We start from the raw sequence: 230686 nt of genomic DNA, 5'->3' as shown, positions 1-230686 counted from the left end.
CATCAATCGAGAAGCCACGCTCGCGGGCAACGTCGTTGGTCAGATCCGCCGGGAAACCATAGGTGTCGTACAGCTTAAATACGGTGTCGCCATCAAGCTCTTTGCCGTCAAGGTTATCCAGCGCCTCGTTCAGAATTGTCATCCCGCGGTCAAGCGTCCGGCCGAAGTTCTCTTCTTCGATCTTCAGCACTTTCTCAACCATCGCCTGCTGTTTCTTCAGCTCCGCACCAGCGGTGCCCATGATTTCAGCCAGCGGCCCTACCAGTTTGTAGAAGAACGCGCCTTTGGCACCCAGCTTGTTGCCGTGACGCACCGCGCGACGGATAATACGGCGTAGCACATAGCCTCGACCTTCATTCGATGGCATCACGCCATCGACGATCAGGTACGCACAAGAACGGATATGGTCCGCCACAACACGCAATGACTGGTTCGACAAATCATCATGGCCAATCACGGCTGCAGCTTCTTTGATCAGGGTCTGGAAGATATCAATTTCATAGTTCGAGTGAACGCCCTGCATGATCGCGGCGATGCGCTCAATCCCCATCCCGGTATCGACCGATGGTTTCGGCAGCGGCTCCATAGTGCCGTCAGCCTGGCGGTTGAACTGCATAAAGACGTTGTTCCAGATCTCGATGAAACGGTCACCGTCTTCTTCTGGTGTGCCCGGACGGCCACCCCAGATATGCTCACCGTGGTCGTAGAAAATTTCAGTACATGGGCCACACGGACCGGTATCGCCCATCTGCCAGAAGTTATCAGACTCGTACGCCTTACCGTCTTCCTTGTCACCGATGCGCACAATGCGATCCGCCGGAATGCCGACGTCTTTGTTCCAGATGTCAAACGCTTCATCATCGGTTTCGTAGACAGTCACCAGCAGACGGTCTTGCGGCAGTTTCAGGACGTCCGTCAGAAACTCCCAGGCATACTTGATCGCATCTTGTTTGAAGTAATCCCCAAAGCTGAAGTTGCCCAGCATTTCAAAGAATGTGTGATGACGGGCCGTAAAGCCGACGTTCTCCAGGTCGTTGTGTTTCCCCCCGGCACGAACACAGCGCTGAGCCGTCGTTGCGCGCGAGTAGCTACGCTTTTCCAGGCCTAGAAATGTATCTTTGAATTGGTTCATACCTGCGTTGGTAAACAACAATGTCGGGTCATTGGCAGGTACAAGAGAAGAGCTTTCGACGATCTGGTGACCTTTGCTCTCAAAAAATGCAAGAAACGCACGGCGAATCTCATCAGTGCTCATGTACATGGGAAAATCCTGAATAAATACTTTTATAAATACTGAAAAGCCGCGTCAGTGCGACTACAACCTGTCACCCACAACCCCGCTTCGGGCACGGGATAAATACGCTGGTCAGGTTCTAAAATAAAATCTTTGCCGACCATTGTAAAACAAGGGTGGGGGCTACGGGAAATGTTATGTTAAGAATTGTTGTAAATTAACTGGACGGCCATCCACCCGAAAACGCCGATGAGCAGCCTGCCAAACGGCAATTTCATGAAAAATCAGAAGGCTTCATCATTACCCAGCGCGTACTGGATTTGGTCAAAGTCAAACCCCCGATATTGCAGAAAACGAAAGCGGCGGGCTTTCTCTTTCGGGGTATCGGCAGCTTCCTCACCAAATTTACGTCGGGCAATGTCGCGGGCTTGCTCATACCAGTCGTGTTCACACGCGTCCAGCGTCTGGCGAATAATGGTGTCATGGACACCTTTGAGCTTCATCTCCTGACGGATCCGCAGACTTCCCCACCCCTTCGCGATCCCGCTTCGTAGCATCATGCCGGCATAGCGGGCATCATCCAGCCAGTTGTAATCCTGGCAGTACGCAATGGCCTCAGCGACTTCCTCGGCACTGTAGCCCCGATTTTTCAGTTTCTGCCGCAACTCTTTTTCAGCATGGTCCCGGCGTGACAGATAACCGACGGCTGCTTCTTTCACCGTTTGTTTTGGTGGTACTTTTTTCATGTTGTTCCCCTTCGTCCCATCTCCAGACGCTCCGGCCGATAAAGACAAAACAGGCCTTGTACCCAGTACAAAGCCCGTCATTTTTGCCGCCTGACGCCCGGCGTCAGTCTGGTATTCAGGTTAGTAATTTTACCGCCCTGAACGCGGCTTCACTGTGTGTGCTCGAGAATCAGAACGCCTGATCTTCTTCGCTGTCAACCGGCTCTGGCTCTGCCACGCCCGCTTTTACATCTTCCGGCTTCACCGGCGTCAGCAGCAGTTCACGCAGCTTTTTGTCCAGCTCTTCAGCCAGCTCCGGGTGCTCGCCCAGGTATTTACAAGCATTGGCTTTACCCTGACCGATTTTGTCCCCTTTGTAGCTGTACCAGGCACCGGCTTTTTCGACCATCTTATGTTTCACGCCCAGATCCACCAGCTCGCCCAGGCGGTTAAAGCCCTGACCGTACAGGATCTGCGTTTCCGCTTGTTTAAACGGCGCCGCAATCTTGTTCTTCACGACCTTGATCCGAGTTTCGTTACCAACGACTTCCTCGCCATCTTTGATCGCACCGGTACGGCGGATGTCCAGACGAACCGACGCATAGAACTTCAAGGCGTTACCACCAGTGGTGGTTTCCGGGTTACCAAACATCACCCCGATCTTCATTCGGATCTGGTTGATGAAAATACACATACAGTTCGAGGCTTTCAGGTTCCCGGTGATCTTCCGCATCGCCTGAGACAACATCCGCGCCTGCAGACCCATGTGGCTGTCACCCATTTCCCCTTCGATCTCCGCTTTCGGCGTCAGAGCCGCAACGGAGTCCACAACCATGATGTCCACCGCACCGGAACGTGCCAGTGCATCGGCGATTTCCAGCGCCTGTTCACCGGTATCCGGTTGAGACACCAGCAGGTTATCAATGTCCACACCCAGTTTCTGGGCATATACCGGATCCAGCGCATGCTCAGCATCGATGAACGCACAGGTCTTGCCCTGGCGCTGCGCGGCAGCAATGACTTCAAGCGTCAGCGTTGTTTTACCTGAAGACTCAGGGCCGTAGATCTCAACGATACGTCCCATCGGCAGACCACCCGCGCCCAGAGCGATATCCAGCGACAGGGAGCCGGTAGACACAGTTTCAATATCCATCGTCCGGTTGTCGCCGAGCTTCATGATCGACCCTTTACCGAACTGCTTTTCAATCTGACCTAACGCGGCGGCAAGAGCCTTCTGCTTGTTGTCGTCCATTCGACTCTCCAACGGATGCTAAAGTAAAAAACGGTGCTTGTTTATGAAGCTTAGTATACTGTCTATTCATACAGTGTCTAGCGCTGGATCAAAATTTTTTCGATCGCCCGGCCAGACAATACGATACGCTGATTCAGTTCAGTTGCTGCAGACGTTGCAGCAGGCCAGTCAGCGCCTTTTCGACCGCCCGGGTGCGAACTGCCTGCCGGTCCCCGGCAAAATGGCAGGTTTCCGTGGCAAGCCACCCCGTCTGATCCGCCCAGGCAAAACACACAGTCCCGATCGGTTTGAGCACGCTGCCGCCGCCCGGACCGGCAATCCCGCTGACGGAGACGCTGATCGCTGCCGCCGAATGCGCCAGAGCACCGGTCGCCATCTGCGCGGCGACCGGCTCACTCACGGCGCCATGCTCGGCCAGCGTCGCCTCGGCCACACCGAGCATCTGTTGTTTGGCTTCATTGCTGTAGGTCACAAAGGCCCTGTCAAACCAGGCGGAACTGCCGGCAATCTCGGTGATTGCCATCGACACCCCACCACCGGTACAGGACTCTGCCGTCGTTGCCATCCAGCCTTGCCGGCTCAGCGCTGCACCCAGCTCCCGGGCCAGTTTCGCGATATCTGCCATCTGCTTGCCCACCTTTTGCAAAAGTTTGCCACACCATACGCTGCCGTCGCCCGGACAGCAAGCACCAGCCTAACCGCCAATAACGAAGTTGGACCCCGTTCAAAATGGGACCAATATGAGGGGGGAGTTCGACTTACGAAAAGGCCAAGGTCGTACGAACCACCTTGGCATCAGAGGAGGTTACAGCGACGGCTCCTGAGCATTCATTCCCTATACCTGATCCCCTAACTCCTGAGTCAGCCCAGTCAAGGGAACGCAGAAGCGCACCTTTCCTGATTGCTCTTTCTGAGTGCGATTTGATATCCTTCGGGGCTGTCTGTGGCCTGGCCGAAATCCGCCCACACACGTGTTGAAAGCGGTGCTGTCAACCCGGATGGTCCGGATGACATCGCGCATGTATCACACAATGTCGGGCTCCTTCCTCAGACGATGGCCATCGTGCACCCGCGGCTCCGACGACACCTGAAATCAGCATCATAGGAAATACAACACCATGACAACGAAAGATAATTTAACTAAACACACACCTATGATGCAGCAGTACCTGAGGATCAAAGCTGAAAATCCGGATGTGCTGCTGTTTTACCGCATGGGGGATTTTTACGAGCTGTTTTACGACGATGCCAAACAGGCATCCCAGTTGCTGGATATTTCCCTCACCAAACGCGGCGCATCCAATGGCCAGCCCATCCCAATGGCCGGGGTGCCTTATCATGCCGTCGAGGGCTATCTGGCCAAATTGGTGCAGCAAGGGGTGTCGGTGGCGATTTGTGAACAAATCGGCGATCCGGCCACCAGCAAAGGGCCGGTAGAACGTCAGGTGGTCCGCATCGTGACGCCGGGAACCGTGAGTGATGAGGCATTGCTCAACGAGCGCCGGGATAACCTCATCGCCGCGATTTACCAGAACAGCCAGGGGTTCGGCTATGCCACGCTGGATATCACCTCCGGCCGCTTTATGCTGACCGAGCCGGAAACCGAAGAAGCGATGCAGGCCGAGCTACAGCGCACCAGCCCGGCCGAGCTGCTGTACCCGGAAGATTTTGCCCTGCCCGGCCTGCTGCAACCGTTTAAAGGCAGTCGCCGGCGACCGGTCTGGGAATTCGACTTAGAGACGGCCCGCCAGCAGCTGACGATGCAGTTCGGCACCCGCGACCTGGTCGGGTTCGGCGTCGACAATGCCGAGCGTGGCCTGTGCGCCGCCGGCTGTTTGCTGCAATATGTTAAAGACACCCAACGCACTGCGCTGCCACACATTCGGGCGATCACCCAGGACACCCGAGATCACGCCGTGATCCTGGATGCCGCCACCCGCCGCAATCTGGAGCTGACCCAGAATCTGGCCGGCGGGTTCGACAATACGCTGGCGTCTGTCCTGGATCAGACCGCGACCCCGATGGGCAGCCGACTGCTCAAGCGCTGGCTGCACCAGCCGATCCGCGATCAGAAACAGCTCAACGCCCGTTTGGATGCCATCAGTGCCTTCAAAGACACCGGACTATTTACCGATGTGGCTGGCGTGCTACGCCATATGGGCGATCTGGAACGGATCCTGGCTCGCCTGGCCCTGCGCTCTGCCCGCCCACGCGATCTGGCCCGCATGCGCACCGCCCTGCAGCATCTGCCGGAGCTGGCCGACGTGCTGGCAGACAATGCTCAACCTCGCATTGGGGAGCTGGCCCAACTGGCCGCGCCGATGGATGAACTCTGCGAATTGCTTGAGCGCGCCATCATTGACAATCCGCCGGTGGTGATCCGCGACGGCGGCGTCCTGGCACCGGGATACAATGCCGAACTGGATGAATGGCGTGATCTGGCCGACGGGGCCACCAAGTTTCTTGAAGAGCTGGAAGCCAGCGAACGCGAACGCCATGATCTCGATACCCTGAAAGTCGGCTTCAACCAGGTCCACGGGTTCTATATCCAGGTGAGCCGCAGCCAGAGCCACCAGGTCCCGAGCCACTATGTTCGCCGCCAGACCCTGAAAAATGCCGAGCGCTATATTATTCCTGAGCTCAAAGCGCACGAAGATAAAGTGCTGAACTCCAAGTCCAAAGCACTGGCGCTGGAGAAAAAGCTGTGGGAAGAACTGTTTGATTTGCTGCTGCCACACTTGGAGCACTTACAAAATGCCGCCAGCGCCCTGTCGGAGCTGGATGTACTTACCAACCTGGCCGAGCGGGCAGACACGCTCAACTACTGCCGGCCACAGCTGAGCGAAACCGCCGGGATTGAAATCACCGCCGGGCGCCATCCCGTGGTTGAACAGGTGCTGAGTGAGCCGTTTATCGCCAACCCAATCTCGCTGCATCGGGATCGCCGGATGCTGATCATCACCGGACCGAACATGGGGGGTAAATCAACCTATATGCGCCAGACGGCCCTGATCGCCCTGATGGCCCATGTCGGCTCATTTGTCCCGGCAGAAGCGGTCACGATCGGTCCGCTGGATCGGATCTTCACCCGGATTGGCGCATCGGACGATCTGGCCTCCGGCCGCTCGACCTTCATGGTTGAGATGACCGAGACGGCCAATATTCTCCACAATGCGACGCCGAACAGCCTGGTGCTGATGGATGAAATTGGCCGGGGAACCAGCACCTACGACGGCCTGTCTCTGGCCTGGGCCAGTGCCGAGTGGCTGGCGGATAAAATCGCCGCCATGACCCTGTTCGCGACCCATTACTTTGAACTGACCGAGCTGCCGTCGCTGATGTCTGGCCTGGCCAACGTTCACCTGGATGCGGTCGAGCACGGTGATGAAATCGCCTTTATGCATGCCGTGCAGGAAGGGGCTGCCAGTAAATCCTTTGGTCTGGCCGTTGCCAGTCTGGCCGGTGTTCCGAAACCAGTGATCAAACGCGCCAAAACCAAACTGCAGCAATTGGAAGCCAGCGGCCATCAGCAAGCCGTGAACGCTCCCGGGACGGCGCCGAAAGCCGAGCACCAGCTGACCCTGCTGCCGGAGCCCAGCGAAGTGGAAACGGCGCTGGCGAACGTGAACCCGGATGAGCTGACGCCGCGCCAGGCGCTGGATGAGCTCTACCGCCTGAAAGCCTTGTTGTAAGGGCCAAACCACTGCGATCAAAAAAGGGTTGATGCCAACGCATCAACCCTTTTTGTTTGTCCTCAAATGAATCTCGACTTACAGCTGCTCTTGGTTAAACAGCGATTCGATATTCAGCCCCTGATGGGTCAGCATGTCGCGCAGGCGACGCAGCCCTTCAACCTGGATCTGACGGACCCGCTCCCGGGTCAGGCCGATTTCACGGCCCACATCTTCCAGAGTGGATGCTTCATACCCCAGTAGGCCAAAGCGACGCGCCAGTACTTCGCGCTGTTTCGGGTTCAGCTCTTGCAACCAGGTCACAATCGAGGCTTTGATATCATCATCCTGAGTGGACGTTTCCGGTCCGCCGCTCTTCTCATCCGGAATAATATCCAGCAGCGCTTTCTCCGAATCACCGCCGATCGGGTTGTCCACCGAGCCGACCCGCTCATTCAGGCGCAGCATCCGGTTGACATCATCGACCGACTTATCCAGTTTCAGCGCGATGTCTTCCGCAGTCGGTTCATGATCCAGCTTTTGCGCCAGTTCACGGGCTGTCCGTAGATAAACGTTCAGCTCTTTCACCACATGGATAGGCAGACGGATCGTCCGGGTCTGATTCATGATCGCCCGCTCAATGGTTTGTCGGATCCACCAGGTCGCATAGGTCGAAAACCGGAAGCCGCGCTCAGGATCGAATTTCTCCACCGCCCGGATCAACCCCAGGTTCCCTTCTTCAACCAGATCCAGCAGCGCCAGCCCCCGGTTGCTGTAACGCCGGGAAATTTTCACCACCAGGCGCAGGTTACTTTCGATCATCCGCTTGCGGGCAACCTCATCACCCCGGAGCGCCCGGCGAGCATACAAGACTTCCTCTTCCGCAGTCAGCAGAGGGGAAAAACCGATCTCTCCCAAGTACAACTGAGTCGCATCCAGGGCTTTCTGCGTGCCGCCGTATTGCGAAATATCGACATCATCGGTCGTCGTGTCTTCCTCAGCAGCTGCTTTGGTCTCGATCTCCTCCGCATCTAATTCAATATCATCTTCAAAATCGAAGTTGTCGATATCGGTCGCTGTATTGCTTCTACTCATAGCGCCTCCCAGATGGCGAGTTAGCAAAACATAGCAAAGTTACGGTGCCATGTTGTCTACTTGGGTAGGTACCGTAACGGGTTCACGGACTTACCTTTGTAACGGATCTCAAAATGCAGACGGACACTGTTGGTGCCACTGCTGCCCATGGCAGCAATTTTCTGTCCGGCCTGGACCGTCTGCTGCTCCTTGACCAGTATGGTGTCGTTGTGAGCATAGGCACTGAGATAGTCATCGTTGTGCTTAATGATCACCAGGTTGCCGTATCCACGCAGTGCATTCCCCGCATAGACGACGACCCCTGCGGCCGAGGCTTTCACGGTTTGTCCCCGCTGACCGGCAATATCTATTCCCTTATTGCCGTTTTCAGTATTGGAGAACTTCCCAACCACGCGCCCTCGAGTCGGCCATGACCAACGGGTCACCTTGTTACTTACCGGCTCCTTTTTTGTAACAACTTTGTTACCTTTGGAATTTTGAGAGTACTCTTTTGTGCGAGCCTGATCAACATCTTTATCGCTCGTTTTTTGCGCTGTTTTGCTGGGTTTTGGCTCATTTTTTGCCGCAGGCGGAACCGGATTCGGCTTAACGACCGGGGCCGGGGTTGGTTTCACCGCAGGCTTTTTCGGGGTACTGACTGTTTTTTCTGGGATTTTTACAGCCGATACCGTACCGGGCTTGCCAAAGGCAGGAGCCACATATTTCGGTTTCCACAGCTCAAGGGATTGTCCCGGGTAGATGGTGTAGGGCGGGGAAAGTTTGTTGGTGGCAATAATCTCTTCCACATCACGGCCGGTGATGTAAGAGATAAAGTACAGGGTATCGCCCTTTTTCACCTCGTAAAAACTACCACGGAAACTGCCGCGTTCCAGGCTGGCATAATCTTTTCCGATGCTGCTCACCGGTGCCGGGGAATGGTTGCTACAAGCCGACAGCAGCAACACCAGGGCTGCTACCGTTGTTTTTCGCCAAGCTACAGAGTTCACCGCCACCTTCATCGTTCGCTATGCCAACTCTCCGGCAATTAACGGCACGAAGCGGACGGCTTCAACATCAAGGTAGCTGAACTGATCGCCCTGACGCACAATCTGCTTGAGGACCTGAGACGCCTCACCGACCGGAATGATCAGCCGTCCCCCTTCTGCCAGTTGGGACAACAGTCCTACCGGAATACGCTCGGCAGCCGCCGTCACGATAATTGCGTCAAACGGCCCTTTGCTCGGCCATCCTTGCCAGCCGTCACCGTGCTTGGTCGAGATATTATGCAGATCCAGTTGCTTGAAGCGACGCTTGGCCTGCCATTGTAGGGCCTTGATCCGCTCTACCGAACACACGTGCTCTACCAGATGCGCCAGAACCGCGGTTTGATAGCCCGAGCCGGTACCGATTTCCAGCACCCGGGAGTCCGGCTGCAGAGCCAGCAGCTCAGTCATTTTGGCAACGATATAAGGCTGCGAGATCGTCTGGCCGTTGCCAATCGGCAGGGCATTGTTTTCATACGCTTTATGCGATAGCGCTTCATCGATGAACCGCTCGCGGGGAACCGCGTCCATCGCCTTGAGGACCCGCTCATCACGGATCCCCAACTGATGCAAAAATGTCAGCAGACTATGCCGCTCTTCCACATAGCGCATCCTTACTTGCTCTCCCCTTGCTCAAGCCATTGCTGCATGCTCGCAAGCGCATCATGGGCCGTCAAATCCACCTGCAAGGGTGTGATCGACACCTGATTGTTCTCGATGGCATAAAAGTCGGTGCCCGGACCGGCATCCTGGCATGCCCCCGGCGGTCCCAGCCAGTAAATGGCTTTGCCGCGTGGATCCGTCTCTTTAATCATTTTCTCAGCCCGGTGGCGTGCGCCGAGCCGGGTGATCTGCCACTCACCCAGCTGAGACAGCGGTACATCCGGCACATTGATATTCAGGATTTTATTAGACGGCAACGGCTGCTCAGCCAGCTTGGCCACGATATCTTTCACCACATGCGCGGCCGTGGCGAAATAACGCGAGCCCACCAGAGACACAGCAATCGCCGGCACCCCGAGGAAATGCCCTTCCGTTGCTGCCGCGACCGTTCCGGAATACAGCACGTCATCGCCCAGGTTGGCACCATGGTTGATGCCGGCTACCACCAAATCCGGGCGGTAATCCAGCCACTCATTTAAGGCAAAGTGGACACAGTCGGTCGGCGTGCCTTCGACAGAGACCCACCGCGGGCCTTCTTCCCGGATCCGCAGCGGCGTTTCCAGGGTCAGCGAGTTTGACGCGCCGGAGCGATTGCGATCCGGCGCCACCACCGTGACTTCCCCGAATGCTTCTAACGCAGTTGCCAGCGTGTTGATCCCTTCCGCAAAAATACCGTCGTCATTACTGATCAAAATTCGCATGGCTGCCATCCTCTAGCTCACGTTCAATCATTAATTCTCTGACCACTGCGGTGGCAAAGCAGCCGGCCGGCAGGGCAAAAGACACAGTAATCGTATCCCCTTGCTGCTGCCACGCCATTTGCTGTGGTTGCAGCAATAACGGGCGACGCTCATGGCGCATCCGGTTATCCCGGATCAGCTTCAGCAGCAGCGGCTCCTGCTCCACCACAGCCATTTCAAATGCTTCGGCTTCCGCGGTCGTCGGCAGGGCATTGTCCCCCATCATCGGCGCGGTAATGGCCAACTGGCCCTGATCCACCTGCGCCTGGATCGCTGCACTGACAGCATCAATCACCTGATCCTGTCCTTCAGTCGGGGCCTGCAGATAATCGCCGGGCAGGAGCGTGTGTACTTGGCCTTGGGCGATCCGGGCAGAGAGCACCTGATTAAACAACCAGGAGCGAGCCGCGGACAGATAAAAGCTGCGTTTACTCTTGTCGCGAACGCGGAATTCATCATTGCCCCAACTCCGTGCTTTCACCACGTTGTTGCCGTGATGGCCGAAACGCTGCTCACCAAAATAGTTCGGCACGCCCCGGGCGGCAACCTGCTCCAGGCGGGCAATCACTTCCTGTGGCTGATCCAGCTCAGTCAGGCGCAATTCAAACCAGTTGCCTTGCAGATCGCCCGGGCGCAATTTTTTATCGTGGCGCGCCGTTTCCAGGATTTCGACCCCCGGATGGGTGGCTTCGAATGCTGACAAATCCGGATCCGGCTTGCCCGGCAGGTGAACACTGAGCCACTGCTCGGTCACGGCATGACGATCTTTCAGTCCGGCCCAGCTGACATCGCGGGATTTCACGCCGCACGCTTTGGCCAGTTCATTCACGACATACTTGGTGTTTTCCCCGGTCTTGCGGATTTTCACCATAAAATGCTCGCCGGTTCCGGCAAACGTATAACCCAGAATTTCATTGACCACGAAATCCTCAGGTTGAACCTTCAAGCGTCCCTGACAGGCAGGCTTCCCATACAGCCAGCTAAAGCCGTCCATAATACTAGACATACAAACACCATTTAGAGGCAGCAACACACTGCTGCAATCCAGCTGACCTTCACAGCCAGCTGCTATTCATTATCATTATTGTTGATGGATCAGAACGACCGCTTCACAAGCAATCCCTTCTTTACGACCGGTGAATCCCAATCGCTCCGAAGTCGTCGCTTTGACATTGATATTACCGATGTCCGTTTCCAGATCCGCCGCAATCGCCTGGCACATGGCCTCAATGTAAGGGGCCATTTTCGGTGCCTGGGCAATAATCGTCACATCCAGATTCCCCAGACGATACCCCCGGGCCTTCACTTTACTATAGACATCGCGCAGCAAGAAACGACTGTCGGCCCCGGCCCATTCGGCATCGGTGTCCGGGAAATGACGGCCGATATCCCCGGCGCCAATCGCACCGAGCAGGGCATCACACACGGCGTGCAGGGCGACATCCCCGTCCGAGTGAGCGATCAGCCCCTGCTCGTACGGAATCGCCACGCCACCAATAATGACCGGCCCTTCACCACCAAACTTGTGTACATCAAAACCGTGTCCAATGCGAATCATGGCTCGTCCTTCATCAATTGTTGTAAATAAAATTCAGCCAGGGCCAGATCCTCCGGCTGAGTGACCTTGAGGTTATCCGACCGCCCCGGAACCAACCGGGGCTGTAAACCGCAAAACTCGAGTGCCGAGGCCTCATCGGTGATCACCGCGCCTTGCGACAGCGCATACTGGAGTGAATCGCGCAATTGTTTCACCCGGAACATCTGCGGCGTCAGCGCATGCCAGAGATCATCCCGACACACGGTTTCCGCGATGCCCTGACGGCCATTGCCTCGCTTCATGGTATCGCGTACCGGCGCAGCCAGGATCGCCCCGCAGTCGCTGTCGCGGGCCGAGGCGATGAGTTTGTCCAGATCCGCCCGGCGCACGCACGGCCGGGCCGCATCATGAACCAGAACCCAACTTAACTCATCCTCAATGGCCGCCAGTCCGGCAAAGACCGAATCGGCACGCTCGGCACCGCCGTCCACCACGGTGATCCGCGGATCATCCGCCAGCGGCAAGGCGTGAAAATAAGGATCCGCCGGACTGATTGCCACAATCACACGACGAATCGCCGCATGGCTTAACAGGCGGTCCAGGGTATGTTCTAAAATTGTTTTGCCTGCAATGTGCAGGTATTGCTTCGGACGGTCCGCCGCCATGCGGCTGCCGATCCCGGCCGCAGGTACGACAGCGGTGATTTTTTCAGTCATGAATTCAGGTATCGCTTTTCGCTGATTACTTCAAGGTTTCATACTGCGGCGTTGCTGTATCCAGCCCGGACGCGACAGCTATTCGCCGACGATCCGAAAGAAGGTTTCGCCCGGCTTGATCATGCCCAGGCCATTTCGTGCCCGCTCTTCCACCGCTTCCTGGCCGCGATGCAAATCATGAATTTCGGCGTACATCTGCTGGTTACGCTGCGCCAGCTCGGCATTGGCCTGTTGCTGCAACGCCACATTGTCTTTGGCAGCCAGATAATCGCCCATGCCGTTTTTTCCCAGCCAGAAATCGTACTGCAACCATGCCAGTGTCATCAGTAGCGCGACAGTGAATAAACGCATACGGCTCCCATGTTCATTCGTGTTTTGCACTTTCGGGGACCCCAGCAGTGATCATCGTCATCAATCAGCAGGGCCATTTAAAAAATAGTCCTAATAATCCCATAAAGCGCTGGATGTGACTAGGGCCAGTTACAGCCAAACCACTCAGAACAGATCGGACGCACCGGCTGATAACAGATTGAGCCACAAGTCATTCATGTCGGCAAGCCGGGCTTCAGACGAAAAAAAACCGCCTGTGACAGGCGGTTTTCTCAATGCGGATGACCGAAAGGCATCCGGGATTCAACGTATGAATTACGCTTGGCCTTTCACTTCTTTCAGACCGTTGTAAGGGGCTTTCTCGCCCAGCGCTTCTTCGATACGGATCAGCTGGTTGTATTTCGCAACACGGTCAGAACGGCTCATAGAACCGGTTTTGATTTGGCCCGCAGCAGTACCAACAGCCAGGTCAGCAATGGTTGCATCTTCAGTTTCACCAGAACGGTGAGAGATAACAGCCGTGTAGCCTGCGTCTTTCGCCATCTTGATTGCAGCCAGCGTCTCAGTCAGAGAACCGATCTGGTTGAATTTGATCAGGATAGAGTTGGCGATGCCCTTCTCGATACCTTCTTTCAGGATCTTGGTGTTAGTTACGAACAGATCGTCACCGACCAGCTGGATTTTACCGCCCAGCAGTTCAGTCTGGTGCTTGAAGCCGTCCCAATCAGACTCGTCCAGACCGTCTTCGATAGAAACGATTGGGTATTCTTCAACCAGACCAGCCAGGTAGTGGTTAAATTCTTCAGAAGTGAAGATCTTGCCTTCACCTTTCATGTTGTAGTTGCCAGCTTCTTTGTCGAAGAATTCAGAGGCCGCACAGTCCATCGCCAGCGTAACGTCTTTGCCCAGCTCGTAGCCAGCCAGTTCAACAGCTTCTTTGATAGCAGCCAGGGCAGCAGCATTGGATTCCAGGTTCGGTGCAAAACCACCTTCATCACCAACGGCTGTGCTCATGCCTTTCGCTTTCAGAACTTTCGCCAGGTTGTGGAAAACTTCAGCACCGATACGCAGACCTTCTTTCAGCGTCTTCGCACCTACAGGCTGGATCATGAATTCCTGGATATCAACGTTGTTGTCCGCGTGCTCACCACCGTTGATGATGTTCATCATTGGCAGAGGCATAGAGAATTGACCCGGAGTACCGTTCAGCTCAGCAATGTGCTCGTACAGCGGCATGCCTTTCGCAGCAGCAGCAGCTTTGGCGTTCGCCAGAGAAACCGCCAGGATAGCGTTCGCACCGAAGTTAGACTTGTTTTCGGTACCGTCCAGGTCAATCATGATCTGATCGATATCAGCCTGAGCTTTCGCATCCTTACCCAGCAGAGCTTCAGCAATTGGGCCGTTCACAGCTTCAACAGCCTTCAGAACACCTTTACCCAGGAAACGAGACTTGTCGCCGTCACGCAGTTCCAGCGCTTCGCGAGAACCAGTCGATGCACCAGATGGTGCAGCAGCCATACCGACGAAACCGCCTTCCAGGTGAACTTCAGCTTCAACAGTTGGGTTACCACGTGAATCGATAATTTCACGACCTAGAACTTTAACGATCTTAGACATTATGTTTCCTCTTGCTTTATCTTCAATTTAAAAGCTAAAAAAATAGCTGTAGCGCTTTTTGCCACAGCTATCCGTAATCCTTACTTATTCAGCTCACCGCGCAGGTTATCGCCTGCCGCTTTCACAAAGCCTTCAAACAGTGGATGGCCGTCGCGAGGCGTAGAGGTGAACTCAGGGTGGAACTGAGCCGCCACAAACCATGGGTGGTTCGGGATCTCGATAATTTCCACCAGTTTCTTGTCTGCAGACAGACCAGAAATTTTCAGACCCGCTTTCTCCAGTTTCGGCAGCAGGTTGTTATTCACTTCGTAACGGTGGCGATGACGCTCGTGAATCGTCGCGTTGCCATACAGCGCACGAGCTTTCGAGCCTTCGGCCAGATGACACAGCTGAGAGCCCAGACGCATGGTGCCGCCCAGATCCGACTTCTCGGTACGCTCTTCCACCTTGCCTTCGCTGTCAACCCACTCGGTGATCAGACCAACCACCGGATATTTGGTTTCTGGATTAAATTCTGTGGAATGCGCGCCTTCCATGCCGGCTACATTGCGGGCGAACTCAATCAGCGCCACTTGCATGCCCAGGCAGATGCCCAGGTATGGGATCTTATTTTCACGGGCATATTGCGCCGTGATGATCTTCCCTTCGACACCACGACCACCGAAGCCGCCAGGAACCAGGATTGCATCCAGGCCTTCCAGCACTTCTGTGCCTTTCGATTCAACATCTTGTGAATCCACGTACTTGATGTTGACTGACAGGCGGTTTTTCAGGCCCGCATGTTTCAGGGCTTCGTTCACCGACTTGTACGCATCCGGCAGTTCGATGTACTTACCGACCATACCAATGGTCACTTCAGCCGTTGGATTGGCTTCTTCGTAGATCACCTGCTCCCATTCAGACAGGTTTGCTTCCGGTGCGTTAATGCCAAAGCGCTGACATACCAGATCATCCAGGCCCTGAGCCTTGATCAGTTGTGGGATCTTGTAGATGGAATCGACATCTTTCATTGAGATGACCGCTTTTTCCGGCACGTTACAGAACAGTGCAATCTTGGCACGCTCGTTTGCCGGGATCATGCGGTCAGAACGGCAAATCAGCACATCCGGCTGGATCCCGATCGACAGCAGCTCTTTCACCGAATGCTGGGTTGGCTTGGTTTTCACTTCACCGGCAGCAGCCAGGTAAGGAACCAGCGTCAGGTGCATGAACATGGCGCGCTCGCGGCCCAGTTCAACCGCCAGCTGACGGATGGCTTCCATAAACGGCAGGGACTCGATGTCACCCACAGTACCACCGACTTCGACGATCGCCACATCATGGCCTTCGGCACCGGCGATCACACGCTCTTTGATTTCATTGGTGATATGCGGGATGACCTGGATAGTCGCACCCAGATAGTCGCCACGACGCTCTTTACGCAGCACGTCCGCGTACACGCGGCCAGCCGTAAAGTTGTTGCGCTTGGTCATTTTGGTGCGAATAAAACGCTCGTAGTGACCCAGGTCAAGGTCGGTCTCTGCACCGTCTTCCGTTACGAATACTTCACCGTGTTGAATCGGGCTCATGGTGCCTGGGTCAACGTTGATGTAAGGGTCTAGTTTCATCATGGTCACTTTCAGACCACGTGCTTCTAGAATCGCTGCCAGAGAGGCTGCAGCAATACCTTTACCTAGAGAGGATACGACCCCGCCCGTAACAAAAATGTAATTCGTCGTCATGTTTTACCTGGAAGATTGGTATAGAGGATATAAAAAGTATCTGGACGGGAAATTAGTATACCAGACACACTTTATCGCCACAACGTGAAAACTATCACAGCATTGGCAGTTTTTTTTTGTCTCAAATCAAAGATCCCGGCGGGTACTGCCGCCGGGACCTCATTCCGTTCAACGGCTAAGCAAGGCGGTTAACGCTCGCGCTGTTTGACGCGATGCCATTCCTGATCGAGCATCTCGAGCGAGCAGTCTTCAACACGCTTCCCTTGTTCTAGCACACTTTTTTCAACTTCGCGAAACCGGCGTTCGAATTTTTGGTTGGCCCGCTGCAGTGCCGTTTCCGGCTTCACTTTCAGATGGCGGCTGAGGTTGACCACAGCAAACAGCAGATCGCCGATCTCATCCTCGATGTTGTCCTGAGACGGTGACACCTGGATGACTTCATCCATCACTTCGTCCAATTCTTCGCGGACTTTCTCGACCACCGGCCCCAGGCTGTCCCAGTCAAAGCCGTGCTTGGCACAGCGTTTCTGGATTTTTTCCGCCCGGAGCAGCGCCGGCAGGGCTTGGGGGATATTGGCCAGCAGACTGGCATCTGCGGCTTTCGCGGCCCGCTCTTTGGCTTTTTCGGCTTCCCAGTTGGCGTGGATCTCCGCCTCGCTGGCAAACTCGGTGTCTCCGAACACATGGGGATGGCGGCGGATCAATTTGTCATTGATACCGCGGACCACATCTTCAAACGCAAACAGCCCCTGCTCTTTGCCGAGCTGACTGTAAAAGATCACCTGAAACAGCAAATCCCCCAGCTCTTCGCGCACCTCATCCCAATTTTTCTGATTGATGGCATCGGCGACCTCATACGCTTCTTCGAGCGTGTGCGGCACGATGGAGGCAAAGTCCTGCTTCAGATCCCACGGACATCCCGTCTCGGGATCCCGCAATTTCGCCATAATCTCGAGCAACAGCTCAATGGCCGTCGGTGTGTTGTCACTCATGTCAAATACTGCCTTTTCAATTTGCTGGCGATACAAAAACGGGCAGCCAGGCTACCCGTTCCAATCCCGTGATGGGAGACATTAATGGAGCCGCTTGGCTTCAGCAACATCCTTGACCTGCTCCACCCGCTTGAGCACCCGGCCCAACACTTCCAGATCAGTCAGCTCCAGGTCGAAGTCCATGATCGACATTTGTTTTTTGAAATCGATCCGGCTCTTCACCCCGGCCACTTTCACCTTCTCGTTGGCGAAGGTGTTGGTCAGCTCCTTCAACAAGCCGTTACGCTCCGAGGCCGTTACCCGGACCGTCAGCGTATAGCTGCCGACAAAGCCGCCGCCCCAGACGGTATCGATGATCCGCTCCGGCGCAACATGGCGCAGCTCTTCCAGCTGTTCGCAGTCCTGGCGGTGCACCGAAATGCCACGTCCCTGGGTCACGAAACCCTGGATCTCATCGCCCGGGATCGGCTGGCAACACCGGGCCAGGTGGGTCATCAGGTTATCCACCCCTTCCACCACCACGGCATCCCGCTGTGGCTTTTTGGCGGTTCTCTGGCCGGCTTCACTGAGTTTTTCCAGCAGCTGCTGATCTTCTTCCGCGGCCGTCGGCTTGTTCACCAGCGCATTGATGTGGTTAACGACCTGATTGATCCGCAGGTCGCCGCTGCCGATCCCGGCAAACAGTTCGACCGGCGACGGTACATTGAACCGCTTCAGCGCGTAGGCTTCGGCATCTTTCAGCGTCGCACCGATTTTGGCCAGCTCGGTCTCGAGGATTTCCCGCCCGGCGGCGATGTTCTTGTCACGGTCCTGCTTACGGAACCAGGCATGCACCTTGGCCCGGGCCCGGCTGGAAGTCACAAAGCCCAGGTTCGGGTTCAGCCAGTCGCGCGACGGGTTCGGCTCCTTCTGGGTGATGATCTCGACCTGATCGCCCATTTGCAGGTGATAGGTAAACGGCACAATCCGCCCTTCGACCTTGGCGCCGATACACCGGTGCCCCACTTCCGAGTGAATGTGGTAGGCAAAATCAAGCGGTGTAGCATTCATCGGCAGGTCGACCACATCCCCTTTCGGCGTAAAAGCGTAGACGCGATCATCAAACACCTGACTGCGCAGCTCTTCCAGCATCTCGCCGGAATCGGACATCTCTTCCTGCCAGGCCAGCAGTTTGCGCAGCCAGTTGATTTTCTCGTCGTAGGCCGACTTGGCCCCGCCGGTCGCCCCTTCCTTGTATTTCCAGTGAGCAGCCACCCCCAGTTCCGACTCTTCATGCATTTGCTTGGTTCGGATCTGGATCTCGATGGTTTTGCCTTCCGGCCCCAGCACCACGGTATGGATCGACTGATAGCCGTTCGGTTTCGGGTTGGCGACATAGTCATCAAACTCTTTCGGCAGATGACGGTACTTGGTGTGCACCACCCCCAGCGCGGCGTAACAGTCTTGCAGCTGATCGGCAATGATCCGCACCGCCCGGACGTCAAACAGCTCGTCGAACGCCAGGTTCTTCTTCTGCATCTTGCGCCAGATGCTGTAGATGTGCTTCGGACGGCCGTGGACTTCCGCCTTGATGTTGGACGCCTTCATCGCACGGTCGAGATCTTCGACAAAATGCTCGATGTAGTGTTCGCGATCGATCCGGCGCTCGGAGAGCTGCTTGGCGATCTGCTTGTAGGTATTGGGATGGTTGTAGCGGAACGCGTAGTCTTCGATTTCCCACTTGAGCTGACCGATCCCCAACCGGTTGGCCAGCGGCGCGTAGATGTTGGCACACTCTTTGGCTGCTGCCCGGCGTACCTCATCCGGCTCATCTTTCACCGCCCGCAGGTTGCAGATCCGCTCGGCCAGTTTGATGACCACGCAGCGGAAATCGTCCACCATCGACAGCAGCATCCGGCGAATATTATCCACCTGCGCCGACTGCGACGCCCCTTCGGTGGTGGATTTGAGCTGGCCGATCGCCGCCATCTGCTCGACCCCGGACACCATCTGCAAGATGGTGTTGCTGTAATCCTCGCTCAGGGCTTCGTAACTATAGATCCCCGCTTCCACCAGCGGGAACAGCAAGGCTGCCACCAGGGTGTCCCGATCCATACTCAAGGTCACCAGAATTTCAACCATTTCGCGGCCGCGCCACAGCAACTGCGGCGCCGACGCTTCCTTGCTCGTAAGCTCGATACAACGTTGATAGGTTTGCTTGATCTGCTCCGCCACTTTGGCATCCTGCTTCAGGCTCTCAACCCAGGCAGCCAGCTCAAATGTCTCATTTTCCTTTAAGTGCGCACCGCGAACTGCGACCATCTCTCTATCCTGTTGTTCTATCGTGATTCAACACTATTTTTTGCGGCCCTGATCCGACCGGATAAACAGCGCCATTGATTCTAAGTGTCCGGTGTGAGGGAACATATCCAGCATTCCCAAACGCGCCAACTGATATCCCTGCTGCAACAGCACCTGGCTATCCCGGGCCAGGGTGGCCGGATTACAGGACACGTACACCACCCGCTCCGGCGCCAGCTTGACCACATGTGACATCACACCCGCCGCACCGGCCCGAGCCGGATCCAGCAAAATCTTGGTAAAAGGCGCCTGCGCCCAGGGCTGGGTGGTGACATCCTCTTCCAGGTTGGCCTGGTAAAATTCGGTATTGGTCAACTGCGCCTGCGTCGCGTTCTCCGTGGCGCGGCGGACCATCTCGTCCACCCCTTCCACGCCGACGACGGCCTGAACCTGTTTGGCTAAGGGTAAACTAAAGTTACCTAAACCGCAGAATAAATCCAACACCCGATCCTGTGGGCCGACCTCAAGCCAGTCCAGCGCCTGCTGCACCATTTGTGCATTCACCGACCGGTTCACCTGGATGAAATCCCGCGGCGTGAAATAGAGCTTCTGCCCGTCCACCGCATAGTAAGGTGCCTCACCGGCCACGCGCTCCAGGCTATCGGCCGTTGGCGCCAGATACAGGATCACCGAATGCTGCTTTGCAAAAGTCTGCAGCGCCGCCTGATCGACATCATTGAACGGCTGCAGGTGACGGATCATCACCACCCGGCCATTGTCTGCTTCCACCAGCTCAACATGTCCGAGATGCTTTTTGCCCTTCAGGCCCGCCAGTAATTCCCGCAGAGGCGGCAACAATGCATTCAGGGAGTCGGCCAGAACCGGGCAATGGCTGACGTCCACGATGGCTTTGCTCTGCTTGCGACGAAAACCAAACTGCAGCGGCCCGCTCTCGGCCCGCAGGCTGAACCGCGCCCGGCGGCGATAGTGCCAGGCATCCCCGGAGATGGGCGGCGCCTGTTCAAAAGACTGCCCTTGATCCGTGGCGGCAAATTTACCCATCAGCTCGCCCAGCGCCTGCTGCTTGGCTGCTACCTGGCCGGCATGGGACAAGTGTTGCAAATTACAGCCGCCGCACTGCTCATAGATCGGGCACAGCGGCTGGGTCCGGGCTGGACTGTCATTGAGGCGCTTGATCACTTTGGCACGGGCATACTGCTTTTTATCTTCCGTCAGCTGCACCACCACGGTTTCATCCGGCAACGCTCCATCAACAAATACCGGCTTTTTGTCGAGATGACCAATCCCGGCACCGAGATGATCGAGGCGGCGAATGGTCATTTCCTTGTGTTTGGTATCGGTTAATTTTCGTTTCTGAGGCTTAAAAAAACGTGCCATAGTGTTTTGACTCACGGAGCAGATCGACCAAACTGAGTGATATTGCCAGCAGTTTGGTATTCGTTGATTGTCGAGCAGCCTTAGTTTCATTAAGCTAACGGCCACAGGTGGAGGACAATTCTCCCACAGAATCGCATTCTTGTAATTAAGAGAACCATGACCAAATATGGACTTCGTGCCAGGGTGTTCACCCTGACATTAGCACCGACGCTGATTATCGGCCTGCTCCTGAGCGCTTTTTTCACCATGAGCCGCTACCGAGACCTCGAACATCAGCTGCTGTCGACCGGCGCCAGTATTATTGAGCCCCTTGCGATTTCCACCGAATACAGCATGACCGACAAAAACCGCGAAGCGGTCCGGCGCCTGATCAGCTACGCCCACCGCAAGCACTCGGAAATTGTCCGCAGCATTGCGGTGTTTGATGCCGACAACCAACTGTTCGTTACCTCCAATTTCCATCGCAACTTCGAAACCCTGAAGTATCCGGACGACCAGCCAATCCCGCTGCTGCTCGACACGCGGCTCAATGAAAACGCACTGATTTTAAGAGCGCCGATCCTCAGCGAAGGGCAATTCAGCACCCTGTCCGCGCCGGGCATGCAGGCTAAACCACTGGGCTATATTGCCCTCGAGCTTGATCTCAGCGCCCTGCGCCTGCAGCAGTACCAGGAAGTCTTTACCGCCCTGATGGTGCTGATGCTGGGCCTGACGCTGGCCTCGCTGTTTGCCTACCGTCTGATGCGCGATGTGACCCGGCCGATCTCCCATATGGTCAGCGTGGTCGACCGGATCCGCCGCGGCCACCTGGATGTTCGGATCGAAGGCCAGCTGCTGGGCGAGCTCGACACGCTGAAAAACGGCATCAATGCCATGGCGATCTCGCTGTCGGAATACCACATTGAAATGCAGCAGAGCATCGACCAGGCCACCTCAGATCTGCGCGAAACCCTGGAGCAGCTGGAGATCCAGAACGTCGAGCTGGATATCGCCAAAAAACGTGCCCAGGAAGCGGCCCGGGTGAAATCCGAGTTCCTGGCCAATATGTCCCACGAGCTGCGCACCCCGCTCAACGGCGTCATCGGCTTTACCCGCCAGATGCTCAAGACCCGGCTCAGCAGCAGCCAGCAGGACTACCTGCAGACGATCGAGAAGTCCGCCAACAACCTGCTGACCATCATCAACGACATTCTCGACTTCTCGAAACTCGAAGCCGGCAAGCTGCTGCTGGAAAATATTCCGTTCGACTTTACCGACTCGCTTGATGAAGTAATGAAACTGCTGGCCCCGAGCGCCCACGAAAAAGGCCTCGAGCTGACCCTGAAAATCGACGAGCGGATCCCTGCCGGGCTGATCGGCGATCCGCTGCGGATCCAGCAGGTGCTGACCAACCTCATCGGCAACGCCGTGAAATTCACAGAGCGCGGCAACATTGATGTTTCCGTCGAGCTCAAGGCCGACAAGGACGAAACCGTCGAGCTGCAATTTATCGTCCGCGACACCGGGATCGGGATTTCCGAGCGCCAGCAGGCCCAGCTGTTCCAGGCCTTCAGCCAGGCCGATGCCAGTATCTCCCGTCGCTACGGCGGCACCGGGCTGGGGCTGGTGATCACCCAGAAACTGGTCACCCAGATGGGCGGCGAAATCAGCCTGACCAGCCGCCTGCACCAGGGCTCAACGTTCTGGTTCAGCCTGCGCCTGACCAAAACCGACTTGCCGGTCTCGCAGCCGCTCAACACCGCCTCGCTCAACGGTAAGAAACTGCTGCTGATCGAGCCGAACATGCAGGCCGCCTCGATCCTGCAACAACGTCTGATCCGGGCCGGTATCCATGTCACCTACCGCTCGACCATGCCGGAAGAAGCCGAACAACACGAGTTTGCCCTGCTCTGTCTGGCACCGGGCGAGCAGCCGCCGATTGCCACCCTGCTGGATATGGTGTTCAAAGCCGAGCAGCACAGCGAGAAAGTGATGGTCTGCCTGCCGACCACCGAGCTGGCACTGTCCGAGCGCCTGCTCAATGCCGGCGTGTCAGCCTGCCTGCCCAAACCGCTGGCGCAGCGCAAACTGCTGGAAACCCTGATCACCGAGCCGGACGAGCTGGCAGAGCCGGGGCCGCAACTGCTGCCGGCCCCGACCCAGAGCATCCTGCCGCTGACGGTGATGGCGGTCGACGATAACCCGGCCAACCTGAAGCTGATTGCCGCCCTGCTGAGCGAGCGGGTCGAAACCGTGATCACTGCTACCGGCGGACGCAAAGCGGTCGAGTACGCCCACCAGAAACGCTTTGATTTGATCTTTATGGATATCCAGATGCCGGAAATGGACGGGGTCACCGCCTGTCAGGAAATCCACCAAACCGACCTCAACCACCACACCCCGGTGATTGCGGTCACCGCCCACGCTATGGCCGGCGAGCGCGAGCGCCTGCTCAATGCGGGGATGGATGACTACCTGACCAAACCGATTGAAGAGCATATCCTGCAACAGATCCTGGCCAAGTGGATCCAGACCGATGCACAAGTCGCAGCGGCCGGAGCGAACGGCATGCTGGCGGCTGAGCTGGCCCCCGCGACGGAGGCTGAGCAGCCGGTGAATCAGAATATCAGCTGGGACTGGGATCTGGCCCTGAAACAGGCCGCGGGGAAAGAGGAGCTGGCGCGGGACATGCTGCAAATGCTGCTCGACTATATGCCGGAGGTCGAGATGCTGGTAAACGAAGCCCTGGACGGCAAGGACATCGAATTGTGGCCGCCGATCCATAAACTGCACGGCAGTTGCGCCTACAGCGGCGTCCCGCGCCTCAAGAGCCTGTGCCACACCATCGAAACTGAGCTCAAGGCCGGGGCCAGCACCGACGATCTCGAACCCGAGCTATTCGAGCTGGTCGACGAAATGAACAACGTCGTCAAGGCCTCCAAAGCCTACCGGCCTTAGCTTGGGCTTAAGCGATACAAAAAATGCGAGCAGTGTGCTCGCCTTTTTCTTGTCTACTGAATTCGCCATCAACCCGGCAGCTGTCACCTCAGCTTTCGAGGATCACCGTCGCCACCGCATACTGCTTCTCATCGGCAATGGTCAGGTGAACATGCCGCACGCCCATCTGCGCCGCCAGTTCCCCGGCCTTGCCGGACAGTGCCAACACCGGTTTGCCCAGGGCATCGTTGCTGACGATGAAGTCATGGAACGTCACCCCACAGGCGATGCCGGTGCCCAGCGCCTTCGACGCGGCTTCCTTAACTGCAAACCGCTTCGCCAGGTAGCGGGCCTTGTGCTTCAGGCTATGAAAAACCGCCAGCTCTTCCGGCGCCAGCACCCGCTCAGCAAACGCATCCCCGGTGCGCGAGAATACGTTCTCCACCCGGTCGATGGCCGTGATATCGGTGCCCAGCCCCAGAATCGCCATCAGCGACGCGCTTCCAGCATCACGGCTTTCATGTCTGCCACGGCGGTTTGCAGGCCATCAAAGACGGCACGGCCGATAATCGAGTGACCGATATTGAGCTCATACAGCTCCGGCAGCGCGGCGATCGGCTTCACATTATGGTAGGTCAGGCCGTGACCGGCATTCACCTTGATGCCCTGATCGTCGGCGTAGCTGGCCGCAGCGGCAATTTTCTTCAGCTCGGCCTGCTGCTCCGCATCCGTTTGGGCATCCGCATAATGGCCGGTGTGCAGCTCAATGTACGGCGCGCCACAGGCAACAGCGGCGTCGATCTGAGTACGGTCAGCATCAATAAACAGAGAAACCAGAATTCCAGCTTCGGTCAGTTTTGCCGTCGCAGCTTTGATTTTTTCCAGCTGACCGGCCACATCCAGGCCGCCTTCGGTCGTCAGCTCTTCGCGCTTCTCCGGAACCAGACAAACAAACTCCGGCTTGGTGTCCAGTGCGATCTGGATCATTTCATCGGTCACCGCCATTTCCAGATTCATTCGGGTCTGAATGGTTTCACGCAAAATACGGACATCACGGTCGGTGATATGGCGACGATCTTCACGCAGGTGGATGGTGATCCCATCGGCACCGGCACGCTCAGCCACTTCCGCAGCGTGGACCGGATCCGGGTAACGCGTCCCCCGTGCATTCCGTAAGGTGGCAATATGATCGATATTCACGCCGAGTAAAATGTTGTTCATTTTCCGGAACTCCTTCCTCTGAGGGTAAACAATTCCCTGCTTTTTAATGGTTTGCCGCCAAGATACGGTTTCAGGGCTATCCGTGTAAAGCGTTTTGCGGCCCGAAGCTGATCCGGACTGTCAAAATGTCTCGCTGCGATGGCCTTGAGCTGATTGCCGGTAAACGACAGCTGTCCCTGCACCATCGAAGCGATAAAGCCCCGCTGCTCGCGGTAGCTGTAGGTCATCTCATCTTCAACCGGCAGGCCGCTGCCGGCACAGTGAAGAAAGTCGATGCCATAGCCGAGATGGTACAGCAATGCCAGTTCAAAGCGCCGCAGTGCAGGCTCTGGATTCTCCGCCTGTGCCAGCTCTCGCAGCACATTCAGGTAATCCAGAAACAACACCGGGTAAGGGGTATTGGGCTCCAGGACCCGCGCCAGGATCTCATTGACATACATGGCGGAGTACAGGATATAGCTGCGCATCGGCAGGCCGATACTGATCGGCTCGGCCTGAGTCAGGACCGGCATCGAGCCCCGGCCTGACCATTTGATGAACAGCGGCGTAAAAGGTTGCAGCGCGCCTTTGAGGTTGGAGCGTTTGCGGCGCGCACCTTTGGCAAGGAGGGTGACACGGCCTGAGTCCTCGCTGAATACATCAAGGATCAGGCTCGTCTCGCTATAGGGACGCGTATGAAGGACAAAACAACGCTGTAGCCCCTCCATGGTGCCCCTTACAGATCGTCGATGTAACCCAGACTACGCAGGGCGCGTTCGTCATCGGCCCAGCCGGATTTCACTTTCACCCACAGTTCCAGGTAGACCTTGCGCTCGAACAGATCTTCCATATCGAGCCGCGCTTGACGACCGATGGTTTTGATCTTCTCGCCGCCTTTACCGATCACCATTTTCTTCTGGCCCTGACGCTCAACCAGGATCAGGCCGTTGATATCAAAGCCGTCGGTATCCGGGTTGTAATCAAAACGCTCGATTTCCACCGTCACCGAGTACGGCAGCTCATCACCGGTAAAGCGCATCAGCTTTTCCCGGATGATCTCGGAGGCCATGAAACGTTGCGAACGGTCGGTCACATACTCTTCCGGGAAGTAGTACTCGCCTTCCGGCAGGTGTTTACGGACGATTTTCTCAACCGCATCGATATTGGTACCGTGTTTGGCAGAGACCGGCACCACGTCGACGAAGTCCATCTTGCTCGCCAATTCCTGCAGGTGCGGGAACAGATCGTACTTCTCTTTGACGTTGTCGACCTTGTTGACCAACAGCACCGTCGGCAGCTGAGACTTCGCCAGCTTGTTCAGCACCATCTCGTCATCAGGCGTCCACAGGGTGCCGTCAACCAGAAACAGCACCAGCTCCACGTCGGTCAGCGAGCTGCTGGCCGCACGGTTCATCAAGCGGTTAATGGTGCGCTTTTCTTCAATGTGCAGTCCCGGGGTGTCGACATAGACCGCCTGGTAACCGTCACGGGTATCGACTCCCATGATCCGGTGGCGGGTGGTCTGAGGTTTCCGCGAAGTGATCGACAACTTCTGGCCGACCAAACGGTTCAGCAGCGTCGATTTCCCGACATTCGGTCGGCCGACGATGGCAATAAAGCCGCAATGTGTTTTGTCTGTCATGATTCCAACTGCTTAAGCGCAATTTCTGCTGCTGCCTGCTCTGCCTTGCGCCGACTGCCGCCTTTACCAATCACAGGCTTATCCAGGCCTGCCACTTCGCACTGTACGGTAAACTCCTGATTGTGAGCCTCACCGTGCACCTTAATTACAGTATATGCAGGCAGCGGTAAACGACGCCCCTGCAGACACTCCTGAAGCCGGGTCTTCGGATCTTTCTGATTGATCCCCGGCTTGATGGTTTCCAGGCGCGACTGATACCAGCTCAGTACGATTTTTCGGACGGCTTCAATGTCGCTGTCGAGGTAGATTGCCCCGATAATCGCTTCCACGCAGTCCGCCAGGATCGAGTCACGGCGGAACCCGCCACTTTTCAGTTCGCCCGGTCCCAGCAACAGGTGATCACCCAGCTCGAACTCACGCCCCAGCTCGGCCAGGGTTTTCCCCCGCACCAGCGTCGCGCGCATCCGGCTCATATCGCCTTCGTCCACCGCCGGAAAGCGGTGGTACAGATCATCGGCAATCACAAAACTCAGAATCGAATCGCCCAGAAACTCCAGGCGCTCGTTGTGCGTTCCGTTGGCACTGCGGTGTGTCAGCGCCAAGGTCAAAAGATCAGCATTATTAAATTGATAACCCAGCTTACGCTGCAGTTTATTTGCAGGAGACGTCATTTTTTCCCGATCAGTTTATGCCACCGATGCGGCTAAAGCGCACACCGGTAGGAATCCAAGATGGAAGAACACTTTCAGCACTTCGTTCAAACTCAAAGCTGATCCAGATCCCGACCGCCTTACCCACCAAATTGGCTTCAGGCACAAATCCCCAATAACGGCTGTCAGCACTGTTGTCGCGATTATCACCCATCACGAAATATTGTCCTTCCGGCACAACCCATTCGCTGATCCCCGGACGCGGCTTGTAGTTCAGCACCCGATCACGCTTAAGCGGATGGATCAGGATTTTGTGCTGCTGCTCGCCCAGTTGTTCATTGAATTGCACCAAGCGGGTCATCCCCTGGCTGAACTCGCTGTCGGTCATATTCTCCAGCGGAACCGGGGTACATTCATTGCTGCCTTTCGGGGCCACACACAGCTGTTTGTAGGCGCTGTAGCGAACGGTATCACCCGGCAAGCCGACCACTCGCTTGATGTAGTCAATATTCGGCTGAGGCGGGAACTTAAACACCACGATATCGCCGCGCTCCGGCTCACCGGTTTCCATCAACTTGTGTCGGAAGACCGGATCGCGCAGACCATAGGCGAATTTCTCAACCAGGATGAAATCTCCCACCAACAGTGTCGGCATCATCGAGCCGGATGGGATCTGGAACGGCTCATAAATAAATGAGCGAAATACCATAATGAGCGCAATCACCGGAAACAGCGAACTGGTCGATTCGACCCAGCTCGGTTGCGGTGCTACGGCTTGTAGGGTTTTAGCATCGACTTGATCGCCGGCATTTAAGGCGGCGGCTTCAATCTTCAATTGACGTTTCGGCGCCCAGAGAAATTTTTCCAGTACCCAAATGATCCCGGTCACCAGCGTAGCCAGCACCAGAATAAGCGAAAAAGTATTTGCCATTTTAATCCCTAATAAATGTAACAGTGCAGCAAGCGAACTTGCTGCACTGCTCATTGACTCTTGCCTCATGGTCCCGGCGATCAAGCGATCCCCACAGGTAACCGACAACAGCCATGAGTTTTGTCATTACTTACTTGTCTTTACCGACGTGCAGAATTGCCAGGAAGGCTTCCTGAGGCAGTTCGACGTTGCCGATCTGCTTCATACGTTTCTTACCTTCTTTCTGTTTCTGCAGCAGTTTTTTCTTACGACTCACGTCACCACCGTAACACTTGGCGATAACGTTTTTACGCAACTGCTTCACCGTCGAGCGGGCAATGATATGGTTGCCAATGGCCGCCTGAATCGCGATGTCGAACATCTGACGAGGAATGAATTCTTTCATTTTCTCTACCAGATCACGGCCGCGGTGCTGCGCATTGTCTTTGTGCGTGATAATCGCCAGAGCGTCAACACGGTCGCCGTTCAGCATGATATCCACACGTACCATGTCGGATTCTTCGTAGCGCTGGAAGTTGTAATCCAGAGACGCATAACCGCGCGACGTCGATTTCAGGCGATCGAAGAAGTCCAGTACCACTTCAGACATTGGAATGTCGTAAGTCAGGGCAACCTGGTTACCGTGGTAAACCATATCGACCTGCATCCCACGCTTCTCAACACACAAGGTGATGACGTTACCCAGGTATTCACTCGGGACCAGGATATTACAGCGGGCAATTGGCTCACCGATGACATCGATATCGTTCACCGCTGGCAGTTTTGCCGGGCTGTCAACGTACATCGTGGTGCCGTCAGTTTTCTTCACTTCATACACTACGGTTGGAGCCGTGGTGATCAGGTCCAGATCGTATTCACGCTCCAGACGCTCCTGAATGATTTCCATGTGCAGCATGCCGAGGAAACCACAACGGAAACCAAAGCCCAGTGCCGCCGAGCTTTCCGGTTCGTAGAACAGCGAGGCATCGTTCAGGCTCAGTTTGCCCAGTGCGTCACGGAAGTTCTCATAGTCATCTGACGAGACCGGGAACAGACCGGCATAAACCTGCGGCTTCACTTTTTTGAAACCCGGCAACGGTTTTTCACAACCGTTTTTCGCCAGCGTCAAGGTATCGCCCACCGGCGCGCCCAGGATGTCTTTAATCCCACAAACGACCCAGCCCACTTCGCCTGTATTCAGCACGTCTTTATCAACTTGCTTCGGCGTGAAAATACCCAGACGGTCAACGCCCCAGGTTTGGCCGGTGCTCATGACTTTGATCTTGTCGTTCTTCTTCAGAACGCCGTTCTTGATCCGTACCAGTGAAACAACGCCCAGGTAGTTATCGAACCAGGAGTCGATGATCAGCGCCTGCAGCGGCGCATCCGGATCGCCTTCCGGCGCTGGAATCGCCGACACGATATTCTCAAGCACATCGTCTACGCCCAGACCGGTTTTGGCCGAGCAGCGAGTCGCTTCCATCGCGTCGATGCCGACGATTTCTTCAATTTCTTCCGCAACACGGTCAGGATCAGCGGCCGGCAGGTCGATTTTGTTCAAAATCGGCACGACTTCCAGATCCATTTCGATCGCGGTGTAGCAGTTGGCCAGCGTCTGGGCTTCCACCCCCTGGCCGGCATCCACCACCAGCAGCGCCCCCTCACAGGCGGCCAGTGAGCGGGAAACTTCATACGAGAAGTCGACGTGTCCCGGGGTGTCGATAAAGTTCAGCTGATACGTTTCACCATCTTTCGCCTTATAATCGAGCGTCACGCTCTGGGCTTTGATAGTGATACCGCGCTCGCGCTCAAGGTCCATGGAATCCAGCACCTGGGCTGCCATTTCACGATCGGAAAGGCCACCACAGACTTGGATCAGGCGGTCAGATAATGTCGACTTACCATGGTCGATGTGTGCAATAATCGAAAAGTTACGAATGTGCTTCATGAATTGGCGTGACTAACTCGTGATTAATAATGAATGGGATCTACAGATCAATTTGGCCGATTCTACCCAATTTCACCGCTAGCTGCTATCTTTCGGTGCGGCATTTATCAATTGCGTTGCCGCAAGCGGACTGCCTAACACCCGAATCAGGTTGGGTTTATATGCGGCTTGATGTTCCAGACGTCTCGCCATGCGACGTGCCAGCAGCAGCCCGGCACCGGCACTGAACGCGGCGGTCAGGATCACCGCCGGCTCTCCGCCGCCCGCCAGATCGACAAACCACCACTGGCCGAACGCGGCGCCCAGGATCAAGCATAGCAGAGGCAGCACATAGACCAAGAGAGCCGAATTGAGCATGCTTTGTTCAGGCAGGCCGATTTCCACAATATCGCCAACCGCAACGGACTCGCGGGTAGCAATGTCTATCTGGTGGCTGCGCCCCGGCACCGCCTTGCTGACAATGCCGGTGCCGCAGCTATCCCGGGAGGCACAATGTCCGCAGCTGGTTTCCTGCTGACAACTCACCGTCACGTGACCGGGCGCAACCGCCACCACGGTCGCCAGTGAGCGCATCATGGCTGCTCACCCTTGCTCGGTTGAAACGCGACGGATTCGGCAACCCGACGGGCGGTTGCCGGCGGAATATCCCCGACCACCGTCACTTCTTTGCCTTTGGCCAGGTAACTATGCAACGTCCGGCGCCCCTGGCGCACCAGTTGCTCACGAACGGTAAACTGATCAGCCGAGGCGACATAGATCGAGAAGCTGAACAGGCCGTCGCTGAACATTTTGCTCTCGACCGGGCGCTCGGTCATCATCAGGCGATGCCGATTATGTGAGACGGTCTCGAACCCCTGCGGCAGCCACTTCACCTGCCAGCCCAGCTCAACCTGCGGCTGGGGCGGCAGTTGAACCACCGCAGGCAATTCAACCGTTTTCAGACTCTTCAGTACTTCCCCGACCTTCGGGTTCACCACATAGGAGACCGCGCGGTACTGCTCCAGCGGCTCGCCGTCGCGATCGAGCAGGTCCGCCCGCATCACTAGCTTGCTGCGTGTATCGACCCACAACAGGTAGGAATACCGGGCACCGTCTTTCGGCGCTATCCGCACCACATCGCAACCCACCCCGGCTTCACGGGCCCGACCCATGGAGATAAAGTCGTAATACTTCGCCAGCGCCGTGATGTCCGTTTGCATGATCGGCGGCAGCGGCGCCACCATCTTGTTGCTGTGAATGGTGAACGGATCCAACCCAGGCTCGAAGTAGCTGACCTCGTCACCCCGCTGAATCACTTCCCGCGGCGGTCCGCTCAGGTAAACCAGATGCGCAAACGTCTCACCATCTTCATAGCTGTGACGATATCGCAACGGTTCAATACTGTTTTTCTTGATGAGTATGTACGACAGCTCGTAACTGAGCGCGCGGCTAGCCTCGTCCATTTGATGCAACAAAGCCTCGGCCGAAGGTGTGGACTCTTCAGCAGAGGCTTGCCATGGCATCAACAGGCTGACCAGTGTCAAAGCACCGACCAGAATATTTCTCATTTATCCGCCAGATTAATTTTGTTCAAGCAAAGTTCTGTCAATACTGCCATCTTCAGCATTTAAACGCAGCTGGAGTTCATAGTCCTGAAGCATGGCATTGATCCGCCGACGCTGTTCCATCACCTGCGCTTCACTCGGCGCGGCATGGTGATTACTACTCCGAATGGAATCCCGGGTCAGACTAACAGGTTCGGCAACGCCGGCAAAAGGAATGGTCTGTAACACCGGGACCTGGGACTCATCGGCAGTAACCATCAGGCTCTCGTCGCCGCCATTATACTGCTGAACCCCGACAATCACAGCCAGGGAGACACTGGCGGCCACCGCCACCTGCCCCAGCTGACTCAGCCAGGCCGGCAAAGTCCGCTTGGCTTGTTGCGGGGTCGGCTGAGCTTGTTGCGGGGCAGACGCGTGTTGCTCGCGCACACTGGCCAAATGCACCACAGGGGCAGGCTCAACTTCAACCGGGCCGTTGTGCACCGGCTCTTGCTCCAGCGCCATGGCAACCCGGGCGGTAATATCCCAGTCCGGATTCTGTGGTGCTTCGCCGCGCATGACATCCCCAATCAGGCTGTAGTGCTGCCAGGTTTGGCGGCTCTCCTCATCGACGGCCAGTGCATTAATGATGCTCTGGTCGAGCGCTTCACCATCTAATAATGCCGAAATCTTTTGCTTATCAGCCATGTTTGTTCACCGTTTGGCTTAACAATTAACGCTGCATCAGAGGACGAATTCGTTTTTCAACGGCCTCTCGTGCACGGAAAATACGCGATCGCACTGTACCGACAGGACAACCCATCACCTCAGCAATTTCCTCATAGCTCAGCCCTTCCAGCTCTCGCAAGGTAATTGCCGTCTTCAGATCATCCGGTAACGCTTCAATGGTACTGAAAACAACCCGCTTCAATTCGTCAGACAACATTTGGTTCTCAGGGTTCGATATTTCTTTCAGCGCATTGCCGCTTTCAAAATATTCCGCCTCTTCCGCATCGACATCCGATGCCGGGGGACGCCGCCCCTGAGCCACCAGGTAATTTTTCGCCGTATTCACGGCAATCCGGTACAACCAGGTATAAAACGCACTTTCGCCGCGAAACGTCGGCAGTGCCCGGTAAGCTTTGATAAAAGCTTCCTGCGCAACATCCGGTACATCGCCGGAGTTACTGACATACCGAGCCACCAGGCTACAGACTTTGTTCTGGTATTTCGCAACTAACAGGTTAAATGCCTGCTTGTCTCCTCGCTGTACCCGCTCTACTAGGACCTGATCAGTTTGCTGCTCGCTCATTCGAGCGTGTACTCCTATATCTGTCATTCACTCGTGATTTCCTGTACCTGCCGCAAGCCTCCAACCGACGCGCGATGTCTACGGCATTCTGCCTGACCTATCGTTTCAGCCCGATAAAACAAGCATCTATGAAATTAATGAGCATGAGCACTTATTCAGACTCAATGCGCCAGGCAAAGTTCCCGCGCATCGACATTATTTCTGGCTCACCCTGCACGAATTCTGATTGTTGAGAAAACGGTATTGCAATTAGGTTAACGGACGATTATACCTCGTCAAGATATGAAGTGGTTAACCTGCAGTCAAAAATGAACAAATGGGGCGGATTTTGCTACCATAGCGCCACTACCACAGGGATATGATATTGATATGAACGAGAACCGTGAACATCAGTGCGATGTGCTGGTCATCGGCAGCGGCGCTGCCGGGCTGTCGCTGGCACTGCGATTGGCGCCATTAGGGAAAGTCATCGTCCTGAGCAAAGGGCCGAGCAGCGAAGGGGCGACTTACTATGCCCAGGGCGGGATTGCCGCTGTCTTTGACGAGTCGGACAGTGTTGAATCCCACGTCCAGGACACCCAGATTGCCGGGGCTGACTTATGTGATGAAGCCGTGGTGCGTTTTATTGCCGAAAATGCCAAGGATTGTGTCCAGTGGCTGATCGACGGCGGGGTGCCGTTTGATCGCGAAGAAAGCGATAGCGACGATGCCCCGCGCTACCACCTGACCCGCGAAGGCGGCCACAGCCACCGCCGGATCCTGCATGCCGCTGATGCTACCGGGATGGCCGTTCAAAATACGCTCCAGGAAAATGTCCACAACCACCCCAACATTGAGGTACTGGAGCGGCACAATGCCCTGGACCTGATCACCAACCAGAAACTGGGACGCACCGATCAACCCAACCGGGTGCTGGGCGCCTATATCTGGAACCGCAACCGGGAAGTGGTCGAAACCGTGCGCGCCAAGTTTGTGGTGCTGGCTACCGGCGGCGCTTCCAAAGTGTACCAGTACACCTCCAACCCCGATGTGTCTTCCGGCGACGGTATCGCGATGGCCTGGCGGGCCGGCTGCCGGGTTGCCAACCTGGAATTTAACCAGTTCCACCCGACCTGCCTGTTCCATCCGGAAGCGCGGAACTTCCTGCTGACCGAAGCCCTGCGGGGGGAAGGTGCCTATCTGCGCCGCCCGGACGGCAGTCGCTTTATGCCGGACTTTGACGAGCGGGCCGAGCTGGCACCGCGGGATGTGGTCGCCCGGGCCATCGACTATGAAATGAAGCGCCTCGGGGCGGATTGCATGTACCTGGATATCAGCCACAAGCCGGCGGACTTCATCCAGAAGCACTTTCCGATGATCCATGAAAAACTGCTGACTTACGGCATTGATATCACCCAAGAGCCGATCCCGATTGTCCCGGCCGCCCACTATACCTGTGGCGGGGTGATCGTCGATCAACAAGGCCGGACCGATCTCGATGGGCTGTATGCGATTGGCGAAGTCAGCTATACCGGTCTGCACGGCGCCAACCGGATGGCTTCCAACTCATTGCTTGAGTGCGTGGTCTACGCTTGGGCCGCTGCCGAAAGTATCAAGTGCAAGCTGGTTCAGGTCAGCCTGCCCGACAGCCTGCCGCACTGGGATGAAAGCCAGGTCAGCAACTCCGATGAAGAAGTGGTGATCCAGCATAACTGGCATGAATTGCGACTCTTTATGTGGGACTACGTCGGCATCGTCCGCACCACCAAGCGTCTGGAGCGCGCCATGCGCCGGATCCAGCTGCTCCAGGAAGAAGTCAACGAGTACTACGGCAATTTCCGGGTCTCCAACAACCTGCTGGAGCTGCGCAACCTGCTGCAAGTGGCCGAGCTGATTGTCCGCTGCGCCCTGGAGCGCAAGGAAAGCCGCGGGCTACACTATACCCTGGATTACCCGGACCAGCTCGACACGCTCAAACCGACAATCCTGACGCCGGATCAGCCCTGCTGATTCCCCGGCGCTCAGTTCTGTTGAGAAAGCGGTTCGCAAAGTGGCTCACCGCCCTGTGCGTCTCAGCCGGGACGCTTCAGAACAGTTCGATTCAGAAGCGCCAGCATCAAAAAAAGCGAGCGGGATCCCCCGCTCGCTTTGTTGTCTGTCCGACCGTCTGACGCTGACTCAGACCTTAAAAGCTGCAATCGACTGATCCAGGGAGCCGGCCTGGCTGGCAACGGCATTTGCCGCCTGGGCGTTCTCATGCGCCACCGCCGAGTTCTGGTTGGTGATGTCGCGGATCGAGGTGATGTTGCGGCCAATCTCTTCCGACACCAGGCTTTGCTGCTCAACCGCCGCCGCAATCTGGGTGCTGGTATCCATGATCAGCTGCATATCAGCCATGATCTGGTTGATTTTCGCCTCGGCACTGTTGGCCTGAATCACACTTTGCTCCCCCTGCTCCTGACAACGACCAATGTGGCTCACCACCTGGGCCGTCTGCTCCTGCAGCGAGGCAATAATAGTGCTAATTTCCTCCGTCGATTGACGGGTCCGCAGCGCCAGAGAGCGCACTTCATCGGCCACTACGGCAAAGCCCCGGCCCTGCTCGCCGGCACGCGCCGCTTCAATCGCCGCATTCAGCGCCAGCAGGTTGGTCTGCTCCGCAATCTCTTTGATCACATCCAGCACCGAGCCGATGTTCCCGGAGAGGCTCGACAAACTGGAGACTTCCTCGCCGGTATGCGCCAGCCCTTCAGACAACGTCCGGATCCGCTCTTTGGTTGCACTCACTTCGTTCAGTCCGGCCTCCGCGCCCTGATAGCCCTGCTCAGCATTGCCGGCTGCGCTTTCGGTATTCGAGGCAATTTCCCGAATCGTCACGCCCATTTCCGTCACGGCCGTGGCCACTGAGTCCGTCTCGCTCAACTGCTGCTCCATGGCCGCTTCCGACTCCTGGCTGCGGTGCTGCAACTGAGACGACGCGGCCCCAAGCTCGTTGACCGCCGTTTGTACGTTCCCGACCAGGTGGCGCAGACTCGCCAACAGCCCGTTGAAATTCGAGGCCACTTCGGCCAGCTCATCATTGCCTTCCTGATCAGCCGTGCGGGTCAGATCGTGGCTCTCAGCAATCGCTGCCATCAACTGACTCAGGTTTTTCACCCGACGCTGGATCGACTGGCTAATCACCCAGGAAATACCCACCAGCAGCACCACGACCACCAGCACCGCCAACACAATCAACTGATTGACCAACCGGTATTCTGCCGCAACCTGGGCCTCAAGCTGCTCCACCAACTCGCCGAACACCGCCTCCACCTGGTGAGACTGGTTACGGATCTCGCCGCGCAGCCCCAGGTTATGGGTCAGGCCAATGGTCTTTTTCTGGGCGATGATCTGGGAAAATGTCTGCTCGAACTGGCTGAACAAGACACTGAAATCAGCCTGCAATTGTGCCGCATAACGGGTCTGCGCCGCCTGATACGCATCCAGGTAAGCTTGCTCGCCGGTGATCATAAACAGCTTCGCCGCCTCATCCAGGCTAAAGACAGCCAGCACATCCTGCTGCTGCTCGCTCGCCGCATGGATCAGTTGTTCGGATGCCGCCAGGAATCGACCGTTCAGCCCGTCGGCCGGGGTCAGCCCCAACTGCTGATAGCCCTGGATCAGAGCCATCATCCCCTGCTGGTAATTGTTCATGACCCCCGGCAGCGACGCCAGACTCGGGATCTCGATCGACAGGCTGTTCAGGTCCTGCTTCAGCGTCGTGAGTTGCGTCTGGAAACGCTGATAATTGTCCTGGAATTTTTTCTGATATTTCAAATCCATCCGCATCAAAAAGTCTTTTTCATTGCGACGCAGATTCAGCAAAGTCACTTCCAGCTGCGCCACCATGGCGGCTGAGTCATTAATCATCATCACCCGTTTGTTGGCCAGTTGGCTCATGCCCAACACCGCCACCAACGCCGTGACGGCCAGAACGGTTAATCCGATTAACTTATGTTTGATTTTCATTTCCACTACTTCCTGCCTAACAGAGCACCCTAGGCATGGGCTGTCACCTGACAATCAAGGGGGGTAAAGATCTGAGTTTTATATCGTTCGATCAGCGAAAAACTTTAGGATGGGAGCGTTACATTAACGCGCTTTAACGGCCAGATCAGAGATAAAATACTGAATATACATCACATTTAATTTTTTTAAACCGCAACAACAAAGACGGTGTTTATTTTATTCTATTCAAGTGATGGCATAGCAGCGACAAGGCCCGATAACCGGACACGTCACAGGTATCATGACAGATCAGCAACCAGCGCCGCCGAGTCGCCTGACGCAGCTCGATCAGCATCAGATACCGGGTATGGACTTTGATACGGCTCAGGGACCACCAGCGCTGCTGCCAAAACAGGCGATCCGGCGCTTTCAGGATCAGGCGCCCCTGGTGACGATAAATGGCGTGATATCGGCCGATCCACTCCTGCCAGAGCAGCTCGCAACCAATCAGGAAAAACGGAACAGGGAGCGCGCCGCGGCCCCAGGCCAGCAGCAGGCCGCCTGCCGCACCAAGATAGAAAATCGTCAGTGCGGCAACGGACAGCCGGGAAGGATAAACCGCAAAATCAGCGAAGTTTGCTGTTGTTGTGCGCGACAATGCGATCCACCATCGCGGCGTGGGCAGGGTTATCACTGCGGCCATGCGACATCACCCAGGTGAAGAGATCCGGATCATCGCAACGCAACAGCGAAATAAAGTCCTGCTGCTCCTGCTCGTTCAGCTCATCAAAGCATTCTTCGAAAAACGGCATGATAATGACATCCAACTCCAGCATCCCGCGACGGCATGCCCATTTCACGCGTGCTTTTTCTTCTGCACTCAACATATCAACCTCAATGTACTAACCTCAAACGCGAGGGCCCACGGCGCAAAACCGGGCGCAACCATTCGCGTTTGCCTTGACTCCAGTGGCCACAATCTTATCAGTCGCAACCGGGCGCGCCTACGGACATGCCCAAGCAAAATATCAAGATGAGAGCTAGCGCCGGTTTATGCCCGCAGCATCCGCCGGGGCGTCGCATTTTTACCCGCTGGAAACACCAAGAGCGGCCGGCCACCTTCCCCTCATGGACTCCGGTAACCGGTGGGGCGAATACCTGATTCGATGAATCAAGTATTTGGGCTGACAAACCGACGCGCGCGATTTAACATAGCAGGTAATTTTGAAATTCATCCACAGTAACGTGCCGCTCACCCGAGAGGCTGAGTCCGGGCAAGTTACCGCACATCATGGAAATCCTATGAGCACCTGGTCAAATGTTCTGAACTTCAACAAGATTGCCTTAACTGAACAAGATACCCTGCCGGCGCTGGCGCTGGTCGACCTCGCCGACTGGGGCCTGATCACCCTGGTGGGCGACGACAAAAAATCTTACCTGCACGGCCAGGTAACCTGTGACGTGGTTTCACTGGCCCAGGATCAATCCACCCTCGGCGCCCACTGTGACGCCAAAGGAAAAATGCGCACTATCTTTCGCCTGTTCCACCACCGCGACGGCTATGGTTTCTTCCAGCGCCGGAGCGTGATGGCAACCCAGTTGCCGGAGCTGAAGAAATATGCCGTGTTCTCCAAGGTGGATATCGAACAAAGTGACGCGATCCTGCTGGGCCTGACCGGTAAAGATGCCGGCGCCACCATCGACCAGGTCTTCGGCGGCGAAGGCGAAGTGCGAGCCATCGAAGGCGGCACCGTGGTGAAGATTGATGCCGAGCGCTGGCTGCTGGTCCTCAGCCCAGAGTACGCTGAAACCATTGCCGGTCAACTGGCTGCGAATGCCGTGCTGTCTGACAGCACGCTGTGGGATCTGTACGATATCCGCCAGGCGATCCCACGGGTCGATGACGCCACAACTCTAGAGTTCATTCCGCAGGCGGTGAACCTGCAAGCGCTGGATGCGATCAGCTTCACCAAAGGCTGCTATACCGGCCAGGAAACCGTCGCCCGCGCCAAGTACCGGGGGATCAACAAGCGTGCGATGTATATCGTCAGCGGCCCGGCCGAGCAGTGCCCGCAGGCCGGGGACGCGCTGGAGCGCAGTGTCGGCGACAACTGGCGCAAAGGCGGCACCATCATCGCCGGTTACCGGTTTGCCAATGGCCAGGCCATTGCCCTGGTCGGCCTGCCGAACGATCTGGATGAAGACAGCCAGTTCCGCTTAGCCGGACACGAGGCGATCTGGCTCAAGCTGCCGCTGCCGTACGCGCTGGACGAAGACAAGTAACAGGCAATTCGATATGCAAACCCCCGTGACTTTCCTGTTAGAGCAGGAAGGCGTCGACTACCGGCTTCTTCCCCACAGCAAACCGGCCACAACCATTGACGAAGCCGCCCGCGAACGCGGGGTGGCTCCGGAGCAGATGGTTAAATCGATTTTGCTGCGGGATATGAGCGGCTTTCATGTGTTGGCCTGCGTACCGGGACCGGCGCAGGTTGATCCGAAAAAAGTCCGTGCCCTGCTCGGGTGTCGCCGGTTGACCTGTGCCGACGCCCGCGATGTCGAGGACGTGACCGGCCTGCGGATCGGCACGGTGGCACCGATTGGCCTGAAAACGCCGATGCCGGTCATTTTTGACAACACGATCCTTCAATACACGATCGTCAACATCAGCAGCGGGGATCGCATGGCGGGGATCGAACTCAGTATGGAAGATCTCCTGCTGTTATGTGATCCGCTGTTCGCGGATATCTGCCGCTAGGAGACGATGTGGACACGATCAACTGGCGCGGGGTCGATCTGAACCTGCTCATTGCCTTTGCCGCCCTGATGGAAACCGGCAGTGTCACCAAAGCCGCAGACAAGCTGTCGATCGGCCAGTCGGCGATGAGCCATAACCTGTCCCGACTGCGGACGCTGATCAACGATCCGTTGTTCGAGCGCCGCGGACACCATATGGTCGCCACAGACAAAGCCAGAGAGCTGGCGCCGATCATCGAACAGGTTTTGGGGCTGATCACCACCGAGATCCTGCAACCCAAAGCGTTCAGCCCCGAGACCTACCAGGGCACCATTCGCCTCGGGCTAACCGATTACGCGGAGCTGCTGTTCGCCCCGGCACTGTTTGATGCCATTCTCGGCCAGGCACCGCAGTGCCAGTTAAGTTTCTACAAGGTGGATCGCCATAATTATCAGGCGATGATGGACGATCAGGACATTCACCTGGTGATCGGATCCATGACCCAGCTCCCCCGGGAACTCGACAGCCAGTATCTCTATACCGATGATCATGTCTGCCTGTTCGACAGTCAGGCGACCGGCCTGCGAGCCCCCATCGATCTGGCGCGATATATAGAAACGCCCCAGGCGCTGGTAACCCCCGACGGACAACTGGCGAGCGCTGTCGATCAGCAACTCCGGGCGCAGGGGCTCTCACGCCACATTGCCGTCGGCTCCGGGAACTTTCTGACCATCCGCCATCTGCTGACCGGACGCAACCTGCTGTGCGTGGTTTCCACCCTGATGGCCCGGATCGCGATCTTTGATGATCAGCTCACCCAATGTCCGCCGCCGGTGACCATTCCGGACTTTGATATCAACTTGATCTGGCAAAAACGCAATGCCAATCACCCCCGTCTGATCTGGCTGCGGCAGTGTGTCCGGCAAACGGTTACGGCCCACGTTCACAGCCTGCGCGGACAAGATCCCGGTGAAGCAGGGTAAGCAAGGCGCGCCGTCCTAAACACGCGCACTCAGGATCCCTTGGTGTCGTGTTGACCCGGCTCCTGGATCTGATGCAGCTGATGCCGATCGCACGTCGACTTGCAGTCGCACGCTTTTTCTATCCCGACATTGGCCAGGCCACCGCAGCTGCCCCGGATGGTTTTCTTCTTCACGATCCAGCCAATCGCCATGGCGCCAATCACCACAAGAAAGATCAACACGCTCAGCACATAGGTCATCATTTCCAGCCTCCCAGGCGGGTCAGCCCTGCCGTTGCGATCGCCCCCCGCATCCCAATTTTAGCGGCTGTCGGCGGTTTCGGCTTGCCGCAGCCGCAGCCACAACTGCCTTTTTCCCGCGAACAAGCGCGCCCCTGTGCCGGATCCGTCAGAGCTTCTTTCGGGGTTTTCCCGGAAAGCGCCGCTGAAACCAGTGTCTGGGTCGGCACCCGATACACGGCCAGCCCCGCCCGGAGCAGCCGTCCCAGCGAACGCTGACCGATATTGCCGAGTATCAGGGTGGTGACGCCATGGGCTAGCAGCGTTTGCTGTAATTGTTTTTTGTGCCGGCAACCAGACTGGCGTCCATCAGCGTTTTCCAGCCGGGCAACCGGGTTTCCCTGTGGGTCAACAATAAGAAAAGCGGCGGCCTCGCCGAAATGGTTGGCCACGGTCTGGTGGGCAGTGACCGCAATGGCGACTGTCATCGGTTATTCCTTCTCATGGGGCGGAGCCAGCACAATTGCCATGCCATTGACCAGAGCCGAAGCCACTTTGTGCCGGGCCCGGGCAAGAATATTGCCCAGGGTCTGGCGGGAAATCTCCATTTCAGCCGCGGCAGCCTGTTGCTGCAGCCCTTGCTGATCCACCAGTTTGAGCGCTTCAAGCTCATCTGCTGCCAGCGCCAGCGTCTCGAGACGAGCCATCGGCACGCCGTTGGGTTTAAAGCAGTCATAAGCCGGGCGACAACCGATCCGGCGGGGCTTCTGAGGTCTTGGCATTGGGGCTCCGTCATCATTCACAGCCTTATTATTGGCATATGCCAATAACCTGTATTGATCTGGCTCAGGAAAACCCAGCAAAAAGCCGACAACTCAGACCAGCCCACCGATATAGCACAAGATGCTATTTCCTGACCTGAACTTTACAAGTTACGACTAAAATACCGGACAGGTGCAGCCCGGTAAAACCACAACAGATCACGCCCCGGGCTTGCACTAACGCCGCTAAGCTCATAAAAATCCGGAAAATATTGCATATTTTTCAGTAATGCCACCTGCACGGCCAAGGGTCGTGCCCATCGTACCGAAGCTAAAACATCAGAATATTATTCTGATACACTCGCAGTAGCACAAAAAATTACTCCATAGTGACCGATTTAACATTATTATTATGCTGTAAGTGTCACAAAAGTTTCATAGCCAATCTTATATAATCAGCGCCGTTCAGACACGGATTCACAAACCAGACAAGGTTGGCTTTTATGCGCATGTTCAAACGCTACGTGCCCAAACTGATTGCAAAACACGTTAGCCGTTTATTTAGTGGAAGGATCTACATCGACGGTCGCGGGGGCTATGAATTTAACAACGGCCTGCTTCTGGTGCCGGTCAAAGCCCAGCAGCGCCACTTCCAGACCGTCAATGAAGTGAATCAGGAGATTAAGCGCATGAAAGACCGCACATCCTAAACGCCGAGTGGTTATTCGCCGAGAAATTGTTGAGAAAGCCCCACCGGGCTTTCTCTGTTATTCAGAGTCATCCACCAGATCCAGATAGTTGTCCGCATCCAGCAGATCGGCAAATTCGCTGTCATCTTCGACCTTGATCTGAAACAGCCAGCCGTCCCCATACGGATCGCTGTTGACCAGCTCCGGCGAACTCTCCAGCTCTTCATTGACCGCTACAACATAGCCGGTCAGCGGCGCATAGATATCGGAAGCCGCCTTGACCGATTCCGCCACCGCGCAGTCTTCTCCGGCCTCCGTCTCAGAATCCACTTCAGGCAGCTCGACAAACACCATATCACCGAGCATCGACTGGGCATGATCGGTAATGCCTACGGTATAGATCCCATCACCTTCCGGACGGACCCACTCATGGGTATTGGTAAACTTCAATTCAGAGGGAATATAGCTCATCGTGAAACTTCCTTATGAAAGCCTGCCTCTCGCCCTTGACTCCAACCATGCGATGAAAGCAGATACGGTTAACACAGCGTCAACTTCTCAACGGTTCAGACAGCCGCCAGACGTTCGTTATTTACTGTAGGAGATAAACCAAGAGGTACGCAAAAAATTCATAGCATTCGCTCAGTAACCAGTGAATTGCCTTCAGTCAAAGTGGTTTAGCGCAGCGCTAGAAACAGAAAAACCGCCAACGGGCGGTTTTTCGTTCACAAGGTTACGGCATCTCCCAAACGCTTAACGCGTGTATTGGGCCAGCTCCGGCAATTCCCCGCTCAGGCCCAGGGCACGACGCATAAACTCATCTTTGACGCCCGGTGCCTTATCGGCCAGCAGCATGCCCAGATCCCGGAGCAGCTTTTTCGCCGGATGGCTGCCGGCAAACAGATCGCGGAACGCCTGCATTGCCGTGATCATCTTGGCCGCCTCGGCCTTACGCCAGCGCTCATAGTGGCGCAGGTGGGCTTGCTGACCGATATCGAGATCCTGCTGCCACAAAGCCTTGATCTCCTGGGCCAGGCTGGCGGCATCGAGCAGACCAAGGTTCACACCCTGCCCGGCCAGCGGATGGATGGTGTGGGCAGCATCGCCAACCAAAGCCACGCGATCGCGGACAAAGTCACGGGCATAGCGCATCTTGAGCGGAAATGCCTGGCGCGCACCTTCTACCCGGCACAGCCCCAGGCGATGGTCAAAGGCACTGGTGAGTTCCTTGTTAAACGCCTCGTCAGACAACGCGACCAGGCGTTCGGCTTCTTCCGGCGCTACCGACCAGACAATTGAGCATAAATCGCTGTCCGGCATCGGCAGGAACGCCAGCGGCCCTTCCGGCCGGAAGATCTGACGGGCTGTCATCCCGTGCGGCTCCGCGCAACGAATATTGGCCACCACGGCGCTATGGCCGTAATCCCAGTGGGTCAGCGGAATATCCAGTTGCTGGCGCAACCAGGAGTTGGCACCGTCGGCGCCGACCACCAATTTGGCCGTCAGGCTCTTGCCGGATGCCAGGTTCAACCAGGCTTCACGCTCACCAAAGGCAATGGTTTGGCATCGCTCCGGCGCCAGCAGGGTCACATTGGGCAACTGGGCGACCCGATCCAGCAACGCCAGTTGGATCACCCGGTTTTCGACAATATGTCCGAGGTTCGGCTGTGACAGTCGCTCGGCCTCAAAGGCGATCCCCGCAAAGCTGTCCTGCTCCCAGACCTGCATTTTGTCATACGGACTCAGACGACGGGCTTCAATACCTTCCCAGGCTCCGATACGGCGCAAAATTCGCTCACTGGCCCGGCTCAATGCCGAGACGCGGATATCCGGTAAGGGGCCCAGTTCCGTCTCCGGCAGCCGGCCTTCAATCACCGCAACCCGCAATTCGGTCTCCGCCAGGGCAGCAGCCAGCGTCAGGCCCACCATACCGCCGCCAATAACGGCAACATCTACACTCTGCATCATGATTATCTTTCTACCTGTCCCATTGCCCGCCGAACCAGCGGTGTTTTGATTGTATCGAGCAAACTCATCGCCATCAGGCCGGTATTGCGTCCCACCACCAACGGAAAGCTGGTATTGGCAAACACGCTGACCAGACCGGAGGTCAGCGTGACGGTTGCCTCCCGATCCGGCTGTCGGCGCTGACGATAGCGACTCAGCACCGCCACACTGCCCGGGTCCTCGCCCCGTTCCAGCCCGCGAACCACCTCTTCAGCCAGCGTCATCACATCCCGCAAACCCAGGTTAAACCCCTGGCCGGCAATCGGGTGTAAGGTCTGGGCGGCGTTGCCGACCACAGCCACCCGGTGGGACGTCAGCCGCTGCGCCTGACGCAACAGCAGCGGGTAGGCACAGCGGGCCCCGGTTTTCACCAAACGGCCCAATCGCCAACCGAAGGCCTGTTGGAGCTGGTGGAGAAACTGCGCATCACTCCAGTCCAGAACTTGATGCTGATCTTCAGGGCGGATACACCATACCAGCGAACTGCGCCCTTCCGACATCGGCAGCAATGCCACCGGACCACTCGGGGTGAAGCGTTCGAAGGCACGGCCCTGATGCGGCTGCGCCGTGGTGATATTGGCAATAATCGCCACCTGGTCGAAATCCTGCTCCTGGCGACCGATCTTGAGCATCTCGCAGCAGGCAGACAACGCACCGTCAGCCGCCACCAACAGCTTGCCCCGGATCGATTCACCCTGATCCAGTTGGAGCGTGACCCCATCCTGCTGACGATCTATCCCGGTGATCGTGGCCGGACACAGCAGATCAACCTGTGCCAACGCGGCCAGGCGCTGATGAAACAGGGCGCCGGCATCGGCCAGCTCGATCACATACCCCAGGGCATCCACCGCCTGCTCATCGGCATCAATATGCACCATCCCGGCATGGCCTTGATCCGACACATGGATCTCTGAAATCGGGGTCGCCAGTTCAGCCAAGGGCTCCCAAACGCCGATTTGTGCGAGGATCTCCGCCGAGCCCAGCGACAGCGCAATACTGCGGGCATCATAGCCCGGATGCTGATCTAAACGCGGCGCAACCGCCTCCACCACGGCAATACGTAATTGCCCGTGTCCCAGCTTATCCAGCGCCATCGCCAGGGTTGCCCCCGCCATGGCCCCGCCGGCAATGATCACATCATACTGCTTCACATCCAGTCCCTATGTGTTAATGATTAATGCAGGGTCGGCTTCTGATCCGGGCTGATCCCCGGAATATACGGTTGTTCCTCATCCGTGGCTTCCTGTGCGCCCGGACGCTGGCTCAGCTCGACCAGACAGGTCAGAATACATTCCGGCACATAGGCCAGTACGTTTTCAAACAGCGCCACCTGCTCGGCCTGATCATCGTCTTCATCGATCCCCAGTTGCGCGATTTCTTCCAGCACGGAGACCGCTTCCGTCACCTCCGGCGACAGCTGGCGTTTCTCGATCCCCATCAGGCCCAGACCGGAAATAAAGTTAGTTGCCCACTCGCTCAGGCTTTCTGCGCGCAGCATCAAATCGGTTCCGGCTTCCGGCAACAACAGCGACACATGAAACGCAGCATCAGCCAGCTCGGTGGCGGTCGAGGTCGTCAGCAAGGTCACCAAGCCACCCAGCTCCGCAGCAGCCGCTTCATAGACGCTGCTGACGGCTGCTTTGGCACCGTCCGTCAGCGGTGCGCCCTCGTTGGCATAGTCGCAAATCGGAGCAACCCAGCTGTTATCTTCAACCGACATCCCGCCGCAAATCATCCCGCTCAGCAAACCATGGAGCTCTGACGGCGTGACCGCCAGACCGTGATCCTTCAATGCCGTTTCCACCGCCGTATACGCGGGTAATGTCACTTTGCTCATGGGCGTTTACCTTAATTTCATTGGTGCTCAATCTAATTGTGGTATGCTACCACTAAGGCGCAAAACAGGCTAATGACCTGGCAGCAATTCGCAGGCTTCATCCCCTTTTCGAGCGTGTTGCCATCGGTGAATGTCGCAGCGACCAGCAGGTGCCAAAAATCAACTGGCTAGTCCCTGACCACTTGCGGCAAAGCGTGACGCGCAGGCTTGCATGTTGAAAATGCTTTTTCTATATTTAGCCCCCTATCGCGGATCGTCGGCGCTGGCTAAAGCAGCCAACTGGCACGGAGCAAAATAATAAGTTTATGAGTACTCAGGCTGTTGAAATTCAGATTTTAGGGCGTAGCCTAAAGGTAAATTGCCCGCTCGGCCAGGAAGATGCGCTCCGGGCCGCTGCCCAAGATTTTGATCAGCGTCTGAAGGACTTGTCCGAACGGACCAACATCAATAACGCCGAGCAGCTATTGATGTTTACCGGCCTGAACATCTGTAACGAGCTGCATAGCGAGCGTCAGGAACAACACCAGAGTGACGCAAATTTATCCAATAGAATCAATCAGCTATCAGAAACATTGGATAAGGCATTGCAAATTCAACCAAAGCGTTGATAATGAATTGACCCTGGGGTGTACGTCAGTGGATTAACGTCCCCGAGCCGATAAGCAAAAACCCGGGATCTGCTTTTATTAGCTATTGAGCATGCTCAGCTCGACTGAGAAGCCTACGGTTAATGTTGCCGATCCACCTTGAACGTCTGGTTCAAGGGCCACAATTCACAACGGCACCTTGGGGCATCCCTATCACTTCCGAGAAACGGCAACGGATGCGCACTTCTCGACACCGTGTTTCAACACTGTTTTGTTTTCCCTGCTGAATCTCTCATCGTCACTGGATGACTTATGAAACAGCCTGTTCTGCCTTCTTCACCGCGCCAGCATATCCGTCAGCACATCCGTCTGCGCCGTCGTGCCCTGACCCCGGCTCAGCAACAACAAGCCAGCCAGGATCTCCTGACGCAGTTTCAGCAGGCAGAAAGCGCCTTGCGAGCCCGGCATATTGCCCTGTACTTGGCAAACGACGGGGAAATTGACACCCGCCCGCTGATTGCATGGCTATGGCAACAGGAAAAATCCGTTTATCTGCCGGTACTCCATCCGTTCAGCAAGGGGCACCTGCTGTTTCTCCACTACACGCCGGACACCCGGATGACCACCAACAAATACCAGATTGAAGAGCCGCGTTTAGATATCCGCCGGGTCAAACCCGTTCATGAGCTGGATTTGATCTGCACCCCGCTGGTGGCATTTGACAATACCGGCCAGCGCCTGGGTATGGGCGGCGGATATTATGATCGCACCCTCAACCGCTGGCACCATGAACAGCAGGGACCGCAGCCCCTGGGCCTGGCCCACGACTGCCAACAGGTGGATGTGCTGCCGTTCGAGGCCTGGGATGTGCCCCTGCCGGAAATTCTGACCCCGAGCTGCCATTTCAGCTGGAAGTAACAACGCAGCAGCGCCGAGAATTCGCCTGACGCCTGCCCTCCCGTCCGTTATAATCAGCGCTCCGCGCAACGTTTGTCATCATTAGGAGAAAGGCATGACACAAGATGAAATGAAGAAAGCTGCCGGTTGGGCTGCACTGGATTACGTCAAGAAAGGCAGCATTGTCGGGGTCGGCACAGGCTCAACCGTGAATCACTTCATCGATGCACTGGCAACCCGTAAGGAAGAAATCAAAGGTGCGGTCTCAAGCTCAGTCGCGTCCACCCAGCGTCTGGAAGAGCTCGGGATTCCGGTCTTTGATGCCAACGAAGTCTCCAGTCTGGATATCTACGTCGACGGCGCTGATGAGATCAACGGCGCATTCGATATGATCAAGGGTGGCGGCGCAGCGCTGACGCGCGAGAAAATTGTCGCAGCCATTGCCAAAACGTTTGTCTGTATTGTCGATGACACCAAGCAAGTCGACGTGCTGGGTCAGTTCCCGCTGCCGGTTGAAGTGATCCCGATGGCACGCTCCTACATCGGCCGCGAGCTGGTGAAACTGGGCGGCGACCCGGTTTATCGTGAAGGCTGCCTGACCGACAACGGCAACATCATTCTGGATGTACACAACATGCAGATCACGGATCCGAAAGTACTGGAAGATCAAATCAATGCTCTGCCGGGCGTAGTCACCGTCGGCCTGTTTGCCCACCGCGGCGCGGACGTCCTGCTGGTTGGTTCTCCGGAAGGCGTGAAAAAGTTTGAAAAATAATCCGTGCTTCAGCCTGCGCGGCTGAATCCTGTTATTTGATTACAAAACGGCATAAATTATGCCGTTTTTTCTTATCTTTATTGTAATATTCTTACCCATGCTGATTATTTTTTGATACTTTAATACCAGCATGTCGCAAACGTTTGAGTCTGGGCCCAGGGCCGCCAGTATGCCGGAAGTCTCCACATGCTAGCCGTTTCTGTCCGCACGCTGGTTTCCCGCCTGAGCGCGCCGACTCATGTTTTTAAGGATGAGAACCCAATGGCTAAAGTTTCACTGGATAAAGATAAAATTAAGATTCTCTTGCTCGAGGGGGTTCACCCGTCAGCAATTGAAGTTCTGCAGCAAGCCGGCTACACCAATATCGAGTACCACAAAGGCTCCCTGGCCGGGGATGAGCTGCTGGAAGCCATTCAGGATGCACATTTCGTCGGGATCCGCTCCCGCACCCAACTGACCGAAGAAGTTTTCAGTGCCGCACAAAAACTGATCGCCGTCGGCTGTTTCTGTATCGGAACCAACCAGGTCGACCTCGACGCTGCCATGCGGCGCGGGATCCCGGTCTTCAATGCCCCGTTCTCCAATACCCGAAGTGTCGCTGAGCTGGTGCTCGGTGAAACCCTGCTGCTGCTGCGCGGGATTCCGGAAAAGAATGCCATGGCGCACCGCGGTGAATGGCAGAAGTCCGCCGACCACTCGTTTGAGGCCCGCGGCAAAAAACTGGGGATCATCGGTTACGGCCATATCGGGACCCAACTGGGGATCCTGGCTGAAAACCTCGGGATGGATGTTTATTTCTACGACATCGAGAACAAGCTGTCGCTCGGCAATGCGACCCAGGTGCCTTCCCTGAGCGAGCTGCTCAACAAGTGTGACGTGATCAGTCTGCATGTACCGGAAACCCCGGACACCCAGGATATGATGGGCGCCGAAGAGTTCGCTCGCATGAAACCGGGGGCGATCTTTATCAACGCGGCACGCGGAACGGTCGTCGATATTGACGCTTTGTGCAGCGCCCTGGAAAGCAAGCACCTGGCCGGTGCAGCCATCGATGTATTCCCGGTTGAGCCGAAAACCAACAACGACCCGTTTGAGTCTCCGCTGACCAAATTCGACAACGTATTGCTGACCCCGCACATCGGCGGCTCCACCCAGGAAGCCCAGCAGAATATCGGGATCGAAGTCGCCGGTAAGATGGCCAAGTATTCTGACAACGGCTCGACCCTGTCGGCCGTCGGTTTCCCGGAAGTCTCGCTGCCGGAGCACCGCAACTGCTCACGCCTACTGCATATTCACGAAAACCGCCCGGGGATCCTGAACCAGATCACCACGATTTTCGCCGCAGATGGGATCAACATTGCCGCCCAATATCTGCAAACCGGTCCGGAAATCGGCTACGTGGTGATTGATGTTGAAACCGAGCGCGCCGAAGAAGCCCTGACCAAGCTCAAAGCGATCGACGGCACTATCCGCGCCCGTATTCTGCACTAATCAACCGCTCATCCTTATCTAACAAAACGACGAGAGGTCTCCCTCTCGCCGTTTTTTATTCAAACCGCTGGTCGCTTACTCTTCCAGCTTGAAGACCACCTCGACCCGATCCCGAATCGTCATTTCCGTATCCTGGTAGGTCGCGGCGATTTCCGGTGCCCCGGCATCCATTGCCATCTTCATCATCATCACCGGGCGCGGCTGTGCAACCTGATAGGTGATCTGCCAGACGCCATCCAACCGGGTGCCGAAACCTTTGGCCAGTGATTCGGCTTTCGCCTGTGCGTCCTTGATGGCGGCCTGACGCGCCTGCTCCAGATACTCCGCCTCGTTGCTGAGTTTCAGCTGGATATTGTTGATCCGGTTGATCCCGTCGCCCAATGCGTTATCAAGATAATCATTGAGCTTGCTCAGGTCATGCACCGTCACCGTAATATGGCGGCTGGCACGGTATCCGATCAGCTCGGGCTTTTCGTCTTTCGGATAATGGTATTGCGGGTGAAGGCTGATGTTCGCACTGAGAATATCGCTGCGCTCAACCCCGCTGGCGACCAGTCGCTCAACAAACGCCGTGACCGCTTTGTCCACCGCTTGCTTGGCTTCTTTCGCGCTGGCCCGGGTTTCTTCCACCGCCACAGAGAACTCGGCCATATCCGGCTGCGCTGTGACTTCACCCTGGCCGACGGTTTCGAGGTGCGGCACCGTGAGATTGGCAGCAAATGCCGGTGTCACGCCCAGTGCAGCAATCCCCAGGGCAACCGCCAGTAGATGTTTCTTCATAAGCTCTCCAGTTCATAACATTGATTGAGTCTGAAAGGTTGGACAACGAAGAACCGCAAACTATCCGTCGCCGCACATAAAATTTTGTACAACGTTTTTAATCTAACAACCGCAGCCGACCGTACTTCCTGCCCTACTGCGGCAGAATGTGCCGGGCATACTGGGTCAACTGCTGGGTGAGTTCAGACAGCACCCCGCTTTCCAGCGCCCAGTGATGCCAGTACATCCGGCGGCTGAGCATGATCTCCGGGGTGACATTGACCAGCAGTCCCTGTGCCAGTTCGTGCTGGATCTGAACCCGGGGGATCAGGCAGAACGCAATGCCTTCCAGGGCCAGTCGCACAAAAGCTTCCGACGATCGAACCGTATGCTTCATGACACTGCCCGGCGGCAAATTGAAGTGCTGATGCACAAACTGCTCATGCATGTCGTCATGGGGATCAAATGTCACCCCGGGTGCCGACAGCAAGGACGCACGTGTCACCCCGGCTGAAAAATACTGACTGACAAATGCCGGACTGGCTACACAAAGATAGTCGACCCGCCCCAGATATTCCGCCACACATCCCGGCAGCGGGCGGCTTTCCATACTGAGTGCCCCCACCACTTCGCCGCTGCGCAGCTTATCCAGCGTCCGGGCTTCATCTTCCACCAGCAGATTGAGTTCTATCCGGCGGGATTTCAACAACGGGCTGAGCGCTGGTAACAGCCAGGTGGCCAGGCTGTCGGCATTGGTGGCAATCGCCACCGACATCGGTTGATCATCGGCATCGGTTGCCAAGGCCGGCAGCAGTTCCTGCTCCAGCAAGCGCACCCGCCGATACAGCCCCAGCAGTTTCTGCCCGGCCGGTGTCGGACGGGGCGGCTGCTCACGCACCAGCATCGGCTGGGCCATCAGCTTTTCCAATTGCTTGATCCGCTGCGACACCGCCGATTGAGTAATACACAAAGACTCTGCGGCCCGCTCAAACCCACGTTGGGAAATCACCGCATCCAGCGCTTCAATCCACCGGTAATCCAGTCCTCTCATTGCCCCTCCCTGCCAATATAAGAGTATCTAATGATGGATAAATCTTATTAGTTGTACTTAATCCTACCGTGAAGCGTAAGCTTGCGCCAATTCATACCACCGTAAATTCAATCAATTAAAGGAACCACCGCGATTATGAGTATTTGGGCGCTGTTACAAGGCTTTGGTTTAGGGGCCAGCATGATCATCCCGATCGGAGCACAGAACGCATTCGTGTTAAATCAGGGAATTAAGCGCAATCATCACTTAACTACGGCGACGACTTGCAGCCTGCTGGATGCCCTGTTCATCAGTTTGGGGATCTTTGGCGGTGGTGCCCTGCTCTCCAGCAATGAAACCCTGCTGACCGGCGTGACCATCGGCGGTATTTTGTTCCTGCTGTTTTACGGCGCGCTGTCCCTGAGCAGTGCACTGCGTCCGGCGAGTGCCGAAGAGCAATCGGCCCAGAAGCTGGCCCGCGGCCGCCGCGCGGTGATCCTCGGAGCACTGGCAGTGACGGTTCTGAACCCGCATATGTATCTCGATACGGTGGTCATTTTGGGTTCTATCGGCGGGCAGTTCGAAGGCCATGACCGGATCGCCTTTGCGATTGGGACCATCCTGGCTTCCTTCGTCTGGTTCTATACCATTTCAATCGGGGCTGCCAAGCTGGGGCCGACCCTGTCGAAACCTGCCGTTAAACGCGGTATCGACCTGGCCGTTGCGGCGATGATGTTCCTGATTGCCAGCCACTTGACACAGCAGCTCTGGAGCGACGCGGTCATCGGCTAGACCAGCCGCCATTGACCGGAACAATCTGAGCCTGGTTCATTCCGTAAGCAGGCGGGGCACTACCTAGGCTTCCCGAAGACAACTGCAGGCGACAGGTATAAAAAATGGAGCCGCTTCGGCTCCATTTGTCATGCTCGCATGATCGTCATTCAGACCTGCGGGATTAATCTTCAACCTTGTTCAGGTGAACATCCATTTGCGGGAATGGAATTTCAATCCCTTCTTTATCCAGCTCTTCTTTGATCGCTTGCAACAGATCAAAATACACCGCCCAGTAATCGGTCGTGTTCACCCAAGGGCGCACCACGAAGTTGACGGAGGAATCGGCCAGTGCCACCACGCCAATCGTCGGCTTCGGATCTTGCAGGACGCGCGGATCTGCCGCGACTACCCGGGTCAGCACCGCTTTGGTTTTCTTCAGATCTGCCTTGTAAGACACGCCAATCACATAATCAATCCGGCGCGTCTGATGACGCGAATAGTTGGTGATCGGGCCGCCAATCACCGCAGAGTTCGGCACCACCACCATCTTGTTGTCCGGTGTTTTCAGTACCGTCGAGAATACCTGAATCGATTCTACCGAACCGGCAACACCGCCCACTTCGACATAATCGCCCGACTTAAACGGACGGAAAGCAACAATCAGCACACCGGCGGCGAAGTTTGACAGCGACCCCTGCAAGGCCAGGCCAATGGCCAAGCCGGCGGCACCGATCACGGCAACGACAGAGGCCGTTTGCACGCCAATACGGCCTAATGCAGCAATCAGCACAATCACAAACAGCAGGTAACGCACCAGGGAGTGCAGGAACTCAACCACTGCATCATCCATTTGCTTCTTACGCAGCATTTTCGCGACGCCATTGGCGATCATTTTGGTGATAATATTACCAATAAACAGGATCAGCAGGGCTGACAGAATGTTCACCCCATATTGAATCAGCAGTTCCTGGTTATCCGCAATCCAGGTCCCGGCATTCAGGACGCCACTGGCTAGCTCGTTATCCTTAATCGTCTCGACGACCGTTTCTGCAACACTCTCACTCATACCTATCTTACTCTGCTAGTGGTTTTCGACTTTCCCGCGGTGATTCTGTTTGCGGGAGCGGCATTTTGTTTGTTTATCAAGCTCAATTGAATGACTTATGCTGCAACCACTATAACAGTGATTTCATGTCATAGGCGAATCATTCGCAAGTCTCGTCGGGCCGGATAATACCGTTGCTGATTGAAAACACCAACAAAAACCTGACGCAGATCACACTCCATTTCCTCCGGCCGAAAAAAAACCCGCACAAGGCGGGTTTTTTCACAAGGACAACCGAGGCTGTCTTACAGTACGTCAATCGCGTTCAGGTCAGAGAACGCTTGCTCAAGACGTTTCACCATAGACGCCTGGCCCGCACGCAGCCATACGCGTGGGTCGTAGTATTTCTTGTTCGGCGCATCTTCACCGGTTGGGTTACCGATTTGGCCTTGCAGGTAGTCGTGGTTTTCAGCTTCGTACTGACGAATACCGTCCCAAGTCGCCCACTGCGTATCGGTATCGATGTTCATTTTGATCACACCGTAAGAGATTGACTCGCGGATCTCTTCCAGAGATGAACCAGAACCACCGTGGAAGACGAAGTTCAGCGCGTTCGATGCAATACCGAATTTCTCAGCACAGTATGCTTGAGAATCACGCAGGATCGTCGGAGTCAGAACAACGTTACCCGGCTTGTAAACACCGTGTACGTTACCGAAAGATGCCGCAATGGTGAAACGGTGGCTGATGGCATTCAGTTTTTCGTAAGCGTAAGCAACATCTTCCGGAGACGTGTACAGCTCAGACTGATCCATATCGGAGTTATCAACACCGTCTTCTTCACCGCCGGTACAACCCAGTTCGATTTCCAGCGTCATGTTCATCTTCGCCATGCGCGTCAGGTACTGAGCACAGATCTCGATGTTTTCTTCCAGCGACTCTTCAGACAGATCGATCATGTGAGAAGAGAACAGTGGCTTACCGGTTTGTGCAAAGAACTCTTCACCCGCATCCAGCAGGCCGTCGATCCAAGGCAGTAGTTTTTTCGCAGCGTGGTCCGTGTGCAGAATAACAGGCACACCGTAAGACTCAGCAATCGCGTGCACGTATTTCGCACCCGCAACCGCACCTTTGATTTGTGCTTCCTGACCTTCTAGTTTCAGTCCTTTACCGACGAAGAAACCAGCACCGCCGTTTGAGAACTGAATCACAACTGGCGCTTTCACTTTGGCAGCCGCTTCCAGGACAGCATTGATCGAGTCAGTGTTCACTACGTTCACCGCAGGAAGTGCAAATTGATTTTCTTTTGCAACTTCAAATACTTTCTGTACGTCGTCGCCAGAAATTACACCAGGTTTTACGAAATCGAAGATCTTAGACATAACAATAGTCCTATTTGCCTTGTTGTCTGTATGAAAGATAAATCTTTGCAATCGTTTGCTTCAGGCCGACATTCTACAAAATCGGGGCCTTGCTAACAAACAATTAAAGTGCGGGAGCGATTGGCTCCCGCCCATGTGTCATTAAGCTTTAGCACGCTCTTCCAGCATCGCAACCGCTGGCAGGGTTTTGCCTTCCACGAACTCCAGGAATGCGCCGCCGCCAGTTGAGATGTAAGAAACATCAGCCTTAATACCAAACTTGTCAATCGCGGCCAGGGTGTCACCACCCCCTGCAACAGAGAAGCCTTCAGAAGCCGCAATGGCTTCAGAAATACCTTTGGTGCCGGCTTCAAAGTTCTTGAACTCGAATACGCCAACCGGGCCGTTCCACAGGATGGTTTTCGCGTTCTTCAGGATTTCAGCAAGTGCTGCTGTGGATTCTGGACCCAGGTCGAAGATCATGTCATCGTCCTGCACTTCAGAAACATGTTTGATTTCGGCTTCTGCGTTCTCGTCAAACGCTTTGGCACACGCAACATCCGTCGCGACCGGAATCGCACACTCTTCCATCAGTTTCTTGGCTGTGCCGACCAGATCCGCTTCGTACAGGGATTTACCCACGTTGTGGCCCGCTGCGGCAATGAAGGTGTTGGCGATACCGCCACCCACAACCAGCTGATCCGCCACTTTCGACAGCGACTCCAGCACCGTCAGTTTGGTTGACACTTTAGAGCCACCGACAATCGCCACCATTGGGCGCGCTGGTTTATCCATCGCTTTGCCCAGGGCATCCAGCTCGTTGGCCAGCAAAGGACCGGCACACGCGATTGGTGCGAACATGCCAACGCCGTGCGTCGAAGCCTGTGCACGGTGCGCCGTACCAAAGGCATCCATCACGAACACATCACACAAGGCTGCATATTTCTTCGACAGTGCTTCTTCGTTCTTCTTCTCGCCTTTGTTAAAGCGAACGTTTTCCAGAACCACCAGCTCACCGGCGTTCAGCTCAATCCCGTCCAGGTAGTCTTTGGCCAGCTTCACGTCGCAATCCAGGGCGTCGTTCAGGTAGTTCACAACCGGTTGTAGAGAGAACTCTTCTGCGTACTCACCTTCAGTCGGGCGACCCAGGTGAGACGTCACCATGACTTTCGCACCCGCTTCCAGGCAGTGCTTGATTGTAGGCAGTGATGCCAGGATACGTGCATCAGAAGTTACTTTGCCGTCTTTCACTGGCACGTTTAGGTCTGCACGAATGAAAACGCGTTTACCTGCAAGGTCCAGATCAGTCATCTTGATTACAGACATGGTTTGTCCTCTCAACATTGATTAATTTAAAGTCAAAGTTTTTGTCGGCCCGGCGTCACTGCCCGGCCCGCTAATTCTTACTACTCAGTTGTTTCAGGCAGCGTATCGGCCGCCTGCATTGCTAACGCGGTGTCCAGCATCCGGTTGGCAAATCCCCATTCGTTATCACACCAGACCAAGAGCTTGAGCAAATGCTGGTTACTCACCCTGGTTTGCGTTCCGTCCACAATGGCACTGTGGGGATCGTGATTGAAATCGATGGAAACCAGCGGGGCTTCGGTATAGTCCACAATACCGTCTAATGTACAACGAGACGCCTCTGCCAGTGATTGATTTACGTCATTAACTTTCACATTTGTTTTCACTGTGACACTTAAATCCATCGCCGTAACGTTAATTGTGGGCACGCGCACAGAGATAGCTTCAAATTTGTCAGAAAATTTCGGAAAGATTCGACCAATCCCTAAGTGAAGTTTGGTATCAACCGGGATAATGGATTGGCTGGCAGCGCGGGTACGACGCAAATCGCCGTGGTAAGCATCAATGACCTGCTGGTCATTCATCGCAGAATGGATCGTGGTGATGGTCCCGGATTCAATCCCAAAGGCATCATCGAGCACTTTGATGACGGGAACAATACAGTTGGTGGTACAGGAGCCGTTGGAAACAATTTTGTGTGACGGGCGAAGGGATTCGTGGTTCACGCCATAGATGATGGTGTGATCGATATCATTGCCGGCCGGGTGGGAAAACAGGACTTTTTTAGCCCCGGCTTTCAAGTGCGCTTCGCCATCATCGCGCGAGCCGAACACCCCGGTACAATCGAGCACAATATCGACTTCGAGATCCTGCCACGGCAACAGGTGGATATCAGACTGGTGCAGGATCCGGATACTGTCCTGCTCGCCATTTTCGTGGGTAATAAACAGGTGCTCCTGATCATGGGAGACAGGCTTACGAAAGCGGCCGTGGCTGGTGTCATACTGTAACAGGTGGGCCATCGCTTCCGGCTCGGCCAACTCGTTCACTGCCACGACTTTGATCTGATGATGTTTACCGCTCTCATACAGGGCGCGAAGCACACTGCGTCCGATACGGCCAAATCCATTGATTGCGACTCTTAGTGTCATATCCGTGCTACAAAATTGATAAGCTGGGTTAGTGTATACCAAGCCAGAATGAGAATCACGATAAATGTGAACGCGGTCACCCGGCAAATTAAACCCAGATAAAACAAACAATTAAACATCACACTTCAGCATCGCCGCGAACTTTTCACCCCGACAGCACTGTGAGTGGGATCCCATTTTGTATAAAAAAGACCTCCGTTCGGAGGCCTTTATTTTACTTACCGAAATAAATCAAACGGTGGCTTATGCCAGCAGTTCTTTGGCAGTGCTCACCACGTTTTCAGTGGTGAAACCGAACATCTCGAACAGCTGATCGGCCGGTGCAGATTCACCGAAAGTGGTCATGCCGATGATGCGACCGTCAAAGCCGACGTACTTGTACCAGAAGTCGGCGATGCCGGCTTCAATCGCAATCCGCGCTGTGACGTCAGATGGCAGCACAGACTCACGGTAAGCCGCATCTTGCTTATCGAAGGCATCGGTCGATGGCATGGAAACCACGCGAACCTGCTTGCCTTCAGCCGTCAGGGCTTCGGCTGCGCTCATTGCCAGCTCAACTTCAGAGCCGGTGGCGATCAGGATCAACTCAGGTTTGCCGTCGCTGTCTTTCAGGATGTAACCACCCTTGGCGATGTCAGCCACCTGCGATTCGCTGCGCGCTTGCTGAGCCAGGTTCTGGCGCGAGAAGATCAGCGCGGTCGGCGCGTCTTTGCGTTCAATCGCCAGTTTCCACGCCACAGCAGATTCAACCTGATCACAAGGACGCCAGGTGCTCATGTTCGGAGTCAGGCGCAGTGACGCGATTTGCTCAACCGGCTGGTGGGTCGGGCCGTCTTCGCCCAGACCGATCGAGTCGTGGGTGTAAACCTGGATGTTCTGCACTTTCATCAGCGCGGCCATGCGCATGGCGTTACGGGCGTATTCCATGAACATCAGGAAGGTTGCGCCGTATGGCACGAAACCACCGTGCAGGGCGATACCGTTGATGATCGCGGTCATGCCGAACTCACGCACACCGTAGTGGATGTAGTTACCAGACGCGTCATCCGCAGTCAGGGATTTCGAGCCAGACCACATGGTCAGGTTCGATGGCGCCAGATCCGCCGAGCCGCCCATGAATTCAGGCAGCAGTTTACCGAACGCTTCCAGCGCGTTTTGGGACGCTTTACGCGAGGCGATGTTGGCCGGGTTGGCTTGCAGATCAGCGATGATCGCGTTGGTAGCGTCTTCCCAGTTCGCCGGCAGTTCGCCGTTCATGCGACGCTTGAACTCAGCCGCCAGCTCAGGGTATGCCGCCGCATAGGCTGCAAACTTCTCGTCCCAAGCTGCTTCTTTGGCAGCACCGGCATCTTTGGCATCCCATGCCGTGGCAATGTCAGCCGGGATTTCAAACGGACCGTGGTTCCAGCCCAGGAATTCACGGGCTGCAGCAATTTCGTCGTGGCCCAGCGGTGCGCCGTGACAGTCGTGCGAGCCCGCTTTGTTTGGTGAGCCGAAGCCGATGATGGTTTTGGTGCAGATCAGGGTTGGTTTGCCGCTTTCTGCTTTCGCCGTTTCAATCGCTGCATTGATCGCTTCTGGATCGTGGCCGTCAACCGCCGGGATCACGTGCCAGCCGTAAGCTTCAAAACGCTTGGCAGTGTCGTCGGTGAACCAGCCTTCAACTTCACCGTCAATCGAGATGCCGTTGTCATCCCAGAACGCGATCAGTTTGCCCAGGCCCAAGGTACCGGCCAGAGAGCAGGCTTCGTGCGAGATCCCTTCCATCAGACAGCCGTCGCCCATGAACACGTAAGTGAAGTGATCGACGATGTCGTGGCCGTCCTGGTTGAACTGCGCAGCCATGGCTTTTTCAGCAATCGCCATGCCCACGGCATTGGTGATGCCCTGGCCCAGCGGACCCGTCGTGGTTTCGATACCCGGCGCGTAGCCGTACTCCGGGTGGCCCGGTGTTTTCGAGTGCAACTGACGGAAGTTCTTCAGCTCTTCGATCGGCAGCGCGTAGCCGGTCAGGTGCAGCAGCGAGTAGATCAGCATTGAGCCGTGGCCGTTAGACAGCACGAAGCGGTCAAGGTCAGCCCAGTTCGGGTTTTGCGGGTTGTGTTTCATGTGGCTGCGCCACAGGACTTCGGCGATATCAGCCATGCCCATTGGGGCACCCGGGTGACCGGAGTTGGCTTGTTGTACACCGTCCATGCTCAGGGCACGGATTGCATTTGCAAGATCTTTACGAGAAGGCATGTCTGCTCCAGAAATTCATCGACAATAATAATTGTGGGTGTCTGTCCAGCAATAGATGCAGGGGTTGCATCTGAAATCGGCGGGTGAGCATTGTCGCAAAGTCTCCCCTGCCTCTGCAAACGATTTCCCGTAAAAATCTCATCCATATCAAATGCCTGCTCTGGTTTTCCCACCCTTTCCGGCCATTAACCCGATGAAACGTAAACGATTGCTTGCACCATTCAACAATCTCCACATGAATTACGGTATTGATTTAAAACAGGGTGAAGGTATTATAGACGTCTAGACGGAGGTAGCTCTATCCATCAACACGGACATTGATATGCATCATTGATGAATGCTTTTGCACCAGAGCCCCTCTTAATCAATCGACAAGCCATATTTAAGTGAGTGTACACATGTCAAAGCACCTGTTTACTTCTGAGTCTGTATCAGAAGGACATCCGGATAAAATTGCCGATCAGATTTCTGATGCCGTATTGGATGCAATCCTGGAGCAAGACCCGAAGGCACGTGTTGCGTGTGAAACCTATGTCAAAACCGGCATGGTGATGGTTGGCGGTGAAATTACCACCTCTGCCTGGGTCGATATCGAAGAGATCACCCGTCAAACGGTTCGTGAAATCGGCTATGTACACTCTGACATGGGCTTTGATGCCAACTCTTGTGCGGTCCTGAGCGCGATTGGTAAGCAGTCTCCGGACATCAACCAGGGTGTTGACCGTGAAGACCCGCGCGAACTGGGCGCCGGCGACCAGGGCATTATGTTCGGTTACGCGACCAACGAAACCGACGTGCTGATGCCAGCACCTGTGACTTACGCGCACCGTCTGGTTGAGCGTCAGGCGAAAATCCGCAAAAACGGCACCCTGCCATGGTTGCGTCCGGATGCGAAAAGCCAGGTTACCTTTGCATACGATCAAGGCAAAATCGTCGGTATCGATGCGGTTGTTCTGTCAACACAACACTGTGACAGCATTGAACTGCCTGTACTGCAAGAAGCGGTGATGGAAGAGATCATCAAGCCGGTTCTGCCTGCAGAATGGCTAACCAAAGAAACCAAATACTTCATCAACCCGACCGGTCGTTTCGTCATCGGTGGCCCAATGGGTGACTGTGGCCTGACCGGCCGTAAGATTATCGTGGACACCTACGGCGGTGCCGCACGTCACGGTGGTGGTGCTTTCTCCGGTAAAGATCCATCAAAAGTTGACCGCAGTGCAGCTTACGCGGCACGTTACGTGGCGAAAAACATCGTCGCTGCTGGCCTGGCCGAACGCTGTGAAATTCAGCTGTCTTACGCCATCGGTGTCGCGGATCCAACATCCATCATGGTGGAAACTTTCGGTACTGAGAAAGTAGCGCACGATGTGATCGTTGAAGCAGTACGTCAGCACTTCGACCTGCGTCCATACGGCCTGATTGAAATGCTGGATCTGCTGCAGCCAATCTACCAGAAGACTGCGGCTTACGGCCACTTCGGTCGCGAAGAGTTCCCTTGGGAAAAGACCGACAAAGCCGATCTGCTGCGTGACTTCGCCAACCTGAAGTAAACGCTCGTAACAGACAGAAAAAGGAAGCTTCGGCTTCCTTTTTTATTGCCGCGCCTTTTATACTACGCCTTTCACGCGCACTCAGTTTTCGCCATGACATCGCTCCAATCCCAGTTTCAGTCCCAAATTAACGCCCGCGTCGCCCAGTGTATTGCCCGGGCAAACCAGCAGTTGCATCTCGACCTGCCCTTGCCGGTGGTCAGTTTCCGGCAACGGGGAAAAATTGCCGGCAGTGCCCGGCTGCAAAGTTGGGAAGTTCGCTTCAACCCGGTATTGCTGGCAGAAAACCCGCAAGCCTTTCTCGATGAAGTCGTGCCGCATGAAATCGCCCACCTGGTGACCTTTCATCGCTTCGGCAAAGTCCGACCCCATGGCAAAGAGTGGCAAGCGGTGATGACCGAGGTCTTCGGTATCCCGGCCAGAACCACCCACAGCTTTGATACCCGCTCCGTACAGGGCCAAACGTTCCGCTATCGCTGTCACTGCCAGGAGCACCAGCTTACCGTCCGCCGGCATAATAAAATTCGTCGCCAGCAAGCGATCTACCACTGCCGCACCTGCCGCCAGCCGCTGCAAGCCGTCTAACCTGCGGCCCGCTTCACATCACTCCTGTCGCATCTGCCGGAGATACCGCAGCTGTGTGAAATACTTCTAAAAATTATCATCGGTGATAGTCTTATCAGATAATTACTATTGATAAGGCCGTTTATGAAGTTTTCTATCAAGGTGCTGCTGTTTGCCTTGCTCACCCCTGCGGTTGCGATGGCCGCACCGCCCGCCTCATTCAGCAAAGCAAAAAAAATTGCCGTACAGATTTACCGGGATCATCCCGTCAGTTTTTACTGTGGCTGCGCCATTGACTGGCAAGGCAAGAAAGGGGTTCCCGATCTGGAAAGCTGCGGCTATCAGATCCGCAAACAACCCCAGCGCGCCAGCCGGATTGAATGGGAACACGTGGTGCCGGCCTGGCAGTTCGGCCACCAGCTTCAATGCTGGCAGGACGGCGGCCGGAAGAACTGCCGGAAAGACGCAGCGTTCCGCACCATGGAAGCCGACTTGCATAACCTGACCCCGACGATCGGCGAAGTGAACGGCGACCGTGCCAATTTCAGTTTTATGCCGTGGAATAATCAACTCGGCGCCTATTACGGCCAGTGCGCGATGAAAATTGACTTTCAATCCCGCCGGGCCGATCCACCTGTAGGCGCTCGCGGGCAAATTGCCCGGATTTATCTGTACATGAGCGACACCTATCCGTTCCGCCTCTCCCGCCAGCAACGCCAGCTGATGGAAGCCTGGGATCGCCAACATCCGGTCTCAGACTGGGAATGTGAGCGCGACCGTCGCATCGCCAAGGTGCAGCGCAACCACAATCCGTATGTGCTGCGTGCTTGTCAGGCCCAAGGACACTAACCGCGGTGCCCATCCGGCAGCCTGTCCTTCGGCTGCCGGACAAAATTACCGTCCTTGCCTTGTATTTTCCCCCGGCGGCAACCATGTAGTGTCTATCAGCTCTGTATTGATATAATGCAGCCAATCAAAAACCCAAGCAGGTTATTAAAATAGCCATGAGAATCCCTCGTATTTTTCATCCCGAGCCATTGCCGGCACAAGGCACCGTCCTGCTCAGTGACGATGCAGCCAACCATGTGGGCCGTGTCATGCGCATGCAAACCGGTCAGGAAGTGGTGCTGTTTGACGGCAGCGATGCCGAGTTTCCGGCAGTGATCACCCTCGCCAGCAAGAAAAGCGTTGAAGTCGAAATCCAGGGCCGCAACGCGCACAGCGTGGAATCCCCGCTGGATATCCACCTGGGCCAGGTGGTCTCGCGTGGCGAGAAGATGGAATTTACCATCCAGAAATCGGTCGAGCTGGGGGTGAACACCATTACCCCGCTGATCTCGGAGCGCTGTGGCGTGAAGCTCAATGCCGAGCGTTTTGACAAGAAACTGGCGCAATGGCAGAAAATCGCCATCAGTGCCTGCGAACAGTGCGGCCGCAATACGGTGCCGGAAATCCGCCCCATGATGAAGCTGGAAGACTGGTGTGCAGAAGAATACGATGGCCTGAAGCTGAACCTGCATCCGCGCGCCAGCTACAGCATCAACACCCTGCCAGCGCCAGTCACCAAGGTCCGCCTGCTGATCGGCCCGGAAGGCGGCCTGTCCGGCGAAGAAATTGCGATGACCGAGCAATATCAATTCAGTGAAATCCTGCTCGGGCCGCGTGTGCTGCGCACCGAGACCACAGCGATGACAGCCATTACCGCCCTGCAAGTTCGCTTCGGCGATCTCGGCTAACCCTCGGGAAGACAATTTTAGGAGAAACCTATGATCAAACTGGGTATCGTGATGGACCCAATCGCGTCCATCAATATCAAGAAAGACTCCAGCTTCGCCATGTTGCTGGAAGCGCAGCGCCGGGGCTGGGAAATTCATTATATGGAAATGAACGACCTGTCACTGGAGCAAGGCAAAGCCGTGGCCCGCACCCGCACCGTGAGCCTGAAAGAAGATCCGAACGGCTGGTATGAATTCCACAGCGAGCAGGAAATTGCCCTGTCCGAGCTGGATGCCGTGCTGATGCGTAAGGATCCGCCGTTCGATACCGAATACATCTACGCGACCTATATCCTCGAGCGTGCCGAGCAGGAAGGTGCCCTGATCGTGAACAAACCGCAAAGCCTGCGTGATTGTAACGAAAAACTGTTCACCGCCTGGTTCCCGGAACTGACCCCGAACACCGTGGTCACCCGCAGCGCGGCCAAGATCAAAGCCTTCCAGCAAGAGCACGGGGATGTGATCCTCAAGCCACTGGACGGCATGGGCGGCTCTTCAATTTTCCGCGTGATGCAGGGCGATCCGAACGTCTCGGTGATCATCGAAACCCTGACCAACCACGGCCAGCACTACTGCATGGCGCAGACGTTCGTCCCGGATATCACCAACGGTGATAAGCGGATCCTGGTCGTCGACGGCGAGCCGATGCCATACTGCCTAGCCCGGATCCCGGCCAAAGGCGAGACCCGCGGCAACCTGGCTGCCGGTGGTCGCGGAGAAGCCCGTCCGATCAGCGACACCGATCGCCAGATCGCTGAAGCCGTCGCACCGGTGCTGAAAGAAAAAGGCCTGATCTTCGTCGGCCTGGACGTGATTGGTGACAAGCTCACGGAAATCAATGTGACCAGCCCGACCTGTATCCGCGAGATTGAAGCCGCCTTTGATATTTCGATCACCGGTAAGCTGATGGATGCGATCGAGCGCATGGTCAAGGCCTGACGCACCCGTTCCGCTTCCGGCCTGGCAAGCCCATACCGGAAACATTCACGGCGGTCAGAATGACCGCCGCTGAACTTTTTTCATTCCATACCATTTCCGGCAATTAGTCGGCATACTGTAAGTAACAGGATAGGTTGTAAGGGCACACTTATGAATCTGACGAATCATTTTCTGGTCGCCATGCCCAGCATGCAGGATCCGAACTTCAAAAGAAGTGTCGTCTATATCTGCGAGCACAATGAAGAAGGGGCAATGGGGCTGGTGATCAACCTGCCGATTGATATTTCCGTCGGCAACATGCTGGATCAAATTGAAGTCGAGCGCGATTTACCGCTGAAAAATCCGGCCAGCCTGGAACAACCTGTGTTTAACGGCGGCCCGGTCTCCGGTGATCGGGGCTTTGTGTTGCACCTGCATCAGCAGGATGAGGACTTCAGCTCCAGCATCGATATTACCGAGCAACTCTCCGTCACCACGTCCAAAGATATCCTGGCGTTGCTGGGCACCAGCAAAGCACCGGAAAAATTTCTGGTCGCCCTCGGCTATGCCGGCTGGAATGCCGGACAGCTTGAGCAGGAGCTGGCCGAAAACACCTGGCTGACCACGGAAGCCGATCCGGAGGTGGTCTTTAATACCCCAATCAGTGAGCGCTGGGGCAAAGCTGTCGCACAACTCGGCATCAACGCCGCTCACCTTTCAACACAAACAGGACATGCATGAGTCATTCACGCAGCGTATTAGCATTTGATTACGGCACCACCAGTATTGGGGTCGCCATCGGCCAGGAGCTGACCGGCACCGCGACCCCGCTGGCCGCCCTGAAAGCCAAAGATGGGATCCCGAGCTGGGAAACCATCGAGAAACTGTTAAAGGAATGGCAACCGGATTTGGTGGTGGTTGGCCTGCCGCTGGATCTCCACGGCGGCGAACTCGAAGCCATTACTCCGCGCGCCAAAAAGTTTGCCAACCGCCTGCACGGCCGTTTCGGCTGTCCGGTCGAGCTGCATGACGAACGCCTCAGCACCGCAGAGGCCCGGGCCGATTTATTTGATAGGGGCGGCTACCGCAACCTGAGCAAAGGCAACATCGACTCCCAATCCGCCGTGGTGATCCTCGAAAGCTGGTTTGAACAACAATACGGCTGATCAACCGTCAGCGCCTTCACCAGGGGCGAGCAGGCCGACAACGGCCAACAATCCCAATCGCTCGCCTCTGACATTCACACGCCACCCTGTACAGCTTTTCCCGTCAATTACAGCAAAAAGATCCTACGTTTTAAGAACACTCGCAACTGGATCCGGCGATCCCGGCGGATCCGGGGCCTGATCAGCTTGTACAGCTTTTTGACTTCCGGAACCCAAAAGCTCATCAAGCTGCACCGCTTAATTTTACCATTAGACAAATCCATTTATTATCAGTAACTTATGATTATTGAGCAGTAAAAAAAGCTTTAGGATCATCCCAACCCTAAAGCTTTCGTAAGGTGATAGGAAATTTGAAAAAGACGCGCTATCGCATATCAATGGTCACGCCATCGAGGGCATTTTTGGCCTGCTGGGTCTTGCTGCCGACTTTGATCATCAGGCGTAAATCATTGGCCGAATCGGCATGGTGCAATGCGTCCTGCTCGGTAATTTTGCCCTGACTGAACAGCTCATACAGCGACTGATCAAAGGTCATCATCCCCGAATCGGTCGATTTCGCCATCGCTTCTTTAATCTCGTGCAGCTCGCCGCGACGGATCAAATCGGCGATCCGCGGCGTATTGAGCAACAGCTCAAATGCACCGTGACGCCCGACGCCTTTCGCATCCGGGATCAATTGCTGGGCCAGAATACATTTCAAGTTCAGGGACAGATCAAACAGGAACTGCTCCCGTCGCTCTTTCGGCACTAAGTGCAGGATCCGCTCCAGCGCCTGGTTGGCATTGTTGGCATGCAGGGTCGCCATGCACAGGTGGCCGGTTTCGGCAAAATTCATCGCATATTCCATGGTCTCCGGCGTCCGGATCTCACCGATCAGGATCATATCCGGCGCCTGGCGCAATGAATTTTTCAACGCGACATCGTAGCTTTCGGTATCCAGCCCGACTTCGCGCTGGGTGATGATGCAACGCCTGTGTTTGTGGACGAACTCAATCGGATCTTCCACCGTCAGAATATGACCGCTGCGGTTGTTATTGCGATAGCCGGTCAGCGCCGCCATGGTGGTCGATTTGCCCGAGCCGGTGGCCCCGACCACCAGCACCAGCCCTCGCTTGGCCAGGGCCATCTTTTGCATGTCCATCGGCAGACAGAGCGCATGCAGATCCGGGATCTCCGTTTCAATCCGGCGGATCACCATCCCCGGCATTTCCCGCTGCCAGAAGGCACTGATCCGAAAGCGCAGCTCTCCCCGCACCAGGGCAAAGTTCGCCTCCTTGGTGGCCGCAAACTCCTGCTGCTGCTGACCGTCCATCGCATCGTCAAATAACCCATCCACCGCCCGGCGATCGAGCACGTCGCCGACCGGATGCAAATGACCGTCGACCCGAAGCAGGCCCGGCGAGTCCACCGTAATGTAAAGATCCGAGGCTTTGCAGCGCACCATCTCTTCAAGGATCTGCTGTAATGTCATGCTGTTCCCTTTCCTCTCCGTTCAACCTACAACCGGGCATTGTCGACAACCCGGCGCCCTTCCTCGGCATCGACGATGCCCTGGGCCACCAGCATTTTGACGCTCTGCTCCATGGTCTGCATCCCCAGTGCCGAACCGGTCTGGATCATCGAGTACATCTGCGCCACTTTATCTTCCCGGATCAAGTTGCGGATCGCCGGGGTTGCCATCATCACCTCATGAGCCGCGACCCGGCCCCCGGTTACACACTTGAGCAGGTTCTGCGACACCACCGCCCGCAGCGACTCCGACAACATCGAGCGCACCATCGCCTTATCATTGCCCGGGAACACATCGATGATCCGGTCAATGGTTTTTGCCGCCGAGCTGGTATGCAGCGTCCCCAGCACCAGGTGGCCGGTTTCCGCCGCCGTCAGCGCCAGGCTGATGGTTTCCTGATCGCGCAGCTCACCGACCACAATCACATCCGGATCTTCACGCAGCGCCGAGCGCAATGCCTGGTGGAAGCTATGGGTATCACGATGGACCTCGCGCTGGTTGATCAGGCAGCGTTTGCCGTGATGGACAAATTCCACCGGATCTTCAATGGTCAGAATATGGCGGTTAAAATTTTCGTTGATGTAATCGACCAGTGCCGCGATCGTGGTCGATTTCCCCGAGCCCGTCGCACCGGTTACCAGGACCAGGCCGCGCTGGCATTGGGCAATGCTATAGAAAATGTCAGGGACGTTGAGTGAGCTCAGTGACGGCACCTGGACCGGAATGGTCCGGAACACCGCCGCACAGCCGCGCGACTGGTGAAAGGCGTTGACCCGGAAACGGCCGACCTGTGGCAGCTCGAACGAGAAGTCCACTTCCAGCTTCTCTTCAAACTCCCGGCGCTGGGCGTCGGTCATAATATCAAATACCAACCGGTGCACTTCCCCATGCTCCAGTTCCGGCAGGCTGAGCTTTCTGACATCGCCATCCACCCGAATCATCGGCGGCACTCCGGCAGAAAGGTGCAGATCAGAGGCATTATGCTTTACACTAAAGTCCAGTAGTTCGGTGATATCCATTAATTTTTCCTACAGAATCAATTATGAGTAGTATCAAACAAAACATTGAACAGGTCATCTCTGAGATAACAGCGGCCTCTGAAAAATGCGGCCGGACCGAGAATTCCGTCCAGCTGCTGGCCGTCAGCAAAACCAAGCCGATTGCCGCCATCGACGAGGCCATCGCCGCAGGGCAGCTCGCTTTTGGTGAAAACTATGTGCAGGAAGGCGTCGACAAAATTCAGCATTTTGCCGATCATCCACAAGCAGCGCAGCTGAGCTGGCATTTCATCGGCCCGATCCAGTCCAACAAAACCCGCCCGATTGCCGAGCATTTCGATTGGGTCCACTCCGTCGATCGGCTCAAGATCGCCCGCCGACTCAGCGAGCAACGACCGGCGCACCTGCCGCCGCTCAATGTCTTGCTGCAGGTCAACACCAGCGGCGAAGCCAGTAAATCCGGGATCCGTTTTGACGAGCTGGCGGCCCTGGCCGATGACATCGCCGCGCTGCCCAACCTGGTGCTACGCGGGTTAATGTCGATCCCGCAAAAAGCAGAAGATTATGACAGCCAGCTCGCGGCCTTTCGCGCCCTGGCCGACGCACAACAAAAATTACAGGCCAAACACCCGCAGCTCGACACCCTGTCGATGGGGATGAGTGGTGATATGGAAGCGGCCATCGCCGCCGGCAGTACCATCGTCCGGATCGGCACCGCTATTTTCGGGGCGCGTGATTACAGCAACGCCCAAGCGTAAATATTCAGGATTTAACTAAGGATTAGACATGGAACAACGTTCAATCGCCTTCATCGGGGCCGGAAATATGGCCCGCTCCATCATCGCCGGTCTGGTTCACAGCGGCTACGCGCCGGACAAAATCACCGCCACGGCCCCCAGCCCGGCCCGTCGGGAGCCGCTGGCCCGTGATTACGGGATCCACACCACCGATGATAACCTCCGGGCTACCGAGCAGGCGGATGTGATCGTCCTAGCCGTCAAACCACAACTGATGGCAGAGGTCTGCCGTCCGCTCCAGGCGATTAACTTTGCCGGGAAGCTGGTGATCTCGATTGCCGCCGGGATCTCCGCCCAGCGCTTCAACGAGATGCTCAATACCGAGCTGACGCTGGTTCGGGTGATGCCAAACACCCCATCGCTGCTCGGTAAAGGGATGAGCGGCATGTACGCCCCGGCGACGGTCCCAGCGGCTGACAAACAGTTTGCCGAAACCCTGATGAAAGCCGTCGGCGAAGTCTGCTGGGTTGAAGAAGAATCCGGGATTAATGGCGTGATTGCCGCAGCCGGCAGTGCGCCTGCCTACTTCTTCCTGTTTATGGAAGCGATGCAGGCCGAAGCGATCCGCCAGGGATTTGATCCGCAGACCGCCCGCCAGCTGGTCCAGCAAGCCGCCAACGGTGCCGCGGCGATGGTCGTCGCCAACCCGGACACCGAGCTGTCGACCCTGCGCGAGCAGGTCACTTCGAAAGGCGGAACCACTGCAGAAGCCCTGCGCACGTTTAACGAACATCAACTTGGTGATATCGTAGCAAAAGCAATGCGTGCAGCCGTCGCCCGCGCTGAAGAAATGGAAAAATTATTTTAAGGTTACGTTATGAATTCACTCGGTTTTTTGGTCAACACCCTGTTTGATCTCTACATCATGGTTGTGCTGCTACGGATCTGGCTCCAGTGGGCCCGGGCCGACTTCTATAACCCGTTCTCCCAGTTTGTCGTCAAAGCCACCCAACCTGTGGTGGGCCCGCTGCGCCGCGTGATCCCGTCAATCGGTTCGCTCGATCTGGCAACGCTGGTGTTTGCCTATGTGCTGAGCATTGCCAAGTTCATCACCCTGCAACTGGTCCTGACCGGCGGCGCATTGGCTTTCAGCCCTGATTTTCTCTGGGTCGGCGCCCTGTCGCTGCTCAAGGCGGCCGGTGGCCTGTTATTCTGGGTGTTGCTGCTGCGCGCGATTCTGAGCTGGGTCAGCCAGGGCCGCAGCCCGGTTGAATACGTGATGCACCAGCTGACCGAGCCGATGACTGCGCCGATCCGCCGGATCATCCCGGCCATGGGCGGCCTGGACCTGAGCGTTCTGGTGCTGTTCATCGGCCTGCAGTTTGCCAACTTCCTGATGGGCGATTTGATCGGTCCGATCTGGCACCAGCTATGAGTCAGCACGCGGTTTCCCGGGACGGGGGCGACCTGATCCTACGGCTCTATATCCAGCCCAAGGCCAGCCGCGACCAGCTGGTTGGCCTGCATGGTGACGAACTCAAAGTCGCCATCACCGCCCCGCCGGTAGACGGCAAGGCCAACGCGCACCTGACCAAGTACCTGGCCAAACAGTTCAAGGTGGCCAAGGGACAGGTGGCGATCGAAAAGGGGGAGCTGGGACGCCACAAACAGGTGCGCATCGAATCCCCGCGCGAGATCCCAACCGCAATTGAAACACTGCTCCACTAATTCCCCGGCCGGGCGCCTGCGCCTGGCCGCGCTTCCACCGCGATGAACATCTCCCTTTTCAATCCGATTTAAAACAAGCACTTAAAAATCCGCTACACTGGCAGCACTTTGCCACAGCTCAGGAATACTCCCTACATTCCTTGTGGTGAATCACCCAAAACTGACCGACAATAATGCTATCGGGTTGCCAAAGGCCCTAATTTCTCTTGGAGATATCACAATGAAATGGTTATTCAGCCTCGCTTTGCTCTTGTTGACGGCCCTGCCGGTACAAGCCGAACAAGTGACCAAAATCGGTGATCTGGAAGTGCACTATTCAAGCTTTCCATCGACCTTCCTGACCCCGGAGATTGCCAATGCCTACCGGATCCAGCGCAGCCGCTACTCGGCCGTGGTCAATATCACGGTGCTCGATACCGCCCAGGCGGGTAAACCGGCAGTCACCGCCACCGTGTCCGGCGAGGCCAAAAACCTGCTGGGCACCATCCGCAATCTCTCGTTCCGTGAAATTCGCGAAGGCGATGCCATTTACTATATTGCTGAACTCAGCCACGCCAATGAAGAAAGCTTCACCTTCACCATTGATGTGTTCCAGGGCGGCAACAGCGGCCAGATCGCCTTCAAGCAGACCTTCTTCGTCGATTAACAACCGGTTAAGGAGCCAGTCGGCTCCTGCCATTTCCCCACGCTCCGCTGCACGCCGCTGGCAGGCTGGTGACACGGTACAATTGGGTTTATCATAGCGCCCCACGACGATACAGACGCTGCGAGGATAGCGATGAGCAAACTAGTACTGGCCACGGGAAACCAGGGCAAAGTAAAAGAGATGGCAAGCCTGCTGGCTGATTTCGGCTTTGATGTGGTAGCCCAGAGTGACTACCAGGTTTCTTCAGTGGCCGAAACCGGCACCACCTTTATCGAAAACGCCATTATCAAAGCTCGTCATGCCGCGAAAGAAACCGGTCTGCCGGCCATTGCCGACGACTCGGGCCTGGAAGTGGATTATCTCAAGGGGGCACCTGGGATCTATTCCGCGCGCTTTGCCGGTGAGGATGCTTCCGATCTGGACAACCTCAACAAGCTGCTGGCCGAGATGGACGGAGTGCCGGAAGCCGAGCGTACCGCCCGCTTCCACTGCGTGCTGGTAATGATGCGTCATGAAAACGATCCGACCCCGCTGGTTTGCCACGGCACCTGGGAAGGCCGCATCCTGACCGAGGCGCACGGCGAAAACGGCTTCGGCTATGATCCGGTGTTCTGGGTGCCGGAAGACCAATGTGCCTCTGCCGAACTTGAGCCGGCTCGTAAGAAGCAACTGTCGCACCGCGGCAAGGCGCTGCAACAACTGTTCGCCGCCCTGAAGGACGCCTGATGCTAGTCCCGCCACCACTGAGCCTGTACGTCCATATTCCGTGGTGCGTGCAGAAATGCCCGTATTGCGATTTCAACTCGCACGCACTCAAAGCTGACATCCCGGAGCTGGACTACATTGATGCCCTGCTGGAGGATCTGGACACCGATCTGGCCGCATATCGGCTGGCCAACGGCGACCGACCGCTCCACTCCATCTTTATTGGCGGCGGGACGCCAAGCCTGATCTCCCCGGAAGAGATCGGCCGCCTGCTGCGCGAAATCCAGGCCCGGATCCCGTTTGCCGACAATATTGAAATCACCATGGAAGCCAACCCGGGCACGGTGGAGGCCGATCGGTTCAAAGCTTACCGGGCAGTCGGGGTGAACCGGATCTCGATCGGCATCCAGAGCTTCCAGGACGACAAACTCAAGCGTCTGGGCCGGATCCACGGCAGCCGTGAAGCCGTACGCGCCGCGCAGCTGGCACAAGAAGCGGGCCTCAACAGTTTCAACCTCGACCTGATGCACGGGCTGCCGGATCAGTCGATTGACGATGCACTGTCCGATCTCAAGCAGGCCATTGCGCTGGATCCGCCGCACCTGTCGTGGTACCAGCTGACCATCGAGCCGAACACCCTGTTCTACTCCAAGCCGCCAACGCTGCCGGATGATGATGATCTGTGGGATATTTTCGAGCAGGGCCACCAGCTGCTGCGTGAAGCCGGCTATGTCCAGTACGAGATCTCCGGCTACAGCAAGCCCGGTGTACAGTGCCGCCATAACCTCAACTACTGGCGCTTCGGTGATTACTTAGGGATTGGCTGCGGTGCTCACGGCAAGATCAGCTTTGCCGACGGCACCATCACCCGAACGGTCAAAGTGAAGCACCCGCGCGGCTACCTCAACCCGCAAAAGCCCTATCTGGACCAGCAAACCCAGGTAGCAGACAGCGAGCGGCCGTTTGAGTTCTTCATGAACCGTTTCCGCCTGCTGGAAGCCTGTCCGAAACAGGACTTTGTCGAACGGACCGGCTTACCGCTCAGCGCAATTGACGCCTCGATCAATTGGGCGCTGGCTCAGAACTACTTGGCCGATCGGGGCAATGAATGGCAGATCACCGAGCACGGTAAACTCTTCCTCAACGATCTGCTGGCAGCGTTCGTCGACGAAGACTAAACGGCCAGCCCCGCCCGACAAAAAACGCCTGATGCCACACATCAGGCGTTTTTTTAGGGTTCGCTCTGTGACCTCTGCGACACCAGGCTGACGCTCTGCCAGTGCTTCAGGGCCGGGATCTGGCGCTGGATCGCCCGCTCTTTAGCCCGGCGTATCACCAGATGCTGACACAGTCGGTCATCCACCCGCTGCGAGTGGGACAAGACATAGGGGAGTTCTTGCTGCATGAATTGATGGTAGTCGGACAGCACGTCCATCTGCTGGGCGCTCAGCCGGACTTTATGCACGTCGTAATAGAGCTGGCCGTCGGACTCAACATTGAAACGGTCCCCGGCCATCGCCAGGGTCAAGGTGCCGTCCTGCAGGCTCACCGAGTTGAGCCACTGCGGCTGGCAAAGCTGAGTCTGATCTTCCGCTTGAATTTGAACCTGAGACTGGTTTTGCGCTGTCGCCTGAGTGGGTAAACACAGCATCCAGAGCGCTGCGATCAGACTGAATGCCAGCGCATTGCGCCCTGGCACCCTCACACCCTGCGTGTCACGCCGGTTACAATCCAACCTGTCACAACCAAACATAGGCATCCCCTTCAGTGGAAAGCGATGCCCTGCCTCATCGCTTGGCTTAGAAAATCGAGCGGCCAATCCGCTCGGCCAGCAGCTCCAGCGCGGCGGTGCCAGCCAGGGAGTTGCCGGACGGATCCAGCTCCGGTGACCAGACGGCAATGGTCATTTCCCCCGGAACGATGGCAACGATCCCGCCACCGACCCCGGATTTCCCCGGCATCCCGACCCGATAGGCAAACTCACCCGCGCCGTCATACAGGCCGCAGGTGGCCAGCAGGGCATTGATCTGCTTACTCTGAGTCTGGCTGATGATCGATTTTTTTGCGCCCAAAGGAAGCCCTTTGTTGGCCAGGTAACTGAAAGTACGCGCCAGATCGACACAACTCATTTTCAGCGCGCAGTAGCTGAAATAGTTGGTTAGCACCGGCATCACCTCGTTCTCAAAATTACCGAACGAGCGCATCAGGTAGGCAATCGATGCGTTGCGATCGCTGTGCTGCATTTCCGAGTTGGCGACGTCTTTGTCATAAACCACATGCGGGGCGCCCGACAGCTCACGCACCAGCTCCAGCATCCGGTACTGCGGCGCCGACAGACGGCTGTGCAGCAGGTCCGACACCACCAGGGCACCGGCATTGATAAACGGGTTGCGCGGGATCCCGTTCTCCAGCTCCAGCTGGATCATCGAGTTGAACGCATGGCCGGACGGCTCTTTGCCGACCCGCTGCCAGATTTCCTGCGGCTCATACAGGGTCATGGCCAGAGTCAGGCTCAACACCTTGGAGATCGACTGAATCGAGAAGTCTTCTTCGCTGTCACCGGCCTGGATGATTTCGCCATCGTTATAGCACACGGCAATCCCCAGCTTATCGGCCGGGACATTGGCCAGCGCCGGGATATAATTCGCGACCTTGCCCTGACCAATCAACGGCCGGACTTCATCCAGAATGTCATTAAGCAATGCTTCTGTCGGCTTCATTCATGTTCTCCAAGGGTAAAAAAGCCAACACGAGGCTGGCTTTCTGGATTCTGATTGAGAATGGCCGGTGCAAACATCCATCCACCCGGCCCGAAAAGGGAGATTACTCAGTTCGTGCGAACTTCATATCCCAGACGCCGTGGCCCAGACGGTGGCCGCGCGCTTCAAACTTGGTCAGCGGACGATCGTCCGGACGCGGGATATAATCACCGTCAGTGGCGGTGTTCTCATAACCCGGCGCAACATTCATCACTTCCACCATGTGCTCTGCGTAGTTTTCCCAGTCAGTCGCCATGTGGAAGATACCACCGATTTTCAGCTTCTTGCGGACCATTTCCACAAACTCAGGCTGAACAATACGGCGTTTATGGTGACGTGCTTTGTGCCATGGGTCCGGGAAGAACAGCTGTACCGTGTCCAGGCTGCCGTCCGGGATCATGTAATCAAACACTTCAACCGCATCGTGACACATCACGCGCAGGTTGGTCAGCCCAGCTTCTTCGGCGCCCATCAGACAAGCACCGACGCCCGGGCTGTGAACTTCAATCCCGATGAAGTTTTTCTCCGGGGCATTTTTCGCCATTTCAACCAGAGAAGCACCCATACCAAAGCCGATTTCCAGCACAACTGGCGCTTCACGATGAAAGACTTCCTTCCAGTCCAGCATCTGTTGAGCAAAGTCGATACCCATCGCCGGCCAATTGTTATCCATAGCCGTTTCCTGGCCTTTGGTCAAACGACCTTCGCGACGAACAAAGCTGCGAATTTTACGGATTAGCTTACCGTCTTCGTTAAATTCAGACAGGGTGACTTCGCCAGAGGCTTTAGAAACTTCGCTCATCGTATTACCTAAACTAGAAAAGAATAAAAACTAAGCGTCGGCATTATCCAAAGATACGCGCCGAGTGCAAGTCTATCGTTTGCGACCGCCCTCAGATTATGGTGCAATCAGCAGCAAAAATTATAACCAACATCATCATGGCACGCTCCCAGGCGGCCCGTAAAGTGAGCAATTCAAAGAAGTATATTTATGATGCACCCGCCTTTGACACCGACCAGCTTTCAACAACGACTCATTACCTGGCAGCAGACCCATGGCCGCCACGATCTCCCCTGGCAGCAGGACCCGACCCCGTACCGGGTGCTGGTATCGGAAATTATGCTCCAGCAAACCCAGGTCGCCACGGTGATCCCCTACTTCGAGCGCTGGATAGCCAGTTTCCCGACCATTGAGGCTCTGGCAGCCGCCACGGAAGATGAAGTGATGAATCACTGGCAGGGCCTGGGCTATTACTCCCGGGCCCGCAATCTGCGCAAAGCTGCCCTGTACATTACCGAAGAATGCGGCGGTCAGTTTCCGGATCAGCTTGAGAGCCTGCTGAAAATCCCGGGCGTCGGCCGCTATACCGCCGGGGCCATTGCTTCCTTTGCTTACAACGCCTATGGTCCGATTGTCGATGGCAACGTCAAGCGCCTGTTCTGCCGCTTTTTCGGCATCGAGGGCGTACCGGGCACTAGCCAGGTCGATAAAACCCTCTGGCACCTGGCCGAAACCTTTACCCCAACGGAAAACAACCGGGCCTTTGCCCAGGGGCTGCTCGATATGGGCGCGACGGTCTGCAAGCCGAAAAATCCAATTTGTGATGACTGCAGTTTTCAACCCGAGTGCATCGCCTATCAGAGCAACCGGGTCGATCAGCTGCCGACCCCGAAGCCGAAGAAAACCATCCCGACCCGGGCAGGACAGTTTCTGTGGATTGAATCCGACGGCAAACTGCTGCTGGAGAAACGGGCCGACAACGGGATCTGGGGCGCGCTCTGGTGCCTGCCGCAAATTCATCTTGAGCCCAAACAGCTCGGCGATCATGTCCGGCTCAAAGGCAGCTTTAAGCATACCTTTACCCACTATAAACTGGATGCCAAAGTCTGGCACGTCGACAGCTTAGGCGAGCAAACGGACAACCAGCAATGGTTTCCGTTCGAGGCCTGCGATGAACTGGGTCTGCCGACCCCAATCCGCAAGTTCCTGACCCGCAACACACCGGCGTCAGCATAACCACAGCCCCTGTTTGTCGGGCTCAGTGTTCCACTGAGCCCTGTTGACGTACATCAGTTCACGAACGCACATTAGTTCACGAACCCGCATCCGCCCCGTCAAAAAATCCTCGCCCCGGGGAAATCTGGCAGCACATGCCGCTCTCTGGTATAAATGGAGCCGTATTCATGAAGGTTTAACTGAAGGAGCCACCCGATGAGCCGTACCGTATTTTGCGCCCGCCTGAAGAAAGAAGCGGATGGTCTGGATTTTCAACTGTATCCGGGCGAGCTGGGCAAGCGTATTTTCGACAACATTTCCAAAGAAGCCTGGGCTGAGTGGCAAGGCAAGCAAACCATGCTGATCAATGAAAAGAAACTGAACATGATGGATCCAGAGCACCGCAAGCTGCTGGAAAACGAAATGGTGAAATTCCTGTTCGAAGGTCAGGATGTGGTGATCGACGGCTATACACCGCCAAGCGAGAAATAAGCCAGCGTCTCACGCTTTCCCCGCTTTCGGGTGAAAAATACTTACGCTAAGTGCCAGAAAATGACATCATTTGTGCCCAACAAGTGATGTCATTTTTCTTTCCGGGGATTATGAAAAAACGCGCCCTTATTTTTTCACTGCTGATGCTTAGCGGTTGCAGCCGAGAATTTGTCGAAAATATTTACGATGTCGACTACGGCACAACCAACCGTTTTGCCAAGAACCTGGCTCCCCTGCCCGGCCAGTTTACCAAAGATGCCGCCGCTTTAGACCGCCTGATGGACAGCTTCAGCGGCCAGGTGCACCGTTACTGGGGCGATGACGACAATCTGGTGGCTGGTAAACGCCAGTATGTGAAATATACCGACGGCTACCAAAGCCGGGCCCATGTCGATTTCGTCCGCGGGGTGATCGTCGTCGAAACCGTCGCCACCACCGAGCCCGAAAAACACCTCAAAGAAGCCATCACCACCACCCTGCTGACCCCAGATGATCCGGCCGGCGTCGATCTCTACTCAGACTCCGGGATCGAATTCAATGGCAAGCCGTTTCTCTACGGCCAGGTGCTGGATCAGGATAAACAGCCGATTGAGTGGTCCTGGCGGGCCAACCAGTTTGCCGATCACTTGATCGCTACCCGACTCAAAAAGCGCCAGGTCCGCTACCAGCAAGCCTACTATGTCGAGATCCCCATGGTGGCCGATCACGTCAACAAGCGAAGCTATAAGTATGCCAGTATTGTCCGGGATGCCTCCCGTCGCTACGGGATCCCGGAGGATCTGATCTACGCGATCATCAAAACCGAAAGCAGTTTCAACCCGTATGCAGTGAGCCACGCCAACGCCTATGGGCTGATGCAGGTTGTACCCAATACGGCCGGTGCGGACGTGTTTAAGCTCGTGAAGAACAAATCCGGCAAGCCGTCCCCGCAATACCTGTTCGATCCGGCGAAAAATATCGATACCGGCACCGCGTATTTCTATATTTTGCGCAACCGCTACCTCAAAGACATCCGCGATCCCCTGTCGCTCCACTACAGTATGATCTCGGCTTACAACGGTGGTACTGGTGGCGTGTTGAAAACATTCCACGCCGACCGCAAACGCGCCATGCAGGATCTCAACCAGTTACAACCCAACCAGGTATACTGGGCGCTGGCCAACAAGCACCCCAAAGCGGAAGCGCGTCGCTATTTGCAGAAAGTGACCAAGTTCCAACAGGAATTCAATCGCGGCAAAATCTGATGAAATGACAATGAAATAGCTTAAAAACGCCCGCGTGTATAAAAAGCAAGCAGTTGGTCATTTTTGTGAAAAAAGAGGTTGACGCCAAGGCCGAAAAACCGTTTAATGACGCTCCGTTGCCTCGATAGCTCAGTCGGTAGAGCAGAGGATTGAAAATCCTCGTGTCGGTGGTTCGATTCCGCCTCGAGGCACCATATTTCATTGTGGTGCGACGCAGCAACGCAATAAAAAACAATTCCCCCTTAGTTCAGTCGGTAGAACGGCGGACTGTTAATCCGTATGTCGCTGGTTCAAGTCCAGCAGGGGGAGCCAAATTTGTGTGCCGACTTAGCTCAGTAGGTAGAGCAACTGACTTGTAATCAGTAGGTCACCAGTTCGATTCCGGTAGTCGGCACCATTTGCCTCGATAGCTCAGTCGGTAGAGCAGAGGATTGAAAATCCTCGTGTCGGTGGTTCGATTCCGCCTCGAGGCACCATTTTACAATGTGGTGCTCAACACGATAGCAACACAGTAACAAACAATTCCCCCTTAGTTCAGTCGGTAGAACGGCGGACTGTTAATCCGTATGTCGCTGGTTCAAGTCCAGCAGGGGGAGCCAAATTTGTGTGCCGACTTAGCTCAGTAGGTAGAGCAACTGACTTGTAATCAGTAGGTCACCAGTTCGATTCCGGTAGTCGGCACCATTTGCCTCGATAGCTCAGTCGGTAGAGCAGAGGATTGAAAATCCTCGTGTCGGTGGTTCGATTCCGCCTCGAGGCACCATATTTCATTGTGGTGCTCATCACGATAGCAACACAGTAACAAACAATTCCCCCTTAGTTCAGTCGGTAGAACGGCGGACTGTTAATCCGTATGTCGCTGGTTCAAGTCCAGCAGGGGGAGCCACTTTAAAAGCCTTGTCGAAAGACGAGGCTTTTTTTATACCTGTTGTTCACGCGATGCGTCTTATACCAATCACAGTAAGTAAGTGCTCAGAAATAGCGTAGGAAAAATGTTTGAGAACAAGGCGGAATTTTTCGATAAGTAGTTATTCTACAATCAAAAATTCTAACGCAGTTATCGAACATTTTAACAAGCTAGAATGAGCATTTATTTACTACGATTGGTATTACTCACCGGTATCAAACGTCGCTGGCGGAAGACCGTCCCCTACCCCATCAACAACATCGACCGGTCAGCGCTTTTTGACTAAGGTTAATCACACAGTCAACATTCAAGGATGACGGTATGATTACGTTATACGGATACCCGCGCACCCGCTCACTGCGGGTGTCATGGCTCTTGGAAGAGCTGGGTCTGGAATGGGAATACCAGCTGGTCGACTTCAATAGCGGCGAGCACCGCTCACCCGGTTTCCTCGCCATGAACCCCAGCGGCAAAGTTCCCTGCCTGAAAGATGATAAAACGTTCATGACAGAATCAGCGGCAATCTGCCTCTACCTGGCAGAAAAATATGGTCAGCACTGGCTGCCGAAACCCGGCACCCCGGAGTCCGCTGCACACCATGAATGGGTCAGCTTCACGATCACCGAACTGGAACAACCGCTGTGGACATTGGGAAAACACCGCTTCGCGCTGCCGGAAAAAATTCGGTTGCCGGAAATGCTCTCGGTCGCAGCTTGGGAGTTTAAAAAAGCAATCCAGGTCGCAGAGGCCCGCGTCCATCAGGATGCCTACCTGCTCGGTAATTTCCCCACGGTCGCCGATATCTTGCTGACGCACACCCTGAACTGGGCGGTGAAATTCGACCAAAAAGTTCCGGAAAAATTGGAAAAATACCGCCAATTTGTTAATCGCCGACCGGCACTGGCCCGAGCCTTGGCCCTTGAACAACAAGCGCTCAACCATCCCTGATCCATCGCAATGAACAGCAGACCAAACGCGCAAAGTTCAAAAACCGAGCGATCAGCCTAAAAAAAGGTGTTTTGGTCTGTTTTCACTAAAAAAGCATTGACGCAATGGCCCAAAACCGATTTAATGCGCCCCGTTGCCTCGATAGCTCAGTCGGTAGAGCAGAGGATTGAAAATCCTCGTGTCGGTGGTTCGATTCCGCCTCGAGGCACCATTTTTATAATGTGGTGCTGGTAACGATAGCTAAACCATCTGTGATTGCTACGCAATCATGTGTCGGTCCCTGGCCGGGCGCGGTCGATTCCGCCCTCGAGGCACCATATTTCATTGTGGTGCGACATAGCAACGCAATAAAAAACAATTCCCCCTTAGTTCAGTCGGTAGAACGGCGGACTGTTAATCCGTATGTCGCTGGTTCAAGTCCAGCAGGGGGAGCCAAATTTGTGTGCCGACTTAGCTCAGTAGGTAGAGCAACTGACTTGTAATCAGTAGGTCACCAGTTCGATTCCGGTAGTCGGCACCATTTGCCTCGATAGCTCAGTCGGTAGAGCAGAGGATTGAAAATCCTCGTGTCGGTGGTTCGATTCCGCCTCGAGGCACCATTTTTACAATGTGGTGCTCAACACGATAGCTAAACCCATTTGTGATTGCTTCGCAATCATGTGTCGGTCCCTGGCCGGGCGCGGTCGATTCCGCCCTCGAGGCACCATTTTACAATGTGGTGCTCATCACGATAGCAACACAGTAACAAACAATTCCCCCTTAGTTCAGTCGGTAGAACGGCGGACTGTTAATCCGTATGTCGCTGGTTCAAGTCCAGCAGGGGGAGCCAAATTTGTGTGCCGACTTAGCTCAGTAGGTAGAGCAACTGACTTGTAATCAGTAGGTCACCAGTTCGATTCCGGTAGTCGGCACCATTTGCCTCGATAGCTCAGTCGGTAGAGCAGAGGATTGAAAATCCTCGTGTCGGTGGTTCGATTCCGCCTCGAGGCACCATTTTTATAATGTGGTGCTCAACAAGATAGCCAAACCATCTGTGATTGCTTTGCAATCATGTGTCGGTCCCTGGCCGGGCGCGGTCGATTCCGCCCTCAAGGCACCATATTTCATTGTGGTGCTCATCACGATAGCAACACAGTAACAAACAATTCCCCCTTAGTTCAGTCGGTAGAACGGCGGACTGTTAATCCGTATGTCGCTGGTTCAAGTCCAGCAGGGGGAGCCACTTTGAAAGCCTTGTCGAAAGACGAGGCTTTTTTTATACCTGTCGTTCACGCGACGCGTCTGATTCACCGATATCAAATGTCGCTGGCGGAAGGCCGCCCCGTCCAAGTCCAGCAGGGAGAGCCACTTTAAAAGCCTTGTCGAAAGACGAGGCTTTTTTTATACCTGTCGTTCACGCGACGCGCCTGATTCACCGGGCTCAAGTGTTGCAGGCGGAAGGGTGCCCAAGTCCAGCTTGGTGCCATTTTTGAAGCCTTGCCGCATGACCGACAACTTGTTCATCCCCACGCCATTGCCTTGCCACACGCGCGTATTCTATGTCCTACCCTCGACCACCTTACCTGACCTTCATCGACTTTCCGGGAAAAAGCGGGGGGATACCCACTGCATGGCATATTGGGAGGCTGATTGATATAGTTTACAATAAAATATTGCTACCCGGATTGCTGACCCGCTGCCAGATCCACATCTGGCCGTATCAGGGAAGAGGACAATGTGTCGAGCGGGGCAAATTCGTGTACAAGTATAAGAAGACAGGCTGCGCTGAAAAACAATGGCAAGCATCAAACTCTCGGTAGAGCGTTTAACCGAAGGGCTGTATATCAAGCTCCCCTTGCAGTGGACTGATCATCCTTTTCTACTGAATCATTTCAAAATTAAAGATCACCAGCAAATTCGCCTGATTAAGAATCTCGGGGTGAAGTTTGTTTATCTGATCCCGGAGAAAAGCGACACCAAGCCGCTGGATCCGGAGACGCCGGTCGAGGCACTCACTGAAGACGAAAGCCAGTTTCTCGACAAGCAGGCCGAAAAACTGTGGCAGGAAAAACAATCCCGGATCACCCGCTTAAAAAACTACAAACGTAAGCTGCAGCGATGCGAGAAAAGCTTCAACCGCTCCATGGCCCAGCTGCGTGCCATTGTCGGCAAAATCAAAAGTCGCCCGGTCACCGCCATCCAGGAAGCCGAGCTGCTGGTTGAGGAAATGGTCGATGCGCTGATGGAGAGCGACAATCTCGCTCTGCACCTGATGAATGACAGCCAGGAGTCGGAGGACATCTACTTCCATTCCCTGAATGTGGCCATCATGGCGATGATGCTGGCGAAATCCAGCGGGATGCCGGCGGCAGATATCAAAGCAATCGCCCTGGGGGCCCTGTTCCACGATATGGGCAAGCTCAAGGTCCCGACGGCGATTACCCGCAAGACCACGCCGCTCACCGAGCCGGAAGACAACTATCTGAAGCTGCACACCAAATACAGCCTGGACTTGGCCAACCTGGCCGAGGATTTTCCGGAGTCTGCCAAACCGATTTTAAGCCAGCACCATGAACTGCTCGATGGCAGCGGCTACCCCAATCAGTTGCCAGCCGATAAGATCGATCTCAAAGCCCAGTTGGTGGCGGTCGTCAATGCTTACGATAACCTGTGCCATCCGCAGGACCCATCGAAGTCCCGGATCCCGTACAGTGCCCTCTCCTACCTGTTCAAGAACAAAAAAGATCAGTACAACAACGACTTCCTGGCGTTGCTCATCCGCCTGCTGGGTGTTTACCCGCCCGGTAGTGTAGTACAGCTGTCAAACCAACAACTCGGGCTGGTGATCTCGGTGAACTCCGAAAGCCTGCTGTTTCCAAATGTCCTGCTCTATGATCCGACCGTCCCCTCCAATGAGGCCCCGATCCTGGAGCTGGAAGACAGTGAATTGCGGATTGAACGGGCGATTGCGCCCAACAGGCTGCCGGAGAAAGTCTATACCTACCTCAACCCACGGATCCGGATTTCTTACTACTTTGAGCCGGATGACTAATTGGGTATAGCAAAACGCCGCATGTCTGCGGCGTTTTGTTTACTGGTTTACTGGTTTACTGGCCAAACATATCCCGGATCCAACCGGCCGGTTGCTTCTGGCTGCAGTGAGCTTTGAGTGAGCCATCTTTATCCCAGACCGGTAGCGACTGCTGACCCGCACAATCTAAGCTCAGGGTACCGTTCGGCAAACGGTTATACTTCATCGTCGTCAGCTTTTTCGGCCAGGCCAGACGCAGCGGCTCCGGCTGGCGACGCTTGAGATAGTCGTTATACAGCCGGAGTGCCCCGGCCGAGCCCGTCAGGTTCACCGATTGGTTATCGTCCCGACCAACCCACACCGTCACCACTTCGCGCCCGTCAGCACCCACATACCAGCTGTCACGGTTGTTATCCGTGGTCCCGGTTTTCCCGGCCAGTGCCGCCCAGCCGAAGGTCGGCTGCAAAAAGCGCGCGGTCCCCTGACTGACCACATTTTTCATACCGTAGGTCGTCAGCCAGGCCGCCTGCTCCGGCACCACCTGCGCCGCTTTCGGGTAGCTCTGGTACAACCGCTGGCCCTGCTGATCAACCACCGAGCGTAACGCCGTCAGCTCGGCCTTACGGCCGCCGCTGGTCACCGTCTGATACATCTGCGTCACTTCAAACGGCGTCAGGGTAAAGGCACCCAGCAAAATCGACGGCAGCTTCGGAACTTCATCCCGCGATACGCCCAACTGCACCATGGTATCGATCACCGGGCCCAGGCCCACACTCAGGCCCAGATTGACAGTCGGCACATTGAGGGATTTCGCCAGGGCGTAGTACAACGGGACTTCCCCCCGGAACCGACGGTCATAATTTCGCGGCTTCCAGTCACTGCCCCGGCTGCCTTTGAGCGCGATCGGTTTATCGTCGATGGTCGTTGCCAGGGAAAATTTCTCCGGCTGGCGTAACGCAGCCAGGTACACCGCCGGTTTCACCAGCGAGCCAATCTGGCGGCGGCCGTCCAGCGCTCGGTTAAAGCCGGCATACCCCGGCCGACTGCCGCCGACCATGGCCCGGATTTCACCACTGAGGCGATCCACGGCCACCAGTGCGGTCTCGACCGAAACCCCGGCTTTTTTCTCCAGCAGCGGCACCTGGGCCATCACTGCCAGCTCGGCCTCCTGCTGCGACAACGGATCTAAGGTACTGAACACCCGCAGCCCGATACCCGGAGTAAAGCGTTCCCCGACTTTCTGCTTCAACTCCCGCTGCAACTGCTGGAAGTAAGCCGGCTGGCGGCTGGCAATTTGCGGCTTGCTCTGAATATCCAGCGGCCGGGATGCCGCCTGCTCATACTGCGCGCCGCTGAGAATACCGTTGTCCATCATCAGGCGCAGGACCAGATCCCGCCGTTGTTTTGCCCGCTCAGGATTGCGCCAGGGATTGTAATACGAAGGCCCTTTGGCCAGCGCCACCAGCAAGGCTTGCTGGTCGATGCGCAACTCCTGCAACGGTCGGCCGAAATACAGCCGGGCACCCAGCCCGAAGCCGTGAACTTCCTTGCCGCCTTCTTGCCCCAGGTAAATCTCGTTGAGATATGCTTCCAGAATACGGTCTTTGCTGTAGCGATAATCGATGATCAGGGCGATATACGCCTCGCTGATCTTACGCAGCAGGGTGCGCTCCCGGGTCAGGAAAATATTCTTCGCCAGCTGCTGGGTTAAGGTACTGCCCCCCTGCACTGTCCGACCGGCTTGCAGGTTCACCACCAGCGCCCGGATAATCGCCAGTGGCGAGACGCCCTCATGATGATAAAAATCGCGATCTTCTGTCACCAGCAAAGCATCCACCAACACTTCCGGGAACCGCTCCCGCGGCAGGAAAATTCGCTGCTCGCCTTCTTTCGTTCCCAGCATGCCCAGCATTTTCGGCTCAATCCGTACATAGCCCAATGGGCGTTCACGACTCAGATCCTCGATGCTCTGCAGAATATTGCCTGAAAACGTCAGCATGATGTGGCGCTCTCCCTCATGACCGTCTTCGAACTCGAACGGCCGGCGGATCAACTCAATCCGGGTTGAAGAGGCAGAATACTCCCCGATCCGCTGCGGGTTGCGCACCTTGTGATATTGCAGCAGATCCAACTCCCGCTTAACCTCATCAATAGTGACGGACTGATCCGGCTGCAGGGTCAGCACCCGGCCGTACACCACGGCCGGCAGGTTCCACAGCTGGCCGTCGAACTTATCGCGCACCACTTTATCGAGATAAATTCCGGCCACCAGCAGCACCGCCAGCACCACGACCGCCACTTTCAGGCCAAAGCCCAGGAGCCAGCGCAGCCATCCCGGGATCCGCGGCGACGACTTTCCGCCTTTTTTCCGGGGTTTGCGGGGACCACTTGTTTTGGCCGCCTTTTTCACCGGTACTTTTTTACGTGTGACCGCAGGCTTTTTCGCACCCGGTTTTTTAGGGCTTGGTTTTTGGGAGCTTGGCTGCTCCGGCTTTTTGCCCCCCGGTTTCGGTCCCGGCTTTTTAGCTCCCGGCTTCTGCGGCGCCGCAGCTCCCACGCGCTGGGTTATTTTCATCTTCACAACGTTTCCCGAATTCTTTCCCTGCCGGTACCTTCATCCGTCCCGGCACGGCAATTAAATTTGTCTGACTGATCCCCTCAGGCGACCAGCCAGCCAATCACATATACTTTTTGGTTTTTCTGGTCGGCGCATGGGTGGCCGGATCATCCGGCCAGACGTGCTTGGGATAGCGCCCCTTCATCTCTTTCTGCACTTCCCGGTACGAGCCCTGCCAGAACGCCGCCAAATCCTGGGTGATCTGCAACGGCCGCTGGGCCGGGGATAACAGCTCCAGCACCAGGGCGACCTTGCCGTGGGCGATCCGAGGTGAAGTTTGCTCCCCGAACATTTCCTGCATTCGAACTGCCAGCGCAGGCTGCTGCCCGAGCTGGTAGCGGATCGGATAACGCGAGCCGGTAGGCACCTGATAATGGGTCGGCAAAGCTTCATTGAGTGCTTTGGCGCTCTCCCATCCCAAACGAGCCTCCAACGCCGCCACCAAATCGAGCTTTTCAATCATCTTGAGCCGGGTCATCCCACTCATAAACGGCAGCAGCCATTGTCCGGCTTCCGCCAGCAAGGTGGCTTCATCCATCGCCGGGAGAGCCAGCTCCGGCAACCAATCCGCCGCACACCGGGCACGCACCAGCAGACTTTCCGCACGAGCGTCCCATGGCAGCACTTTCAGCCCTTTGCGGATAATGGCATTGAGCAGTGCTTCACTGGCCCGGGCCGGATCCGGCTCTGCCAGGGCGGTGCGTTTGAGCACCAGCTGACCGCAGCACAAGTGCTGCTCGGCGCTCAGGCGGCCTTTTTTGTCATCCCAGTCGAGCCACTCCCGCTCGGTAAACAGGTGCGGCAGCTCAACCTGAAGTTGCTCAGGGTCGGCAGCAATGGCGGTAAAAATACGGCTGTCGCCCTGACGGGTTTTGACGATATCCGCCACCACCAGCATCGCCGCATCAGCCAGCGGCTCATCCGGTGACAACATCGCCCCCTGCCCGTTGGCCAGCTGGTAGCGCCCGTCCCGTCCCCGTGACAGCGCAATGCGATCCGGATAACCCGCTGCCATCAGCGGTGCAATCCAGGCCGCAGCGACTTGCAGCGGCGCCGATGTCGCCACGCCGGACTCTGCAGTGGCAATTTTCTGCAAGTGCTGCCGGGCCCGTTGCAAATAAGCCTTGGCCCGCGGCAACTTACCGCTCTCCAGCAGGCTAAGCTGAAAATGCAGATCCGGATTGTTGATCCCCCGCGGCGGCTCTTCCAGCAGCGCCACCAGCAAGGCCGCGGTCATCTGTGCCGCCCGCCCTTTTTCGCGGGCCAGCAATAAGATCGCGCCATGGCGGGGATCGGTCCCCAGACGTTGGACTTGCTGGCCGGCCTCGGTCAGTTGATGACGCGCCGTCAACGCACCCAGATCCTGCAGCAAGCGACGAGACTGAGCCAGGGCCGGTGCCGGTGGCGTATCCAGCCAGCGCAGATCCGCAGCCTCAAGGCAGCCCCATTGGGCCAGCTCCAGCGCCAGGGAAGTCAGATCCGCGCGCAGAATTTCCGGCTGCGGTGTGGCCGGCTGACGGCTCAGCATCTCTTCGCTATACAGGCGCAAACACATCCCCGGCTCCAGACGCCCGGCCCGCCCGGCGCGCTGCTCGGCAGACGAGCGGGCAATCCGGGCCAGCTCCAGCCGGCTGATCCCGGTTTTCGGATCCCACTGTGCGACGCGCTCCAGGCCACAGTCGACCACGATCCGGATCCCTTCTATGGTCAGACTGGTTTCCGCAATATTGGTCGCAATCACCACCTTGCGCTTGCCAGGCGGTGCCGGGGTGATCGCCTGCTGTTGCGCCGCGCTGCTGAGCTGGCCAAACAGCGGACAGACCAGCACTTCCGGCCCCACCCGCTCAGTCAGTTGCTCAGCCAGTTGCCGGATTTCCCCGGCCCCCGGCAAAAATACCAGGATCGATCCCGACTCACTGGCCAGCAGCCGGCTCACCGCCTGAGCGGCGGTCTCAATCAGCTGGGACGCCTCGCGCACCGGCTGATAACGGTGCTCAACCGGATAGCACCGTCCTTCCGATTCGAGGTAGGCCGCCTCCGGCAGCAAAGCAATCAACGCGTCCTGATCCAGTGTGGCCGACATCACCAGCAATTTCAGATCGTCCCGCAGGGCTTCCTGCACTTCAAGCGCCAGGGCCAACGCGGTGTCGGCATGAATACTGCGCTCATGAAACTCATCAAAAATCAGCAATTCAATGCCGCAGAGCTCCGGATCCTGCTGCAGCATCCGGGTCATCACCCCTTCGGTGACAATTTCCAGCCGGGTCGCGGCGCTCACCTTGGTCTCGCCCCGCACCCGCAACCCCACCGTCTGCCCGACCGACTCGCCCAGCTGGGCCGCCAGGTACGACGCAATATTGCGGGCCGCCAGGCGACGCGGCTCCAGCATCACTATCCGCCCGCTAAACGCAGCCTCCTGCAACAACGCCAGCGGTAGCCGGGTCGACTTACCTGCCCCAGGCGGCGCCTTAAGGATCAATTGGGAGGAAGCACGAAGCTGGGTAAGCAGCGAGGGCAGGACTGTATCAATCGGCAGCTGTGACAATGTAAAAACCTTGTGTCATATTCAAACGAAGCTGCAGATGATTGTACAAGAAAGTTAGCGGCCAGACTGAACAAAAATCGCCCGCTGACCGGGCTCCACCGCAACAGCTTCTCACTCAGCCGATCAGGAGATGGCCATGCCGCAAACAATATCCGAATCCCAAGCCCGGATCCCATCGGCCCCGGAAAGGCTTTTCTTTGCCCTGCCCCTGGATATTCCGGCGGAAAACAGCAGTGCGTTTCATCAGCTCAGGCAACTGCCCCGGATGATGCCCGGCGAAGGACGCCCGGTGCCTGCGGCCAACCTGCACCTGACCCTGGCCTTTCTCGGCAACGTGAACGCCCCACAAAAAGCGCAGCTGTGCCAGCTGGCCAATACACTCGAAGGACCGGCATTTACCCTCACCACCACCGAGCTGAAATACAAAAAACGCAGCCGCCTGATTTGGCTGGGCTGTACGCTGCCGGAGCCGCTTGCGCTACTCGCCGAAAACCTCAAAGCCGTTGCCGAGCAAGTCGGTTTGCCCCAGGAAACGCGGCCTTATTCCCCGCATATCACCTTGCTGAAACACCTGCGCAACCGACCGGATGCCCTGCCGGAAATCCCGCCGATGACGTTTCACATCCGCCACTTTGGCCTGTATATTTCAGAGCAGTTCAACAGCCCCGGGGGGGGCGGGGTCCACTACCGTTGCCTGAAACAGTGGCCGCTCACCCCGGCTCCACCGGACCACCAGGAAATGCCATGAAATTTGATCCGCCGTTACAGGCCGCCCAGCTCATCAAACGCTACAAACGCTTTCTGACCGATATCGAACTTCCTGACGGGGAAATCCGAACCATCCACTGCGCCAACACCGGGGCAATGACCGGCTGCGCCGAGCCCGGCAGCACCGTGTGGTACTCCACCGCCGACAATCCCAAGCGCAAATATCCCAACAGCTGGGAACTGACCCACACCCCGGACGGCCACTGGATTTGCGTCAACACCGCCCGCGCCAACCGCCTGGTTGAAGAGGCGATAAACCGGGATATCATCACAGAATTACAAGGCTATTCGTCACTGCGGACAGAAGTGAAGTATGGTAGTGAAAACAGCAGGATAGATATCCTGTTGACCGCTGATGACAAACCGCCGTGCTATATTGAAGTGAAAAGCGTCACCCTGCTGCAAAACGGACAAGGTTTTTTCCCCGATGCCGTCACCACCCGGGGCCAGAAACATTTGCGAGAGTTGATTGAAGTGGCACAAAGCGGAAACCGAGCCATACTTTTTTTTGCAATTTTGCATTCGGGGATTGAAAACGTAGCCGCGGCGCACCATATAGACCCGGTCTACCATCAGTTAATTCAACAAGCAGAACAGGCAGGCGTTGAGATCATCGGTTACAAAGCGGTATTGAACCCAGATGAGCTCTATTTAAGCAACCGCATAGATTTCCATCAACCGCTGTGAAAAATGATGCTTTCTTCACATTGGTATAAAATTGAAGATATGCAGCAATTGCCTCACATAACCCTTTCTGCTATAGATACCGCCCAAAATTAACCAGTGACGGTTATTAGGTATATTAGGAGATGCTATATGCCAGAGAGCAACGTTAAGAAATCGCTAGGCATCCTGGCTATTGCTGGGGTTGAGCCTTATCAGGAAAAAGCCGGCGAAGAGTATATGGGTGAAGCTCAGCTAGAGCACTTCCGCAAAATTCTTGAAGCCTGGCGTAACCAACTTCGTGAAGAAGTTGGCCGTACGGTGAACCACATGCAGGATGAAGCCGCAAACTTTCCTGATCCTGTGGATCGCGCTGCACAGGAAGAAGAGTTCAGCCTTGAACTACGTAACCGTGACCGCGAACGCAAACTGATCAAGAAGATTGAAAAGACGCTTCAACGTATTGAGGATGACGACTTTGGCTTCTGTGATTCTTGCGGTGTCGAGATCGGGATCCGTCGCCTGGAAGCGCGCCCGACTGCCGAACTGTGCATCGACTGCAAAACACTGGCTGAAATCAAAGAAAAGCAGATGGCCGGTTAATCCGACCCAGCAATGATCTGCGACAGTAATACCGAAGGGGGAGCGGCAAGCTCCCTCTTTCCTTTTTCTGATGATCGGTTTATGAGCTTAAGCACCCCTTATATCGGCCGCTTTGCCCCGTCGCCATCCGGCCCGCTTCACTTCGGCTCCCTGGTCGCCGCCCTCGGCAGCTACCTGCAAGCCAAATCCCGGCAAGGCCGCTGGCTGGTCCGGATGGAAGATCTTGACCCGCCCCGGGAAATGCCCGGTGCCGCCGACGACATCTTGCGTACTTTAGAGGCCTACGGCTTTGAATGGGATGGCCCGGTAATGTACCAGAGCCAGCGCCACGACGCTTATCAAGCCCAAATCGACGCCTGGTTGCACAGCGGCACCGCCTACTATTGCCGCTGTACCCGCAAGGAAATCAAAGCTGCCGGGGGATTTTACCCGGGAACTTGCCGAACCCGTCACCACAGTGCTGAAAACAGTGCCGTCCGGTTGCGGGTCGATACCCCGATCACCCATTTCCATGATATCCTCCACGGCCGGATTGAAATCCCGCCGGCTCTGGCGCAGGAAGACTTTATTATTCATCGCCGGGACGGGCTCTATGCCTATAACCTCGCCGTGGTGTTGGATGATATCGCCCAAGGCGTCACCGAAGTGGTGCGCGGTGCCGACCTGATCGACCCGACCGGCCGTCAAATCGGACTCTACCGTCAGTTGGGCCAGCCGGAAGTCAGCTACCTTCACTTGCCCCTGGCAGTCAGCGAAAACGGCAATAAATTGTCGAAGCAGAACCATGCACCGGCGATTGACAAGCACAATCCGGCCCCGGCCCTGGTTCAGGCCATGGCATTTTTGGGGATGGCGCCACCTGCCGATCTGGCAGCCAGCAGCCTGGACACAATCCTGCGCTGGGGGTGCCAGAACTGGCACGTTGCAAAACTGCCACAAACTACAGCCATCACGCTGGCATTCTAAAATGTCCGGCCGTGATATATCATATGCGGCTGTCTATAACATCCGAGCCACATAAATGAGGTGTATTATCTTTAATCGAGTAGCCAGCTTTTGCCGTAAGGTATTGAATCGACAAAGCAGTACTCATGCTACCGAGGACTTGACCTTGCAAATTTATCAACGCCAAGAGCACGGTATTTCCCGTAAAGATATCAGCGAAAACGCGCTGAAGGTACTTTATCGTCTCAACAAGGCCGGTTATGACGCTTATCTGGTTGGCGGCGGCGTCCGCGATCTGTTACTGAATCAGACGCCGAAAGATTTCGACATCGCCACCAATGCCACCCCGGAAGAGATCAAAAAACTCTTTCGCAACTGTCGCCTGATCGGCCGGCGTTTCCGCCTGGCACATATTCTGTTTGGCCGCGATGTCATCGAGGTTGCCACCTTCCGTGGCCACCATGCCGAGACCAAGCCATCCGGTAATATCAAACAACAGGTTGCTGCTCAGAGCAACGAAGGCATGCTGCTGCGTGACAATGTCTACGGCACCATCGATGAAGATGCCGAGCGCCGCGACTTTACCATCAACGCCCTGTACTACAACATCAAGGACTTCACGGTCTGCGACTATGCCAACGGGGTGCCGGACCTGGAAGCTCGGATCATCCGCCTGATCGGCGATCCGGAAACCCGCTACCGCGAAGATCCGGTCCGGATGCTGCGTGCCGTGCGCTTTGCCGCCAAACTGGACATGGACATCGAGCCGAACACCGCCGAGCCGATCCAGCGCCTGTCGAGCCTGCTGCAGGATATTCCGCCGGCACGTCTGTTTGAAGAAAGCCTCAAGCTGCTGCAATCGGGCAACGGTCTGGCCACTTATAAACTGCTGCGCGAGTACAACCTGTTCCAGCAACTGTTCCCGATCCTGGCTGAACACTTCACTGAAGATCACAGCAGCCCGGCCGAGAAAATGCTGGAGCATATCCTGGCCGCGACCGATGCCCGCATCGCCGAAGAAAAACGGGTCAACCCGGCCTTTATGTACGCCGCGATGCTGTGGTATCCGATGACCACCCGTGCCGAAGAAATTTCGGTCACCGGCGGCCTGTCCTACTACGACGCCTTTATGGTGGCGGCCAACGATATTCTGGATGAGCAGGTCAAAACCATTGCCATCCCACGCCGCTTTACCACCACCGCGCGGGACATCTGGCAACAGCAGCTGCGCTTTAGCCGTCGCAGCGGCAAGCGCTCCTTTAAAATGCTGGAACATCCGAAATTCCGTGCGGCATATGACTTCCTGGAAATGCGCGGTCAGTTTGAAGGCAAAGACGTTGCCACACTGGCGGCCTGGTGGCGCGATTTCCAGTCAGCGGATCGCACCCAGCGCGGCAATATGGTGCAGCAACTGAACGAGGGCACCGGCCAGCGTCGCCGTCGCCGTCCGCCGCGCCGTAAAAAACCACAAGCGAAATCATCATGATCCGAGCGTATATCGCAATCGGCAGTAACCTGGGCAACCCGGTCGGGCAAGCCCGTGAAGCGATGGCGGCCTTAAGCGCCGCCCCGGGAATTGAGGTGGTCGCCGAGTCGTCGCTGTACAGCAGTACACCGATGGGACCGCAGGACCAGCCGGATTACATCAATGCTGTCGTCGCCGTCGACACTACGCTGACGCCGCTTGAGCTGCTGGATCAAACCCAAGCGATCGAACTGGCCCATGGCCGGGTTCGCAAAGCCGAGCGCTGGGGGCCGCGTACCCTGGATCTCGATATCATCCTGTATGGCGATCTGATTCATGAGTGCGAGCGGCTGACCGTCCCGCACTACGGCATGAAGGTCCGGGAATTTGTCCTGTACCCGCTGGCAGAGATCGCCCCGGATTTAATCCTGCCGGATCAGAGCGTATTGCAAACGCTGCTGACTCAGGTAGACCGCAACAGCCTTGCCATCTGGCACGACTAGCCGTTGCAATAGGGAAAGGGAAAAGTAATGAAGAAAATCACAATCAATGACCTGATGACATGGAAGAAAGAAGGTCGTAAATTTGCATCGGTTACCGCCTATGATGCCAGTTTCGCCCAGCTGTTCGAGCAGCAAGGTGTACCGGTACTGCTGGTCGGTGACTCGCTGGGCATGGTGCTGCAAGGCAAGCCGGATACCCTGCCGGTGCTTGTCGCGGATGTCGCTTACCACACCCGATGTGTGCGTACCGGCAGCCCGAACGCGCTGCTGATGGCAGATATGCCGTTTATGAGTTATAGCACCCCGGAGCAGGCCTGTGACAATGCCGCGGAGCTGATGCGCGCAGGCGCCAACATGGTCAAGCTGGAAGGCGGTGCCTGGCTGGCAGAAACCGTTTCGAAGCTGACCGAGCGCGCGGTGCCGGTCTGTGCTCACCTGGGCCTGACCCCACAGTCGGTCAACATTTTCGGCGGCTATAAAATCCAGGGGCGTGATGCGGACCACGCCGAGCAAATGGTCAAAGATGCTATTGTGCTGCAAAAAGCCGGCGCCCAGATCATTTTGCTGGAGTGTGTCCCGGCCGGCCTGGCCGAACGCATTACCCAGGCGGTGGATGTCCCGGTGATCGGGATTGGTGCGGGCAATGTGACCGATGGTCAAATCCTGGTCATGCACGACATGTTTGGCATTTCAGCCAACTATATGCCGCGTTTCTCCAAAAACTACCTGGCAGAAACCGGCGAGATGCGTGCCGCCGTAACCAAATACCTGGAAGAAGTCGAAGCCGGTGTCTTCCCGGGTCCAGAGCATACCTTTGAGTAAGGAATAACAATGCAAACATTCGCTGAGATTGCCCCGATCCGAGAACAAATCCGGGCCTGGCGCCGTGACGGCCGCCGGATTGCCTTTGTTCCGACCATGGGCAACCTGCATGAAGGCCACCTAACCCTGGTTCGCAAAGCACGCGAGCTGGCAGACGTGGTCGTGGTGAGCATTTTTGTCAACCCAATGCAGTTCGACAAAGCCGACGACCTGAACAACTATCCGCGTACGCTGGATGACGACCTGGCCAAACTCAATACAGAAGGTGTGGAGCTGGTCTTTACCCCGACGCCGGAAATCATGTACCCGCAGGGGCTGGATCGCCAGACCTCCGTCGATGTCCCGGGCCTGTCAACCATGCTTGAGGGTGCCCTGCGCCCGAGCCACTTCCGCGGCGTTTCCACCGTGGTGACCAAACTATTCAACATCGTCCAGCCGGATCTGGCCTGCTTTGGCGAAAAAGACTACCAGCAGCTAGCCCTGATCCGCCAGATGGTGACCGATATGGCGATGGACATCGAAATCATCGGCGTACCGACCGTGCGGGAGATGGACGGCCTGGCAATGAGTTCGCGCAATGGCTATCTCACAGTCGACGAGCGCCAGCGCGCCCCGGTCCTGGCCCGAAGCATGCGCTGGATCAGCAGCCAGATCCGTGGCGGCCGCAATGATTTTGCCGACATCATCGTCGATGCCAACGATCAGCTCCGAGCCGCCGGTCTGCAACCGGATGAAATTTACATCCGCGATGCCGCCACCCTGCAGCCGATCAGCGAGTCCACCCAGCAGGCCGTCATCCTGATGTCAGCCTTCCTCGGCAATGCCCGTCTGATCGACAACCAGGTGGTTGAGCTGGCCCAACCGGCAGCGGCCACGGAAGAGTAAGTCGCACCCGACACATCGCATAAAAAAATCCCGGCTTCTGGCCGGGATTTTTGTTTGGCGTTTTTTGTTTAGCGTTATTTATTTGAAGAACATGGCCGGATTAAGAGCGCAAACCAATCCCGCGTGAAATCAGGTAATGGCAAATCGCATACAAGATGGCGACAAACACCCCCAGTACGCTGAACGAAGTCACAATCCCGACATCAGACACGCCCAGGAAACCGTAACGGAACGCATTGACCATGTAGACAATCGGATTGAGTTTCGACACGCCCTGCCAGAACTCAGGCAGCAAGCTCAGGGAATAGAACACGCCCCCCAGATAAGTCAGTGGGGTCAGGACAAAGGTCGGAATAATACTGATGTCATCAAACGTTTTGGCATACACCGCATTGATCAGCCCGCCTAAAGAAAACACAATGGAAGTCATCAGCACAGTCGCCACGATGACGCCCAGGTGGGCAATCTGTAAATCAACAAACAGCAGCGACACCACCGAGACAATCAGGCCGACCCCCAAACCGCGCAGCACCCCGCCCCCGACATAACCGGCAATAATTACGAAATTCGGCACCGGCGCGACCAGCAGCTCTTCAATATTGTGCTGGAACTTGGCGCTGAAAAATGACGAGGCCACGTTGGAGTACGAGTTGGTGATCACCGACATCATGATCAGCCCCGGCACGATGTACTCCATATAGGTAAACCCGCCCATTTCCCCGATCCGGCTGCCGATCAGGCTACCAAAAATGATGAAATACAGCGTCATAGTGATCGCGGGCGGGACCATGGTCTGGATCCAGATCCGGGCAAACCGGTTTACTTCTTTGGTGATCAGGCTCTTAAACGCCACCCAGTACTGGTATCTCATGGCTGCTCCTTCTTCTCTGCGGCCACCAGGCTGACAAATAATTCCTCCAGGCGGTTGGCTTTGTTGCGCATCGACAACACCTCAACCCCCTGCGCACTCAACTGGCTGAACACCGTATTCAGTCCGGTGCCTTTCGGCACATCAATCTCCAGGGTATGGTTATCCGGCAGTTTCCACTGCACGCCGTCCAGCGACGGCATGTTGCCGTTGAGCTTGATATCCAGAATAAAGGTCTCTACCTCCAGCTTGCTCAATAACGCTTTCATGCTGGTATGCTCAATCAGTACCCCATGGTTGATGATCCCGATATTGCGGCACAGCATCTCCGCTTCTTCCAGGTAATGAGTGGTCAGGATAATGGTGATCCCCTGGCGGTTGATCTCGCGCAGGAACACCCACATCGAACGGCGTAGCTCAATATCAACCCCGGCCGTCGGCTCATCAAGGATCAGCAGCTTCGGCTCGTGCATCAGGGCACGGGCGATCATCAGACGGCGCTTCATCCCACCCGACAGGTTCCGAGCCCGCTCATGACGTTTCTCCCACAAGTTCAGTTGCTTGAGGTACTTTTCCGCCCGCTCGCGGGCCAGGGCTTTCTCCACCCCGTAGTAACCGGCCTGATTCACCACAATCTGTTCGACCGTCTCGAACTGGTTGAAATTAAATTCCTGCGGCACCAACCCCAATTGGTTTTTCGCCTCAACCACCTGGCTGTCGAGGTCGTAGCCAAACACTTTCACCGAGCCGGATGTCTTGTTAACTAACGAGCTGATAATCCCAATGGTGGTCGACTTACCGGCACCATTGGGACCGAGCAAAGCGAAAAAGTCACCTTCCTCAACGTTAAGTGTCATATTTTTCAATGCCTTAACGCCACCCTTGTAAGTTTTACTTACATTTTTTATTTCCAGTGCGTTCATAAAATACGATCTTTGTGTTAGAAATTTTCTACAGGCGAGCAACTAATCCGATTTGCTTACTGACTCGCTTGTGTATAGTAAAGCCGATTTACATAATATTTTGCGATCCTGCACCTTGTGCTTCGCGAAAACGCACAGAGCGAGATCGCTTGTTGCAACCGTCGTGAGGCGTTATGTAAGTGGGTGATTCCTATCGGGATAACGACTGTATCAAACTAAGGCACCAACATGGCAGATATTAAGCAGCTCTTTGCAAATAATCTTTCCTGGTCAGAAAACATTAAGGAAGAAAAGCCTGAGTTTTTCTCCCATCTGGCCAAATCCCAACATCCGGGATACCTGTGGATCGGCTGTGCCGACAGCCGGGTGCCGGCAGAGCGACTGACCGGCCTGGACTCCGGCGAGCTATTCGTCCACCGTAACGTTGCCAACCAGGTTATTCATACCGACCTCAACTGCCTCTCCGTCGTCCAATACGCCGTGGACGTGCTCAAGGTCCGCCACGTCATCGTCTGCGGCCACTATGGCTGTGGCGGGGTTGCCGCTTCGATTGACAACCCGCAGCTGGGCCTGATCAACAACTGGCTGCTGCACATTCGCGATCTATACCTGAAACACCGCAGCGAGCTGGAAGCCCTGCCGCGCGAGCAGTGGAGCGACAAGCTGTGCGAAATCAACGTTGCCTCCCAAGTCTACAACTTGGGTAACTCGACCATCATGCAGCAAGCCTGGGAGCGGGGTCAGCAAATCAAGATCCACGGCTGGGTGTACGGGATTGAAGACGGTATTCTGCGTGATCTGGGCGTTTCCGCCACCAGCCGCGAAGGCCTGGAAGAGGCTTACGCCAACGCGATGGCCAAGATTCTGCCGGGTGCCAAAGTCTGAGTGACCAAGCCAGCCCCAACATGAAAAAAGCGACCGCAAGGTCGCTTTTTTGTCTCCGGAGGTCCGATTAACCTTCCAGCGGAATCACTTTGCCGATGTAAGGCAGGTGACGGTATTTCTGTGCATAGTCGATCCCCACGCCAACGACGAACTCATCCGGGATCGTAAAACCAACCCACGCCACGTCGACGGGTACTTCACGACGCTCTGGCTTATCCAGCAGCGTACAGATACGGATCGACTTCGGCTCACGCAGCGTCAGAATTTCGCGCACCTTGTTCAGGGTATTCCCGGTGTCAATAATATCTTCCACCAGCAGTACGTCTTTACCTTTGATGTCATCATCCAGATCTTTCAGGATCCGGACATCGCGGTTACTTTCCATGGTATTGCCGTAGCTTGAGGCGGTCATGAAGTCGACTTCATGCGTCAGATGAATGGCACGCGCCAGATCAGCCATAAATACGAACGAACCACGTAGCAAACCTACCATTACCAGATTTTCTGAATCCTTGTAATGTTCTGTAATTTGTTGCCCCAGCTCTTGAATACGCGCCTGAACATCCTGCTCAGAAATCATCACTTCAACGGTATGTTTCATTTTTTTCTCCATCAGGACAGCGACAACGGCCGCCTGTCGGCTAACTTTTCTCAACGGATCTCTATTCTAACATCCCTCACACACAATAGTTATTTTTCAAAGTTGTCAATTATATGATACAGTTTGTATAAAACCAGTTTGATTGCAACCACGCGCTGCTGTAAAGTTATCATTTAAAACAACTATATAACTTCACGCACCATGATCATGGCTAGGGAATAAGCGAAATGGATACGATCGTCAAAAAAACCAGAACTCGTCTGTCACCCGAAAAAAGAAAGCAGCAACTGCTGGATTTTTCATTAGAAGTGTTCGCCCGACGCGGTATCGGCCGGGCCGGCCACGCAGACATCGCCGAAATGGCCAATGTCTCTGTCGCAACGGTGTTTAACTACTTTCCGACCCGGGAAGCGCTGGTCGAGCAAGTACTGAGCCAGGTAGAAAACCGTTTCAATCAAGTCCTGACCGACTGCCTGGGCGCAGACAACCGGCCGCTCTATGCGCGCCTGACCTGCTTCACGGATAACCTGATTGATGCCGTCATCGAGCAGCAGGACTGGCTGAAAGTCTGGTATGAATGGAGCACCTCGGTGCGCGATGAAATCTGGCCGCAGTTTGTCAGCAGCAATAAAGCCAATCACGAGCGAATCGTCGAAATGTTTGCCCAGGGCATCAACAATCAGGAAGTTGAAAACCCACGCAACGCCGAAGAGCTGACCTGGCAACTGCATGGCATCTGCTATGTGCTGTACCTGCAGAGCAACATCAGTCCGGATCCGGAGGCGATGCGCCAGCAAGCCGATTCACACATCGCAGCGCTGCTCGGGAAATAATCTCCCCCCCGGTATCGTCACTTCCCCACGGGCGAACCGTGCAAGATCAAACAGGCCAGCATGATGCTGGCCTGATTTATTCTGATGCGCCGGATATTATACCAATCACAGTAAGTCAGTGATCAGAAATAGCGTCGGAAAAATGCTTGATAACAAGCATAATTTTTCGATAAGCAGTTATTCTACAATCAAAAATTCTAACGCAGTTATCGAGCGTTTTAACAAGCTAGAATGACCCCTTATTGACTACGATTGGTATTAACTAGCCGCCGCAAACACCACCGGCTCATGCGGCTCTACAGCCACATCCACCCGCTGACCGGTCTGCAGGATCAAATTGGAATTCACCACCAGGTTGTAACCCTGGAAGTCCACAGTATAGCGGCAGCTGTCTCCCATAAACAGCTGCTCGGTGATCACCCCTTCCCCGTTTTCAGCCGGCGCAACCTTGAGGTTCTGAGGCCGGATCAACCACTCAACGCTGGTTTTTGCCGCAGCCGGCTGTTTCGAAGGCAGGTTCATGGTACCGAACGGCGTCATCAGATGGTTGTGCTGCAGCGTCGCGGGCAGGTAAGAGCCCGAGCCCAAAAATTCAGCGACAAAACGGCTGCTCGGTCGGTAATAAAGCTCGGTCGCCGTCCCAAATTGCTCGATCACCCCCTGATTCATCACCGCCATCCGATCAGCAAACGCAAACGCTTCTTCCCGGCTGTGAGTCACGAAGATCGCCGTCACGCCCTGGGCCTTGAAAATACGCCGGATCTCCTTGATCAGGCCGTGACGGACCTGGGTATCAATGTTGGAAAACGGCTCATCGAGCAAAATCAGATCCGGCTCGCTGGCCAGCGCCCGGGCAATCGCCACCCGTTGCTGCTGCCCGCCCGACAGCTGGTGCGGATAACGGCCGCCCAGACCATCCAGGTGCACCAGCGTCAGCATTTCCTGCACTTTGCCGGCGACTCGCGACTTCTCCCAACCTTGCAACCCAAACGCGATATTTTCCGCCACAGTCAAATGCGGGAACAGCGCGTAGTCCTGGAAAATCATCCCGATATTGCGCTTTTCCGGCGGCAGCCAGGTATGCTGATCGGCAATGGTCCGGCCGTGGATATGGATCTCCCCCTGTTCCAGCGGAAGCAACCCGGCAATGGCTTTGAGCAAAGTGGTTTTACCGCAACCACTGGCGCCCAGCAGACACACAATTTCATTGTCTTCCACCGGCAGCGAGAGATTCTGCAGCACCGGCTGTCCCTGATAGCAGCAAGTGAGGTTGCGAACGGATAATGCATGGCTCATCAGTGTTTCTTCTCCAAAGATCGGTTCACCATCACCAGTGGGATCAAGCCGACCATCACCAGTAAGATCGCTGGCAAGGCGGCCAGCTCCAGCTGCTCATCGGAAGCAAAGTTAAAGACATAGGTTGCCAGGGTTTCGAAGTTAAACGGCCGAAGCAGCAAAGCGGCGTTGAGCTCTTTCATCGACTCGATAAACACCAGCAGACCGGCAATCAGGCATCCGCGTCGGATCAGCGGCAAGTGCACCCGCCGCAACATCCGGGTGGATGCATAACCCATAGTTTTGGCAGCCATATCCAGCGACGGCGAGACCTTGGTCAAGCTGCTTTCAATACTGCCGATCGCCACCGCCGCAAACCGGACTACAAACGCAAAAATAATCGCCACCATAGTCCCGGAAAAGACCAGGCCAGGACGGGACAGTCCCAAGTGGTTCGCGATATCATTGATCAGGTGATCGGCCTGGGTCAGCGGGATCATCACCCCGATCGCCAGTACCGTACCCGGCACGGCGTAGCCCAGCGAAGAGATCCGGATCGGCACCAGCGTCATTCGTCGCCCGTCCAGACGACGATAGAAATTCACAATCAGCGCCAGCAACACCGCCAGCACCGCTGCTACCAGCGACACCTGCAGGCTGTTGAGACTGTACTCCCGGAACTCCGGCGTCCAGCTGTCCGCAAAATAATGCCAGGCATAATACCCCAACTGGATCAGCGGCAAGGCAAACGCTCCCGCGACCAGCCCCCAGCACCAGCACATGGCCAGCCACTTGCGGGGACCGCGCAACACATAACGTACATCGTCGCCATGCTCCATCTCCTGCTGGAACAGTTTCTGTTTCCGGCGGCTGAACCGCTCGGCACTGATCAGCAAAAAGATCACCATCAGCATGATGGCCGAGATCTTGGCGGCCGCATTCAGGTTCGAATAGCCCAGCCAGGTATCATAAACCGCCGTGGTCAGGGTGTTGACGGCAAAATAGCTGACGGTGCCGAAGTCGCCCAGGGTTTCCATGGCAACCAGCGACAAACCCACCGCGATGGAAGGACGCGCCAGCGGCAATGACACCCGACGGAAACTCTCCCAGGGCGTACATCGCAACAAGCGGGCCGACTGCAGCAGGCTGGTACTTTGCTCCAAAAAGGCAGCCCGGGCCAGCAGATAGACGTAAGGATAGAGCACCAGCGCCAGCACCATGCTGGCCCCGCCCAGCGAGCGAATATCCGGGAACCAGTAGTCATGAACGCTTTGCCAGCCAAAGCTGTCGCGAAGGAAAATCTGGATCGGACCGGCATAGTCAAACCAGTCGGTGTAGATATAGCCGATAATATAGCCCGGCATCGCCAGCGGCAGCACCAGCGCCCACTGCAGGATTTTCTCGCCCGGCAGCCGGCACATTGCCATGACCCAGGCCGCCGGCAAACCAAAGATCAGGGCCAGTACCATCGTGGAGACGACAAGCCAGAAGGTGTTGGCAGTGTAAGTTGCCATCACCGTGCCCATCAGGTGGGAAAACACTTCATCGCTTTCCCCGGCAGCTGTGTAGAAGATGGCGACGATCGGCAAAACCAGCAGCAGGGACAGTCCCCAGCCACTGGTTTGCCAGCACAAAAATTTCTCTTTCATTGCGGACTAAATACCTTTTGCAATCACGTTATGGTGCCCGGACAACCGCTGGCGACGTCCAATTCGCATCCCCGCCGTCAAAAAGAGGATGAAAGTACCATAAGTTATTGGAAAAGATACCAAGCCTCAAACAAAAATGGGGCAATACGCCCCATTTTAAGCCAACTTACAGGTCGAACTTCACTTCATCCAGTAGTTTGATCGCTGCACTGTGGTAATCCGCAACTTTTTCCAGGGAGACCTGGTCCGCACGGAAATCACCCCAGGAGGCAACCAGTTCAGAGCGCTCAACCCCAGGTTTCACCGGGTACTCAAAGTTCACTTCAGCATACATGTGCTGCGCGGTATCATCCGTCAGAAACTCCATCAGCTTCTGCGCATTGGCTTTGTTCGGGGCATATTTAGCCATGGCCATGCCGCTGACGTTCACGTGCGTACCGTTGGCTTTCTGGCCCGGGAAGTTGATGTAAACCGCTTCAGCCCAAGACTTTTGCTGCTCGTCGTTGACCATCTTGCCCAGGTAGTAGCTGTTGCCGATGGCCAGATCACACAGGCCTTCCTTCACCGCTTTCACCTGCGCACGGTCGTTGCCTTGCGGTTTACGCGCCAGGTTTGCTTTCACGCCTTCCAGCCACTGCTTCGCTTCGGCTTCACCGTGGTTAGCAATCATGGCAGAGACCAGCGAGATGTTGTACGGGTGCTTCCCAGAACGCGTACAGATCTTGCCTTTCCACTCCGGCTTCGCCAGATCCATGTAGTCGAAATCGGCTGGCAGACGGCCCACGCGATCACGGGATGAATAGACGCTTCGCGTCCGCAGGGTCAGTGCAAACCACTCATCGTCAGAGTCACGGTATTGCGCCGGCACATTCTTATCAATGATGTCGCTATCCACGGCCTGAACCAGTTTCTTGTCAGACAGTTCCACCAGACGGCTGATATCTGTGGTCAGCATCACGTCAGCCGGGCTGTATTCGCCTTCGCGCTGCAGCGCTTCTGCCAAACCGTTTTTGGCAAACTTCACGTTGACCTTAATCCCGGTTTCTTTGGTGAACTCTGCAAACATCGGTTCAACCAGGAACGGTTGGCGGTAGGAGTAGACGTTGACTTCTTCAGCTGCCATAGCAGCTTGTGGTGCAGCCAATCCCAGTAACATTGCTGATGCCAACAGCTTTTTCATTTATTCATCCCTCTTGGTGTAAAATCTAATGATAAGTTTTATCAATAGCAATTGATTATACTTTAGCACCGGTGAGAAACAATGCGCTGCAACAATTGAACATAAAAAAAAGCCGCGACATCGCGCGGCTTTTTTTTGATTTGTGATCTGAAGATATGGAACCGGTTTGATTTCAAATTCAACCTGTCAATCGTGGTCCGGCCTCTTCAGTTGCCATCAGGACCAAGCTCTTATTTAACGCTGACGAATTCAGGGTAGGCATCAATGCCACAATCGTGTAAGTCCATGCCGGCCATCTCTTCTTCTTCAGAGACCCGGATCCCGACCGTGGCTTTGAGAATCCCCCAGACCGCCAGGCTCATACCGAAGACCCAACCGAAGATCACCACCGCACCGAGCAGCTGCGCACCGAAGGTCGCATCGGCATTATTCAGCGGTACAACCATCAGGCCAAAGAAGCCGCACACACCATGCACCGAAATCGCCCCCACCGGATCGTCAATTTTCACTTTATCCAGACCGATGATGCTAAAGACCACCAGCGCCCCCGCAACCACACCAATCACCACCGCGGACAGCGGTGACGGTGACAGCGGATCAGCCGTAATCGCCACCAGACCGGCCAACGCGCCGTTCAGCACCATGGTCAGGTCAGCCTTGCCCCATGTTGTTTTACACACGGCCAGGGCTGCAATCGCACCCGCTGCGGCCGCTGCGTTGGTGTTGAGGAAGATCTGGCCCACGGCAGTGGCGTTTTCAAAGTCAGAGACCATCAGTTGCGAGCCGCCGTTGAAACCGAACCAGCCGAACCACAGGATAAAGGTCCCCAGGGTTGCCAGCGGCATGTTCGAGCCCGGGATCGGATGGATCTCGCCGTTTTTGCCATATTTCCCTTTTCGGGCGCCCAGCAGCAGAACCCCGGACAGCGCCGCCGCCGCACCGGCCATGTGCACAATCCCAGAGCCGGCAAAGTCGCTAAAGCCTGCTTCAGACAGGAAGCCGCCGCCCCAGGTCCAGTAGCCTTCAATCGGATAGATAAACGCGGTCAAAATGACAGAGAAAATAAGAAACGACCACAGTTTCATCCGCTCAGCCACGGCACCGGAAACCACGGACATCGCCGTGGCCACAAAGACCACCTGGAAGAAGAAATCCGATTCCAGCGAGTGATCCGCGCCGTCGGCCTGGCTGCCGATCAGGGTACCGAACGAAGGCAGCCAGCCGCCTTCCCCGTTATCCACATACATAATGTTGTAACCAACAATCAGGTACATGGTGCAGGCAATCGCGTACAGACAAAAGTTTTTAGTCAGGATCTCGGTGGTATTTTTCGAGCGGACCAGCCCGGCTTCCAGCATGGCAAACCCGGCTGCCATCCACATCACCAGTGCCCCTGACATCAGGAAAAAGAATGTGTCGAGCGCGTAGCGCAGCTCTGTTACGGTTGTCGTTAGTTCCATGGTCATTATCCCCTTCTCACTCGATACTTATAATGCTTCCAGATCGGTCTCGCCGGTACGGATCCGTACGGCATGATCGAGGTCGTAAACAAAAATCTTACCGTCACCAATCTTGCCGGTTTGCGCCGCTTTGGTAATGGCTTCAATAATGGCATCCAGGTTTTCGGCCTGGGTGGCGATTTCCAGTTTGACCTTCGGCAGGAAATCGACTTGGTATTCCGCACCCCGATACAGCTCGGTGTGCCCTTTCTGGCGTCCAAATCCCTTGACCTCAGACACGGTCATCCCCTCAACACCGACATCCGCCAACGCCTCGCGCACGTCGTCCAATTTGAAGGGTTTGATAATTGCGTTAATTATTTTCATTGCCTGCTCCTTAACCTGTATACGCCATTCCTCTCACACAGGTTAATTAACAAGCTTTGTGCCAGTTTTTTATTTCCTTTTTTATCAGCAACTTATTAAGACAGCACTCAAGAACAAAAAAAAGGCTGCACCAACAAGGTGCAGCCCTTTCACTGAAAAGAAGCAATTGATTACCCTGGGGAATAGCCTGATTAAAAACGGATCACAAAGGCACGCCAGGCTTGCAGCATTTGTTCAAAATCCTCAAAGCCACACAGCGCCATGCATTCTTCATCGTAAAAATGCATGTCGTCATCCAGCTCTGTGTCATCTTCAGAAAACAGATAGTTAGCCTGAACCAGCGCTTCATTGTCCTGAAGGCTCAGGGTCAGTTCCTCCCCGACCTGCCGCCACTCCCGGGAGCTGTTTTTCAATGCACCAATCTGGGACAGGATGTGTTCGACCTTCTCCAAATCCCGGCCGACTTCTTCGATCAGCCAGCGCCCCAGCGCTTCGTGTCCCATGGAGAAGATGGCGTGGTAGGTGCCGTCCAGGGTGTTTTTCTTAAATTCGTAATCCATCGCTCTCTCCGAGAATCGCGTTTGCCGCCCGGCCCGGTTCCGTCCTCAGCTACAGGCTTGATACAATGAGAAATAACCCGAACACAGCATGCGCCTCACAGGCGATGCGGGTCATGCCAAACTGAGGTCATCGATGGTCCGTTTTTTCATGAGGAAAAATCGCCACATCGTTTTTCAGGTTGGTCCAGAGACCGCACATTGTCAGGATCTGGCGCCAAAATGCAACTCACGATGCAAACGCCGACAATTCACCCATGTAAGCCGCTCAGGAAAGGATAGAGAACATGAAAATCGTCATCGCGCCGGACTCGTATAAAGAAAGCCTGACAGCCATGGAAGTGGCCACCGCCATTGAAGCTGGGTTTCGTCAGGTGCTGCCGGATGCCGACTACCGGAAACTCCCGATGGCGGACGGCGGTGAAGGAACCGTGCAGGCGCTGATTGATGCCACCGGCGGGACCCGGATTGAAACCACGGTCACCGGCCCGCTCGGCACACCGGTGCCGGGATTCTTCGGCCTGCTGGGAGACGGCAGCACCGCGGTGATCGAGATGGCCGCAGCATCCGGCCTGCATCTGGTGCCCCCCGCGCAGCGAAACCCGCTGCTGACCACCTCCTACGGGACCGGCGAGCTGATCAAAGCGGCTCTGGAGCTGGGCGTCGGTAAAATCCTGCTCGGCATTGGCGGCAGCGCCACCAATGACGGTGGCATCGGTATGGCCCAGGCCCTGGGGATCCGTCTGCTTGATCGGGACGGTCAGGACCTCGGCGCCGGTGGTGCGGCCCTGGGCCGACTCGCCACCATCGATCCGGGCCCGCTCGACCCGCGCCTTGCCGCCGTCACTCTGGAAGTCGCCTGCGATGTCGACAATCCGCTGTGCGGACCAACAGGCGCCTCAGCCGTGTTCGGTCCACAAAAAGGCGCGACACCGGCCATGGTGACACAGCTCGATGCCAACCTGACGCACTATGCAGCGATCATCCATTCGCAGCTTGGACGAGACGTGAAAGATATCCCGGGCGCCGGCGCCGCCGGTGGGCTGGGTGCGGCGCTGCTGGGATTGCTGGACGCCAGCCTGCGGCCGGGCATTGAGATCGTGACCGAAGCTGCCGGGCTGGCAGACGCCGTCCGGGATGCCGACTGGGTGATCACCGGCGAAGGCCGGATCGACAGCCAGAGCATTCACGGCAAAACGCCGGTCGGGGTGGCCCGCATTGCCAAACAGTTCCAGCGGCCGGTGATTGCGATCGCCGGCAGCCTTGCGCCGGACGCCCACATGGTCCATCAGCACGGTATTGATGCCGTCTTCAGTGTGGTGCCGGGCGCCATGCCACTCGAACAGGCTTTGGCCGAAGCCGCATCCAACGTCGAAGCCACCGCACGCAATATCGCCGCGCTGATCCAGTTGCAACACGGCCGCTGACCGACATCGTCGGCGGACGAGGACAAGAAACACGGCCATAAAACAAACGGTTATAAAAAAGGGGAAGCCATCCGGCTTCCCCTGCGTTGTTCCGATTCAATCAGATGATGTTAGACCGCAGCCTGAACAATCACCTCATCGGCTTTCTTGGTGTAGCTGTCCATGCGATGGAAGTTCAGGTAACGATAAGTATCGGCAGCCGTCGCATCGATCTGCTTAGCATATTCCAGATACTCTTCCAGGGTCGGGATCCGGCCCAGAATCGCCCCCACCGCCGCCAGCTCGGCAGAAGACAGGTAAACATTCGCCCCGGTTCCCAGACGGTTCGGGAAGTTCCGGGTCGACGTCGACATCACGGTTGCCTTGTCAGCAACACGCGCCTGGTTCCCCATACACAGTGAACATCCCGGGGTCTCAATCCGTACCCCGGCACGGCCGAAGATACCGTAGTAGCCTTCCTCGGTCAGCTGGTCACGGTCCATCTTCGTTGGCGGAGCCACCCACAGGCGGGTATCCAGCTGGCCACCAAATTTCTCCAGCAGCTTACCGGCAGCCCGGAAGTGGCCGATGTTGGTCATACACGAGCCGATGAACACTTCGTCAATGTCGGTGCCCTGGACTTCGGACAGCAGGCGCGCATCATCCGGATCGTTCGGCGCACACAGGATCGGCTCTTTGATCTCAGCCAGATCAATTTCAATCACGTGAGCATAGTCGGCGTCTTGATCCGCTTCCATCAGCTCAGGATTAGCCAGCCAGCCTTCCATCGCCGTGATGCGGCGCTCGATTGTACGGCGATCACCATAGCCTTCGGCAATCATCCATTTCAGCATCACGATGTTCGATTCCAGGTATTCTGCAACCGACGCTTGCGACAGTTTCACGGTACAACCGGCCGCAGAACGCTCTGCAGAGGCATCGGACAGCTCGAATGCCTGCTCAACCGTCAGGTGCTCTACCCCTTCGATTTCCAGGATGCGGCCGGAGAATTCATTGATCTTGCCGGATTTCTCAACGGTCAGCAGACCTTGCTGGATCGCGTAGTAAGGGATCGCATGCACCAGATCACGCAAAGTGATCCCCGGCTGCATTTCACCCTTGAAGCGCACCAGAATCGATTCCGGCATATCCAGTGGCATGACGCCGGTCGCCGCAGCGAACGCAACCAGGCCAGAGCCGGCTGGGAACGAAATCCCCAGCGGGAAGCGGGTGTGCGAGTCACCACCGGTACCGACGGTATCCGGCAGCAGCATGCGGTTCAGCCAGGAGTGAATCACACCATCTCCCGGACGCAGGGCAACACCGCCACGGTTCATGATGAAATCAGGCAGGGTGTGGTGCGTGACCACATCCACCGGCTTCGGATAGGCCGAGGTGTGACAGAATGACTGCATGGTCAGCTCAGCAGAGAAGCCCAGACAGGCCAAGTCTTTCAGCTCATCACGGGTCATCGGCCCGGTGGTATCCTGTGAACCAACGGTCGTCATCTTCGGCTCACAGTAAGTGCCCGGACGGATCCCGTCCACACCACAGGCTTTCCCGACCATTTTCTGCGCCAGGGTATAGCCTTTGCCGGTATCAGCCACGGCTTGCGGACGGCGGAACACCTCAGACGGCGCAAGGCCCAGGCTCTCACGTGCTTTATCCGTCAGGCCACGGCCGATGATCAGCGGGATCCGGCCACCGGCACGAACTTCATCGTACAGGACATCAGTTTTGAGTTTGAAGGTCGACAGCACTTCGTCGGTGCCGTGCTTACACACCTTCCCTTCAATCGGGTACAGGTCGATCACATCGCCCATGTTGAGCTTGGAAACATCCAGCTCAATCGGCAAGGCACCAGCATCTTCCATGGTGTTAAAGAAAATCGGCGCAATTTTACCGCCCAGGCAGTAACCGCCGGCGCGCTTGTTCGGTACAAAAGGAATATCCTCGCCCATGAACCACAGCACGGAGTTCGTCGCAGACTTACGGGAAGAGCCTGTCCCGACCACATCCCCAACATATACCAGCGGGTGGCCTTGCGCTTCCAGAGCCTTCAGTTGCTTGATTGGGCCAATCACGCCAGGTTGATCCGGGTGGATGCCTTCACGTTCGTTTTTAAGCATCGCCAGGGCGTGCAATGGGATATCCGGGCGAGACCAGGCATCCGGTGCCGGCGACAGATCATCGGTGTTGGTTTCACCGGTGACTTTGAATACGGTCAGCGTGACTTTCTCAGGCACTGGGTTCTTGCTCAGGAACCACTCCGCGTCAGCCCAAGACTGAAGCACTTGCTTGGCATGCACATTCCCCGCTTTCGCCTTCTCTTCCACATCGTAGAAAGCATCAAACATCAGCAGAGTATGGGACAACGCCTTCGCGGCAATCGGCGCCAGCGCGTCGTTGTCCAGCAGCGCGATCAGCGGCTCGATGTTATAACCGCCCTGCATGGTGCCCAGGAGCTCCGCCGCTTTTTCCTTGCTGACAATCGGCGACTCGGCTTCACCGTTGGCAACAGCGGCCAGGAAACCGGCTTTCACATAAGCGGCTTCATCAACACCCGGGGGAATACGATTTTCCAGAAGATCCAGCAAGAACGCTTCTTCGCCGGCCGGCGGATTTTTCAACAGTTCAACCAGGGCGGCAACCTGCTCAGCATCGAGTGGCTTTGCCACGACTCCTTCGGCGGCACGCTCTTCGACGTGTTTACGGTAGGCTTCAAGCACGACATATTCCTCATTGTTGGTTTGGCCGCGATGGCCAAACATCCTTGGACGTAATTGATCGTCTTCTGCATCCGGGTCTATTCTTGTTGTCCTTAGACGGCATCTTGGGCAGAAGGGACCAAAACCGTCTAGCGAGCATACCAGTTTTAACGTAAAATTAAAATCTACCCGTTTTATACAACATTCACATTTTTCGCATAATTTTGACCCATCTTCTGTCCGGAATTCCGGCGCGATTGACAAATCTTTTTCAAATAATCAGACAGATAGACATGTCTCTGCCATTACAGTGCGCCGCCAAAAAATAAGTAAACTGCATGATGACTCTGCTCCGTCTGACCATACGCCAGGATCAACGGGCCCAACGGTGTGGTCAAACCGGTAAACAGACTGCCGGCGAGATACAGCGGTGCGTCCCGCCAGGCAATGTCGTCATCGTTATACACACCGCCCCACTCCACCGAACTTCCCAGATAAATCGTTGATTTAAATAACCCTAAATCCTGCTCCAGCAAGTCATAGCGATAAACCAGAGCCGAGAAAACTTTGTTATTACCCGCCAAGCTGTTTTTCGGGATCCCGGACAGATTCAGAAAGCCGCCCAGCTCTTTGGGATCCAGCCGTAGATCTTCATCCGATTGCACCCGGCCCAACTCGGCTTTCCCCATCAGGGTATGGGGGCCAAAGCTGTAAGCCCCTTTCCATTTCACATCCAGGTGGAACGCAACATCACTCAGCTCCCGGCCGAGAAACTCACTGGTGTCGTCAGATGCCGCCAGCTCAACCTCAAACAGATTGCCGTGACGCGGCATCATAAAGTCATCCAGGGTATCGAGGTTATAGTTCAGATAACCAATCCGGCTCTCCCGGGTATCGGTGCCGACCCCGAAAATTTGCGGAAACTCGGTTTCCCCGTAAAGGTAGCGGGCACCGACGCGAAACTCCTGCCATAGCTCCGGCTGCCAGCCGAAGGACGCATCCAGCACGGTATCGGTATAGGTAGCGGAGACAAAATTCCCGATCTCTTCCAGGCTCGGCTCTTCGCCGAAACCGGTGATATTTTTCTCGGCCGAGATGTAATCCGCCCGCAACAGGCTGAACCAGGCCTGATCTTTCACAAACGGCAGATACAGCTCGGTGGCAATCCGTTTCTTGGTCCCGTATTCAAGTTCGGTCCGCCACTCCGCCCCCGCACCACTGAGGCCGGTAACGTTAAACGCAGCCCCGATGGAATAGTCGGTGCTGTTCTGGAAGTCATCTTCCAGGGCAAAACGGAAGTCGATAAAGTTCGGTCCCCAGCTCTTTTCCTTCACCTCGATCTGAACCACATTTTCGCCTTTGTCCTGCAGGATGCGATAATCCACCCGCTCAAACCGATCCAGCGCATAGAGGTTGCGCACCCCTTCAGCCAACGCCTCCGATCGGATCACTTTACCCGGCTTCAGAGCCAGCCGGTTCAAGAGCACCTGATCGGAGTAATGGCTGAGATTGACCAGCTTGATCTGATCGACCCGCAGTTGATCCAGGTAATTGAGTGCCCGGCGCTTGCGCTGCTTGCGATCGATGTACGTCTGGAACCACACCGGGTCCCCCAACTGCTGTAGTTTCAGTTTCGACGCCATCGCCGCCCGGTAGCCTTGGGCAAACGCTTCAGGCATCTTGTCGAAATCCGTGGTGGTGATCCCGCGAATGTCCGGGCGGATCACCGTATCTTGCTCGCTAAGCAACGCCAGCTGGCGCGCGGCATTATCCCGCACCATAAAATCCGTCAGCTGATCCATCACCGCGACATAATCTTCCAGCTCATCCCGGGTTTTGAACTCGTTACTGATATCGACGGCAATGATGATATCAGCCCCCATCTCCTGAACGACGGAGATCGGCAGGTTGTTGGTGATCCCGCCGTCCACCAGCAGACGGTCGTCCAGGGCCAGCGGCGGCAGGAGTCCGGGCACCGACATACTGGCCTGCATTGCCTCGGCCAGATCCCCCGCCTTCAGCACCACCGGCTCCAGCCGTTCGATATCGGTGGCAACCGCGCGAAACGGGATCGCCAGATCATCAAAACTACGCATCATCGGCAGGTTGCCTGAGGTCGATCGCAGGATCTCCCCCATCCGCTGGCCCTGCACGATCCCCCGGGGCACCTTCAGCTTCCAGAACTCGAACCCGACGCCACTGGTCACCTGGAAGCGATCTTCCTGCTGCTTTTCCCGCACCCGGCGCTCACTGCGCCGGACCCGATCTTCGTACCCGCTCACCCAGTCAACCGAGGTCATCAGTGCCTCGATCTCTTCGGCGCTCATCCCGGTCGCATACAGCCCGCCGACATAAGCCCCCATACTGGTACCGACCACGTAGTCCACCGGGATCTGCATCTCTTCCAGTGCTTTCAGCACCCCGATATGCGCAGCCCCTTTTGCCCCGCCCCCACCGAGCACCAGCCCGACCTTGGGCCGCTCGTCGGCCACCGCAGAAAATGAGTAAAAGATTGCTATTAGTGGAAGCAGGATCACTAAAGAAATGTAACGGATCGGCAGATAACTTACCGAAGAGAGATTTAGATCTGATGGCTGTTGTTGGGTCATTAGCAACTTTATCCGTGGACGACAGGCTCGTTCTTACTATACCGACGTTCATACTATACCGACGTTCATACTATACCGACTAGCTATAAGCGGGTTAAGCACTATGAAGTTCAACCAGTTAACGATTAAAAAGAAACTGATCATGGCGATGATTTTCGCCGTGCTGGCCTCGACCGCCCTGGTCGGGATCCTCAGCCAGCAACAAGCACGCCAGGTGGTCGAAGACCGGCTGCTCACCAGCGAACTTCCTGCAACCTTAATGCAGATACGCAATCACATTGACAAAGAAGTGTCAGCATTGCAATCCGCCGCACAGCAACTGGCGAACAACCGAATGATCAACGCATTGTTCGCGACCGAGGTGGCACCGCAGCAGGAAGCGCTGCTGATCAGCCAGCTCAATGACATCAAAGCGCAATACCAGCTGCTCGATGCCTCGATTGCCGATCGCCAGTCCGGCCAGTACTGGAACCAGAATGGCTTTCTGCGCCGTCTCAACCAGCAACAGGACAGCTGGTTCTACAACTTTACCGCCAGCGGTAACGCACACATGCTCAATGTGTTTCGCGAAGCCAACGGCGAACTCAAACTCTTCATCAACTACCAGCAACTACAGGGTCGCGGTATGGCCGGCCTCTCCCGCTCGATGGATGAGATGGTCGACTTTATTAACCAGTTCCGGCTGGAGCAAAGTGGCTATGTTTACCTGACCGATGCCGCAGGGATGATCCAGCTGCACAAAGATCAGCAGAAAATGGGACGCCGGGATCTGCGCCAGGAATACAGCCCGGCCGTGGCCCAGCAACTCCTGCGCAAGAACGACTTCAACCTGGCCCAGGTCCGTCTGGCCGGTCAGGAGCGTCTGCTGGCCACCAGCTATATTCCGTCGATGGACTGGTATGTCGTGGCTGAGCTGCCCAAAGAAGAAGCCTTTGCCGGGCTGAACCAGGCACGCGATCAGATCATGCTGCTGACCTTAGGCGTTGCTGCTGCATTTGCCCTGCTGGCGATCTGGCTCGGCACCAGCATCACCCGGCCGATTGAACAGCTGGCCAACGTGTTCAAGGATCTGGGAGAAGGCGAAGGCGATCTGCGCCGCCGGATTGAGGTCGAAGGCAAGGACGAAATTGCCCAGCTTTCCTCTGGCTTTAACAGCTTTATCAGCAAAATTCACCACTCGGTCCGGGAAGTAGCTGAAACCGGCATCGCCCTGCGCCATGCTTCGGAATCAGTTGCCTCGCAGGCGCAGCAGACACTGGATAACAGCCATAGCCAACGGGATCGCACTCTGCAGGTGGTTACCGCCATCAATCAAATGGGAGCCACCGTCAGTGAAATTGCCGGCAATGCCGCCCAGGCTGCAGAAGCTGCCCACAATGCCGATACCGAGACCCAGGGCGGCCAGCAGGTTGTCAGCCAGGCCCGTGATAACATCAACCAACTGGCACGGGATGTTGCTCAGGTGAGTGACGTGATTGGCTCACTGGCCAATAACACCCAGGCCATCGGCAGTATTCTGGATGTGATCCGCGGGATCTCTGAGCAGACCAACCTGCTGGCGCTCAACGCCGCCATCGAAGCCGCCCGGGCCGGAGAGCAGGGGCGCGGCTTTGCCGTCGTTGCCGACGAAGTGCGCAACCTGGCCAGCCGCACCGCAGCCTCGACCGACGAGATCCAGCAAATGATCAACCGCCTGCAGGAAGAAGCCGGCAACGCGGTGAATGCCATGGAGCAGAGTCGCCAGCTCACCTCGGACGGCGTTTCCTCTGCTGATGAAGCGTCCGGCGCGCTGGTGTCGATCGCCGAGCGGATCACCCTGATTTCGGACATGAACACCCAGGTCGCGACCGCAACCGAGGAGCAATCGACCGTGGTCAACGACATCAACTGCAATATCGAAGAGATCAACGACACCACCCAACGAACGGCAGACACGGCCGCCGAGCTGGCGACCGCCAGCCAGGAGCTCCGCGCACTATCGCAGCGCCTCGACGACATGGTCGGGACCTTCAAGCTGTAATCCACCGCCCCTTCAGGGATCCCCACAGGAGAGCTTCGGCTCTCCTTTTTGATCGCGCTCATCTCCCCGCATCGGCACCGTCGGTGAAGAAACCAACGGTCCACACCACCATGTCACAGCCCTGCCGCCGCAGCCTGCTACGGCCTGTTACGAGCCCTGTGACGAGCACCGTGACGAAAAGGCGTCTTCGGATTAAGACGGCCGGAAAATGCCGGGGCAGATGACTGAACTGAAAGCGGATAACGTTGAGACACATTGGCCTGGAAGGCCGTTTGGCTCGAAAGCCGTGTGGTACAAAGACAAACGAACCTGAAGGCAGATAGGATGAGCAACAGAACAAAGGGGTTGGAAACAAGTCAGTCCCGTTGTCGGACGCAGGCAACGCTAAGCGTCAGGTACAAAAAAAGCGCCTCGAAAGGCGCTTTTTATCCATCTCTCAAGCCGGCGCTTACTTCTTACGCTTTACGGCTTTCGGGTTTGGCAGGTCAGTGATCGAGCCTTCGAACACTTCAGCAGCCAGACCAACAGATTCGTGCAGCGTTGGGTGCGCGTGGATGGTCAGTGCGATGTCTTCTGCATCACAACCCATTTCGATCGCCAGACCGATTTCGCCCAGCAGCTCACCGCCGTTCGTACCCACGATAGCACCACCGATCACACGGTGAGTGTCTTTGTCGAAGATCATCTTGGTCATACCGTCAGAGCAGTCAGAGGCGATTGCACGGCCAGAAGCTGCCCATGGGAACGTCGCTACTTCGTAGTTGATGCCCTGTGCTTTCGCTTCTTTCTCAGTCAGACCCACCCATGCCACTTCTGGCTCAGTGTAAGCAATTGAAGGAATCACTTTCGGATCGAAGTAGTGCTTCTTACCAGAGATCACTTCAGCCGCGACGTGGCCTTCATGCACACCTTTGTGAGCCAGCATTGGTTGGCCAACGATGTCGCCGATCGCGTGGATGTGAGGCACGTTGGTACGCATTTGCTTATCAACGTTGATGAAGCCGCGCTCGTCAACTTCGATACCGGCTTTCTCAGCGTCAATCAGCTTACCGTTTGGTACACGACCGATGGCAACCAGAACCGCGTCGTAACGTACAGGCTCAGCAGGTGCTTTCTTGCCTTCCATTGACACGTAGATACCGTCTTCTTTCGCTTCAACCGCGGTCACTTTCGTTTCCAGCATCAGGTTGAATTTCTTCTGAATGCGCTTGGTGAAGACTTTGACGATGTCTTTATCTGCCGCAGGGATCACTTGGTCGAACATCTCAACAACGTCGATCTGAGAACCCAGTGCGTGGTAAACCGTACCCATTTCCAGGCCGATGATACCGCCACCCATGACCAGCAGCTTTTCAGGAACGTCTTTCAGTTCCAGCGCGTCAGTCGAGTCCCAGATACGTGGATCTTCGTGCGGGATAAATGGCAGTTCGATTGGACGAGAACCGGCCGCAACAATCGCGTTGTCGAACGTGATGGTGGTGGTTTCTTCGCCTTCAACCACGATAGTGTTCGGGCCGGTAAATTTACCGTAACCGTTCACCACGTTGACTTTACGCATCTTAGCCATACCGCCAAGACCGCCAGTCAGTTGGTTGATTACTTTTTCTTTCCACACACGGATCTTGTTGATATCGGTTTGAGGCTCACCGAATACCACACCGTGGTCGGCCATCGCTTTGGCTTCTTCAATCACTTTGGCTACGTGCAGCAGCGCTTTGGAAGGAATACAGCCAACGTTCAGACAAACACCACCCAGGGTGCTGTATTTTTCGATCAGGACTGTTTCCAGACCCAAGTCTGCGCAACGGAACGCCGCAGAGTAACCAGCAGGGCCTGAACCCAACACCACTACCTGGGCTTTAATTTCTTTACTCATCATGACCTCGTTGTAAGTCTTTTATCCCTAACAGGCGTAGGCTCTTCTTTCTTTCAGTTAGTCAACTGATTTTACAGAGGTGTTAACAAACTGAAAAGTAAATTGCCATAGCCTGTGAGCTACACAACAATTCCATGCCTGCTGTTGCAGGCATGGGGTTGCGGATATGAACCTTAAAGCACTAAACGGCGAATGTCAGACAGACAACCGTTCAGGTAAGTGATGAAGCGTGCACCTTCCGCGCCGTCGATCACACGGTGGTCGTATGACAGTGACAGTGGCAGTTGCAGGCGTGGCGTAAAGTCTTTACCGTTCCACACTGGCTTCATTTCAGACTTAGACACACCCAGGATCCCAACTTCAGGAGCGTTCACGATTGGCGTGAATGCAGTACCACCCAGGCCGCCCAGGCTAGAAATTGTGAAACAGCCGCCCTGCATGTCTGCAGCGGTCAGCTTACCGGCACGGGCTTTCTTCGACACGGCCATCAGCTCTTCAGACAGCTCATAGATGCCTTTCTTGTTCACGTCTTTGAAGACAGGAACAACCAGACCGTTTGGTGTGTCAACCGCGATACCGATGTTCACGTATTTCTTCAGGATCAGGCTCTCACCGTCATCAGACAGAGAAGAGTTGAACGCTGGGAATGCTTCCAGAGCTTTTGCAGCCGCTTTCATGATGAACACCAGTGGGGTGATCTTCATGCCAGAGTCTTTCTTCGCTTCAATCGCGTTCTGCTCTTTACGGAATGCTTCCAGCTCAGTGATGTCAGCGTTGTCCCACTGAGTCACGTGCGGGATCATCACCCAGTTACGGTGCAGGTTCGCGCCAGAGATCTTCTTGATGCGAGACAGTGGCTTCACTTCGGTTTCACCGAACTTGCTGAAGTCCACTTTCGGCCAAGGCAGCAGACCCAGGGCCGCGCCGTCGCCTTTGCCAGATGCAGCAGCAACTGCGCCAGACTCCAGACGTTTCAGCGCATCTTTCACGAAGTTCTGTACGTCTTCTTTCAGGATACGGTTCTTACGACCGGTGCCTTTCACTTTCGCCAGGTTCACGCCGAACTCACGCGCCAGACGACGAACAACCGGAGACGCGTGCGCGTACTCGTTGTTCTCTTGGAAATCACCCGTTGATGCCGCAGGCGCTGCTGCCGGAGCTGCTGCTGGCGCAGAAGCCGCCGCTGCTGGAGCCGGAGCCGCTGCAACCGGGGCTGCTGCTGGTGCTGCACCCGCCACTTCGAAGACCATGATCAGAGAGCCGGTTGACACTTTGTCACCTGCGGCTACTTTGATTTCTTTCACTTTACCCGCGAATGGCGCAGGAACTTCCATTGAAGCTTTGTCGCCTTCAACGGTGATCAGTGATTGCTCTTCTTCCACCATGTCGCCTACAGCAACCATGATTTCAGTCACTTCGACTTCGTCACCGCCGATATCCGGCACATTCACTTCTTTGTCAGCTGCTGCCGCAGGGGCTGCTGCCGGGGCTTCAACCGCTGCTGGAGCCGCTGCCGGTGCACCTGAACCCGCCACTTCAAAGATCATGACCAGAGAGCCGGTTGATACTTTGTCGCCCGCTGCAACTTTGATTTCTTTCAGAACACCTGCAAACGGTGCCGGGACTTCCATAGAAGCTTTATCGCCTTCAACCGTCAGAAGAGATTGCTCTTCTTCAATGCTGTCGCCGATAGCAACCATGATTTCAGTCACTTCTACTTCGTCGCCACCGATATCCGGGACGTGAACTTCTTTCAGCTCAGAAGTCGCTGGAGCCGCTGCTGCTGGAGCAGGTGCAGCTGCAGGAGCTGCCTCTGCCGCAGGAGCAGGTGCAGCAGCTGCTGCACCCTCGGCTTCGAAAATCATGATCAGAGAACCGGTAGAAACCTTGTCACCTTCAGCGATTTTGATTTCTTTGACGATACCCGCCTGAGAGGCTGGCACTTCCATAGAAGCTTTATCGCCTTCAACCGTGATCAGAGACTGCTCTTCTTCAACCTTGTCACCAACGCTGACAAGAATTTCAGTTACTTCAACCTCATCCGCACCGATGTCAGGTACATTAATTTCGATTGCCATTATTTATTGCCTCTTACGCGTATAGCGGGTTGATCTTGTCAGCGTCGATGTCGAACTTCGCAATTGCTTCAGCAATTACAGATTTCTCAACATCACCACGCTTCGCCAGTTCAGTCAGCGCAGCAACAACAACGTAGCCGGCGTTAACTTCGAAGTGGCGACGCAGGTTTTCACGGCTGTCAGAACGGCCGAAACCGTCGGTGCCCAGAACCTTGAAAGACTCAGATGGCATGAAGGCGCGAACTTGCTCTGCGTAGTTCTTCATGTAGTCCGTCGCAGCAATCGCAGGCTCGCTGCCCATCACTTCAGTGATGTAAGGCACTTTCTGCTCTGCGTCTGGGTGCAGCATGTTGAAACGCTCTGCGTCCTGACCGTCACGAGTCAGTTCGTTGAACGAGGTGACCGAGTAAACGTCAGAAGCGATGCCGTAGTCGTCGCTCAGGATTTGAGCGGCTTTACGAACTTCGTTCATGATGGTACCGGAGCTCATCAGCTGAACTTTAGACTTGTCGCCCGCGTAAGACTCAAGCTTGTAGATACCCTTACGGATGCCTTCTTCAACGCCTTCTGGCATCGCTGGCATCGCGTAGTTTTCGTTCATCAGGGTCAGGTAGTAGAACACGTTTTCTTGTTCTGGACCGTACATGCGACGAATACCGTCTTGCATGATGACCGCGACTTCGTACGCGAATGTTGGGTCGTAAGAGATACAATTCGGAACCGTACCCGCCATGATGTGCGAGTGGCCGTCTTCGTGCTGCAGACCTTCACCGTTCAGGGTGGTACGACCGGCTGTTGCGCCCAGTAGGAAACCACGGGCTTGCTGGTCACCAGCCATCCACGCCATGTCGCCAACACGTTGGAAACCGAACATAGAGTAGTAGATGTAGAACGGGATCATTGGCAGATCGTTGGTGCTGTAAGACGTCGCTGCAGCAACCCAAGATGACATCGCACCCAGTTCGTTAATCCCTTCCTGCAGAACCTGGCCAGACGTGGCTTCTTTGTAGTAAGAAACGATGTCGCGGTCTTGCGGGGTGTAGTTCTGGCCGTGCGGATTGTAGATACCGATCTGACGGAACAGACCTTCCATACCGAACGTACGGGCTTCGTCAGCAATGATAGGAACGATGTTCTTACCAATGTTCTTGTTCTTCAGCAGAACGTTCAGAGAACGGACGAATGCCATGGTTGAAGAGATGTCACGCTTCTGCTCTTCCAGCAGCGGCTGGAACTCTTCCAGTTCAGGGACGATGAATTCTTGCGTGAAGTTCGGCAGACGCTGTGGCGTGTAACCGTGCAGGGCGTTACGACGCGCGTGCAGGTACTCGTGCTCTTTCGAACCTTCTTCCAGTGTCAGGTACGGCAGGCTCTTCACATCTTCGTCAGAAACCAGGTCTTGCAGACCCAGGCGGTCACGCAGGTGCAGAACATGAGTCATGTCCATTTTCTTAACCTGGTGCGCGATGTTCTTACCTTCAGCCGCTTCACCCATGCCGTAACCTTTTACAGTTTTGGCCAGGATCACAGTCGGCTTGCCTTTGGTGTCTTGGGCGTTCTTGAATGCAGCGAACAGCTTAGATGACTCGTGACCACCACGCTTCAGCGCGAAGATCTCGTCGTCAGTCATGTCTGCAACCAGGGCAGCTGTTTCTGGGTACTTACCGAAGAAGTGCTCACGCACGTAAGCGCCGTCTTTAGCCTTGAACGTCTGGTAGTCACCATCGATGGTTTCGTTCATCAGCTGCAGCAGTTTACCTGTGGTATCTTTCGCCAGCAGAGAATCCCAGTTGTTACCCCAGATAACTTTAACAACGTTCCAGCCAGCACCTTTGAACAGGCCTTCCAGCTCTTGGATGATCTTGCCGTTACCCATAACCGGGCCGTCAAGACGCTGCAGGTTACAGTTGATCAGGAAGCACAGGTTGTCCAGTTTCTCACGCGCAGCGAAAGAAATCGCACCACGTGATTCCGGCTCATCCATCTCACCGTCGCCCAGGAACGCGTAAACGCGCTGCTTGGAGGTATCTTTCATACCACGGCCGTCCAGGTATTTCAGGAAGCGCGCTTGGTAGATAGAAGCGATTGGACCCAGACCCATAGATACAGTCGGGAACTGCCAGAATTCAGGCATCAGTTTCGGGTGAGGGTAAGACGGCAGACCTTTACCATCGACTTCCTGACGGAAGTTGTCCAGTTGGGCTTCAGTCAGACGGCCTTCAACAAACGCACGAGAATAGATCCCTGGAGAGATGTGGCCTTGGTAGTAAACCAGGTCGCCGCCATCAACGTCGTTCGGGGCACGGAAGAAGTGGTTGAAACAGACTTCGTAGAATGCAGCAGAAGACTGGAATGACGCCATGTGGCCGCCCAGTTCCAGGTCTTTCTTCGATGCACGCAGTACGATCATCACGGCGTTCCAACGGATGATAGCGCGGATACGACGCTCAAGCGTAGTATCACCAGGATATGCAGGCTCCTGGGCCGATGGAATTGTATTGATGTAGTTAGTAGTGATGCCGGTTGGCATATCTACACCGTCTAAACGCGCTTTGTCCAATACTTGCTCAAGTAGGAACTGGGCGCGCTCTACACCTTCTTCACGAACGACTGACTCTAGGGCTGCTAGCCACTCTTGAGTCTCAAGTGCGTCCACGTCATTCTTCATGACTTCAGACATGCGATCTATCCTTTCGTTGATAATCTACAAAACTAACAATGTCGCGACTGTGCTTAAGACCTGTCTCAACCAAAATGAGGAGCCCTAATCCAGCCCGTCCTTGCGTTGTTGAATCCGACGAAGAGAGCGTTCACGTCTGCTATCTTCACGCGATAAATCCAACAGTGTTTCCTCGATATAAGCCAAATGTGCATGAGATGCTTCGCGGGCCAGCTCAGGCTCTCCGGAAACAATCGCATGCACAATATTGGCTCGATGCTTTCTTACCTTTTCGACCACCTCTGGACGGCGGTTCAGGAGTTCAAAGTTTTGTAATACGTTTTGCTCCAGCAACGGGGCAAGGCTACGGATGATATGGAGCAGCACCACGTTGTGCGCAGATTCGGTCACTGCGATCAGGTACTGCATCACGGCGGCGGCTTCGGCCTTCAAATCACCTTGCTGCTGGGCGTCCTGGATCCGCGCATGGCAGTCACGGATACGGGTGAAATCTTCTTCGGTGCCTCGCAGGGCTGCATAGTAGGCAGCCAGGCCCTCCAGGGCATGACGAGACTCGAGTAAATCTAGCTGGGTTTCAGGGTGGGCACTGAGCAAGTCCAACAGCGGCTCGGAAAAACTCTGCCATAGTTTTTCCGTCACAAACGTACCGCCGCCCTGACGACGGGTCAGCAGGCGCTTGGCTTCAAGGCGCTGGATGGCTTCCCGTACGGACGGGCGTGAAACGTCGAATTGCTTGGCAAGCTCGCGCTCAGAGGGCAACTGCTCCCCCGGAGACAGAATGCCTTCCAGGATCAGATGCTCCAGTTCCTGCTCGATCGCGTCAGAGAGCTTTGGCTGGCGAATTCGTTTATAAGTCATCTTTTTCGTTATGCTTCTTGCACTTATATCGTTTCAGGAAACCTGAAGCTGGGTAATTGGTATTACCAATTAAATTTGGGAGGAAAGTTTACAGAAATAATTGAGGATGTCCACCAGCAACTTGACAGAAATCATAGAACGATGACCCGTTTAACAAAAAATTCAAATTATGAAAACTTGTGAAAACAAGGTCATCAAGGCTTCACAACAGGGTAGAAGCGGATGAAGAGATGAGCAAATAATTATTGGTCTGACCAATTTACGTGCAAAACATCGCAGGCGGAAAATGGTTACATTTTATCCAGCGCCGTTTTAAACGCACGCCAGTCGAAGGCCAGGCCGGGGTCAGTCTTGCGGCCCGGGGCGATAAACTCGTGGCCGGTGATCCGCTCTCGGGTCAGTGCCGGGTACCGTTGCATCAACACCCGGGTCAACGCCGTCAACGTGCCATATTGCGCCGGGGTATAGGGCAACGCGTCCGTCCCTTCCAGCTCAATACCGATCGAGTAGTCATTGCACCGCTCACGCCCGGCAAACTGCGACACCCCGGCGTGCCAGGCCCGACAATCAAACGGGACAAACTGAATAATACCGCCATCCCGTCTAATTAAACAGTGAGCCGAAACACGAAAGCCTGATATTTGAGCAAAATACGGATGTTCATTCGGATCGAGTTCACCGGTAAACAGCTGCTCAATATAAGGACCGCCAAACTGGCCCGGCGGCAGGCTGATGTTATGCACCACCAGCAGCGAAATATCCTCGCGGTCCGGGCGCTGATCGTAAAACGGGGACGGCACATGTTTCACCCCGGCCAGCCAATGGTTCTGAGCAATCGTAAGCATGGATCTACCCTGTATTCAAAGTCTGCCGCACAGCCTAACGCCTGTGCGTCGGAGATCAAGCCTCACGCTCTGTAAACGTGTTGACCGAGCAAACATATTCATCGCGTGGGCGTGAGCACAGAAATCATGCCGGACAGCCTAGGATCTCCGCGACGCTCGCTGTATCATTTGCCCATTCAATTGCGCCGGGTTGGATCGGATCCGGCACCTCACCTTGCTATGGATTTGTCATGACCGAGATGGAACAAAAGCACGACAGCGCCTCGCGCCTCGAATACCTCAAACAGCAACTGCCGGCAGAAATTACCCGAGCCGTCGCCGATACCCTGCGCGAAGACTTAGGCGGTGTGATCGATCCCAGCCGTGATATCACGACCAGCCTGATCCCGGCCGACAGCCAGGGCGTCGCTACCATCATCACCCGTGAACCCGGCGTATTCTGCGGCCAGCTCTGGGCCGACGAAGTCTTCCGGCAGCTTGGCGGTGAAGTCACCATTGAATGGCAAGTCAAAGACGGCGACACGGTTGTGCCGAACCAGGTCCTGTGCACCTTGCGTGGCCCGTCCCGGATCCTGCTGACCGGCGAGCGCAACGCAATGAACTTCATTCAGACCCTGTCCGGCTGTGCCACCACAGTCGCCGAGTACGTCAAACAATTGGAAGGCACCCCAACGCGGCTGCTCGATACCCGCAAAACCATCCCGGGCCTGCGCAGCGCACTGAAATATGCCGTCACCTGCGGCGGCGGCTTCAATCACCGCATCGGCGTATTCGACGCTTACCTGATCAAAGAAAATCACATTATCGCCTGCGGCGGCATTGAAGCGGCAATCCGCACGGCAAAACTGCTCAATCCCGGAAAACCGGTCGAAGTGGAAACCGAAAGTCTGGATGAACTGCGCCAGGCCATTGATGCCGGGGCCGATATCGTGATGCTGGATAACTTCACTCTGGAGATGATGCGCGAGGCGGTGAAGATCAACGCTGGCCGCGCCGCACTGGAAAACTCCGGCAATATCACCTTAGCGACCATTCGCGACTATGCCGACACCGGCATCGATTACATCTCAGTCGGCGCCCTGACCAAACATGTCCGCGCCATGGATCTGTCGATGCGCTTTCAGTAATTCCGTGCCACCGATCGCTTGTTCAGCGATCTGCACTCCGGCACCGGACCTCCCCCTGTCCGGCGCCGATTACTCTATTATGCTTTGCTCACCGTTATCCCCTGAATCACCGTTTTTTCCTTGGACACCATATTCCCCTTGCTCACCACATTCCGCTTCCCGAACGCCTTCCCTTTTGCATTCAAGCGATAGCCCACCGGGTATGTTGATCGCCCGATATCCTGGCCAAGGCTATGCCTCATAAGCAGTAATCCGTCCCAAAAAAATGCGTCCTCCACCGACGCAAAGATGTAACTCATAAAATCGTCACTACAATTTTTAACTACTGCGCCGAGTAATCCAAACAACCATATTCACACAGTTGCAAAGGTCCGTATGCTGAAACCACCAAAACAACTTGGTTTTATTTGGATAGAGACAAGGAAAGGAAAAAAATGAAAAAGCAACAGGGCTTTACGCTAATTGAATTGATGATCGTGGTGGCGATTATTGGGATCATCTCCGCATTTGCCATTCCGGCTTATTCTGATTATACCCAACGTACCCGTGTCGCAGGTGCTGTCGCAGGAATAACAGGCTTTAAGACTGCAGTCGCTTTGTGCGCGCAAGATCTGGGTGCCCTTACAGGCTGTAACCATAATACAAATGGAATTCCAAATACAATCGCTGTAGGTAATAACGGCGCTATCGTGAATTTTGTTGACGGTGTTGCGGTTGCTGACGGTGTTATTACGGTGACTTCAACAGGTAACGATGGCAGTGGTAATAACTTAGCCATAACTTTAACGCCAAATATTCGCAACGGAGCTGTGGATTGGGATCTAGCTGGTACAGGCTGCGGTGGTGACCGCGGCATCGACTGTTCCGGCAACTAATGCAAACCCACCTCGCTTCTACCCTGCACCAGGCTGGCCTGCTCAGCCCGGTGCAGCGGCAACAAGTGGTGGATACAGTCCAGGCCGACGGCATCCCGGTGCCCTCGGCCCTGGTTCAGCTCGGACTGTTCACCAGTGCGGAGCTGGCCCGCCAGCTTGAGCACCTGTTCGCCATCGCCCTGGTTGATGCCAACCAGTACGACTATCCCGCCTGCTGCCACAGCCTGAACCAACGCGAGCTGATCCTGCGCCACCGGGCACTGCCGCTGAGCCAGAATGATACCACCCTGTATATCGGCCTGAGCGATCCGACCCAGATGGATGCCCTGGATGAGTTCCGCTTTGTCACCGGCAAAACTATTGAACCGCTACTGCTCGAGTGCAAGCAGCTCGACAGCGCCATCCGTCGCCTGTACGGCAGCGAAATCGGGGAAACCCGCCACCAGCGCAACCTCAGCGACCACGATCTCGGCGAGTTGGTCGATTTGAGCGAAGGCGAGTTTGAAGAGACCGCCACTGATCTGAGCCAGGACAGTGCGCCGGTGACCCGCTACATCAACCAGGTATTGCTGGACGCCGTGCGCAAGCATGCCTCCGACATTCACTTTGAACCTTACGAGGAAACCTACCGTATCCGCTTTCGCTGTGACGGGATCCTGCACCAGCATGCCACACCGCCGGCGCACCTGTCGCGCCGCCTGTCAACCCGGCTCAAAGTGATGTCCAAACTCAATATTGCCGAACGGCGCCAGCCCCAGGATGGACGCATTAAACTCCGGCTCTCGCCGACCCTGGCGATCGATCTGCGCGTCTCGACCCTGCCAACCTTGTGGGGCGAAAAAGTGGTCCTGCGGATCCTCGACGGTACCAGTGCCAATCTCGATATTGATCTGCTCGGCTACACCCCCCAGCAAAAACAGGCGTACCTGGCCGCGCTGCAAAAACCCCAGGGGATGATCCTGATGACCGGGCCGACCGGCAGCGGTAAAACGGTGTCGCTGTACACCGGGCTGAACATCCTCAACACCGAGGCACGCAATATTTCAACGGCCGAAGATCCGGTCGAGATCAACCTGCCCGGGGTCAACCAGGTCCAGATTAACCCAACAGTCGGGCTGGGATTCGCTGAAGCCCTGCGCTCCTTTCTGCGCCAGGATCCGGACATTGTGATGGTCGGGGAGATCCGGGATCAGGAAACCGGATCAATCGCAATCAAAGCCGCCCAAACCGGCCACCTGGTGCTGTCCACCCTGCACACAAACTCAGCGGCAGAAACCATCACCCGCCTGACGCACATGGGTCTGGAGACCTTCAACCTGGCTTCGTCCCTGAGCCTGATCATTGCCCAGCGTCTGGCACGCCGTTTATGCAAACACTGCAAACAGCCCGATCCACTCGATCCGCTGACCCGGGAAGCGCTGGCCATTGCGCCGGGGGCTAGCTTATTCAAGGCCAACGAGCAAGGCTGTGATGAGTGCAACAAGGGCTATCTGGGCCGGATCGGCATTTACGAGGTGATGCCCTTCAGTCGCTCGTTAGCCCAGGCGCTGATGGCCGGCGAGTCTACGCTGGAGCTGGAAGATATCGCCCGCCGTGAAGGGATGCAAACGCTGCAACAATCCGGCATTGAAACCCTCGAGGCCGGGATCACCAGCCTCAAAGAGCTGCAGCGGGTGCTGCAAATCAGCGTTACATCCCCGACAGTCACACCAGCACATCAACAAAGAACGCAACGGCAGACACGGCAAATCAACGAGCCCCGGGTTCACCAGGTCCCCCCGGCCCTGTCGCATGCCGAATCATAACCCGAGCCGATAAATCAGGAGTCAGGCGATGAGCCAAAGCACGAAAATTCGCCACTATCATTGGCGTGGGGTCAACCAGAAAGGCAAAAAAGTCAGTGGGATTACGCTTGGCTTTCAGGAGCAGGATGTCCGCAAAACCCTAAGCGACCAGTTGATCCAGGTGAAAAAGATCAAACGGCGCAATCCCTCAACGTTCAGTCAACTCAAAAACCAGCTTAAACCGGCGGATATCACCGCCATCACCCGTCAGCTGGCGACCATGACCAACTCTGGCGTACCCGTCGTCCAGGGACTGAATATGATGGCCAGCAGCCACCACAAATCAGAAGCCAGAGCGGTGCTGACCCAAGTGACCGCCCAGGTGGAAGCCGGCGCCTCGCTGTCCCGGGCGATGCAGACCAGCTCGCCGCTGTTTGATAAGTTCTACTGCGATTTAGTCGCGACCGGTGAACAAACCGGTCACCTGGGGGAAGTGTTCGGTCGTATCGCCACCTACCGGGAAAAAAGCGAAGCCATGCGCAAGAAAGTCATTAAGGCCATGATTTACCCGGCCATGGTCACCTTCACGGCCATTGGGGTCACCATTTTAATGCTGGTGATGGTGATCCCACAATTTGCCCAGATTTTTGACAATTTTGGCGCCGAATTACCTAAGTTCACCCGAATGGTGCTCCACGCCTCCGATTTCATGATTGCTCACGGCCCCATCATGGCCGCCGCTCTGGCGCTGGCGGTGCTTATCACCAGCTATCAATACAAACGCGTCATCAGCTTCCGGCGCACCATACATCGGCTGATGCTGCGTCTGCCTTTACTGGGAACAATCACCCTCAAAGCCACCGTGGCCCGTTTTGCCCGCACCCTGGCGACCACCTTCAGCGCCGGGATCCCGCTGCTGAGCGGATTGCAGTCGGCGGGAAAAACCGCCGATAACCTCTATATCGAGCAGGCGGTAGAGGAAGTCCATGCCGCCACCGCAGCCGGCATGCCGCTGCATGTCGCGCTGCGCCAGAGCGGTGTGTTTCCCGAGTTGATGCTACAAATGACCCAGATCGGCGAAGAGTCCGGTTCACTCGATGACATGCTCAATAAAATGGCGCTTTTATTTGAGGATGAAGTCGAAAATATCGTCGACAACCTCGGGAAGATCATTGAACCAGTCATCATCCTGTTTCTCGGAGGCTTAGTCGCCAGCCTCCTGTTTGCCATGTACATGCCGATCATCAAGCTGATGAGCGTGATCGGCTAAACGAGGGTTTGGCTCTGAAACAACGGCGCAGACGCGCCGTAATCAGGGTCAGGACTCGGTTCTAGGATCTCGCCCCTGATTCCCCTACAATAGCCTTAATCTGTTATATGAGAACGTTTTCATGGAATTGCTGAGCTACTCTCCCTGGTTTTTTCCCGTTGTTGCCGCCGTATTCGGCCTGATCATCGGGAGCTTTCTCAACGTGGTGATCTACCGGCTTCCGGTTATGATGGAGCGCCAGTGGAAAGCCGACTGCGCCGAGTGTTTCCCCGAATTCGGCCCGGTGGAGCCCGGGGCAACCTTTAACCTCAGCGTCCCGCGCTCACGTTGCCCGCATTGCCAGCACCCGATTCATATCTGGGAGAACATTCCGGTCCTGAGTTGGCTACTGCTCAAAGGCCGTTGCAAACACTGCCAGGCGAAAATCAGTGCCCGTTATCCGGCGGTCGAGTTATTGAGCGCCGTCATGGCGACCACGGTGGCCCTGGTGCTGCCGCCTTCCGAATGGGCGATTGCCGTGATCGGCTTCAGTTTTGCCCTCATTGCCCTGACATTTATCGATATCGACAAGATGCTACTGCCGGATCAAATCACCCTGCCGCTGATGTGGGCCGGATTGGTTTGTGCGCTGTTGGGGTGGAACCCGGTGTCGCTGACAGATGCGATGATCGGCACCATGGCGGGCTACCTGTCGCTCTGGAGCCTGTACTGGGCCTTCAAGCTCCTGACCGGCAAAGAAGGAATGGGCTACGGCGACTTTAAATTGCTGGCCGCACTCGGTGCCTGGCTGGGATGGCAGTTGCTCCCTTTTGTCGTTCTGCTGTCTTCCTTGGTCGGGGCAATTTGTGGCATCATCCTGATGCGTATTCAAAGCTCAGATAGCCAAACCCCATTTTCATTCGGACCGTATTTGGCCGTTGCCGGCTGGATTGCCATTTTGTGGGGAGATGCCATTCTGAGCTGGTACCTGACTTCATACTTAGGACTCTGAACATGACCATGGTTGTCGGACTAACCGGCGGGATCGGCAGCGGTAAATCGACCGTTGCCGATTTGTTTGCCCGTTACGATATTGACATTATTGATGCCGATATTATTGCTCGTGAGGTGGTCGAACCCGGTACACCTGGGTTGCAAGCCATTGTTGAGAAACTGGGTTCTGACATCCTACTGACAGACGGCACCCTCGACCGCGCTAAGCTTAGACAGGCGATATTCAATGACAGCGCCTTAAAAGGCTGGCTCAACAACCTGCTGCACCCGATGATCCGGGAAAAAATGCAGGCCGAGATCCGCCAGGCGCAGTCACCCTATTGCCTGCTGGTGATCCCCCTGATGGTCGAGAACAACCTTCAGGCCATGGCGCATCGCCTGCTGGTCGTCGACGTGACAGAAGAGGTCCAGATAGCCCGGACCCGCCAACGTGACCAGGTCGATGCCGACCATGTCCGTAAAATTCTGGCGGCCCAGGCGACACGCCAGGCGCGCCTGGATGCGGCCGATGATGTGATCAGCAACAACGGCAGCAGCCAAGATCTTCAGGCAGCCGTCAGCGATCTGCACCAGCAGTATCTCGCCATGAGCCGCCAGTACGCCTAACAACGAATTAATGTCGGATGACGTCTGTATGCTAACGAACCGTTTTGAACATCCGTTAAATGAGAAAGTCCGTATTTATCTGCGTCTGGAGTATCTCATTCGGCAGATGAGCCATGCCAGCCAACTCAACGATCAGTGGCAGCATCAAATCTTTTTCCGGGCGCTATTCGATTTGCTCGAGATCCTGGATCAGATCCAACTCAAAGCCGAGCTGGCCAAGGATCTGGATAAGCTTCGGTCCAAACTGAAAGCCTGGATGGACATTGATGCCGTGGATCAATCTGCCTTGCTGGCCCTGTTGGATCAACTCGATCTAACCCATCACCAGTTGATCACCGCCCCCCGTCTGGGCCAGGAAATCCGGGAAGACCGCTTTCTCAACAGCATTAAACAACGCTTTTCCATCCCCGGCGGCAGTTGTTGCTTCGACCTGCCCGCGCTGCATCACTGGCTCCATTTGCCGTTAGCCCATAAGCAAAATGATATGGCCAACTGGCTCCACCAAATTCATGAGCTGCATGAAGCATTATACCTCTGGCTGCGTCTGGTCCGGGACTTCGGTCGCTATCAGCCTCAAGTGGCCCGGAACGGATTTTTCCAATACGAAGCCGAAGATGCCAGTTTACTGCGACTTGAAATTTGCCCCAGCTATGGGGTTTACCCTATGATATCGGGCCATCGGGGCCGCTTTGCGATCCGTTTCCTGCCGTTTGAGGAAGGGGCCGCCATTGCCGAGACCATCGAATTCAAGCTAGCTATCTGCTGAGGTATCCGTGACACAATCCAACCTATCTGCTGCCATTACCGTCGTGAAATGCCCGACCTGCCAGTCACCGGTTCAATGGAACGATAAAAGCCCGTACCGCCCGTTTTGTTCAAAGCGTTGCCAACTGTTCGATTTAGGCGAATGGGCAGATGAAGAGAAAGCGATCCCGGGCGCGCCGGATCTGTCCGATGCCGATGGCTGGTCAGAAGAGATGAGCTATTAAACAAATGATGAGAGACCCTGTGGGCGACTGAGGCGCACAGGGCTGTTCGAACGGGCTGAGATCCACAAGTCCGGCGGGGTTTTACATGGCCAATAGCTTGTCCAGCACAACGTCATTGGCTTCCGGAAAGGTGTAATCACGCAAGCGCTGCAATTCAACCCACTCGCCCGGCTGCCCTTCTTTGCCAAACGCCTCCCCCTCAAATGCTTTGACCAGGAAAAAATCAAACTTCAGGGCTTTGTCCGGATAGTCATGTTCAAGCGCCATGAAATGCTCCAGCTCAGTGGCATGAATTCCAACCTCTTCATCCAGCTCACGGATCACAGCTTGTTCGGCAGTTTCACCCAGCTCGACCTTGCCGCCGGCAAATTCCCAAAAGCCACCTTGGTGGGCCTTCGCCGGACGCCGGGTGATAAACACCTGATCCTGCTCGGTATTCAAAATAATCCCGGCGGAGATCCACACTTGTTTCTTATCCAATGTATTCACCTGCTGCTGTATCAAATCACTCAGCGAGAATCCCCGTCTAGTATTTGAGACGGCTGACATTCAAACTGAAAAACCAAAGGCCGCTTGATGCGGCCTTTGGTAGGGTAGCAAACTCGTGTGACAGTTCAATTAGCTAATTTTACCGTGACACTGCTTGTATTTTTTGCCGGAGCCGCACGGACACGGTTCGTTACGGCCAACTTTACGCTCACCACGGTGGTAAGGTTCGTTCTCATCACCTTGCTCGCTATCATCAGCAATCTGGCTTTCCGCGTTCTGATGCTGGTACTGTTGACGACGGGCCAGCTCTTCCGCCTGACGGCGACGCTCTTCTTCAACCCGTTCAACGTCTTCCTGCTGCTGCACCCGGACCTTGCTCAAAATCGCAATCACATCCGATTTCAATGCTTCAAGCATGCCTTCAAACAGCTCGAACGACTCGCGCTTGTATTCCTGTTTCGGGTTCTTCTGGGCATAGCCACGCAGGTGGATCCCCTGGCGCAGGTGATCCATCGCAGCCAGATGCTCTTTCCACAGCGTATCCAGGTTCTGCAGCATGACCGTCTTCTCGAAGTTACGCAGCACAGGGGCGCCAACGACTTCTTCTTTCTGACGATAGATCTCAACTGCTTTCTCAATGATCCGCTCCCGCAGCGCTTCTTCGTACAGCTTCTCTTCGCTGTCCAGCCATTGCTGGATTGGCAGCTCGAGATCGAAGTCCGCTTTCAGGCGCTCTTCCAGACCCGGAATGTCCCACATTTCTTCCAGTGACTGTGGCGGGATATAGCCATCAATCATGGTTTGCAGTACATCTTCACGGTTCTGCTCAATCATCTCGCTGATGTCTTCAGCATTCATCAGCTCATCACGCAGCTCGTAAACCACCTTACGCTGATCATTGGCCACGTCATCAAATTCAAGCAATTGCTTACGGATATCGAAGTTGCGACCTTCCACTTTGCGCTGGGCATTTTCAATCGCCTTGGTCACCCATGGGTGCTCAATCGCTTCGCCCTCTTCCATCCCCAATTTCTTCATCATGCTTGACACACGATCCGAGGCAAAGATCCGCATCAGGCCATCTTCCATCGACAGGTAGAAGCGGGAAGAGCCCGGGTCCCCCTGACGACCAGAACGGCCCCGGAGCTGATTATCGATCCGGCGTGATTCATGGCGTTCGGTCCCGATAATATGCAAACCACCGGCAGCCAGGACTTGTTCATGTACATCCTGCCACTTGGCCTTAATCTGCTGGATCTGGCCCGTATCCGGGTTATCCAGTTTTGCCACTTCATTCTGCCAGGAGCCGCCCAGCACAATATCGGTACCCCGACCGGCCATGTTGGTCGCAATCGTCACAGCACCCGGCTGACCGGCCTGGGCGACGATTTCCGCTTCCATTTCATGGAACTTGGCGTTCAGCACCTGGTGCTTGATGCCTTCTTTTTTCAGGGCGTTCGACAGCAGTTCCGATTTTTCAATCGACACCGTCCCCACCAGAACCGGCTGGCCGCTCTCGACCCGGACCTTGATGTCCTGGCAAATCGCCGCGAATTTTTCACGCTCGGTCATATAAACCAGATCGCCCATGTCATCACGAACCATCGGTTTATTGGTTGGGATCACCACCGTTTCCAGACCGTAAATCGACTGGAACTCGAACGCTTCGGTATCCGCGGTCCCGGTCATCCCGGACAGCTTGGTGTACAGACGGAAGTAGTTCTGGAAGGTGATCGACGCCAGAGTCTGGTTTTCATTCTGGATCTTCACCCCTTCTTTGGCTTCAACCGCTTGGTGAAGGCCTTCAGACCAGCGACGTCCCGGCATCGTACGACCGGTATGTTCATCAACGATAACCACTTCATCATCTTTGACGATGTAATCAACGTCCCGCTCAAACAGCACGTGGGCACGGAGCGCAGCATGTACGTGGTGCAGCAAGCTGATATTGGCTGGCGAATACAGGGTGTCGTCTTCGTCCATCATGCCTTTCTGCTTGAGCAGCTCTTCGACAAATTCCTGGCCGTTTTCGGTCAGGTAAGACTGCTTAGCCTTCTCGTCGACCGTGTAGTGACCTTCACCCCGGTACTCTTCGCTGTCTTCTTTGTCTTGGCGAACCAGCTCCGGGATCAGGGCATTAATCTTAGTGTACAGCTCTGAGCTGTCTTCCGCCGGACCGGAAATAATCAACGGTGTACGTGCTTCATCGATCAGGATCGAATCCACCTCATCGACCACGGCAAAGAAACGCTCACGCTGCACGCGATCTTCCGGACGGAAGGCCATGTTATCGCGCAGGTAATCAAAACCGAATTCGTTGTTGGTGCCGTACAGCACATCCGCCGCGTAGGCTTCTTTCTTGGCGTGTGGCGGCATATTCGGGACGTTCACCCCGACCGTCATTCCCAAGAATTCAAACAGCGGACGGTTGGTTTCAGCGTCGCGGCTCGCCAGGTAATCATTGACGGTCACGATGTGAACCCCTTTGCCGGTCAGGGCATTGAGGTAAGCTGGCAGCGTCGCGGTCAGGGTTTTACCCTCACCAGTTCGCATTTCGGCAATCTGGCAGCTATTGAGCACCATCCCGCCAATCAGCTGAACATCGAAATGACGCATGCCGAAGACACGCTTCGATGCTTCTCGTACGGTTGCAAACGCTTCTGGCAGCAACTGATCCAGGGTTTCGCCCTGCTCGATACGCTCACGGAATTCAACCGTTTTCGCTTTCAGCGCTTCATCTTGCAGGCTTTCAAATTGAGGTTCTAGCTTGTTGATTTCATCAACAATTTTACGCAAACGACGCAAGGTGCGGTCGTTACGGCTACCGATAACTTTGGTCAGTAGTTTTGATAACATGGCGTTGCCGTTTTCTCTTTGTTTATTTCAGCTTCAGCACAGGCTGCATCGCTAAATCTGGGTTTCACAACCGGGAAAAATGTTCTGGCCATATCCATCACGGCTACCGTGATGTTCAGGCATGAATTGCTCCGGTATTGCCATCCCTGTCCCATCTGAATTCGCCACCCATAGTGACGCAGAAGCCGACACGAAAAACATCGGATAAAAATGATATTGTGACGCCCTGACTGCTTTTCAAGGGTGGAACGAAAACAATACCCGGATTTGCCGAAAAGCAACCGCCGCAAAGAAACTTGCAGCAAGTCGCCCGGCGAAGGCCCGTGGGCCTCAGCTATAGTCAGCGGCAAAGATTCACCTGCATCCTATAGACTTGGTATAATATGACATATTACCAAGGCCGCCTATGATAAAAACAGGTGACCCGCTTTTCATAAATGAAAAATTAGAACTTTACCGCTAATTAGTGATCCGGAGCCGTGTTTCATGCGCGATCATCGCCCCCAATCGACGGCCAGCCTGCTTGATGAGACGCAGCTGGGCAACATCCAGCAGCGCGCTGTTGCCCTCGGTAAGCTGAACAATGCCGTCAAGCAACACCTGGCCTGCGCCGAACATTGCCGAGTCAGCAACTACCGTCAGGGCACCCTGATCCTTGAAGTCGCTTCCGCGGCCTGGTCGATGCGGCTCAACTATGAGCGCAACACCCTGATGCGCAAACTGCGCGCCCAGCTCTTGCCCAACCTGACCAATATTGAAATTCGGGTCAATCCGGCTTTGGCCGCCGCCATCTCGCGACCGGAAGACAAAGCACCGGATATCGTGCAGAAGCCGATTTCTCCCCTGGCGGCACAGTACCTGCTCCATACCGCCCAGGATGCCCCGGCGAAAGTCAAAGCCCGATTGGAGCGACTGGCGGCGCTATCGGCTAAAAAATCCAATCGCTGAACCCGCCATCCCTGGCCATATCACCCATCCATCACACGGTTGAAATCCAGCACACCGCATCTTTGACACAAAACAGATACAAAAACGCCGGACAGAGTCCGGCGTTTTCAGTATTCATGACTGGATTCGATTCAGCTTACGCTAACACCATGCCTGGTTGGGCAAATGTCACCGGCACCTCTTGCTCATCCGCAAAAGTTGACCACTCATAGGCTTCCTGATCGGCCAGTACGGCACGCAGCAGCTTGTTGTTCAGGGCATGGCCTGACTTATAAGCCACCATTTCACCAATGATGTTATGACCACACATGTACAGATCACCAATGGCATCCAGCACTTTGTGGGTCACCAGCTCGTTATCAAAACGCAGGCCTTCATCATTGAGAATGCGGTAATCATCCAGCACAATCGCGTTATCGAAGCTGCCGCCAAGACACAGGTTCTGGGACTGCAAGTACTCGATATCACGCATGAAGCCGAAGGTCCGGGCGCGGCTGATGTCTTTGACAAATGACTGGCTGGAAAAATCCAGCACCAAACGCTGCTGCTCTGAATCAATCGCCGGATGGTTAAATTCGATCGCGAAATCCAGGCGGAACCCGTTGAACGGACGAAGTTCTGCCCATTTATCGCCATCTTCGACGCGAACAGTTTTCTTGATACGCAGGAAACGCTTCGGCGCATTCAGAGTATCAATTCCGGCAGATTGCAGCAGGTAAATAAACGGGCTGGCGCTCCCATCCATAATCGGAATTTCAGGTGCATCCACTTCGATAATGACATTATCGATGCCCATACCCGCCAACGCTGCGTTCAGGTGCTCAACAGTTGAGATCCGGACGCCGTCTTCATTGACCAGCGCGGTACAGAGCATGGTATCTCGCACCGAATCTGCGTTGGCAGGAAAATCCACAGGTGGATTTAGATCCATACGACGATAGATCACACCGGTATTCGCAGCGGCAGGACGCAGAATAAGCGTCACTTTACGTCCAGAGTGAAGTCCCACCCCAGTCGTTTGCACTATGCTTTTCAGTGTACGTTGTCTGATCATCTGCTTTTCTCAACTATTGTTTGCCAGTACATCGGCCCATTTTTATACAGTCGTATAAGAAATGGGCAGACATAATACCACTGATCCAGCGGTAACCCAAATAATTTGCCCGGGTTAGTCAGCTTGCTTGCGCAAAAAGGCTGGAATATCCAGGTAGTCGTGATCCGCCTGCGGCTTGGATTTCGCTGCCGCGGATGTACCGCCCGACTGAACATTGCTTTCTGCGGCCGACTGCTGTGTCAGCGGTGCCTGTTTAGGCTCGTCTGCCACTACTGGCGCTGCTTTTTCCTGAACAGTTGCCGCCTGAACCGGCTTCGAAGTCGTCACCAGCGTGATGTCTGGCTTCGATTCTTTGCCAATTCCGGTTGCAACGACAGTCACGCGCAGCTCATCCGACATTTCCGGATCCAGCGAGGTACCGATCACGACGGTAGCGTTATCTGACGCAAACGCCTTCACGGTGTTCCCCACGGTTTCAAACTCGTCCAGACGCATATCCAGACCCGCAGTGATGTTCACCAGGACGCCGCGTGCGCCTGCCAGGTCGATATCTTCCAGCAGCGGGCTGGAAATCGCCATTTCAGCCGCTTCTTCCGCACGGTCATCACCGGTGGCAACGCCGCTACCCATCATGGCGTGCCCCATTTCGGACATTACCGTACGCACGTCGGCAAAGTCGACGTTGATCATGCCCGGACGGGTGATCAGCTCAGCAATACCCTGAACGGCATTCTTCAGCACATCGTTCGCTTTCGCAAACGCGTCCAGCAGCGTGATCCCGCGACCCAGCACTTTCAGCAACTTCTCGTTCGGAATCGTGATCAGAGAGTCCACATGCTTCGACAGCTCTTCGATACCCTGCTCGGCAAACGCCATGCGTTTTTTACCTTCGAAGCTAAATGGTTTAGTCACCACCGCCACGGTCAGAATACCCAGCTCTTTCGCCACTTCCGCAATGATTGGCGCCGCACCGGTCCCGGTACCGCCGCCCATGCCTGCTGCGATAAAGATCATATCTGAGCCTTGCAGCTCTGCCTTGATGGCTTCACGATCTTCCAGTGCGGAGTCACGCCCTACCTGAGGGTTTGCGCCGGCACCAAGGCCTTTCGTGATGTCGCCACCAATCTGGATGACAGTGCTGACACTACTTTTACGCAAGGCCTGAGCATCAGTGTTCACGCTGATGAACTCAACCCCTTCAATCGACTCACGTACCATGTGATCGACAGCATTACCGCCGCCGCCGCCAACGCCAATGACCTTAATTACCGCTTCATCAGACATTTCCATCATCGGTTCAAACATTTGTTCTCTCCGTTTTTCCTGTTCGCATCAGGTTTAAAATTCTTTTCTTAGCCAACCACTGATTTTAGTGAAGATCCCGGAAACAGAACGTTTCGGCTCCGGCTCACCCTCGTCAAATGCCTGACTGTCCTTTCCGTAATGCAGTAATCCTACTGCCGTTGCATAATGCGGGGCCTGGACATAATCTGTCAGCCCGCTCAGCTCAAGCGGCTGCCCGATCCGTACCTGATTGCGGAAAACCCGCTCGGCACACTCAATCAACCCTTCCATTTGCGCAGCGCCTCCGGTGAGGACGATCCCTGCCGCTAAATGGTGCTTCACCCCCGCAGTACGCAGTTGTTCCTGTATTTCCAGTAGCTTCTGATTCACCAGCCCCAGCAGCTCACTGTAACGAGGCTCGATCACTTCCGCCAGCGTCTGGCTTTGCAGACTCCGCGACGGACGACCGCCCACGCTCGGGACATCAACCTTGGCGTCTTTGCTGACCAGCTCGCTCAGCGCAAAGCCGTATTTGACTTTGATTTCCTCGGCATCGCCCGGGGGGGTACCGAAGGCATAAGCAATATCGCTGGTGACCACATTCCCGGCATAGGGGATCACCTCGGCGTGTCGCAATGCCCCGCCCGTCCAAACGGCCAGATCCATGGTGCCGCCACCGATATCCACCACACACACGCCCAGTTCGCGCTCGTCGGCGGTCAGAACCGCATGACTGGCGGCCAGGCCGGAGAATATCAGTTGGTCAACCTTCAGCCCGCATCGTTCAACGGCCTTGACGATATTGCGGGCCATGTCATTGTGGCAAGTGATCAGGTGGACGCTGGCTTCCATCCGTACCCCTGACAACCCAACCGGATTCTTAATTCCCTCTTGATAATCAATAGCAAATTCCTGGGGAATTACATGCAAAGTTCGGTGTTCATCGCTAATTTTTACCGACTTCGCTGTATGGATAACATTATCAACGTCATCCTGTGTTACCTCTTTGTCAGAAATCGGCACCATGCCTTTTTCTGTCTGGCAACGTATGTGTTTGCCGGATAAGGACAAAAACACGGAGGAAATCTGGCAGTCAGCCATCAGCTCGGCCTGATCCACCGCCCGCTGCACTGACTTGACCACGGACTCAAGATCATTGACCCCGCCTTTATCCATTCCCCGTGACGGGCTGCTGCCGACGCCAATGACATTGACCTTGTCATCGGGCAACACTTCCCCGACCAAAGCGCATACTTTGGACGTGCCGATATCCAGGCCTACTATGAGTTTTTTATCTGCCGCCTTCGTCATTAGCGCACACTCTTATCGTTATACTCACCCGCACTCCTCTGTTCGGCGGAGTGTAGTCCGGCTGTCTTATTCTGGAACCTGGTTCCAACCCACAGCAGCCCCGGTATCGTAGCGCAAGTCTACGTACTCTATGGCTTTTCCTTGCTGCTCTAATTCAGGATACAGGCTGATAAAACGCATCAAGCGCTCCATCCTGCCTTCCCGGCCCAACTCAAGCCGGATCCCATTTGTTAACCATACCCGCCAGGAACGGCGCTCGTTCAGTGCGAGCTGCGCCATCTCCAAGCCGGCACGCTGTAATTTCGGTTGCATCTCCCGCTGGGCAGCCAGCACCTCTGCACTGCTGCCTTCGGGCCCGCTGAGCTCGACCAGCCCCAGCTCACTCACCTGCGCCGCCGGGGCACGAAAGACCCCGCCTTCGGTATTGACCAAATACTGCTGATTCCATACCGCAGCCGGTTGATGCTCGACCAGAAAAACTTTGACCGTATCCGGCCACTGCTTTCGGACCGAAGCCCGGGCGACCCAGGGCAAAGCCTCCAGGGCCCGCTGCATGTCATCGACATCCTGGGTCATGAAACTGCCGAGATGCTCCAGCGTCAGGATCCCCCGGCGGACATCATCGGCCTTCAGGTAGGTCAACTCCCCCTGAATCACCAGTTGGGATAACGGCAAGCGATTCGCGTCCGTCATCCAGTGCAGCGTGGCACTGAGCAGCCAGGCGATAAAGCCAATGACGGCGAAGAAAAACGCTACGCCAGTCCACGGAACCCGCTTTGCCGATGCCGGCAGAGAGATGCTTGTCATCACTGCATCAGCCATAATCTTGCCTACTTGCTTTCATTCCGTTGTCCGGAGCGCCCCAAAGTGGCCCATTGCGGTCTCAGGGATGGCGCTGACCACCAGGGTCAGACAAGCAAAGTTGATCGATTATACCGACCAACCTGTTGCTCTCCAACTCCTGTTGCTGCTTTCCAAGCAATTCCTGAACGTAAAACCCACTCTCAGCTCTGCTTGCCGCCCGGACCTGCTCAAAAACGATGCAATAAATGTACCATTTATCGCCAGTTATACCCTGAACAGTTAACTGCGACGCATCATATCAATATTCAGCTGCATCTCCGCCAGCTTTCGGGCAATTCGACCCACATCACCGGCCCCTTGCGTCAACACCAAATCACCCTCCTGGATAATATTGGCCAATGCCGACGGCAAAGCTTCGCCAGTCGGCACAAAAATCGGATCGATCTTGCCGCGTCGGCGAATGGTGCGGCAAAGCGATCGGCCATCTGCCCCGGCAATCGGTGCTTCACCCGCCGAATAGACATCCAGCATCACCAGCACATCCACCTGCTCCAGTACATTGGCAAAATCGTCGTACAGATCCCGGGTCCGGCTGTAGCGATGCGGTTGGAACACCATCACCAGGCGTTTGTCTTTCCAGCCGGCGCGGGCGGCCTGAATCGTCACCGCCACTTCGCTCGGGTGGTGGCCGTAATCATCCACCAGCATGACGCTGCCATTACCGGAGTCGAACTCTCCCAGATGATCGAAGCGACGCCCGGTGCCCTGAAACTCTGCCAAGGCACGGATGATCGCGTCATCTTCCACCCCTTCCTCAGTCGCCACCGTCACGGCGGCCGTCGCGTTCAAGGCGTTGTGACGCCCCGGAATATTGAGCTTCACATCCAGATCCGGCTTGCCCTGACGCACAATGGTAAAGAACCCCTGCTGGCCCTGCTGGCGGTAGTTGACCAGGCGAACGTCTGCATCCTCGGCAAAACCGTAGGTCAGTACCTGGCGGCCAATCCGCGGCAGCAACTCGCGCACCACAAGATCATCAATACACATCACGGCCAGACCGTAGAACGGCAGGTTGTGCAGAAAATCGATAAAAGTCTGCTTGAGGACTTCAAAATCCCCACCGTAGGTTTCCATGTGATCCGCTTCGATATTGGTCACCACACACACCATTGGCTGCAGGTGCAGGAACGACGCGTCACTCTCATCCGCTTCGGCGATCAGATAACGGCTGCACCCCAGACGGGCATTGGTCCCGGCACTTTTCACCAGACCACCGTTCACGAACGTCGGGTCCAGCCCGGCTTCAGAGTAGATCTGGGTCGTCAGGGCCGTGGTGGTGGTTTTCCCGTGGGTGCCGGCAATCGCAATCCCGTGACGATAACGCATCAGCTCAGCCAGCATTTCAGCACGGCGAACGACCGGGATCCGTTTGGCCCGGGCTGCCTTCAGCTCCGGGTTCTCAGCCGCAATCGCCGTCGAGGCGACCACCACACTGGCGCCGTCAATATTCTCGGCGGCATGGCCGAAAAAGATCTCAGCCCCTTTGCCGCTCAAGCGCTCGGTGACCGCATTCGGCGCCAGATCCGAACCGCTGATCCGGTAGCCTTCGTTAATCAACACTTCGGCGATCCCGCTCATGCCTGCGCCGCCGATCCCGACAAAGTGGATGCGCTCTACACGACGCATCTCTGGTACCATGGTTCTGATTTTTGCTAATTGCTGGTTATCCAGTTTTTTCATCACTCTGTCTCATGTTATGGGGTTGCCAGCGAGCGGATCACCGCGGCCACACGGGCGTCGGCATCCAGAATCGCTGCATCGCGCGCAGCTTCGGCCATCGCGGCCAACGCGCGGCGATCAAGTTGTTCAATTTGCGCAGCCAGTCCTGCTGCGGTCAGATCGGCCTGCTCAATCATCCGGGCCGCACTACACTGCACCAGATGATCAGCATTCAACGCCTGCTGGCGATCTTTGTGCATAAAAGGAATGAAGATCGCGCCGACACCGGCCGCAGCAAGCTCGGAGACCGTCAGTGCCCCGGAGCGACACACGACCAAATCAGCCCAGGCATAAGCCGACGCCACATCATCGATAAACTCGGTGATCTCGTGTTTGACCGCCGTGTTCGCGGCATAAGCCTGCTCCGTCTCAGCCTGATTGCCTTTACCGGCCTGATGACGGATAGTCACGCGATCGCCCAGCTTCCCGGCCACGACCGGCAGGGTCTGGTTGAGGATCTGCGCGCCCTGACTGCCGCCCATCACCAGAATCCGCAGCGGGCCCTGACGCTCGGCAAAACGCTGTGCCGGCGGCGGCAATTCGGTCACATCCCGGCGTACCGGGTTGCCCACGACGTCTTTACCGGCAAACGCACCGGGAAATGCCTGCAACACCGCCGATGCGATCCGGGACAGCCAACGGTTAGTCAGGCCGGCCACCGCATTCTGCTCATGCAGCACGACAGGAACGCCAGACAGCCAGGCTGCGACGCCGCCGGGTCCGCTGACATAACCGCCCATTCCCAGCACCACGTCCGGCTGCCAGGCTTTGATATAACGCCGGGCCTGAGCAATGGCGCCGATAATTTTAAAAGGTGCCGCCAGGAGCCGGGCAATCCCCTGGCCCCGCAAGCCTTTGACCTTGATAAAGTCGATGTCAATCCCATGCTTGGGCACCAAGTCGGCTTCCATCCGATCGGCTGTCCCCAGCCAGCGGATTTCCCAACCTTCCAGCTGAAGTTCCCGGGCCACAGCCAGGCCGGGAAACACATGCCCCCCGGTCCCGCCGGCCATCACCAGTAAGCGCTTATTCTTGTTCGTCATCGTTTTCATCTGTTTCTTCTGCAGGCCCGTACCGGGCCGCCAGGCGCTGCTCATGATCAATGCGGATTAAAATCGCCACCGCAGTCGCCATAATAAATAAACTCGAGCCGCCGTAACTGATCAGCGGCAGCGTCAACCCTTTGGTCGGCACCAGTCCCGCGGCTGCCCCGACGTTAACCAGGGTCTGAAACGCAAACCAGAAGCCAAAGCCGAAAGCCAGAAAGCCGCCAAACAGTTGTCTCGACTGCAGACATTTGCGCCCGATCAGCAAAGCCTTAAACACCAGGGAAAAAATCAGCAACAGCACCACGGTGACGCCAAGCAGGCCGACCTCTTCCGCCAGCACCGAAAACACAAAGTCGGTGTGGGCTTCGGGCAGATATTCCAGCTTCTGAATGGAGTTGCCCAGCCCCTGCCCCAGCCAGTCACCCCGGCCGAAGGCCATCAGGGACTGAGTGAGCTGATAGCCACTGCCAAACGGGTCTTCCCACGGATCCATAAAGGACGTCACGCGGCGCAGACGGTAGGGCTCAAAAATGATCAGCAGGGCAATGCCAAGCACGGCCGCAGCCAGCATGGCGAGAAACTGCCACAGCTTGGCCCCGGCAATAAACAGCATGCCGACCGTGGTGACAAACATCACCACAAAAGAGCCGAGATCTGGCTGCATCAGCAGGAGTCCTGCCAGGATCGCCAGCACCACCAGCGGCTTGATAAAGCCGTAAAAGCTCTCCCGCACCTGATGATACTGACGCACCAGATAGCCGGAGAGGAAAATAAACAGCGACAGCTTGGCCACTTCGGCCGGCTGAAGGTTAAAGATCCCCAGCGGGATCCAGCGTGCTGCACCATTGACCGAGCGGCCTACCACCAGCACGGCAATGAGCAAGAGGATCGAGCTCAGCAGCATAGGGACGCTGAGCTGGCGCCAGCGCTCGAGCGGGATCTGGACCACAAACGCGGCAATCACCAGCGCGCAGATCAGGAAAAAGCCATGGCGCAATGCGAAATAAAACGGCATCCCGGTCAGCCGGGTCGCGACCGGAACCGAGGCGGATGTTACCATCACCAGGCCGGTCACCATCAGGATCAGAGCGATCCAGACCAGCTGGCGATCATACAAACACGGCGCCGCCGGACGGGTGAGCCACTCTCCCAGCCCCCCCAGGCGATCTCGCAGTGCGCTCAGCATCACGCTCCCCCGGCCACTTGAAATTGCAGGGTTTGCGCCAGAGCCACAAAGGCGTCGCCCCGGGCCATAAAGTTCGGGAACTGATCAAAGCTGGCACAGGCCGGAGAAAGCAGGATCATATCACCAGCTTGGGCCACGGCTGCCGCTTGCGTCATCGCCTCGGCCAAAGTTTCAACCCGGGTGCTGCTGTCGGCCAGCGGCAGGAACTGCGCCCCGTCCCGGCCGTAGCAATACAAGTGAACATTCAGCGGCGCCAAAACCGGTTTGAGCTCAGAGAAATCCGCCCCTTTGCCGTCCCCGCCCATCAGCAGATGCAGGGTGCCGGATAGCGACAGCCCTTTCAGGGCCGCCAGGGTACTGGCCAGATTGGTCGCTTTCGAGTCATTGACCCAACGTACGCCCTGATGTTCCGCCACCAACTGACAACGATGCGCCAGGCCGTGATAGCGACGCAGCGCGCGGCAGGCCGCCAGGCGATCAACACCGGCGGCATCGGCTAGCGCCAGCGCGGCCAGACTGTTGGCAAGATTGTGCCGTCCGACCAGGGCCACCTCGGCAGCCGGCATCAGCGCTTGCTGATCCACCGCCAACCACTCGGCCCCGTCCTGCTCAACCAGGCCATACGCCTGCGTATCAAAGCCAAAACTGGTCATTGCGCCGGAAAAATCAGCCGGACAGGTCGCCGGATCATCGCGGTTCCAAATCGCCAGCTCGGCATGATCGAAAATCCGCATTTTGGCCTGGCTGTAATCGGCCAGGCTGTCATAGCGATCCATATGATCTTCAGACAAATTCAGGTAAGTCGCGGCCCGAAGCGCCAGCGAGGTGGTGGTTTCCAGCTGGAAGCTCGACAGCTCCAGCACATACAGATCATGATCCTGCGCCAGCATATCCAGTGCCGCAAAACCGATATTGCCGCCGACGCCGACGTTGATCCCGGCCTCGCGGGCCATCTCGCCGACCAGGCTGGTGACGGTGCTCTTGCCGTTCGACCCGGTGATCGCCACCACAGGTTTAGTGACGGCACGGGCAAACAGTTCAATGTCGCCGACAATCTCAATCCCGGCTTCGCGGGCAGCCACCAGCTCCGGGGTCGCCAGTGACACACCCGGACTGGCAACAATCAAATCAGCGTTCAGCAGCCAGTCCATCTGCCAGCCACCACTGTGCAGGGCGACCGAGGGCGGCAGCTGATCCTGCCCGGGCGGTGTCGGGCGGGTATCCATGACCTGAATCACCAACTCGCCAGGCTGACGCAACAGGTGGTTCACCACCGAGAGGCCGGTCATCCCCAGCCCAATCACCACAACCTGTTTAACACCGTCCAAGCCATTCATTTAGCGTACCTTCAGGGTTGCCAGCGCGATCAGCACCAGCATCAGTGTAATAATCCAAAAACGTACAATCACCCGCGGCTCCGGCCAGCCCTTGAGCTCATAGTGGTGGTGGATCGGCGCCATGCGGAAAATACGCTGGCCGCGCAGCTTGTACGAACCGACCTGCAGGATCACCGACACGGTTTCCATCACGAACACCCCGCCCATGATCACCAGCAGCAGCTCCTGACGTACCAGCACGGCGATGGTGCCGAGCGCGCCACCCAGCGCCAGCGAGCCGACATCACCCATAAAAACCTGGGCCGGATAGGTGTTGAACCACAAAAAGCCCAAGCCAGCACCCACGATGGCAGTACACACCACCACCAGCTCACTGGCATCTTTGAGATACGGAATATTGAGGTATTCGGCAAAGTTGACGTTACCGGTGGCCCAGGCAATAAACGCCATCCCGGCTGCCACCATCACAGTCGGCATGATCGCCAGGCCATCAAGGCCATCGGTCAGGTTCACCGCATTACTGGTTCCGACAATCACAAAATAGGTCATCACGATGTAGAACAGCCCGAGCTGCGGCATGACATCTTTGAAGAACGGCACCACCAGTTGGGTTGCCGCGGTATCTTGGCCGTGGACATACAGGGCAAACGCGACCCCGAATGCAATCACCGACTGCCAGAAGTATTTCCAGCGGGCGATCAGGCCATCGGTATTTTTGCGCACCACTTTGCGGTAGTCATCGACAAAGCCGACTGCCCCGTAGCCCAGCATCACGGTCAGGACCGCCCAGACATACGGGTTCGACAAATCCGCCCACAGCAGCACGGTAATCGCAATCGCGGCCAGGATCATAATCCCGCCCATGGTCGGGGTACCCCGCTTGCTGAAATGCGACTCCGGCCCGTCATGGCGTACCACCTGACCAATCTGCAACATCTGCAGACGGGCAATCAGGCGCGGTCCCATCCACAGCGACAGCATCAGGGCCGTCAGGATGCTGATGATGGCGCGAAACGTCAGATATTCAAACAGACGAAAAAACGGGAATGTGGACTCAAGTAAGTCGGCTAACCAATAAATCATTCTTTATGTTCCTGCAGTGCGACAATGATGTCTTCCATCCGGGTGCTCCGGGCACCCTTTGCCAGCACTGTAACCTCTGTATTTTGTGAATTATGTCGAAATTGATGAAGCTCTGCTTGCAGTTGCGCAATCAGTGCCGGTTTCTCGGCAAAATGATGACCGTCGTTCAGTTCACTGACCACCGCACTGGCGCTACCGAAGGTAAACACCTTATCCAGCGACTTGCTGCGGGCATATTCAGCCACTTCGCGGTGCAGCGCGAGGTTCTCGTCCCCCAGCTCAGCCATATCACCGAGCGCCAGCCAGCGCTGGCCCTCAAAGGTCGCCAGCAAATCAATCGCGGCTTTTACCGAAGCAACGCTGGCATTGTAGGTATCATCAATCAACCGCAGGCCCGGGGCCGGCTGGCTGATTTCCACCCGTCCCTTGACCCGCTGAACTTCGGCCAGACCGGCCCGAACCTGATCCAGGCAGGCACCCACGGCCATGCTCAGGGCTGCCGCAGCCAGGGCGTTGGCCACGTTATGCGCCCCCGGCAGTGTCAACTCAACCGGCACATCCCCATCGGGGGTGCGCATTGTAAAACAAGCGCAGCCAAGATTGTTAATAAATATGTCGCAAGCTGAGAAATCTGCTTCCGGCTGCGTCGCCGAAAACGTCACCACCCGGTGGGCCTCCAGCATCGGCTGCCACAGCGCCCGGGCGTTGGAATCCGCATTGATGATCGCCACGCCGTGCTCACCCAGGCCTTCAAAAATTTCCCCTTTGGCCTTGGCCACGCCATCGAGGGAGCCAAAGCCTTCCAGGTGGGCTGCCGCCAGGTTATTGATCAGCGCCACTTGCGGGCGCACCAGCGCAGTGGTGTAGGAAATTTCCTGCTGATGGTTTGCCCCCAGCTCGACCACCGCAAATTCATGCGACGGCTCAAGACGCAGCAAGGTCAGCGGCACGCCGAGATCATTGTTCAGGTTGCCGGCCGTGGCCAGCACCTTGCCTTTTTGCCCCAAAATGGCAGCGGTCATCTCTTTGACTGTGGTTTTGCCGCAGCTGCCGGTCAGGGCCAGCGTCTGCAACCCATGCTGGTCGGCCATTTCCGCTTTGAGCCAAGCACCGAGCTGCCCCAATGCCAGGCGGGTATCTGTGACCACCAGTTGCGGGATATCGAGTGGTAAGTGTTTGCTTACCAACAGGGCTGCCGCGCCGTTCTCCCGGGCATTGGCGCAAAAATCATGGCCGTCAAAACGCTCGCCTTTCAGGGCGATAAATAAAGTCTGGGGCTGCATATTGCGGGTGTCAGTCGACACCTGGGCAATGCCCGCATCCGGCCCCATCAGCTCGGCGCCCAGAACCGGGGCCAGTTGTGACAGCTGAACGTTGATCATGCCTTGTTCTCCAATAGTGCGGCGACCGTTTCCCGATCCGAGTAATGAACCGTGCGATCGGCCAGCACCTGATAATCTTCATGTCCTTTCCCGGCCACCAGCACGATGTCGTCGGCGGCGGCTTGGGTAAATGCCCACTCACAGGCGCGGGCGCGGTCGTGCTCGACCCGGGCCTGCGCCGGCTGTGCCAGCCCGGCGAGCATGTCCGCGACAATCGCCGCCGGCGCTTCACTGCGCGGATTGTCGTCGGTCAGAATAATATGGTCGGCCAGCCGTTCGGCAACTTCGGCCATCAGCGGCCGTTTGCCGGTATCGCGATCACCGCCGCAACCAAAAATGCACCAGAGTTTGCCCCGACAATGCACCCGCAGCGCCTGCAGCGCCTTTTCCAGCGCATCCGGCGTGTGAGCATAATCAACAACCATCATAGGTTTGTCAGGGGTTTGAAAAACTTCCATCCGGCCAATCACCGCCTGTAATTGCGGCGCGGCCGCAACCAGTTGTGCCAGCGGGTGGCCCGTCGCCAGTAAAGTGGCCAGCGCCAGCATCAGATTGGTGACGTTAAAGGAGCCCACCAGGGGCGCGGTAAATTCACCGGCTCCCCAGGAAGAATCAAACGCCACGGTGACACCCTCGGTGGTATAGCGGACCTGCTCCAGCCACAGGGCCGGCCCTGAGTGCGCTGCGATAAACGCCTGCTGACTGGCAACGGCGACCGCCTGCGGCAGCTCACCCAGCCATTCACGCCCGACAGCATCATCGGTATTGATCACTGCGACACCCGCCTGATGCTCAGTAAACAGGGTTTTCTTGGCTTGCGCGTACGCGGCCATATCGCCGTGATAATCCAGATGGTCACGGCTGAGGTTGGTAAAAATGCTGGCCGTAAAATCCAACGCTTTCACCCGCCCTTGCACCAAGCCGTGGGAAGAGACTTCCATGGCGGCAAAATCTGCCCCCTGCGCGACCAGCCCGGCCAGCTCGTGCTGAATTTCAATCGCGCTGCCGGTGGTGTTGGCCGCCGGTTTCAGCTGTTGCAACAAGCCGTTACCCGTGGTGCCCATTACCCCGGCACAATAGCCGAGTTGTTCTGCCCATTGTGCCAGCAGCTGGGAAATCGTTGTTTTGCCATTGGTGCCGGTTACGGCCACCAGCTTCAGCGCCTGATCCGGCGCACCGTAAAAACGCCCGGCAATCGCCGAGAGATGCTGGCCCAATGCGGGCAGATACAGCACCGGGATCCCCTGCTGCATCTCGATACGCGCTGGCGCATCCGACGTTTCTTCCGCCAGGATCGCGCTGGCGCCAGCTTCAATTGCTGCCGGGATAAACCGGCGGCCATCGACAACATGGCCATTCACCGCCACGAACAAATCACCCGGCTGGATCCGGCGGCTGTCTAAGGTCATCTCCGACAGCACCACCTGGCCTACCTCAGCCGGCCAGTGCGCCGAAGCTATCCAGGGAGACAAAAGTTCGCCGAGCTGACGAATTGGGTTAAGTACCGGCATGGGATTGGCCTCTGTTATGTACGACTTTGAGTTCACCGGTTCCGGCATCAGGCGGAACATTCAAAATCTGAAGCGCGCTTTCCATCACTTCAGCAAAAATCGGTGCGGCCACCAGACCACCATAATACTTATCGCCCTGTGGCTCATTGATCACCACCACCATCGCCAGGCGCGGGTTGCTGATCGGCGCAACGCCAGCTGTCATCGCGATATACTCATCGCTGTAGCCGCCGGCCATGGCTTTTTTCGCCGTCCCGGTTTTCGCTCCGACCCGGTAACCCGGCACGGCCGCCCGGAACGCACTGCCGCCTTCCTGCGTGACAGTTTCCAACATGTTCAGTAGCTTACGGGTATTTTCAACCGAAGCGACCTGGCGGCCGGGGACCACCTGCTCGGTTTTGAGGATCGACAGCGGACGATTGACGCCCATGGCGCCAAGGGTTGCGTAAGCACGCACGAGCTGGATCGGGGTCACCGAGATCCCGTAGCCGAACGACAGAGTCGCTCGTTCAAAATCAGACCAGCGCCGGCGTTCGGGAAAAAAGCCCTGCGCTTCACCGATGAGGTTGATCCCCGAAGCATCCCCAAGTCCGACACTACCGTACATCCCGAGGACGGCATCGACCGGCATGGCCAGAGACAGCTTACTGACCCCGATGTTACTGGATTTTTTCAGAATCTTCGTCAGATCAGCCTTTCCGACCCGGGAGACGTCGCGCACCCGGCTGCCGCCGACCTGCATCAGACCGTTGCCGGTATCGATAATCGTGTCTTCATCGGCCACCCCGTTTTCCATCGCCGCCAGCACCACAAACGGCTTGATCGTCGAGCCCGGCTCCATTGCATCGGTGATTGCCCGGTTACGCATCCGGAAACTTTGCAGTTGTTCGCGGTTGTTGGGGTTATAGGAAGGCGCATTGACCATGGCAAGGATTTCACCGGTGCGAACATCCGCCATCACCACCGAGGCCGAGGTCGCCCGGTAATCGGCGACCGCTTGCTTCACCGCCCGGTAGGCCACCGCCTGCAGGCGCTGATCGATACTCAGGCTCAGGGACTTGCCCGGCTCACGTTGTTTGAGGGAAATATTTTCGACCACCCGGCCATAACGGTCTTTGCGTACCGTACGCCGCCCCGGCTCACCGGTCAGCCAGCCATCATAAGTCCGCTCGACCCCTTCCAGGCCCCGGCTGTCAATCCCGGTCACGCCCAGCAAATGGGCGCTGACTTCACCGGCCGGATAGAAACGGCGGGACTCATCTTTGAGGCCGATCCCCGGCAGCTTCAGCTTGCTGACGTACGCTGCCATGGCCGGACTGACCTGGCGTTGCAGATAGATAAAGCGACGCTGTTGATTGCTCTCCAGCCGCGCCAGCAGGTCCTGGCGATCCAGGCCCAGCACATCTGCCAGGGCATACCAGCGATCCGGGTACTGGATCCCGCCGCTTTTGTAGATCTGGACCGGATCGGCCCACACCGCCTGGACCGGCACACTGACGGCCAGCGGCTCGCCATTGCGATCCGAGATGATCCCACGGGCGGACGGCATCGCCTTCACCCGCAGCGACCGCATATCCCCTTCCTGGATCAGCTTGCCCGGCTCCAGCACCTGGATATAGGCCGCGCGGCCAATCAAGGCCAGTAACGCCAGAAGGATACATCCGCAAATAACACCAAAGCGCCACGGGATAAACACCGGTGGCGCTTTCTGGCGACGCTGATTATCAGACTGCTGACGCTTTAATTTATTCATCAAACTCATTACTGTACGACGACTTCGCTGTCCCGTGACGGGCGCTTCATCTCCAGCTCTTTTTCAGCCAATTGCTCAATCCGGCTATGTTCGGCCAGGGCGTTTTCTTCAAGGAGTTGGTTCCGCCATTCAATATCGAGCTGATCCCGCTCAATTAGCAATTGCTCCTGCTCGGCAATCAGCTGACGCGAGTGATGGGTGATCAGCACCACCCAAAGCGCGGAAATCAGCACCAGAACCAGCAGGATCAACGGCACCCGACCGATCGTCACCAGATCCCGGGCGATCAGTCGTGCCAGATTTTCTGACGGCTCTGGTGCGGCACTCATAGACGTTCTGCCAGGCGCAGGACCGAGCTGCGTGAACGGGCGTTGTCCGTGATTTCCGTTTTCGACGGCTTAATCGCCTTGCCAACGGTTTTCAGCGCTGCCGAGCCCAGCTCCTTGATCTGCGCTTCCGTTAACGGCAAACCGGCAGGTACTTCCGGCCCTTTGCTCTGTTTACGGATAAAGCGTTTCACCAGTCGGTCTTCCAGCGAATGGAAGCTGATCACCGACAGGCGACCACCCGGTGCCAGCACCTTGACGGCGCCGTTCAGCGCGGTGTCGATCTCTTCCAACTCACTGTTGATATAAATCCGGATCGCCTGGAAGCTGCGGGTCGCCGGGTGCTTGTGCTTATCGCGAAACGGCGACACTTCAGCAATCAGGCTGGCCAGCTGCAACGTGCGGGTCAGCGGCTCTTTGTCCGGATCTTCCCGGTGCGCCACGATGCCGCGGGCAATGCGCTTGGCAAAACGCTCTTCGCCGAACTCTTTCAGCACCCAAGCTATATCATCGGCATCCGCCTCGGCCAGCCAGTCTGCCGCCGAGGTACCGGACGTCGGATCCATACGCATATCCAGCGGTCCGTCACGCATAAAGCTGAAGCCGCGCTCGGCATCATCCAGCTGCGGTGATGACACGCCCAGATCAAGCAGCACCCCGTCAATCTTGCCGCTCAGCCCGCGCGCTTCCATATACTCCGCCAGGCCGGAAAACGGGCCGTGAATAATGGTAAAACGCGGATCATTGATTTTCTGCGCTTCGGCAATCGCCTGCGGATCGCGGTCGATACTATACAGGCGACCATTTTCCCCCAATTGAGAAAGGATCAGCCGGCTATGCCCACCTCGACCAAATGTACCGTCGATATAGATGCCATCCGGTTTGATGGCCAGACCGTCGACAGATTCCTGGAGCAAGACGGAAACGTGCTCAAATTGTTCAGACATAAAATTCATTCAGCGATAGTGAAAGCTCACCGACACTGCCACAGTCGTCTGGGCGTGCCGGCCTGAAAGCGTGTAAGTCAGGGAAACTGCATGTCAGCTCACGATTTCAACAAAAAACCGATGATTTTCGCGTAAAGATTGGCTTTTCCCGCAAAATCCCATCGCAAAGTGTACGTATGACACAAAAAAATTGTCAAGCGAGGGGCTGGATTTCTGACAAACACATGATATTACCGGAGACAGGTTTTGCATTGATTCCAAACAGATATTCTGCCAAAGCAGTCCATTTCCGCCGCAAAGCCCTAAAACGATAAAAGGTGATGTTCGCCTCAACTTGAAGCAATACATCACCTTTTATAGAGAATGAGGGGAGTTGGCCGATAAGCCGGGTTCTGTCCCGCTTGCGCGGTGGTAACCATTCCTCTAGGCCTGCAATCACTCACAGGCTCAAGCAACCTACCCGTCCCCAACGCGGGCCACGCCATTAGGGACCTATTTGGTCTTGCTCCGGGTGGAGTTTACCGTGCCACGAACTATTACTAGCCGCGCGGTGCGCTCTTACCGCACCCTTTCACCCTTACCTGTGCACCACTTCGAAAAGCGGGCCATCGGCGGTTTGCTCTCTGCTGCACTGGTCGTAGGCTTGCGCCCCCCAGACGTTATCTGGCACCCTGCCCTGTGGAGCCCGGACTTTCCTCCCCTTCGCCAGTCTCCCAAAGGACATCAACGAAGCAGCGGTTACCTGGCCAACTCAGGGGGCGGATTGTAGCGAAGTTCGATCCCGGTTGCCAGCAAAATGTCGCCGCGGGGCACGGGTCGCTCGAAAAGGAAGCAATCCCACCACGGCAACGCCATTACCGGCTAGTCCAGATGCTCCAGCCCCCACTTGTACAGGGCATTTTTCTTCACGCCATGGATCTCTGCCGTCAGTGCCGCCGCCTTTTTCAGCGGCAACTCAGCCGCCAGCAATCCCAGAGTGCGCAGGGCATCGGCCGGTAACGCTTCTTTTTCTGCCCGGTGACCGGCCACCACCAGCACCATCTCGCCCCGGATCCGGTTACTGTCTTCTTGCAGCCATGCAATCAGCTCCCCCAGCGGCGCCCCATGGATGGTTTCATAGGTTTTGGTCAGCTCCCGGGCCAGCACCACCTGGCGCTCTGCGCCCAGTACCGCCAGCATATCCGCCAGGGAATCCATGATCCGATGCGGGGATTCATAGAAGATCAGCGTGCGCGGATCATCGGCCAGTGCCTGGAAGCAATCCCGGCGTCCTTTGCTTTTCGGCGGCAGAAACCCTTCAAAGCTGAAGCGATCTGACGGCAGCCCGGCCGCACTCAAGGCGGTGATCACCGCACAAGGGCCCGGCAACGGCACAACTTTGACACCGGCTTGACGACAGCGATTCACCAGATGGTATCCTGGATCACTGATTAAAGGCGTGCCGGCATCCGAAACCAACGCGATGCTGGTGCCCGCCTGTAGCTTCTCAATCAAAAAGTCAGCTTTCTGCTGCTCATTGTGATCATGAAGCGCAAAGGTGCGGGTTGAGATAGAAAAATGGGTCAGCAAGCGCGAGGTATGACGGGTGTCTTCAGCGGCGATCAGGTCCACATTTGCCAATACATCCAATGCACGCTGCGTGATGTCCGCCAGATTACCGATCGGTGTAGGTACGATGTACAAAGTTGCGACATCTACCGGGCATGAATTGGTCTCACTCATTTGTCTAAGATCTCATCTGCAATTAATATAGAGAGTAATTTGCCACAGTTGAAAAAATTCAATGTTCGATTTTACCCATAAGCGTAAAAGTGTATCACGACTCATCGCGCCTGTAGCCCTTGCCGTGATCCTGGCGGGCTGTTCGACGCCAACCCAGCAAACCATGACCCTGGATATCACTGCGCCGGTGACGGACAGCGCGGCCAATTATCTGCTCCAAGCGGAGTCCAGCGAAGGGACCGCCAGTATTGACTGGCACATTCTTGCCCTCAAGGCCCTGATCAAAGAAGGCCGCCTGGAGCAGGCCGAGCAGCAGGCCAACCGCCTGGCCCGACTGTCGATGAACCCGGTCCAGATGGCGGAATGGCAACTGGCACGCGCAACCCTGCGCTATCAGCAAGGCCAGCCGCAGTCGGCACTGGAGACCCTGAATTTCCAACCCTGGTGGACGCTGAACGATCGCCAGTACCTGCGCTATCACATGCTGCGGGCTGAACTGCTGGCGCAGACCAACCAGCCGATGGCAGCCGCCCGTGAGCGCACTGCCCTGGATCAGTACCTGCAACCCGAGCAAAAAGCCGCCAACTGGCAGCGTTTGTGGCAGGACTTGGCCAGCTTCAATAACAATCAACTGCAATCGGCGAAAATCGCCGAGGACGAAACCGTCCTGCGCGGTTGGGTTCAGCTGAGCATCCTGAAGAACACTTACTCGCAACGCCCGGCCCGGCTGAAAAGCGCCGTCGACGAATGGCTGGCGCAGCACCCTTACCATCCGGCCAACCAGTCCCTGCCGGCCGAGCTGGCCGCGATCTTGTCGCTGGAGATCCCCGAGCTCAGTAATGTCGCCCTGCTGCTGCCGCTGTCCGGACGCTATGAGCATGCGGGTAAAGCGGTACGCGATGGTTTTATCAATGCCATGCTTGATGATACCGCCCGGGACGCCGAAACCGAGCTGACCATTTATGATACCGAGGCGGAGCCCCTGCCGGCGATCATCAGCAAGCTGGAGCAAGCCGGGATCGAGCTGGTGATTGGCCCGCTGCGCAAAGACAAAATCACGGACTTCCAGCGGCTGAACCAGTCACAAATGACCATGCTGGCCCTGAATGAGCCGGATCAGTCTGCCCAAACCCAGGGCAAAGTCTGCTATTTTGCCCTGTCGCCGGAGCAGGAAGCCGAGCAAGCCGCCCGCCATCTGTTTGCCAAGGGGCATCAGTATCCGATGGTCCTCGCCCCGGGCAACGACTTCGGTGAGCGGGTCAGCCAGGCCTTTATCGCGCAATGGCAACAACTGACCGGCCACGAACCGGCCAGCAGCACGTTCAGCTCGCGCAAGCAGGTCCAACAGCAAATTGCGGCTGTCTTCGGCCTGACCGAAAGTCAGTCCCGGATCCAGCAAATGAACCAGTTGCTGGGGATTGAGCTGGAAGCCCAGCCCCGCAGCCGCCGTGACACCGATGCTGTGTACCTGATCGCCAACAAGAACGAGCTGACGCTCCTCAAGCCGTTTATTGAAGTCGCGATCAACCCGGACATCCAGCCGCCGAAGCTGTATGCCAGCTCACGCAGCTACCCGGACAGCAAAGCCAATTTCAGTGAGTTACGCGGGATTGAGTTCAGTGATATTCCGCTGCTGGTGGATGCCAACCACCATTTCATGACCCGGTACAATGAGCTGTGGCCAAATGCGAACAACACGGATCTGCGCCTGCACGCCTTCGGGATGGACGCGTATAAAATGATCACCGAACTCCCGCAGATGCAGGCTGTCGATAACTACAGCACGCAAGGGAAAACCGGCCGACTGAGCCTGGACGATCAGTGTGTCATCCAGCGCCAACTCAGCTGGGCCATGTTCTCCGGGAATGGCGTTGAACCCGCCCAATAGACGCCGCCAAGGGCAGGCTTATGAGCAACTGGCGGAGCAATATCTGCGCCGCCAGGGGCTGCATCCCGTCTGCCGAAATTTCCAATGCCGGGGCGGTGAGATCGACCTCATCATGCGTGATCGCCGCTGCCTGGTCTTCATTGAAGTCAAATTTCGTCAACGTCCCCATTACGGTTCTGCCGCAGAAACGGTAAACTGGCGTAAACTGCAACGCCTCAAACGTGCTGCACTCTTCTGGCTGCAACGTAATGGCCTCGCGGCCGAACACACCGAGTTCCGATTTGATGTCGTGGCCATCCAAGGCACCGAACAACACATTGAGTGGCTTACCAATATCCTGGTGGAAGGTTAATCCATGCTAGAGAGCATTAAAGAAAGTTTTACCGAAAATATTCAGACCCAGATTGCGGCGGCGGAAGCCCTGCCGGATGCGATTGCCCAGGCCGCGCAACTGATGGTGCAAAGCCTGCTGAACGGCAATAAGATCCTGTGCTGCGGCAACGGCGGCTCCGCAGCCAACGCCCAGCATTTTGCATCGTGCCTGATTAACCGCTTCGAAACCGAGCGCCCGAGCCTGCCGGCCCTGGCACTGACGGCGGACACCACCACCCTGACGGCAGTCGCCAACGACTACCACCACGATGAAGTGTTCTCCAAACAAGTCCGGGCCCTGGGCCAGACCGGCGATATTCTGTTCGTATTGTCAACCAGCGGCAACAGTAAGAACATCATCAAAGCGATGGAAGCAGCCCTGACCCGGGACATGACCATTGTGGCCCTGACCGGGAAAGACGGCGGCGAAATGGCAGGCCTGCTCGGTGTCCAGGATGTCGAAATCCGGATCCCGTCACAACGAACAGCCCGGATCCAGGAAGGGCACTTGCTTACCGTCCATTGTTTGTGTGATCTTATCGATAAGGTATTGTTCCCACAACACGAAGGATAATCCATGCGCAAATTTCAGGCGCTGCTGCTGGCCGCGTTGTTGCTACTCCAGGGGTGTGCCGCACTGGTTCCCGGCGATCCACGCTCCGCCAAACGGCAATGGTTTGATCAGCACATCGAAATGGAAATTGGCGGGTTGGTCAACAAGCCGCCCTACCGCCAGCAAGCGCGGATCAATGCGGTCGCCTTTGACGGCAAAGTACTGCTCGTCGGTCAGGCCGTCGATGAGGCCACCAAAACACAGCTGGCCGAGCAGATCCGCCAGCTCAGCCATGTCAGTACCGTGTTCAACCAGATCCAGGTCCGTCCGTTGCCCAAGCTGAGCGAGGTCAGCAAAGACAGCTGGCTCACCACCAAAGTGAAGTCGCAGCTTATCGGCAGTAAAAAACTGCAGGATGTTGCGATCCAGGTGCTGACCGAAAGCCAGGCGGTCTACCTGCTGGGCTATGTCACCCGGGAGCAGGCCCATATCGCGACGGAAATCGCCCGTAACGTCAACGGAGTGAAGCAAGTCGTGAAGGTGTTTGAGTATCTGGAAAGTCAGCCGGCCGCTGATCCGTCGTAGGGCGAAAGTGGCAGGGGGAGCGTCAGACGAGCGCCCCCTTTGATCGTGCGATAACCCCCCCATGGCATCAACAGACAGCAATAGACATCAATAAAAAACGCAGCCGAGGCTGCGTTTTTTGATTCGATGGCGACGTTGATGACTCGCACTTGACGTTACTTGACAACGCGCAGACTTGGTCGGCCGCGCGGACGAGGTGGATCATCATCGGGCGCATCGCTGTCCGCGGTTTCCGTGACTTCCGCCAGCGGAGACATGGTATCGGTGTCAGCGACCTCAATCAGCGGTTCATCCGCCACGTCGAGTTCGTCCTGTTCAACCAGCTCCGGCTCATACGCCGGCTCCGGCTCAAACATGGTCCCTGCACCGTTTTCACGGGCATACAGCGCCATCACCGCGTACAACGGCACAATCACGGAGTGCGGACGACCGCTAAAGCGGGCACTGAAGCTGATTGCCTCATTGCCCAGCTCCAAGTTGCCTACCGCACGCGGCGCAATATTCAGCACGATTTGGCCGTCGCTGACAAATTCCATCGGCACTTTCACGCCCGGCAAGGTCGCATCAACCACCAAATGCGGGGTTAAATCATTATCGACCAGCCAGTCATAAAAAGCCCGCACCAGATACGGCCGGCGCGGCGTCATCGTTGCCATATCCATTATTGGCCAGCCAGACGCATTTCACGTTCAGCTTCGGTCAGCGAAGCCAGGAAAGAATCACGTTCAAAGACACGAGTCATGTACGCTTTCACTTCTTTGGCGCCCGGACCTGACAGCTCAATACCCATTTGCGGCAGACGCCACAGCAATGGTGCCATGTAGCAATCCACCAGGCTGAACTCTTCACTCATGAAGTAAGGGAATTCAGCAAACACTGGGGCCAGTGCCAGCAACTCTTCACGCAATTGCTTGCGCGCTTTCTCAGCTTCATCCGGCGAGCCTTTGCTGGCTTTCTCAGCCAGGGTATACCAGTTGCGCTCAACACGGTACATCATCAGGCGACTGTTACCCCGGGCTACCGGGTACACAGGCATCAGTGGCGGGTGAGGGAAACGCTCATCCAGATACTCCATAATGATGTTGGCCTGGTACAGCGCCAGTTCGCGATCAACCAAGGTCGGAACAGAGTTGTACGGGTTCAGGTCCAGAAGATCCTCAGGTAAGTTATCCGGATCAACCAGCTCGATTTCAACACTGACACCCTTTTCCGCTAGAACGATACGCACCTGATGGCTGTAGATATCCGAAGCATCAGAATACAGAGTCATCACAGAGCGTTTATTGGCAGCAACAGCCATTAACCCCTCCAGTATACTTATATACACAAAAAGCAACGGGGGCCCGAGCCCCCATTGCGAGTTCTTAACCCACTAGATTACCCGATCAGTGGACATCGCGCCAATACTCTTTCTTCAACAGTAAGGTTAGTACAAAGAATACGACGATAAAGCCCATTACCCACAGACCCAGACGCTGACGCTCCAGCTTCATTGGCTCTGCCGAGTATTCCAGGAAGTTCACCAGATCACGGACCACCGCGTTATACTCTTCGGTGTTCAGTTCACCGGAACCGTCAGACTCAATCCCGACCAGCTCCTTCACTTCAACACCGTCAATCAAACGGGTTTCATACACTTTCGACGGTACGCCCTGCAGCTCTTCCAGCACGTGCGGCATCCCCACACTCGGGAAGACCACGTTGTTCACACCAAACGGACGGCTTGGGTCGGCATAGAAAGAACGCAGATAAGTGTAAATCCAATCCGTGCCACGAACCCGGGCAACCAGCGTCAGATCCGGTGCCGGAGCACCGAAAGAAGTCGCTGCGTACTCGGTCGGGATCGCATTGTGCATCAGCTCACCGATTTTGACTTCCGGGTCGAAAATCATGTGCTCTTTCATCAGGTCCGTCGGAATGTCCAGGTCATTCGCAACACGCTCATAACGCTGGTACTGCGTGGCGTGACAGCCGAAACAGTAGTTCATAAACGTTTGCGCACCACGCTGCAGCGAGGCCTTGTCCGACAGATCGTTGTTGGCAGCATCCAACGGCACTTTTGCACCTGCCGCCATTGCCAGAGACGGCAACAGGGCAAATAACAATACAATCAACTTCCTCATTTGAATGTCACCCTCTCTGGTAGCGGTTTGGTAGCTTCATTTTTGCTGTAGAAGAACAGCAGCACGAAGAACATAAAGTAACCAAAGCTAAAGACCTGTGCCATCAGGGTATAGGTCGGCGTCGCCGGCAGCGCACCCAGAACACCCAGCGCAATAAAGCAAATCGTAAACTGAACAATGTTGCCCAGATGCAGTTTGCTCCGGTAGCGGTAAGAACGCACTTTACAGCGATCCAACCACGGCAGCAGGAACAGCGCGACAATCGAGGCGCCCATGGCAATAACACCCAGCAGCTTGTCCGGCACCGCACGCAAGATGGCGTAGAACGGTGTGAAGTACCATACCGGCGCAATATGCTCAGGGGTCTTCAACGGGTTTGCCGCTTCAAAGTTAGGCGGCTCAAGGAAGTAACCACCCATTTCCGGGTTAAAGAAGATCACGTAGCTGAACAAGAAGGCAAATACCGCCACCCCGACCATATCTTTCACTGTCCCATACGGGTGGAAAGGAATCGAATCGATGATGTCGTACTTCTTGCTGTAGTAAGAGTGGAACGGGAACTGGGTTTTATACCCTTCACCCTTGGCACCCTTCGGCAGTTTGGTCTCAATCCCGTCCGGGTTGTTCGAGCCCACTTCGTGCAACGCCAGAACGTGCAGAACGACCAACAGCAGCAGGACAATCGGCAGCGCAATCACGTGCAGGGCAAAGAAACGGTTCAGCGTCGCACCGGAGATCACGTAGTCACCCCGGATCCACAGCGTCAGATCGTCACCAATCACCGGAATCGCACCAAACAGGGAGATGATGACCTGGGCACCCCAGTATGACATCTGGCCCCAAGGCAGCAGGTAACCCATGAACGCTTCGGCCATCAGCACCAGGAAGATCAGCATGCCGAACAGCCACAGCAGCTCACGCGGCTTCTGGTACGAACCGTAAATCAGGCCACGGTACATGTGCAGGTACACCACGACGAAGAACGCCGAAGCACCTGTCGAGTGCATATAACGCAGCAGCCAACCGTATTCCACATCACGCATGATGTATTCGATTGATGCAAATGCACCATCGCCGGAAGGCGTATAGTTCATGGTCAGCCAGATCCCGGTCAGGATCTGGTTTACCAACACCAGCATGGCCAATGAACCAAACAGATACCAGAAGTTGAAGTTCTTCGGCATCGGGTATTCGGATAAATGCTTACGGTAAGCATTCATCACTGGCAGTCGTTTTTCGACCCAACCAAGTAATGCTTCCATTAGGCTGTCTCCTCATCGACACCGACGATAATGGTGCTGTCATCCAAGAACATATGAGGCGGCACCACAAGGTTCAATGGTGCCGGTACTCCTGAAAATACACGGCCTGCCATATCAAACTTAGAGCCGTGACACGGACAGAAGAAGCCAGCGGAGACGCCACTCACCTGCTCACTGAAACTGTCAGGCAGATAGGTTGGCGAACAACCAAGGTGGGTACAGATACCTACGGCTAAAAAGATTTCAGGCTTCACTGAACGATATTGGTTCTGGGCATAACCCGGCTGCTGTGGTTCATCTGACGACGGATCACGCAGCTGATCATCATGACCGCCCAGTTCCTCGATAATTGCTTCGCTACGGCGCACGACCCAAACTGGTTTACCACGCCATTCGACGCGAACCATTTGGCCTTCTTCCAATTTGCTAATATCAACTTCGACTGGCGCACCGGCGGCTTTTGCTTTGGCGCTCGGGTTCCACGACTTGATAAAAGGCACAGCTACAGCGACTGCACCTAAGCCTCCGACAACCGACGTTGTCGCAGTCAGGAAGCGGCGGCGACCGTTACTTACTGGCGCATTGCTCATCCAAACATTCTCCCATGTGCTCCCGCTCTGGATTATTATTATGTCCCTTGGCGTCCCTGGAGCTTACGGCTAACTCTCAACGGAAAGATACAACAGATAATTGGTACTTTTTTAAGCTGTTGTTAATCGCGCCAAATGATAAATAAAACCCCACTTTTTGACAAGATAAAGCTACCTTTCAGCAACAAATGTGAGAGGTATGTTCTTTTTGTTTTGAAATTTCACGGCGCGGGGAAAAACAACCCGGCTCGGCAGGCCAAACCGGAGGTTTCTTACAGGCAAAAAAAAGCCCAACCCGAAGGTTGAGCTTTTTCTGTACACAGTACAACCGGTAAACCGGCGCGTAAATTAACGCTTAGAGAACTGTGGACGACGACGTGCTTTACGCAGACCAACTTTCTTACGTTCAACGCGACGTGCGTCACGAGTAACGTAGCCAGCTGCACGTAGAGCAGGACGTAGAGTCTCATCGTACTCCATCAGAGCGCGAGTGATACCGTGACGGATCGCACCTGATTGACCAGTGATACCACCACCTTTAACAGTGATGTACAGGTCAAGCTTCTCAGTCATTTCAACAAGCTCAAGTGGCTGACGAACAACCATGCGAGCAGTTTCGCGACCGAAGTATTCTTCGATGCTACGCTTGTTGATTACGATGTTACCAGTACCCGGCTTAATGAAAACGCGAGCAGCTGAGCTTTTGCGACGGCCAGTGCCGTAGTATTGATTCTCTGCCATTGTCATCTTCCCCAATTAGATGTCTAGAACTTTAGGCTGTTGTGCAGCGTGGTTGTGCTCAGCACCAGCGTAAACTTTCAGCTTACGGTACATTGCACGGCCTAGAGGACCCTTAGGAAGCATGCCTTTAACAGCAATTTCGATAACCATTTCTGGTTTCTTAGCGATCAGCTTGTCGAAGCTGATTGACTTCAGACCACCGATGTAGCCAGTGTGGTGGTGGTACATCTTGTCAGTGCGCTTAGCACCAGTTACCGCAACTTTCTCAGCATTGATAACTACGATGTAGTCACCAGTGTCAACGTGTGGAGTGTACTCAGGCTTGTGCTTGCCACGTAGACGAGATGCGATTTCAGTTGCAAGACGACCTAGTGTTTTACCTTCAGCGTCTACAACATACCAGTCACGTTTTACAGTTTCTGGTTTAGCAACGAAAGTTTTCATGCTAATTCTTACCCAAAATTAAATAGTTTCACTTCACTGGAGCATATTGCTCCATCTCTGTACAGAGCCCAGTCATCACCCCTTCGAGTGGTTGGCACTCCCGGCTTTTGCCGTTACAGGTACGGTGGGTCGCAAGATTATAGGGAAGGGTGGAGAAAAAATCACCTTTTTTTCAAAAAAAATTGAGATTTTTTCTCAGCATGGCTACAACGGGAGATTCTGACAATAAAGCGGGGACCAGACGGCCCAGATCCCCCCCTCTTGTTCGGTTATGCCAGATGCGGACGCGCCAAGTATTCATGGCTCTGCATCTCAATTAACCGCGAGCAGCAGCGTTTGAACTCAAATGTCAGGCGTCCCTGCTGATAAAGCTGAGATAACTCAGTTTCCGCCGACATAATCAGCTTGACGTTACGCTCATAAAACTCATCCACCATGGCAATAAAACGCCGGGCAGCATCATCTTCCTTCTCCCCCATCTGGATCACGTCAGACACCAGTACGGTATGGTAAATCCGGGCAATTTCCATGTAATCGTTCTGGCTGCGGGCGGTCTGGCACAGGGTCTGGAACGTAAAATGCACCACCCCGTCCGCTTCGTGCCGGGTCGGCAGCATTCGGTTGTTGATTTCAATGGCCTTGCCTTCGGCACGGGGCTCAACACTCAGCTGGTGAAAATACTGATTCAGATTCTGCTCTGCCTGGGCATCAAGCGGATAATGGAAAATCTCCGCCTGCTCTAAGGTGCGAAGCCGGTAATCGACCCCGGAGTCAACATTAACCACCTCGCAATGCTGCTCGATCAGGGCAATGGCCGGCAGAAAACGCGCGCGCTGCAAGCCGTTGCGATACAGCTCGTGCGGCGGAATGTTGGAGGTTGCCACCAGGGTGATCCCACGCTGGAACAGGGCTTCAAACAAAGTCCCGAGGATCATGGCATCGGTAATATCAGAGACGAAAAACTCATCAAAGCAAATGATATCGGTTTCGGCCCGAAAGCGATCGGCAACATGCTCCAGCGGGTTTTCCTGCGCGCCAAGCTGTTTGAGTTCCTGATGAACCCGGTGCATAAAACGGTGGAAGTGGACCCGCATTTTACGTTCGGTCGGCAGGCATTCAAAAAAGGTATCTACCAGGTACGTTTTCCCCCGGCCGACCCCGCCCCAGAAATACAGCCCTTTCACTGGCACCACGGCCGATGGGCCCTGCCGCTTGAGCAACCGGGAAAACAACGACGGCTTAACCGCCTCCGGCTTGGGTGCCTGCATCCGGTGGAACAGATCGTCTAAATGCCGCACCGCCATGGCCTGTGCCGCATCGGCAATGAAATCTTCGCGCTGAAGGTCTTGCTGGTATTTTTGCTGTGGCGTCATCCGTTGCTGTAACTCTTTTGATCCCATCTTTGGCATCGGATAGTACCATGCCCCGGTTTGTGCATGTATAGTAACGATACGAAACAGGGTTATTGATTTATGACTCAGCAAGGGCTTCCCCCAGCGATGACGATAACAACAACCCATATGCCGGCCGGTTCGTCGCTCACGGCGCGCCAATCAAACAAAATAACCGGCTGTCACCTGGTATTGATAGTAACCACAAGGAGTTTTCCATGGCTTGGATTTATGCGCTTCTGATTTTTGCCGCAGGTGCCATTGTCGGCGGCTTTGCTGCACGGCTGGGCAACAAAAGTCTGCAACAGCAAAAAGAGCTGAAAAAAGACCTGGACAAGTCTAAATACGAACTGGAGCAGTTCCGCCAGGAACTGGTCGACCATTTCGCCCGCAGCGCGGAACTGCTGGACAACATTGCCAAAGACTACAGCAAGCTGTATGAGCACATGGCCAAAACCTCAACCGAGCTGATGCCGAATCTGCCGGAGCAGGACAACCCGTTTGCCCGCCGGATCAGCACCCTGACGCCGGTTGTCGACAGCGGGGAAACGGCCGCACCACCACGCGACTACGCCAACGGTGCCAGCGGCCTGTTGAAGGGTGAGCCGGAGCCAGTCGACTTCCCGGAGAAACTGGAAGCCACCAAAGCCAGTTAGTTTTTCTGGAACTAAACCCCGGTTTTCAAGTCAGAGCAAATACTGGTTCCAATGCTTGGTGATTGATTCATCACTGTTTATAGTCACATGGAATGGTACTTCTACTCGTAAACCGGAGTTTAGTCATAATGAAAAAACCTTTGCTTGTATTAAGTGCAATCGCATTAAGTATCAGTTCTGTTCTGGTCCCGGTGACCGCCACCGCAGCACTCCCCCAGGCCGTCAGCAGCCAACAACTGCCCAGCCTGGCCCCAATGCTGGAAAACGTCACCCCGGCCGTCGTCAGCATTGCTATAGAAGGCCGCCAGGTCTCCCGACAGCGCTTGCCGGAAACCTTCCGTTTTTTCTTCGGCCCTGAATTCCCGACCGAGCAACTGCAGGAACGACCGTTTCGCGGCCTGGGCTCCGGGGTGATCATTGATGCCGAGCAGGGCTATATCGTCACCAATCACCACGTGATCAACGGTGCCGATAAAATCTCCGTCCAACTGCATGATGGCCGGGAAGTCAGTGCCGAGCTGATCGGCAGCGACGAGATGTCCGATATTGCGCTGCTGAAAATCGAAAAAACCAAGAACCTGACCGCCATTAAACTGGCCAACTCGGATAACCTGCGGGTCGGGGATTTTGCCGTGGCGATCGGCAACCCGTTCGGCTTAGGTCAAACCGTCACTTCCGGGATTATTTCCGCGCTGGGCCGCAGCGGCCTGAACATCGAAAACTTCGAGAACTTTATCCAGACCGACGCCGCAATCAACAGCGGTAACTCCGGCGGTGCCCTGATCAACCTCAACGGGGAGCTGGTCGGGATCAACACTGCGATCCTCGGCCCGAACGGCGGCAACGTCGGGATCGGGTTCGCCATTCCGGCCAACATGGTGAAAAGCCTGACCGAGCAGATCCTGGAGTTTGGCGAAGTGAAGCGGGGCGTACTGGGCGTACTCGGCGGTGAGCTCACCACCGAGCTGGCAGAAGCCTTTGGCTATGAGACCAACCACGGCGCCTTTATCAACCAAGTGCTTCCGGACTCCGCAGCAGAAAAGGCCGGGCTGAAAGCCGGTGATATTATTGTCTCGGTGAACGGCAAGCAGATCCGCACCTTCAGTGAGCTGCGGGCGAAAATCGCCACGCTGGGCGCCGGAAAGACCGCGGCATTGGGCATTGTCCGCGACGGGGAATCCCGGACGGTCGATGTGGTGCTGCAAGCGGCCAGCCAGAATAAAGTCAAAGCGGAGAACCTCCACGAACGTCTCGCCGGCGCTGAGTTTGCCAACACCTCAGCCGAAGACGGGGTGAAGGGGGTCAAAGTCACCCGCCTGGAAGAGCAGTCCATCGCGGCCCGCTACGGCCTGGAGCAAGGCGATATTATCCTTGGTCTGAACCGCCAGCCAGTCCGCAACCTGGGTGAGCTGCGCAAGGCGCTGGAGAAAAATCCAAACGTGCTGGCGCTGGAAGTTAAGCGCGGCAACAACGTGCTGTATCTGATCATCCGTTAAACACCGGTCGGGCCGGAAACGGCCCGACTCTCCCCCGCTAATTCCAGGCCATCCACGCCGCCCTCCCGCACCAGCGGCTTCAGTTTGGTATCTGATGCCGGTAATGATATCCTCGACCAAATTACTCGTATTTTACTGCGTCGCGGCGCTTTTTTGGTTTTAGGGAGCAAGCATGCTGGCTTTTTTTCGTCGATCCATAGTCCTTGGCGTCGTCACAGCTCTTGCGCTTCTGGTCATCTTTCCCGGCCTGCGTACCCAGATGAACCCGGCCCCGACCCACTTCACACCGCTCGAAACCGATCAGGCCCAGCTGTCCTATAACTATGCCGTCCGGCGCGCTTCACCGGCAGTCGTCAATATCTACAACCGCCGCTACGACGCCTCCGATCGCCTCAAGCTCAGTACCCAGGGACTGGGCTCCGGGGTCATCATGAGCAATAAGGGATATATCGTCACCAACTACCATGTGGTGGCGGAGGCTGATCAGGTGATTGCCGCGCTGCAGGACGGCCGGATTTTTACCGCGCAGCTGATCGGTAAAGATCGCCGGACGGACTTGGCCGTACTGAAAATCCAGGCCGAAAACCTGCCGGTGATCCCGCTGAATGAGACCTACCAGCCTGCCGTCGGGGATGTCGTTCTGGCGATTGGCAATCCCTATAACCTGGGCCAGACCACCACCTACGGGATCATTTCCGCCACCGGCCGCTCCGGGATGAGCTTTTACGGCCGCCAGGATTTTCTGCAAACCGATGCGGCCATCAATGAAGGCAACTCCGGTGGTGCTCTGGTCAATACCCGGGGTGAACTGGTCGGGATCAATACCGCGTCGTTTCAGCAGGCCACCGATATCGAAACCTATGGCATTTCTTTCGCTATTCCCTACGAGCTGACGCAGAAAATCATGAACAAACTGATTGCCGACGGCCGGGTGATCCGCGGTTATATCGGGATCGAAGCCCGGGATGTCAACCCGGTCATGGCCCGGCTGTATGATGCCGATCAGATCAGCGGCATTATCGTCACCGGCATGGATCCAAACGGTCCGGCGGCCCAGGCCGGATTCCAGGTCCAGGATATCCTGATTGAAATTGACGGCCGGAAAGTCACCGACCGACGCAACGTCCTCGATATTGTGACCGAGCTGCGCCCGGGCAACCAGGTCGAGATGAAAGTGCTGCGCAACGGCGAGCCGCAGACCCTGTCGGTGCTGATCGCCGACGAGCCCAACGTTTACTAACCCCTGACCGCCCCCGAACCCGCATACAAAAAAACCAGCCATATGGCTGGTTTTTTCAAGGTTGAGGCTACAACTTACTCGCTGAAGCGCTCAATGTGCATGCCCAGCGCACTGAACTTGTCTTCAATCCGCTCATAGCCGCGGTCGATATGATAAATCCGATCCACGATAGTTTCGCCGCTGGCAATGCTGCCGGCAATCACCAGGCTGGCTGAAGCGCGCAGATCGGTTGCCATGACCTGGGCCCCGCTCAGACCGTCCGTATCGCCGCAAATCACCGTGTTGCCTTCGATTTCCGCATGAGCGCCCATCCGGATCAACTCAGGAATGTGCATGAAACGGTTCTCGAAGATCGTCTCGGTAATGATCCCGGTCCCTTTGGCCACCAGGTTCAACAGCGAGAACTGGGCCTGCATATCGGTTGGGAAACCCGGGTGCGGCGCAGTTCGGATATTCACGGCTTTCAGTTCGCGACCGGTCATATCCAGGCAGATCCAGTCATCCCCGGTTTCAACCGCAGCACCGGCCTCTTCCAGTTTCGCCAGTGCAGCTTCCAGCAGTGAAGGCTTGGTATTGCGGCAGATAATCTTGCCGCCGGACACCGCGGCCGCCACCAGAAATGTCCCGGTTTCGATGCGATCGGCCACCACTTTGTGATAACCGCCGCCCAGTCGCGCCACCCCTTCAATGGTGATGGTATCGCTGCCGGCACCGGTAATTTTGGCCCCCAGGGTATTCAGGAAGTTCGCCGTATCGACAATTTCCGGCTCACGGGCGGCATTTTCAATCACGGTCTTGCCTTCGGCCAGAGTGGCTGCCGACATAATCGTCACCGTCGCCCCGACACTGACTTTGTCCATCACGATGTGGGCCCCTTTCAGGCGACCGTCAACCGTGGCTTTCACGTACCCTTCTTCCAGGACGATCTTGGCGCCCAGTTGCTCCAAGCCGTGAATATGCAGGTCTACCGGACGGGCACCAATCGCACAGCCGCCTGGCAGAGACACCTGACCTTCACCAAAGCGGGCCACCAGCGGTCCCAGCGCCCAAATCGAAGCGCGCATGGTTTTCACCAGCTCATACGGCGCGCAGAATTGGTCCACACCGCTGGCATCCACATACACCGACCCGTTGCGGCTGACCTTGGCACCCAAGCGCCCCAGCAGCTCCATAGTGGTATCGATATCCCGCAATTTCGGGACATTGGCCACTTCCACCGGCTCTTCGGCCAGCAAAGCAGCAAACAAAATCGGCAGGGCCGCGTTTTTCGCACCGGAAATCGTCACTTCACCGCTGAGTGGGCCGCCGCCCTGAATTCGAAACTTCTCCATCATCAACCCTCTTAAGACAGCGACATCAGTTTTTTGTCGCGTGCCCACTCTTGCGGAGTAAAGGTTTTGATGCTGAGCGCATGAATGTCATTGGCTGCAATCTGGGCCATCAGCGGCGCATAAATCGCCTGCTGCTGCTTCACCCGGCTCATGCCTTCAAACAGCGCCCCGATAGCAATCACCTCGTAGTGGCTGCCCTCGCCTTTGACAATGATTTCATCAAGATCCAGAGCATTTTCCAGAATTTGTTTAATTTCAGAGATTTCCACAAGCTATCCTCTTTCACTGCTTAGGCAATACACGCAGCTAACATTGATTCGACATGGCTCAGGCGGAGCAAAGTGACCAGCTGTTCCGGCACATTCAATAAGGTCAGTTCACTGCCGTTACTGCTGAGCTGTTGATAAATATGAAGCAACATGACCATTCCCGCGGAGTCCACCCGGGTCACAGCACGCAGATCGAGCTGGACTTGAGAGTCACGCGGCATCCATTCATGCCGTTGCCGCCAAAAAGCTGGAACTGTGTCACGTTCCAGCGTTCCTGACAAGCTGTAATGGCCATTTTCCTGAAGCTGCCACTCAATCTTTGCCTTAGTCATTCGCACTGTCCTCACGGCGAATAGGCTTCGCCGCAAGTCCACGCAGATTTGCTGTCACGGCGTCCACGCCTTCGTTGCGCAGCTGGCCGCTCCACTCGCTTTGTTTGGTCGAGATCATGCTCACCCCTTCGGCGACCATGTCATACGCCTGCCACTCGCTGGTTTTCTCGTTCTTGCGCAGTTTGAAGTCGAGGCGGATTGGCGGGCGTTTACCACCGAGGATATCCACCCGCACCGAAACAATGGTGCGATCCGCCGGAATTTTCTGGGATGATTCGATCCGAATATCCTGATCCGTATACTGGGTCAGCACCTGGGCATAAGACGCAACCAGATAATCCGTAAAGGCATTCACAAAGTTATTGCGCTGGTCCGCCGTGGTTTTCTTCAGGTTCGGTCCCAGCACTTTGTAGGCCGCATAGCGAGTATTGATGTAAGGCAGGAGCTCCTGGCGCACCACGCCACGCAGCAGTTCCGGGTTACGCTGGATCTGATCTTGTTGCGCCTTCAGGCGATCAAAGGTCTGTTGTGACACCACCTGGATCAAATGATACGGGTCTGTTTTATCGACAGGAGCCGCCAGAGCAAACAGCGGCAGCGCCAGTACGGCGACCAGCAAAGCACGAAACAATTTCATCTTATCCCCTTGTTATTTACCGTCGCCACCGATGCTATAGAGCACCTGGCCAATCATATCTTCCAGCACCAACGCAGATTTGGTGTCCTGGATCAGATCACCATCGGTGAGCATCTCGATCCCTTCTTCCACAAATCCCGGCTCAATGCCCAAATACTGTTCGCCCAGCAGCCCTGAAGTAAGGATGGCAGCCGAACTGGTTTCTGGAAAGTAACCGAAGCGCTTCTCAATCGACAGGGTGACCACCGGGACATAGGTGTCCGTATCTAAAGTGATCGCGGTGATTTTCCCCACGGTCACCCCACCGACTTTGATCGGGGAGCGCACTTTCAGGCCACCGATATTGTCAAACTGTGCCTTGAGGGTGTACGACTCGCCATCCCCCAGTCCTTGAACATCTGCGACTTTGAAGACCAGCACCAACAAGGCAGCAAACCCGGCCAGCATAAATCCCCCAACCCACAGCTCTAGTTTTTTAATCTGTTGCATCCGTTTATTCCCACGTTACATGCAATGCCGAGCACCGGTTAGTTCCCAAACATCAAGGCAGTCAGCACAAAATCCAATCCCAATACAGCCAGCGATGAATTCACCACCGTTTTTGTTGTCGCCCGGCTGATACCTTCCGACGTCGGCATCGCGTCATACCCGTTGAAGACCGCAATCCAGGTCACCGTGATCGCAAACACCACCGCTTTAATGATGCTGTTTCCGATGTCATAGCCCAGCTCGACCGAGGACTGCATGACCGACCAAAAACTGCCGTAATCGATCCCTTTCCAGTTCACGCCGACCAATTCACCGCCCCAGATCCCGACGGCGCAAAACAACATCGTCAAAAACGGCATGGATATCACCCCGGCCCAGAAGCGCGGTGCAATGACTTGACGCAGCGGATCGACCGCCATCATTTCCATGCTGGAGAGCTGCTCGGAGGCTTTGAGCAGGCCGATTTCCGCCGTCAATGCCGAACCGGCTCGTCCGGCGAACAGCAGCGCGGTCACCACCGGCCCGAGCTCCCGCAGCAGCGACAGCGCGACCATCTGGCCCAAACTAGTTTCAGCGCCGAAATCAATCAGTACGATGTAGCCTTGCAGGCTCAGCACCATCCCGATAAACAACCCCGACACCAGGATAATGGCGACCGAGAGCACGCCCACCGAGTACAGCTGCTTCATCAGCAGCGGGAACATTTTTCTCGGCTGGGGTTTGCTCACCAGCGCGCCGTAAAGCAACAGGCTGGCACGCCCGACGGTCTGGCACTGGGCAATCCCCCGGCGCCCCTGTCGGGCAATAAAATCCGCGATCATATCTAATGTGCACCCTCATTCATTCTGCGTGTTCGTCTGCCGGTCCCCCGAGACGATGGCAACGTCCTCTAAGCTCAGCTACCGGCGAAAATATCTTCCGCCAGGTCCCGGGCCGGATAGTTAAACGGCACCGGGCCGTCGGCCTTACCGTCAAGAAACTGTCTGACCTGGGGATCCGGGTTTTCCCGCAGCTCGTCCGGCGCCCCCCGGCCGATAATCTTGCCGCCGGAAAGCAAGTAAACATGATCGGCAATACTCATCACCTCCATCACATCGTGAGAGACAATCATCGAAGTGATTCCGAGCGCCTGGTTAAGATCCCGGATCAGTTTGACCAGCATACCCATGTTGATCGGATCCTGGCCGACAAACGGCTCATCATACATGATCAACTCCGGATCCAGGGCAATCGATCGGGCCAGCGCCGCCCGACGGGCCATCCCGCCGGACAATTCACTCGGCATCAGCCGGGCTGCGCCACGTAACCCGACCGCTTCCAGCTTCAGCAGCACCAGGGTATGGAGCAAATCCTCCGGGAGCTGCGTGTGCTCGCGCAGCGGAAACGCCACGTTGTCGAACACATTCATATCCGTAAACAAGGCACCGGATTGAAACAACATGCCCATCTTGTTGCGGGCCCGGTACAACTCACTGCGACTCAGCGCCGGAATGTTCCAGTCCTCGAACCAAATCTCGCCACTATCCGGCTGGATCTGGCCGCCAATCAAGCGCAGCAAGGTGGTTTTGCCGATCCCGGACGGCCCCATTATCGCTGTGATCTTGCCCTTGGGAACCTCCAGGGTCACATCATCAAAGATCTTGCGGTCACCCCGCGAGAACGTCATATTCTTGATCGAAACGAGCGCTTCACTCTGCTCCATAACCATCCCGTCGGCCCATCGCCTTACGTTACTCTCCGACGTCCTCCGCCCCAGGGGAGGATATCACCCGTATTATTCATCAATTTACAACTAGTTGCCGATCATAGGTACATTATGCAACCAACTCAAGCCATGATCTGTAAGAACTGTGTAATTTCAGCTCACCTTCAACTTTCGTCTCCGGTCGTCCGGCCCGCTCAACGTCACGCCAACTTTCACATTCCCACACATAAAATGTCACGGCTTTTGCTTTTCTTTTGGCGACTGAACCGTCAAAATTGCTCCCTTAAACTTGATTCTCATGATTAACGACAAAAGGGATAAGAATGCTCGAAGCCATTGTGTTGCTCTGTATAGGTTTAGCCTTGCTGGTATGGAGTGCAGATCGACTTGTATTTGGTTCCGCCGCGCTGGCCAAAAACCTCGGCGTCACCCCGTTGGTGATTGGGATGACCATCCTGGCGATGGGCTCCTCAGCACCGGAAATGATGGTTTCAGCGACCGCAGCCCTGGACGGAAAAACCGACACCGCAGTCGGTAACGTGCTCGGTTCAAACATTGCCAACATCGCCCTGATCCTGGGCTTAACGGCACTGATCAAGCCGCTGGCCGTCAGCTCCGGAATTATTCGTCGTGAACTGCCGCTGATGATCGCAGTCACCCTCATCGCCGGCGCCCTGCTGTGGGACAGCCACCTGGGCTTTATGGAAGGCGTACTGCTGGTCGCCCTGTTTGTCCTGTTCCTGCTGGTGATGCTGAAAATCAGCCGCGACGGCAAAAAGAACGGCGATCCCCTGACTGAAGAGCAGGAATCTGAGATCCCGGAAGGCGTCAGCAACAGTGCGGCCCTGATTTGGGTGGTGATTGGCCTGATCCTGCTGCCTTATGCGGCCAGTATGCTGGTCGACTCAGCCGTAACCATTGCCAAATTCTACGGCATGAGCGATCTGGTGATCGGCCTGACCATCATCGCCGTCGGCACCAGCCTGCCGGAACTGGCGGCATCCATTGCCAGTATCTTCAAAGGTGAAGATGACATGGCGGTCGGCAATATTATCGGTTCCAATGTCTTTAACATCCTGGCCGTGATGGGGATCCCGGGCCTGCTAAACCCGTCGGTCCTCAGCCCGCTGGCGATGAGTCGCGATTATTATGTGATGCTGGGGGTCTCCGTCCTCCTGCTGTTGATGGCACTCGGAAAACGTCGTCGGATCAACCGACTGGAAGGTGCGTTCCTCATCTGCTGCTTTGTCGCCTATCAGGGCTATCTGTTTTATAATCTGGCGGCTTAACGGAGATCCGAACCATGTCAGAGACGTTTGATTATTGCGGCCATGGTCGCAAAGTTATTGAAATTGAAGTAGAAGCACTGCAAAAGCTCACCCAATACATCAACGGCAGCTTCAGCGAAGCCTGCCGGCTCATTGCTGCCTGCACCGGCAAAGTGATTATTATGGGGATGGGGAAATCCGGCCATATCGGTAACAAAATTGCCGCCACACTGGCCAGCACCGGCACCCCGGCCTTTTTCGTTCATCCGGGTGAAGCCAGTCACGGAGATCTGGGCATGATCAACAAAGGCGATGTAGTTCTGGCAATTTCAAACTCCGGCGAAGCCTCAGAAATCCTGACGCTGCTGCCGGTGATCAAACGCCTGGGGATCCCGCTGATCAGCATGACCGGCAAGCCGGAATCCAGCATGGCCCAAATGGCTCAGATCCATTTGCAGATCACTGTCGACCAGGAGGCCTGCCCGCTCAATCTGGCGCCAACGTCCAGTACCACGGCGACCCTGGCGATGGGCGATGCCCTGGCGATTGCCCTGATGGAATCGCGCGGCTTTACCGCCGATGACTTTGCCCTCTCGCATCCGGGCGGTGCGCTGGGACGCAAACTGCTGCTGCGTATTGCCGATATCATGCATACCGGCGAACGCCTGCCCATGGTCGGTGAGCAAGCCACCATCAAAGATGCGCTGCTCGAAGTCTCCCGCAAGGGGCTGGGCATGACGGCCGTGGTTGATGACCAGCAGAACCTGCTCGGGGTGTTTACCGACGGCGATCTCCGCCGCCTGCTCGACAACCGGGTCGATATTCATACCACCGCCATCGGTGAGGTGATGACCCGCCAGCCGGCGACCATAGCGCCCAACCAGCTGGCCGCGGAAGGCCTGAAGCTGATGGAAGAGCGTAAGATTAGCGGTCTGCTGGTCACCGAGAACGACCAGCTGGTCGGCGCCCTGAACATGCACGATCTGCTGAAAGCCGGAGTGATGTAATGCAAGTCGAAACTATTTATGGCCCGGTCTGTCAAACCATCTATCAGCGCGCCAAAGATATCCGGCTACTGATCTGCGACGTCGACGGCGTGTTTTCCGACGGCCGGATCTACATGGGCAATGACGGCGAAGAGCTGAAAACCTTCCACACCCGCGATGGCTACGGCATTAAATCGCTGATGGGCGCCGGAGTGGAAATTGCTATCGTGACCGGCCGGAAATCGGCGATTGTCGAGAACCGGATGTCAGCCCTGGGGATCCGGCACGTATACCAGGGTCAGGACAACAAACTGGCCGCCTATGCCGATATCGAGCGCACCCTGGGTATTGACCCGCGCCAGACCGCCTACATCGGCGATGATCTGATCGACTGGCCGGTGATGGCCAAAGTCGGCCTGTCGGTTTGCGTGGCTGACGGCCATCCGCTGCTGGCCCGCCGGGCAGATTTTGTGACCCGGATCCCTGGCGGTCACGGTGCCGTACGGGAAGTGTGCGACTTGATCCTTGAAGCCAAGGGTGAATTAGATAAACATAAAGGTTTGAGCATATGACCTTACAGAGGCTGCTCTGTGCGCTGTTGGTCGTGGTGTGTGGCTGGACCGGGTACTACCTGCTGAACAATCGCTGGCAAGAGGATGTCCAGGTCGAACCGGATGCGGAGAAACCGCTGTTCACCGGCAACACCGTGGTCAATACCTCTTATAATACCGCCGGACTGCGCAGCTACCAGATTGATTCCGAGTATCTGGAGCATTTCAGCTCCAGCGGCGACACCAACTTTGTCGCGCCGGTGCTGTGGATTTACCGCGACGGTACAGAGACCGAATGGCGGATCAGTGCCAACACCGCCACCCTGGACAAGGACCAGGTGTTACAGATGACCGGCAGTGTCCGCATCTTTAACCTGTTACCCGAGTCCGCGATCAAAGTGATCCAGACGGATAGCCTGAGGCTTGACCTGATCGAAAAAGATTTTGACACCCCGGATCATGTCCTCATCACCGGCAGCAACTTCCAGAACGAAGGCACCGGCATGAAGGGCAACATGGACCGCAGCGTGGCAACCTTATTAGAGAATGTAAAAGGTAGATATGAAGCTTTTAAAAATTAGTACCTTGCTCTGCCTTTGTATCAGTGCATCAAGCTGGGCACTCAGTAATGATACAGAGCAACCGATTTACATCAACTCGGACAATCAGGAACTCGATATTCAGAAAAATATCGTCACCTTCACCGGGAACGTGGTACTCCGTCAGGGCAGTATTGATATTCGCGCCGACAAGCTGGTGGTCACCCGCCAGACCGCCGGTGACGGCAAAGAGATCATCGACGCCTACGGCAAACCGGCCACCTTCCACCAGGTCATGGATAACGGCAAGCCGATTGACGGCGCCGCCCACCGGATGCGCTACGATACCGCGACCGAATTTTTGAAAATGACCGATGAAGCCATTTTGATCCAGGAAGGCAGCGAAATTCAGGGCAAAGTGATCAGTTACAAGATTGACGAGCAGAAGCTGGTTGCGGAAAGCGGCAAGAAAAAACGTGTGACCACCATCTTGCAGCCAAACCAGCTCAACAGCAATAAGAAATAAACCGGACCATTATGGCAACGCTAAAAGCAGAACACCTGGCAAAAAGCTACAACGGCCGTAAGGTTGTCTCCGATGTCAGCCTGGAAGTGCAATCAGGCAAGATTGTCGGCCTGCTCGGCCCGAACGGGGCTGGGAAAACCACGTCCTTCTACATGATCGTCGGCCTGGTGGCCCGCGACGAAGGCACCATCACCATCGACGGCACCGACATCAGCCTGCAGCCGATGCACAACCGCTCCCGGATGGGGATCGGTTACCTGCCGCAGGAAGCCTCAATCTTCCGTAAGCTCTCGGTCCACGACAACCTGATGGCGGTCCTGCAAACCCGCAAAGAGCTGAGCAAGGCCCAACGCCAGGACAAGCTCGAAGAGCTGCTGGATGAATTTCACATCCAGCATATTCGCAACAGCCTGGGCATGGCCCTGTCGGGCGGGGAACGTCGCCGGGTAGAGATCGCCCGCGCCCTGGCCGCCAACCCGAAATTTATTCTGCTGGATGAGCCTTTTGCCGGGGTCGATCCGATATCTGTGATCGATATCAAAAAGATCATCGAGCATTTGCGCGATCGTGGTCTTGGCGTCCTCATCACCGATCATAATGTCAGGGAGACGCTCGATGTCTGTGAGCAGGCCTACATCGTGAGCCAGGGGCGCCTGATCGCCCATGGTACACCGAGCGATGTCCTCAACGATGAGCACGTAAAACGAGTCTATCTGGGGGACCAGTTCCGTCTATAGTTAAAATATGGGCGACTGGGATGTCGCCCGGTTGACTGCACGAACCACCAGCCGAAGTTGAAGCCGTATTTGGCGCCCGTTACCAAAGATAAAAATAAGGTGCACAGACTTATATGAAAACCTCGCTCCAGCTCAAACTAGGTCAACAACTGGCAATGACGCCGCAATTGCAACAGGCCATCCGCCTTTTGCAGTTATCTACCCTGGATCTGCAGCAAGAAATCCAGGAAGCCTTGGACGCCAACCCCCTGCTGGAGCTGGACGAAAACCTCAATGAAAACGGCTCGGACGCGGCTTCGGATCACGCCGAGCACGCCGAGAACAAAGCCGACGGTGCCGATAGTGATCCGGATGACTATGACACCTCGGATGTCATTGAGCAGCGCGAAATGCCGGAAGATCTCCCGGTCGATACCACCTGGGACGATGTTTACAGCGCCGGGACCGGCAGCACCGGGATTGCGATGGACGACGACATGCCGGTTTACCAGGGGGAAACCACCGAAAGCCTGCAAGACTACCTGATGTGGCAAGTGCAGCTGACGCCGTTCAGCGACACCGATCTGACCATTGCCACCGCCATCATCGATGCCATTGACGAGAAAGGCTACCTTACCTGCTCGACCGAGGAGATCCTCGACAGCCTCGGCAGCGACGAGGTCGAACTGGACGAAGTCGAAGCCGTGCTGAAGCGGGTCCAGCAGTTTGATCCGCTGGGCGTCGCGTCACGCAACCTGCAGGAATGCCTGTTGTTACAACTGCGCACCTACCCGGAAGACACCCCCTGGCTGGCCGAAGCCAAAACCCTGCTCAATGACTATATCGATCTGCTGGCCAACCGCGACTTCCGCCAGCTGATGCGGGAAACCAAGCTCAAAGAACCGGAACTGAAAGCGGTAATGCAGCTGATCCACAGCCTCGAGCCGCGCCCGGGCAACCGGGTCGTCAGCAGCGAGACCGAATATGTCATTCCGGATGTGTCGGTGTTCAAAGATCACGGCAAGTGGGTGGTCACCATCAATCCGGACAGCGTGCCGCGGCTGCGGGTCAACCAGCAATACGCGGCCCTGAGCAAAAGTGCCCGCAACAGCGCCGACAGCCAGTTCATTCGCTCCCACCTGCAAGATGCCAAATGGCTGATCAAGAGCCTGGAGAGCCGCAATGATACCCTGCTCAAAGTGGCGCGTTGTATTGTTGAGCATCAGCAGGACTTCTTCGAATACGGCGAAGAAGCGATGAAACCTATGGTACTCAATGACATCGCCCTGGCGGTCGAGATGCACGAATCGACTATTTCCCGGGTCACCACCCAAAAGTTCATGCACACCCCACGGGGGATTTTTGAACTGAAATATTTCTTCTCCAGTCATGTGAGTACGGACAACGGCGGCGAGTGCTCCTCAACCGCAATCCGAGCACTGGTGAAAAAGCTGGTTGCCGCTGAAAATCAGGCCAAGCCGCTCAGCGACAGCAAGATTGCGACATTACTGGCGGAACAAGGGATCATGGTCGCCCGGCGTACCATTGCCAAGTACCGTGAATCCCTGGGGATCCCGCCATCAAACCAACGTAAACGCCTGCTGTAAGTTGCAGGCGACAATAGGAGGAAGATGTCTATGCAAATTAATCTCACAGGACACCATGTCGAAATTACTCCATCCCTGCGTGATTACGTCAATACCAAGTTCGACAAGCTCGAGCGTTTCTTCGATAAAATCAATAATGTCTATGTGATCCTCAACGTTGAGAAATTACAGCAGGTGGCCGAAGCGACCCTGCACATTAATGCCGGAGAGATCCACGCCAGAGCGGATTCAGAAAATATGTATGCCGCCATTGACGCATTAACTGATAAACTGGTGCGTCAACTTAATAAACATAAAGATAAACTCAATAGCCACTGATCATGCAACTGAGTAATGTATTGAGCCTGGACTGCACCAAGAGTGCAGTCCCTTGCTCCAGCAAAAAGCGCGCCCTGGAAATTATCAGCGAAGTCGCCGCCAAGCACCTGGACCAGAACCCACAACCGCTGTTCGAGTGTATGCTCAACCGCGAGAAAATGGGCAGTACCGGGATCGGTAACGGGATCGCCATCCCGCACGGCCGCATCACCGACAGTGATCAGGCCATCGCCGTCCTGATCCAATGCCAGGCCCCCATCCAGTTTGATGCCATTGATAACCAACCTGTCGACCTGCTGTTTGCCCTGCTGGTGCCGGATGCCCAGTGCAAAGAGCACCTCAAAACCCTGGCCAGTATGGCGGAAAAGCTCAGCGACAAGCAGGTCTGTAAACAGCTTCGGACCGCAAAAAGCGACGAAGAGCTTTATCAAATCCTCACGTGTGATTCATAATGAACATCACACGTGCCACTGTTGTCAGTGAAGGTAAACCAGCATGATGTTAATGGTTGTAAGCGGTCGCTCCGGCTCTGGCAAGTCCGTCGCCCTGCGGGTTCTGGAAGATCTGGGCTACTACTGTGTCGATAATCTGCCGGTCAACCTGTTGCCCCAGCTCGTCAACACCGTCAACAACCAGCAGCAGGACATTGCCGTCAGCATTGACGTGCGCAATATGCCCGACGACCCGGATGAGATCCGTGACACCCTGACCCAGCTCAGCGACACCCTGGATGTGAACGTCATTTTCCTCGATGCCGACGATAAAGAGCTGATCAAACGCTATAGCGAAACCCGCCGCCTCCACCCGCTCTCACGCAACAATATGAGCCTGGAGCAGGCCATCCAGTCGGAAAGTGCCCGTTTGAGCGTGCTCAAAGAGCAGGCCGACCTGGTGATCGACACCACCAACAAGTCGATTCATGATCTCAGCGAAACCGTTCGCGCCCGCCTGCTGGGCCGCGATGCCCGTGAGCTGATCATGGTGTTCGAATCGTTCGGCTTCAAGCACGGGCTGCCGAGCGACGCCGATTACGTCTTCGACGTCCGGTTTCTGCCCAATCCGCACTGGGTTCCTGAGCTCAAGCCGCTCACCGGCCTCGACCGCGGGGTGCAGGAGTTTCTCGCCGGCCACCCGGAAGTGAACCAGCTGATCTACCAGATCCGCAATTTCATCGACACCTGGCTGCCGATGCTGGAAAAAAACAACCGCAGTTACCTGACCGTGGCCATTGGCTGCACCGGCGGACAGCACCGCTCGGTCTATATTGCCCAGCAATTGGCAGAGCATTTTCGCGATGAAGGCCATCAGATCCAGGTTCGCCACCGCACCCTGGAAGGCCAGTCGTGAGCCGGGTGTGCCGCGAGCTATTCATCAAAAACCGCCTCGGCCTCCATGCCCGGGCGGCGATCAAACTCGTCGAACTGGCACAGAGCTTCGAAGCCACCGTCACCATCAGCAACGATGAAAAAAGTGCCACCGCCGACAGTGTCATGGGGCTGTTGATGCTCGAGTCCGCCCAGGGCCAGCAAGTCTGTGTCAGTGCCGAAGGCCGTGATGCCGAAGTCGCCCTGGAGGCAGTAACCGCTCTGATTGAAGCCGGCTTTGACGAAGAGTGTTAACCGCTGCCTGATCCGCACTCTCCCGCTCAATCTCCGTAAACCTCCGGGTATGGCAGCCTTCTTGCTGCCATCTGTCCCGACCTCCGCGCTCCCCCTTTGTTTCCATCCCAAAGAGATATGTCCGGCGCAGATGAAATCTTTATTTCCTCTCAGATCTGGTGAGACAAGCACCACACTATTGCGTTAAAATTCAACTTATTGCGCCACAACCGAATACGACAGATCCCATTTCGCAGTTTTTTCATACCTTCCAGGTATCTATCTGCCCCCTTTTTCCTGTCCAGCGGTATGGCGGCCGGCATTACACTCAATTGGGGGAGCACGCTTATGGCGGATGTATTAGAACAAGACCAAACGCATCAGACGCTGCAGGAAGTCAATCAGGCACTTGAGAACGGCATGTTTGTGCATGTCCGTCGCTTGCTCCAGGAGATGGAGCCGGAAGATATTGCCCACCTGCTCGAAGCCTCGCCGCCCAAAGAACGTCAGGTCCTGTGGCAGCTCACCGATCCCGAAGAACAAGGGGACATCCTTGATGAGCTGTCGGAGGATGTCAAAGACGGCATCGTCGCCCAGATGGCCCCGGACAAACTCGCCGCCGTGACCGAAGGGATGGCCTCGGATGATGTCGCTTACGTCCTGCGGAGCCTGCCCGATGACAAATATCAGGAAGTGCTGGCGCAGATGGACGCCATTGACCGCCACCGGGTCGAAAAAGCACTGGCCTATCCGGAAGAGACCGCCGGCGGGATCATGAGTACCGACTTCATCACCATCCGCAGTGATGTTACCGCCGATGTGGTCCTGCGTTACCTGCGGATGAAAGGTGAGCTGCCGGAAGCCACCGACGCCCTGTATGTCATCGACCAGGAAGAGCGCCTGATCGGCCACCTGTCGCTGGCCACGCTGATCACCACCCAGCCGGACGTCACCATCGAAGAAGTGATGGATGACGCTGACGAAGCCATCGCTGTCGATATGGATGACGGGGAAGTCGCCACCCTGTTCGAGCGCCGCAACTGGCTCTCGGCACCGGTGATTGACGCGAACAACCACCTGGTCGGCCGGATCACCATCGATGACGTCGTGGACATTATCCGGGAAGATGCCGAACACTCGATGATGAGTATGGCGGGGATGGACGACGATGAAGATACCTTTGCCCCGGTGATGAAGTCTGCCCGGCGCCGCAGCATCTGGCTCGGGGTCAATGTCCTGGCGGCCCTGGCAGCAGCCTCGGTCTCCAACATGTTTGAAGACACCCTGGACAAGATGGCGGCGATTGCGATCCTGATGACCATAGTGCCGTCGATGGGCGGAGTCGCCGGCAACCAGACCGTAGCGCTGGTGATCCGTGGCCTGGCCGTCGGCCATATCGGGGAAACCAACACCCGCTGGCTGCTGAGCAAAGAAGCCCGGGTCGGCCTGATCAACGGCGTGCTCTGGGCGCTGATCATCGGCGGCGTGGTGGTGGTGTGGAAACAAAACCTGCTGCTCGGCGTCATTATCGCCGGGGCGATGCTCACCAACTTGCTGGTGGCCGGGGTCGCCGGAGTCTGTGTGCCACTGCTGCTGAAAAAGCTCAATATCGATCCGGCCCTGGCCGGCGGCATGGCACTGACCACCATTACCGACATCATCGGATTGTCGGTCTTCCTCGGCCTGGCGACCGTCTTTCTGGTCTAACGACAATTTGTGAGGCTAACTGAATTGTCGGCGCAGGCGGCCTAAACAGCTGTTTGGCCAATCCCCGAGCCCAAAACAAAACGAGAGCCGTCTGGCTCTCGTTTAGTTAACCGCTAGCCTCCGCCAGCATTATTCCCCGGCGATTTTCAGGGTATCGAGCAGCAACGATCCGGTCTGGATCTGGCTGCGGGTTTCGGTATCGGTCCCGACCGCCACGATATTCTGCATCATATCCTTGAGGTTGCCGGCAATGGTCACTTCACTGACCGGGAACTGGATTTCGCCGTTCTCGACCCAGAAACCGGCCGCCCCGCGGGAGTAGTCCCCGGTAACGATATTCACGCCCTGCCCCATCAGCTCGGTCACCAGCAGGCCCCTGTCCATTTTTTTCAGCATCTGCGCGAAGCTTTCCCCGGTCGATTTCACCAGCCAGTTGTGGATCCCCCCGGCATGACCGGTCGGCTGTCGGCCCAGTTTTCGGGCCGCATAGCTGGTCATCAGGTAAGTTTTCAGCACCCCGTCCTGAATAATTTCCCGGTCGTGCGTTGCCAACCCTTCGCTGTCGAACGGCGTACTCGCCATCCCGCGCAGGATATGCGGGCGCTCGCTGATGTTCATCCAGTCCGGGAAAATCTGCTCATCGAGCTTGTCGAGCAAAAACGACGACTTGCGGTACAGGTTTGAGCCGCTGATCGCCATCACCAAGTGACCGAACAGGCCGGTCGCCACATCGGCAGCAAACATGATCGGTGCCTGACGGGTCGACAGCTTTTGCGGATCAATCCGGCCCACGGTGCGCTCGGCCGCATGACGACCAACCAGCTCCGGCGTCCACAAATCGTCCGTATGGCGCGCTGTGGTATAGCTGTAATCCCGCTCCATGTCGCCGGTTTTACCCTGGGCGATCACGCAGCAACTGGTACTGTGACGGCTGGATGCATAACTGGCCAGCATCCCGTGGCTGTTGCCGTACACCCGGATCCCGTAGTGACTGTCATAGCTGGCGCCGTCGCTCTGCTTGATTCGCGGATCATAATCCAGCGCCGCCTGCTCCGCCCGAATGGCAATCGATGCCGCATGATCCGGCTCCGGCTCATCGGGATGGAACAAGTCCAGATCCGGGATTTCGGTGGCCATCAGCTCTTTCGGACCCGGTCCGGCAAAAGGATCTTCCGAGGTATAGCGCGCAATATCCAGCGCTGCCGCGACGGTTTGGGCAATCGCCGCTTCGCTCAGGTCTGACGTCGATGCGCTGCCTTTGCGCTGACCGCGGTAAACAGTGATCCCCAGCGCGCCATCGCTATTGAATTCCACGTTTTCCACTTCGCACATCCGCGTCGACACACTGATCCCGGTGGTTTTGTTAATGGCCACTTCAGCCGCATCTGCCTGCCGGCCAGCCAGCTCCAGTGCTTTGGCAACCGCAGCTTCGAGCTCCACACGCTGTCGGGCAACCTGTTCTTTTACATCCATACCTTCACATTCTCAGAAAATATTCCCCATTTCATCATGGGACGCCCAAAAATTTCCGGCTGAGCCATCATGAAAGGGGGGAACTTATTAGGGTCTGCACCAACCCGGCCACGGCCAAGCTGTACCTGTGCGTATTACTTATAGCATAACATTGCCGATGCGGAATTTGCGCCCCCAAATCTTGATTAAACTGGTAAAATGGCCCCGTTAACTTTTAAGTGAGCCTGATATGAGCCGTAAAAACCAAAGAGCCCCTTGGGAAGAGGAAGAAGAAATCATCTGGGTCAGCAAGTCCGAGATGAAGCGCGATATGGAAGCGTTGCAGAAAATTGGGGAAGAGCTGGTCGCTCTCAAACCCAATGCCCTGGCCAAAATCCCGTTGGATGACGCGTTGCGGGACGCGATTAAAGACGCCCAACGCTTCAAGAACGAAGCGCGCCGTCGCCAGTTGCAGTTGATCGGCAAGATGATGCGCCAGATTGAAATCGAGCCGATCCAGGTAGCCCTGGACAAACTGCGCAACAAACACTCGCAGACCACAGCTCAGTTGCACAAGCTGGAGCAAAAGCGCGATGCACTGATCGACAACGGCGACAGTATCATCAATGAGATCATGGCCGATCACCCGCAAGCGGATCGCCAGCGCCTGCGTCAGCTGGTTCGCCAGGCCAGCAAAGAAAAGACCCAGAACAAGCCGGCCAAAGCCTACCGCGAAATCTTCCAGTACCTCAAAGAGCTGTACCTGAAAGACTAAGCATCCTCTGAAAGGCGGAGCACCCTCTGAAAGGCGGAGCTTCGTCCGGTTAAATAAAAAATGCCAGCACCCGTTCACGGCGCTGGCATTTTTGTCTCGACGTAAAGTCACACGTGGCTGCGGCAGATTACTGCGTGCCGCCCACCGTCATCGAATCGATTTTCAGCGTTGGCTGACCAACCCCGACCGGCACGCTCTGTCCGGCTTTGCCACACACCCCGACACCACGGTCAATATCGAGATCGTTGCCGACCATCGACACCTGCTGCATCGCTTCGATACCGCTGCCAATCAGGGTCGCGCCCTTGATCGGACGCGTCACTTTGCCATTTTCGATCAGGTAAGCTTCCGAAGCCGAGAAGACAAACTTGCCCGAGGTAATATCAACCTGGCCACCACCGAAGTTCGGGGCATAAATCCCCTGCTTGACGCTGGCAATGATCTCTTCCGGCGTATGCTGGCCCGGTAGCATGTACGTATTGGTCATGCGCGGCATCGGCAGGTGCGCATAGGACTCGCGGCGACCATTCCCGGTCGGCGCCACGCCCATCAGACGCGCATTAAGCTTATCCTGCATATAGCCTTTGAGCTTCCCACCCTCAACCAGGACGTTGTACTGGCCCGGCACCCCTTCGTCATCAATATTCAGCGAGCCCCGGCGATCCGCCAGCGTGCCGTCATCGACAATGGTACACAGCGGCGAAGTCACCTGCTGTCCCATCTGACCGGAAAACATCGACGAGCCCTTGCGGTTGAAATCACCTTCCAGGCCATGGCCAACCGCTTCATGCAGCAGCACCCCCGGCCAACCCGCACCAAGGACCACCGGCATGGTTCCGGCCGGCGCATCTCCCGCTTCCAGGTTCACCAGCGCCTGGCGCAGAGCTTCATCGGCATAAATCAGTGCAATGGACTTGCCATTTTCCTCGCCCAGGAAATACTCGTAACCGTAACGGCCACCGCCCCCGGCACTGCCGTGCTCACGACGGCCGTCTTTTTCCACCAGCACACTAATCGACAGGCGTACCAGCGGACGGATGTCAGCGGCATAGGTCCCGTCCAGGGCCGCCACCAACACTTGCTCATATACCCCGTTAATGCTGACCGAGACTTCTTTGACCCGCGGCTCTTTGGTACGAATGTAGCGGTCGATCTCTTCCAGCAAGGCGATCTTCTGATGTTTGTCCAGGCTCTCCAGCGGGTTCACCGGCGCATACACGCCGCCTGCCATGGTCGGTGCAAAGGCCTGCACCTTGCCCTGACGACCACTGCGCACAATCCCGCGGGCCGCCTTGGCGCTCTGGGTCAGGGCCAGGGTATTGATCTGATCCGAGTAGGCAAAGCCGGTTTTCTCCCCCGATACCGCCCGGACCCCGACCCCGCGGTCGATATTAAATGAGCCATCTTTGATGATACTGTCTTCCAGCACCAGCGATTCATGCCAGCAGGACTGGAAATAAATATCGGCATAGTCGACATCCCGGGCGGCAATCAGCCCCAGGGTTTTGCTTAACTCTTCACGCCCCAGCCCGGATTGGGCCAGCATGGTATTTTCTACGGTTTCCAGCGTCATTCAATTTGCTCTTCATTGATACCGCGCTGATGCACCCCGAAGCGGGCATGTTGCATCAGCGGCATGTTTGTTCTGATCGTCTGGCTCAGGTTCAGGTCCAGATCGGCTGTCAGTACGCCGGTTCCCTGCTGCTGGCAGGCAACCACTTGTCCCCAGGGATCGATCACCATCGAGTGTCCCCAGGTTTCCCGTCCATCGTGATGTTCGCCCCATTGCGCGGCAGCGACAATCCAGCACTGGGTTTCGACGGCCCGGGCCCGTAATAAGATGTCCCAGTGCGCTTTGCCGGTCACTTTGGTAAAGGCGGCAGGCACAACAATAATATCAGCCCCTTGTGCCCTCAGCGCTGCATACAACTGCGGGAACCGGACATCATAACAGATTGACAGACCAATATTGCCAAAGGGTGTCGGCACCACCTTAATGTCATGGCCGGGACGGAACGTGTCCGATTCCCGGTAACTCTGGTGCGCATCCGCCACGTCGACGTCAAACATATGCAGTTTGTCATAATGGGCCCGGCACTGGCCGTCGCTGTCAAACAGCAACGCGGTCGTCGTCACCGAACCATCGGCCTGGCGGATCGGCATCGAGCCCATCAACAGCCAGATCCCCAATTGTTTGCTCAGAGCCGAAAGCTCCGCCTGCAACGGCCCCGCGCCCAGCGGCTCGGCATGGCGCTGATAATCGGCCCGGGTCCCGAACACCAGACAGTTTTCCGGCGTCACCACCAGTTGGGCCCCCTGAAGTTGTAACCCTTTGAGTTTTTTCTTCAGCTGTATCAGGTTCAGCTCCGGGTCGGCCCCGGAGTTCATTTGTACCACACCCACTTTTGTCATCGTGACTTCCTTATTCTGACCGGGGCTCCTAGCAAGCGCGCCGATTTACTCCCTGAACTCTTCAGGCACGGTATATTCACCGGTAAAGCGAGATTTCTCCGTCACCACCGGTGCCTCAATCGGCCCCTTCACTTCATAGTTAATCTGGGTGAAAACATCCAGCACCGGCGACAAGGCCGTTGAAATCGCGAACACCAGAATCGCGGTCTGCGGTGCGACGGCAAATGCAGTCAGAACCGGGATCCCCGAGGTAAAGTCCGGGTAGAACTGCACTTTCGCATCCACGGTTTCACTTACAAGATTAGCACTTCCGGTAATATACATGTCCCCGGCCAGCGCCTGCATCTTGATATCGCTGCTTTCGAACCGGCCATTGTCCAGCGTGCCCGAGCCCCGAATGTAATTAAACGCCAGGCCATCATCAAAGACGCCGGAGAAATCGAGCTGCATTTTCCGAATGAGTGAATCGATACTGAACAGGCCGAGGATCCGGCCGGCCCCGCCGACTTCACTGATCACCCCTTTCCCGGTTTCGGTTTTCAGCTCGCCACTGAGGGTCTCGCGGTGCATCGACCAAGGCGCGCCCCGCCACTGAATCGACGCGTAACTGCTAAATTCTGCCCCCTGGATCCCCCCGGAAATCCCCAGTCGGCCCATCAGCTCTGAGCTGTTTTCCCCTTCAATATCAAAGGCAATATGGGTTTCACTCTGGTTATCCTCCAGGCTCCAGTGGCCATCAAGGCTCAGCAAGGTCGAGCCGGAGGCTACCTGAAAATTCTGCAGGGCCAGTGTGGTCCCGTCCCGGCGCAGCTTGCCCGACACTTCGCCCAGCCGGTAACCCTGCAGCCAGGCATCTGCCAGTTGCAGATCGACTTCCGGCAAATTGGCCATCAGCGCGCGGTCAAAATCTGTCGCCGCCGGCACTTGTTGCTGTGGCACATACGGTGTCGGTGCAGATACCGCTTGCTCGTCCAGCATCGGCAGGTTGAGATGCAATTGATCCAGCGCCAGCTGCAACGGCTTGCCGTGCGGCCAGATCCCTTCACCGCTCATCTCGCGGCTGTCGAGCAGAAAGTGCCATTGTCCCGGCTGCTTGCGCACAGCCAGGTCGACATCATGCCAGTTAAGAGTCGCCAGTTTGAGTTTTTTGAGCTGGGCGTTCACCTCGGTCGGCAACGGGATCGCCGGCATCCCGGACTCCCCCTCGCCTTCCCGCTCGGCAATCTCTTCACTCAGCGCGATCCAGCGATCGCCGTCCAGCGATCGGCCCGCCAGATCCACCCGGTGCTTGCCCGGCTGCAACGCCCGCAGCTTACCGTCGCCCACGGCCAGCTGGCTGGCAGTGATCACCAGCGGGCTGCCCAGGGCAATCCGGGTGCGGTAAGCCGCCTCCGGCACATGCAACGTCGCCTCCAGGCGCTCCGCATTGCCCCGCGCCGTCAGCGTAGCCGACTGCTGGTTACCGCGCACCAGCGTCAGCGGGTAAGGCAGCTCGCTGTGCACATCATTCAAATCAGCTTTGGCCTTCACCTGATAATTAAACCCGGTGTCGTGCAAATCGACCCCGACATCCGCCTGCCAGCGGCTCAGTCCTTCAACCCGGGCCAACAGGGGATCACGCACCTGCTGCTGCAACGCCGCCACCAACCAGTCGCCGTTCACCTGGACCCCGACCCGGTACCCGGCATCAGCCTGCTGACCGGTAAAACTGACCGACACCGGCTGGGCCAGCAATTGGCCGCGGATCGCATCGGCCCGGACCAGATCGTTGTCGAAGCTCAGGGTGCCGCTGACCTGATCCAGCTGCAGCGGCGGCGTCTCCATGACAATGGTATTGCCCGCCAGCTCAGCCTGGCCCCAGGCCCGTACGTCGCTGCCGTCAAACGGAATATCCAAGTGAAAGCGCGACGTCACCGGCCCGCCGACCTGCACTGTGGTCAGGGCTGCCCCGACGGTATCCACCAAAGGAGTCGCCAGCATATAATCCCGGATCGCTGCTCCCTCGGCCGCCACATCCAGCGTCAGCCGCAAGTGGCCATCCGGGGCTAAATCAGCAGCACCGCGCACCCGCGAGGCTGTGGCCCCCAGGGTTTTCGCCTGGCTGGCCGCAATGAACATCTGATCATTTTCAAAACTCAGATCCAGCGCCAGATCCGTCAGCTCCGGCCAGTGGGTGTCAAAGCTGAACCGCCCCTTCGTCAGCGGCACCTTCACCTGAAAGATCCCCTCGTGGCGCTGATACGGAAAATCCGCCAGCTCGCCGTACCACAGCAGCTGGGCCAGATCGGTCGTCCCGCCGCGGATCGCGGCCGACAGGTAATCGGTCAGCTCGCGACCCAGCGCCCGGGTCGGCAGGTATCGCCAGGCCTCACCGGCATGGCGGACGGCCGCCTCACCGTAAAATGACAGCCAGGCGGGCGCATCGGCCGGAAAATCAAGCCGGAACTGGCCATCGGCACGAACATCCGGCGTGGCAACCGACAGGTGATCACTCCACAAGCGCCACCCGTCCTCGCTCACTTGCCAGTAAGCCGTTACTTCGCCGCGATCAATCGGCAGCGGGGCCTGGAAGACATCGCCGTACGGCAGCGTATCGTCTTGCAGCGACAGCACGGCTTTGCCCCCGTTCAGGCTGCCGGACACCACGGCATCCAGCTTGTGCACTTCCGGCAACAGCGACCATTGTTTCAGCCCGAGCTGATGCAGCCTAGCCGAAAATCGCGGGGCCTGCTCCTGATCGCCGGCCAGGCGGATATCCAGTAACTGGCCACTGGGCTGCAGCGCATCCAATGCAGCGGCGGCCTGACTCTCAGAGGGAAGAAAACCGATAAACGGCAGCAGAGGCGCAAGCGGCAAGCGGCTGATGGCCAGCTGCCAGTCCGACGGCTGCCACTGCCCGGCCAGGGTGAATGCCGGCCACAGCTGGGTGTCGGTCTGCACGCGGATCGGCTCACTGTCGATGCGCCAGCGCAGCTCACCGTGCTCGGTTTGCTGCGGCTTGAGCGACAGCAGCCCGTGGTGAATGCGAAATTCATGAGACTGGCCGTCACGCCGCCAGCGCAGGGTGCTGTTATCCAGGCGCAGCCGGCTGTCAGCCAACCGGCCGTCTTTTAAATTCAGCCACACTGCGGTATTGAGGTTGCTGCCGGTGACCTCGGCATTGCCGAGCTGCTGATCCAGCCACGGGGTCATCGACAGGTTGCGCGCCTGGAGATAGATGCTACCGGACATCTCCGGCAGGGAGCGGTTGGCCTCTAAGTTAGCAATCACCTGCAACTGGCTGAAGTGAGTGTCCGCTACGCTGATCACCCCTTCTGCCCGGTGCTGGGCGCCGGTGGCATCCCACTTCAATTCATTGATATCAACCCGCAGTGGCTTACCGGCCGGCGAGTTCAAGGTGACATGGGAGTCTTTGAGCGAGAATTTACCCAACTGGACAAAAAACAGGGTTTCCAGCCGGGTAATCAGTGCGGCAGAATCCTGATCCGCACCGGAATCCGACGCCGGTTCGCTGCGCGAGGGCAAAAGCTCGTCCGGCAAGCGGGTCAGGTCGAGGCTGAACTGGCTGATCCGGACATCGGTGAACACCGGCCGCCACGCCAGCACGGAGCCCAGCAAATCGAGCTGCATTTCCACATCCCCGACATGGATGATGGACGCCAGTTTATCCGCCTGAGCAATTTCAACGCCCTGCAACACCAGTGACGGACCACGGTTGCGCCAGTGCCCTTCGACGTGGCTGATTTCCAGGCGGACCTCAGCCTCCTGCGAGGCCCACTGGCGGATCGGTTCGCGATAGTCATTCAACTGAGGCAGAAAAAAACGTAAGCCACTGATGGCCAGTGCAGCCAGCACCAGGATCATCAGGGCCAGCCACATCACGCCTCGTGCCAGGCGAACCGGAACCGTTGTCACTCAATATCCTCGCATCGTAATTACATCATGACGACGTCAAATTGTTCCTGGATATACAATGGCTCCGCCTTGATCTTGACCTGCTTGCCGATAAAGACTTCCAGCTCAGCCAGGGCATGGTACTCATCACCAGCCAGGGCTTCGGCCACGGCCGGGGAGACGTACACCACAAAGCGATCCGCATCATAGGCGCGGTTAACCCGGGTGATTTCCCGCAGGATTTCATAACAGACGCTTTCCACGGTTTTCACCGTCCCGCGACCTTCGCAGGTCGGACAGGTGCCGCACAGCACATGTTCGATGCTCTCACGGGTCCGCTTACGGGTCATTTCCACCAGCCCGAGCTGGGTGAAGCCGTTGATATTGGTTTTCACCCGATCATAGGACAGTGCCTGCTCCAGCGCGAGCAGGACCCGGCGCCGGTGATCGTCCACCGCCATATCGATAAAGTCGATGATGATAATACCGCCCAGGTTGCGCAGCCGCAGCTGGCGGGCAATCGCCTTGGTCGCTTCAATATTGGTATTGAAGATGGTCTCTTCCAGATTCCGGCGACCGACGAACGCACCGGTATTGATATCAATCGTGGTCATGGCCTCGGTCTGATCGATGATCAGATAGCCGCCCGATTTCAACTCAACCTTGCGCTCCAGCGAGCGTTGGATTTCGCTCTCGGTATCATAGAGATCAAAGATCGGTTGCTCACCAGCATAATAGTCCAGCTTATCGCTCAGCTCCGGGACAAACTCGTCGGTAAACTCCTTGAGCTTTTCATACCCCATTCGCGAGTCGACCAGAATGGCATCCAGTTCGGTGCCGACAAAGTCGCGCAGGATCCGTTGGGCCAGCCCCAGCTCACCGTACAGCATCGACTTAGGTTTATGCTTGGCCCGGCGCTCGAGTACCTTGCGCCACAAGTGTTTGAGAAACGCCGCATCTTGCGACATCTCTTCGGCCGTCGCCCCTTCGGCGGCAGTCCGGATAATAAAGCCCCCGAGATCGTCGCAATACTCACCGACAATCTTTTTCAGCCGTTCGCGCTCACTCTCGCTTTCAATGCGCTGAGACACGCCGACATGGCTGGCACCGGGCATGAACACCAGATAACGCGATGGCAGAGTCACATCAGTGGTCAGGCGAGCGCCTTTGGTGCCCAGCGGATCTTTGACCACCTGCACCACCAGGTCCTGGCCCTGACGCACCAGCTCGGAAATATCCCGGACCTGAAATTGCTGTTTTTCATTTTCCGCCACGCATTCCGTGTGCGGCACGATATCAGACGCGTGCAGAAACGCCGCCTTGTCCAGCCCGATATCGACGAATGCCGCCTGCATCCCCGGCAGTACCCGGCTCACGCGGCCCTTGTAGATATTGCCGACAATCCCGCGTTTGGACTCTCGCTCGATGTGTATTTCCTGAAGGCTCCCTCCTTCAATCATTGCCACGCGTGTTTCGCTCGGCGTTATGTTAATCAGCAGCTCTGTGCTCATGGTTGCCTCTAAATTGATAAACTTAAAAAGTCTTGAACCATGATGTCGGTCTCCATTAAGGGTAACCCCACCACAGCGTAATAACTGCCATCGATACGCTCAATAAATTTGCCACCGATCCCCTGGATCCCGTAGCTGCCGGCTTTGTCCTGCGGCTCTCCGCTTTGCCAATAGGCTTCTATTTCTTGTTCTGTCAGCGGTTTAAACCACACATTGGTGATCACCAGACGGGTGTCCTGGCGAGCTGCGGTCGCCAGGGTCACCGCCGTCATGACCTGGTGCTCCCGGCCGGAAAGCAGCCGCAGCATGCGCTGGGCATCGGCAAAGTCTTTCGGCTTTTCCAAAATCTCATCATCGACGACGACAATCGTATCCGACCCCAGCACCGGCGTCTGGCCGTCAGTGGCAGCCACGCCGGCCTGTGCTTTCTCCAGCGACAGACGCTGAACATACTGGGATGGGCTCTCCCCGGGCTGGTGACACTCTGCCACGTCGACAACCACCCGCTCGAAACGGTAACCCAGTTGTGCCAGAAGTTCTTTACGACGCGGGGAGCCCGAAGCCAGATACAGTTGTAATGCAGACATGATGATACCATTTACTGAATTATCAAAAAGATCCGTTCGATATCATGTCTTAAAACCTAACATCGAACGGGGCTTGTTTGAAAAATAATTTAACGAATTGAGAGCTTGCGTCGCATTCGTCGCAACAGCAAGAACAGCCAAGGCCACAGCAGGCAGTTCAGGAGGACAGCCCACAGACGCTCCGGCTCGAACGCGACGACGGAAACCAGGTATTCGGCCCAGAACTCGATCAGTTTACCGGCCAGCGTCAGGAACGCCACCAGAATGGCTTGCTGCCACAGCGACAGGTTGCGGATCAACTGGAAATTCAGGGCGACGATGTAACAGAGCAGCGACATCATCAGGCCACGCACCCCGAGAGTCGAGCCCAGCATCAAATCCCAGAGTAGCCCAAGCACCAGGGCGGTGCCTACATTGACCCGATGCGGCAGGGCCAGCACCCAGTAGAAAGCAACCAGCAATACCCAGGACGGGCGAAATAACTCCAATTCCCCCGGCCAGGGGGCGGCCTGTAAAATCAGCGCCACAATAAACGAAAGCCAGATCAGCAAGCGGCCATTCGGTCGACTTGTTGCCACTATTGATCTCCTACGATGAGAGTTTCCCGCGGTGTCGGCCACACCAGCAATAAATAACGCAAGCGGTCAAACTGCACGGTCGGCTTGGCCTTGATTTGGGCAAAAGGTCGTTTGTTATCAAACGAAAATTCAGTCACATGGCCGACCGGATAGCCTTCCGGATAACGCCCGCCCAAGCCGGATGTGACCAGCAAATCCCCGACTTCAATATCGGTACTGCTCGGCACATGCTCCAGCTGAACCTGATCGATATGACCGCTGCCCGAAGCAATCACCCGAATATCATTGCGCACCACCTGGACCGGCAGGGCATGGGTGGCGTCGATCAACAGCAGCACCCGGCTGTTATGGGCCCCGACGTATGAGACCTGGCCGACGACCCCTTTCTCATTGATCACCGGCTGGCCTTCGTAAACGCCGTCAACCCGTCCCTTGTCGATCATCACCTGGTAGCTATACGGATCGGAGTCGACCGCCATCACTTCCGCAATCAGCTTTTTCTCATCACGGACAAACGGCGAGCCCAGCAGATCCCGCAAACGCTGGTTTTCCTGCTGCAACTGATCCAGTAACAGGATGTCGCTCTGCTTCACCAATAAATCGCGCTTCAGTGCTTTGTTTTCAGCCAACAGACGTTGATGGGAACTGAGTTGTCCCGACATCCCTTCCAGCAATTCGCGGGGCAGGTTTGCCGCGTATTGCAGCGGGGCGATTGCGGAGTTCAGCAGATAACGGACATTGGCGAAGGCATCCAGGCGACTGTCAGCCAGCATCAGGCTGACTGACAGTAAAACGGCAAGAAACAGGCGTAGTTGCAGGGATGGACCTCTGCCAAATATAGGTTTCATCTAACGCTATAACCTGTTTGATTGATTGCCAGAGACGGCATTATTCTTCGCTGAAGAGATCACCACCGTGCATGTCGATCATTTCCAGCGCCTTGCCGCCACCACGGGCCACACAGGTCAGGGGATCTTCTGCCACAACCACCGGGATCCCGGTCTCTTCGGTCAGCAAACGATCCAGATCACGCAGCAGGGCACCACCACCGGTCAGCACCATCCCGCGCTCAGAAATATCAGACGCCAGCTCCGGCGGACACTGCTCCAGCGCCACCATCACGGCAGAGACGATCCCGGTCAGCGGCTCTTGCAGCGCTTCCAGAATTTCGTTGGAATTCAGGGTAAAGCTACGCGGCACCCCTTCAGCCAGGTTGCGGCCACGCACTTCGATTTCACGGACTTCATCACCCGGATAAGCCGAGCCGATTTCATGCTTGATCCGCTCTGCTGTTGCTTCACCGATCAGGCTGCCGTAGTTGCGACGCACATAGTTAATGATGGCTTCGTCGAAACGGTCGCCCCCAATGCGAACGGAAGAGGAGTACACCACGCCGTTCAGGGAGATCACGGCCACTTCCGTGGTCCCGCCACCGATATCGATCACCATGGAGCCCGTCGCTTCAGAAACCGGCATGCCGGCACCAATCGCAGCGGCCATCGGCTCATCAATCAGGTACACTTCGCGGGCACCGGCACCCTGGGCCGATTCGCGGATCGCACGACGCTCAACCTGGGTCGAGCCACATGGCACGGCCACCAGCACGCGTGGGCTTGGGCGCAAGATACTGTTGTCATGCACTTGCTTGATAAAGTGCTGCAGCATTTTTTCCGTGACGTAGAAATCAGCGATCACCCCGTCCTTCATCGGACGGATCGCGGCAATGTTTCCCGGCGTTCGGCCTAGCATCTGCTTGGCATCATGGCCAACGGCGGCAACACTTTTCGTAGCGCCCGCACGATCCTGGCGGATGGCTACAACGGATGGTTCATCAAGTACGATGCCCTGGCCTTTGACATAAATCAGGGTATTGGCAGTACCCAAGTCAATAGACAGGTCATTAGAAAACATGCCACGAAGTTTTTTAAACATAGTCTTCGGCTAATTCCTGCAAGCTTACAAAATCGTTAAATTGCGCTAAATGTAACAGGGGGCACGGATCGAGACAAGGCAAGGTTTGTCAAACCTGCCACAGATCCGCATTTTCTTTAGTTGAGCAGGATATTGATACCTTTTTCCCCCCGGTAGATGACCCGATCGTTACCGCGATAGGCACCGAAAGTCACCAGCGCCGAAGGATTCTCATCGCCCTTGCCCCGCCAGTTATACAGCAACCAGGGCTGCGGCTGCGATCCGGCAAATCCAGTTTCACAGGCAATCTCCTGATCCGTGGAGGCGACCTTTTCCGGCTGATGATTTACCAATTTCTGCCAGAAGCGGACCTGTTCAAGGTAATAGGCCGACTCCCCTTTCCGGGCCTCGTGTGGCATCGCAGAGAATCTCCCTGAACCCGCTTCGCCCAACGAGACATTTCCGGCCCCTTGAGTTCGGGATGTGCTGTCCAGGGCCGCCGATTGCGATACGACCTGCTTGCAATAATGCTTACCGTCAAACCAGGATGCACTGTCGTAGGAGTTAACCACAAATTCCCTGCCGTCCCAGTATTCGACCCGCAGCGGCATCGTCACCGCGCTGTCGGAGCGCCCGGTCACATCTTCCAGGGTCATCCGGCCGAAGCGCAGCTCCGGCGTCTGAGCAAATGGTGCCATTTCCAGTGTCCGGGGACTGCCGGACACCGCAACATTCGCCGCCTGGCCACCCTTCATATCCAGGGCGCGGATCCCGGTCGGATCGACCCGATCGGCGATATACAGCCCCCAACGGCTATTGCCGGCATTCCAGGGCGCTTCTTTGGTGGTGGTACGCTTGTCAAAGTCTTTACGTTCGAGCAGCCATTGCATCGTCTTCGGAGATCCCGACCAGTGCCGCCAGGGCTGTGGCGGGTGGTAGCGGGATCCAAAACTCTGGCCGGACTGATCCACGGCCTCAAGCCCCAGCGTCACTTGCAGGCCAGGTGTAAACAGGGCGTAATTGCGCACCGTCTCCCCCAGCACGGACTTCGGCAACACGGTGAACTCGGTGTCGAACGGCTGCCCCAAATAGGCAAAGCCTTGCTGACCGTCTGGATAAGTCAGGAGATTATCCGGCTGAATTTCGGCATAAGCAGGATAAAAACGCCCGACATCCCGGAAACCCCGGTTAATATCCATGCCAAGATAATCTGCGCCGCTGTCGCCTTGCAACGTCAGGCTACCAACCTCATTCCAACTGGCCGAAAAGGCCTCCCCCAGTTGATCATGGCTCAACGACAGCGTTCCGGATAAGTCGCCCTTACGCCCGCCATCCGGTGTCTTCAAGGCATGATTGAGCAACACCGTCGCGTCCGGCGCGCTGGGGGCATAGAAATTTGACGTGAGCGCCCGCTCACACATACCGCGGCTGTCCACCGGGCGCAGGGCATTACCCTGCGCGTCGATATCCAACTTGTTCCGATCAGCCTCGGTCCAGATCACCGAACGGGCTTTGACCTGAAAGATCTCTCCCGCGGGGACAAATCCCTGCCCGCCCTGGGCGGTCCCGGTCGCCGTCTCGACGTTATGATCCCCGGCACGGCACAGGGCAAACGTGTAGGGACGGCTGTTCAACCCCACTTCTCCGCTCAGGCGTCCGACCGTTGGATCTGTCTGGGGACTTTGCGTATTTCCGGACTCCGCAGCCCCGCAGCTCTCTCCGACACATTTCACACGGAGCTTCAGCTGGCCGGCATCGAGATAACGGATCGGGATCCCTTCCGCTCGGCCCTGATTGAAATAAAACGTGCCTTGCCGGGTTTGCCATTGCGGGTTGGCGATCGCCTGGCCGGTGTCTTTCAACGCAATTTGATGACTGCTGGCTTCTGCGGCAACCGGGGCAATATTGACGGTGGCTAAATCAAACACCTTATCGCCGTGATAAGACGCCAGGGCAGCGCCGCCTTCACAGGCCAGAACGGTCATGGTGATCGTGCCCGGCTTTCCTGCCACCAGATTGACCGTATCCGGTGTGAGCTCCAGCCCGCCGGGTATAAAGGTATAGTGCCCGGTCGCCGGATGACCGACCATATTGTCGATCCGCCCTTCGACATTGAGTTTGCCCGGTAGATCGCTCTTAAACCAGAGGCTGGTTTGATGACCAGTTGCCGGGACCGTGAACGACATCGTACGACCGCTAAAGGTCTCCCAGGGGCCATCCGCCTGTTGGGACCATTGCCCCTGGATCGGCCGGTTATTCTCTCCGGTCAAAGTGACATGCAACGGACCGTTGTAGCGCTCGCCACTGCCGTCCCTCGGCTGGAAATGAAAATCGACCTGCTGCGCCTTACACATCAAAGGTTGCCCCTGAGGCGGGGTAATGCTCACTTCGAACTCCGGCTGTGTTTCGATACAGAGACTATCACCGGTGATCTTGGTTCGGTTGTGCATATTCAGCCTGATCGCTGTCACCGCGCCGGTGATCTCCGCGCCATTACTCAAGTCGACTTCTTTTTCGCTGTACACCAGCCCCCGGATCTTGGCGTACTGATCGAGGGCAACGTAGTTATGGACGCCATGGGGGCGATCCGATGGATCCGCATGGATGTAGAGCACCAGATCTTCCGTATCTTGCGTCGCCGAAATGGCTGAGCCCGCTTCGCTCATTGACAGCCATTTGGTGTGCAACTTGACCTGATTACCGGCCGGCACAATAATCTGGCCACCGTTATTGATCCGAATACTGTCGATAAAATAGGTCCCGCTGCGCAGGAGCAATTTACCGCCTCTCTGGATCACCAAAGCCCCCAGATTCGCCGAGTGGGACAGGGTTTCAGTACTGCCGTCAATGATATCGCTGACCGGCCGATGGGCATCCGGCTCCGGAAAATCCGGCAATGCCGGCTGCTGCGGTAACCGCAAGTGCACATCACCGATACACTCGCTACCGTTACAACCCGCTCTCCCATAGTCCTCCACCATGCCGGGAATAAAGCCCACGTAGCGCCGGCCCTTCACTTTGGCGGCATTCAGAATTTGCGGGAACTTCGACGTGTCGCCGCCATAAGTTGCCAGATACAGATGCGGGCGATGCGTCTTGTTGCCTTTCCAGGTCTGGGCCGGTCCGGGGAACATTTCACATACCGCCGAATCCACTTTCTGCTGGAAAGCAATAAAGCCGAAGGCTTCATCGGCATGTTTTCGCTCCAGACATGTCTGGCCACCACAACTTTCCCTCGTATACGGCCGTCTCGGCTCATTGAGGTCTTCATCGTTCACAAAGCTGATTTTTTTACTCGACCCGGTATCGACCTGACGACACAATCTTAAAAATCCGCCATCAGGGCCGCTTCGGGAGTTTTTCGACGCGATAATGAAAGGAAACTCGTTAAACCGGTAGGCGTCCTTCATATTGAACAATGCCTGACACTGGGTTTGAACCGGTTTGGTGATTTGATCAAAACCGCGCCATTTGCTGTCCAGCGTATCGGGGGTCCTATCGCCGCCCAGCGAGAATTCCAGGCCGCGGTAAATCCCGCTTCCCTCGACCAGTAGATAACCGATGGTTTGTTTCGGGGTCGGAAAAGCCCCCTGATGTCCCACCCAGACCTCCGAACGATCCAGCGCAACATAAAACGTGTTCTCACGCTGATCCGCTGTTGCCGTGACCCAGTGTTCCGGCCGTGAGAAATCAACGTTCCGTGCTTGTAACTGGGTGATCAGCCCCGGCCGGCTAAAGCCGGCCGGCGGGGTGATCGCCGCCATCCGGCTGTGATTGGTCGAATTGCTCCCGCCCTGGATGTAACGACTGGTCTTCAGACTGGCAGCAAGGATCCGCCCTTTCTGCCCGAGATCGATCGTGCCTTCTTCAATCACCAGGTAATTGATGCTGCGCATCGGCACTTTTTCAAGGCAGTAATCTTCATCCCGGCCACACTGGCCTTCATTTTTCAGCGTGAGCGACTGCTGGTTATAGGGCGCGATATGCTGCCGGAACACCGCTTTGGTTGTCGTGACCTCAAGTAAGTGCAAGGCCGACGGCGCATCGCGCCAGTTATCCTCACTAAAAGTCGGCATCAGAAACACCAAAGGTGGTTTGGTATATTTACCGGCATTTTTAAATTCAATGGTACAGCCGCGCTCAATACACCCGGTCTCAGTGGTGAACTGGCCAAATTCAAATTCCAGCGCCAATACGCGCCCCGAGGCCAGCAGAGTAAGCACCAGAAGGAACAATGAATAAAATTTTCTCATGGTGTAGTGTCCGATAGTGCCTTGGCCCAGGTTTCCTGAGTCCGGGTGACTGACATCTCGCCCGAACCACACGTCGCTGTCGCGGTTAAATAATATTGCTGATGAGATTGAGTGCCGACCTCACGGGTTTCACAGCGCAGCGTCAGGCTGCGGCACTGAAACAACGCGGCATCCAATCCGGTGATCGGCTGCCCCAGGCAAACCTGCGTATCGGCGGTGGTCTGCCCCAATGGGAACAAACGGCTGAGCAGGTACTCATTGCCGGAATGAGCCGCGAACCAGGCCCGGGTCGCCAACACTTCGCGGGTGGTGGTGGTTTGCCCCGACCAATCAATCCGGATCATCGCCGCCGCCATCACGGCCATCACCGTCATGACGAAAATGGCCACCATCAGGGCACTGCCGCGCTGCTTGCTATAAAACATTGATCACCTGCACGGTATGGTTGTAGCGGGAGACTTCATCGCTCCGCTCGCGCTGTACTTTGAGGAAGATTTGCACCACGCCGAAATTGGCCGCACCGCCGCTGGCAGAGAACACCTGCTGCGGCTCGCTCTGATTCGGATCGGGCAGCACGAGATGGTCGGCAATTTGATTGAGCGGACTGGCTGGCTCGTCCCCGACCAGACGGTAGAGCGCGCCCTGCTCGACACAAAACCGGACTTTCTGCCGGTAGATGTAAAACCGCTGGCCCGGCGAGTCCGCGATGGCGATGTCATTTAAGTTCAGCTGATGGGCGGAAACATCCAGACTGACCACCGACAGACGCTGACGTTCATATTCACGAAAACCGTAATAGCCGATTGCCACATGGTCACCGACCCGAATGTCCGGCGCCGCTTCGCTGTTCCAGCCGACCGTCAGCTGCGACTGATCGCGGGCACTGCCCCAGTAAGCACCGGAAGCCATCACCGGATAAAACGCCACGCACTGGCCGTCTTGCTCGGTCTGGACACTGTTGGGGGCGGCATGGCGCAACTCGCGGCTCATTTTCTCCAGTGCAAAGCGGGCGATCTGCTGCGACCGGTCACGGTGCACCGTATCCAGGTAGCTCTGAGCACCAAACTGCAAAAAGTTGCCCACCGCCAGGGAAATAATCGCCAGGATCACCAGTGCGATGATCATTTCCATCAGGGTAAAGCCCCGGGTAGCCTGGAATGATGTCATCAGTAGTTACTCCGCAGGGCCACGAAGATATAGATGCCGTAACGGCCGGTATCGACGGTGACTTCAATTTTCTTATGCTGATGCGGGTATGTTGCGCCATCGCCGTGATTGAGCGACGGCTCATAGCGCACATCAACCCGGACCGTCATGTTGCGGTAAGTATCTGCGTGCTGTTTTTCAGCTTCCAACAGACTGTCTATCACCCCGCGCCAGGGATACGCATTGCTGCCGTAGCGCTGACCACAGAGCGTAAACTCGCCCCAGCAACCATGAAAGTCATCGACATCATCGGCAGCCGGAACCCGCAGGCCCCAGCCTTTCTGCGTGTCATTCACCGGATCGAGATACGCAAAATATTCCGGGCTGGTCCCATCCGCGGCGACATCATCCCGCAACCAGCGGCCGGAATCCTCAGGCACAGAGCACGCCACAGCGCCCGCCTCACCGCAGCGCAGCACGCTGTCGTTGTTGGGATCCGACTGCTCGTCAAACTTGCGCGATAAAATTTCGTTGAGAAACGCCTGACCGATGGCCGCCGCCCGAGCTTGATAGAAGGGAATGGCCGAGCGTTCCGCCTGGGGAAACAGAAAACTCGTCAGAGTAATCATCGCAATCCCGAGGATCACGATGGCGATCACCCCCTCGATCAGGGTAAAGCCGCGCTGGAACGGGTAAGACCCTAGATCCGGGCATCGCTTATTCGGCATACACGTATCCCTCCCGGTTGATCACCATCACTGCTCGCTCCCGATCGCCGGAAGAAAACGTCAACCGGCAACTGTTCAGGCATAGCGGTTGGGGCTGGTGATCAGCATCGAGATAATAAGGCCGTCCCAGCAGGTTGAAATACCAGCGGGTTGCCGTGACCGGTGCCCCGGTGACCGACAATTGCATCCGATGCTCCGTTGCCGTGAGCGCCGCCAGTGTCTGAGAGCAGCCGTCCGGCACGCCGAAACGGGTTGAAGACACATTCAGCGTGTGGCAGGGATCGGGGGCTGCGGAGACATCGCCCTGGTTCATGGCGATAGTCTGGATCTGCCGGACAAGGGCGATGGCCTGATCGCGGTTGAGGTAGGCATCAAAACTGCTGCGGCCGATCAGACGCGACGCGGCCGTCACGCTGATGATCCCCACCAGGATAATCACCGCTATCAGTTCAATTAAGGTAAAACCACGTTGATGTCCGGGCATGACGTACCCTGAAGTGTAGAAATAACAATAACTTTCTATTTACGCAGGGCATCCGCACGATGCCCTGGGTAAATAGAGCTCCGAAGAGCTCTATCTTACTTAGCTAGGTTCTTTTTCGCCGCCGTCAGTATTGTCTGCCGGTTTGCTCTCCGGGGCTTTTTTACACGCTTCGCCTGTCACAGTTGCAGTCGCGCCCACAGTTGCAGAAGTCGCTGCAGTGTAAGTCAGGTAACATGCATATGGAATGTCATCTTTACTCTTGGCATCCCCATACTCCTTCAGCGTCAGCAGAATTTCAGTCGCATTGGCAGCCTTACCTTCGCCCGCACCAGTACCTGATACAACCACCCACTCTTCATTGAAGTTAGCCAATGCTTTGACAATCCCGTCCGCGCTTGCAGTTGGGTAGCCGTAAAGGGTGTTGATGTCGCCAACGACTTCTGCCGTAGCACTATTCTCTTTACCTTCAATCGCTGCTTTTCCGTACACAATCCCAGCTGCGCCGTTAACCGCACCTTTCAGACCTTGCAGGGCTGAGTTGCGGGCATCTCCTTGCAGGTTCAGGAAACGCGGTGCCGCAGTAACCGCCAAAATACCCAGGATGACGATCACCACCACCATCTCGATTAATGTAAATCCGCCTTGTCTTTTCATAACTGACTCCAACTTTCTTCTTAATTCACTAACTGAACTTCAACCTGACCATTGGCTAGGTTGTACACAAATTTATGCCCTGACTCAGCAGACACGGCATCCCCGTTCGAGCCGGCAGCTGCCGACGCTAACTGGTAGAAATTACATTGCGCATTATCAGCCTTGGCCAGGTAAGCGTAATCGCTCTTGGTGGCCGATTCTGCGACACTGGTGACTTTTGGAGGGTTTTGCATCAAATTCTCCATCAACCACGCACAATCACTACTTTGAATCTGACGAATGTTCTTTTCTGACTCAGCCAGCGGGTAGCCTTCAGAGATCACCCCCTGATCACTCCCTGCCGTGGTTAGATAAAAGTTCTGCCCATCGTAGTTCACCACGTTGTAGCTCCCTGACACCGGACGTCCATTCGCTTCCCACTGTGCACGCGCTGACAGGACCGCTGTCGCAAAGCCACCCGCAACACCTTGTATTGAAGCTTTTTTTGCTTCATCCGTGACATTCATAAAGCGTGGCAATGCCGCGACAGCCAGCAGGCCAACCACGATAATCACGATAACAAGTTCCACCAGCGAGAAACCGGTTTGTTTTTTCACTTTTTACCTACCTTTCACTCACAACGTCAAAACAACGTCACAAATTCACACCAAGCGTCAAAAAACCGTTAATGCGCATTGTCTCACTTTCATAAAATAATGCCACCCATTTCTTATCGTTAATTTCGTAAAAACAGGTCTGATTTTGACGTTTATTGTCATCACCTTGCACGATCAAATCCTGATAAGGCACCGGTTGCTGCCGGGATGACAGTAAAACCCAGATTTTCTCGCAATCAAGCACGCCATCCCGACGCACCACCGGCCAGCCCAGCCGGGTAAATCCGTACGCGATCCCGTCCAATTGTTGACGGGCAGGCTTACCACTCAGTTCCCAGCGCTGGCGCAGTCCGGCAGCACTGCTCTGGAGCGTCTGAACCAGCACCGACAATCGGGTCTGCTCTGCCTGTTCATACACTTGCCGCCCTTTCATCAATAACAGGGCGACAATCACTAAACCGGCACTTAGCCAGAACAACTGCCGCATCCTGGCTATCTGGCGCCAATTAAACCCCGCGTGCCACATCGAGCAAACTCCACATCGGCAGGAAAATCCCCAGTGCCAGCAGCAAGACCATCAGGGCGACGATCCCCAGCAGGATTGGCTCAATCCGCGCGGTCAGGGTTTTCAGGTCGTAATCCACTTCCCGATCGTAGAAATCAGATGCCTCCAACAGCAGATCATCGACCTGCCCGGTTTCCTCACCGACCGCGATCATCTGCAGCACCAACGGGGTAAACACCCCGGCCCGGTTGGCCGTGCTGGCAATCGAGCTGCCGCTTTCAATGCCGTTTTTCATCTCCAGCAGGCGGTTTTCCAGATACCGGTTGCCCAGGGCTTCAGCCGCCATCTGAATAGCCTGATTGAGCGGCACCCCGGCCCGGATCATCAGGGCAAAAGTTCGTGAAAAGCGTGACAGCTGCGCCCGATTCACAATCCCCCCGACAATCGGCACCTTGAGCCGCCAGGCATCCCATTTTTCCTGGCCGGCCGGCGTCTGGCGCCACATCTTGGTGCCAATCCAACCTGCAACCCCGGCCCCGATCATCAGCGGCCAGTAACTGACAAAAAACTCCGAGCTGGCGATCAGCAATCGGGTTGACCAGGGCAGCTCGACCCCGAAGCGACTGAACATGGCGGTAAACTGCGGGATCACTTTCACATTGAGCACCACAACCGCCAGCATGATGGCCGCCAGGACGAAACTTGGGTAACGCATCGCCGACTTGATCCGCCGCCGGGTTTCCATTTCCTGCTCAAAATACCCTGCTAACTGCAACAGAGAGTCATCCAGCCGACCGGTGTTTTCCCCGACATGGATCATCGACACAAACAGTTCGCCGAAGACCCGCGGATGCTGCTTCATCGCCACCGAGAGCGTGCGACCATTGGCGAGCTCATCGGAGACGGCTTCGAGCGTCTGCTGCATTAACGGATGCGACGAACTCTGACTCAGCCCTTTCATCGCCCGCAACAGGGGCACGCCGGCTTTGGTCAGGCTATAGAGCTGGCGGCAGAACATCACCAGCACCTCCAGCGGGATTGAACGCTGGAACAGCATCTGAAAATCCAGCCCCGGTCCCCGGTCCTGTCCCTGACGGATTTCCAACGGAATGATCCCCTGGCGCATCAGGGCATCGGCAGCCGCATCCTGGGTCGCGGCTTCAATCTGGCCGCGCTTCAGCTCCCCCTGCTGACCCCGGCCGCGGTAATTAAACGTCGGCATCGCCACTCTCCTGTCGGTTCATTACTGCGCCCCGACGAAGTTCAAATCCCCTTCGCCCAGTAGCATGACTTCGGCGATACTGGTCACCCCGTCCAGCGCCAGCGCCATCGCCGACTCGATCAGCGGCGTGTACCCCGCTGACTCGCGGGCGATTTGGCTGAACTGCACGGCATCATTGGCTCGCAAGGCATCCATCATCGGCTGGTCAAGCTCCAGCAGCTCAAATACCCCTACCCGCCCTTTATAGCCGGTAAAGTTACAGCTCTGGCAGCCCCGCCCCCGATGAAACGCCCGCGCCTGATGCTGTGGAAACCGTGCCGCCAGCCACTGCTGCTCGGCGGTATCCACGGCAACCGAATCGCCGCAGTCACGGCATACCCGGCGCACCAGTCGCTGGGCCAACACCGCACGCACCGCACTGGCCACCAGATAGCCGGGCGCTTCCATATCCATCATCCGCAAGGCGCTGTCGATGGCATCGTTGGTATGCAGGGTCGAGAGGACCAGGTGACCGGTCAGGGCCGAGCGCAGACCAATCTCCACCGTCTCCTGATCCCGCATCTCCCCGATCAGAATGATGTCCGGATCCTGACGCAAAAACGTACGCAGGATCGATGAAAACGTCAGACCGATTTTGCTGTTCACCTGAACCTGGTTGATCCGGGGCAAGCGATACTCCACCGGATCCTCGGCAGTGATCAGTTTCTTGCCCGGCTGATTCAGCTCACTCAGCGCACCGTACAAGGTGGTGGTTTTACCCGAGCCGGTCGGCCCGGTGACCAAAATCATCCCGTGCGGGCGCTTGAGCTGACGCCGCAAACGGCTCAGCAGCGCCGGCGGCATGCCGATTTCTTCCAGGCTGAGGATCCCCGCCGACTGATCCAACAAACGCATCACCACCGACTCACCGTACTGCACCGGCATAGTCGACAGACGGACATCCACGGAATGGCCGCGCACTTTGACATTAAAGCGGCCGTCCTGCGGCAGTCGTTTCTCCGAAATATCGAGCCCGCTCATCAACTTCAGGCGCAGCACCAGAGCCACCGACACACTCGCCTCATTGAGCAGAGTCTCGTGCAGTACCCCGTCGATCCGCTGGCGGATCCGCAGCACATCGGCATCCGGCTCGATATGGATATCCGACGCCCCGACCTGGATCGCATCTTCAAACAGGGAGTTGATCAGCTTGACGACCGTGACTTCTTCGTTGTTCGGATCGTCCATGCCGAAACCAAACTCCGAGCGATTCTGGTGTTCGGCCTGCAACTGCTCGGCAAAGGAGACAATTTCCTGTGTACGGCGATAATAGCGATCGAATGCCGCCAGCAACTGGCGCTCCGGCGCGATCACCAGCTCGACCCGGTACCGCGCTAGCTGATTAAACACCGCCTCCTGGGCCGCCAGATCGGCCGGGTCGCTCATCGCCACCCGCACCGTATCTCCCTGGGCACTGATCACCAGTGCCCGCAGCCGCCGGGCATGCACTTCCGAGAGCAAGCCCGCCGCCTCCGGCGACACGGTCATCCGGGTCAAATCAATCAGGGGAATGTCCAGCTGACGGGAGAGAAACTGCAGCATCTGCTGCTCACTGAGAAATCCCATGCTGATCAGGGTATCGCCCAGCTTACGTCCCGTGCTCTGCTGCTGATTCAGCGCCTGCTCCAGTTGCTCCGGTGCCACGATGCCCTCTTCGACCAGCAAGTCTCCCAGTCGTTTTCGTAATCGGATTTGCATCGCGCTTAGCCCTCCTGCGCTTCAAGCAGCGCCAGCCGCTGTTGAATAAATTGCTGTGATTGTTGTGAAATACGCCCCATCAACAGCGCCTGCTGATAAGCATCACGGGCACGCGCCGGGGCTTGATTGCGCTCCAAGGCGATCCCGAGCCCCATCCACCAGCGGCCATCGTAGGGCTGCTCGTCGACCAGCCGTTGATAGCTGGTCATCGCCAGCTCGGGCTGATCCTGCTGCTGCGCCAGGGCGCCGCGCATCGCCAGGTATTCATGATGGCCTTCTTCCGGCAACTGGCTCAGCACATTGAGCGCAGCCTGTGGTTGCGATTCATTGACCAGCAGCTTGGCCAAGGTCAGGCGTAAATCCGGCTGGTCCGCGTCCAGGGCCAGGCCATCCTGCAGGGTCGCCATTGCCTGACGACTCTCGCCGCGGCCATATTGCAGCGCCGCCAGTTTTTGCCGGGCCAGGATCCAGTCCGGCTGGTACTGCACGGCTTCGCGCAGATGGCGGATCGCTTTGCGGCTGTCGCCGCTTGTCAGGGCTTGCTCCGCCCGCTGATACGCCACCCGGGCCAGTTGTTCACCGTCGAGTTCAACGGTTTCGATCACCAGGGCTTCATCCGCCGCCAGCTCATCGCCCGCCTCATTGCCTGTTACCTCAGCACGGATTTCGGCAGGCGCTTCAGCCGACGCGACGGCAACCGTCGCTTGCTTCAGCGGAGCAGCAGGCGATGATACGGATACAGCCTTCGCGGGTTGATGGGCTGCGATTGGCGTCGCCTCTTGCTGCGGTACTTGCGGCTTGGGCGCTGCTGTCACCGCCACCCTGGACGCCGCCGTGACCGGCACAGCATCCGGATTTGAATCCGGCTTTGATTCTGGCTTTAATTCTGACCCGGATACCGATTTCGGTGCCGAAGCGATTGCCGGCGCCGTATCAGGCGGCGGCAACGGGGGTTCGGTCCGCGCCGATGAGACCGCCGTCGTCTCTGCCTCGACTGCCGTTGCTGTGACCGTATCTGTCGGCGATGACGGCCGGGCATGTACACCCAGCCACCAGCCCGCACCGCCGGTCACGACGAGCAGGCCCACGGCCGCCACGGCTCGCCAGCGACGGGGATGGGACGGCACCGGTTTGACCACCGCGGCCTGCAACGGCGGCACCGTTCCGGCACGCGATTGTTGCTGGCTCAGGGCGTTCAGCTGTTTGTTAATTTCACTCATGCTCCGTGCCATCCCCACAGGATCGGGAAGGTGCACATCGGCTGACGTGCTCCCAGGGTATCTTTAATTGCCATCAGGACTTCTTTTCGACGAATTGCCGGCACGCCATGACTGCATGCCGCAATAAATGCTTTGTGACACAACTGGTTGATCAAACGCGGGATACCTCGGCTCGCCAGCCAGATCTCCCGGTATTGCGCCAGTTGCAACAGCGGCCGTTCACAACCGGCCTCAGCCAGACGCTGCTCGATATAGGCGATCGTTTCCGCCAGATCGAGCGGACGCAGGCAGGCACGGAAGGTGATCCGCTGGCGAAACTGACGCAGGTGATGCTGCGCCAGGCGCTGATCCAGCTCCGGTTGGCCCAGCAGTACAATGTGCAGCAACTTTTCCTGCTCGGTTTCAAGGTTGCCCAGCAAACGGATCGCTTCGAGGGCATCATCGGGCAGGGCCTGCGCTTCATCAATCACCACCACCACGGCTTTGCCGGCCGATTTGCGGGCGATCAGCGCCTGCTGAAGCTGCTCGGTCAGGGTTTCGGTCGGGGTCTCAGCGCTCACCGCGAGCTCCCGGGCCAGGGCCCGGCGCAATTCATCACCGCTGGTCGCCGGGGTCGGCAGGTAAGCCAACTCGAACTGGGCCGGCAACTGGCGGATCAGCATCCGGCACACCAGGGTTTTGCCGGTACCGACCTCGCCGGAGATCTGGATGATCCCCTCCCCCATGGCCAGCGCCGCCAGCGTCATCTGAATGGCCTCCAGATGCGGCGGCAGCGCCACGAACGAGCGGGTATTCGGCGTCAGGGCAAAAGGCAGCGCCTTGAGTCCGAAATGCGACTGGTACATGCTCAGCCCTCGTCAGGGAACCACTCGTTGACCAGGGCGCGCGAACGCTCGATTTCCTGCTGCCAGGTCTGCTCACTCACCACGGTTGGCTTGAGCAGGATCACCAGCTCGGTTTTGCTCTCAATCTTGTTGACGTTGCGGAACAGGTGGCCCAGAACCGGAATATCCCCCAGCAGCGGTACTTTCGACACCTGATCATTGGTAGCCGATTTCATCAGGCCGCCAATCACCACCACGTCCCCGGAGCGGGCGTGGATCACCGAATCCGACTCCCGCACCGAGCTTTTCGCCAGCGGCAGTTTGTAGGTCCCGAACGTATCTCCCAGCTCGATATCACGCACCTCTGTGGTCACATCCACCACCGCCGGATGGACATGCAGCAGCACGCCGCCTTCATCATCAATCTGCGGGGTCACATCCAGCGAGATCCCGGAGAAAAACGGCGTCAGCTCGATATCCGGCGATGCCGTCCCGCCGTCGCTGTTCACTTCGCCGCCGGAAATATCCGTCACGAAATACTGATCGCCGCCGACCTTAATCACTGCTTTCTGGTTGTTGGCCGCCGTCACCCGCGGACTCGACAGGACATTCAAATCGCCCTGGGTATCGAGGAAGCTGAGCACCGACTCGAAGTTGCCGTCTGAAATCGTAATGTTGGTCTGGCCGCCCAGCAGCGAGGCAATCGCATTACCGCCCGGCAAGGTTTCGCTAATGCTGGACCGGCCGACATTAATACTGGTGCCGCCCAGCGTCTTGGTGATGTTGCTCCAGTTCACCCCCTGCTGGTAGCCGTCGCTCAGCGTCACTTCCATGATTTTGGCTTCCAGCACCACCTGGCGCTTGAGGCGCTGCTGGGAAATCCCCAGGAAGGTTTTCACTTCGCGCAGCTCGTTCGGGAACGCCCGGACCGAGATCAGGCTGGCCTGCGGCGAGACGACAATGCTGCGGCCCTGGCCGGTGCCGATCATGGCCTGCACGGCTTTTTCCAGTTGCTGCCAGAAATCACTTTCCGAGGTGGTTTCAATGGTCGTGCCGCCGGTCGCCGTGGCATTGCTTTCGGAGTAGTTGTTGCTGTTATTGTCTTCGCCGTCGCGGTTGTTGCGCGAGGTGCTCGACTCACTGCTGGTGATCGAGCCGGTTGTCAGCGAAGTCAGCGAGATCCCGCGGCGCTTGAGTTGCAGGTAATCGACCGGGATCACTTCCGTGCGCAGGGTGGCCGGGAAAACCTGGATGATATTGCCTTTGCGCGTGGTGTTATAGCCGTAGATGTCCGAGACCACGGCCAGCACTTCATCCAGGGTCACGTCACGCAGCGTCAGGGAAATCCGCCCGCTGACTTCCGGGTGGATCACCATATTCATCGCCGTCCCTTTGACCAGGCTGCCAAAGAAGGCCCGTGCCTCGACATTCCGGGCATTGACCCGGAATCGCTTCTCCAGCACGCTGACCGGGGCATAATCCGGCAACTCGACCCGCGGCAGCAAATCGGCCTGGACCGACGGCGGCAGCTCGGTCAGCGGACGGCTGTTGGCCTCGTTGGCCGCTTCATTGAGCGCCCCTTTAATTTCGACCGGATCCCGGTGTCCCATCTGGGTTGAACAGCCCGCCAGCGACAGCAAAGCAACCCCTAGAAAAAATCCACGCATCTTAACCACTTCAATTAATCGTTTGTTTTGATATCGTCGGCAAACACTTCCAAACGCCATCGCTTTTCACCCCGGCTGAGGGTCACAGTCCCTTCCCGGATATCAGCCAGGGTGTACCCGCTGATGCGCTCTCCCAACGCTACCGGGGCGTTATTTAGAATGGCGAGACAGCCGCCCGGTCCGCCGCAGACCACCGCCTGCAACTGGGGCAACCGCGCCCGGACAACGGACTTTGTCTGTGCCGGAGCCTGCCAACCGAAGGGGGCCGTCGGATCCTGGGCAGCCCAACCCGGACCGGCCAACGCGGCCAGGACAACCGCGCCCAATAAACCTGCTTTAACCACCGATAAAATCCTTACTTTCCCCTAGGGTGTATACTTCCAGCTCAATCTCTGCCCAAGGATAGGTATCGACCTGGTAATTCAGGCTGCGCCAGTAATATTTCACCGGCAGGGCTTCGAGCTGACCCAGATAGTCCACCAAATCAAAATACCGGCCACGCAAGGTCAGCCGAACCGGGTGGATGTAATAACCTTCGTCTTTCCCGCTGATGAGCTGGGCGGACGGCATGGAGGTCAGCGACAGTAAGCGCAGCCGATCGGTCCGCTTCAATACCTGCTCAAGTAGTGCCGACATCTGCATCGGGCTAACCAGGCTGGCCACCCGTTGCTGCAGTGTCGCTTCCAGAGCCTCGTTTTCCCGCGCCAGGGTATTGATTTTCTGTTCAATCTCCCGGTTCGGGTCCCGTTGCAGCTTGCGCTGAATATGATCGATTTGTTGCTCGTTGCTGGATAGCTGGCCGGCTAACGACAGGATTTGCCGCTCAACCGAATCCAATGCCTGCATTCTGGGTTCAATTACCACCATAAAGCCGACAAACAGCAGCACCGTCCATCCTGACACCAGGATCAGCCCTTGCTCGCGGCGAGTCAGCAGATCAAAGCGCTCACTCAATTTGTACCAATAGTTCACTGCGTGTTCCCCACTTCTGAGAGCGCACGCCCCAGCGGCTCCTCCGCCTGACGTTCGGCATGCAACGCGAAGGTCACTACATTGCGCTCATCACGCCCCAGGGTCATTTGTTCAAAGCGGCGCTCCACCAGGGCCGGATGAGCCTGAAACGCCTGCAACCAGTTTGGGACGGCATCCGGGGTCCGGGCCATGCCTTCCAGATCCATCTGCTGGCCGCTGACCCGGATCCGCTGCACGGAAATATCGCGGCTGGCTGCCTGCGACAACTGCTGCAGCATCCCGGCATACCCCACTTTGAGGCTGTCATCATGCATTTCGATTGCCGCCAGCGTCGCCTGACGGGCAGCCAGGTGTTGCTCCAGCTCCCCGGCAACTTCGACTTTCAGTTGGCTCGGAATATGTTTGGCCAGGGCAACCTTGGCCCGATCCAGCTCATCCTGCTTGGCCTGCAACCGGGTCTTTTCCGCAGCCAGCAGCTGGGCCTGGTGATAGTTCTGCCAGCCCAGCCAACCGGCCAGCGAGCCGATCACCACCACCCCGAGCAGCCAGCTCAGCACGACATTTTGCAGCGTCATCAAGCGGATTTGCGGTTTGAGGGTATCACTGTAGAAATTAATGCCGCGATCCAGCGGCGCGGTCAGGGCGGCCTGGGCGATCCGGGCCGCATTGCCGGCCAATGTCGGCTCCACAGGCGTGACGGCATGGACCGCCACACTCAAGCGTTGACGCAAGGCCGCCGCCAGCGCGTCGTCATCTTCATCATCGCAGGCGATCAGCAACTGTGTGATCGGGGTGTCGCGCAACTGGGCGCTAAGGAAATCCAGGGAGCGTTGCAGCTCCAGGGCCAGACTGTCCAGTTGCAATGCAGTGGCCATTTCATCGCCTTCAGAGGGCGACAGCAACGGCACAGGAAAGCCGCGCAGTAGGCGCTGGAAACACATCTCCTGGCCCTGAAAAGCCGTCAGTTGCAGGTTGCCCTGATAACGGCGGTGCATCACCAGCTGGTTGAGGGTCGGTGACGTGAGCTGGCCCCACACCACTTCTTCAGCAGTGATCAGCGCCACCGTCCCGCCCGCATCCGTACAGGCCCGGACAAACTGCATCACCTGGTCCCGGCCGGTGACAAATACCTGAAGCCGCTCTTTCAGCGGCGCCGGAAAACCGTCAGCAACCAGCGAAGCCGGCGATTCGTTGACTAAATCTTTGACCAGAAACGGCAGCGCCGTCGGGTACTCGTCGCGGGGTAAATCCGGCTTTTCGATCAGCATGCTCTGGTACAGGCCATGGCCCAGCACCAGGCGGAACTGCGCGCCATCCAGCTGATGACGCGCGATCAGCCCGGTCAACGTCGCGACTCGCTCTTCCAGGGTCACCGCGGCCTGCTGATCACACATCCATCCCGTGTCACTTTCATAAACAAGCGTGATGGAATCGGTAAAAATCGCCAGGCTTGCCGTCTTTATCCGTCTTTTCTTCTGAAAATATCTGTTAAGCAACGGGTTAGATTTCATGAAATTCCAGCCAGCCTTTCTACCATAGGTCTTCTTTGCAACGCGAAAATACGGATAATGCCAACCCGTCAATAATTTGACTATTATAAGGATATTTTATTAATAATATAGTATTTTCTTGTCATTCAGATACCAGAGGTTAGACCTCTTTCGAGTCACACGACATTTCATGGGTAAAGAAACGCCCCTGACCGCCCTGAACGCCCAATTGCTTCAGCACCTGCCATTCCTGGTCATTTTCCACCCCGACGGCAATCACCTGCGCGGCTGAGTTGGCACAGGCCCCCAGCATACTGCGGACAAACAGCTGGTTTTCCTGCCGTTGGTGAATGCCCCGGATCAATCCCCGGTGCAGCTTGATGTAATCGGCCTTCACGTCTTTGATGTAGTGGGTACTGACAATGGTGCGACCGGCCTGATCGACCACCAGCTTACAGCCCAGCCCCACCAGCATCCGGGCCACCGGGCGCATCGCATCGAGGTGCTTGACCAGACTGCTTTCCGGAATTTCAAACGACAGGCGATTGAGCACCGTTCTCGGGGTCTGCAACAACTCATCACGCAACCAGCGCACAAATGTCTTCTCCAGCAGTGCTTCGACACTGACATTCACCGACAGGGCATCCCCGACCGGTCCTTGTTTGAGCATGGTCAGGGTCTTCGCCACCACCGCCTTGTCCATCCTGGTGTGGTAGCCCACCTGGGTCACGGCACTCAAGAAATGGGACGCTTTGATCAGCTTCCCTTGCTCATCAGGGATCCGGGCCAGCAGCTCCCGGTGGATCACCTGGTGATCCAGGGTCAGCGCCGGTTGCTGGTACAACAGCACCCCACCGCCGTCAAACGCCTGATCCAGCAGACTGCGCCAGCGCACGCTGCCCCGGCCTTCTTCAAACTGCGGTGCTTTCTGGAAGGTATCCCAGCTGTTGGTGCCCTGCAGCTGGGCACTGCGCAACGCCATATCTGCAGCGTCCATGATCCGTCCCCGGCGATCTCCGCTGGCGCAGTAGGTCATCCCGATATGGCACCAGTTGTCCGGCTGCAGCGGCGCCGGGGGATCCAGCCGATCCAGGGCTTTGAGCAACTGGTTGGCAAACTGTTTCACTTCTTTGGCCGGTTGCTGCGGCAACAAAATCGCAAACTCCGCATCGAAATAACGGGCCAGCACCGTATCGGGGTAGCGCTGGATCAGGTTGGACAGGATCATCCCGACATCCTGGATCAGCTCATCCGCCACCTCTTTGCCCTGCTCGGCGAGCAGCTCTTCCCAATCCGCAATTCGGACCATCAGGACTGCGCCGTGGGTTTCCGGCTCCTGCACCAGTGACTGCAATCGGCTGTCAAACAGCACCCGGTTGGCCGCACCGGTCAGCTGATCCAAAAAGGTATGGGTCCGGATAAAGGTGTCAAAACGGCTGCGCTCCTGGCGGGCATCTTTGAGCTCAGCAATCATCTGATCCAGCGCCAGGCTGGCCGTTGCCGGCCATTCCAGCTCGTCGCCGACGGCGTTGTCATCGACTTTCCCAGCCAGGATCATCCGCCCGCGGTGCTCGAGCAACTCAGAGCCATACAATTGCTGGCGCAACCAGTTCATCCCCCAGACCAGACCCAGGATAATGATCACCACCGCCAGAGTAATAGACGACATGGCCCCGATGGAGTAGGTAAATTCGGTATACGGCGGGATGGATTTTAAGTGTACCGTAAAGCCGGGATTATGGCTCAGGGTATAATGGTCCTGGTGTAGGGCCGCCGGATCATTGATCGGCTGCAGCCCCTTATAGGCGTACATCACTCCGGCCGGGCTGGCGATTTCAAGCTCCACCACGTTACTGGCCTTGAGTAATTTGGGCAGCCAGCGCGACAGGGAATCGGCGCCCTGCGGGTCGGCCAGCTCCTGATCAATCACCGCCACCACCCCATCGAGATAATGGGTCAGATAATCCTGTCCCAGCTTGCGAAAGCTGACGGCACCGCCAATGAAAATGACGAAAATGGCACAAATCACAATGAGCGTCACAAACGCCACCAGGCGGTTGGTCAACTTCATCCCTGAGGCTTTTCTCATAAAAATCCAACTGAACTCGGTTATGGACGATATTTCCGGCGGCAAACCTACCGGTGAAAATTGCAAAGTACCACTCCCGACCCGGGAGGTCAGTGGGTGAGCCGACACTTTAACAATTTGTAAACTTAAGCCTTTTGAAGCTGATCCCAAGAACAGCGCGGTGCACTGACGCTGACCCGTTCTCGCCGCTGGCAAGTGGAAACTAAGCAGTTCCCGTCCAGTTTGTTATGATGGGTCAACTGGTTACCGTCACCGCCTGCGGATAAAAAGAATGGATTGGATCACTTGTACAAACAGTTTTGTCACCGTTGTCGACCAAGGCTCTCTGGCCCAGGCCGCGACCAAACTCAATACCTCCAGCTCCGCGCTGTCCAAGCGACTGACCTGGCTCGAACAACAGCTGGGGGTACAACTGCTCAAACGAACCACCCGCAGCCTGGCCGTGACCGATGCCGGAAAACTGTTTTATCAGCGCAGCGCCCGATTGCTGGAAGACTGGCAGCAGATGTTGGCTGAAACCACGTCAACCTACGGCGAGGTCAGCGGTGTACTGCGGATCGGGGCCCCGCTGGCCACCGGCAGCCGCCTGCTGGTCCATTACCTGGCCGAATTTATCGAAACCTACCCCAACATTCAGGTCGAGCTGCACACGGTGACTCCGGGCCAGCTACCCGATCACAACCTGGATGTCTTCATCAGCCGCGAACTGACCGACTTCAATTCGGCCAGCTATATTGCAACCCGGTTGTTCACCTTCCAGCCCGGGTTCTATGCCGCCCCGAGCTACCTGGACAACAAGCCGCACATCAGCAGCCCGGAGCAGCTGGCGCAGCATAACTGCCTGTTGTTCGGTACCCATGGTCATGAGCAGGAGCATGTATTTGAAAACAACGTCCGCCTGCGCCTGCGCGGTAATTTCACCACCCAGAACCCCGAAGCCCTGGTTGCCGCCGCGGTTGCCGGAATGGGGATTATCCTGACCGGGGAGAAAATGGTCCAGCGCGAGCTGTGCAAAGGCCTGCTGGTCCCGGTACTGCCCGCCCTGAAGCAACCCCGGAGCGCTGCGTTCGCCTATTACCCCAAACTCGAATACAACCACGTGAAAACCAAGTTGTTTATCGACTTCATCAAGGAAAAAGCCAACGCCGATTGAGGCATCATTTCCAGCCAACAAAAAAGCAGCGCCGGGCGCTGCTTTTTTTATCAACCGTCAGTCAAACCTTTCGACTTAGAACGGGATATCGTCGTCGAAGTCCATCGGCGGTTCGTTATACTGCTGCTGTGGCTGTTGCGGCGCTTGCTGCTGCGGGGCTGACTGCTGCGGCGCATAACCCTGCTGTGGTGCGGCTGCCGGTTGTTGCGGCTGTCCCCAACCACCCTGCTGCTGCTGACCACCCATTGGCGCGCCCATACCCTGGCCACCGCCCTGACGGCCGCCCAGCATCTGCATGATGCCGTTGTAGCCCTGAACCACGATCTCAGTCGTGTAACGGTCTTGGCCGTTCTGATCTTGCCACTTACGAGTTTGCAACTGGCCTTCGATGTAGACTTGTGAGCCTTTACGCAGGTACTCACCCGCCACTTCTGCTAACTTGCCGAACAGCGCCACACGGTGCCATTCAGTTTTTTCACGCTGCTCACCGGTGCTCTTGTCACGCCATGACTCAGAAGTAGCAACGGTAATATTTGCTACTGCACCACCATTCGGCATGTAACGGATTTCCGGATCATTTCCTAGGTTACCCACCAGGATAACTTTATTGATGCCACGACTGGCCATAATTCACTCCAGATCTGATCGCTGGGCTGTATTCTGCTACAGCGGCTGCTACTCAAAGTTTATACTGAATCGCGCAGTCTACCATGCTGCCCGGTTCGGGAACAGGGCGAGACCGTGTGATTCCGCGCAAAATTATCCTCGCGCTTCATCCGCGGCGATCTGGCTGCCGCCCGGCACGTTTCCCTACGCCACTGCGGCCCGGATCTGCCCCCGGACAAAATGCTCAATAATCGCCCCGAGTACTGTATCTTTATACAGTTTCCACTTTCAAGCTTTTTCGCCTTGTGTGATAATGATGGCCCACTTTGTCAGTCATAAGCTCACATACTATGGATCAAATCGAAGTCAGGGGTGCCCGGACCCATAACCTCAAAAACATCAGTCTAACTCTGCCACGTGACAAGCTGATTGTGATCACCGGCCTGTCCGGCTCGGGGAAATCTTCCCTGGCATTCGATACGCTCTACGCCGAAGGCCAGCGCCGCTATGTCGAATCCCTCTCGGCCTATGCCCGGCAGTTTCTGTCACTGATGGAAAAACCGGATGTCGACCATATCGAAGGCTTGTCTCCGGCCATCTCCATTGAGCAGAAGTCAACCTCCCACAACCCGCGCTCGACCGTCGGGACCATCACCGAGGTGTATGACTACCTGCGACTGCTGTTTGCCCGGGTCGGTGAGCCGCGCTGTCCGACGCACCATGTGGCCCTGGCCGCACAAACCGTCAGCCAGATGGTCGATCAGGTGCTGGCCCTGCCCGAAGGTAGCAAGATGATGCTGCTGGCTCCCGTGGTCAAAGAGCGCAAGGGGGAACACGTCAAAACCCTGGCCAACCTCGCTGCCCAGGGCTATATCCGCGCCCGGATCGACGGCGAAGTCTGCGATCTGTCCGATCCGCCGACGCTGGAGCTGCACAAGAAACACACCATCGAAGTGGTCGTCGATCGATTCAAGGTCCGCGACGATCTGCAACAGCGTCTGGCAGAATCGTTCGAAACCGCGCTGGAACTGTCCGGCGGTACCGTAGTGGTCAGCCCGATGACGGCCGGCGAACACGAGGAAATCATTTTCTCCGCCAACTTTGCCTGCCCGCATTGCGGCTACAGTATGCAGGAACTCGAGCCGCGCCTGTTTTCCTTCAACAACCCGGCCGGTGCCTGCGGCACCTGTGACGGCCTGGGCGTGCAGCAATATTTCGACCCGGAACGGGTGGTACAGAACGGCGAGCTGAGCCTGGCCGGCGGGGCGATCCGCGGCTGGGACAAACGCAACTTCTATTATTTCCAGATGCTCACTTCGATGGCCGAGCACTATGACTTTGACGTGGAAGCACCGTTCAACAGCCTGCCGCAGAAAACCCAGCAGGTGATCCTCAAGGGGTCCGGCAAACAGGAAATCGAATTTAAGTACATCAATGACCGCGGCGATATCACGGTCCGGCGTCATCCGTTCGAGGGGATCCTCAACAACATGGAGCGCCGCTACCGCGAAACAGAGTCCAACTCAGTGCGCGAGGAGCTGATCAAGTTTATTTCGACCAAACCATGCAGCAGCTGTCACGGCTCGCGCCTGCGCCTGGAAGCCCGCAACGTCTTTGTCGCCGACACCACCTTGCCGCAGATCAGCGAGATGAGTATCAATGAGGCGCTGGATTTCTTCAGCAATCTGTCACTGGTCGGGCAGCGGGCCAAAATTGCGGAAAAAGTGCTGAAAGAGATCTCCGATCGGCTGCACTTTCTGGTCAATGTCGGCCTTAACTACCTCAACCTGTCCCGCAGCGCCGAGACCCTGTCCGGCGGTGAAGCTCAGCGGATCCGTTTGGCCAGCCAGATTGGCGCCGGTCTGGTCGGCGTGATGTACGTGCTGGATGAGCCGTCCATCGGCCTCCACCAGCGCGATAACGAGCGCCTGCTCAGCACCCTGACCCACCTGCGGGATCTCGGCAATACGGTGATCGTGGTCGAGCACGATGAAGATGCCATCCGCACCGCCGACCATGTGATCGATATCGGTCCGGGGGCCGGAGTCCACGGCGGCAACGTAATTGCCGAAGGTACCCTGGCAGATATCCTTGCCTCCGACGCCTCGCTGACCGGCCAGTACCTCAGCGGCAAGAAAAGCATTGCCGTCCCTGAGCAGCGGGTCGCGATGGATCCCGACCGCACCGTCAAGCTGATCGGTGCGTCCGGCAACAACCTGAAGAACGTTGATGTCGAAATCCCGGTCGGCCTGCTGACCTGCGTGACCGGTGTTTCCGGCTCCGGGAAATCGACCCTGATCAACGACACTTTCTTCAAAATTGCCCACCACCAGCTCAACGGGGCAACCGCCGGTGACGCTGCGCCGTACCGGGAGATCCGCGATCTGGACCACTGCGACAAGGTGATCGATATCGACCAGAGCCCGATTGGACGGACGCCACGCTCCAACCCGGCGACCTATACCGGTATCTTCACCCCGATCCGCGAGCTGTTCTCCGGCACTCAGGAATCCCGCTCGCGCGGCTATAAACCGGGCCGTTTCAGCTTCAACGTCAAAGGCGGGCGCTGCGAAGCCTGCCAGGGCGATGGGGTGATCAAAGTCGAAATGCACTTCCTGCCGGATGTCTACGTGCCTTGTGATGCCTGCCACGGCAAGCGCTATAACCGCGAAACCCTGGAGATCCGCTACAAAGGCAAAAGCATTGATGAAGTGCTGGAGCTGACGGTGGAAGATGCGCGGGAATTCTTTGATGCGGTTCCAGCAATTGCCAGAAAACTGCAAACGTTAATGGATGTTGGCCTATCTTATATCCGGCTGGGCCAGGCCGCGACCACCCTGTCCGGTGGTGAGGCCCAACGGGTCAAGCTGGCACGCGAGTTATCCAAGCGCGATACAGGAAAGACCCTGTATATTCTGGATGAGCCAACCACCGGCCTGCACTTCCACGATATCCAGCAGCTGTTGAGTGTATTGCACCGCCTGCGGGATCACGGCAACACCATCGTGGTGATCGAACATAACCTGGATGTGATCAAAACCGCGGACTGGATCATCGATCTGGGTCCGGAAGGCGGCAGCGGCGGCGGTGAAATTATTGCCACCGGCACCCCGGAGCAGGTGGCCCGGGTTGAAGGCTCCCATACAGCGCGCTTCCTCAAGCCGTTGTTACCGGCCATCAACAAGCCCGAGCTGGCCGAGGCCAGGTGATCCCCATCGCAGGCTGGGTCCGCTCAGCCTGCAACCAGACAAGGCGAGCAGCGCAACAGGCAGAAAACGACCATGAATTTGTTACATGTACAAGGCACCCGGCTGGCACAACAGCGCATCAGCAAGCCGGTGATCAAGCCGTTTATGGCCACGCTCAGCGTGTTGTTCCTGTTTACCATGCACTACTTCCAGCACAACCCCGGGGGATCCGGGCTGGCCCTCTCGTTCAATGCCGCCAGCTGGATCCCGCTCAGCTTCGCGATCGCCTTCGGGCTGTTTGAAATTTGCCGTCAGAAAACCTGGCGTTACTCCCGCCTGACCCTGATCCTGTTTGCCTGCTGTGTCCTCCTCACCCTGCCCGTGCTCTACCCGAATGCCGGCGACAGTACTGCAGCGGGCCGGTTGCTTGGACTGTGGGCCGGTTTTCTTTTTTTCCTGGCTTTGCAGCAGTTTGCCTTCAGCCACAAGCAACGCCAGCACCTGCTCTGGCTGATCCTCGCCGCGGTCTGGCTTCAGGCCCTGCTGGGCTGGTATCAGTTCTTCGGCCTGGAAGCGGACACCCCCATCGGCTACGACACCGTGGTCAACCGCCCGTACGGGATTTTCCAGCAGCCCAATGTCATGGCGACGTTCCTGGCCACCGGCCTGGTGCTGTCGGCTTACCTCCTGGCCCGCTTACCTATGTACCGGGGAAAATGGTCGCTCCATCAGGCCGGATTGCTGCTCACCCCGGTGGTCACGATCCCGGTGCTGGTGTTTGTCAGCTCCCGGACCGGATGGCTGGCAGCCATCATAGCTACCTTACTGATCCTGCCCTACCTGTGCCGGTTCGCCGCCAAAGCACAATGGCGGATGTGGCTGCTGATGGTCGCCCTGGGCCTGAGCCTGTCGTGGCATTTAAGCACAAGCGTCAGCTGGGCCCCGGCTGAAGACCGGATCAGCCTGCACAGTGCGCGCAGTATTCACCTGCCGCAAGCCTGGGAGATGTACCGAAAATCGCCATGGCTCGGCTACGGCTACGGCAACTTTGAATCGGCCTATCTCACCCAGACGGCCCAGTGGCACCATAGTGATCCCACTCAGCCGCACGGTCTGGCGGCGCTGGAACATCCGCACAATGAGCTGCTGTACTGGGCGGTGGAAGGCGGTACCCTGCCGTTACTTGGCCTGCTGCTTGCCGCGGCCGCCGTGCTGACCCGGATTCGCAAAGCCCCGCCGGGAACCCGGCTGGCATTGGTGGCACTGTTCTTTCCGCTCACGTTGCACACCCAGCTCGAGTACCCGTTTTATCATGCGCTGGTGCACTGGGTGATCTTTGTGCTCCTGATCTATTGGGTGGATAACCTCACCGCCAAGTACTACAAACTCAAGATCAACTATGTCCTGACAATCCGCATCAGCATGATCCTGCTGCCGCTGCTGATCAGCGGCTATATGGTGACCACACTCTACTCGGGCTACTGGCTGACCAAGTTTGAAACTTCCCGGCCACCGGAGATCAGCTATCTGCAACGCGTGAACAATCCATGGGCCTGGGAAACCCGGCTCTCGTGGGATCTGGCGATCACCCAACTCCACCTGGGCGCAGCAACTCAGGATCCGGACCTGATCCAGCACTATGTCGACTGGGCCACCGAGAAAGCCAAAAGCTGGCCACGGCCGGCCTTGTACCAGAACCTCATCGCCGCCTACCAGTTGCTGGACGATCCGGCGCGGGCCGCCCAAATTCGCCAGGAAGCCGAGTACCTGTTTCCGGCCGATGATTTCAGCCCGGACGCACTGGCCTCCCTCTTTGAGGGCGCTGCACAGCCCGTCAGCCAGGGCGTGACGCCAAGTCTGCCATCTACCGTCGCGCAGTAATACGCCACTCAGGAAACGGGAAACGGACCCGTGTGCACGGCTCACGGCTCACGGGCTGAGCAGACGCCCAAAAAAACGGCTACCGAGGTAGCCGTTGTTGATCCTGCCCCCAGCACACGTGCCGGGCCTCCGGTTGATTCCGAGCTGACTTACTTCAGCGTCGACTCCAGGGCCTTCAGGCACAGCGCCACATTTTCGCTGCGGGCCGCGTATCCCATCAGACCAATCCGCCACGCCTTCCCGGCCAAAGCGCCCAGTCCGGCACCAATTTCCAGGTTGTAACGCTCCAGCAAGGTCTGACGAACCTGCGCATCATCGACACCGTCCGGGATGTACACCGCATTGAGCTGCGGCAAGCGGGACGCTTCCTCGACCACAAATTCGATCCCGAGTTTCTCCAGTCCGTCACGCAGCTCCCGGTGCGCATCCTGATGGCGCTGCCAGGCATTTTCCAGCCCTTCATTTTTCAGCAGCACCAGCGCTTCATGCAGGGCGTACAGGCTGTTCACCGGCGCAGTATGGTGGTAGCTGCGCTTGCCTTCACCGCTCCAGTATCCCAGCACCAGGCTTTGATCCAGGAACCAGCTCTGAACTTTGCTCTGGCGCTGCTGAATTCTCTCCACCGCACGCGGCGAGAAAGTCAGCGGCGACAGGCCCGGGACACAGGACAAACACTTCTGGCTGCCCGAATACACGGCATCCAGCTGCCACTCGTCCACCAGCAGCGGGACGCCGCCTAGCGAGGTCACGGCGTCGACAATGGTCAGACAGTCATGCTGGCGGGCTAACTTGGCAATCGCTTCAGCATCGCTCAGGGCGCCAGTCGAGGTTTCGGCATGGACAAAAGCCACGATTTTGGCATCCGGGTTAGCCTCCAGTGCCTGTTCGACCAACTGCGGGTCAACCGGCTCTCCCCAGGCATTATCGACCATCACTGCCTCACCGCCACAGCGCTCGACATTTTCCCGCATCCGATCGCCAAACACGCCATTGCGGCAGACGATCACTTTATCGCCCGGCTCAACCAAATTGACGAAACACGCTTCCATGCCGGCACTACCCGGCGCAGACACGGCAATGGTGAACGGGTTCTGGGTCTGGAAGGCGTACTGCAGCAGTTGTTTCAGCTCATCCATCATGCCGATAAACAGCGGATCTAAGTGACCGACCGTCGGACGACTCAGCGCCTGCAACACCTGCGGGTAGATATCCGACGGCCCCGGGCCCATCAGTGTACGTTGTGGTGGATAAAAACTACCAATTGTCATTATTATATCTCCTGGGTAAGCGTTCATATTTCTCTGAGCGGCAACCAAAACCGGCAACGTTTCAGGGAATATCCCAGTATTCAGGGAATTGCCCCCGGACGCAACCCTGCACCCCCGCAACGATCACCCTTGCATTTTCCCCGCATAATTTTTCATTCGCCCATTGACAAGCCCCCGGTAAATCCGCTTCAATGAAGGACGTTTTTTGTTCACCCTGATGATCAAAGTATCATCAGGGAAAAAACAGAAGAGGAGCGTTACCCAGGTAACCAGGTTGCGGGGCCCCACCCCGAGGCATCCTGGCGAGGGGGAGTAACGCCGAGATACTGCCGGACTCGGGGAACGGTAGTATCGGCCAGTAAGGTTGAATCCTTCTGGCTGTCACCTTTCATCGTGAAAGGTGGGGAGCTTCTGGTTGTAGCGCGAACTATCCGTCTCACCGATTTGCTCTCCTGACCCTTGGATGTCGGGAACTAACCTCCCGAGTCAGTCCCTATCTTCATCACCATTACTGATATTGGGAGACTTGCTTTGAGCCCTGTTGATAACGCTGCCGCCCTAACCGTCGCCAAATTCGGCGGCACCAGTGTTGCCGATTTTACCGCCATGCACCGCAGTGCCATGATCATCAAACATAACCCGGCAGCCCGGGTGGTGCTGATCAGCGCCTGCTCCGGCGTCACCAACCTGCTGGTTGAACTGGCCGGCGGGGTGCGGGACACAGACCGACGCCAGCAATTACTGACCCAGCTGAAAGATATCCACTACGCCGTCCTGAACGAGCTGGCATCGCCGGAGCCAATTACGCCGGCGATCAATGACCATCTCGACAACGTCGCGACACTGGCCGCGCAGGCTGCAACCCAGCCTAGTGCCCAGCTGACCGATCAACTGGTCGCCAATGGCGAGCTCCTCTCTACCTACCTGTTTACCCAGATCCTCTGCGAGCTGGGGGTGAACGCGGTGCGTGTCGATATCCGCGACATCCTGCGCACCGACAACCAGTTCGGCAAGGCGATACCACAACCGGATGCCATCCGCGCGCTGGCAACAGCGCATCTGGAGCCGTTGCTGGACCAGCAGGTCGTAGTCAGCCAGGGCTTTATCGGCGCTGATCAGGACGGGAATACCACCACCCTGGGCCGGGGCGGCAGTGACTACAGCGCGGCGCTGGTGGCCGAAGCGCTTCGCGCCACCACACTGGAAATCTGGACTGATGTCCCAGGCATGTATACCACCGATCCCCGGATCACGGCCGCAGCCAAGCCCATCCGGGAAATCAGTTTCAGCGAAGCGTCCGAGATGGCCAACTTCGGGGCCAAGATCCTGCACCCGTCCACTTTGGTCCCAGCAATCCGCCAGCAGATCCCGGTGTTTATCGGGTCGTCCCGGGCACCGGAGCAAGGCGGGACCTGGATCCGTGATCGAGTCAGTGATGCACCGCTGTTCCGGGCCCTCGCCCTGCGTTGCAACCAGACCATGGTGACCCTGACCAGCCTGAACATGTTCCATGCCTACGGTTTTCTGGCGGAGGTGTTCCGGATCCTGGCCGAGCACAAAGTCTCGGTCGATCTCATTACGACCTCCGAAGTCAGTGTTTCCCTGACTCTGGATAAAACCGACACCGCCGGCGGCGCGCCGCAGCTCCCGGAAGCCGCTGTGGAAGCACTCAGCCAGCTGTGCCGGGTCGAGGTTGAGCAGGGCCTGTGCCTGGTAGCCCTGATTGGCAACCGGATGAGCCAGACCAAAGGTTCCGCCAAAGAAATCTTCGGCTCGCTGGATGACTACAACCTGCGTATGATCTGCTACGGCGCCAGCCCGCATAACCTCTGCTTCCTGGTCCAGGAGCAGGATGCCAAATCGGTGGTCCAGTCGCTGCACCGCCAGATCCTGGAAGCCTGAGCCACATCGCTCACGCCAGAAACAGCAAGGGCGCCAATCGGCGCCCTTCGTGATGGTGCTTTCATCGATGAGCCTAAGCCAACCCATAAGCCTAAGCCGACAGGTTCGGCCCCAGCCATTTCTCTGCTTCAATCAAATCCCAGCCTTTGCGCTCAGCGTAGCTGTCACGCTGATCTTCCTGGATCTGGGCAACGGCAAAGTAGCGCGCGTCCGGGTGGGAGAAGTACCAACCCGACACCGACGCGCCCGGCCACATGGCATAACTGGTCGTCAGCGACATCCCGATCGTTTCTTCAACCTTCAGCAGCTCCCACAGGGTGCCTTTCTCAGTATGTTCCGGACAGGCCGGATACCCCGGCGCCGGACGGATCCCCTGATATTTTTCCCGGATCAGATCATCATTCGACAAATCTTCCTCCGGTGAATAGCCCCAGATCTCCTTTCGCACCTGCTCATGCAGGTACTCGGCAAAGGCTTCTGCCAGCCGGTCAGCGACCGCCTGCACCATGATCGCATTATAATCGTCCCCTTTGGCTTTAAACGCATCGGCCAGCTCCCGCTCACCAATGCCGCCGGTGACGGCAAATGCCCCGATCCAGTCCGGTTTACCGCTGTCTTTCGGCGCAATGTAATCCGACAGACAATAGTTATAGCCTTTCGGTTTTTCCGTCTGCTGTCGCAAGTGGTGCAGCACCTGAGCGAGCTGGGTACGCGACGCATCGGTATAGACTTCGATATCATCCCCAACACTGTTGGCCGGGAACAGCGCACACATGCCACTCGCTTTCATCAGACCTTCCTGCTCAATCCGATCCAACCATTCATTGGCATCGGCAAACAAACGACGCGCCTCTTCACCCACTTCTTCGTGATCCAAAATCGCCGGGTATTTGCCCATCAGCGACCAGGTCATAAAGAACGGGGTCCAATCGATGTATTGACGCAAGGTCGCGACCTCAAAGTCGTCAAATACATGGGTACCCGGCTTTGCCGGCTCCGGCGGCGTATAGCCGGCCCAGTCAATTGCCACCCGGTTCGCCCGGGCCGTTTCCAGCGTCACCGGCTTGGTCCGCGGTTTCTTGCGGCTGTGCTGATCCCGCACCCGGACATAATCGGCATCGAGTTTTTCAACAAAAGCCGGACGAAGCTCATCCGACAGCAGCGAGGTACACACGCCCACCGCCCGCGAAGCATTGTTCACATAGACCACCGGTTGATGGTAGTTCTGCTCAATTTTCACCGCCGTGTGCGCTTTGGAGGTCGTGGCACCGCCAATCAACAACGGCAGATCAAAGCCCTGACGCTCCATTTCCTTGGCCACATGGACCATTTCATCCAGCGACGGCGTGATCAGACCGGACAGACCGATAATGTCGACGTTCTCTTCCTTGGCGATCTTGAGGATCTGCTCGCATGGCACCATCACCCCGAGATCGATGATCTCGTAGTTATTACATTGCAGGACGACCCCGACAATATTCTTGCCGATATCGTGGACATCCCCTTTCACCGTAGCCAGCAGGATCTTGCCGTTCGTACTCCCGACCTGCTTCTGTGCATTAATGTACGGCTCCAGGTAAGCCACCGCCTGTTTCATTACCCGGGCCGATTTCACCACCTGCGGCAGGAACATTTTCCCTTCACCGAACAAATCACCGACCACGTTCATCCCGTCCATCAACGGGCCTTCAATCACTTCCAACGGCTTGCTGGCATTGGCACGCGCTTCTTCGGTGTCTGCAACAATGAACTCAGTGATCCCCTTGACCAGCGCATGCTCCAGCCGCTTGGCCACCGGCCAGGTGCGCCACTCCAGCGCCGAGGCATCTTCTTCTTTACCAACGCCTTTACCGGCATATTCAGCAGCAATGTCCAGCAGCCGCTCTGTTGCATCATCCCGGCGGTTGAGCACCACATCTTCCACCGCTTCACGCAGTTTTTCCGGCACGTTGTCATAGACTTCCAGCTGGCCGGCATTGACGATCCCCATATCCATCCCGCGCTTGAAGCAGTGATAGAGGAATACAGCATGGATTGCTTCACGGACGTAGTTATTGCCGCGGAAAGAGAACGAGACATTCGACACCCCGCCGGAGATCATCGCGTGGGGCAGATCCCGCTTGATGTCGCCCACCGCTTCAATAAAGTCGACCGCATAGTTGTTATGCTCATCAATCCCGGTGGCGACCGCAAAGATATTCGGGTCAAAAATGATATCTTCCGGCGGGAAGCCGACTTCATCGACCAAGATCCGGTACGCATTGGTACAGATCTCCAGCTTGCGCTCGCGGGTATCCGCCTGGCCGACTTCATCAAAGGCCATCACAATCACCGCCGCACCGTAGCGGCGGATCAGTTTGGCCTGCTCAATAAACTTCTCTTTACCTTCCTTGAGCGAGATCGAGTTGACAATCCCCTTGCCCTGGATACATTTCAGACCGGCTTCGATGACTTCCCACTTAGAGGAGTCAACCATGATCGGCACTTTGGATATTTCCGGCTCAGATGCACAGAGATTGAGGAAACGCACCATACAGGCTTCGGCATCGAGCATCCCTTCATCCATATTAATATCGATGATCTGGGCACCGTTTTCCACCTGCTGACGGGCCACTTCCAGCGCTTCATCGTATTGCTCTTCTTTAATCAGTCGCTTGAAGCGTGCCGAGCCGGTGACGTTGGTCCGCTCCCCAACATTGACAAACAGGGTGTCTTTCTCGATGGTCAGCGGCTCCAGTCCGGACAACCGGCAAGCCACCGGCAGCTCCGGCAGCGCACGCGGTTTCACGGTTGCCGTCACGGCGGCCATCTGGCGAATATGCTCCGGCGTGGTGCCGCAACAACCGCCGACCAGGTTCAGAAAGCCGGACTCCGCCCACTCTGCAATATGTTCAGCCATCTCCTCCGGCGATAAGTCATACTCACCAAAAGCATTCGGCAGACCCGCATTGGGGTGAGCAGAGACCGCGCATTCGGAAATCCGAGACAGCTCTTCCACATACTGACGCAGCTCATCCGGGCCAAGGGCACAGTTGAGGCCGAACGAGATTGGCCGGACATGGCGCAGGGAGTTATAGAAAGCTTCGGTCGTCTGGCCGGAAAGGGTCCGCCCGGAGGCATCGGTAATGGTCCCGGAGATCATCACAGGCAGAGCCATCCCCAGTTCATCAAACACCTGATCGACCGCGAAGGCACACGCCTTGGCATTGAGGGTATCAAAAATGGTTTCAATCAGGATGATATCGGCACCGCCTTCAATCAGGGCATGGGTCGATTCAGCATAAGCTTCGACCAGCCGATCAAAGGAGACATTCCGGTAGCCCGGGTCATTTACGTCCGGTGAAATTGAGCAGGTACGGTTGGTCGGGCCAAGCACCCCGGCGACAAAGCGCGGTTTATCGGGCGTTTTGGCCGTCCATTCATCAGCCACCTGACGCGCCAGCCGGGCCGCTTCGCGGTTGATCTCGGCACTGAGCGATTCCATGTTGTAATCGGCCATGGCAATCGTCGTGGCGTTAAACGTGTTGGTTTCCAGGATATCGGCGCCCGCTTCCAGGTAGGCACTGTGAATCTCGCGGATCAACTGGGGCTGCGTCAGCACCAATAAATCATTATTGCCCTTCAGGTCAGAAGGCCAGTCAGCAAACCGCTCCCCACGATAATCTGCTTCATCCAGTTTATAACCCTGGATCATTGTGCCCATCCCGCCGTCAATGATCAGGATTTGCTGCGCCAACCGCGCTTGTAATAATTCCTTGCCCTTTCCCACCGCACTACTTCCTTATCCATTTTTACAGCTGAATAACATCCTACCACAGGTTAGATGGAAATCTAGACGTCCAAATGAATTATTGTTTCCGGGCTCAGGCTCAATATTGAAAAGTTTTCAGTAGCTATCAATGTATGATGGCTTTATATTTTGACACAATTTGTCTCTTTACTTTTCAGCTTATATCGAGGTTCATGGATGTCCGTTTATAGCACCCTTTGCTTTCTTGCTGCCGCAGCAATGATCATTGCGTTTATCAACAGCAAAATAGGGAAAATGCAAACAACGATTGCGATCACGGCTGGCGCACTGATCCTATCCTTAGGCATCGTGATCGCCGGTCAAAACGGATGGTTTCATTTAGAAGAAATCGCAGCCAGCCAGCTGGGTGAAATCAACTTCGAATCATTTTTGCTCAAAGGGATTTTAGGCTTTCTGCTTTTCGCCGGCGGGCTCGGGATCAAGCTCCCCAACCTGGAAGATCAGAAGTGGGAAATCACCGTCCTGGCTTTGGCCGCCACGCTATTTTCCACCTTCTTTATCGGCTTTGCCCTCTGGGGTATCTGCCAGCTCATCGGCATCGACTTTCACCTCATCTACTGCCTGATTTTCGGCGCCCTGATCTCCCCGACCGACCCCATCGCCGTCCTGGCCATCGTAAAAAAGCTCAATGCCCCACGCCGGATTTCCACCCAGATTGAAGGCGAGTCCCTGTTCAATGATGGGTTCGGCCTGGTCATTTTTGTCACCTTATTCACCATTGCCTTCGGCAACGAAGCACCGACCATTTTAGGCGTCGGTCAGCTGTTTATTCAGGAAGCAATCGGCGGGATTGCTTACGGCTTCCTGCTTGGCCTGCTGTTCCATTACCTGATCAGTGCCACAGACGATCACTCCATGGAGCTGCTGCTGACCATCGGGGTACCGACAGCCGGATATGCTTTCGCCGATCTGATCCATGTCTCCGGACCTCTGGCGATGGTAGTCTCCGGGATCATGATAGGGAACTGGACGCGCTACATCGGGTTCTCGAAAGAAAGTGAGGATCACCTGGACCATTTCTGGGAACTGGTCGATGAATTCCTCAACGGGGTGCTGTTCCTGCTGATCGGTCTGAGCATGCTGCAGTTCAGCTTCCACGAGGAAGACTGGATCCTGATGGTCATCGCCGTGCCGTTGGTACTGCTCAGCCGCTACCTCAGCATCCAGCTGTCCTACTTTGGATTCCAGCGCTACCGTAGCTATAACCCGCATTCGGTGAGGATCCTGACCTGGGGTGGCCTGCGTGGCGGCCTGGCGTTGGCGATGGCAATGGCCATTCCGGCCGGAGTCATCGTGATCCCGGAGAAGAACATTGACGTGCGCGAGTTGATTCTGGTGATGACCTATGCCGTCGTGGTGTTCTCCATCCTGATCCAGGGTTCAACCATTACCCCGATGATTCAGAAAGCCAAGCTCTGGGAAGCCGATAACGCCAAGCAATAATGACAAAGACCTGCCTCGGCAGGTCTTTTGTTATTCATGTGCTGTGACACCGAAGGAGCCTGAACGGCGACATACCGGCAAGTACACACCAGCCAGGGAATGATTAATCATCCCGGGTAAATTTATCTACCGAGAAATGCTCCAGATCATATGGCGTCTGCTGGTACACACAGTAATTCAACCAGTTCGAAAACAGCAAGTGGCCATGACTACGCCAACTGGCCACCGGTGGATTGTCCGGATTTCCCTCCGGGTAGTAATTCACCGGAATATTCGGCTCCATCCCTTCACTCAAATCACGCACATACTCATTATGCAGGGTATGCACATCGTATTCGGGATGACCGGTCACAAAGACATTCCGCTTATCTTTCGTCGCCGCCAGGTAAACCCCGGCTTGTTCAGACGTCGCCAGGATATCGAGATCCGTATGTTGGGCCAGATAATCCGGGGAGAAATCCGCGTAGCGGGAGTGCGGCGCAAGAAAGGTATCGTCAAAGCCACGCAGGATGGGATGGCGGCAATCATGAATGCGATGGGAATACACCCCGGAGAGCTTCTCCTTACGGGTTCGCTTGGGCAAATCATACAACAGTTTGAGTCCCGCCTGTGCCGCCCAGCAGACGAACAGGGTGGACGTCACATGTGCTTTCGCCCAGTTCATGATGGTTTGGATCTCTTCCCAGTACAGCACATCTTCAAACTGCACCAACCCCAAAGGGGCGCCGGTGACAATCAAACCATCAAAATTACGCCCTTTCACCATATCGAACTGGCGGTAAAAAGTATCTAAATGCTCCGTCGGAGTATTCTTCGTTGGTCGGTTATCAATCCGGAGCAGCTCGACATCCACCTGAAGCGGGCTATTCGATAACAACCGCAAGAACTGAGTTTCCGTCTCAATCTTTCTTGGCATCAGATTCAATAGCAAAACCTTGAGGGGACGGATCTCCTGGCTCGCTGCACGCGCTTCAGACATCACGAAAATATTCTCGCTACGCAGAATATCCGTTGCAGGGAGTTGGTCAGGAATTTTTATCGGCATCTTGGTTTGCTCCTTCAACATGTTTCCAAATAACCTGGCGCCCCTTTGATGCGAGCACGGATCGATTCGATGCATCGACAGGATGTTTAGACGTCCAGATTTCTAAGTAAACTATATAACTTTCTGGCAAGGCGCAAGGAAAAGCACTTAAAAAGAATTGGGCAACGAGCTGCAATCTTGAGAAATTTTCATGAAAGTGACTGTTCAGAAACGAAAAAACCCAGCCTTTCGGCTGGGTTTTAAAATGGGTGTTCAGCAATGTCCTACTCTCACATGGGGAGGCCCCACACTACCATCGGCGCTACAACGTTTCACTTCTGAGTTCGGCATGGGATCAGGTGGGACCATTGTGCTGTTGTCGCTGAACAAAATAGTGGTGCTAGTACCCAGATTTGAACTGGGGGCCTCACCCTTACCAAGGGTGCGCTCTACCGACTGAG

General features: G+C 56.3%; 208 protein-coding genes, 16 tRNA genes, 1 rRNA gene, 2 other RNA genes and 1 riboswitch (1 of these 228 cut by a window edge). Of the genes, 95 read left to right on the top strand and 132 right to left on the bottom strand.

Going from position 1 to position 230686, the window contains the following annotated elements:
- From alaS to VV869_RS08915, 4 genes are all read right to left on the bottom strand, one after another.
- A protein-coding gene (gene alaS / locus VV869_RS08930) for an alanine--tRNA ligase (RefSeq protein WP_337734611.1) crosses the window boundary here: on the bottom strand, positions 1–1261 show its 5' end (the start). The gene continues 1364 nt to the left of window position 1, outside the view; only the first 1261 of its 2625 coding nucleotides appear in the window; it begins with the start codon at positions 1259–1261; its stop codon lies beyond the left edge, outside the window.
- A gap of 257 nt (positions 1262–1518) precedes the next feature.
- Entirely contained in the window at positions 1519–1980 is a 462-nt protein-coding gene (gene recX, locus VV869_RS08925; RefSeq protein WP_337734610.1) for a recombination regulator RecX, read from the bottom strand.
- 169 nt (positions 1981–2149) lie between these two features.
- Positions 2150–3211, bottom strand: a complete 1062-nt coding sequence (gene recA, locus VV869_RS08920; RefSeq protein WP_337734609.1) for a recombinase RecA — start codon at positions 3209–3211, stop codon at positions 2150–2152.
- Positions 3212–3344: 133 nt separating this feature from the next.
- The gene (locus VV869_RS08915; RefSeq protein ID WP_337734608.1) at positions 3345–3836 is read right to left on the bottom strand and encodes a CinA family protein; all 492 of its coding nucleotides are present in this window, start codon (positions 3834–3836) and stop codon (positions 3345–3347) included.
- A 493-nt stretch (positions 3837–4329) separates the two neighbouring features.
- Here VV869_RS08915 and mutS point away from each other — a divergent pair, with 493 nt between their 5' ends.
- Complete coding sequence (gene mutS, locus VV869_RS08910) at positions 4330–6903, top strand: DNA mismatch repair protein MutS (RefSeq protein WP_337734607.1); 2574 nt, start codon at positions 4330–4332, stop codon at positions 6901–6903.
- 78 nt (positions 6904–6981) lie between these two features.
- On the opposite strand, the gene rpoS is transcribed toward mutS, so the two are convergent.
- From rpoS to rlmD, 13 genes are all read right to left on the bottom strand, one after another.
- Positions 6982–7977 (bottom strand): RNA polymerase sigma factor RpoS, encoded by a 996-nt coding sequence (rpoS, locus tag VV869_RS08905; protein WP_337734606.1) that lies wholly within the window; start codon positions 7975–7977, stop codon positions 6982–6984.
- A gap of 56 nt (positions 7978–8033) precedes the next feature.
- Positions 8034–8975, bottom strand: coding sequence for a murein hydrolase activator NlpD (nlpD, locus tag VV869_RS08900; protein ID WP_337734605.1), 942 nt, complete (start codon positions 8973–8975; stop codon positions 8034–8036).
- A 6-nt stretch (positions 8976–8981) separates the two neighbouring features.
- On the bottom strand, positions 8982–9611 hold the full coding sequence (locus tag VV869_RS08895) for a protein-L-isoaspartate(D-aspartate) O-methyltransferase (protein WP_337734604.1): 630 nt from the start codon (positions 9609–9611) through the stop codon (positions 8982–8984).
- A 2-nt stretch (positions 9612–9613) separates the two neighbouring features.
- Positions 9614–10363: a 5'/3'-nucleotidase SurE gene (gene surE, locus VV869_RS08890; protein ID WP_337734603.1), complete on the bottom strand. Its 750-nt coding sequence runs from the start codon at positions 10361–10363 to the stop codon at positions 9614–9616.
- On the bottom strand, positions 10344–11408 hold the full coding sequence (gene truD / locus VV869_RS08885; RefSeq protein ID WP_337734602.1) for a tRNA pseudouridine(13) synthase TruD: 1065 nt from the start codon (positions 11406–11408) through the stop codon (positions 10344–10346). The genes surE and truD overlap by 20 nt, the downstream gene beginning before the upstream one ends.
- 75 nt (positions 11409–11483) lie before the next feature.
- Positions 11484–11957 (bottom strand): 2-C-methyl-D-erythritol 2,4-cyclodiphosphate synthase, encoded by a 474-nt coding sequence (gene ispF, locus VV869_RS08880; protein ID WP_261602813.1) that lies wholly within the window; start codon positions 11955–11957, stop codon positions 11484–11486.
- Positions 11957–12655 (bottom strand): 2-C-methyl-D-erythritol 4-phosphate cytidylyltransferase, encoded by a 699-nt coding sequence (gene ispD, locus VV869_RS08875; protein WP_337734601.1) that lies wholly within the window; start codon positions 12653–12655, stop codon positions 11957–11959. Before ispD ends, ispF begins: the two co-directional genes overlap by 1 nt.
- A gap of 78 nt (positions 12656–12733) precedes the next feature.
- Positions 12734–13006 (bottom strand): cell division protein FtsB, encoded by a 273-nt coding sequence (gene ftsB / locus VV869_RS08870; protein WP_337734600.1) that lies wholly within the window; start codon positions 13004–13006, stop codon positions 12734–12736.
- A 294-nt stretch (positions 13007–13300) separates the two neighbouring features.
- Positions 13301–14602, bottom strand: a complete 1302-nt coding sequence (gene eno, locus VV869_RS08865; RefSeq protein ID WP_337734599.1) for a phosphopyruvate hydratase — start codon at positions 14600–14602, stop codon at positions 13301–13303.
- An 80-nt stretch (positions 14603–14682) separates the two neighbouring features.
- The gene (locus tag VV869_RS08860; protein WP_337734598.1) at positions 14683–16323 is read right to left on the bottom strand and encodes a CTP synthase; all 1641 of its coding nucleotides are present in this window, start codon (positions 16321–16323) and stop codon (positions 14683–14685) included.
- Between the two features lie 188 nt (positions 16324–16511).
- Entirely contained in the window at positions 16512–17315 is an 804-nt protein-coding gene (gene mazG / locus VV869_RS08855) for a nucleoside triphosphate pyrophosphohydrolase (protein ID WP_337734597.1), read from the bottom strand.
- An 81-nt stretch (positions 17316–17396) separates the two neighbouring features.
- The gene (gene relA, locus VV869_RS08850) at positions 17397–19616 is read right to left on the bottom strand and encodes a GTP diphosphokinase (RefSeq protein ID WP_337734596.1); all 2220 of its coding nucleotides are present in this window, start codon (positions 19614–19616) and stop codon (positions 17397–17399) included.
- Between the two features lie 33 nt (positions 19617–19649).
- A complete protein-coding gene (gene rlmD / locus VV869_RS08845) occupies positions 19650–20993 on the bottom strand; it encodes a 23S rRNA (uracil(1939)-C(5))-methyltransferase RlmD (protein WP_337734595.1) in 1344 nt (447 codons plus the stop codon).
- 156 nt (positions 20994–21149) lie between these two features.
- Here rlmD and barA point away from each other — a divergent pair, with 156 nt between their 5' ends.
- Complete coding sequence (barA, locus tag VV869_RS08840) at positions 21150–23930, top strand: two-component sensor histidine kinase BarA (RefSeq protein ID WP_337734594.1); 2781 nt, start codon at positions 21150–21152, stop codon at positions 23928–23930.
- 88 nt (positions 23931–24018) lie between these two features.
- Here the strand turns inward: barA and acpS are convergent, their stop codons facing one another.
- The 11 genes from acpS to rpoE form a co-directional block, all read right to left on the bottom strand.
- On the bottom strand, positions 24019–24399 hold the full coding sequence (acpS, locus tag VV869_RS08835) for a holo-ACP synthase (protein WP_337734593.1): 381 nt from the start codon (positions 24397–24399) through the stop codon (positions 24019–24021).
- On the bottom strand, positions 24399–25130 hold the full coding sequence (gene pdxJ / locus VV869_RS08830; protein WP_337734592.1) for a pyridoxine 5'-phosphate synthase: 732 nt from the start codon (positions 25128–25130) through the stop codon (positions 24399–24401). Before pdxJ ends, acpS begins: the two co-directional genes overlap by 1 nt.
- Complete coding sequence (gene recO / locus VV869_RS08825) at positions 25127–25837, bottom strand: DNA repair protein RecO (RefSeq protein ID WP_337734591.1); 711 nt, start codon at positions 25835–25837, stop codon at positions 25127–25129. The genes pdxJ and recO overlap by 4 nt, the downstream gene beginning before the upstream one ends.
- Positions 25838–25845: 8 nt before the next feature.
- A complete protein-coding gene (gene era, locus VV869_RS08820; protein ID WP_337734590.1) occupies positions 25846–26751 on the bottom strand; it encodes a GTPase Era in 906 nt (301 codons plus the stop codon).
- Positions 26748–27422: a ribonuclease III gene (rnc, locus tag VV869_RS08815; protein ID WP_337734589.1), complete on the bottom strand. Its 675-nt coding sequence runs from the start codon at positions 27420–27422 to the stop codon at positions 26748–26750. Before rnc ends, era begins: the two co-directional genes overlap by 4 nt.
- Positions 27423–27432: 10 nt before the next feature.
- On the bottom strand, positions 27433–28332 hold the full coding sequence (gene lepB, locus VV869_RS08810; protein WP_337734588.1) for a signal peptidase I: 900 nt from the start codon (positions 28330–28332) through the stop codon (positions 27433–27435).
- 130 nt (positions 28333–28462) lie between these two features.
- Positions 28463–30259 carry a translation elongation factor 4 gene (gene lepA / locus VV869_RS08805; RefSeq protein WP_337734587.1) on the bottom strand — a complete coding sequence of 599 codons (1797 nt, stop codon included), beginning with the start codon at positions 30257–30259 and terminating at the stop codon, positions 28463–28465.
- Between the two features lie 78 nt (positions 30260–30337).
- On the bottom strand, positions 30338–30835 hold the full coding sequence (locus VV869_RS08800) for a SoxR reducing system RseC family protein (RefSeq protein WP_337734586.1): 498 nt from the start codon (positions 30833–30835) through the stop codon (positions 30338–30340).
- Positions 30832–31806 carry a sigma-E factor regulatory protein RseB gene (gene rseB / locus VV869_RS08795; protein ID WP_337734585.1) on the bottom strand — a complete coding sequence of 325 codons (975 nt, stop codon included), beginning with the start codon at positions 31804–31806 and terminating at the stop codon, positions 30832–30834. The genes VV869_RS08800 and rseB overlap by 4 nt, the downstream gene beginning before the upstream one ends.
- A gap of 12 nt (positions 31807–31818) precedes the next feature.
- Positions 31819–32490, bottom strand: coding sequence for an RseA family anti-sigma factor (locus VV869_RS08790; protein ID WP_337734584.1), 672 nt, complete (start codon positions 32488–32490; stop codon positions 31819–31821).
- A gap of 25 nt (positions 32491–32515) precedes the next feature.
- Positions 32516–33094, bottom strand: a complete 579-nt coding sequence (rpoE, locus tag VV869_RS08785; RefSeq protein WP_255389460.1) for an RNA polymerase sigma factor RpoE — start codon at positions 33092–33094, stop codon at positions 32516–32518.
- Positions 33095–33463: 369 nt separating this feature from the next.
- On the opposite strand from rpoE, the gene nadB reads away from it, so the two are divergent.
- Positions 33464–35083, top strand: coding sequence for an L-aspartate oxidase (gene nadB, locus VV869_RS08780; RefSeq protein ID WP_337734583.1), 1620 nt, complete (start codon positions 33464–33466; stop codon positions 35081–35083).
- A gap of 168 nt (positions 35084–35251) precedes the next feature.
- On the opposite strand, the gene VV869_RS08775 is transcribed toward nadB, so the two are convergent.
- The 3 genes from VV869_RS08775 to VV869_RS08765 form a co-directional block, all read right to left on the bottom strand.
- Complete coding sequence (locus VV869_RS08775; RefSeq protein WP_337734582.1) at positions 35252–37081, bottom strand: methyl-accepting chemotaxis protein; 1830 nt, start codon at positions 37079–37081, stop codon at positions 35252–35254.
- 211 nt (positions 37082–37292) lie between these two features.
- Positions 37293–37718: a protein YgfX gene (locus VV869_RS08770; RefSeq protein WP_337734581.1), complete on the bottom strand. Its 426-nt coding sequence runs from the start codon at positions 37716–37718 to the stop codon at positions 37293–37295.
- Complete coding sequence (locus VV869_RS08765) at positions 37687–37947, bottom strand: FAD assembly factor SdhE (protein ID WP_337734580.1); 261 nt, start codon at positions 37945–37947, stop codon at positions 37687–37689. The genes VV869_RS08770 and VV869_RS08765 overlap by 32 nt, the downstream gene beginning before the upstream one ends.
- Positions 37948–38362: 415 nt before the next feature.
- On the opposite strand from VV869_RS08765, the gene ygfZ reads away from it, so the two are divergent.
- The 3 genes from ygfZ to VV869_RS08750 are packed head-to-tail and all read left to right on the top strand — an operon-like array spanning position 38363 to position 40780.
- On the top strand, positions 38363–39343 hold the full coding sequence (gene ygfZ / locus VV869_RS08760) for a tRNA-modifying protein YgfZ (RefSeq protein WP_337734579.1): 981 nt from the start codon (positions 38363–38365) through the stop codon (positions 39341–39343).
- Between the two features lie 13 nt (positions 39344–39356).
- A complete protein-coding gene (locus VV869_RS08755) occupies positions 39357–39818 on the top strand; it encodes an aminoacyl-tRNA deacylase (RefSeq protein ID WP_337734578.1) in 462 nt (153 codons plus the stop codon).
- A gap of 8 nt (positions 39819–39826) precedes the next feature.
- On the top strand, positions 39827–40780 hold the full coding sequence (locus VV869_RS08750; protein WP_337734577.1) for a LysR substrate-binding domain-containing protein: 954 nt from the start codon (positions 39827–39829) through the stop codon (positions 40778–40780).
- Positions 40781–40809: 29 nt separating this feature from the next.
- Here VV869_RS08750 and nqrM read toward each other — a convergent pair whose 3' ends face one another.
- From nqrM to VV869_RS08735, 3 genes are read right to left on the bottom strand one after another with little or no spacing between them, the layout of a single operon-like run.
- Positions 40810–41019, bottom strand: coding sequence for a (Na+)-NQR maturation NqrM (nqrM, locus tag VV869_RS08745; protein ID WP_337734647.1), 210 nt, complete (start codon positions 41017–41019; stop codon positions 40810–40812).
- Positions 41019–41486 carry a NifB/NifX family molybdenum-iron cluster-binding protein gene (locus tag VV869_RS08740; RefSeq protein ID WP_337734576.1) on the bottom strand — a complete coding sequence of 156 codons (468 nt, stop codon included), beginning with the start codon at positions 41484–41486 and terminating at the stop codon, positions 41019–41021. Before VV869_RS08740 ends, nqrM begins: the two co-directional genes overlap by 1 nt.
- 3 nt (positions 41487–41489) lie before the next feature.
- Positions 41490–41780, bottom strand: coding sequence for a DUF134 domain-containing protein (locus VV869_RS08735; protein ID WP_337734575.1), 291 nt, complete (start codon positions 41778–41780; stop codon positions 41490–41492).
- A gap of 482 nt (positions 41781–42262) precedes the next feature.
- On the opposite strand from VV869_RS08735, the gene VV869_RS08730 reads away from it, so the two are divergent.
- The gene (locus VV869_RS08730) at positions 42263–42469 is read left to right on the top strand and encodes a DUF1107 domain-containing protein (RefSeq protein WP_337734574.1); all 207 of its coding nucleotides are present in this window, start codon (positions 42263–42265) and stop codon (positions 42467–42469) included.
- Between the two features lie 57 nt (positions 42470–42526).
- Here the strand turns inward: VV869_RS08730 and gcvH are convergent, their stop codons facing one another.
- From gcvH to VV869_RS08710, 4 genes are all read right to left on the bottom strand, one after another.
- Positions 42527–42910: a glycine cleavage system protein GcvH gene (gcvH, locus tag VV869_RS08725; protein ID WP_337734646.1), complete on the bottom strand. Its 384-nt coding sequence runs from the start codon at positions 42908–42910 to the stop codon at positions 42527–42529.
- Between the two features lie 291 nt (positions 42911–43201).
- Complete coding sequence (locus VV869_RS08720; protein WP_337734573.1) at positions 43202–44416, bottom strand: FAD-dependent 2-octaprenylphenol hydroxylase; 1215 nt, start codon at positions 44414–44416, stop codon at positions 43202–43204.
- 2 nt (positions 44417–44418) lie between these two features.
- Positions 44419–45606, bottom strand: coding sequence for a 2-octaprenyl-6-methoxyphenyl hydroxylase (gene ubiH, locus VV869_RS08715; RefSeq protein ID WP_337734572.1), 1188 nt, complete (start codon positions 45604–45606; stop codon positions 44419–44421).
- A gap of 23 nt (positions 45607–45629) precedes the next feature.
- Positions 45630–46292 carry a UPF0149 family protein gene (locus tag VV869_RS08710; protein ID WP_337734571.1) on the bottom strand — a complete coding sequence of 221 codons (663 nt, stop codon included), beginning with the start codon at positions 46290–46292 and terminating at the stop codon, positions 45630–45632.
- Between the two features lie 305 nt (positions 46293–46597).
- On the opposite strand from VV869_RS08710, the gene zapA reads away from it, so the two are divergent.
- From zapA to serA, 5 genes are all read left to right on the top strand, one after another.
- Positions 46598–46900, top strand: a complete 303-nt coding sequence (gene zapA, locus VV869_RS08705; protein ID WP_337734570.1) for a cell division protein ZapA — start codon at positions 46598–46600, stop codon at positions 46898–46900.
- 7 nt (positions 46901–46907) lie between these two features.
- Positions 46908–47089, top strand: a non-coding RNA gene (gene ssrS, locus VV869_RS08700) — 6S RNA.
- Positions 47090–47191: 102 nt separating this feature from the next.
- Positions 47192–47797, top strand: coding sequence for a 5-formyltetrahydrofolate cyclo-ligase (locus VV869_RS08695; RefSeq protein ID WP_337734569.1), 606 nt, complete (start codon positions 47192–47194; stop codon positions 47795–47797).
- A 94-nt stretch (positions 47798–47891) separates the two neighbouring features.
- Positions 47892–48551, top strand: coding sequence for a ribose-5-phosphate isomerase RpiA (gene rpiA, locus VV869_RS08690; RefSeq protein WP_337734568.1), 660 nt, complete (start codon positions 47892–47894; stop codon positions 48549–48551).
- Positions 48552–48812: 261 nt separating this feature from the next.
- The gene (serA, locus tag VV869_RS08685) at positions 48813–50042 is read left to right on the top strand and encodes a phosphoglycerate dehydrogenase (protein ID WP_337734567.1); all 1230 of its coding nucleotides are present in this window, start codon (positions 48813–48815) and stop codon (positions 50040–50042) included.
- A gap of 75 nt (positions 50043–50117) precedes the next feature.
- Here the strand turns inward: serA and VV869_RS08680 are convergent, their stop codons facing one another.
- Both VV869_RS08680 and VV869_RS08675 read right to left on the bottom strand, forming a co-directional pair.
- Complete coding sequence (locus VV869_RS08680; RefSeq protein ID WP_337734566.1) at positions 50118–50822, bottom strand: oxidative stress defense protein; 705 nt, start codon at positions 50820–50822, stop codon at positions 50118–50120.
- Positions 50823–50955: 133 nt separating this feature from the next.
- Entirely contained in the window at positions 50956–51852 is an 897-nt protein-coding gene (locus VV869_RS08675) for a LysR family transcriptional regulator ArgP (protein ID WP_337734565.1), read from the bottom strand.
- 135 nt (positions 51853–51987) lie between these two features.
- Here VV869_RS08675 and VV869_RS08670 point away from each other — a divergent pair, with 135 nt between their 5' ends.
- Positions 51988–52623 carry a LysE/ArgO family amino acid transporter gene (locus tag VV869_RS08670; protein WP_337734564.1) on the top strand — a complete coding sequence of 212 codons (636 nt, stop codon included), beginning with the start codon at positions 51988–51990 and terminating at the stop codon, positions 52621–52623.
- A gap of 163 nt (positions 52624–52786) precedes the next feature.
- Here the strand turns inward: VV869_RS08670 and mscS are convergent, their stop codons facing one another.
- The 5 genes from mscS to tkt form a co-directional block, all read right to left on the bottom strand.
- Positions 52787–53671 carry a small-conductance mechanosensitive channel MscS gene (gene mscS, locus VV869_RS08665; protein WP_337734563.1) on the bottom strand — a complete coding sequence of 295 codons (885 nt, stop codon included), beginning with the start codon at positions 53669–53671 and terminating at the stop codon, positions 52787–52789.
- A gap of 284 nt (positions 53672–53955) precedes the next feature.
- Positions 53956–55032 (bottom strand): class II fructose-bisphosphate aldolase, encoded by a 1077-nt coding sequence (gene fbaA / locus VV869_RS08660; protein ID WP_337734562.1) that lies wholly within the window; start codon positions 55030–55032, stop codon positions 53956–53958.
- Positions 55033–55173: 141 nt separating this feature from the next.
- Positions 55174–56337 carry a phosphoglycerate kinase gene (locus tag VV869_RS08655; protein WP_337734561.1) on the bottom strand — a complete coding sequence of 388 codons (1164 nt, stop codon included), beginning with the start codon at positions 56335–56337 and terminating at the stop codon, positions 55174–55176.
- A gap of 80 nt (positions 56338–56417) precedes the next feature.
- Positions 56418–57467, bottom strand: a complete 1050-nt coding sequence (epd, locus tag VV869_RS08650; RefSeq protein WP_337734560.1) for an erythrose-4-phosphate dehydrogenase — start codon at positions 57465–57467, stop codon at positions 56418–56420.
- Between the two features lie 243 nt (positions 57468–57710).
- On the bottom strand, positions 57711–59708 hold the full coding sequence (tkt, locus tag VV869_RS08645; protein ID WP_337734559.1) for a transketolase: 1998 nt from the start codon (positions 59706–59708) through the stop codon (positions 57711–57713).
- A 398-nt stretch (positions 59709–60106) separates the two neighbouring features.
- On the opposite strand from tkt, the gene metK reads away from it, so the two are divergent.
- From metK to ruvX, 7 genes are all read left to right on the top strand, one after another.
- Entirely contained in the window at positions 60107–61261 is a 1155-nt protein-coding gene (metK, locus tag VV869_RS08640) for a methionine adenosyltransferase (RefSeq protein ID WP_337734558.1), read from the top strand.
- A 93-nt stretch (positions 61262–61354) separates the two neighbouring features.
- The gene (locus VV869_RS08635; RefSeq protein ID WP_337734557.1) at positions 61355–61846 is read left to right on the top strand and encodes a SprT family zinc-dependent metalloprotease; all 492 of its coding nucleotides are present in this window, start codon (positions 61355–61357) and stop codon (positions 61844–61846) included.
- 123 nt (positions 61847–61969) lie between these two features.
- Positions 61970–62674 carry a deoxyribonuclease I gene (gene endA / locus VV869_RS08630; RefSeq protein ID WP_337734556.1) on the top strand — a complete coding sequence of 235 codons (705 nt, stop codon included), beginning with the start codon at positions 61970–61972 and terminating at the stop codon, positions 62672–62674.
- A gap of 155 nt (positions 62675–62829) precedes the next feature.
- A complete protein-coding gene (gene rsmE / locus VV869_RS08625; RefSeq protein ID WP_337734555.1) occupies positions 62830–63561 on the top strand; it encodes a 16S rRNA (uracil(1498)-N(3))-methyltransferase in 732 nt (243 codons plus the stop codon).
- A gap of 30 nt (positions 63562–63591) precedes the next feature.
- Positions 63592–64539: a glutathione synthase gene (gene gshB, locus VV869_RS08620; protein ID WP_337734554.1), complete on the top strand. Its 948-nt coding sequence runs from the start codon at positions 63592–63594 to the stop codon at positions 64537–64539.
- A gap of 150 nt (positions 64540–64689) precedes the next feature.
- A complete protein-coding gene (locus VV869_RS08615; RefSeq protein ID WP_337734553.1) occupies positions 64690–65259 on the top strand; it encodes a YqgE/AlgH family protein in 570 nt (189 codons plus the stop codon).
- Entirely contained in the window at positions 65256–65684 is a 429-nt protein-coding gene (ruvX, locus tag VV869_RS08610; protein ID WP_337734552.1) for a Holliday junction resolvase RuvX, read from the top strand. The genes VV869_RS08615 and ruvX overlap by 4 nt, the downstream gene beginning before the upstream one ends.
- A 364-nt stretch (positions 65685–66048) precedes the next feature.
- Here the strand turns inward: ruvX and VV869_RS08605 are convergent, their stop codons facing one another.
- Together VV869_RS08605 and VV869_RS08600 are read right to left on the bottom strand one after the other, a co-directional pair.
- Complete coding sequence (locus VV869_RS08605) at positions 66049–67155, bottom strand: PilT/PilU family type 4a pilus ATPase (RefSeq protein ID WP_337734551.1); 1107 nt, start codon at positions 67153–67155, stop codon at positions 66049–66051.
- Between the two features lie 26 nt (positions 67156–67181).
- Positions 67182–68213 carry a type IV pilus twitching motility protein PilT gene (locus VV869_RS08600; RefSeq protein WP_337734550.1) on the bottom strand — a complete coding sequence of 344 codons (1032 nt, stop codon included), beginning with the start codon at positions 68211–68213 and terminating at the stop codon, positions 67182–67184.
- 23 nt (positions 68214–68236) lie between these two features.
- Here VV869_RS08600 and VV869_RS08595 point away from each other — a divergent pair, with 23 nt between their 5' ends.
- The 7 genes from VV869_RS08595 to hemW all read left to right on the top strand — a co-directional run bounded on the left by VV869_RS08595 (position 68237) and on the right by hemW (position 73186).
- A complete protein-coding gene (locus VV869_RS08595; protein WP_337734549.1) occupies positions 68237–68950 on the top strand; it encodes a YggS family pyridoxal phosphate-dependent enzyme in 714 nt (237 codons plus the stop codon).
- Positions 68951–68978: 28 nt separating this feature from the next.
- A complete protein-coding gene (proC, locus tag VV869_RS08590) occupies positions 68979–69797 on the top strand; it encodes a pyrroline-5-carboxylate reductase (protein WP_337734548.1) in 819 nt (272 codons plus the stop codon).
- A gap of 9 nt (positions 69798–69806) precedes the next feature.
- Complete coding sequence (locus tag VV869_RS08585) at positions 69807–70364, top strand: YggT family protein (protein ID WP_337734547.1); 558 nt, start codon at positions 69807–69809, stop codon at positions 70362–70364.
- Positions 70361–70657 carry a DUF167 family protein YggU gene (gene yggU / locus VV869_RS08580; RefSeq protein ID WP_337734546.1) on the top strand — a complete coding sequence of 99 codons (297 nt, stop codon included), beginning with the start codon at positions 70361–70363 and terminating at the stop codon, positions 70655–70657. The genes VV869_RS08585 and yggU overlap by 4 nt, the downstream gene beginning before the upstream one ends.
- 220 nt (positions 70658–70877) lie before the next feature.
- Entirely contained in the window at positions 70878–71303 is a 426-nt protein-coding gene (locus tag VV869_RS08575) for a DUF4426 domain-containing protein (RefSeq protein ID WP_337734545.1), read from the top strand.
- Positions 71304–71435: 132 nt separating this feature from the next.
- Positions 71436–72029: an XTP/dITP diphosphatase gene (locus tag VV869_RS08570; RefSeq protein ID WP_337734544.1), complete on the top strand. Its 594-nt coding sequence runs from the start codon at positions 71436–71438 to the stop codon at positions 72027–72029.
- Positions 72029–73186 (top strand): radical SAM family heme chaperone HemW, encoded by a 1158-nt coding sequence (hemW, locus tag VV869_RS08565; RefSeq protein ID WP_337734543.1) that lies wholly within the window; start codon positions 72029–72031, stop codon positions 73184–73186. The genes VV869_RS08570 and hemW overlap by 1 nt, the downstream gene beginning before the upstream one ends.
- 53 nt (positions 73187–73239) lie before the next feature.
- Here hemW and VV869_RS08560 read toward each other — a convergent pair whose 3' ends face one another.
- The 3 genes from VV869_RS08560 to trmB all read right to left on the bottom strand — a co-directional run bounded on the left by VV869_RS08560 (position 73240) and on the right by trmB (position 75569).
- Positions 73240–73707 (bottom strand): hypothetical protein, encoded by a 468-nt coding sequence (locus VV869_RS08560; RefSeq protein WP_337734542.1) that lies wholly within the window; start codon positions 73705–73707, stop codon positions 73240–73242.
- 100 nt (positions 73708–73807) lie between these two features.
- Positions 73808–74728 (bottom strand): glutaminase B, encoded by a 921-nt coding sequence (gene glsB, locus VV869_RS08555; RefSeq protein ID WP_337734541.1) that lies wholly within the window; start codon positions 74726–74728, stop codon positions 73808–73810.
- Positions 74729–74831: 103 nt separating this feature from the next.
- Entirely contained in the window at positions 74832–75569 is a 738-nt protein-coding gene (trmB, locus tag VV869_RS08550) for a tRNA (guanosine(46)-N7)-methyltransferase TrmB (RefSeq protein ID WP_337734540.1), read from the bottom strand.
- 189 nt (positions 75570–75758) lie between these two features.
- Here trmB and mutY point away from each other — a divergent pair, with 189 nt between their 5' ends.
- From mutY to VV869_RS08445, 21 genes are all read left to right on the top strand, one after another.
- Positions 75759–76784 carry an A/G-specific adenine glycosylase gene (mutY, locus tag VV869_RS08545; RefSeq protein WP_337734539.1) on the top strand — a complete coding sequence of 342 codons (1026 nt, stop codon included), beginning with the start codon at positions 75759–75761 and terminating at the stop codon, positions 76782–76784.
- A 195-nt stretch (positions 76785–76979) separates the two neighbouring features.
- Complete coding sequence (locus tag VV869_RS08540) at positions 76980–77255, top strand: oxidative damage protection protein (RefSeq protein WP_337734538.1); 276 nt, start codon at positions 76980–76982, stop codon at positions 77253–77255.
- Between the two features lie 110 nt (positions 77256–77365).
- Positions 77366–78499, top strand: a complete 1134-nt coding sequence (gene mltC / locus VV869_RS08535) for a membrane-bound lytic murein transglycosylase MltC (protein ID WP_337734537.1) — start codon at positions 77366–77368, stop codon at positions 78497–78499.
- A 118-nt stretch (positions 78500–78617) separates the two neighbouring features.
- Positions 78618–78693 (top strand) — tRNA-Phe (locus tag VV869_RS08530).
- 42 nt (positions 78694–78735) lie between these two features.
- Positions 78736–78811 (top strand) — tRNA-Asn (locus tag VV869_RS08525).
- A 9-nt stretch (positions 78812–78820) separates the two neighbouring features.
- A tRNA-Thr gene (locus VV869_RS08520) sits at positions 78821–78896 on the top strand.
- A 3-nt stretch (positions 78897–78899) separates the two neighbouring features.
- Positions 78900–78975: transfer RNA gene (locus tag VV869_RS08515), tRNA-Phe, on the top strand.
- Positions 78976–79022: 47 nt separating this feature from the next.
- A tRNA-Asn gene (locus VV869_RS08510) sits at positions 79023–79098 on the top strand.
- 9 nt (positions 79099–79107) lie between these two features.
- Positions 79108–79183: transfer RNA gene (locus VV869_RS08505), tRNA-Thr, on the top strand.
- Between the two features lie 3 nt (positions 79184–79186).
- A tRNA-Phe gene (locus VV869_RS08500) sits at positions 79187–79262 on the top strand.
- Positions 79263–79309: 47 nt separating this feature from the next.
- Positions 79310–79385: transfer RNA gene (locus VV869_RS08495), tRNA-Asn, on the top strand.
- Between the two features lie 342 nt (positions 79386–79727).
- A complete protein-coding gene (locus VV869_RS08490) occupies positions 79728–80354 on the top strand; it encodes a glutathione S-transferase family protein (RefSeq protein WP_337734536.1) in 627 nt (208 codons plus the stop codon).
- A 135-nt stretch (positions 80355–80489) separates the two neighbouring features.
- Positions 80490–80565 (top strand) — tRNA-Phe (locus tag VV869_RS08485).
- Between the two features lie 148 nt (positions 80566–80713).
- A tRNA-Asn gene (locus VV869_RS08480) sits at positions 80714–80789 on the top strand.
- A gap of 9 nt (positions 80790–80798) precedes the next feature.
- Positions 80799–80874, top strand: a tRNA-Thr gene (locus tag VV869_RS08475).
- A 3-nt stretch (positions 80875–80877) separates the two neighbouring features.
- A tRNA-Phe gene (locus VV869_RS08470) sits at positions 80878–80953 on the top strand.
- A gap of 154 nt (positions 80954–81107) precedes the next feature.
- A tRNA-Asn gene (locus VV869_RS08465) sits at positions 81108–81183 on the top strand.
- 9 nt (positions 81184–81192) lie between these two features.
- Positions 81193–81268: transfer RNA gene (locus VV869_RS08460), tRNA-Thr, on the top strand.
- Between the two features lie 3 nt (positions 81269–81271).
- Positions 81272–81347: transfer RNA gene (locus VV869_RS08455), tRNA-Phe, on the top strand.
- A 153-nt stretch (positions 81348–81500) separates the two neighbouring features.
- A tRNA-Asn gene (locus tag VV869_RS08450) sits at positions 81501–81576 on the top strand.
- 552 nt (positions 81577–82128) lie between these two features.
- Positions 82129–83385: an HD-GYP domain-containing protein gene (locus VV869_RS08445; protein ID WP_337734535.1), complete on the top strand. Its 1257-nt coding sequence runs from the start codon at positions 82129–82131 to the stop codon at positions 83383–83385.
- Between the two features lie 55 nt (positions 83386–83440).
- Here the strand turns inward: VV869_RS08445 and mrcB are convergent, their stop codons facing one another.
- Complete coding sequence (mrcB, locus tag VV869_RS08440) at positions 83441–85939, bottom strand: penicillin-binding protein 1B (protein ID WP_337734645.1); 2499 nt, start codon at positions 85937–85939, stop codon at positions 83441–83443.
- Positions 85940–86042: 103 nt separating this feature from the next.
- Positions 86043–88526: an ATP-dependent helicase HrpB gene (gene hrpB, locus VV869_RS08435; RefSeq protein WP_337734534.1), complete on the bottom strand. Its 2484-nt coding sequence runs from the start codon at positions 88524–88526 to the stop codon at positions 86043–86045.
- Between the two features lie 136 nt (positions 88527–88662).
- On the opposite strand from hrpB, the gene thpR reads away from it, so the two are divergent.
- The 8 genes from thpR to panC all read left to right on the top strand — a co-directional run bounded on the left by thpR (position 88663) and on the right by panC (position 95180).
- A complete protein-coding gene (thpR, locus tag VV869_RS08430; protein WP_337734533.1) occupies positions 88663–89274 on the top strand; it encodes an RNA 2',3'-cyclic phosphodiesterase in 612 nt (203 codons plus the stop codon).
- Positions 89271–89981: a DNA/RNA nuclease SfsA gene (gene sfsA, locus VV869_RS08425; RefSeq protein WP_337734532.1), complete on the top strand. Its 711-nt coding sequence runs from the start codon at positions 89271–89273 to the stop codon at positions 89979–89981. The genes thpR and sfsA overlap by 4 nt, the downstream gene beginning before the upstream one ends.
- Positions 89982–90110: 129 nt before the next feature.
- Positions 90111–90560 (top strand): RNA polymerase-binding protein DksA, encoded by a 450-nt coding sequence (gene dksA, locus VV869_RS08420; RefSeq protein ID WP_261601705.1) that lies wholly within the window; start codon positions 90111–90113, stop codon positions 90558–90560.
- An 81-nt stretch (positions 90561–90641) separates the two neighbouring features.
- Positions 90642–91526 (top strand): tRNA glutamyl-Q(34) synthetase GluQRS, encoded by an 885-nt coding sequence (gene gluQRS / locus VV869_RS08415; protein WP_337734531.1) that lies wholly within the window; start codon positions 90642–90644, stop codon positions 91524–91526.
- A 55-nt stretch (positions 91527–91581) separates the two neighbouring features.
- Positions 91582–92991 carry a polynucleotide adenylyltransferase PcnB gene (gene pcnB, locus VV869_RS08410; protein ID WP_337734530.1) on the top strand — a complete coding sequence of 470 codons (1410 nt, stop codon included), beginning with the start codon at positions 91582–91584 and terminating at the stop codon, positions 92989–92991.
- Positions 92988–93473 carry a 2-amino-4-hydroxy-6-hydroxymethyldihydropteridine diphosphokinase gene (gene folK, locus VV869_RS08405; protein WP_337734529.1) on the top strand — a complete coding sequence of 162 codons (486 nt, stop codon included), beginning with the start codon at positions 92988–92990 and terminating at the stop codon, positions 93471–93473. Before pcnB ends, folK begins: the two co-directional genes overlap by 4 nt.
- Before the next feature lie 27 nt (positions 93474–93500).
- Positions 93501–94295 (top strand): 3-methyl-2-oxobutanoate hydroxymethyltransferase, encoded by a 795-nt coding sequence (panB, locus tag VV869_RS08400; protein ID WP_337734528.1) that lies wholly within the window; start codon positions 93501–93503, stop codon positions 94293–94295.
- Positions 94296–94304: 9 nt separating this feature from the next.
- Complete coding sequence (panC, locus tag VV869_RS08395) at positions 94305–95180, top strand: pantoate--beta-alanine ligase (RefSeq protein ID WP_337734527.1); 876 nt, start codon at positions 94305–94307, stop codon at positions 95178–95180.
- A 100-nt stretch (positions 95181–95280) separates the two neighbouring features.
- Here the strand turns inward: panC and VV869_RS08390 are convergent, their stop codons facing one another.
- Both VV869_RS08390 and VV869_RS08385 read right to left on the bottom strand, forming a co-directional pair.
- The gene (locus VV869_RS08390) at positions 95281–96051 is read right to left on the bottom strand and encodes an ABC transporter permease (RefSeq protein ID WP_337734526.1); all 771 of its coding nucleotides are present in this window, start codon (positions 96049–96051) and stop codon (positions 95281–95283) included.
- Entirely contained in the window at positions 96048–96971 is a 924-nt protein-coding gene (locus VV869_RS08385; protein ID WP_337734525.1) for an ABC transporter ATP-binding protein, read from the bottom strand. Before VV869_RS08385 ends, VV869_RS08390 begins: the two co-directional genes overlap by 4 nt.
- Positions 96972–97199: 228 nt before the next feature.
- Here VV869_RS08385 and can point away from each other — a divergent pair, with 228 nt between their 5' ends.
- Complete coding sequence (can, locus tag VV869_RS08380) at positions 97200–97856, top strand: carbonate dehydratase (protein WP_337734524.1); 657 nt, start codon at positions 97200–97202, stop codon at positions 97854–97856.
- 67 nt (positions 97857–97923) lie between these two features.
- Here can and hpt read toward each other — a convergent pair whose 3' ends face one another.
- Positions 97924–98469, bottom strand: a complete 546-nt coding sequence (hpt, locus tag VV869_RS08375) for a hypoxanthine phosphoribosyltransferase (protein WP_337734644.1) — start codon at positions 98467–98469, stop codon at positions 97924–97926.
- A gap of 215 nt (positions 98470–98684) precedes the next feature.
- Between hpt and VV869_RS08370 the strand changes: the two genes are divergently transcribed.
- The gene (locus VV869_RS08370; protein WP_337734523.1) at positions 98685–99290 is read left to right on the top strand and encodes a TetR/AcrR family transcriptional regulator; all 606 of its coding nucleotides are present in this window, start codon (positions 98685–98687) and stop codon (positions 99288–99290) included.
- Between the two features lie 258 nt (positions 99291–99548).
- On the opposite strand, the gene VV869_RS08365 is transcribed toward VV869_RS08370, so the two are convergent.
- From VV869_RS08365 to VV869_RS08340, 6 genes are all read right to left on the bottom strand, one after another.
- Positions 99549–100586: an ABC transporter ATP-binding protein gene (locus VV869_RS08365; protein WP_337734522.1), complete on the bottom strand. Its 1038-nt coding sequence runs from the start codon at positions 100584–100586 to the stop codon at positions 99549–99551.
- On the bottom strand, positions 100586–102214 hold the full coding sequence (locus tag VV869_RS08360; protein ID WP_337734521.1) for an ABC transporter permease: 1629 nt from the start codon (positions 102212–102214) through the stop codon (positions 100586–100588). Before VV869_RS08360 ends, VV869_RS08365 begins: the two co-directional genes overlap by 1 nt.
- Before the next feature lie 166 nt (positions 102215–102380).
- Positions 102381–103394, bottom strand: coding sequence for a Fe(3+) ABC transporter substrate-binding protein (locus VV869_RS08355; RefSeq protein WP_337734520.1), 1014 nt, complete (start codon positions 103392–103394; stop codon positions 102381–102383).
- 230 nt (positions 103395–103624) lie between these two features.
- Positions 103625–104854, bottom strand: coding sequence for an ammonium transporter (locus VV869_RS08350; RefSeq protein WP_337734519.1), 1230 nt, complete (start codon positions 104852–104854; stop codon positions 103625–103627).
- A gap of 27 nt (positions 104855–104881) precedes the next feature.
- Positions 104882–105220: a P-II family nitrogen regulator gene (locus VV869_RS08345; RefSeq protein ID WP_261601690.1), complete on the bottom strand. Its 339-nt coding sequence runs from the start codon at positions 105218–105220 to the stop codon at positions 104882–104884.
- A gap of 191 nt (positions 105221–105411) precedes the next feature.
- A complete protein-coding gene (locus VV869_RS08340) occupies positions 105412–105780 on the bottom strand; it encodes a YacL family protein (RefSeq protein WP_337734518.1) in 369 nt (122 codons plus the stop codon).
- Between the two features lie 284 nt (positions 105781–106064).
- Here VV869_RS08340 and VV869_RS08335 point away from each other — a divergent pair, with 284 nt between their 5' ends.
- The gene (locus VV869_RS08335; RefSeq protein ID WP_337734517.1) at positions 106065–107204 is read left to right on the top strand and encodes a glycerate kinase; all 1140 of its coding nucleotides are present in this window, start codon (positions 106065–106067) and stop codon (positions 107202–107204) included.
- A gap of 110 nt (positions 107205–107314) precedes the next feature.
- Here VV869_RS08335 and acnB read toward each other — a convergent pair whose 3' ends face one another.
- Positions 107315–109912 (bottom strand): bifunctional aconitate hydratase 2/2-methylisocitrate dehydratase, encoded by a 2598-nt coding sequence (acnB, locus tag VV869_RS08330; protein WP_337734516.1) that lies wholly within the window; start codon positions 109910–109912, stop codon positions 107315–107317.
- A 284-nt stretch (positions 109913–110196) separates the two neighbouring features.
- A complete protein-coding gene (locus VV869_RS08325; protein WP_337734515.1) occupies positions 110197–112500 on the bottom strand; it encodes a patatin-like phospholipase family protein in 2304 nt (767 codons plus the stop codon).
- A gap of 103 nt (positions 112501–112603) precedes the next feature.
- Here VV869_RS08325 and VV869_RS08320 point away from each other — a divergent pair, with 103 nt between their 5' ends.
- Positions 112604–114520, top strand: a complete 1917-nt coding sequence (locus VV869_RS08320; protein ID WP_337734514.1) for a methyl-accepting chemotaxis protein — start codon at positions 112604–112606, stop codon at positions 114518–114520.
- A 448-nt stretch (positions 114521–114968) separates the two neighbouring features.
- On the opposite strand, the gene lpdA is transcribed toward VV869_RS08320, so the two are convergent.
- From lpdA to ampD, 5 genes are all read right to left on the bottom strand, one after another.
- On the bottom strand, positions 114969–116396 hold the full coding sequence (gene lpdA / locus VV869_RS08315; RefSeq protein WP_337734643.1) for a dihydrolipoyl dehydrogenase: 1428 nt from the start codon (positions 116394–116396) through the stop codon (positions 114969–114971).
- Between the two features lie 173 nt (positions 116397–116569).
- A complete protein-coding gene (gene aceF, locus VV869_RS08310; RefSeq protein ID WP_337734513.1) occupies positions 116570–118474 on the bottom strand; it encodes a pyruvate dehydrogenase complex dihydrolipoyllysine-residue acetyltransferase in 1905 nt (634 codons plus the stop codon).
- A 13-nt stretch (positions 118475–118487) separates the two neighbouring features.
- Complete coding sequence (gene aceE, locus VV869_RS08305) at positions 118488–121154, bottom strand: pyruvate dehydrogenase (acetyl-transferring), homodimeric type (RefSeq protein ID WP_337734512.1); 2667 nt, start codon at positions 121152–121154, stop codon at positions 118488–118490.
- A gap of 84 nt (positions 121155–121238) precedes the next feature.
- Positions 121239–122012: a pyruvate dehydrogenase complex transcriptional repressor PdhR gene (gene pdhR / locus VV869_RS08300; RefSeq protein WP_261601682.1), complete on the bottom strand. Its 774-nt coding sequence runs from the start codon at positions 122010–122012 to the stop codon at positions 121239–121241.
- 290 nt (positions 122013–122302) lie between these two features.
- Positions 122303–122857, bottom strand: coding sequence for a 1,6-anhydro-N-acetylmuramyl-L-alanine amidase AmpD (ampD, locus tag VV869_RS08295; protein ID WP_337734511.1), 555 nt, complete (start codon positions 122855–122857; stop codon positions 122303–122305).
- 239 nt (positions 122858–123096) lie between these two features.
- On the opposite strand from ampD, the gene nadC reads away from it, so the two are divergent.
- From nadC to yacG, 8 genes are all read left to right on the top strand, one after another.
- Positions 123097–123984, top strand: coding sequence for a carboxylating nicotinate-nucleotide diphosphorylase (gene nadC / locus VV869_RS08290; protein WP_337734642.1), 888 nt, complete (start codon positions 123097–123099; stop codon positions 123982–123984).
- A gap of 434 nt (positions 123985–124418) precedes the next feature.
- Positions 124419–124859, top strand: a complete 441-nt coding sequence (locus tag VV869_RS08285; RefSeq protein WP_337734510.1) for a pilin — start codon at positions 124419–124421, stop codon at positions 124857–124859.
- The gene (pilB, locus tag VV869_RS08280) at positions 124859–126664 is read left to right on the top strand and encodes a type IV-A pilus assembly ATPase PilB (protein WP_337734509.1); all 1806 of its coding nucleotides are present in this window, start codon (positions 124859–124861) and stop codon (positions 126662–126664) included. Before VV869_RS08285 ends, pilB begins: the two co-directional genes overlap by 1 nt.
- 28 nt (positions 126665–126692) lie before the next feature.
- Entirely contained in the window at positions 126693–127913 is a 1221-nt protein-coding gene (locus VV869_RS08275) for a type II secretion system F family protein (protein ID WP_337734508.1), read from the top strand.
- Positions 127914–128034: 121 nt separating this feature from the next.
- Positions 128035–128904, top strand: a complete 870-nt coding sequence (locus tag VV869_RS08270) for a prepilin peptidase (RefSeq protein WP_337734507.1) — start codon at positions 128035–128037, stop codon at positions 128902–128904.
- Between the two features lie 2 nt (positions 128905–128906).
- Entirely contained in the window at positions 128907–129512 is a 606-nt protein-coding gene (gene coaE, locus VV869_RS08265) for a dephospho-CoA kinase (protein WP_337734506.1), read from the top strand.
- Between the two features lie 28 nt (positions 129513–129540).
- The gene (gene zapD, locus VV869_RS08260; RefSeq protein ID WP_337734505.1) at positions 129541–130278 is read left to right on the top strand and encodes a cell division protein ZapD; all 738 of its coding nucleotides are present in this window, start codon (positions 129541–129543) and stop codon (positions 130276–130278) included.
- Between the two features lie 7 nt (positions 130279–130285).
- Positions 130286–130501 (top strand): DNA gyrase inhibitor YacG, encoded by a 216-nt coding sequence (gene yacG / locus VV869_RS08255; RefSeq protein ID WP_337734504.1) that lies wholly within the window; start codon positions 130286–130288, stop codon positions 130499–130501.
- A gap of 81 nt (positions 130502–130582) precedes the next feature.
- On the opposite strand, the gene mutT is transcribed toward yacG, so the two are convergent.
- Positions 130583–130981: an 8-oxo-dGTP diphosphatase MutT gene (mutT, locus tag VV869_RS08250; protein ID WP_337734503.1), complete on the bottom strand. Its 399-nt coding sequence runs from the start codon at positions 130979–130981 to the stop codon at positions 130583–130585.
- Between the two features lie 138 nt (positions 130982–131119).
- Positions 131120–133846, bottom strand: a complete 2727-nt coding sequence (gene secA / locus VV869_RS08245) for a preprotein translocase subunit SecA (protein ID WP_337734502.1) — start codon at positions 133844–133846, stop codon at positions 131120–131122.
- 486 nt (positions 133847–134332) lie between these two features.
- Here secA and VV869_RS08240 point away from each other — a divergent pair, with 486 nt between their 5' ends.
- Positions 134333–134794 carry a DUF721 domain-containing protein gene (locus tag VV869_RS08240; RefSeq protein WP_337734501.1) on the top strand — a complete coding sequence of 154 codons (462 nt, stop codon included), beginning with the start codon at positions 134333–134335 and terminating at the stop codon, positions 134792–134794.
- A gap of 136 nt (positions 134795–134930) precedes the next feature.
- On the opposite strand, the gene lpxC is transcribed toward VV869_RS08240, so the two are convergent.
- The 4 genes from lpxC to VV869_RS08220 form a co-directional block, all read right to left on the bottom strand.
- A complete protein-coding gene (gene lpxC, locus VV869_RS08235) occupies positions 134931–135848 on the bottom strand; it encodes a UDP-3-O-acyl-N-acetylglucosamine deacetylase (RefSeq protein ID WP_337734500.1) in 918 nt (305 codons plus the stop codon).
- A 114-nt stretch (positions 135849–135962) separates the two neighbouring features.
- Entirely contained in the window at positions 135963–137153 is a 1191-nt protein-coding gene (gene ftsZ, locus VV869_RS08230; protein ID WP_337734499.1) for a cell division protein FtsZ, read from the bottom strand.
- 33 nt (positions 137154–137186) lie between these two features.
- Positions 137187–138443: a cell division protein FtsA gene (gene ftsA, locus VV869_RS08225; protein WP_337734498.1), complete on the bottom strand. Its 1257-nt coding sequence runs from the start codon at positions 138441–138443 to the stop codon at positions 137187–137189.
- Between the two features lie 66 nt (positions 138444–138509).
- Positions 138510–139265, bottom strand: a complete 756-nt coding sequence (locus tag VV869_RS08220; protein ID WP_443147301.1) for a cell division protein FtsQ/DivIB — start codon at positions 139263–139265, stop codon at positions 138510–138512.
- A gap of 67 nt (positions 139266–139332) precedes the next feature.
- Between VV869_RS08220 and VV869_RS08215 the strand changes: the two genes are divergently transcribed.
- Positions 139333–139530 (top strand): hypothetical protein, encoded by a 198-nt coding sequence (locus tag VV869_RS08215; RefSeq protein ID WP_337734496.1) that lies wholly within the window; start codon positions 139333–139335, stop codon positions 139528–139530.
- Here VV869_RS08215 and murC read toward each other — a convergent pair.
- The 12 genes from murC to rsmI form a co-directional block, all read right to left on the bottom strand.
- Positions 139527–140987, bottom strand: a complete 1461-nt coding sequence (gene murC / locus VV869_RS08210) for a UDP-N-acetylmuramate--L-alanine ligase (protein ID WP_337734495.1) — start codon at positions 140985–140987, stop codon at positions 139527–139529. The two genes, VV869_RS08215 and murC, sit on opposite strands and share 4 nt — an antisense overlap.
- Before the next feature lie 14 nt (positions 140988–141001).
- Positions 141002–142069, bottom strand: a complete 1068-nt coding sequence (murG, locus tag VV869_RS08205; RefSeq protein WP_337734641.1) for an undecaprenyldiphospho-muramoylpentapeptide beta-N-acetylglucosaminyltransferase — start codon at positions 142067–142069, stop codon at positions 141002–141004.
- The gene (ftsW, locus tag VV869_RS08200) at positions 142053–143261 is read right to left on the bottom strand and encodes a cell division protein FtsW (RefSeq protein ID WP_337734494.1); all 1209 of its coding nucleotides are present in this window, start codon (positions 143259–143261) and stop codon (positions 142053–142055) included. Before ftsW ends, murG begins: the two co-directional genes overlap by 17 nt.
- A complete protein-coding gene (murD, locus tag VV869_RS08195; protein ID WP_337734493.1) occupies positions 143261–144598 on the bottom strand; it encodes a UDP-N-acetylmuramoyl-L-alanine--D-glutamate ligase in 1338 nt (445 codons plus the stop codon). Before murD ends, ftsW begins: the two co-directional genes overlap by 1 nt.
- Complete coding sequence (mraY, locus tag VV869_RS08190) at positions 144599–145681, bottom strand: phospho-N-acetylmuramoyl-pentapeptide-transferase (protein WP_261601666.1); 1083 nt, start codon at positions 145679–145681, stop codon at positions 144599–144601.
- A complete protein-coding gene (gene murF / locus VV869_RS08185) occupies positions 145678–147063 on the bottom strand; it encodes a UDP-N-acetylmuramoyl-tripeptide--D-alanyl-D-alanine ligase (RefSeq protein WP_337734492.1) in 1386 nt (461 codons plus the stop codon). The genes mraY and murF overlap by 4 nt, the downstream gene beginning before the upstream one ends.
- Positions 147060–148574 carry a UDP-N-acetylmuramoyl-L-alanyl-D-glutamate--2,6-diaminopimelate ligase gene (murE, locus tag VV869_RS08180; RefSeq protein ID WP_337734491.1) on the bottom strand — a complete coding sequence of 505 codons (1515 nt, stop codon included), beginning with the start codon at positions 148572–148574 and terminating at the stop codon, positions 147060–147062. Before murE ends, murF begins: the two co-directional genes overlap by 4 nt.
- On the bottom strand, positions 148561–150327 hold the full coding sequence (ftsI, locus tag VV869_RS08175; RefSeq protein ID WP_337734490.1) for a peptidoglycan glycosyltransferase FtsI: 1767 nt from the start codon (positions 150325–150327) through the stop codon (positions 148561–148563). Before ftsI ends, murE begins: the two co-directional genes overlap by 14 nt.
- Before the next feature lie 8 nt (positions 150328–150335).
- Entirely contained in the window at positions 150336–150656 is a 321-nt protein-coding gene (ftsL, locus tag VV869_RS08170; protein WP_337734489.1) for a cell division protein FtsL, read from the bottom strand.
- Positions 150653–151600, bottom strand: coding sequence for a 16S rRNA (cytosine(1402)-N(4))-methyltransferase RsmH (rsmH, locus tag VV869_RS08165; RefSeq protein WP_337734488.1), 948 nt, complete (start codon positions 151598–151600; stop codon positions 150653–150655). The genes ftsL and rsmH overlap by 4 nt, the downstream gene beginning before the upstream one ends.
- Positions 151601–151965: 365 nt before the next feature.
- An RNA gene (gene rnpB / locus VV869_RS08160) (RNase P RNA component class A) lies at positions 151966–152354 on the bottom strand.
- Between the two features lie 107 nt (positions 152355–152461).
- Positions 152462–153322 carry a 16S rRNA (cytidine(1402)-2'-O)-methyltransferase gene (gene rsmI / locus VV869_RS08155; protein WP_337734487.1) on the bottom strand — a complete coding sequence of 287 codons (861 nt, stop codon included), beginning with the start codon at positions 153320–153322 and terminating at the stop codon, positions 152462–152464.
- A 61-nt stretch (positions 153323–153383) separates the two neighbouring features.
- Here rsmI and VV869_RS08150 point away from each other — a divergent pair, with 61 nt between their 5' ends.
- Genes VV869_RS08150 through VV869_RS08135 form a run of 4 tightly spaced genes read left to right on the top strand, consistent with a single transcriptional unit; the run spans position 153384 to position 156720 of the window.
- Positions 153384–155210, top strand: coding sequence for a penicillin-binding protein activator (locus tag VV869_RS08150; protein WP_337734486.1), 1827 nt, complete (start codon positions 153384–153386; stop codon positions 155208–155210).
- The gene (locus tag VV869_RS08145) at positions 155194–155562 is read left to right on the top strand and encodes a YraN family protein (RefSeq protein ID WP_443147300.1); all 369 of its coding nucleotides are present in this window, start codon (positions 155194–155196) and stop codon (positions 155560–155562) included. Before VV869_RS08150 ends, VV869_RS08145 begins: the two co-directional genes overlap by 17 nt.
- 3 nt (positions 155563–155565) lie before the next feature.
- Positions 155566–156156, top strand: a complete 591-nt coding sequence (locus tag VV869_RS08140; RefSeq protein ID WP_261601657.1) for a phosphoheptose isomerase — start codon at positions 155566–155568, stop codon at positions 156154–156156.
- Positions 156157–156159: 3 nt separating this feature from the next.
- Entirely contained in the window at positions 156160–156720 is a 561-nt protein-coding gene (locus tag VV869_RS08135; protein WP_337734484.1) for a BON domain-containing protein, read from the top strand.
- A gap of 155 nt (positions 156721–156875) precedes the next feature.
- On the opposite strand, the gene sspB is transcribed toward VV869_RS08135, so the two are convergent.
- The 8 genes from sspB to zapE all read right to left on the bottom strand — a co-directional run bounded on the left by sspB (position 156876) and on the right by zapE (position 163253).
- Complete coding sequence (sspB, locus tag VV869_RS08130; protein ID WP_337734483.1) at positions 156876–157382, bottom strand: ClpXP protease specificity-enhancing factor; 507 nt, start codon at positions 157380–157382, stop codon at positions 156876–156878.
- On the bottom strand, positions 157382–158020 hold the full coding sequence (gene sspA / locus VV869_RS08125) for a stringent starvation protein SspA (RefSeq protein ID WP_337734482.1): 639 nt from the start codon (positions 158018–158020) through the stop codon (positions 157382–157384). The genes sspB and sspA overlap by 1 nt, the downstream gene beginning before the upstream one ends.
- Positions 158021–158105: 85 nt before the next feature.
- The gene (locus VV869_RS08120; RefSeq protein WP_337734481.1) at positions 158106–158843 is read right to left on the bottom strand and encodes a cytochrome c1; all 738 of its coding nucleotides are present in this window, start codon (positions 158841–158843) and stop codon (positions 158106–158108) included.
- Positions 158840–160105, bottom strand: a complete 1266-nt coding sequence (locus tag VV869_RS08115; RefSeq protein ID WP_337734480.1) for a cytochrome b — start codon at positions 160103–160105, stop codon at positions 158840–158842. Before VV869_RS08115 ends, VV869_RS08120 begins: the two co-directional genes overlap by 4 nt.
- On the bottom strand, positions 160105–160695 hold the full coding sequence (gene petA, locus VV869_RS08110; RefSeq protein ID WP_337734479.1) for a ubiquinol-cytochrome c reductase iron-sulfur subunit: 591 nt from the start codon (positions 160693–160695) through the stop codon (positions 160105–160107). Before petA ends, VV869_RS08115 begins: the two co-directional genes overlap by 1 nt.
- A gap of 348 nt (positions 160696–161043) precedes the next feature.
- Entirely contained in the window at positions 161044–161436 is a 393-nt protein-coding gene (gene rpsI, locus VV869_RS08105) for a 30S ribosomal protein S9 (protein ID WP_007464367.1), read from the bottom strand.
- Positions 161437–161451: 15 nt separating this feature from the next.
- Positions 161452–161880, bottom strand: a complete 429-nt coding sequence (gene rplM / locus VV869_RS08100; protein WP_047886974.1) for a 50S ribosomal protein L13 — start codon at positions 161878–161880, stop codon at positions 161452–161454.
- Between the two features lie 269 nt (positions 161881–162149).
- Entirely contained in the window at positions 162150–163253 is a 1104-nt protein-coding gene (gene zapE, locus VV869_RS08095) for a cell division protein ZapE (RefSeq protein ID WP_337734640.1), read from the bottom strand.
- A 236-nt stretch (positions 163254–163489) separates the two neighbouring features.
- Here zapE and zapG point away from each other — a divergent pair, with 236 nt between their 5' ends.
- From zapG to degS, 3 genes are all read left to right on the top strand, one after another.
- Entirely contained in the window at positions 163490–163927 is a 438-nt protein-coding gene (zapG, locus tag VV869_RS08090; RefSeq protein ID WP_337734478.1) for a Z-ring associated protein ZapG, read from the top strand.
- Between the two features lie 128 nt (positions 163928–164055).
- Positions 164056–165423, top strand: coding sequence for a Do family serine endopeptidase (locus tag VV869_RS08085; protein WP_337734477.1), 1368 nt, complete (start codon positions 164056–164058; stop codon positions 165421–165423).
- Positions 165424–165595: 172 nt separating this feature from the next.
- Positions 165596–166663, top strand: a complete 1068-nt coding sequence (gene degS / locus VV869_RS08080) for an outer membrane-stress sensor serine endopeptidase DegS (RefSeq protein ID WP_337734476.1) — start codon at positions 165596–165598, stop codon at positions 166661–166663.
- A gap of 74 nt (positions 166664–166737) precedes the next feature.
- Here the strand turns inward: degS and murA are convergent, their stop codons facing one another.
- The 7 genes from murA to mlaF all read right to left on the bottom strand — a co-directional run bounded on the left by murA (position 166738) and on the right by mlaF (position 171423).
- Positions 166738–167994 (bottom strand): UDP-N-acetylglucosamine 1-carboxyvinyltransferase, encoded by a 1257-nt coding sequence (gene murA, locus VV869_RS08075; protein WP_337734639.1) that lies wholly within the window; start codon positions 167992–167994, stop codon positions 166738–166740.
- An 11-nt stretch (positions 167995–168005) separates the two neighbouring features.
- Complete coding sequence (gene ibaG, locus VV869_RS08070) at positions 168006–168263, bottom strand: BolA family iron metabolism protein IbaG (protein WP_337734475.1); 258 nt, start codon at positions 168261–168263, stop codon at positions 168006–168008.
- Positions 168264–168283: 20 nt separating this feature from the next.
- Positions 168284–168595, bottom strand: a complete 312-nt coding sequence (locus VV869_RS08065) for an STAS domain-containing protein (RefSeq protein ID WP_337734474.1) — start codon at positions 168593–168595, stop codon at positions 168284–168286.
- The gene (mlaC, locus tag VV869_RS08060) at positions 168588–169232 is read right to left on the bottom strand and encodes a phospholipid-binding protein MlaC (protein WP_337734473.1); all 645 of its coding nucleotides are present in this window, start codon (positions 169230–169232) and stop codon (positions 168588–168590) included. The genes VV869_RS08065 and mlaC overlap by 8 nt, the downstream gene beginning before the upstream one ends.
- Before the next feature lie 12 nt (positions 169233–169244).
- The gene (gene mlaD, locus VV869_RS08055) at positions 169245–169721 is read right to left on the bottom strand and encodes an outer membrane lipid asymmetry maintenance protein MlaD (RefSeq protein WP_337734472.1); all 477 of its coding nucleotides are present in this window, start codon (positions 169719–169721) and stop codon (positions 169245–169247) included.
- A 38-nt stretch (positions 169722–169759) separates the two neighbouring features.
- A complete protein-coding gene (mlaE, locus tag VV869_RS08050; RefSeq protein WP_337734471.1) occupies positions 169760–170542 on the bottom strand; it encodes a lipid asymmetry maintenance ABC transporter permease subunit MlaE in 783 nt (260 codons plus the stop codon).
- A gap of 74 nt (positions 170543–170616) precedes the next feature.
- Positions 170617–171423 carry a phospholipid ABC transporter ATP-binding protein MlaF gene (gene mlaF, locus VV869_RS08045; RefSeq protein WP_337734470.1) on the bottom strand — a complete coding sequence of 269 codons (807 nt, stop codon included), beginning with the start codon at positions 171421–171423 and terminating at the stop codon, positions 170617–170619.
- Between the two features lie 326 nt (positions 171424–171749).
- Here mlaF and VV869_RS08040 point away from each other — a divergent pair, with 326 nt between their 5' ends.
- The 12 genes from VV869_RS08040 (at position 171750) to mgtE (ending at position 181242) form a co-directional block, all read left to right on the top strand.
- The gene (locus tag VV869_RS08040) at positions 171750–172715 is read left to right on the top strand and encodes a calcium/sodium antiporter (RefSeq protein WP_337734469.1); all 966 of its coding nucleotides are present in this window, start codon (positions 171750–171752) and stop codon (positions 172713–172715) included.
- A gap of 14 nt (positions 172716–172729) precedes the next feature.
- Positions 172730–173701, top strand: a complete 972-nt coding sequence (locus VV869_RS08035) for a KpsF/GutQ family sugar-phosphate isomerase (protein WP_337734468.1) — start codon at positions 172730–172732, stop codon at positions 173699–173701.
- Positions 173701–174252, top strand: coding sequence for a 3-deoxy-manno-octulosonate-8-phosphatase KdsC (gene kdsC, locus VV869_RS08030; protein ID WP_337734467.1), 552 nt, complete (start codon positions 173701–173703; stop codon positions 174250–174252). The genes VV869_RS08035 and kdsC overlap by 1 nt, the downstream gene beginning before the upstream one ends.
- On the top strand, positions 174249–174812 hold the full coding sequence (lptC, locus tag VV869_RS08025) for an LPS export ABC transporter periplasmic protein LptC (RefSeq protein WP_337734466.1): 564 nt from the start codon (positions 174249–174251) through the stop codon (positions 174810–174812). The genes kdsC and lptC overlap by 4 nt, the downstream gene beginning before the upstream one ends.
- Positions 174793–175296: a lipopolysaccharide transport periplasmic protein LptA gene (gene lptA / locus VV869_RS08020; protein WP_337734465.1), complete on the top strand. Its 504-nt coding sequence runs from the start codon at positions 174793–174795 to the stop codon at positions 175294–175296. Before lptC ends, lptA begins: the two co-directional genes overlap by 20 nt.
- An 11-nt stretch (positions 175297–175307) precedes the next feature.
- Positions 175308–176033 carry an LPS export ABC transporter ATP-binding protein gene (gene lptB, locus VV869_RS08015; protein ID WP_337734464.1) on the top strand — a complete coding sequence of 242 codons (726 nt, stop codon included), beginning with the start codon at positions 175308–175310 and terminating at the stop codon, positions 176031–176033.
- Positions 176034–176146: 113 nt separating this feature from the next.
- Positions 176147–177619, top strand: a complete 1473-nt coding sequence (rpoN, locus tag VV869_RS08010; protein ID WP_337734463.1) for an RNA polymerase factor sigma-54 — start codon at positions 176147–176149, stop codon at positions 177617–177619.
- A 30-nt stretch (positions 177620–177649) separates the two neighbouring features.
- A complete protein-coding gene (gene hpf, locus VV869_RS08005) occupies positions 177650–177937 on the top strand; it encodes a ribosome hibernation promoting factor (RefSeq protein ID WP_337734462.1) in 288 nt (95 codons plus the stop codon).
- Between the two features lie 2 nt (positions 177938–177939).
- Complete coding sequence (gene ptsN, locus VV869_RS08000) at positions 177940–178389, top strand: PTS IIA-like nitrogen regulatory protein PtsN (protein WP_337734461.1); 450 nt, start codon at positions 177940–177942, stop codon at positions 178387–178389.
- A 43-nt stretch (positions 178390–178432) separates the two neighbouring features.
- Complete coding sequence (rapZ, locus tag VV869_RS07995) at positions 178433–179284, top strand: RNase adapter RapZ (protein ID WP_337734460.1); 852 nt, start codon at positions 178433–178435, stop codon at positions 179282–179284.
- Positions 179281–179556, top strand: a complete 276-nt coding sequence (locus VV869_RS07990; RefSeq protein WP_337734459.1) for an HPr family phosphocarrier protein — start codon at positions 179281–179283, stop codon at positions 179554–179556. Before rapZ ends, VV869_RS07990 begins: the two co-directional genes overlap by 4 nt.
- A gap of 327 nt (positions 179557–179883) precedes the next feature.
- Positions 179884–181242, top strand: coding sequence for a magnesium transporter (gene mgtE / locus VV869_RS07985; protein WP_337734458.1), 1359 nt, complete (start codon positions 179884–179886; stop codon positions 181240–181242).
- A gap of 129 nt (positions 181243–181371) precedes the next feature.
- Here the strand turns inward: mgtE and pmbA are convergent, their stop codons facing one another.
- Complete coding sequence (pmbA, locus tag VV869_RS07980; RefSeq protein ID WP_337734457.1) at positions 181372–182715, bottom strand: metalloprotease PmbA; 1344 nt, start codon at positions 182713–182715, stop codon at positions 181372–181374.
- Positions 182716–182944: 229 nt separating this feature from the next.
- Between pmbA and yjgA the strand changes: the two genes are divergently transcribed.
- Positions 182945–183469: a ribosome biogenesis factor YjgA gene (gene yjgA, locus VV869_RS07975; protein WP_337734456.1), complete on the top strand. Its 525-nt coding sequence runs from the start codon at positions 182945–182947 to the stop codon at positions 183467–183469.
- 127 nt (positions 183470–183596) lie between these two features.
- On the opposite strand, the gene tldD is transcribed toward yjgA, so the two are convergent.
- The 25 genes from tldD to csrD form a co-directional block, all read right to left on the bottom strand.
- Entirely contained in the window at positions 183597–185042 is a 1446-nt protein-coding gene (gene tldD, locus VV869_RS07970; RefSeq protein WP_337734455.1) for a metalloprotease TldD, read from the bottom strand.
- On the bottom strand, positions 185039–185881 hold the full coding sequence (locus VV869_RS07965) for a carbon-nitrogen hydrolase family protein (protein ID WP_337734454.1): 843 nt from the start codon (positions 185879–185881) through the stop codon (positions 185039–185041). The genes tldD and VV869_RS07965 overlap by 4 nt, the downstream gene beginning before the upstream one ends.
- Positions 185882–185926: 45 nt before the next feature.
- Positions 185927–189796 (bottom strand): YhdP family protein, encoded by a 3870-nt coding sequence (locus tag VV869_RS07960; RefSeq protein WP_337734453.1) that lies wholly within the window; start codon positions 189794–189796, stop codon positions 185927–185929.
- A 20-nt stretch (positions 189797–189816) separates the two neighbouring features.
- A complete protein-coding gene (gene rng / locus VV869_RS07955; protein ID WP_337734452.1) occupies positions 189817–191286 on the bottom strand; it encodes a ribonuclease G in 1470 nt (489 codons plus the stop codon).
- Between the two features lie 8 nt (positions 191287–191294).
- Positions 191295–191873: a Maf family protein gene (locus VV869_RS07950; RefSeq protein WP_337734451.1), complete on the bottom strand. Its 579-nt coding sequence runs from the start codon at positions 191871–191873 to the stop codon at positions 191295–191297.
- Between the two features lie 89 nt (positions 191874–191962).
- Positions 191963–192451 carry a rod shape-determining protein MreD gene (gene mreD / locus VV869_RS07945; protein ID WP_261601624.1) on the bottom strand — a complete coding sequence of 163 codons (489 nt, stop codon included), beginning with the start codon at positions 192449–192451 and terminating at the stop codon, positions 191963–191965.
- On the bottom strand, positions 192451–193299 hold the full coding sequence (gene mreC / locus VV869_RS07940; RefSeq protein WP_261601623.1) for a rod shape-determining protein MreC: 849 nt from the start codon (positions 193297–193299) through the stop codon (positions 192451–192453). Before mreC ends, mreD begins: the two co-directional genes overlap by 1 nt.
- Before the next feature lie 40 nt (positions 193300–193339).
- A complete protein-coding gene (gene mreB / locus VV869_RS07935) occupies positions 193340–194383 on the bottom strand; it encodes a rod shape-determining protein MreB (protein ID WP_005303629.1) in 1044 nt (347 codons plus the stop codon).
- Between the two features lie 116 nt (positions 194384–194499).
- Entirely contained in the window at positions 194500–198615 is a 4116-nt protein-coding gene (locus VV869_RS07930) for a DUF6701 domain-containing protein (protein ID WP_337734450.1), read from the bottom strand.
- Positions 198612–199040, bottom strand: coding sequence for an MSHA biogenesis protein MshP (locus VV869_RS07925; RefSeq protein WP_337734449.1), 429 nt, complete (start codon positions 199038–199040; stop codon positions 198612–198614). Before VV869_RS07925 ends, VV869_RS07930 begins: the two co-directional genes overlap by 4 nt.
- Positions 199030–199782 carry a prepilin-type N-terminal cleavage/methylation domain-containing protein gene (locus VV869_RS07920; protein ID WP_337734448.1) on the bottom strand — a complete coding sequence of 251 codons (753 nt, stop codon included), beginning with the start codon at positions 199780–199782 and terminating at the stop codon, positions 199030–199032. The genes VV869_RS07925 and VV869_RS07920 overlap by 11 nt, the downstream gene beginning before the upstream one ends.
- A complete protein-coding gene (locus VV869_RS07915; RefSeq protein WP_337734447.1) occupies positions 199782–200489 on the bottom strand; it encodes a type IV pilus modification PilV family protein in 708 nt (235 codons plus the stop codon). Before VV869_RS07915 ends, VV869_RS07920 begins: the two co-directional genes overlap by 1 nt.
- Positions 200479–200973, bottom strand: a complete 495-nt coding sequence (locus VV869_RS07910) for a type II secretion system protein (protein ID WP_337734446.1) — start codon at positions 200971–200973, stop codon at positions 200479–200481. Before VV869_RS07910 ends, VV869_RS07915 begins: the two co-directional genes overlap by 11 nt.
- A 99-nt stretch (positions 200974–201072) precedes the next feature.
- Complete coding sequence (locus tag VV869_RS07905) at positions 201073–201627, bottom strand: type II secretion system protein (RefSeq protein ID WP_337734445.1); 555 nt, start codon at positions 201625–201627, stop codon at positions 201073–201075.
- Between the two features lie 20 nt (positions 201628–201647).
- Positions 201648–202223, bottom strand: a complete 576-nt coding sequence (locus VV869_RS07900) for a prepilin-type N-terminal cleavage/methylation domain-containing protein (RefSeq protein WP_337734444.1) — start codon at positions 202221–202223, stop codon at positions 201648–201650.
- Between the two features lie 37 nt (positions 202224–202260).
- Positions 202261–202701 (bottom strand): hypothetical protein, encoded by a 441-nt coding sequence (locus VV869_RS07895; protein WP_337734443.1) that lies wholly within the window; start codon positions 202699–202701, stop codon positions 202261–202263.
- Between the two features lie 28 nt (positions 202702–202729).
- Positions 202730–203950: a type II secretion system F family protein gene (locus VV869_RS07890; RefSeq protein ID WP_337734442.1), complete on the bottom strand. Its 1221-nt coding sequence runs from the start codon at positions 203948–203950 to the stop codon at positions 202730–202732.
- Positions 203951–203971: 21 nt separating this feature from the next.
- On the bottom strand, positions 203972–205687 hold the full coding sequence (locus VV869_RS07885) for a GspE/PulE family protein (RefSeq protein WP_337734441.1): 1716 nt from the start codon (positions 205685–205687) through the stop codon (positions 203972–203974).
- Positions 205688–205692: 5 nt separating this feature from the next.
- Complete coding sequence (locus VV869_RS07880) at positions 205693–206907, bottom strand: tetratricopeptide repeat protein (RefSeq protein WP_337734440.1); 1215 nt, start codon at positions 206905–206907, stop codon at positions 205693–205695.
- Positions 206904–207752: an ExeA family protein gene (locus VV869_RS07875; protein ID WP_337734439.1), complete on the bottom strand. Its 849-nt coding sequence runs from the start codon at positions 207750–207752 to the stop codon at positions 206904–206906. The genes VV869_RS07880 and VV869_RS07875 overlap by 4 nt, the downstream gene beginning before the upstream one ends.
- Positions 207753–207754: 2 nt before the next feature.
- Positions 207755–209398, bottom strand: a complete 1644-nt coding sequence (gene mshL, locus VV869_RS07870; protein ID WP_337734438.1) for a pilus (MSHA type) biogenesis protein MshL — start codon at positions 209396–209398, stop codon at positions 207755–207757.
- Between the two features lie 14 nt (positions 209399–209412).
- The gene (locus VV869_RS07865) at positions 209413–209742 is read right to left on the bottom strand and encodes an MSHA biogenesis protein MshK (RefSeq protein WP_337734437.1); all 330 of its coding nucleotides are present in this window, start codon (positions 209740–209742) and stop codon (positions 209413–209415) included.
- Positions 209735–210370, bottom strand: coding sequence for a type II secretion system protein GspM (gene gspM, locus VV869_RS07860; RefSeq protein ID WP_337734436.1), 636 nt, complete (start codon positions 210368–210370; stop codon positions 209735–209737). The genes VV869_RS07865 and gspM overlap by 8 nt, the downstream gene beginning before the upstream one ends.
- The gene (locus VV869_RS07855) at positions 210367–211764 is read right to left on the bottom strand and encodes a PilN domain-containing protein (RefSeq protein ID WP_337734435.1); all 1398 of its coding nucleotides are present in this window, start codon (positions 211762–211764) and stop codon (positions 210367–210369) included. Before VV869_RS07855 ends, gspM begins: the two co-directional genes overlap by 4 nt.
- A 256-nt stretch (positions 211765–212020) precedes the next feature.
- On the bottom strand, positions 212021–213949 hold the full coding sequence (gene csrD, locus VV869_RS07850) for an RNase E specificity factor CsrD (protein WP_337734434.1): 1929 nt from the start codon (positions 213947–213949) through the stop codon (positions 212021–212023).
- 271 nt (positions 213950–214220) lie between these two features.
- On the opposite strand from csrD, the gene VV869_RS07845 reads away from it, so the two are divergent.
- Complete coding sequence (locus VV869_RS07845) at positions 214221–215102, top strand: LysR family transcriptional regulator (protein ID WP_337734433.1); 882 nt, start codon at positions 214221–214223, stop codon at positions 215100–215102.
- 75 nt (positions 215103–215177) lie between these two features.
- Here VV869_RS07845 and VV869_RS07840 read toward each other — a convergent pair whose 3' ends face one another.
- On the bottom strand, positions 215178–215729 hold the full coding sequence (locus VV869_RS07840) for a single-stranded DNA-binding protein (protein WP_337734432.1): 552 nt from the start codon (positions 215727–215729) through the stop codon (positions 215178–215180).
- A gap of 329 nt (positions 215730–216058) precedes the next feature.
- On the opposite strand from VV869_RS07840, the gene uvrA reads away from it, so the two are divergent.
- Positions 216059–218917 (top strand): excinuclease ABC subunit UvrA, encoded by a 2859-nt coding sequence (gene uvrA, locus VV869_RS07835; protein WP_337734431.1) that lies wholly within the window; start codon positions 216059–216061, stop codon positions 218915–218917.
- Between the two features lie 72 nt (positions 218918–218989).
- Entirely contained in the window at positions 218990–220777 is a 1788-nt protein-coding gene (locus tag VV869_RS07830) for a PglL family O-oligosaccharyltransferase (protein ID WP_337734430.1), read from the top strand.
- Between the two features lie 149 nt (positions 220778–220926).
- On the opposite strand, the gene VV869_RS07825 is transcribed toward VV869_RS07830, so the two are convergent.
- The gene (locus tag VV869_RS07825) at positions 220927–222045 is read right to left on the bottom strand and encodes a pyridoxal-phosphate-dependent aminotransferase family protein (protein ID WP_337734429.1); all 1119 of its coding nucleotides are present in this window, start codon (positions 222043–222045) and stop codon (positions 220927–220929) included.
- A 239-nt stretch (positions 222046–222284) separates the two neighbouring features.
- Positions 222285–222464, top strand: a riboswitch (Lysine riboswitch).
- Positions 222465–222576: 112 nt separating this feature from the next.
- Here VV869_RS07825 and lysC point away from each other — a divergent pair.
- Positions 222577–223947, top strand: coding sequence for a lysine-sensitive aspartokinase 3 (gene lysC, locus VV869_RS07820; protein ID WP_337734428.1), 1371 nt, complete (start codon positions 222577–222579; stop codon positions 223945–223947).
- A gap of 91 nt (positions 223948–224038) precedes the next feature.
- Here lysC and metH read toward each other — a convergent pair whose 3' ends face one another.
- Positions 224039–227716: a methionine synthase gene (gene metH / locus VV869_RS07815; RefSeq protein WP_337734427.1), complete on the bottom strand. Its 3678-nt coding sequence runs from the start codon at positions 227714–227716 to the stop codon at positions 224039–224041.
- Between the two features lie 198 nt (positions 227717–227914).
- Between metH and VV869_RS07810 the strand changes: the two genes are divergently transcribed.
- On the top strand, positions 227915–229201 hold the full coding sequence (locus tag VV869_RS07810) for a cation:proton antiporter (protein WP_337734426.1): 1287 nt from the start codon (positions 227915–227917) through the stop codon (positions 229199–229201).
- A gap of 103 nt (positions 229202–229304) precedes the next feature.
- Here VV869_RS07810 and metA read toward each other — a convergent pair whose 3' ends face one another.
- Together metA and rrf are read right to left on the bottom strand one after the other, a co-directional pair.
- A complete protein-coding gene (gene metA, locus VV869_RS07805) occupies positions 229305–230246 on the bottom strand; it encodes a homoserine O-acetyltransferase MetA (RefSeq protein WP_337734425.1) in 942 nt (313 codons plus the stop codon).
- A gap of 250 nt (positions 230247–230496) precedes the next feature.
- Positions 230497–230612 (bottom strand): 5S ribosomal RNA (rrf, locus tag VV869_RS07800).
- Positions 230613–230686: the final 74 nt, after the last annotated feature.

Origin of the sequence: Photobacterium sp. MCCC 1A19761, from assembly GCF_037389125.1 — a bacterium.
Classification (GTDB): domain Bacteria; phylum Pseudomonadota; class Gammaproteobacteria; order Enterobacterales; family Vibrionaceae; genus Photobacterium.
This window is presented reverse-complemented; position numbering and strand designations above follow the sequence as displayed.

What these genes read in the sequence shown, in the direction of transcription:
- VV869_RS08370 (WP_337734523.1), top strand. Translation starts at nt 98,685, where the DNA reads ATGGATACGATCGTCAAAAAAACCAGAACTCGTCTGTCACCCGAAAAA.
- rsmH (WP_337734488.1), bottom strand. Translation starts at nt 151,600, where the DNA reads ATGTCTGAACAATTTGAGCACGTTTCCGTCTTGCTCCAGGAATCTGTC.
- VV869_RS07915 (WP_337734447.1), bottom strand. Translation starts at nt 200,489, where the DNA reads ATGCCGAATAAGCGATGCCCGGATCTAGGGTCTTACCCGTTCCAGCGC.
- lpxC (WP_337734500.1), bottom strand. Translation starts at nt 135,848, where the DNA reads ATGATCAGACAACGTACACTGAAAAGCATAGTGCAAACGACTGGGGTG.
- petA (WP_337734479.1), bottom strand. Translation starts at nt 160,695, where the DNA reads ATGAGCAATGCGCCAGTAAGTAACGGTCGCCGCCGCTTCCTGACTGCG.
- barA (WP_337734594.1), top strand. Translation starts at nt 21,150, where the DNA reads ATGACCAAATATGGACTTCGTGCCAGGGTGTTCACCCTGACATTAGCA.
- VV869_RS08720 (WP_337734573.1), bottom strand. Translation starts at nt 44,416, where the DNA reads ATGATGCAGAGTGTAGATGTTGCCGTTATTGGCGGCGGTATGGTGGGC.
- mreB (WP_005303629.1), bottom strand. Translation starts at nt 194,383, where the DNA reads ATGTTTAAAAAACTTCGTGGCATGTTTTCTAATGACCTGTCTATTGAC.
- csrD (WP_337734434.1), bottom strand. Translation starts at nt 213,949, where the DNA reads ATGAGAAAAGCCTCAGGGATGAAGTTGACCAACCGCCTGGTGGCGTTT.
- ftsA (WP_337734498.1), bottom strand. Translation starts at nt 138,443, where the DNA reads ATGACGAAGGCGGCAGATAAAAAACTCATAGTAGGCCTGGATATCGGC.
- eno (WP_337734599.1), bottom strand. Translation starts at nt 14,602, where the DNA reads ATGTCTAAGATCGTTAAAGTTCTAGGTCGTGAAATTATCGATTCACGT.
- VV869_RS08735 (WP_337734575.1), bottom strand. Translation starts at nt 41,780, where the DNA reads ATGCCAAGACCTCAGAAGCCCCGCCGGATCGGTTGTCGCCCGGCTTAT.
- sfsA (WP_337734532.1), top strand. Translation starts at nt 89,271, where the DNA reads ATGAAATTTGATCCGCCGTTACAGGCCGCCCAGCTCATCAAACGCTAC.
- VV869_RS08340 (WP_337734518.1), bottom strand. Translation starts at nt 105,780, where the DNA reads ATGGATTACGAATTTAAGAAAAACACCCTGGACGGCACCTACCACGCC.
- VV869_RS07910 (WP_337734446.1), bottom strand. Translation starts at nt 200,973, where the DNA reads ATGCCCGGACATCAACGTGGTTTTACCTTAATTGAACTGATAGCGGTG.
- VV869_RS08275 (WP_337734508.1), top strand. Translation starts at nt 126,693, where the DNA reads ATGAGCCAAAGCACGAAAATTCGCCACTATCATTGGCGTGGGGTCAAC.
- VV869_RS08335 (WP_337734517.1), top strand. Translation starts at nt 106,065, where the DNA reads ATGAAAATCGTCATCGCGCCGGACTCGTATAAAGAAAGCCTGACAGCC.
- VV869_RS08220 (WP_443147301.1), bottom strand. Translation starts at nt 139,265, where the DNA reads ATGGCTGATGCAGTGATGACAAGCATCTCTCTGCCGGCATCGGCAAAG.
- mrcB (WP_337734645.1), bottom strand. Translation starts at nt 85,939, where the DNA reads ATGAAAATAACCCAGCGCGTGGGAGCTGCGGCGCCGCAGAAGCCGGGA.
- degS (WP_337734476.1), top strand. Translation starts at nt 165,596, where the DNA reads ATGCTGGCTTTTTTTCGTCGATCCATAGTCCTTGGCGTCGTCACAGCT.
- VV869_RS07830 (WP_337734430.1), top strand. Translation starts at nt 218,990, where the DNA reads ATGAATTTGTTACATGTACAAGGCACCCGGCTGGCACAACAGCGCATC.
- VV869_RS08755 (WP_337734578.1), top strand. Translation starts at nt 39,357, where the DNA reads ATGCAAACCCCCGTGACTTTCCTGTTAGAGCAGGAAGGCGTCGACTAC.
- fbaA (WP_337734562.1), bottom strand. Translation starts at nt 55,032, where the DNA reads ATGTCTAAGATCTTCGATTTCGTAAAACCTGGTGTAATTTCTGGCGAC.
- VV869_RS08730 (WP_337734574.1), top strand. Translation starts at nt 42,263, where the DNA reads ATGCGCATGTTCAAACGCTACGTGCCCAAACTGATTGCAAAACACGTT.
- rnc (WP_337734589.1), bottom strand. Translation starts at nt 27,422, where the DNA reads ATGACGTCTCCTGCAAATAAACTGCAGCGTAAGCTGGGTTATCAATTT.
- secA (WP_337734502.1), bottom strand. Translation starts at nt 133,846, where the DNA reads ATGTTATCAAAACTACTGACCAAAGTTATCGGTAGCCGTAACGACCGC.
- surE (WP_337734603.1), bottom strand. Translation starts at nt 10,363, where the DNA reads ATGCGAATTTTGATCAGTAATGACGACGGTATTTTTGCGGAAGGGATC.
- lptA (WP_337734465.1), top strand. Translation starts at nt 174,793, where the DNA reads ATGAAGCTTTTAAAAATTAGTACCTTGCTCTGCCTTTGTATCAGTGCA.
- nadB (WP_337734583.1), top strand. Translation starts at nt 33,464, where the DNA reads ATGAACGAGAACCGTGAACATCAGTGCGATGTGCTGGTCATCGGCAGC.
- mlaE (WP_337734471.1), bottom strand. Translation starts at nt 170,542, where the DNA reads ATGATCGCGGATTTTATTGCCCGACAGGGGCGCCGGGGGATTGCCCAG.
- truD (WP_337734602.1), bottom strand. Translation starts at nt 11,408, where the DNA reads ATGTCTAGTATTATGGACGGCTTTAGCTGGCTGTATGGGAAGCCTGCC.
- mutY (WP_337734539.1), top strand. Translation starts at nt 75,759, where the DNA reads ATGATGCACCCGCCTTTGACACCGACCAGCTTTCAACAACGACTCATT.
- sspA (WP_337734482.1), bottom strand. Translation starts at nt 158,020, where the DNA reads ATGGCTGTTGCTGCCAATAAACGCTCTGTGATGACTCTGTATTCTGAT.
- rsmE (WP_337734555.1), top strand. Translation starts at nt 62,830, where the DNA reads ATGAGAATCCCTCGTATTTTTCATCCCGAGCCATTGCCGGCACAAGGC.
- pdhR (WP_261601682.1), bottom strand. Translation starts at nt 122,012, where the DNA reads ATGACTTATAAACGAATTCGCCAGCCAAAGCTCTCTGACGCGATCGAG.
- VV869_RS08915 (WP_337734608.1), bottom strand. Translation starts at nt 3,836, where the DNA reads ATGGCAGATATCGCGAAACTGGCCCGGGAGCTGGGTGCAGCGCTGAGC.
- rsmI (WP_337734487.1), bottom strand. Translation starts at nt 153,322, where the DNA reads ATGAGTGAGACCAATTCATGCCCGGTAGATGTCGCAACTTTGTACATC.
- murA (WP_337734639.1), bottom strand. Translation starts at nt 167,994, where the DNA reads ATGGAGAAGTTTCGAATTCAGGGCGGCGGCCCACTCAGCGGTGAAGTG.
- VV869_RS07925 (WP_337734449.1), bottom strand. Translation starts at nt 199,040, where the DNA reads ATGTTTTATAGCAAGCAGCGCGGCAGTGCCCTGATGGTGGCCATTTTC.
- VV869_RS07920 (WP_337734448.1), bottom strand. Translation starts at nt 199,782, where the DNA reads ATGACATCATTCCAGGCTACCCGGGGCTTTACCCTGATGGAAATGATC.
- rpsI (WP_007464367.1), bottom strand. Translation starts at nt 161,436, where the DNA reads ATGGCAGAGAATCAATACTACGGCACTGGCCGTCGCAAAAGCTCAGCT.
- mlaF (WP_337734470.1), bottom strand. Translation starts at nt 171,423, where the DNA reads ATGGAGCAGAGTGAAGCGCTCGTTTCGATCAAGAATATGACGTTCTCG.
- hemW (WP_337734543.1), top strand. Translation starts at nt 72,029, where the DNA reads ATGCTAGTCCCGCCACCACTGAGCCTGTACGTCCATATTCCGTGGTGC.
- VV869_RS08350 (WP_337734519.1), bottom strand. Translation starts at nt 104,854, where the DNA reads ATGGAACTAACGACAACCGTAACAGAGCTGCGCTACGCGCTCGACACA.
- pilB (WP_337734509.1), top strand. Translation starts at nt 124,859, where the DNA reads ATGCAAACCCACCTCGCTTCTACCCTGCACCAGGCTGGCCTGCTCAGC.
- VV869_RS08360 (WP_337734521.1), bottom strand. Translation starts at nt 102,214, where the DNA reads ATGAAAGAGAAATTTTTGTGCTGGCAAACCAGTGGCTGGGGACTGTCC.
- nlpD (WP_337734605.1), bottom strand. Translation starts at nt 8,975, where the DNA reads ATGAAGGTGGCGGTGAACTCTGTAGCTTGGCGAAAAACAACGGTAGCA.
- tkt (WP_337734559.1), bottom strand. Translation starts at nt 59,708, where the DNA reads ATGCCTTCTCGTAAAGATCTTGCAAATGCAATCCGTGCCCTGAGCATG.
- endA (WP_337734556.1), top strand. Translation starts at nt 61,970, where the DNA reads ATGAAGTTTTCTATCAAGGTGCTGCTGTTTGCCTTGCTCACCCCTGCG.
- VV869_RS08135 (WP_337734484.1), top strand. Translation starts at nt 156,160, where the DNA reads ATGCGCAAATTTCAGGCGCTGCTGCTGGCCGCGTTGTTGCTACTCCAG.
- acpS (WP_337734593.1), bottom strand. Translation starts at nt 24,399, where the DNA reads ATGGCGATTCTGGGGCTGGGCACCGATATCACGGCCATCGACCGGGTG.
- VV869_RS08680 (WP_337734566.1), bottom strand. Translation starts at nt 50,822, where the DNA reads ATGAAGAAACATCTACTGGCGGTTGCCCTGGGGATTGCTGCACTGGGC.
- VV869_RS08790 (WP_337734584.1), bottom strand. Translation starts at nt 32,490, where the DNA reads ATGGCTGATAAGCAAAAGATTTCGGCATTATTAGATGGTGAAGCGCTC.
- pdxJ (WP_337734592.1), bottom strand. Translation starts at nt 25,130, where the DNA reads ATGAACAACATTTTACTCGGCGTGAATATCGATCATATTGCCACCTTA.
- panC (WP_337734527.1), top strand. Translation starts at nt 94,305, where the DNA reads ATGCAAACATTCGCTGAGATTGCCCCGATCCGAGAACAAATCCGGGCC.
- recA (WP_337734609.1), bottom strand. Translation starts at nt 3,211, where the DNA reads ATGGACGACAACAAGCAGAAGGCTCTTGCCGCCGCGTTAGGTCAGATT.
- VV869_RS08695 (WP_337734569.1), top strand. Translation starts at nt 47,192, where the DNA reads ATGAAACAGCCTGTTCTGCCTTCTTCACCGCGCCAGCATATCCGTCAG.
- tldD (WP_337734455.1), bottom strand. Translation starts at nt 185,042, where the DNA reads ATGACGCTGGAAACCGTAGAAAATACCATGCTGGCCCAATCCGGGCTG.
- VV869_RS08065 (WP_337734474.1), bottom strand. Translation starts at nt 168,595, where the DNA reads ATGACTAAGGCAAAGATTGAGTGGCAGCTTCAGGAAAATGGCCATTAC.
- folK (WP_337734529.1), top strand. Translation starts at nt 92,988, where the DNA reads ATGATCCGAGCGTATATCGCAATCGGCAGTAACCTGGGCAACCCGGTC.
- mazG (WP_337734597.1), bottom strand. Translation starts at nt 17,315, where the DNA reads ATGAGTGACAACACACCGACGGCCATTGAGCTGTTGCTCGAGATTATG.
- panB (WP_337734528.1), top strand. Translation starts at nt 93,501, where the DNA reads ATGAAGAAAATCACAATCAATGACCTGATGACATGGAAGAAAGAAGGT.
- zapG (WP_337734478.1), top strand. Translation starts at nt 163,490, where the DNA reads ATGGCTTGGATTTATGCGCTTCTGATTTTTGCCGCAGGTGCCATTGTC.
- VV869_RS07880 (WP_337734440.1), bottom strand. Translation starts at nt 206,907, where the DNA reads ATGAGTGAAATTAACAAACAGCTGAACGCCCTGAGCCAGCAACAATCG.
- VV869_RS08140 (WP_261601657.1), top strand. Translation starts at nt 155,566, where the DNA reads ATGCTAGAGAGCATTAAAGAAAGTTTTACCGAAAATATTCAGACCCAG.
- epd (WP_337734560.1), bottom strand. Translation starts at nt 57,467, where the DNA reads ATGACACTAAGAGTCGCAATCAATGGATTTGGCCGTATCGGACGCAGT.
- glsB (WP_337734541.1), bottom strand. Translation starts at nt 74,728, where the DNA reads ATGAAGCCGACAGAAGCATTGCTTAATGACATTCTGGATGAAGTCCGG.
- VV869_RS08585 (WP_337734547.1), top strand. Translation starts at nt 69,807, where the DNA reads ATGAATTCACTCGGTTTTTTGGTCAACACCCTGTTTGATCTCTACATC.
- mshL (WP_337734438.1), bottom strand. Translation starts at nt 209,398, where the DNA reads ATGCGTGGATTTTTTCTAGGGGTTGCTTTGCTGTCGCTGGCGGGCTGT.
- mreC (WP_261601623.1), bottom strand. Translation starts at nt 193,299, where the DNA reads ATGAAACCTATATTTGGCAGAGGTCCATCCCTGCAACTACGCCTGTTT.
- serA (WP_337734567.1), top strand. Translation starts at nt 48,813, where the DNA reads ATGGCTAAAGTTTCACTGGATAAAGATAAAATTAAGATTCTCTTGCTC.
- hpf (WP_337734462.1), top strand. Translation starts at nt 177,650, where the DNA reads ATGCAAATTAATCTCACAGGACACCATGTCGAAATTACTCCATCCCTG.
- zapA (WP_337734570.1), top strand. Translation starts at nt 46,598, where the DNA reads ATGAGTACTCAGGCTGTTGAAATTCAGATTTTAGGGCGTAGCCTAAAG.
- mutS (WP_337734607.1), top strand. Translation starts at nt 4,330, where the DNA reads ATGACAACGAAAGATAATTTAACTAAACACACACCTATGATGCAGCAG.
- sspB (WP_337734483.1), bottom strand. Translation starts at nt 157,382, where the DNA reads ATGGATATGGCAACGATGACGCCGCGCCGGCCGTATCTGGTGCGGGCT.
- VV869_RS07950 (WP_337734451.1), bottom strand. Translation starts at nt 191,873, where the DNA reads ATGTCTGCATTACAACTGTATCTGGCTTCGGGCTCCCCGCGTCGTAAA.
- ygfZ (WP_337734579.1), top strand. Translation starts at nt 38,363, where the DNA reads ATGAGCACCTGGTCAAATGTTCTGAACTTCAACAAGATTGCCTTAACT.
- recO (WP_337734591.1), bottom strand. Translation starts at nt 25,837, where the DNA reads ATGGAGGGGCTACAGCGTTGTTTTGTCCTTCATACGCGTCCCTATAGC.
- VV869_RS08675 (WP_337734565.1), bottom strand. Translation starts at nt 51,852, where the DNA reads ATGAGAGGACTGGATTACCGGTGGATTGAAGCGCTGGATGCGGTGATT.
- murC (WP_337734495.1), bottom strand. Translation starts at nt 140,987, where the DNA reads ATGAAAAAACTGGATAACCAGCAATTAGCAAAAATCAGAACCATGGTA.
- VV869_RS08240 (WP_337734501.1), top strand. Translation starts at nt 134,333, where the DNA reads ATGCGCGATCATCGCCCCCAATCGACGGCCAGCCTGCTTGATGAGACG.
- zapD (WP_337734505.1), top strand. Translation starts at nt 129,541, where the DNA reads ATGCTAACGAACCGTTTTGAACATCCGTTAAATGAGAAAGTCCGTATT.
- VV869_RS08895 (WP_337734604.1), bottom strand. Translation starts at nt 9,611, where the DNA reads ATGCGCTATGTGGAAGAGCGGCATAGTCTGCTGACATTTTTGCATCAG.
- ftsB (WP_337734600.1), bottom strand. Translation starts at nt 13,006, where the DNA reads ATGCGTTTATTCACTGTCGCGCTACTGATGACACTGGCATGGTTGCAG.
- lepA (WP_337734587.1), bottom strand. Translation starts at nt 30,259, where the DNA reads ATGAAGCACATTCGTAACTTTTCGATTATTGCACACATCGACCATGGT.
- VV869_RS08355 (WP_337734520.1), bottom strand. Translation starts at nt 103,394, where the DNA reads ATGAAAAAGCTGTTGGCATCAGCAATGTTACTGGGATTGGCTGCACCA.
- VV869_RS08860 (WP_337734598.1), bottom strand. Translation starts at nt 16,323, where the DNA reads ATGACGACGAATTACATTTTTGTTACGGGCGGGGTCGTATCCTCTCTA.
- uvrA (WP_337734431.1), top strand. Translation starts at nt 216,059, where the DNA reads ATGGATCAAATCGAAGTCAGGGGTGCCCGGACCCATAACCTCAAAAAC.
- VV869_RS08605 (WP_337734551.1), bottom strand. Translation starts at nt 67,155, where the DNA reads ATGACATTACAGCAGATCCTTGAAGAGATGGTGCGCTGCAAAGCCTCG.
- mltC (WP_337734537.1), top strand. Translation starts at nt 77,366, where the DNA reads ATGAAAAAACGCGCCCTTATTTTTTCACTGCTGATGCTTAGCGGTTGC.
- ptsN (WP_337734461.1), top strand. Translation starts at nt 177,940, where the DNA reads ATGCAACTGAGTAATGTATTGAGCCTGGACTGCACCAAGAGTGCAGTC.
- VV869_RS08445 (WP_337734535.1), top strand. Translation starts at nt 82,129, where the DNA reads ATGGCAAGCATCAAACTCTCGGTAGAGCGTTTAACCGAAGGGCTGTAT.
- VV869_RS07840 (WP_337734432.1), bottom strand. Translation starts at nt 215,729, where the DNA reads ATGGCCAGTCGTGGCATCAATAAAGTTATCCTGGTGGGTAACCTAGGA.
- VV869_RS08635 (WP_337734557.1), top strand. Translation starts at nt 61,355, where the DNA reads ATGACATCGCTCCAATCCCAGTTTCAGTCCCAAATTAACGCCCGCGTC.
- rng (WP_337734452.1), bottom strand. Translation starts at nt 191,286, where the DNA reads ATGAGCACAGAGCTGCTGATTAACATAACGCCGAGCGAAACACGCGTG.
- rapZ (WP_337734460.1), top strand. Translation starts at nt 178,433, where the DNA reads ATGATGTTAATGGTTGTAAGCGGTCGCTCCGGCTCTGGCAAGTCCGTC.
- mraY (WP_261601666.1), bottom strand. Translation starts at nt 145,681, where the DNA reads ATGATTTATTGGTTAGCCGACTTACTTGAGTCCACATTCCCGTTTTTT.
- hpt (WP_337734644.1), bottom strand. Translation starts at nt 98,469, where the DNA reads ATGGAGAAAAAAATGAAACATACCGTTGAAGTGATGATTTCTGAGCAG.
- proC (WP_337734548.1), top strand. Translation starts at nt 68,979, where the DNA reads ATGGAACAACGTTCAATCGCCTTCATCGGGGCCGGAAATATGGCCCGC.
- murE (WP_337734491.1), bottom strand. Translation starts at nt 148,574, where the DNA reads ATGCCGGTACTTAACCCAATTCGTCAGCTCGGCGAACTTTTGTCTCCC.
- zapE (WP_337734640.1), bottom strand. Translation starts at nt 163,253, where the DNA reads ATGACGCCACAGCAAAAATACCAGCAAGACCTTCAGCGCGAAGATTTC.
- VV869_RS08595 (WP_337734549.1), top strand. Translation starts at nt 68,237, where the DNA reads ATGAGTAGTATCAAACAAAACATTGAACAGGTCATCTCTGAGATAACA.
- VV869_RS08345 (WP_261601690.1), bottom strand. Translation starts at nt 105,220, where the DNA reads ATGAAAATAATTAACGCAATTATCAAACCCTTCAAATTGGACGACGTG.
- metA (WP_337734425.1), bottom strand. Translation starts at nt 230,246, where the DNA reads ATGCCGATAAAAATTCCTGACCAACTCCCTGCAACGGATATTCTGCGT.
- pcnB (WP_337734530.1), top strand. Translation starts at nt 91,582, where the DNA reads ATGAGGTGTATTATCTTTAATCGAGTAGCCAGCTTTTGCCGTAAGGTA.
- rseB (WP_337734585.1), bottom strand. Translation starts at nt 31,806, where the DNA reads ATGAGAAATATTCTGGTCGGTGCTTTGACACTGGTCAGCCTGTTGATG.
- rpoS (WP_337734606.1), bottom strand. Translation starts at nt 7,977, where the DNA reads ATGAGTAGAAGCAATACAGCGACCGATATCGACAACTTCGATTTTGAA.
- ftsW (WP_337734494.1), bottom strand. Translation starts at nt 143,261, where the DNA reads ATGCTGAGCGCACTGCGAGATCGCCTGGGGGGGCTGGGAGAGTGGCTC.
- VV869_RS07965 (WP_337734454.1), bottom strand. Translation starts at nt 185,881, where the DNA reads ATGACAAAAGTGGGTGTGGTACAAATGAACTCCGGGGCCGACCCGGAG.
- coaE (WP_337734506.1), top strand. Translation starts at nt 128,907, where the DNA reads ATGACCATGGTTGTCGGACTAACCGGCGGGATCGGCAGCGGTAAATCG.
- mgtE (WP_337734458.1), top strand. Translation starts at nt 179,884, where the DNA reads ATGGCGGATGTATTAGAACAAGACCAAACGCATCAGACGCTGCAGGAA.
- lptC (WP_337734466.1), top strand. Translation starts at nt 174,249, where the DNA reads ATGACCTTACAGAGGCTGCTCTGTGCGCTGTTGGTCGTGGTGTGTGGC.
- VV869_RS08710 (WP_337734571.1), bottom strand. Translation starts at nt 46,292, where the DNA reads ATGAGCAAAGTGACATTACCCGCGTATACGGCGGTGGAAACGGCATTG.
- VV869_RS08040 (WP_337734469.1), top strand. Translation starts at nt 171,750, where the DNA reads ATGCTCGAAGCCATTGTGTTGCTCTGTATAGGTTTAGCCTTGCTGGTA.
- VV869_RS08600 (WP_337734550.1), bottom strand. Translation starts at nt 68,213, where the DNA reads ATGGATATCACCGAACTACTGGACTTTAGTGTAAAGCATAATGCCTCT.
- lpdA (WP_337734643.1), bottom strand. Translation starts at nt 116,396, where the DNA reads ATGAGTAAAGAAATTAAAGCCCAGGTAGTGGTGTTGGGTTCAGGCCCT.
- VV869_RS08490 (WP_337734536.1), top strand. Translation starts at nt 79,728, where the DNA reads ATGATTACGTTATACGGATACCCGCGCACCCGCTCACTGCGGGTGTCA.
- VV869_RS08085 (WP_337734477.1), top strand. Translation starts at nt 164,056, where the DNA reads ATGAAAAAACCTTTGCTTGTATTAAGTGCAATCGCATTAAGTATCAGT.
- VV869_RS08150 (WP_337734486.1), top strand. Translation starts at nt 153,384, where the DNA reads ATGTTCGATTTTACCCATAAGCGTAAAAGTGTATCACGACTCATCGCG.
- VV869_RS08115 (WP_337734480.1), bottom strand. Translation starts at nt 160,105, where the DNA reads ATGGAAGCATTACTTGGTTGGGTCGAAAAACGACTGCCAGTGATGAAT.
- VV869_RS08775 (WP_337734582.1), bottom strand. Translation starts at nt 37,081, where the DNA reads ATGAAAATCAAACATAAGTTAATCGGATTAACCGTTCTGGCCGTCACG.
- gshB (WP_337734554.1), top strand. Translation starts at nt 63,592, where the DNA reads ATGATCAAACTGGGTATCGTGATGGACCCAATCGCGTCCATCAATATC.
- VV869_RS08365 (WP_337734522.1), bottom strand. Translation starts at nt 100,586, where the DNA reads ATGAGCCATGCATTATCCGTTCGCAACCTCACTTGCTGCTATCAGGGA.
- mscS (WP_337734563.1), bottom strand. Translation starts at nt 53,671, where the DNA reads ATGAGTGAGAGTGTTGCAGAAACGGTCGTCGAGACGATTAAGGATAAC.
- VV869_RS08215 (WP_337734496.1), top strand. Translation starts at nt 139,333, where the DNA reads ATGGCGCTGACCACCAGGGTCAGACAAGCAAAGTTGATCGATTATACC.
- relA (WP_337734596.1), bottom strand. Translation starts at nt 19,616, where the DNA reads ATGGTCGCAGTTCGCGGTGCGCACTTAAAGGAAAATGAGACATTTGAG.
- rlmD (WP_337734595.1), bottom strand. Translation starts at nt 20,993, where the DNA reads ATGGCACGTTTTTTTAAGCCTCAGAAACGAAAATTAACCGATACCAAA.
- mlaD (WP_337734472.1), bottom strand. Translation starts at nt 169,721, where the DNA reads ATGCAACAGATTAAAAAACTAGAGCTGTGGGTTGGGGGATTTATGCTG.
- rpoE (WP_255389460.1), bottom strand. Translation starts at nt 33,094, where the DNA reads ATGAGCGAGCAGCAAACTGATCAGGTCCTAGTAGAGCGGGTACAGCGA.
- VV869_RS08270 (WP_337734507.1), top strand. Translation starts at nt 128,035, where the DNA reads ATGGAATTGCTGAGCTACTCTCCCTGGTTTTTTCCCGTTGTTGCCGCC.
- recX (WP_337734610.1), bottom strand. Translation starts at nt 1,980, where the DNA reads ATGAAAAAAGTACCACCAAAACAAACGGTGAAAGAAGCAGCCGTCGGT.
- VV869_RS08615 (WP_337734553.1), top strand. Translation starts at nt 64,690, where the DNA reads ATGAATCTGACGAATCATTTTCTGGTCGCCATGCCCAGCATGCAGGAT.
- aceF (WP_337734513.1), bottom strand. Translation starts at nt 118,474, where the DNA reads ATGGCAATCGAAATTAATGTACCTGACATCGGTGCGGATGAGGTTGAA.
- mlaC (WP_337734473.1), bottom strand. Translation starts at nt 169,232, where the DNA reads ATGAAATTGTTTCGTGCTTTGCTGGTCGCCGTACTGGCGCTGCCGCTG.
- VV869_RS08800 (WP_337734586.1), bottom strand. Translation starts at nt 30,835, where the DNA reads ATGATGCGCTCACTGGCGACCGTGGTGGCGGTTGCGCCCGGTCACGTG.
- VV869_RS08325 (WP_337734515.1), bottom strand. Translation starts at nt 112,500, where the DNA reads ATGACCCAACAACAGCCATCAGATCTAAATCTCTCTTCGGTAAGTTAT.
- VV869_RS07885 (WP_337734441.1), bottom strand. Translation starts at nt 205,687, where the DNA reads ATGCAAATCCGATTACGAAAACGACTGGGAGACTTGCTGGTCGAAGAG.
- ftsL (WP_337734489.1), bottom strand. Translation starts at nt 150,656, where the DNA reads ATGAGTGCCGCACCAGAGCCGTCAGAAAATCTGGCACGACTGATCGCC.
- yggU (WP_337734546.1), top strand. Translation starts at nt 70,361, where the DNA reads ATGAGTCAGCACGCGGTTTCCCGGGACGGGGGCGACCTGATCCTACGG.
- VV869_RS08320 (WP_337734514.1), top strand. Translation starts at nt 112,604, where the DNA reads ATGAAGTTCAACCAGTTAACGATTAAAAAGAAACTGATCATGGCGATG.
- rplM (WP_047886974.1), bottom strand. Translation starts at nt 161,880, where the DNA reads ATGAAAACTTTCGTTGCTAAACCAGAAACTGTAAAACGTGACTGGTAT.
- ampD (WP_337734511.1), bottom strand. Translation starts at nt 122,857, where the DNA reads ATGCTTACGATTGCTCAGAACCATTGGCTGGCCGGGGTGAAACATGTG.
- murF (WP_337734492.1), bottom strand. Translation starts at nt 147,063, where the DNA reads ATGATCAACGTTCAGCTGTCACAACTGGCCCCGGTTCTGGGCGCCGAG.
- yjgA (WP_337734456.1), top strand. Translation starts at nt 182,945, where the DNA reads ATGAGCCGTAAAAACCAAAGAGCCCCTTGGGAAGAGGAAGAAGAAATC.
- can (WP_337734524.1), top strand. Translation starts at nt 97,200, where the DNA reads ATGGCAGATATTAAGCAGCTCTTTGCAAATAATCTTTCCTGGTCAGAA.
- metK (WP_337734558.1), top strand. Translation starts at nt 60,107, where the DNA reads ATGTCAAAGCACCTGTTTACTTCTGAGTCTGTATCAGAAGGACATCCG.
- rpiA (WP_337734568.1), top strand. Translation starts at nt 47,892, where the DNA reads ATGACACAAGATGAAATGAAGAAAGCTGCCGGTTGGGCTGCACTGGAT.
- thpR (WP_337734533.1), top strand. Translation starts at nt 88,663, where the DNA reads ATGCCGCAAACAATATCCGAATCCCAAGCCCGGATCCCATCGGCCCCG.
- VV869_RS07905 (WP_337734445.1), bottom strand. Translation starts at nt 201,627, where the DNA reads ATGAAAAGACAAGGCGGATTTACATTAATCGAGATGGTGGTGGTGATC.
- VV869_RS07930 (WP_337734450.1), bottom strand. Translation starts at nt 198,615, where the DNA reads ATGAGAAAATTTTATTCATTGTTCCTTCTGGTGCTTACTCTGCTGGCC.
- ftsZ (WP_337734499.1), bottom strand. Translation starts at nt 137,153, where the DNA reads ATGTTTGAACCGATGATGGAAATGTCTGATGAAGCGGTAATTAAGGTC.
- VV869_RS07855 (WP_337734435.1), bottom strand. Translation starts at nt 211,764, where the DNA reads ATGTGTGATCAGCAGGCCGCGGTGACCCTGGAAGAGCGAGTCGCGACG.
- dksA (WP_261601705.1), top strand. Translation starts at nt 90,111, where the DNA reads ATGCCAGAGAGCAACGTTAAGAAATCGCTAGGCATCCTGGCTATTGCT.
- rpoN (WP_337734463.1), top strand. Translation starts at nt 176,147, where the DNA reads ATGAAAACCTCGCTCCAGCTCAAACTAGGTCAACAACTGGCAATGACG.
- VV869_RS08740 (WP_337734576.1), bottom strand. Translation starts at nt 41,486, where the DNA reads ATGACAGTCGCCATTGCGGTCACTGCCCACCAGACCGTGGCCAACCAT.
- VV869_RS08570 (WP_337734544.1), top strand. Translation starts at nt 71,436, where the DNA reads ATGAGCAAACTAGTACTGGCCACGGGAAACCAGGGCAAAGTAAAAGAG.
- VV869_RS08655 (WP_337734561.1), bottom strand. Translation starts at nt 56,337, where the DNA reads ATGTCTGTAATCAAGATGACTGATCTGGACCTTGCAGGTAAACGCGTT.
- lptB (WP_337734464.1), top strand. Translation starts at nt 175,308, where the DNA reads ATGGCAACGCTAAAAGCAGAACACCTGGCAAAAAGCTACAACGGCCGT.
- pmbA (WP_337734457.1), bottom strand. Translation starts at nt 182,715, where the DNA reads ATGGATGTAAAAGAACAGGTTGCCCGACAGCGTGTGGAGCTCGAAGCT.
- lepB (WP_337734588.1), bottom strand. Translation starts at nt 28,332, where the DNA reads ATGGCAAATACTTTTTCGCTTATTCTGGTGCTGGCTACGCTGGTGACC.
- VV869_RS07890 (WP_337734442.1), bottom strand. Translation starts at nt 203,950, where the DNA reads ATGCCGACGTTTAATTACCGCGGCCGGGGTCAGCAGGGGGAGCTGAAG.
- VV869_RS08670 (WP_337734564.1), top strand. Translation starts at nt 51,988, where the DNA reads ATGAGTATTTGGGCGCTGTTACAAGGCTTTGGTTTAGGGGCCAGCATG.
- VV869_RS08575 (WP_337734545.1), top strand. Translation starts at nt 70,878, where the DNA reads ATGAAATGGTTATTCAGCCTCGCTTTGCTCTTGTTGACGGCCCTGCCG.
- VV869_RS08035 (WP_337734468.1), top strand. Translation starts at nt 172,730, where the DNA reads ATGTCAGAGACGTTTGATTATTGCGGCCATGGTCGCAAAGTTATTGAA.
- gluQRS (WP_337734531.1), top strand. Translation starts at nt 90,642, where the DNA reads ATGAGCTTAAGCACCCCTTATATCGGCCGCTTTGCCCCGTCGCCATCC.
- VV869_RS08390 (WP_337734526.1), bottom strand. Translation starts at nt 96,051, where the DNA reads ATGAGATACCAGTACTGGGTGGCGTTTAAGAGCCTGATCACCAAAGAA.
- VV869_RS08120 (WP_337734481.1), bottom strand. Translation starts at nt 158,843, where the DNA reads ATGAGGAAGTTGATTGTATTGTTATTTGCCCTGTTGCCGTCTCTGGCA.
- ispD (WP_337734601.1), bottom strand. Translation starts at nt 12,655, where the DNA reads ATGACTGAAAAAATCACCGCTGTCGTACCTGCGGCCGGGATCGGCAGC.
- nadC (WP_337734642.1), top strand. Translation starts at nt 123,097, where the DNA reads ATGGAACAAAAGCACGACAGCGCCTCGCGCCTCGAATACCTCAAACAG.
- VV869_RS07875 (WP_337734439.1), bottom strand. Translation starts at nt 207,752, where the DNA reads ATGTACCAGTCGCATTTCGGACTCAAGGCGCTGCCTTTTGCCCTGACG.
- VV869_RS07825 (WP_337734429.1), bottom strand. Translation starts at nt 222,045, where the DNA reads ATGACAATTGGTAGTTTTTATCCACCACAACGTACACTGATGGGCCCG.
- VV869_RS08765 (WP_337734580.1), bottom strand. Translation starts at nt 37,947, where the DNA reads ATGTTGAGTGCAGAAGAAAAAGCACGCGTGAAATGGGCATGCCGTCGC.
- nqrM (WP_337734647.1), bottom strand. Translation starts at nt 41,019, where the DNA reads ATGACCTATGTGCTGAGCGTGTTGATCTTTCTTGTGGTGATTGGCGCC.
- VV869_RS08540 (WP_337734538.1), top strand. Translation starts at nt 76,980, where the DNA reads ATGAGCCGTACCGTATTTTGCGCCCGCCTGAAGAAAGAAGCGGATGGT.
- VV869_RS07845 (WP_337734433.1), top strand. Translation starts at nt 214,221, where the DNA reads ATGGATTGGATCACTTGTACAAACAGTTTTGTCACCGTTGTCGACCAA.
- trmB (WP_337734540.1), bottom strand. Translation starts at nt 75,569, where the DNA reads ATGAGCGAAGTTTCTAAAGCCTCTGGCGAAGTCACCCTGTCTGAATTT.
- kdsC (WP_337734467.1), top strand. Translation starts at nt 173,701, where the DNA reads ATGCAAGTCGAAACTATTTATGGCCCGGTCTGTCAAACCATCTATCAG.
- ruvX (WP_337734552.1), top strand. Translation starts at nt 65,256, where the DNA reads ATGAGTCATTCACGCAGCGTATTAGCATTTGATTACGGCACCACCAGT.
- ftsI (WP_337734490.1), bottom strand. Translation starts at nt 150,327, where the DNA reads ATGAATAAATTAAAGCGTCAGCAGTCTGATAATCAGCGTCGCCAGAAA.
- VV869_RS08285 (WP_337734510.1), top strand. Translation starts at nt 124,419, where the DNA reads ATGAAAAAGCAACAGGGCTTTACGCTAATTGAATTGATGATCGTGGTG.
- VV869_RS08385 (WP_337734525.1), bottom strand. Translation starts at nt 96,971, where the DNA reads ATGAACGCACTGGAAATAAAAAATGTAAGTAAAACTTACAAGGGTGGC.
- murG (WP_337734641.1), bottom strand. Translation starts at nt 142,069, where the DNA reads ATGACGAACAAGAATAAGCGCTTACTGGTGATGGCCGGCGGGACCGGG.
- VV869_RS07810 (WP_337734426.1), top strand. Translation starts at nt 227,915, where the DNA reads ATGTCCGTTTATAGCACCCTTTGCTTTCTTGCTGCCGCAGCAATGATC.
- murD (WP_337734493.1), bottom strand. Translation starts at nt 144,598, where the DNA reads ATGAATGGCTTGGACGGTGTTAAACAGGTTGTGGTGATTGGGCTGGGG.
- era (WP_337734590.1), bottom strand. Translation starts at nt 26,751, where the DNA reads ATGACAGACAAAACACATTGCGGCTTTATTGCCATCGTCGGCCGACCG.
- aceE (WP_337734512.1), bottom strand. Translation starts at nt 121,154, where the DNA reads ATGTCTGAAGTCATGAAGAATGACGTGGACGCACTTGAGACTCAAGAG.